Origin of the sequence: Chryseobacterium sp. (assembly GCF_008831505.1) — a bacterium.
Taxonomy (GTDB): domain Bacteria; phylum Bacteroidota; class Bacteroidia; order Flavobacteriales; family Weeksellaceae; genus Marnyiella.
Map to the genome: position 1 here is coordinate 691,766 of NZ_CP044507.1, position 230,686 is coordinate 922,451.

The 230,686-nt window shown below is 43.3% G+C and carries 208 protein-coding genes, 3 tRNA genes and 2 pseudogenes (1 of these 213 only partly in view); 111 read left to right on the plus strand and 102 right to left on the minus strand.

Going from position 1 to position 230,686, the window contains the following annotated elements; genetic code table 11:
- Positions 1 to 64: 64 nt before the first annotated feature.
- On the minus strand, positions 65 to 913 hold the full coding sequence (panC, locus tag F7R58_RS03285; RefSeq protein ID WP_158063528.1) for a pantoate--beta-alanine ligase: 849 nt from the start codon (positions 911 to 913) through the stop codon (positions 65 to 67).
- A 193-nt stretch (positions 914 to 1,106) separates the two neighbouring features.
- Here panC and F7R58_RS03290 point away from each other — a divergent pair, with 193 nt between their 5' ends.
- From F7R58_RS03290 to F7R58_RS03330, 9 genes are all read left to right on the plus strand, one after another.
- On the plus strand, positions 1,107 to 1,877 hold the full coding sequence (locus F7R58_RS03290; RefSeq protein ID WP_158063529.1) for a glycogen/starch synthase: 771 nt from the start codon (positions 1,107 to 1,109) through the stop codon (positions 1,875 to 1,877).
- Positions 1,878 to 1,887: 10 nt separating this feature from the next.
- Positions 1,888 to 3,396, plus strand: coding sequence for a DUF4270 family protein (locus F7R58_RS03295; RefSeq protein WP_158063530.1), 1,509 nt, complete (start codon positions 1,888 to 1,890; stop codon positions 3,394 to 3,396).
- A gap of 19 nt (positions 3,397 to 3,415) precedes the next feature.
- Positions 3,416 to 5,266, plus strand: coding sequence for a glutamine--fructose-6-phosphate transaminase (isomerizing) (glmS, locus tag F7R58_RS03300; RefSeq protein WP_158063531.1), 1,851 nt, complete (start codon positions 3,416 to 3,418; stop codon positions 5,264 to 5,266).
- Between the two features lie 105 nt (positions 5,267 to 5,371).
- Positions 5,372 to 6,796: a gliding motility lipoprotein GldK gene (gldK, locus tag F7R58_RS03305; RefSeq protein WP_158063532.1), complete on the plus strand. Its 1,425-nt coding sequence runs from the start codon at positions 5,372 to 5,374 to the stop codon at positions 6,794 to 6,796.
- A gap of 36 nt (positions 6,797 to 6,832) precedes the next feature.
- Positions 6,833 to 7,537 (plus strand): gliding motility protein GldL, encoded by a 705-nt coding sequence (gene gldL, locus F7R58_RS03310; RefSeq protein WP_158063533.1) that lies wholly within the window; start codon positions 6,833 to 6,835, stop codon positions 7,535 to 7,537.
- Positions 7,538 to 7,580: 43 nt separating this feature from the next.
- Complete coding sequence (gldM, locus tag F7R58_RS03315) at positions 7,581 to 9,170, plus strand: gliding motility protein GldM (RefSeq protein ID WP_158063534.1); 1,590 nt, start codon at positions 7,581 to 7,583, stop codon at positions 9,168 to 9,170.
- A gap of 29 nt (positions 9,171 to 9,199) precedes the next feature.
- Positions 9,200 to 10,135 carry a gliding motility protein GldN gene (gene gldN, locus F7R58_RS03320; RefSeq protein ID WP_158063535.1) on the plus strand — a complete coding sequence of 312 codons (936 nt, stop codon included), beginning with the start codon at positions 9,200 to 9,202 and terminating at the stop codon, positions 10,133 to 10,135.
- A 53-nt stretch (positions 10,136 to 10,188) separates the two neighbouring features.
- A complete protein-coding gene (locus F7R58_RS03325) occupies positions 10,189 to 11,226 on the plus strand; it encodes an NAD(P)/FAD-dependent oxidoreductase (RefSeq protein WP_158063536.1) in 1,038 nt (345 codons plus the stop codon).
- A gap of 45 nt (positions 11,227 to 11,271) precedes the next feature.
- A tRNA-Ser gene (locus tag F7R58_RS03330) sits at positions 11,272 to 11,358 on the plus strand.
- A 109-nt stretch (positions 11,359 to 11,467) separates the two neighbouring features.
- Here F7R58_RS03330 and F7R58_RS03335 read toward each other — a convergent pair.
- On the minus strand, positions 11,468 to 12,007 hold the full coding sequence (locus F7R58_RS03335; protein WP_158063537.1) for a hypothetical protein: 540 nt from the start codon (positions 12,005 to 12,007) through the stop codon (positions 11,468 to 11,470).
- Positions 12,008 to 12,192: 185 nt separating this feature from the next.
- On the minus strand, positions 12,193 to 13,218 hold the full coding sequence (locus F7R58_RS03340) for an asparaginase (protein ID WP_158063538.1): 1,026 nt from the start codon (positions 13,216 to 13,218) through the stop codon (positions 12,193 to 12,195).
- Between the two features lie 126 nt (positions 13,219 to 13,344).
- On the opposite strand from F7R58_RS03340, the gene F7R58_RS03345 reads away from it, so the two are divergent.
- Positions 13,345 to 14,325, plus strand: a complete 981-nt coding sequence (locus tag F7R58_RS03345; protein ID WP_187695255.1) for a L,D-transpeptidase — start codon at positions 13,345 to 13,347, stop codon at positions 14,323 to 14,325.
- On the opposite strand, the gene F7R58_RS03350 is transcribed toward F7R58_RS03345, so the two are convergent.
- Entirely contained in the window at positions 14,309 to 14,848 is a 540-nt protein-coding gene (locus tag F7R58_RS03350) for a hypothetical protein (protein WP_158063540.1), read from the minus strand. The two genes, F7R58_RS03345 and F7R58_RS03350, sit on opposite strands and share 17 nt — an antisense overlap.
- The gene (locus F7R58_RS03355) at positions 14,845 to 16,161 is read right to left on the minus strand and encodes a PDZ domain-containing protein (protein ID WP_229723835.1); all 1,317 of its coding nucleotides are present in this window, start codon (positions 16,159 to 16,161) and stop codon (positions 14,845 to 14,847) included. Before F7R58_RS03355 ends, F7R58_RS03350 begins: the two co-directional genes overlap by 4 nt.
- A gap of 508 nt (positions 16,162 to 16,669) precedes the next feature.
- Here F7R58_RS03355 and F7R58_RS03360 point away from each other — a divergent pair.
- Positions 16,670 to 18,382 carry a tetratricopeptide repeat protein gene (locus F7R58_RS03360; protein WP_158063542.1) on the plus strand — a complete coding sequence of 571 codons (1,713 nt, stop codon included), beginning with the start codon at positions 16,670 to 16,672 and terminating at the stop codon, positions 18,380 to 18,382.
- Here F7R58_RS03360 and F7R58_RS03365 read toward each other — a convergent pair whose 3' ends face one another.
- Together F7R58_RS03365 and ahcY are read right to left on the minus strand one after the other, a co-directional pair.
- Positions 18,383 to 18,922: a hypothetical protein gene (locus F7R58_RS03365; protein ID WP_158063543.1), complete on the minus strand. Its 540-nt coding sequence runs from the start codon at positions 18,920 to 18,922 to the stop codon at positions 18,383 to 18,385.
- A gap of 76 nt (positions 18,923 to 18,998) precedes the next feature.
- The gene (ahcY, locus tag F7R58_RS03370; RefSeq protein WP_158063544.1) at positions 18,999 to 20,312 is read right to left on the minus strand and encodes an adenosylhomocysteinase; all 1,314 of its coding nucleotides are present in this window, start codon (positions 20,310 to 20,312) and stop codon (positions 18,999 to 19,001) included.
- A 224-nt stretch (positions 20,313 to 20,536) separates the two neighbouring features.
- Between ahcY and F7R58_RS03375 the strand changes: the two genes are divergently transcribed.
- Positions 20,537 to 21,124 carry a hypothetical protein gene (locus tag F7R58_RS03375; protein WP_158063545.1) on the plus strand — a complete coding sequence of 196 codons (588 nt, stop codon included), beginning with the start codon at positions 20,537 to 20,539 and terminating at the stop codon, positions 21,122 to 21,124.
- Positions 21,125 to 21,418: 294 nt separating this feature from the next.
- Positions 21,419 to 22,078: a 4'-phosphopantetheinyl transferase family protein gene (locus F7R58_RS03380; RefSeq protein ID WP_158063546.1), complete on the plus strand. Its 660-nt coding sequence runs from the start codon at positions 21,419 to 21,421 to the stop codon at positions 22,076 to 22,078.
- An 8-nt stretch (positions 22,079 to 22,086) separates the two neighbouring features.
- Here F7R58_RS03380 and F7R58_RS03385 read toward each other — a convergent pair whose 3' ends face one another.
- From F7R58_RS03385 to porU, 3 genes are all read right to left on the minus strand, one after another.
- Complete coding sequence (locus F7R58_RS03385) at positions 22,087 to 24,345, minus strand: FUSC family protein (RefSeq protein ID WP_158063547.1); 2,259 nt, start codon at positions 24,343 to 24,345, stop codon at positions 22,087 to 22,089.
- 81 nt (positions 24,346 to 24,426) lie between these two features.
- A complete protein-coding gene (porV, locus tag F7R58_RS03390; protein WP_158063548.1) occupies positions 24,427 to 25,596 on the minus strand; it encodes a type IX secretion system outer membrane channel protein PorV in 1,170 nt (389 codons plus the stop codon).
- A 44-nt stretch (positions 25,597 to 25,640) separates the two neighbouring features.
- Complete coding sequence (gene porU / locus F7R58_RS03395; protein WP_158063549.1) at positions 25,641 to 29,513, minus strand: type IX secretion system sortase PorU; 3,873 nt, start codon at positions 29,511 to 29,513, stop codon at positions 25,641 to 25,643.
- A 163-nt stretch (positions 29,514 to 29,676) separates the two neighbouring features.
- Between porU and gldJ the strand changes: the two genes are divergently transcribed.
- Both gldJ and F7R58_RS03405 read left to right on the plus strand, forming a co-directional pair.
- The gene (gene gldJ / locus F7R58_RS03400) at positions 29,677 to 31,287 is read left to right on the plus strand and encodes a gliding motility lipoprotein GldJ (RefSeq protein ID WP_158063550.1); all 1,611 of its coding nucleotides are present in this window, start codon (positions 29,677 to 29,679) and stop codon (positions 31,285 to 31,287) included.
- A 66-nt stretch (positions 31,288 to 31,353) separates the two neighbouring features.
- Entirely contained in the window at positions 31,354 to 32,625 is a 1,272-nt protein-coding gene (locus F7R58_RS03405) for a UDP-N-acetylmuramoyl-tripeptide--D-alanyl-D-alanine ligase (protein ID WP_158063551.1), read from the plus strand.
- On the opposite strand, the gene F7R58_RS03410 is transcribed toward F7R58_RS03405, so the two are convergent.
- Positions 32,622 to 33,230, minus strand: coding sequence for an NUDIX hydrolase (locus F7R58_RS03410; RefSeq protein ID WP_158063552.1), 609 nt, complete (start codon positions 33,228 to 33,230; stop codon positions 32,622 to 32,624). The genes F7R58_RS03405 and F7R58_RS03410 overlap by 4 nt on opposite strands.
- Positions 33,231 to 33,262: 32 nt before the next feature.
- Here F7R58_RS03410 and F7R58_RS03415 point away from each other — a divergent pair, with 32 nt between their 5' ends.
- The gene (locus F7R58_RS03415) at positions 33,263 to 33,655 is read left to right on the plus strand and encodes an SRPBCC family protein (RefSeq protein WP_158063553.1); all 393 of its coding nucleotides are present in this window, start codon (positions 33,263 to 33,265) and stop codon (positions 33,653 to 33,655) included.
- Between the two features lie 79 nt (positions 33,656 to 33,734).
- Here the strand turns inward: F7R58_RS03415 and dnaK are convergent, their stop codons facing one another.
- The 3 genes from dnaK to F7R58_RS03430 form a co-directional block, all read right to left on the minus strand.
- Positions 33,735 to 35,633, minus strand: coding sequence for a molecular chaperone DnaK (gene dnaK, locus F7R58_RS03420; RefSeq protein ID WP_158063554.1), 1,899 nt, complete (start codon positions 35,631 to 35,633; stop codon positions 33,735 to 33,737).
- A 190-nt stretch (positions 35,634 to 35,823) separates the two neighbouring features.
- Positions 35,824 to 36,171, minus strand: coding sequence for a hypothetical protein (locus F7R58_RS03425; RefSeq protein ID WP_158063555.1), 348 nt, complete (start codon positions 36,169 to 36,171; stop codon positions 35,824 to 35,826).
- Between the two features lie 32 nt (positions 36,172 to 36,203).
- Positions 36,204 to 36,590: a c-type cytochrome gene (locus F7R58_RS03430; protein ID WP_158063556.1), complete on the minus strand. Its 387-nt coding sequence runs from the start codon at positions 36,588 to 36,590 to the stop codon at positions 36,204 to 36,206.
- Between the two features lie 143 nt (positions 36,591 to 36,733).
- On the opposite strand from F7R58_RS03430, the gene F7R58_RS03435 reads away from it, so the two are divergent.
- From F7R58_RS03435 to F7R58_RS03470, 8 genes are all read left to right on the plus strand, one after another.
- Positions 36,734 to 37,216, plus strand: a complete 483-nt coding sequence (locus F7R58_RS03435; RefSeq protein WP_158063557.1) for a c-type cytochrome — start codon at positions 36,734 to 36,736, stop codon at positions 37,214 to 37,216.
- Positions 37,217 to 37,246: 30 nt separating this feature from the next.
- Positions 37,247 to 39,244 carry a Sec-dependent nitrous-oxide reductase gene (gene nosZ, locus F7R58_RS03440; RefSeq protein ID WP_158063558.1) on the plus strand — a complete coding sequence of 666 codons (1,998 nt, stop codon included), beginning with the start codon at positions 37,247 to 37,249 and terminating at the stop codon, positions 39,242 to 39,244.
- A gap of 47 nt (positions 39,245 to 39,291) precedes the next feature.
- The gene (locus tag F7R58_RS03445) at positions 39,292 to 39,876 is read left to right on the plus strand and encodes a hypothetical protein (protein ID WP_158063559.1); all 585 of its coding nucleotides are present in this window, start codon (positions 39,292 to 39,294) and stop codon (positions 39,874 to 39,876) included.
- 36 nt (positions 39,877 to 39,912) lie between these two features.
- Positions 39,913 to 40,323, plus strand: coding sequence for a nitrous oxide reductase accessory protein NosL (locus F7R58_RS03450; RefSeq protein ID WP_158063560.1), 411 nt, complete (start codon positions 39,913 to 39,915; stop codon positions 40,321 to 40,323).
- A 7-nt stretch (positions 40,324 to 40,330) separates the two neighbouring features.
- Entirely contained in the window at positions 40,331 to 41,557 is a 1,227-nt protein-coding gene (locus tag F7R58_RS03455) for a nitrous oxide reductase family maturation protein NosD (RefSeq protein WP_158063561.1), read from the plus strand.
- Positions 41,558 to 41,590: 33 nt separating this feature from the next.
- Positions 41,591 to 42,304: an ABC transporter ATP-binding protein gene (locus F7R58_RS03460; protein WP_158063562.1), complete on the plus strand. Its 714-nt coding sequence runs from the start codon at positions 41,591 to 41,593 to the stop codon at positions 42,302 to 42,304.
- On the plus strand, positions 42,301 to 43,068 hold the full coding sequence (locus F7R58_RS03465) for an ABC transporter permease subunit (RefSeq protein WP_158063563.1): 768 nt from the start codon (positions 42,301 to 42,303) through the stop codon (positions 43,066 to 43,068). The genes F7R58_RS03460 and F7R58_RS03465 overlap by 4 nt, the downstream gene beginning before the upstream one ends.
- Before the next feature lie 110 nt (positions 43,069 to 43,178).
- Positions 43,179 to 43,730: a fasciclin domain-containing protein gene (locus F7R58_RS03470; RefSeq protein WP_158063564.1), complete on the plus strand. Its 552-nt coding sequence runs from the start codon at positions 43,179 to 43,181 to the stop codon at positions 43,728 to 43,730.
- 75 nt (positions 43,731 to 43,805) lie between these two features.
- Here the strand turns inward: F7R58_RS03470 and F7R58_RS12915 are convergent, their stop codons facing one another.
- Both F7R58_RS12915 and F7R58_RS03480 read right to left on the minus strand, forming a co-directional pair.
- Positions 43,806 to 45,020 (minus strand): hypothetical protein, encoded by a 1,215-nt coding sequence (locus F7R58_RS12915; protein WP_187695256.1) that lies wholly within the window; start codon positions 45,018 to 45,020, stop codon positions 43,806 to 43,808.
- A complete protein-coding gene (locus F7R58_RS03480) occupies positions 45,020 to 45,616 on the minus strand; it encodes a Crp/Fnr family transcriptional regulator (protein ID WP_158063565.1) in 597 nt (198 codons plus the stop codon). The genes F7R58_RS12915 and F7R58_RS03480 overlap by 1 nt, the downstream gene beginning before the upstream one ends.
- A gap of 252 nt (positions 45,617 to 45,868) precedes the next feature.
- On the opposite strand from F7R58_RS03480, the gene F7R58_RS03485 reads away from it, so the two are divergent.
- Positions 45,869 to 47,263, plus strand: a complete 1,395-nt coding sequence (locus F7R58_RS03485; RefSeq protein ID WP_158063566.1) for a T9SS type A sorting domain-containing protein — start codon at positions 45,869 to 45,871, stop codon at positions 47,261 to 47,263.
- A gap of 220 nt (positions 47,264 to 47,483) precedes the next feature.
- On the opposite strand, the gene F7R58_RS03490 is transcribed toward F7R58_RS03485, so the two are convergent.
- Together F7R58_RS03490 and F7R58_RS03495 are read right to left on the minus strand one after the other, a co-directional pair.
- Entirely contained in the window at positions 47,484 to 47,777 is a 294-nt protein-coding gene (locus F7R58_RS03490) for a putative quinol monooxygenase (RefSeq protein WP_158063567.1), read from the minus strand.
- A gap of 401 nt (positions 47,778 to 48,178) precedes the next feature.
- On the minus strand, positions 48,179 to 48,955 hold the full coding sequence (locus F7R58_RS03495; RefSeq protein WP_158063568.1) for a copper resistance protein NlpE: 777 nt from the start codon (positions 48,953 to 48,955) through the stop codon (positions 48,179 to 48,181).
- 499 nt (positions 48,956 to 49,454) lie between these two features.
- Here F7R58_RS03495 and F7R58_RS03500 point away from each other — a divergent pair, with 499 nt between their 5' ends.
- From F7R58_RS03500 to F7R58_RS13120, 7 genes and pseudogenes are all read left to right on the plus strand, one after another.
- Positions 49,455 to 49,655 carry a DUF2007 domain-containing protein gene (locus F7R58_RS03500; RefSeq protein WP_229723837.1) on the plus strand — a complete coding sequence of 67 codons (201 nt, stop codon included), beginning with the start codon at positions 49,455 to 49,457 and terminating at the stop codon, positions 49,653 to 49,655.
- Positions 49,656 to 49,762: 107 nt separating this feature from the next.
- Positions 49,763 to 51,169, plus strand: a complete 1,407-nt coding sequence (locus F7R58_RS03505; RefSeq protein ID WP_158063570.1) for a TolC family protein — start codon at positions 49,763 to 49,765, stop codon at positions 51,167 to 51,169.
- Positions 51,170 to 51,202: 33 nt separating this feature from the next.
- Positions 51,203 to 52,159: an HlyD family secretion protein gene (locus tag F7R58_RS03510; RefSeq protein ID WP_158063571.1), complete on the plus strand. Its 957-nt coding sequence runs from the start codon at positions 51,203 to 51,205 to the stop codon at positions 52,157 to 52,159.
- A gap of 26 nt (positions 52,160 to 52,185) precedes the next feature.
- Entirely contained in the window at positions 52,186 to 53,439 is a 1,254-nt protein-coding gene (locus F7R58_RS03515; protein WP_158063572.1) for an ABC transporter permease, read from the plus strand.
- A gap of 122 nt (positions 53,440 to 53,561) precedes the next feature.
- Complete coding sequence (locus tag F7R58_RS03520; RefSeq protein WP_158063573.1) at positions 53,562 to 54,560, plus strand: alpha/beta hydrolase; 999 nt, start codon at positions 53,562 to 53,564, stop codon at positions 54,558 to 54,560.
- An 82-nt stretch (positions 54,561 to 54,642) separates the two neighbouring features.
- Positions 54,643 to 55,203 (plus strand): Crp/Fnr family transcriptional regulator, encoded by a 561-nt coding sequence (locus F7R58_RS03525; RefSeq protein ID WP_158063574.1) that lies wholly within the window; start codon positions 54,643 to 54,645, stop codon positions 55,201 to 55,203.
- A gap of 124 nt (positions 55,204 to 55,327) precedes the next feature.
- Positions 55,328 to 55,880: pseudogene (locus F7R58_RS13120) on the plus strand (REP-associated tyrosine transposase).
- A 125-nt stretch (positions 55,881 to 56,005) separates the two neighbouring features.
- Here the strand turns inward: F7R58_RS13120 and F7R58_RS03535 are convergent.
- The 17 genes from F7R58_RS03535 to F7R58_RS03620 form a co-directional block, all read right to left on the minus strand.
- Positions 56,006 to 56,470 carry a hypothetical protein gene (locus tag F7R58_RS03535; RefSeq protein WP_158063575.1) on the minus strand — a complete coding sequence of 155 codons (465 nt, stop codon included), beginning with the start codon at positions 56,468 to 56,470 and terminating at the stop codon, positions 56,006 to 56,008.
- A gap of 128 nt (positions 56,471 to 56,598) precedes the next feature.
- On the minus strand, positions 56,599 to 56,931 hold the full coding sequence (locus F7R58_RS03540) for a hypothetical protein (RefSeq protein ID WP_158063576.1): 333 nt from the start codon (positions 56,929 to 56,931) through the stop codon (positions 56,599 to 56,601).
- Positions 56,932 to 57,122: 191 nt separating this feature from the next.
- A complete protein-coding gene (locus F7R58_RS03550) occupies positions 57,123 to 57,794 on the minus strand; it encodes a formylglycine-generating enzyme family protein (RefSeq protein ID WP_229723838.1) in 672 nt (223 codons plus the stop codon).
- Positions 57,795 to 57,814: 20 nt separating this feature from the next.
- Complete coding sequence (locus tag F7R58_RS03555; RefSeq protein WP_158063578.1) at positions 57,815 to 58,174, minus strand: DUF4180 domain-containing protein; 360 nt, start codon at positions 58,172 to 58,174, stop codon at positions 57,815 to 57,817.
- A gap of 180 nt (positions 58,175 to 58,354) precedes the next feature.
- Positions 58,355 to 60,760, minus strand: coding sequence for a hypothetical protein (locus F7R58_RS03560; RefSeq protein ID WP_158063579.1), 2,406 nt, complete (start codon positions 60,758 to 60,760; stop codon positions 58,355 to 58,357).
- A 191-nt stretch (positions 60,761 to 60,951) separates the two neighbouring features.
- Positions 60,952 to 61,941: a hypothetical protein gene (locus F7R58_RS03565; RefSeq protein WP_158063580.1), complete on the minus strand. Its 990-nt coding sequence runs from the start codon at positions 61,939 to 61,941 to the stop codon at positions 60,952 to 60,954.
- 36 nt (positions 61,942 to 61,977) lie between these two features.
- A tRNA-Leu gene (locus tag F7R58_RS03570) sits at positions 61,978 to 62,051 on the minus strand.
- A gap of 288 nt (positions 62,052 to 62,339) precedes the next feature.
- Entirely contained in the window at positions 62,340 to 63,326 is a 987-nt protein-coding gene (locus F7R58_RS03575; RefSeq protein WP_229723839.1) for a tyrosine-type recombinase/integrase, read from the minus strand.
- A 46-nt stretch (positions 63,327 to 63,372) separates the two neighbouring features.
- Entirely contained in the window at positions 63,373 to 64,557 is a 1,185-nt protein-coding gene (locus tag F7R58_RS03580; protein ID WP_158063581.1) for a hypothetical protein, read from the minus strand.
- A gap of 85 nt (positions 64,558 to 64,642) precedes the next feature.
- Complete coding sequence (locus F7R58_RS03585; RefSeq protein WP_158063582.1) at positions 64,643 to 65,473, minus strand: type 1 glutamine amidotransferase; 831 nt, start codon at positions 65,471 to 65,473, stop codon at positions 64,643 to 64,645.
- 35 nt (positions 65,474 to 65,508) lie between these two features.
- Positions 65,509 to 66,636 carry a carboxylate-amine ligase gene (locus F7R58_RS03590; protein WP_158063583.1) on the minus strand — a complete coding sequence of 376 codons (1,128 nt, stop codon included), beginning with the start codon at positions 66,634 to 66,636 and terminating at the stop codon, positions 65,509 to 65,511.
- Between the two features lie 57 nt (positions 66,637 to 66,693).
- A complete protein-coding gene (locus F7R58_RS03595; protein WP_158063584.1) occupies positions 66,694 to 67,653 on the minus strand; it encodes a RimK family alpha-L-glutamate ligase in 960 nt (319 codons plus the stop codon).
- A 252-nt stretch (positions 67,654 to 67,905) separates the two neighbouring features.
- Positions 67,906 to 68,034, minus strand: a complete 129-nt coding sequence (locus F7R58_RS13010; protein ID WP_229723840.1) for a four helix bundle protein — start codon at positions 68,032 to 68,034, stop codon at positions 67,906 to 67,908.
- 204 nt (positions 68,035 to 68,238) lie between these two features.
- Positions 68,239 to 68,952 (minus strand): alpha/beta hydrolase-fold protein, encoded by a 714-nt coding sequence (locus F7R58_RS03605; RefSeq protein ID WP_158063585.1) that lies wholly within the window; start codon positions 68,950 to 68,952, stop codon positions 68,239 to 68,241.
- A gap of 55 nt (positions 68,953 to 69,007) precedes the next feature.
- Positions 69,008 to 70,219 (minus strand): acetyl-CoA carboxylase biotin carboxylase subunit family protein, encoded by a 1,212-nt coding sequence (locus F7R58_RS03610; protein ID WP_158063586.1) that lies wholly within the window; start codon positions 70,217 to 70,219, stop codon positions 69,008 to 69,010.
- 139 nt (positions 70,220 to 70,358) lie between these two features.
- Positions 70,359 to 71,780, minus strand: coding sequence for a leucyl aminopeptidase family protein (locus F7R58_RS03615; RefSeq protein ID WP_158063587.1), 1,422 nt, complete (start codon positions 71,778 to 71,780; stop codon positions 70,359 to 70,361).
- A 13-nt stretch (positions 71,781 to 71,793) separates the two neighbouring features.
- Complete coding sequence (locus F7R58_RS03620; RefSeq protein ID WP_158063588.1) at positions 71,794 to 72,930, minus strand: alpha/beta hydrolase; 1,137 nt, start codon at positions 72,928 to 72,930, stop codon at positions 71,794 to 71,796.
- Positions 72,931 to 73,097: 167 nt separating this feature from the next.
- On the opposite strand from F7R58_RS03620, the gene glgB reads away from it, so the two are divergent.
- From glgB to apaG, 7 genes are all read left to right on the plus strand, one after another.
- Positions 73,098 to 75,434, plus strand: coding sequence for a 1,4-alpha-glucan branching protein GlgB (glgB, locus tag F7R58_RS03625; RefSeq protein WP_158063589.1), 2,337 nt, complete (start codon positions 73,098 to 73,100; stop codon positions 75,432 to 75,434).
- A 53-nt stretch (positions 75,435 to 75,487) separates the two neighbouring features.
- Positions 75,488 to 76,897, plus strand: coding sequence for a glycogen synthase (locus tag F7R58_RS03630; RefSeq protein ID WP_158063590.1), 1,410 nt, complete (start codon positions 75,488 to 75,490; stop codon positions 76,895 to 76,897).
- Positions 76,898 to 76,953: 56 nt separating this feature from the next.
- Positions 76,954 to 78,222 carry a glucose-1-phosphate adenylyltransferase gene (locus tag F7R58_RS03635; RefSeq protein ID WP_158063591.1) on the plus strand — a complete coding sequence of 423 codons (1,269 nt, stop codon included), beginning with the start codon at positions 76,954 to 76,956 and terminating at the stop codon, positions 78,220 to 78,222.
- A 90-nt stretch (positions 78,223 to 78,312) separates the two neighbouring features.
- Entirely contained in the window at positions 78,313 to 79,353 is a 1,041-nt protein-coding gene (locus F7R58_RS03640) for a polyketide cyclase (protein WP_158063592.1), read from the plus strand.
- Between the two features lie 121 nt (positions 79,354 to 79,474).
- Positions 79,475 to 82,276, plus strand: a complete 2,802-nt coding sequence (locus F7R58_RS03645; RefSeq protein WP_158063593.1) for a 2-oxoglutarate dehydrogenase E1 component — start codon at positions 79,475 to 79,477, stop codon at positions 82,274 to 82,276.
- 30 nt (positions 82,277 to 82,306) lie between these two features.
- Positions 82,307 to 83,575, plus strand: a complete 1,269-nt coding sequence (gene odhB / locus F7R58_RS03650; RefSeq protein WP_158063594.1) for a 2-oxoglutarate dehydrogenase complex dihydrolipoyllysine-residue succinyltransferase — start codon at positions 82,307 to 82,309, stop codon at positions 83,573 to 83,575.
- Positions 83,576 to 83,655: 80 nt separating this feature from the next.
- Positions 83,656 to 84,042 carry a Co2+/Mg2+ efflux protein ApaG gene (apaG, locus tag F7R58_RS03655; RefSeq protein WP_187695257.1) on the plus strand — a complete coding sequence of 129 codons (387 nt, stop codon included), beginning with the start codon at positions 83,656 to 83,658 and terminating at the stop codon, positions 84,040 to 84,042.
- An 8-nt stretch (positions 84,043 to 84,050) separates the two neighbouring features.
- On the opposite strand, the gene F7R58_RS03660 is transcribed toward apaG, so the two are convergent.
- The 6 genes from F7R58_RS03660 to F7R58_RS03685 all read right to left on the minus strand — a co-directional run bounded on the left by F7R58_RS03660 (position 84,051) and on the right by F7R58_RS03685 (position 89,541).
- On the minus strand, positions 84,051 to 84,608 hold the full coding sequence (locus tag F7R58_RS03660) for a 3'-5' exonuclease (protein ID WP_229723841.1): 558 nt from the start codon (positions 84,606 to 84,608) through the stop codon (positions 84,051 to 84,053).
- A 16-nt stretch (positions 84,609 to 84,624) separates the two neighbouring features.
- On the minus strand, positions 84,625 to 85,401 hold the full coding sequence (locus F7R58_RS03665; protein ID WP_158063595.1) for an alpha/beta hydrolase: 777 nt from the start codon (positions 85,399 to 85,401) through the stop codon (positions 84,625 to 84,627).
- A gap of 2 nt (positions 85,402 to 85,403) precedes the next feature.
- Positions 85,404 to 86,687 carry a hemolysin family protein gene (locus tag F7R58_RS03670; RefSeq protein ID WP_158063596.1) on the minus strand — a complete coding sequence of 428 codons (1,284 nt, stop codon included), beginning with the start codon at positions 86,685 to 86,687 and terminating at the stop codon, positions 85,404 to 85,406.
- 49 nt (positions 86,688 to 86,736) lie between these two features.
- On the minus strand, positions 86,737 to 87,597 hold the full coding sequence (locus F7R58_RS03675) for an alpha/beta hydrolase (RefSeq protein ID WP_158063597.1): 861 nt from the start codon (positions 87,595 to 87,597) through the stop codon (positions 86,737 to 86,739).
- 76 nt (positions 87,598 to 87,673) lie between these two features.
- Positions 87,674 to 88,642 (minus strand): glycosyltransferase family 2 protein, encoded by a 969-nt coding sequence (locus F7R58_RS03680; RefSeq protein WP_158063598.1) that lies wholly within the window; start codon positions 88,640 to 88,642, stop codon positions 87,674 to 87,676.
- The gene (locus F7R58_RS03685; RefSeq protein ID WP_158063599.1) at positions 88,639 to 89,541 is read right to left on the minus strand and encodes a lysophospholipid acyltransferase family protein; all 903 of its coding nucleotides are present in this window, start codon (positions 89,539 to 89,541) and stop codon (positions 88,639 to 88,641) included. The genes F7R58_RS03680 and F7R58_RS03685 overlap by 4 nt, the downstream gene beginning before the upstream one ends.
- Positions 89,542 to 89,622: 81 nt before the next feature.
- On the opposite strand from F7R58_RS03685, the gene F7R58_RS03690 reads away from it, so the two are divergent.
- Positions 89,623 to 90,177, plus strand: coding sequence for a thioredoxin family protein (locus F7R58_RS03690; protein ID WP_158063600.1), 555 nt, complete (start codon positions 89,623 to 89,625; stop codon positions 90,175 to 90,177).
- A gap of 50 nt (positions 90,178 to 90,227) precedes the next feature.
- Here F7R58_RS03690 and F7R58_RS03695 read toward each other — a convergent pair whose 3' ends face one another.
- From F7R58_RS03695 to porQ, 5 genes are all read right to left on the minus strand, one after another.
- Positions 90,228 to 90,725 carry a phosphoribosyl-ATP pyrophosphatase gene (locus F7R58_RS03695; protein ID WP_158063601.1) on the minus strand — a complete coding sequence of 166 codons (498 nt, stop codon included), beginning with the start codon at positions 90,723 to 90,725 and terminating at the stop codon, positions 90,228 to 90,230.
- The gene (locus F7R58_RS03700) at positions 90,725 to 91,039 is read right to left on the minus strand and encodes a phage holin family protein (protein ID WP_158063602.1); all 315 of its coding nucleotides are present in this window, start codon (positions 91,037 to 91,039) and stop codon (positions 90,725 to 90,727) included. Before F7R58_RS03700 ends, F7R58_RS03695 begins: the two co-directional genes overlap by 1 nt.
- Positions 91,040 to 91,106: 67 nt before the next feature.
- Entirely contained in the window at positions 91,107 to 91,487 is a 381-nt protein-coding gene (locus F7R58_RS03705) for a YtxH domain-containing protein (RefSeq protein ID WP_158063603.1), read from the minus strand.
- 93 nt (positions 91,488 to 91,580) lie between these two features.
- The gene (cmk, locus tag F7R58_RS03710; RefSeq protein WP_187695258.1) at positions 91,581 to 92,252 is read right to left on the minus strand and encodes a (d)CMP kinase; all 672 of its coding nucleotides are present in this window, start codon (positions 92,250 to 92,252) and stop codon (positions 91,581 to 91,583) included.
- 69 nt (positions 92,253 to 92,321) lie between these two features.
- Entirely contained in the window at positions 92,322 to 93,311 is a 990-nt protein-coding gene (gene porQ / locus F7R58_RS03715) for a type IX secretion system protein PorQ (protein WP_158063604.1), read from the minus strand.
- A 162-nt stretch (positions 93,312 to 93,473) separates the two neighbouring features.
- Here porQ and pyrH point away from each other — a divergent pair, with 162 nt between their 5' ends.
- Positions 93,474 to 94,181 carry a UMP kinase gene (gene pyrH, locus F7R58_RS03720; protein ID WP_158063605.1) on the plus strand — a complete coding sequence of 236 codons (708 nt, stop codon included), beginning with the start codon at positions 93,474 to 93,476 and terminating at the stop codon, positions 94,179 to 94,181.
- A gap of 24 nt (positions 94,182 to 94,205) precedes the next feature.
- Positions 94,206 to 94,760 carry a ribosome recycling factor gene (frr, locus tag F7R58_RS03725; protein ID WP_158063606.1) on the plus strand — a complete coding sequence of 185 codons (555 nt, stop codon included), beginning with the start codon at positions 94,206 to 94,208 and terminating at the stop codon, positions 94,758 to 94,760.
- A 77-nt stretch (positions 94,761 to 94,837) separates the two neighbouring features.
- On the opposite strand, the gene F7R58_RS03730 is transcribed toward frr, so the two are convergent.
- The 3 genes from F7R58_RS03730 to F7R58_RS03740 all read right to left on the minus strand — a co-directional run bounded on the left by F7R58_RS03730 (position 94,838) and on the right by F7R58_RS03740 (position 99,610).
- Positions 94,838 to 96,298, minus strand: coding sequence for an LptF/LptG family permease (locus tag F7R58_RS03730; RefSeq protein WP_158063607.1), 1,461 nt, complete (start codon positions 96,296 to 96,298; stop codon positions 94,838 to 94,840).
- A 67-nt stretch (positions 96,299 to 96,365) separates the two neighbouring features.
- Positions 96,366 to 97,013: a LolA family protein gene (locus F7R58_RS03735; protein WP_158063608.1), complete on the minus strand. Its 648-nt coding sequence runs from the start codon at positions 97,011 to 97,013 to the stop codon at positions 96,366 to 96,368.
- A gap of 86 nt (positions 97,014 to 97,099) precedes the next feature.
- Positions 97,100 to 99,610, minus strand: a complete 2,511-nt coding sequence (locus F7R58_RS03740; RefSeq protein ID WP_158063609.1) for an FtsK/SpoIIIE family DNA translocase — start codon at positions 99,608 to 99,610, stop codon at positions 97,100 to 97,102.
- A 273-nt stretch (positions 99,611 to 99,883) separates the two neighbouring features.
- Between F7R58_RS03740 and ccsA the strand changes: the two genes are divergently transcribed.
- The gene (gene ccsA / locus F7R58_RS03745; protein ID WP_158063610.1) at positions 99,884 to 103,174 is read left to right on the plus strand and encodes a cytochrome c biogenesis protein; all 3,291 of its coding nucleotides are present in this window, start codon (positions 99,884 to 99,886) and stop codon (positions 103,172 to 103,174) included.
- Positions 103,175 to 103,341: 167 nt separating this feature from the next.
- Here the strand turns inward: ccsA and F7R58_RS03750 are convergent, their stop codons facing one another.
- Positions 103,342 to 104,523, minus strand: a complete 1,182-nt coding sequence (locus F7R58_RS03750; protein ID WP_158063611.1) for an acyl-CoA dehydrogenase family protein — start codon at positions 104,521 to 104,523, stop codon at positions 103,342 to 103,344.
- Between the two features lie 183 nt (positions 104,524 to 104,706).
- On the opposite strand from F7R58_RS03750, the gene F7R58_RS03755 reads away from it, so the two are divergent.
- Together F7R58_RS03755 and F7R58_RS13015 are read left to right on the plus strand one after the other, a co-directional pair.
- Complete coding sequence (locus tag F7R58_RS03755) at positions 104,707 to 105,126, plus strand: hypothetical protein (protein ID WP_229723842.1); 420 nt, start codon at positions 104,707 to 104,709, stop codon at positions 105,124 to 105,126.
- On the plus strand, positions 105,126 to 105,305 hold the full coding sequence (locus F7R58_RS13015; RefSeq protein ID WP_229723843.1) for a M28 family peptidase: 180 nt from the start codon (positions 105,126 to 105,128) through the stop codon (positions 105,303 to 105,305). Before F7R58_RS03755 ends, F7R58_RS13015 begins: the two co-directional genes overlap by 1 nt.
- A 69-nt stretch (positions 105,306 to 105,374) precedes the next feature.
- Here the strand turns inward: F7R58_RS13015 and F7R58_RS03760 are convergent, their stop codons facing one another.
- Both F7R58_RS03760 and F7R58_RS03765 read right to left on the minus strand, forming a co-directional pair.
- A complete protein-coding gene (locus F7R58_RS03760; protein ID WP_158063612.1) occupies positions 105,375 to 106,196 on the minus strand; it encodes an enoyl-ACP reductase in 822 nt (273 codons plus the stop codon).
- Positions 106,197 to 106,285: 89 nt separating this feature from the next.
- Entirely contained in the window at positions 106,286 to 106,597 is a 312-nt protein-coding gene (locus F7R58_RS03765; protein WP_158063613.1) for a hypothetical protein, read from the minus strand.
- Between the two features lie 228 nt (positions 106,598 to 106,825).
- Between F7R58_RS03765 and F7R58_RS03770 the strand changes: the two genes are divergently transcribed.
- From F7R58_RS03770 to F7R58_RS03780, 3 genes are read left to right on the plus strand one after another with little or no spacing between them, the layout of a single operon-like run.
- The gene (locus F7R58_RS03770; protein WP_158063614.1) at positions 106,826 to 107,383 is read left to right on the plus strand and encodes a DNA-3-methyladenine glycosylase I; all 558 of its coding nucleotides are present in this window, start codon (positions 106,826 to 106,828) and stop codon (positions 107,381 to 107,383) included.
- Between the two features lie 47 nt (positions 107,384 to 107,430).
- Positions 107,431 to 108,249: a hypothetical protein gene (locus F7R58_RS03775; protein ID WP_158063615.1), complete on the plus strand. Its 819-nt coding sequence runs from the start codon at positions 107,431 to 107,433 to the stop codon at positions 108,247 to 108,249.
- A gap of 36 nt (positions 108,250 to 108,285) precedes the next feature.
- Positions 108,286 to 109,095 carry a hypothetical protein gene (locus F7R58_RS03780; RefSeq protein ID WP_158063616.1) on the plus strand — a complete coding sequence of 270 codons (810 nt, stop codon included), beginning with the start codon at positions 108,286 to 108,288 and terminating at the stop codon, positions 109,093 to 109,095.
- A gap of 37 nt (positions 109,096 to 109,132) precedes the next feature.
- Here the strand turns inward: F7R58_RS03780 and F7R58_RS03785 are convergent, their stop codons facing one another.
- Together F7R58_RS03785 and F7R58_RS03790 are read right to left on the minus strand one after the other, a co-directional pair.
- Positions 109,133 to 109,987 carry a nucleoside phosphorylase gene (locus F7R58_RS03785; protein WP_158063617.1) on the minus strand — a complete coding sequence of 285 codons (855 nt, stop codon included), beginning with the start codon at positions 109,985 to 109,987 and terminating at the stop codon, positions 109,133 to 109,135.
- 51 nt (positions 109,988 to 110,038) lie between these two features.
- Entirely contained in the window at positions 110,039 to 110,362 is a 324-nt protein-coding gene (locus F7R58_RS03790; RefSeq protein ID WP_158063618.1) for a translation initiation factor, read from the minus strand.
- Positions 110,363 to 110,462: 100 nt separating this feature from the next.
- Between F7R58_RS03790 and gpmI the strand changes: the two genes are divergently transcribed.
- The 11 genes from gpmI (at position 110,463) to purF (ending at position 120,319) form a co-directional block, all read left to right on the plus strand.
- On the plus strand, positions 110,463 to 111,992 hold the full coding sequence (gpmI, locus tag F7R58_RS03795; RefSeq protein ID WP_158063619.1) for a 2,3-bisphosphoglycerate-independent phosphoglycerate mutase: 1,530 nt from the start codon (positions 110,463 to 110,465) through the stop codon (positions 111,990 to 111,992).
- Between the two features lie 154 nt (positions 111,993 to 112,146).
- On the plus strand, positions 112,147 to 113,124 hold the full coding sequence (locus tag F7R58_RS03800) for an acyl-ACP desaturase (RefSeq protein ID WP_158063620.1): 978 nt from the start codon (positions 112,147 to 112,149) through the stop codon (positions 113,122 to 113,124).
- 82 nt (positions 113,125 to 113,206) lie between these two features.
- Positions 113,207 to 113,638, plus strand: a complete 432-nt coding sequence (locus F7R58_RS03805; RefSeq protein ID WP_158063621.1) for a BT0820 family HAD-type phosphatase — start codon at positions 113,207 to 113,209, stop codon at positions 113,636 to 113,638.
- Positions 113,639 to 113,642: 4 nt separating this feature from the next.
- Entirely contained in the window at positions 113,643 to 114,452 is an 810-nt protein-coding gene (gene map / locus F7R58_RS03810; protein ID WP_158063622.1) for a type I methionyl aminopeptidase, read from the plus strand.
- Positions 114,452 to 115,219 (plus strand): class I SAM-dependent methyltransferase, encoded by a 768-nt coding sequence (locus F7R58_RS03815; RefSeq protein WP_158063623.1) that lies wholly within the window; start codon positions 114,452 to 114,454, stop codon positions 115,217 to 115,219. Before map ends, F7R58_RS03815 begins: the two co-directional genes overlap by 1 nt.
- Before the next feature lie 66 nt (positions 115,220 to 115,285).
- Complete coding sequence (gene era / locus F7R58_RS03820; RefSeq protein ID WP_158063624.1) at positions 115,286 to 116,161, plus strand: GTPase Era; 876 nt, start codon at positions 115,286 to 115,288, stop codon at positions 116,159 to 116,161.
- Between the two features lie 56 nt (positions 116,162 to 116,217).
- Entirely contained in the window at positions 116,218 to 116,646 is a 429-nt protein-coding gene (locus F7R58_RS03825; protein WP_158063625.1) for a DoxX family protein, read from the plus strand.
- A 105-nt stretch (positions 116,647 to 116,751) separates the two neighbouring features.
- Positions 116,752 to 117,360: a SatD family protein gene (locus tag F7R58_RS03830; protein ID WP_158063626.1), complete on the plus strand. Its 609-nt coding sequence runs from the start codon at positions 116,752 to 116,754 to the stop codon at positions 117,358 to 117,360.
- Positions 117,357 to 118,055 carry a DUF3307 domain-containing protein gene (locus F7R58_RS03835; RefSeq protein WP_158063627.1) on the plus strand — a complete coding sequence of 233 codons (699 nt, stop codon included), beginning with the start codon at positions 117,357 to 117,359 and terminating at the stop codon, positions 118,053 to 118,055. Before F7R58_RS03830 ends, F7R58_RS03835 begins: the two co-directional genes overlap by 4 nt.
- Positions 118,056 to 118,094: 39 nt before the next feature.
- Complete coding sequence (purC, locus tag F7R58_RS03840) at positions 118,095 to 118,814, plus strand: phosphoribosylaminoimidazolesuccinocarboxamide synthase (RefSeq protein WP_158063628.1); 720 nt, start codon at positions 118,095 to 118,097, stop codon at positions 118,812 to 118,814.
- A 14-nt stretch (positions 118,815 to 118,828) separates the two neighbouring features.
- Positions 118,829 to 120,319, plus strand: a complete 1,491-nt coding sequence (gene purF / locus F7R58_RS03845; protein WP_158063629.1) for an amidophosphoribosyltransferase — start codon at positions 118,829 to 118,831, stop codon at positions 120,317 to 120,319.
- Positions 120,320 to 120,369: 50 nt separating this feature from the next.
- Here purF and F7R58_RS03850 read toward each other — a convergent pair whose 3' ends face one another.
- Both F7R58_RS03850 and aroB read right to left on the minus strand, forming a co-directional pair.
- On the minus strand, positions 120,370 to 120,993 hold the full coding sequence (locus tag F7R58_RS03850) for a porin family protein (protein ID WP_158063630.1): 624 nt from the start codon (positions 120,991 to 120,993) through the stop codon (positions 120,370 to 120,372).
- A gap of 327 nt (positions 120,994 to 121,320) precedes the next feature.
- Positions 121,321 to 122,361, minus strand: coding sequence for a 3-dehydroquinate synthase (aroB, locus tag F7R58_RS03855; protein WP_158063631.1), 1,041 nt, complete (start codon positions 122,359 to 122,361; stop codon positions 121,321 to 121,323).
- Positions 122,362 to 122,959: 598 nt separating this feature from the next.
- Between aroB and F7R58_RS03860 the strand changes: the two genes are divergently transcribed.
- Entirely contained in the window at positions 122,960 to 124,075 is a 1,116-nt protein-coding gene (locus F7R58_RS03860; RefSeq protein ID WP_229723844.1) for a pseudouridine synthase, read from the plus strand.
- A gap of 61 nt (positions 124,076 to 124,136) precedes the next feature.
- Here the strand turns inward: F7R58_RS03860 and F7R58_RS03865 are convergent, their stop codons facing one another.
- Together F7R58_RS03865 and F7R58_RS03870 are read right to left on the minus strand one after the other, a co-directional pair.
- Positions 124,137 to 124,760 carry an alpha/beta hydrolase gene (locus F7R58_RS03865; RefSeq protein WP_229723845.1) on the minus strand — a complete coding sequence of 208 codons (624 nt, stop codon included), beginning with the start codon at positions 124,758 to 124,760 and terminating at the stop codon, positions 124,137 to 124,139.
- A 120-nt stretch (positions 124,761 to 124,880) separates the two neighbouring features.
- The gene (locus F7R58_RS03870) at positions 124,881 to 125,504 is read right to left on the minus strand and encodes a hypothetical protein (protein ID WP_158063632.1); all 624 of its coding nucleotides are present in this window, start codon (positions 125,502 to 125,504) and stop codon (positions 124,881 to 124,883) included.
- 549 nt (positions 125,505 to 126,053) lie between these two features.
- On the opposite strand from F7R58_RS03870, the gene F7R58_RS03875 reads away from it, so the two are divergent.
- A complete protein-coding gene (locus tag F7R58_RS03875; RefSeq protein WP_158063633.1) occupies positions 126,054 to 126,554 on the plus strand; it encodes a GreA/GreB family elongation factor in 501 nt (166 codons plus the stop codon).
- A gap of 167 nt (positions 126,555 to 126,721) precedes the next feature.
- On the opposite strand, the gene F7R58_RS03880 is transcribed toward F7R58_RS03875, so the two are convergent.
- The 5 genes from F7R58_RS03880 to F7R58_RS03900 all read right to left on the minus strand — a co-directional run bounded on the left by F7R58_RS03880 (position 126,722) and on the right by F7R58_RS03900 (position 132,413).
- On the minus strand, positions 126,722 to 127,225 hold the full coding sequence (locus tag F7R58_RS03880) for a hypothetical protein (protein ID WP_158063634.1): 504 nt from the start codon (positions 127,223 to 127,225) through the stop codon (positions 126,722 to 126,724).
- Positions 127,226 to 127,512: 287 nt separating this feature from the next.
- The gene (locus F7R58_RS03885; RefSeq protein WP_158063635.1) at positions 127,513 to 127,950 is read right to left on the minus strand and encodes a hypothetical protein; all 438 of its coding nucleotides are present in this window, start codon (positions 127,948 to 127,950) and stop codon (positions 127,513 to 127,515) included.
- A 519-nt stretch (positions 127,951 to 128,469) separates the two neighbouring features.
- Positions 128,470 to 128,718, minus strand: a complete 249-nt coding sequence (locus F7R58_RS03890) for a hypothetical protein (RefSeq protein ID WP_158063636.1) — start codon at positions 128,716 to 128,718, stop codon at positions 128,470 to 128,472.
- 11 nt (positions 128,719 to 128,729) lie between these two features.
- Positions 128,730 to 130,556, minus strand: a complete 1,827-nt coding sequence (locus tag F7R58_RS03895) for a tail fiber protein (protein WP_158063637.1) — start codon at positions 130,554 to 130,556, stop codon at positions 128,730 to 128,732.
- Positions 130,557 to 130,868: 312 nt separating this feature from the next.
- Complete coding sequence (locus F7R58_RS03900; RefSeq protein ID WP_158063638.1) at positions 130,869 to 132,413, minus strand: PglZ domain-containing protein; 1,545 nt, start codon at positions 132,411 to 132,413, stop codon at positions 130,869 to 130,871.
- 211 nt (positions 132,414 to 132,624) lie between these two features.
- Between F7R58_RS03900 and F7R58_RS03905 the strand changes: the two genes are divergently transcribed.
- From F7R58_RS03905 to sucD, 8 genes are all read left to right on the plus strand, one after another.
- The gene (locus tag F7R58_RS03905; protein WP_158065377.1) at positions 132,625 to 133,836 is read left to right on the plus strand and encodes an HD domain-containing protein; all 1,212 of its coding nucleotides are present in this window, start codon (positions 132,625 to 132,627) and stop codon (positions 133,834 to 133,836) included.
- A gap of 57 nt (positions 133,837 to 133,893) precedes the next feature.
- The gene (gene lpxD / locus F7R58_RS03910) at positions 133,894 to 134,925 is read left to right on the plus strand and encodes a UDP-3-O-(3-hydroxymyristoyl)glucosamine N-acyltransferase (protein ID WP_158063639.1); all 1,032 of its coding nucleotides are present in this window, start codon (positions 133,894 to 133,896) and stop codon (positions 134,923 to 134,925) included.
- Positions 134,918 to 136,315, plus strand: coding sequence for a bifunctional UDP-3-O-[3-hydroxymyristoyl] N-acetylglucosamine deacetylase/3-hydroxyacyl-ACP dehydratase (locus F7R58_RS03915; RefSeq protein WP_158063640.1), 1,398 nt, complete (start codon positions 134,918 to 134,920; stop codon positions 136,313 to 136,315). Before lpxD ends, F7R58_RS03915 begins: the two co-directional genes overlap by 8 nt.
- Positions 136,316 to 137,104, plus strand: a complete 789-nt coding sequence (gene lpxA / locus F7R58_RS03920) for an acyl-ACP--UDP-N-acetylglucosamine O-acyltransferase (RefSeq protein WP_158063641.1) — start codon at positions 136,316 to 136,318, stop codon at positions 137,102 to 137,104.
- Between the two features lie 10 nt (positions 137,105 to 137,114).
- Entirely contained in the window at positions 137,115 to 137,468 is a 354-nt protein-coding gene (locus tag F7R58_RS03925) for a hypothetical protein (protein ID WP_158063642.1), read from the plus strand.
- A 48-nt stretch (positions 137,469 to 137,516) separates the two neighbouring features.
- Complete coding sequence (efp, locus tag F7R58_RS03930; protein WP_158063643.1) at positions 137,517 to 138,080, plus strand: elongation factor P; 564 nt, start codon at positions 137,517 to 137,519, stop codon at positions 138,078 to 138,080.
- A 48-nt stretch (positions 138,081 to 138,128) separates the two neighbouring features.
- Positions 138,129 to 139,028 (plus strand): LpxD N-terminal domain-containing protein, encoded by a 900-nt coding sequence (locus F7R58_RS03935; RefSeq protein ID WP_158063644.1) that lies wholly within the window; start codon positions 138,129 to 138,131, stop codon positions 139,026 to 139,028.
- Between the two features lie 122 nt (positions 139,029 to 139,150).
- Positions 139,151 to 140,023, plus strand: a complete 873-nt coding sequence (gene sucD, locus F7R58_RS03940) for a succinate--CoA ligase subunit alpha (protein WP_158063645.1) — start codon at positions 139,151 to 139,153, stop codon at positions 140,021 to 140,023.
- A gap of 72 nt (positions 140,024 to 140,095) precedes the next feature.
- On the opposite strand, the gene F7R58_RS03945 is transcribed toward sucD, so the two are convergent.
- From F7R58_RS03945 to F7R58_RS03970, 6 genes are all read right to left on the minus strand, one after another.
- Positions 140,096 to 140,422 (minus strand): winged helix-turn-helix transcriptional regulator, encoded by a 327-nt coding sequence (locus F7R58_RS03945; RefSeq protein ID WP_158063646.1) that lies wholly within the window; start codon positions 140,420 to 140,422, stop codon positions 140,096 to 140,098.
- A gap of 233 nt (positions 140,423 to 140,655) precedes the next feature.
- Entirely contained in the window at positions 140,656 to 141,873 is a 1,218-nt protein-coding gene (locus tag F7R58_RS03950) for a 3-oxoadipyl-CoA thiolase (RefSeq protein ID WP_158063647.1), read from the minus strand.
- Positions 141,874 to 141,944: 71 nt separating this feature from the next.
- On the minus strand, positions 141,945 to 142,469 hold the full coding sequence (locus F7R58_RS03955) for an FUSC family protein (protein ID WP_158063648.1): 525 nt from the start codon (positions 142,467 to 142,469) through the stop codon (positions 141,945 to 141,947).
- A gap of 15 nt (positions 142,470 to 142,484) precedes the next feature.
- Positions 142,485 to 142,670: a hypothetical protein gene (locus F7R58_RS03960; protein ID WP_158063649.1), complete on the minus strand. Its 186-nt coding sequence runs from the start codon at positions 142,668 to 142,670 to the stop codon at positions 142,485 to 142,487.
- Between the two features lie 81 nt (positions 142,671 to 142,751).
- Complete coding sequence (locus F7R58_RS03965) at positions 142,752 to 143,573, minus strand: SDR family NAD(P)-dependent oxidoreductase (RefSeq protein ID WP_158063650.1); 822 nt, start codon at positions 143,571 to 143,573, stop codon at positions 142,752 to 142,754.
- On the minus strand, positions 143,539 to 144,528 hold the full coding sequence (locus tag F7R58_RS03970; protein WP_158063651.1) for an SDR family oxidoreductase: 990 nt from the start codon (positions 144,526 to 144,528) through the stop codon (positions 143,539 to 143,541). Before F7R58_RS03970 ends, F7R58_RS03965 begins: the two co-directional genes overlap by 35 nt.
- Before the next feature lie 201 nt (positions 144,529 to 144,729).
- Between F7R58_RS03970 and F7R58_RS03975 the strand changes: the two genes are divergently transcribed.
- The 3 genes from F7R58_RS03975 (at position 144,730) to F7R58_RS03985 (ending at position 149,367) form a co-directional block, all read left to right on the plus strand.
- Complete coding sequence (locus F7R58_RS03975) at positions 144,730 to 146,403, plus strand: glutamine--tRNA ligase/YqeY domain fusion protein (protein ID WP_158065379.1); 1,674 nt, start codon at positions 144,730 to 144,732, stop codon at positions 146,401 to 146,403.
- Positions 146,404 to 146,648: 245 nt separating this feature from the next.
- Positions 146,649 to 148,688 (plus strand): TonB-dependent receptor, encoded by a 2,040-nt coding sequence (locus F7R58_RS03980; protein ID WP_158063652.1) that lies wholly within the window; start codon positions 146,649 to 146,651, stop codon positions 148,686 to 148,688.
- A gap of 28 nt (positions 148,689 to 148,716) precedes the next feature.
- Positions 148,717 to 149,367, plus strand: a complete 651-nt coding sequence (locus F7R58_RS03985; RefSeq protein ID WP_158063653.1) for a hypothetical protein — start codon at positions 148,717 to 148,719, stop codon at positions 149,365 to 149,367.
- On the opposite strand, the gene F7R58_RS03990 is transcribed toward F7R58_RS03985, so the two are convergent.
- The 7 genes from F7R58_RS03990 to F7R58_RS04020 are packed head-to-tail and all read right to left on the minus strand — an operon-like array spanning position 149,364 to position 156,393.
- The gene (locus F7R58_RS03990) at positions 149,364 to 150,674 is read right to left on the minus strand and encodes a glycosyltransferase family 4 protein (RefSeq protein ID WP_158063654.1); all 1,311 of its coding nucleotides are present in this window, start codon (positions 150,672 to 150,674) and stop codon (positions 149,364 to 149,366) included. The two genes, F7R58_RS03985 and F7R58_RS03990, sit on opposite strands and share 4 nt — an antisense overlap.
- Before the next feature lie 3 nt (positions 150,675 to 150,677).
- Positions 150,678 to 153,230 carry a hypothetical protein gene (locus tag F7R58_RS03995; RefSeq protein ID WP_229723846.1) on the minus strand — a complete coding sequence of 851 codons (2,553 nt, stop codon included), beginning with the start codon at positions 153,228 to 153,230 and terminating at the stop codon, positions 150,678 to 150,680.
- Between the two features lie 20 nt (positions 153,231 to 153,250).
- Positions 153,251 to 153,463 carry a hypothetical protein gene (locus F7R58_RS04000; RefSeq protein ID WP_158063656.1) on the minus strand — a complete coding sequence of 71 codons (213 nt, stop codon included), beginning with the start codon at positions 153,461 to 153,463 and terminating at the stop codon, positions 153,251 to 153,253.
- Positions 153,464 to 153,469: 6 nt separating this feature from the next.
- Positions 153,470 to 154,525, minus strand: a complete 1,056-nt coding sequence (locus F7R58_RS04005; RefSeq protein ID WP_158063657.1) for a DUF6263 family protein — start codon at positions 154,523 to 154,525, stop codon at positions 153,470 to 153,472.
- 14 nt (positions 154,526 to 154,539) lie between these two features.
- The gene (locus F7R58_RS04010) at positions 154,540 to 155,127 is read right to left on the minus strand and encodes a hypothetical protein (protein WP_158063658.1); all 588 of its coding nucleotides are present in this window, start codon (positions 155,125 to 155,127) and stop codon (positions 154,540 to 154,542) included.
- A 40-nt stretch (positions 155,128 to 155,167) separates the two neighbouring features.
- On the minus strand, positions 155,168 to 155,920 hold the full coding sequence (gene rlmB, locus F7R58_RS04015) for a 23S rRNA (guanosine(2251)-2'-O)-methyltransferase RlmB (RefSeq protein WP_158063659.1): 753 nt from the start codon (positions 155,918 to 155,920) through the stop codon (positions 155,168 to 155,170).
- Between the two features lie 2 nt (positions 155,921 to 155,922).
- Positions 155,923 to 156,393 (minus strand): DinB family protein, encoded by a 471-nt coding sequence (locus F7R58_RS04020; protein ID WP_158063660.1) that lies wholly within the window; start codon positions 156,391 to 156,393, stop codon positions 155,923 to 155,925.
- A gap of 227 nt (positions 156,394 to 156,620) precedes the next feature.
- Between F7R58_RS04020 and F7R58_RS04025 the strand changes: the two genes are divergently transcribed.
- From F7R58_RS04025 to F7R58_RS04065, 9 genes are all read left to right on the plus strand, one after another.
- Entirely contained in the window at positions 156,621 to 157,625 is a 1,005-nt protein-coding gene (locus F7R58_RS04025) for an AAA family ATPase (RefSeq protein ID WP_158063661.1), read from the plus strand.
- 21 nt (positions 157,626 to 157,646) lie between these two features.
- On the plus strand, positions 157,647 to 158,510 hold the full coding sequence (locus F7R58_RS04030) for a DUF58 domain-containing protein (RefSeq protein ID WP_158063662.1): 864 nt from the start codon (positions 157,647 to 157,649) through the stop codon (positions 158,508 to 158,510).
- Between the two features lie 17 nt (positions 158,511 to 158,527).
- On the plus strand, positions 158,528 to 159,430 hold the full coding sequence (locus F7R58_RS04035) for a BatD family protein (RefSeq protein ID WP_158063663.1): 903 nt from the start codon (positions 158,528 to 158,530) through the stop codon (positions 159,428 to 159,430).
- 12 nt (positions 159,431 to 159,442) lie between these two features.
- On the plus strand, positions 159,443 to 160,444 hold the full coding sequence (locus F7R58_RS04040) for a VWA domain-containing protein (protein WP_410493615.1): 1,002 nt from the start codon (positions 159,443 to 159,445) through the stop codon (positions 160,442 to 160,444).
- 4 nt (positions 160,445 to 160,448) lie between these two features.
- Positions 160,449 to 161,465 (plus strand): VWA domain-containing protein, encoded by a 1,017-nt coding sequence (locus F7R58_RS04045; RefSeq protein WP_158063664.1) that lies wholly within the window; start codon positions 160,449 to 160,451, stop codon positions 161,463 to 161,465.
- A gap of 130 nt (positions 161,466 to 161,595) precedes the next feature.
- Positions 161,596 to 162,300, plus strand: a complete 705-nt coding sequence (locus F7R58_RS04050; RefSeq protein ID WP_229723847.1) for a tetratricopeptide repeat protein — start codon at positions 161,596 to 161,598, stop codon at positions 162,298 to 162,300.
- A complete protein-coding gene (locus tag F7R58_RS04055) occupies positions 162,300 to 164,024 on the plus strand; it encodes a BatD family protein (RefSeq protein ID WP_158063666.1) in 1,725 nt (574 codons plus the stop codon). The genes F7R58_RS04050 and F7R58_RS04055 overlap by 1 nt, the downstream gene beginning before the upstream one ends.
- 44 nt (positions 164,025 to 164,068) lie before the next feature.
- Positions 164,069 to 164,665, plus strand: a complete 597-nt coding sequence (locus F7R58_RS04060) for a MarC family protein (RefSeq protein ID WP_158063667.1) — start codon at positions 164,069 to 164,071, stop codon at positions 164,663 to 164,665.
- A 9-nt stretch (positions 164,666 to 164,674) separates the two neighbouring features.
- On the plus strand, positions 164,675 to 164,869 hold the full coding sequence (locus F7R58_RS04065; RefSeq protein ID WP_158063668.1) for a hypothetical protein: 195 nt from the start codon (positions 164,675 to 164,677) through the stop codon (positions 164,867 to 164,869).
- Here the strand turns inward: F7R58_RS04065 and F7R58_RS04070 are convergent.
- The 5 genes from F7R58_RS04070 to F7R58_RS04090 all read right to left on the minus strand — a co-directional run bounded on the left by F7R58_RS04070 (position 164,853) and on the right by F7R58_RS04090 (position 169,194).
- Positions 164,853 to 165,842, minus strand: a complete 990-nt coding sequence (locus F7R58_RS04070; RefSeq protein ID WP_158063669.1) for a chorismate-binding protein — start codon at positions 165,840 to 165,842, stop codon at positions 164,853 to 164,855. The two genes, F7R58_RS04065 and F7R58_RS04070, sit on opposite strands and share 17 nt — an antisense overlap.
- Positions 165,842 to 166,276, minus strand: a complete 435-nt coding sequence (locus F7R58_RS04075) for a PaaI family thioesterase (protein ID WP_158063670.1) — start codon at positions 166,274 to 166,276, stop codon at positions 165,842 to 165,844. The genes F7R58_RS04070 and F7R58_RS04075 overlap by 1 nt, the downstream gene beginning before the upstream one ends.
- A gap of 6 nt (positions 166,277 to 166,282) precedes the next feature.
- Complete coding sequence (locus tag F7R58_RS04080) at positions 166,283 to 166,855, minus strand: 1-acyl-sn-glycerol-3-phosphate acyltransferase (RefSeq protein ID WP_158063671.1); 573 nt, start codon at positions 166,853 to 166,855, stop codon at positions 166,283 to 166,285.
- 304 nt (positions 166,856 to 167,159) lie between these two features.
- Complete coding sequence (locus F7R58_RS04085) at positions 167,160 to 168,821, minus strand: PspC domain-containing protein (protein WP_158063672.1); 1,662 nt, start codon at positions 168,819 to 168,821, stop codon at positions 167,160 to 167,162.
- A gap of 4 nt (positions 168,822 to 168,825) precedes the next feature.
- Positions 168,826 to 169,194 carry a PadR family transcriptional regulator gene (locus tag F7R58_RS04090; RefSeq protein ID WP_158063673.1) on the minus strand — a complete coding sequence of 123 codons (369 nt, stop codon included), beginning with the start codon at positions 169,192 to 169,194 and terminating at the stop codon, positions 168,826 to 168,828.
- Between the two features lie 257 nt (positions 169,195 to 169,451).
- On the opposite strand from F7R58_RS04090, the gene F7R58_RS04095 reads away from it, so the two are divergent.
- From F7R58_RS04095 to F7R58_RS04110, 4 genes are all read left to right on the plus strand, one after another.
- Positions 169,452 to 170,234, plus strand: a complete 783-nt coding sequence (locus F7R58_RS04095) for a TIGR00266 family protein (RefSeq protein WP_158063674.1) — start codon at positions 169,452 to 169,454, stop codon at positions 170,232 to 170,234.
- Between the two features lie 193 nt (positions 170,235 to 170,427).
- Positions 170,428 to 172,311: a DNA topoisomerase IV subunit B gene (locus F7R58_RS04100; protein ID WP_158063675.1), complete on the plus strand. Its 1,884-nt coding sequence runs from the start codon at positions 170,428 to 170,430 to the stop codon at positions 172,309 to 172,311.
- Positions 172,312 to 172,365: 54 nt separating this feature from the next.
- Positions 172,366 to 174,966 carry a DNA gyrase/topoisomerase IV subunit A gene (locus F7R58_RS04105; protein WP_158063676.1) on the plus strand — a complete coding sequence of 867 codons (2,601 nt, stop codon included), beginning with the start codon at positions 172,366 to 172,368 and terminating at the stop codon, positions 174,964 to 174,966.
- A gap of 41 nt (positions 174,967 to 175,007) precedes the next feature.
- Positions 175,008 to 175,661, plus strand: coding sequence for a rhomboid family intramembrane serine protease (locus F7R58_RS04110; protein WP_158063677.1), 654 nt, complete (start codon positions 175,008 to 175,010; stop codon positions 175,659 to 175,661).
- Positions 175,662 to 175,692: 31 nt separating this feature from the next.
- Here the strand turns inward: F7R58_RS04110 and F7R58_RS12920 are convergent, their stop codons facing one another.
- Both F7R58_RS12920 and F7R58_RS04115 read right to left on the minus strand, forming a co-directional pair.
- A complete protein-coding gene (locus F7R58_RS12920; protein ID WP_187695259.1) occupies positions 175,693 to 175,857 on the minus strand; it encodes a hypothetical protein in 165 nt (54 codons plus the stop codon).
- Positions 175,858 to 176,030: 173 nt separating this feature from the next.
- Positions 176,031 to 176,399 (minus strand): winged helix-turn-helix transcriptional regulator, encoded by a 369-nt coding sequence (locus F7R58_RS04115; protein ID WP_158063678.1) that lies wholly within the window; start codon positions 176,397 to 176,399, stop codon positions 176,031 to 176,033.
- A gap of 106 nt (positions 176,400 to 176,505) precedes the next feature.
- Here F7R58_RS04115 and F7R58_RS04120 point away from each other — a divergent pair, with 106 nt between their 5' ends.
- Positions 176,506 to 177,519 carry an LLM class flavin-dependent oxidoreductase gene (locus tag F7R58_RS04120; RefSeq protein WP_158063679.1) on the plus strand — a complete coding sequence of 338 codons (1,014 nt, stop codon included), beginning with the start codon at positions 176,506 to 176,508 and terminating at the stop codon, positions 177,517 to 177,519.
- A gap of 32 nt (positions 177,520 to 177,551) precedes the next feature.
- Here the strand turns inward: F7R58_RS04120 and F7R58_RS04125 are convergent, their stop codons facing one another.
- A complete protein-coding gene (locus F7R58_RS04125) occupies positions 177,552 to 178,847 on the minus strand; it encodes a DUF2130 domain-containing protein (RefSeq protein ID WP_158063680.1) in 1,296 nt (431 codons plus the stop codon).
- A gap of 62 nt (positions 178,848 to 178,909) precedes the next feature.
- A complete protein-coding gene (locus F7R58_RS04130) occupies positions 178,910 to 181,057 on the minus strand; it encodes an endonuclease MutS2 (protein ID WP_158063681.1) in 2,148 nt (715 codons plus the stop codon).
- Positions 181,058 to 181,271: 214 nt separating this feature from the next.
- On the opposite strand from F7R58_RS04130, the gene F7R58_RS04135 reads away from it, so the two are divergent.
- On the plus strand, positions 181,272 to 181,916 hold the full coding sequence (locus F7R58_RS04135) for a uracil-DNA glycosylase (RefSeq protein WP_158063682.1): 645 nt from the start codon (positions 181,272 to 181,274) through the stop codon (positions 181,914 to 181,916).
- Here F7R58_RS04135 and F7R58_RS04140 read toward each other — a convergent pair whose 3' ends face one another.
- From F7R58_RS04140 to F7R58_RS04150, 3 genes are all read right to left on the minus strand, one after another.
- A complete protein-coding gene (locus tag F7R58_RS04140; protein WP_158063683.1) occupies positions 181,917 to 182,507 on the minus strand; it encodes a hypothetical protein in 591 nt (196 codons plus the stop codon).
- A gap of 10 nt (positions 182,508 to 182,517) precedes the next feature.
- Positions 182,518 to 183,006, minus strand: a complete 489-nt coding sequence (locus F7R58_RS04145) for a DUF456 domain-containing protein (protein WP_158063684.1) — start codon at positions 183,004 to 183,006, stop codon at positions 182,518 to 182,520.
- 77 nt (positions 183,007 to 183,083) lie between these two features.
- Positions 183,084 to 184,274 carry a lacto-N-biose phosphorylase central domain-containing protein gene (locus F7R58_RS04150; RefSeq protein WP_158063685.1) on the minus strand — a complete coding sequence of 397 codons (1,191 nt, stop codon included), beginning with the start codon at positions 184,272 to 184,274 and terminating at the stop codon, positions 183,084 to 183,086.
- A 178-nt stretch (positions 184,275 to 184,452) separates the two neighbouring features.
- Between F7R58_RS04150 and F7R58_RS04155 the strand changes: the two genes are divergently transcribed.
- From F7R58_RS04155 to F7R58_RS04185, 7 genes are read left to right on the plus strand one after another with little or no spacing between them, the layout of a single operon-like run.
- Positions 184,453 to 185,709 (plus strand): mechanosensitive ion channel family protein, encoded by a 1,257-nt coding sequence (locus F7R58_RS04155; protein ID WP_158063686.1) that lies wholly within the window; start codon positions 184,453 to 184,455, stop codon positions 185,707 to 185,709.
- A gap of 9 nt (positions 185,710 to 185,718) precedes the next feature.
- On the plus strand, positions 185,719 to 186,438 hold the full coding sequence (locus F7R58_RS04160) for a pyridoxine 5'-phosphate synthase (RefSeq protein ID WP_158063687.1): 720 nt from the start codon (positions 185,719 to 185,721) through the stop codon (positions 186,436 to 186,438).
- A gap of 43 nt (positions 186,439 to 186,481) precedes the next feature.
- On the plus strand, positions 186,482 to 187,270 hold the full coding sequence (locus tag F7R58_RS04165) for an alpha/beta fold hydrolase (RefSeq protein ID WP_158063688.1): 789 nt from the start codon (positions 186,482 to 186,484) through the stop codon (positions 187,268 to 187,270).
- Positions 187,271 to 187,292: 22 nt separating this feature from the next.
- Positions 187,293 to 188,324 (plus strand): NAD-dependent epimerase/dehydratase family protein, encoded by a 1,032-nt coding sequence (locus F7R58_RS04170; RefSeq protein WP_158063689.1) that lies wholly within the window; start codon positions 187,293 to 187,295, stop codon positions 188,322 to 188,324.
- Positions 188,311 to 190,083: an AMP-dependent synthetase/ligase gene (locus F7R58_RS04175; RefSeq protein WP_158063690.1), complete on the plus strand. Its 1,773-nt coding sequence runs from the start codon at positions 188,311 to 188,313 to the stop codon at positions 190,081 to 190,083. The genes F7R58_RS04170 and F7R58_RS04175 overlap by 14 nt, the downstream gene beginning before the upstream one ends.
- Before the next feature lie 19 nt (positions 190,084 to 190,102).
- Positions 190,103 to 191,161: a diphosphomevalonate/mevalonate 3,5-bisphosphate decarboxylase family protein gene (locus tag F7R58_RS04180; protein WP_158063691.1), complete on the plus strand. Its 1,059-nt coding sequence runs from the start codon at positions 190,103 to 190,105 to the stop codon at positions 191,159 to 191,161.
- Positions 191,162 to 191,172: 11 nt separating this feature from the next.
- Positions 191,173 to 191,550, plus strand: coding sequence for a VOC family protein (locus F7R58_RS04185; RefSeq protein ID WP_158063692.1), 378 nt, complete (start codon positions 191,173 to 191,175; stop codon positions 191,548 to 191,550).
- A 25-nt stretch (positions 191,551 to 191,575) separates the two neighbouring features.
- Here the strand turns inward: F7R58_RS04185 and F7R58_RS04190 are convergent, their stop codons facing one another.
- Positions 191,576 to 192,667 carry an endonuclease/exonuclease/phosphatase family protein gene (locus tag F7R58_RS04190; RefSeq protein WP_158063693.1) on the minus strand — a complete coding sequence of 364 codons (1,092 nt, stop codon included), beginning with the start codon at positions 192,665 to 192,667 and terminating at the stop codon, positions 191,576 to 191,578.
- A 168-nt stretch (positions 192,668 to 192,835) separates the two neighbouring features.
- Here F7R58_RS04190 and F7R58_RS04195 point away from each other — a divergent pair, with 168 nt between their 5' ends.
- On the plus strand, positions 192,836 to 193,945 hold the full coding sequence (locus F7R58_RS04195) for a 5-(carboxyamino)imidazole ribonucleotide synthase (protein ID WP_158063694.1): 1,110 nt from the start codon (positions 192,836 to 192,838) through the stop codon (positions 193,943 to 193,945).
- On the opposite strand, the gene F7R58_RS04200 is transcribed toward F7R58_RS04195, so the two are convergent.
- Complete coding sequence (locus F7R58_RS04200) at positions 193,932 to 194,837, minus strand: DMT family transporter (protein ID WP_158063695.1); 906 nt, start codon at positions 194,835 to 194,837, stop codon at positions 193,932 to 193,934. The genes F7R58_RS04195 and F7R58_RS04200 overlap by 14 nt on opposite strands.
- A gap of 93 nt (positions 194,838 to 194,930) precedes the next feature.
- Between F7R58_RS04200 and purE the strand changes: the two genes are divergently transcribed.
- Positions 194,931 to 195,434: a 5-(carboxyamino)imidazole ribonucleotide mutase gene (gene purE / locus F7R58_RS04205; protein ID WP_158063696.1), complete on the plus strand. Its 504-nt coding sequence runs from the start codon at positions 194,931 to 194,933 to the stop codon at positions 195,432 to 195,434.
- Positions 195,435 to 195,557: 123 nt separating this feature from the next.
- Here purE and F7R58_RS04210 read toward each other — a convergent pair whose 3' ends face one another.
- Positions 195,558 to 196,196 carry an alpha/beta hydrolase gene (locus tag F7R58_RS04210; protein WP_158063697.1) on the minus strand — a complete coding sequence of 213 codons (639 nt, stop codon included), beginning with the start codon at positions 196,194 to 196,196 and terminating at the stop codon, positions 195,558 to 195,560.
- 155 nt (positions 196,197 to 196,351) lie between these two features.
- On the opposite strand from F7R58_RS04210, the gene F7R58_RS04215 reads away from it, so the two are divergent.
- Positions 196,352 to 196,765, plus strand: a complete 414-nt coding sequence (locus F7R58_RS04215; RefSeq protein WP_158063698.1) for a hypothetical protein — start codon at positions 196,352 to 196,354, stop codon at positions 196,763 to 196,765.
- Positions 196,766 to 196,963: 198 nt separating this feature from the next.
- A complete protein-coding gene (locus tag F7R58_RS04220; protein WP_158063699.1) occupies positions 196,964 to 197,461 on the plus strand; it encodes a hypothetical protein in 498 nt (165 codons plus the stop codon).
- 288 nt (positions 197,462 to 197,749) lie between these two features.
- Here F7R58_RS04220 and F7R58_RS04225 read toward each other — a convergent pair whose 3' ends face one another.
- From F7R58_RS04225 to F7R58_RS04240, 4 genes are all read right to left on the minus strand, one after another.
- Positions 197,750 to 198,502, minus strand: coding sequence for an acyl-CoA desaturase (locus F7R58_RS04225; RefSeq protein ID WP_158063700.1), 753 nt, complete (start codon positions 198,500 to 198,502; stop codon positions 197,750 to 197,752).
- Positions 198,503 to 198,636: 134 nt separating this feature from the next.
- Positions 198,637 to 199,932, minus strand: coding sequence for a tyrosine--tRNA ligase (tyrS, locus tag F7R58_RS04230; protein ID WP_158063701.1), 1,296 nt, complete (start codon positions 199,930 to 199,932; stop codon positions 198,637 to 198,639).
- 58 nt (positions 199,933 to 199,990) lie between these two features.
- A complete protein-coding gene (tatC, locus tag F7R58_RS04235) occupies positions 199,991 to 200,818 on the minus strand; it encodes a twin-arginine translocase subunit TatC (RefSeq protein ID WP_158063702.1) in 828 nt (275 codons plus the stop codon).
- 97 nt (positions 200,819 to 200,915) lie between these two features.
- Positions 200,916 to 201,875 (minus strand): SIS domain-containing protein, encoded by a 960-nt coding sequence (locus F7R58_RS04240; RefSeq protein ID WP_158063703.1) that lies wholly within the window; start codon positions 201,873 to 201,875, stop codon positions 200,916 to 200,918.
- A 228-nt stretch (positions 201,876 to 202,103) separates the two neighbouring features.
- Between F7R58_RS04240 and recQ the strand changes: the two genes are divergently transcribed.
- Positions 202,104 to 204,308 (plus strand): DNA helicase RecQ, encoded by a 2,205-nt coding sequence (gene recQ, locus F7R58_RS04245; protein ID WP_158063704.1) that lies wholly within the window; start codon positions 202,104 to 202,106, stop codon positions 204,306 to 204,308.
- A gap of 182 nt (positions 204,309 to 204,490) precedes the next feature.
- On the plus strand, positions 204,491 to 205,894 hold the full coding sequence (lpdA, locus tag F7R58_RS04250) for a dihydrolipoyl dehydrogenase (protein WP_158063705.1): 1,404 nt from the start codon (positions 204,491 to 204,493) through the stop codon (positions 205,892 to 205,894).
- Between the two features lie 748 nt (positions 205,895 to 206,642).
- On the opposite strand, the gene F7R58_RS04255 is transcribed toward lpdA, so the two are convergent.
- Positions 206,643 to 208,838 carry a B12-binding domain-containing radical SAM protein gene (locus F7R58_RS04255; protein WP_158063706.1) on the minus strand — a complete coding sequence of 732 codons (2,196 nt, stop codon included), beginning with the start codon at positions 208,836 to 208,838 and terminating at the stop codon, positions 206,643 to 206,645.
- A gap of 153 nt (positions 208,839 to 208,991) precedes the next feature.
- Between F7R58_RS04255 and F7R58_RS13125 the strand changes: the two genes are divergently transcribed.
- From F7R58_RS13125 to F7R58_RS04290, 7 genes are all read left to right on the plus strand, one after another.
- Positions 208,992 to 209,186: a KOW motif-containing protein gene (locus F7R58_RS13125; protein WP_158063707.1), complete on the plus strand. Its 195-nt coding sequence runs from the start codon at positions 208,992 to 208,994 to the stop codon at positions 209,184 to 209,186.
- A gap of 49 nt (positions 209,187 to 209,235) precedes the next feature.
- Positions 209,236 to 209,688: a hemerythrin domain-containing protein gene (locus F7R58_RS04265; RefSeq protein ID WP_158063708.1), complete on the plus strand. Its 453-nt coding sequence runs from the start codon at positions 209,236 to 209,238 to the stop codon at positions 209,686 to 209,688.
- A 369-nt stretch (positions 209,689 to 210,057) separates the two neighbouring features.
- On the plus strand, positions 210,058 to 215,070 hold the full coding sequence (locus F7R58_RS04270) for a translocation/assembly module TamB (protein ID WP_158063709.1): 5,013 nt from the start codon (positions 210,058 to 210,060) through the stop codon (positions 215,068 to 215,070).
- Positions 215,070 to 217,412 (plus strand): BamA/TamA family outer membrane protein, encoded by a 2,343-nt coding sequence (locus F7R58_RS04275; protein ID WP_158063710.1) that lies wholly within the window; start codon positions 215,070 to 215,072, stop codon positions 217,410 to 217,412. The genes F7R58_RS04270 and F7R58_RS04275 overlap by 1 nt, the downstream gene beginning before the upstream one ends.
- Before the next feature lie 258 nt (positions 217,413 to 217,670).
- Positions 217,671 to 220,415 (plus strand): TonB-dependent receptor domain-containing protein, encoded by a 2,745-nt coding sequence (locus F7R58_RS04280; protein ID WP_158063711.1) that lies wholly within the window; start codon positions 217,671 to 217,673, stop codon positions 220,413 to 220,415.
- Between the two features lie 10 nt (positions 220,416 to 220,425).
- Positions 220,426 to 221,784, plus strand: a complete 1,359-nt coding sequence (locus F7R58_RS04285) for a DUF4876 domain-containing protein (RefSeq protein ID WP_158063712.1) — start codon at positions 220,426 to 220,428, stop codon at positions 221,782 to 221,784.
- Positions 221,781 to 223,337, plus strand: coding sequence for a DUF6850 family outer membrane beta-barrel protein (locus F7R58_RS04290; RefSeq protein WP_158063713.1), 1,557 nt, complete (start codon positions 221,781 to 221,783; stop codon positions 223,335 to 223,337). The genes F7R58_RS04285 and F7R58_RS04290 overlap by 4 nt, the downstream gene beginning before the upstream one ends.
- Positions 223,338 to 223,390: 53 nt before the next feature.
- Here the strand turns inward: F7R58_RS04290 and F7R58_RS04295 are convergent, their stop codons facing one another.
- Positions 223,391 to 223,588, minus strand: a complete 198-nt coding sequence (locus F7R58_RS04295) for a KTSC domain-containing protein (RefSeq protein ID WP_158063714.1) — start codon at positions 223,586 to 223,588, stop codon at positions 223,391 to 223,393.
- Positions 223,589 to 223,651: 63 nt separating this feature from the next.
- Between F7R58_RS04295 and F7R58_RS04300 the strand changes: the two genes are divergently transcribed.
- Entirely contained in the window at positions 223,652 to 224,488 is an 837-nt protein-coding gene (locus F7R58_RS04300) for a S1 RNA-binding domain-containing protein (RefSeq protein WP_158063715.1), read from the plus strand.
- 95 nt (positions 224,489 to 224,583) lie between these two features.
- Here the strand turns inward: F7R58_RS04300 and F7R58_RS04305 are convergent.
- The 4 genes from F7R58_RS04305 to F7R58_RS04320 all read right to left on the minus strand — a co-directional run bounded on the left by F7R58_RS04305 (position 224,584) and on the right by F7R58_RS04320 (position 225,841).
- A tRNA-Pro gene (locus F7R58_RS04305) sits at positions 224,584 to 224,657 on the minus strand.
- A 19-nt stretch (positions 224,658 to 224,676) separates the two neighbouring features.
- Positions 224,677 to 225,024: a DUF2116 family Zn-ribbon domain-containing protein gene (locus tag F7R58_RS04310; protein ID WP_158063716.1), complete on the minus strand. Its 348-nt coding sequence runs from the start codon at positions 225,022 to 225,024 to the stop codon at positions 224,677 to 224,679.
- A 4-nt stretch (positions 225,025 to 225,028) separates the two neighbouring features.
- The gene (locus F7R58_RS04315) at positions 225,029 to 225,427 is read right to left on the minus strand and encodes a VOC family protein (protein ID WP_158063717.1); all 399 of its coding nucleotides are present in this window, start codon (positions 225,425 to 225,427) and stop codon (positions 225,029 to 225,031) included.
- A gap of 69 nt (positions 225,428 to 225,496) precedes the next feature.
- Positions 225,497 to 225,841 (minus strand): T9SS type A sorting domain-containing protein, encoded by a 345-nt coding sequence (locus F7R58_RS04320; protein ID WP_158063718.1) that lies wholly within the window; start codon positions 225,839 to 225,841, stop codon positions 225,497 to 225,499.
- 115 nt (positions 225,842 to 225,956) lie between these two features.
- Between F7R58_RS04320 and hemB the strand changes: the two genes are divergently transcribed.
- Entirely contained in the window at positions 225,957 to 226,949 is a 993-nt protein-coding gene (gene hemB, locus F7R58_RS04325; protein WP_187695260.1) for a porphobilinogen synthase, read from the plus strand.
- Between the two features lie 963 nt (positions 226,950 to 227,912).
- Here hemB and F7R58_RS04330 read toward each other — a convergent pair.
- Entirely contained in the window at positions 227,913 to 228,242 is a 330-nt protein-coding gene (locus F7R58_RS04330) for a TM2 domain-containing protein (protein WP_158063719.1), read from the minus strand.
- Positions 228,243 to 228,364: 122 nt separating this feature from the next.
- On the opposite strand from F7R58_RS04330, the pseudogene lptB reads away from it, so the two are divergent.
- Both lptB and F7R58_RS04340 read left to right on the plus strand, forming a co-directional pair.
- Positions 228,365 to 229,090 (plus strand): annotated as a pseudogene (gene lptB, locus F7R58_RS04335) (LPS export ABC transporter ATP-binding protein); the annotation flags it as partial.
- A gap of 483 nt (positions 229,091 to 229,573) precedes the next feature.
- A protein-coding gene (locus F7R58_RS04340; protein WP_158065385.1) for an ABC transporter ATP-binding protein crosses the window boundary here: on the plus strand, positions 229,574 to 230,686 show its 5' portion. The gene runs 618 nt beyond the window's last position; the window shows 1,113 of its 1,731 coding nt (coding positions 1-1,113); it begins with the start codon at positions 229,574 to 229,576; its stop codon lies beyond the right edge, outside the window.

Here is a 230,686-nt window from a genome sequence, read left to right on the forward strand (position 1 = left end):
TATTTTGTGATTTGGTGTTCAAAAGCCTTCCTAACGGGAGGCTTTTGATATTTTGGTACTTGATTTAATCCAGATGCATATTGTCTATTAAGCGTACATTCCCTACAAAAACAACGATGAACGCACGGTAGGAACGGTCCCTGTAAAAGAAATCTGTTTCCCTCAGTGTTTCTTCATCCGCAATCATAAAATATTCCATCACCATGCCCGGAGTACTGTTAAAAATGTCAGTTACCCGGCTGTTTATTTCGCTTACACTTACCACCCGGAACCAGTCTTTCACCTTAAGAAGGGTTTCATAAATGATTTTGGCTGCGTCGCGCTGCGCTTCTGTTAGCCTGGTGTTACGCGAACTCATGGCGAGGCCGCTCTCATGTCTTTGTGTGGGTATGCCTTTTATTGTTACCGGCAGGTTTTTCAGCTTTACCAGTTTCTTTACGATTGCCAGCTGCTGATAATCTTTTTCTCCAAAGTAGGCATTATCGGGCTGTACCTGCCGCAGGAGCTCTTCCACCACGGTACCAACACCGTCAAAATGTCCCGGCCGTGAAGCGCCCTCCATCTGGTCCTCAAGACCCTCAAAGGAATAATGTTTACTTACTACGCCGCCGGGATATATATCCTCTGCTTCCGGCAGGTAAACCGCGTGAACAAACCCCGAATTTTCGAGTTTCTTAATGTCTGCCTCAACGGTGCGCGGATACTTTATAAGGTCCTCACTGTTATTGAACTGTGTAGGATTTACAAATATGGAAGAGATCACCAGATCGTTTTCTTCGGCTGCTGCCGCATACAGCGAAATATGTCCGTCATGAAGCGCACCCATAGTAGGCGCAAATCCAACTACTTTTCCCATCTCCCGGTTTCTTTCTACATAAGCAGTAAGCTGTGATCTGTTTCTGAATATTTCCATAGTTTTTAGTCTGGAGGTAAAAATATAAAATAATTGGAAATTGAGGATGTCTGTACTGCAAAATTGAATCTGCCTTAATTATAAGGCCGGAACAGTATTAATATGTGTTAATAAAAATGTTTTAACTCAGAAATTTGTAAATTTGCAGAATAACGTGTTTTGAAACTACTCAAGGCACATACGAAAAAAAATTATGCCCAATCAGAAAATTTTGTACATTACGACCGAAATGTCTCCTTATCAGGAAGATAGCAATATAGCGGCTATGGCCAGCAAGATGGCGCTTAAGATGCATGGTGCCGGAAATGATGTACGGGTCTTTATGCCCAGGTTTGGAATTATCAGCGAAAGAAAATTTCAGCTTCATGAAGTAATCCGGCTGTCCGGTATGAATATCATTATAAACGACCTCGACCAGCCGCTCATCATCAAGGTGGCTTCCCTGCCGGGTGAAAGACTGCAGGTGTATTTCATCGACAATGAAGAATATTTTAAACGGAAGACCTTCTATAAGGATGAGGATGGACAGAATTACGAGGACAACGGCGAACGTGCGATCTTCTTTGCCCGCGGTGTAATTGAGACTATTAAAAAACTTAATTGGGTACCGGATGTTATTCACCTTAATGGCTGGATGTCTTCTATGATTCCGATCTACCTGAAGACCTACTACAAAAACGATAATTATTTCAAAGATACCAGGATAGTAATGTCCCTTTATAATGAGGAGAATTTACCGCTTGAAAACAATCTTGCCGAAAAACTGAAGTTTGACAGTATCTCCGACTTTGATAAATTGGAGGCACCTGCATTCAGGGACGTTGTGGTAGAGAGCCTTAAATATGTAGATATGGTGATCAAAGGGGATGAGTTTCTGGATGCAGACCTTAACCAGGCGTTCGCCGATACTAAAACCGAAAAATCTGAATACCTGGATTCGCAGTCCATTGAAAATATATACTAAACCTGAATTGATGATAAGTACTATTAAAAACATTACAAAAATCGCTTCTGTAATTGCATTCGGAAGTGTTTTTTTATATAGCTGTGAACCCGAAGCAGATAACCTGGGCGAGCAGCTCTTCTCCGGAGCACAGCTGAATGAGGAGAACTTTGATGTGATTGCCTATAACATTAATAATAATGACACCATACGCACCGATGCGTCCGAACTGAGTCTGGCGCCGCTGGGTGCTTTCTCGGAAGCTGCATTTGGCACACAGAAGGCTGCTTATGTATCTCAGGTCAGACCCATGGAGTACAATCCGGTGTTTGGAGACAATGCGGTGGTGGATTCTGCTGTACTGGTCATCAAGCCCCTGTTCGCCTCGGATTCATCGTCTGTAACTACAGACGAGAATTATCTGTATTCAGAAGAGAACATCCCTGCCAAGAAAGTGGTTACTTCTTATCCGGTATTAAAATATGGCAAGCACAACAGGGACTTAACTCTTCGTGTTCATGAAGTGGCGGACTTCCTTGGTGGAGCAGAGCAAATGACTTTTTCTAACAGAGCGGTGGCTTTGGGTGCCGAACTTGGCTCTAAGGCTTTTAAAGGAAGAATCAGTTCTACGGTAATTACCAAAGATTCTGACAACAGCAACCTATGGAGCAACGATGCAAGTCTAAGGATACCTTTAAGCGCTTCTTTTTTTCAGCAGAAAATTGTTGACGCAGAAGGATCGGCAGACCTGAAAGATGCGGCAAGTTTCATAAGATATTTCAGGGGCGTTAGAATTTCAGTAGATGAAAATGACGGTTATATCTTCAGGTTCACACCAACCAATGCTGAGATCGTTTTATATTACAAATATGACAAAGTGGAGAATGGTACTACAACACGTCCGCAACTCACGAAAAAATTCACCCTTGGCGATCCTAATGTCCGTTTTGGGCAATACACCTTCAACCGTACTGATGCACCTGTGAGCGCGGTGCTGGCATCCAGCAATTCTCTAACCGGCGATTCCAGACTTTTTGTGCAGGGAATGGGTGGTCCCGGTTTCGGCTTCAGGATCCCGGATTCGGAAATCGCAGTTCTGAAAGAGAAATTCAGTAAAGACAAAATCGGAATCATGGGTGCGAAAATCCGAGTATATACAGATGAGACCATTTGGAACGGCAACTACGACAAACCTTCGGCCTTTGTATTTCTGCAGAAAGATGCTACAGGATTCCTGCCTGAGCTCAGCGCACTCTCCGCTGTACCTAACTTCAGCCTTGTGAGCGCTTTTGACCTTAAGAAAAATCCGGCTTATTATGAATTCACGGTAACCAAGTCCTTAAAAGACATCGTGGAAAGTGAGGCGGCAAATAAAGATTTTGTGGTAAACGTGGGTGCCTTTAAATCCAGTGACACCAACCAGCTGCTGGGTTACCGTGCAGACACGCGCTCTTTTGTTCCGAACAGGGTAGTACTTGTGGGAACAGATGCTTCACGTGCCAACAGGATTCAGCTCAAAGTAATTTACGGAACCAAATAATAAAAAAAAACTTATAACTATGTGTGGAATTGTAGGATATACAGGATTTCAGGACGCTTATTCTGTAGTAATCAACGGTTTGCGGAGGCTTGAATACAGAGGGTATGACAGTGCAGGCATCGTGCTGGACGGAGATTCAACTTTTAAGATGGCCAAGACAAAAGGCAAGGTTGATGATCTGGTGGCCGTCTCAGAAAACCTTAGAGGTACAGCTACCATTGGCATGGGCCATACCCGTTGGGCTACACATGGAGTGCCCAGCGACCGAAACAGCCATCCTCATTTGTCCAATAACGGCAAGATCGCATTGGTTCATAACGGGATCATAGAAAACTATGATACCATCAAAACCATGCTTACGGACAAAGGATTTGTTTTCCATTCTGAAACAGATACCGAAGTTCTCGTAAACCTTATCCAGTATTTTATGGATGTGGATCCTGCCATCGATTTCCCAACCGCAGTGCGTTATGCACTGAACGAGGTGTACGGTGCGTATGCCATTACGGTAATGCATGATGATTTTCCGGGTGTCCTGGTTGTAGGCCGTCTCGGTTCTCCTCTGGCAATTGGTCTTGGTGATAAGGAGTACTTCATTGCTTCAGATGCCTCTCCGTTTGTTGAATTTACCAAAGAAGCCATTTATCTGGAGGAAGGCCATATGGCTACAATTTCCCTTGAGAACGGTGTTGATATCCGGTCCATTACAGATAATGTTAAAATAGTACCTGCCATTCAGGAGCTTAAGCTAAGTTTGGAGCAGATTGAGAAGGGTGGTTACGAGCATTTTATGCTGAAGGAAATTTTTGAGCAGCCAAAATCTGTTCATGACACCATGCGCGGCAGGCTGCTGGTGGAAGAAGGTATTATAAAAATGGCCGGTATCTTTGACCATCTTGAAAGATTTAACAATGCAGGCAGAATTATTATTATCGCTTGCGGTACATCATGGCATGCAGGTTTGATTGGGGAATACTTGATTGAGGAGTTCGCCAGGGTGAATGTGGAGGTAGAATATGCATCTGAATTCAGATACCGTAACCCGATCATTACAGAGAAAGATGTGGTAATTGCCATTTCTCAGTCGGGTGAAACTGCAGATACAATGGCTGCTCTGAAACTCGCAAAAGAAAAAGGAGCCTTTATCTATGGGATTTGTAATGTTGTGGATTCATCAATTGCCCGTATTACCGATGCCGGTTCCTATACACATGCAGGTCCGGAGATTGGCGTGGCTTCCACAAAAGCATTTACTGCGCAGCTTACCGTACTTTCGTTAATCGCTCTTAAACTGGGTAAGCACAACGGGGCACTCAGCAATTCTGAGTTTATGAGTCTGATCACTGAACTGGATTTGCTGCCGAAAAAGATTGAGGAAGCCCTGCAAAGTACTCACGATATTACTAAGGAGATTGCTAAAGATTTTGTACAGACGCAGAACTTCCTGTATCTTGGTCGTGGATATAATTTCCCGTCGGCGCTTGAAGGTGCACTTAAGCTGAAGGAAATATCCTATATCCATGCAGAAGGTTATCCTGCCGCCGAAATGAAGCACGGTCCCATCGCGCTTATAGATGAAAACATGCCGATTGTTATTATAGCTCCAAAGAAAGGACATTATGACAAGCTGGTAAGCAACGTGCAGGAAATTAAAGCGCGTAAAGGGAAGGTTATTGCGGTTGTAAACAAGGGAGATGAGCAGGTAGCTGCTATGGCAGATTATGTGATCGAGATTCCTGAAACCTCGGAATGCTTCTCGCCAATAGTTGCTGCAATCCCGCTCCAGCTGCTGGCCTACTATGTGGCTGTTTACAGGGGTGCCAATGTAGACCAGCCCAGAAACCTCGCAAAATCGGTAACTGTCGAATAAAATTGGTGCAAACAAAATATTCTAAGATTTTTTTCGTTTTTCAAAAAAAATCTTAAAAGTTTCTTAAAAAAATTATATATTTACGGCTTAATTATAAAAATTAACATGAAAAGGATATTTCTTTTATTATTATCAGCGTCAGCAGTATCTGCAACGGTATCTTGTTCAGGCGGAGGTAGCTCCGCAGGTAAACCGGGAACAAAAGGAGAATTGATACCAAAGGAAAGATCAAGAAGTTTTGTTGCACAAAGACCTTACGGAATGGTTTCTATTCCCTCCGGATCCTTTGTTGTAGGTCTTGCAGATCAGGATATGACCAACCAACCTGAAAAAGCACAACTTAGAACCGTTACTGTATCTTCCTTCTTTATGGATGAGGCAGAAACAACAAATGCGGAATACCGCGTATTCATTAATTATGTACGTGATTCCATCGCGAGAACTTTATTGGCTGAGGCAGCTGGTGAAGGTGGTGATGGCAGCGGTAGAGGCGAGAGTATCGGAGATTACGCATACCAAGCTTATCAGGAAGATGAAGAAATGACTCCTTATCAGGAATGGCAGGAATCTCAGGGTGGCCGCGACGAGTCCGGTTATGATGCCAACAGAAAGTTGGACTGGAGCATTCCTTTGCACTGGAGTACTGCAAAATATCCGGATGTGGAATATGCTGAAGTTTTGGAATCCATGTACTTGCCGGCTTCCCAGAGAGTTGGGAACCAAAGGGTGATTGATGCTTCCAAACTGAGATATTCTTATGTTTGGGAAGACCATAATACAGCGATTGCTGAAAATGCAAGAGGAGCTAACTTCCTGAAGAGAGAAAGCCTTGCTATTTACCCAGATACTACGGTGTGGGTTAGGGATTTCCATTACTCTTATAATGAACCACTGTTCGAGCAGTATTTCTGGCACAACTCCTACAAGGATTATCCTGTAGTAGGTGTAACCTGGGATCAGGCAAGAGCTTACTGTGATTTCCGTTCTAAACTGAAAAGTGATTACAACGAAAGTCTTAAGAGAAAGAAGCAAAGACCTCTTAGATTCCGTTTGCCAACCGAACAGGAATGGGAATATGCCGCAAGAGGAGGCCTGGAGAATGCGCCTTTCCCATGGGGAGGTCCATACCTGATGGACGACAGGGCTTGCTATCTTGCAAACTTCAAACCGAAAAGAGGTAGTTATATTGAAGATGATAAACTGGGAACTTATACTTATACTGCACCGGTTAAAAAATTCAGAAAGAACGGTTACGGACTGTTTGATATGGCCGGTAATGTTTCAGAATGGACAGAGTCCGACTTCAGTAACTCATCTTACGGATTTGCCAATACACTTAATCCAACTACAAAAGGAACTGCGGATACAAGAAAATCAGTACGTGGCGGATCCTGGAAAGACATAGGTGCCATGCTGATGGTGGGTGCCAGAGATTGGGAAAGAAAAGATTCGGCAAGAAGCTATATCGGTTTCAGAACTGTACAGGATATTCCGGAATCTGCAGTAAAGCCTAAGAGAAGAACGAACTAATAACTAATTGATTTCTAATATTAAAAAAGTAAAATAATGATCGGAAGAGTTTTCGGAACAAAGGACGGTATATATAACTTTGTCTATTCATTTGGTGCCGCTATTGTAATTTTAGGTGCCTGGCTAAAAATTACCCACCTTAGCTTAGGACCCATCACGGGAAATGTTGCCCTTACGGTTGGTCTTGTAACTGAGGCTATTATCTTCGTAATTTTTGCCTTTGACCCACCTAAGTCTGAGGAAAGCTATGCCTGGGAAAATGTATATCCGGAGTTGCTGGACAAGCACGCCAAGCCAAACCCGCTTCATGCCAATGTAGAATTAGGTAACAAGCAGCAAATGATGCTGGATATGGAAAATTCACTGAGCAGCAAGCTTGACAAAATGCTGGAAGAGGCCCGACTGGACGTAGGTCTTTTTGAGAGACTTAGAGCAGGTATCGATAAGTTTTCCAACTCTGTAGACCAGATTAACCAGACTGTTGACGTTTCTGCTTCTACACACAAATATAATGAGCAGCTGAACAGAGCAGCTTCACACATGGAAAGTATGAACCAGCTTTATGCTATGCAGTTGGAAGAGGGTCAGAAGCAGGCTGAATACAACAGAAGATATGTAGCGGATCTTGAGAAATCAGCTGAGCATTCTGCTAAGTTTAACGAAGAACTACACGGTCTAACTTCTAATCTGAACAACCTTAATAGAGTTTACGGAGGTATGCTTACTGCAATGAAGTCCTAATTTCCGGTACATTTTAACTTATATTTAAATAACGAAAGAGAAAATGGCACAAGGAAAACAGACTCCACGTCAGAAAATGATTAACCTGATGTATTTAGTGTTCATCGCGATGATGGCGTTAAATATTGATGCGGAGATCATCAGATCCTATTATGAGTCCACTCAGTCACTGCGCGATACACGCCAGCTTACTGAGACCAAGAATACTGAAATCTTTGAGGTAACTCTTGAAGCCAAAGCGGCTGCGGTTCCCGATACCTATGCACAGCCCTGGGAGCAGTACAAGGTGCTGAAAGGTAAGATTGATGATCTTGTCGCTCATGTTGATCAGGTGAAAGATAAAGTAAAGAAGGATTCCGAATTTTTTGAATTCCATCCTGAAACCAATCAGCCTATTGATATCAGTGAGAACTTTACTGCCCTTAATAACAATACAGCTACAACTCAGTATTTCTTTAATGATGGTGATGAGACTGTTCCGTCTAACAACGCGAACGTTCTTAAGCAGAAGATGGATGATGTGCGTAATTACATCACACAGACATTTGGTAATAACGCCAATATGAAGTCTTTAGTAGACCGTGCAAATAAATCATTGAGAACCGAATACCCAAAAGATAGCAAACTTGAGGATAAAACTTGGTTGCAGTCTAAATTCTACAACCAGCCGCTTATCGCTGCAATCTCCAATCTGGAAATCATTCAGAATGATGCACGTAATGTTCAGTCGGACGCCTTGGCTCTTATGCTGCAGGAAAAAGTGGATGCGAGTATTAAATTCAACCAGTATGACGCGATTGTAAAAGCACCTACCGATGTAGTACAGGGCACTAAAGCTGAAGCTACTGTTTATCTTGCATCTTACTCCAACAGTGACAAGATCCGTATTTCCGGTGTTAACAGAACGGAGAATGGTAAGGGGATTATCGGTTTGAACACCGGTGGGCTTGGTGAAAGAAAAATTGGAGGTACCATTACGGTACAAATGGCGAACGGTGAACCTGTGACTATTCCTTACACCCATACATACAACGTAATTGCGGGACAGAAGGAAGTTCAGTTTGAAACCGGCGCAACAATATCTGCCGATAAGATGAACGTTCTCTACCGTGGACTTGAAAACCCGATTTCAGGAGCGATCCTGGGTGTGGACAATTCCAGACTTTCTCTATCAGCACCTGGTGCCAATGTGAAGAGTGCAGGAGCAGGAAAGTGGATTGTTACACCAACTACAGGTACAACAATCAAGTTGACTGTTTCCGGTACCGGTCCAAGAGGCACACAGTCCAAAACATTTGATTTCCGGGTGAAAGGTGTACCTGCAGCTCAGGGTCAGATCAGGGATAAGAATGTGGTTAGTATGCCTGCATCATCAATCAGCAAGCAGTTGGTTACGGCGACTATTCCGGACTTCGACTTCCCGGTTACATTTACCGTGACAGGTTTCAAGTTCAAAGTAGCAGGACGTGCCGCAACTTATATTACAGGAAACAGTCTTCAGTCTGTTGAAGGTATTACTAAGACCCTGCGTTCCGGAGATGCTGCCTGGATCTTCGATATCGAAGCTACGGCCAGCGGATTGGGTAACCAAAGGTTGAAGAATATCACCCCGGTTGTAATCAATGTTCAGTAAAATTTTTAAATTGTATTAAATTCATTAACATGAAAAAATATATTAGCAGTTTTTTAGTAGTAGTTTCAGGGTTTGCATTTGCCCAGACTATTCTTAATGCTAAATCGCCGGAAGAATTCAGAAAACTCCGGGACGATAATATGCGCATCGTAGGAGACAGTATTGTTTCCGCTGAAATAACCCCGCTATCCTATGGTTATGTAGATGAAAAGGATATTTTGAAAAGTGTGTATGTTTGGGAAATCATAGACCTAAACGACAAGGTAAACCAGCCTTTCTACTATAATACTGAAATTGGTTTCAGCAATCAGACCAAGTCCATGTATCAGGTTTTGCTGGATGCAGCTTTATCCGGCCAGATCACTGAAGTGTATGAGGAGGAAGATTTCCTTACCAAGCTTTCACCTGAAGGTATCCTTAAGAGACTTGAGTCTACAAGAGTAGATGATGCCCTTATCGATATTTACAACTCCGGCAGAACTCCGACTCAGGAGGAAATTGAAAGATATACGGACAGAATACGTACCACTTCTGATAAGGTACAGCTTCTGAAAGTGATGGGTATGTGGTTTATAGACAAAAGAGACAGCCAGATGAAGTACAGACCTCTTGGTATTGCCGCTATGGGTCCTGATCCGGCAACTGCTGGTCAGCTTGGTCCGGACGGACAGCCTATCGGTGGTGATGATGCCTATATCGACCTGTTTTGGATCTATTATCCTGATGCCCGTAAAGTACTTGCCAACAATATGGTTTTCAACAAGAAGAATACCGCTGCTGACTTAAGTTTCGATGACCTGATGAACGCAAGAAGATTCTCTTCTGTGATTTATAAATCATCTAATGGTTTGGGTGAGGGTACGATTAGGGATTATATTCCAAGAAATGCTGAAGAACAGATCGAGGAGAGCAACCGTATCAAAGGTCAGATCCTTGCAATGGAAAACGAAATGTGGCATTATTAAGAAAGCACTTTCAAATCAATATAAACCTGAGTATCTTTACTCAGGTTTTTTTTATGCAGAAAGTAGATTATATTATAGTTGGTAACGGTTATGCCGGGATGTTTTTCGCGCATCAGCTTATTATGGCCGGTAAAAGTTTCATGATGTTCGGGAGCAGCTTGTCCGGTGCCTCACATGTGTCGGCGGGTGTCGTGAACCCTGTTGTACTCAAGAAATTCACCAGTTTTTGGCTGGCGCAGGAGCAGATTGACAGTTTAAAGAAGACGTTATCTGAAATGGAATCCTATACGGGTGAGATTTACTATGTGGATGAACCCGTACGCCGGATCTTTCATGATGATAATGAAAAGTCGCTCTGGGAAAAGAAAAGAAACACGGAAAGCCTAAGTCCATTTCTTTCTCCGCAAATCACCAGGTTAGATGGGGTAAATAATGAATATGGCGTAGGTACGGTGATGCAGTCCGGGCGGCTTGATGTACAGAAATTCTTTACTTCACTTTCAGATTTTCTTTATAAACAGGGAGTCCTGTTTAAGGAATCCTTTAACTATAATCTCCTTGATCCAGTATCCCGCAAGTATGGAAACCTGGAATATGGCACAGCTGTTTTTTGTGAAGGGATGGCTGTACTCAATAATCCCTTCTTCAGCAGTATTCCTGTGCTGCCTAATAAAGGACATCATTTAAAAGTAAACTTAGCTTCTGATCTGAACCTTTCCTCAACGTTAAAGAAAAAGCATTTTCTTTTCCCGCTGAGTAACGGTAAATATTATTATGGCGGAACTTATGACCGTCACCGGTTGGATCAGGGAATTGACCCGTCTGCTGTAGAGGAGTTAAAAGCTGGTCTGAGACTTCTTTACCCTCGTGATTTTGAGGTCGCTGAAGTGAATTTCGGGTTTCGGCCGACTGTGAGGGACAGACGTCCTATTTTAGGTGTTCATCCTGATTATAAAAATTTGTTCGTGTTCAATGGTTTGGGTGCCCGTGGTATACTCAATGGAAATTATTTTTCAGAAATCCTGTACAGACATATCGAGTTGGGGACAGATATTCCGGTGGAAGTAGATTTAAAAAGATTTACACAATAATAATTTTGTTTATATCTAAATTAATCCTATTTTTGCCCACCATTAAGAGAGGTGTCCGAGTGGTTGAAGGAGCTAGCCTGGAAAGCTAGTATACGGGTAACTGTATCGAGGGTTCGAATCCCTTCCTCTCTGCAGTAAGCATCCTGCCGTATTATACGGCAGGATTTTTTTTGCTCATTAATTTATTAAAAAACAGCCCGTACAAAATGTACAGGCTTTTTTGAAAATATTTAAGGTAATGTTACAGTCTTGCTTCTGTATCATCGTTATACCAGCGGTCGTATGTATAGCGTGCATCTTCTTCATTTCTTGGCTTATAGCCCATGTAGATACCGCCATCCTTAATTTCAGACTCGTAACGAGCGGCCTCATCTTCAGGAACACCTGCACCTGTAAGGGCACCTACAAGACCACCGGTTGCTGCACCGGCACCGGCACCAGCAAGACCTGCAGCCAACGGACCTGCTACAACAAGTCCAAGACCTGGAAGAAGTACGTTGGAACCAATCGCAGCTACTGCGCCTACTACCGCGCCAATTCCGCCGCCGATCAGTGATCCTGTTCCTGCGTTGTCTGCAACTTTGTCGCCGAGAGCAGTATCGCGGTCAGAGTTGGTAAAGTAAGTATCACGTGTTTTATCAGACATCAGCACATTTACATCATCCTTGCTGTACCCTCTTCCGTGAAGATCTTCATAAGCTCTGTCGGCCTCCTCTCTGGTTCTGAACACTCTGGATACATAATCGTTTCTGAATTCTGGTCTGAATGGTTGATTTTCCATAATAGTAAAATTTTAAATGTTAATATTTTGTTGTGCTACCTAAAATCCAATTACGGTGCCACAGGACCGCGTCTTAACATTGTTTAACACTATAAAAAATCTGCATAAACTGCCTGATGACCGTTATTCAAACTTGCAGTATGTTTGTGCTTGCTTGCAACCCACACGTTGCCAGAGATATCTGATTAGTTTGTTACTTCGCTGAATTCACCACTCAAACATTTGGTAAAGTTTTCGGAAAACGACCCGGAGTAATTGGGATTGTCCAGCAGGTGCATTGCCTTCGTAATTGCACTTTCAGCGGTCATATCTTGTCCACTTATGGCTCCTATCCTGTTAAAGATATTACTGTTCTCGTATTTCCCGAAACTTATACCTCCCGAGATACACTGTGTAACAACCACAATCTCTGTCCCGTTCTCCCTAATTTTACGCAGTGTGCGTTCAGTTTTGGCACTGCTGAAAATGGTACCGCTGCCAAAGACCTGTAAGATCAGCACCTTCATTTTCGGTATCTCAGTAAAATACTCCAGTGTCATGCCCGGAAAAATTCGCCAGAACAGTACTTCACGGGAGATATGCATATCTGCAGAAAAGGGAAGTTCAGCCGGGCTGCGGTATAGAGCATCCTTATCTACCTTCAGATGTACACCGGATTGTCCCAGCATAGGATAATTTGGACTTTGATAGGCGTCAAAGTATTCAGCTGAATATTTTAAGGTGCGGTTCCCGCGCAGCAGTTTATATTCAAAATAAATGGCCACCTCCTGAATAACGGCTTCCCCGTTTTCGTAGAGGCTCGCGTAATAGAGGCCGGTGAGCAGATTTTCTTTTGCATCGGTACGCAGATCGCCAATTGGGAGCTGGGAACCTGTAAGGATAACCGGTTTTCTCAGTCCTTTCAGCATGAAACTTAAAGCTGAGGCGGTATAGGACATGGTATCCGTCCCGTGAAGGATCAGGAATCCGTCATAGCTCTCATAATTTTCCTGAATATACCCGGCCACTTTTTTCCATTCCTCCGGGCCCAGGTCAGAGGAATCGATTGGCTTACTGAAAGCCTTTACTGAGATCTCACATTCAATAAGGCTCATTTCCGGGATTTTACTGAAGATATTTGAAAAATTAAACGGAACGAGCGCTCCGGTTTCATAGTTTTTTTCCATTCCTATGGTTCCACCCGTATAAATCAAGAGTACATTGCGTTTCATAGTCGTAAATTTACGGTAATTCGGCCTAAACTGAAATAAGTGTAAATGAACCCGTTATTTTTTTTAAATCGTAAATGTGCTAAATTTGGTATTATTCTTGGAAATGTGAGCGCAAAGATGACCAATATGAAGGAAATAGTGCGGAAGGAGGGTACGGCCCTATTAGCAGGGTTTGTGATGATGAACCTTATAAACTGTACAAAAAGTGAAACTATGCCTGCCCGGGAGGACCAGGCTTTAAAGAAGCAGCAGCAGCAGCAGCAGCAGCAGAAAATTGAAGATTCACTCCGCCGTGAGGCAGAGCGTGTGAAATATACGTATTTTCTGTTTCCGAAAAATAAGAAAGATTCCGCAATGGCGGTTTTTAAAGAGAAATTCAGCGACAGTGAACAATATACGGTTTTGGCTTTGAACCGACTTGATAAAAAGAACAGCTGGAGGGCAGATTCACTGATAATTCCGGACAAATTTGCGGATGATTTCCTTCAGTATTCCCCCTTTCCGAAAACGCTTGATTCATTGAAACAGGTGGACAAGATGGTTTTTTTCTCTTATGCGATGCATGCTTACGCACTCTATGAAGGTGGCAGTCTAATTAAATGGGGGCCGAGCAGTATGGGTAAAAAAGCCACACCTACTAAAAAAGGACTCATGTTTGCCAACTGGAAAAAGGAAGAAGCGATTTCCACTTCAAATTCTGAATGGATTTTACGCTGGAACTTTAATATTCATAATACCCTGGGCATAGGCTGGCACCAATATGACCTTCCGGGCCACCATGCGTCGCATTCATGTCTCAGACTGCTGGAGGAAGATGCCAAATGGATGTATTCCTGGGCAGACACCTGGATCCTTAAGGACGGAGGGCAAACCTTAGCTGCCAAAGGTACGCCTGTAATCGTCTTTGGCGATTCCGATTTCAAAAGCCGTCCCTGGCTTAAACTGCCGTCAGATCCGGCAGCCAACGAAATTTCTGAAGCTGACCTGAACCGCGTCTTCCTGCCTCATCTCACAGAAATTCTCAGAGAGCAGGAGCAGGCCAAATTATTACGCAACAAATCGTTATCAGCAGTAAAAAAGGATAATAAGATTACTCCGCGGGCGTAGTTTCCGCTGCTTCATGTGGCAGGGTAGAACTGATGGCGAATTTCCTGAGCAGCTTCATTTCGTGAGCTGCTTTTTTCTGACCCCATAACGACGCCAGATAGGTGAGTATGATGAGTGCCAGAGTTACAAATGACACCGGAAGTGCCCATGTGTAGTCATCAATCTTAATTTTTTCGCCTACAAACCACAAGGTGATGAATACCATCCATAGTATTCCAAACAGGAAATACAGAAACATAAAGAATGTCCAGACTGCTGCACTTGGACCAAAGATGCCTCTGACTGCTGTCCTGCCATCCTCCAGTTCGGTACGCAGTGCAAGGTTAGGTTTCCAGTAGTGGTCATACTCTGTTATTACCGTAATGACAGCCGTTTGCGGATTGATGTTGCCTGCAAAGTACTTACCGTGCTTCTTAAGATATGCTTTCAGGTTTTGCGAGTACTCTTCAGGACTTAGGGAAGTATACATTTTAAACCGGGGTCTGGACCTCATACGGTCCATGGTTGTTTCTTCAGTATTCATTGTATATCGGTGTAAGGTACAGGGTCTTCCAGGAAAAAAGTGAATTTATGGAATTTATCTTTTCTGATAATCTCAACTGTAATTTTTTTGCCCGGTTCAGACTTTAACAGCTGCATAATGTGATCCAGTTTCATCTCCGCTGTATTTCTGTTGTTCAGTTTCATGAGTTTGTCACCCTTCCTTAAGCCTGCACGTGATGCGGGCGATCCTGCACGGATTCCCGCTACCGAATATTCCGGTTTCAGGCTAAACTTATAGCGGAATTCATTGGTGGCAGCAGCATATCCGCCGGCGGTTTCAGAATGGCGCGGCGAGGGATTCTCCACTTTAACGAGTTCCTGGCTCCAGGTCATGCCGTCATGTTTCACTTCCAGACCACTCATATTCAGGTGAAAGGGATCATCATAATAGCGGTTTTTCTTTAAGTAGAGCTTATTCATGGGATAATCAAAAATAAGGGTAAAACGCCTCAGCAGGTCATTGCCAATTGAGCCTTTTCTGCCCGGCACCAAGGTAAGATGCCGCACAGACTCAGCATCAGGATGCGCGGCCAGGGGTTTTTCAAAAGTGAATCTGTCCAGATACAACCGATGGATGCGACTCCTTTTACCATAAATATCTCCATTAAATCCGCGGCCCAGGAAATCGTCAATATTTGGGCGGTTGTACTGGAATCCGTCAATTACTTCGGGAAAAAGCCAAAGTGGATCACTGTTTCCCAGGTCCAGCAACAGTTTGGAATCCTGCCGAAAAGCTACCTGTTCCACTCCCGCCATGACATAAGGCTTATTACTTTCAATCGTAATGTCCAGCTCCGCAAATGATTTTCTGGGAATTTTATAGTTGCTGTGTTTCCGGTAAACGGTAATTTTTTTTGCCTGATAATCAATTTTGACCTGATGGTTACGGAAAAAGGGATAGCCTATAATGCCGTTCACAGGAATACCGACATGTGAGGAGAAGTTAAACTCTTCATCCAGAATAACAAAAATGGTATGATTGCTGTCCGCGAAAGTACTGCCGATCTGCACTTTATTATTTACTGATTTCAAACCTTCAATTTCAAGTGCACCACCCAGTCCTGAAAATTTTACTCGTTCAGTATCCTGCAGCACGAGCTCGCTGTCACCCACACTGAAAAGCAGTGTTTCCGCCACTCCGGTGTCCAGGAGGAAGGTAAGCTCCACTCCGTTTACAGTAATCGGAATAAAAATGAGATTATTGATTAGTTGAAATGAAATGGTTTCCTTCTTCGTATTCTGATCCAGCAGTAAACCGTCCTGCGCACGTACGTAGGAAAGGGTTAAAACCAAAAGTATCAACAGGGATTTCACCTCTTGAAGTTACAAAATCTTTCAGCTGCATTTGTACTCTTTTATGTAGTGAGGAAAAATCCGCGCATTATTCCAGACCAAAAAAAATCTCCGGAAGCGGTTCCGGAGACTGATGCAGCAGGACTTTTTCCCATCATTTGTGTTTTCATGGTTAATGGATAATATTTAGATGTCCTGCTTTACTTTGCTAAATTAATATTATGAACATTCAGATAAAAATTTAATGAGGGGACAAAAGGGGGACAATTCGTCTGATGTTTTTAAAGATCTGATATTCAGTTTTATATCTGTTGAATCCCTTCGCCGGCTGTTCTTTGTATGTAAGCGCTTAAAGATACAACTGAATCAAAGACAGTTAGTCTGAGGGGAAATTGTTGCCTGCATAATAAAAAAGGGTGCAGTGAATTTTGTAAAGCGTCGCGGATTTTTGTAAATTGTTCATTTTACATTTCCCTTAGATGCTTTTCACGAAGTTTTAAATGATTTAATGACGCTACGGTATATTTTTATTCTGCTTTTTTGCTCTCAGTTCACACTGGCAATGTCCGGGCCGGTTTACAGTTCTGCTCGCATACAGGAATATGAAAACAGCATACGCACAGCAGAGCATCTGATTAGAGATACGGCAGCTTTGAGAAAGATATGGCAGCAGGAATCTTCAGCACACCGCATTATTGCAGAAACACTGTTGGCAAAAGGATATGCTAATACACTGGACCGGATAAATGCAAAAAGCAACTTCCATTATAAAAACTCTATAAATAATGCCACAACATCAGGTGATGCTGCACTGCTGCTTTGGGCAGAAATGAGCTATGCCGAATATCTGTATCGCTACCGTGAAATGACCCGAGCACTTCCCTTCTTTCTGAAAGGACTTGATGCCACCGAAAAACGCAGTGCGCGGGAGTTAATTGATCCGTGCTGGACTTATAAAACAATAGGATATTATTTAGGAACTATTGGCGATTATGATGAAGCCATAGTCATGTTAAAGAGAGCACAGCACCATACCACCGAAAATTCGGCACAATACGCTGAAATTCTTGACAATATCGGACAATACCATTATCTCTCGGGCAAGTTCGGCCAGGCAGAGAATTATTTTAGGAGCGCACACGACTCTGCGAAAGAAGTTAATGACTTACTTCGGTATGCCAAAACGCTCGGAAATCTGGCACTTATCAGCGAAGAAAAGGGTGATTATAAAGAGGCCGTTTTCCTTCTTCAGAAAGATATAGAAATCTCGAAACAGTTGAGAGCGGCACAGAATACCATGTTTGCACAAATTGCGTTAGGTCGGGTGCTGATGAAGGCTGGTCATATACAGGCATCGGAGCAGGCGCTGAACCAAGCCCTTAAGATAGCGGTCAGCCGGCCCCATTTCCTGAATTCCCGTAAGCAGATTGCCGAGATAAAGATAGATCTGTATCAGATAATGAACAGGGAAAGTGAATTGCAGAGACTACGGAAGGAGCTCAGTAGTTTAGAAGATTCATTACGCCTGAAGGATGGGGAGCAGCCACTGAGCAGGGCCAATCTTATAACTCAGAAAGCGCTTTTCCGTCAAAAAATGGCTCAAGCTGATGAAAAAATTCGGGGAAGAGACCGGCTTCTACTAGCCGTGGGTGTCGCAGCAGCGGTGGGATTTGTGCTGGTGGGACTTTATCTGATGCGGCTAAAAAGGAAAGAGGGGCGGCGAAAGCAAAGGTATAGTGCAATGATCCGTAAACTCAGTCGCGAAAAGGAAACCTATGAACGCAGGCTAAATGAAACCAGGCAGACTGTGCAGGATCAGATTGAGTATCTGAAAAATAAGAAGGAACATATTGCACAACTGAATGCGGAGATGGAAAAAATCCGGCGGTCTGAGGCAGCTCAGCTGGAAGAGGAGGAAGGCAAACTGGAACAAATGTTACAGTCGCACCTGATGACTGAGGAAAACTGGCAGAACTTCAGGAAGCAGTTCAGGAAGGAGTATCCGGAGTTCTATGAAATCCTGAAAACGGAGTTTCCCGATTTAACAGCTGCGAATCTCCGTATCATCCTGCTGCAGAAACTGGGATTCGGGCCGGCTGAAATCTCCGGGCTTCTGGGAATTACACAGGATGCTGTAAAAAAATCGCGTCAGCGTTTAAAGCGCAGGCTTGGCGAGAAATATGAAAAACTCATGGACCTGGTTAATTCCGGAGTTTACTGATTAAAGCCCTCGCGCTACCTTAACGAGCTCGCCGTTTTCAAAAAAATAGAGGCTGCCGGCCCACTCGTTCTTAGTTTTGCGTGGTTGCGCGCGGAGGTCATTTTCAAAGTATTTGCTGAAATTCCAGGAAAATTTGGAATTGTAATAATCTGCATCCATGGCGTAAAGCGGTGCTGTGAAAACTGGCGAACGCTGTTGCACAGTTTCATTGAGGTTTCCAAAACCCTGCATCACCAAAAACAGCTGATAACCGTTGTCCCGGGCGTACTTTTCATACGTGGACATGGGTAAACAGTATTCCGATTTACACCCATTCGTAAAGGTGTAAACCAAAGCACGCGGATGTTTCTGAATTTCCTCCCTGAGTTGCTTTCCGTTTACTTTATAAATATGATTGTTATCGGTTTCTGTAAATGCGACCAGCGGCACTACCTTCTGTTGCTGTTCTTCAGATAATTTTCGGTAATCATCGGTTACGCCGTAAACCGTACAGGAACTTGAAACAAAGAGCGAAATCAGCAGGAGGAAAATTTTATTCATGGCAAAGTTGGTTTGTTCAAATATAAAAAAAACTCTCCGATTTCCGGAGAGTCTGTGACTGTTTGAAAAAACAAGTTTAGTATCTGTAATATTCAGGCTTATAAGGCCCTTCAACCTCTACGCCGATGTATTTTGCCTGCTCTTCAGAAAGTGTTTCCAGTTCCACCCCAATTTTTTTCAGGTGAAGCATAGCTACTTTCTCATCCAGTTTCTTTGGAAGTGTATAAACTTCATTTTTATATGCTGCAGAATTGGTCCAAAGCTCAATTTGTGCCAAAGTCTGGTTAGAGAATGAGTTGGACATTACGAAACTCGGGTGTCCCGTGGCGCAACCCAGGTTTACCAAACGGCCTTCTGCCAGGATGATGATGTCTTTTCCGTCAATATTGTAAAGATCTACCTGAGGCTTGATCTCGTTTTTGGTATCGCCGTAATTTGCGTTCAGCCAGGCCATGTCTATTTCATTGTCGAAGTGACCGATATTACAAACGATGGTCTTGTCCTTCATCTTTTTGAAGTGTTCGCCTCTAACAATGTTGAAGTTACCTGTAGTTGTAATGATGATGTCGGCAGTTTCGATTACGCTGTCCAGTTTCTTCACCTCATAACCTTCCATAGCAGCCTGAAGCGCGCAGATCGGGTCAATTTCCGTAACGGTAACAATGGATCCGGCTCCTCTGAAGGAAGCCGCAGTACCTTTACCTACGTCACCAAAACCGCATACGATGACTCTTTTACCTGCAAGCATCACGTCGGTAGCCCTTCTTACCGCATCTACTGCAGATTCACGACATCCGTATTTATTGTCAAATTTCGATTTTGTAACAGAGTCATTTACGTTGATTGCCGGCATTACAAGAGTTCCGTTGGCCATTCTTTCGTACAGACGGTGTACCCCTGTCGTAGTTTCTTCAGAAAGACCTTTGATTTCTTTCGTTAGTTCCGGATAACGGTCGAAAACCATATTGGTGAGGTCGCCACCGTCATCAAGAATCATATTCAGAGGTTTTCTGTCTTCACCGAAGAATAAAGTCTGCTCAATACACCAGTCGAATTCCTCTTCGTTCATCCCTTTCCAGGCATATACCGGGATTCCGGCAGCAGCGATGGCCGCAGCGGCGTGATCCTGAGTGGAGAATATATTACAGGAAGACCAGGTTACATCGGCACCCAGAGCGACCAAAGTTTCTATAAGAACAGCAGTCTGGATGGTCATGTGCAGACAACCCGCGATCCTTGCACCTTTCAAAGGTTGGCTTGGTCCGTACTCTTCACGGATGGCCATAAGACCCGGCATTTCAGCCTCGGCGAGCATTATTTCTTTTCTTCCCCATTCGGCTAATGAGATATCCTTAACTTTATAAGGGACGTATTGTGTGGTAGTTTCCATCTTATTGAAAATATTTGTGCAAATTTACAAACTAATTCCTTTACCGCAAAACATGCCTTTTTACCAGGATCTTACCGGAGAAAAGGCTCCTTCGTCTTTGCGATTCTCATATTATTGCGCGCAGTTCATTCTGGTGTTATCACTCAGTTGAGGATCTTATGACCGCAATCATACAAAGAGATACTAATTCTTACTAACTTTAAACAATTCAAAAACAAAATATTATGAAAAATTTTATATTACTTTCTATCCTTGCCATTTTTTCCGCAAGTTGCGGCAGAAACGCTTTAAACGACATTCCAGAAGAAAACACTTTGCCGCCCATCACCCAAACCGGGGCTAATACCTTTGGCTGCAAACTGAACGGAGTAGTCTTTCTGCCAAATGCAGCAATTGGTTCTACAGTTGTTGAGAAACCAATGTATTTTTATGGATATTATATTGGAACACCAAATCATTCGAACAAATTATCTGCAAAGCGTGGCAAGGATGTAAAAAATCTATTCACAGTGGAACTTTATATGTACAAATTTTCTATAATCGGAAATGGTGAGTACACTTTGAATGATGCATATTTTTACAATGATAATAACCAGCCATTTAACTCATATATGAAATGTTATGCAAAAAGTCCGTCAACAGGGGAATGGAAAAACTATGGAAGTTTCATAAATTCAGGCAAAATTGTTGTTACCAGGTTTGATAATAATGGCTGTTCCGGAATCTTTGATGGTAAATTAAAGGAAGAAAATGGAAATGAAATAATTGAAATTACTGATGGTAGATTTGACATTAATTATAGCACATTGTAATATGAAGAAAATCTTACAATCTTTATTCGTATTTCTTGCAACATTTTGTTTTGCGCAAGAAGATATTACATTAGATCAATTACTGATAAACTCCGGCCAGTTCACACAAGCTGGTCTTAACAATAGGGTTTTATATCAGCGTTCCATTATGTATGCCGATAAAGCAATAGACTAAAATGCACCCTTACAACATTAATCCTGTTACCAGAAATATAACAGGGTTTTTATACTTGTCGCTACGCGGGTTTACCATCTGAAAGCTTTCCGTAAATTTGCCGGAACTAATTTCAGCCCATGCCATTTTACCAGGATCTTACCGACAAAAATGCCTCCATCCTTTTCTGGAAATATAATGATGATGATGCTTTTGATCACAAGGCACTTATTGAGCCGGAGAATTTTGCTAAAGTGGAGCATTATCATCCGAAAAAACTCATTGAATACCTGATGGTCCGCCAGATGCTGAAGATGCTGAAACCGGACCATAAGATCCTTTACAAAACCATTGGCCAGCCCTATCTTTTTCCGAAGGATGCATTTATTTCCATCAGTCATTCTTATCCTTTTGCTGCTCTTGCTATCTCGCAGAAGAGAGTTGGGATTGATATGGAGCGAATCCAACCCAAGATCGTTAGGGTAAAACACAAATTCTTGAATGATGCTGAACTTTCCTGGACCGAAACGGAAGATGAAGTGGAACTCCTAACCGTAATCTGGGCCGTGAAGGAGGCACTCTACAAACTGCATCCTTCTAAGCTTTGGTCACTGAAGAAACACTATCAGGTTGAAGCATTTATTCTGGACCAGCTATCCAATTTAAAGTGCCGTGTATTTGATGAAGATTTTGAAGACTGCTATACAGCGCGCGTCATAAAGATGGAAGATTATTATTTCGCCGTAGTGGAGGAGGATCATATGCTGAATTACAAAGTTCTGACCTCCAGTCCCTTTTAGGATAAAGCTCAGGATGCGGACTCAATCTGAAGTCTGCTGTATTGCTCGGTTACTTTGCGCTGTTCATGAACCACATCAAAAATCAGTTCCAGGATCTCACTTATACTGCTGAGCACGGTAAGGCGTGTTATACGGTTCGGATCACGGTTATCATAAAATTCATGTTCGGAAATTTCAGATTTTCTTTTTTCAATCAGTTCATCTACCGTGCCGTGCGGCTTCAGCCTGCTGTGGGCTATGCTGTCTTCGTCCTGTTCATCATTATTCAGTAAAGATAATATGCGGTTCAGTTCACCGGTAATCTTCAGTTTCCACGTTTCCGTATCAATTTCCGGAAAACCGTCATCTGTACTGTTATATTGTGCCAGAGAAGCGGTATAGGCAGTAAGCAGGTGGGCCGTAGTCACAAACTGATGCAGGCTTTCAAGCTGTTTCTGTCTGTTTTTAGGATCTGAGAGCATCCGCTGAAAATTATCCGAAAGGTTGGCCAGACTGATTATAGCTTCCTTGCGCTGCAGGCGGTAGTTTTCATCATTTACCTCACCTACCTGCCTGATTTTGTTGATGACCGTCTGGAAGTAACGGATATTTGCTGCCGTAGATTTTTTCATCAGGTCTACATTCTGCGTATGTTCCCACACCGGCAGTACGAAATAGGAGACAAGGAACGCAATCAAACCCGCAATGAGCGTATCCAGGATACGGTCTTTAAATAGCAGGTTTACATTCCCCGGATTCAGGAAGTTAAAGGTGATGAAAATATAGAGTGTCATAAAGAACACAGCCCAGGCATATTTTTCCTTCAGCAGCGCAAAACAAAGGATCATTGATGTGAAAAGAACAGTTAGGAGTATAGCCTCATTTGTTACAAAGATCAGGATGATGTACGCCGCCACAGCACCTGCCACAGTGCCGTACAGGCGAAGTAGGTTCCGGTATTTGGTAGTGCTGTAGGCCGGTCTCATAATGGCTATGATTGTAATCAGGATCCAGTAAGAATGGCCAATGTTCAGGAAGCTCAGTTTGGCGATGGTATAACCAAGTAAAAGTGCACAGGTGATCCGTACCGCATGCCGGAAATGCGCTGATTTCAATGACAGATTGTTCAGCAGCACCCCGATATTCAGCCGCTCCTGTTTGGGAACAAATTTATCAAAGTCCAGTCCGGTGGAAAGACTTTTGGCATTTCTGAGATCCTGCGTAAATACTTTGTAGATTACAGAAACATCCTCGCTGACGTCTTTCACCCTGGCCAGGATCAGTCGCAGCGCCATGAAGCTTTCCAGGGTGCCGGCATTGAGTTCCCGGTTCCGCAAATCAAAATACTTTTCATGAAGTTCTTCCAGTTGTGTTACAAACGGATGCAGAGGTCTGCTTTTTACGCCGCCTTGCAGGGCGATTCCGATATTTGATATTTCTTCGGACAATAAAAGCAGATAAGACTGTATTTCCTGCAGAATTTCAGCATCGTCAAAACTCTCGTGAATTTTTCTGTAGTCCTGATCGGAGGTAAAAAGTTTCTCAAAGAGATCAACCGAGTTCAGGAACATCAGCATCAGCAATCTGCTGGTGGTGGTACTTTCATTTACTATGGTCCGTGTCTTGAACACTACTTCGCGCGTTTCTTCCTGAAGGTTCTTTATGACCACCTGATGTGCTATCACCTCACGATACAGGTCGTCTATCCGGGCTCCCTGTCCATAAAATTTGGCTTTAATCTTAAGGTATTCTGCAAGTTGCAGATAGTTTTCACCGATCATCTGGCTGGCAAGCTTGTAGGGTTGCAGCCGGGAAACCACCAGAAATATAAGCAGAAACCAAATGCACCCGGCAGTGAAGATAAGCAGATCTTTCAGTGGCCGGTCGCCGGAAAGGTTGCCGTCAATAAAAATGGAGAAAACCACCAGGGTCAGACCTCCCACGGCGGCCAGTCTCTGCCCGTAAACTCCAATCATTGAAAAAAAGATTCCGATGATAATGATTTCCAGGTAGGCCAGGGGCAACAGGCCGTGTGAAGCCATCCCTAATGCAGCTACAAAAGTAAAAGTACAGACAGCAACTGCCAGGGCGTTACGCCGGCGGATAAACGGTCCGGCCATATCGGTGAGCCCTACGAAACTTGTTCCCAGCGGGAAGAGGAAGTACTCTTTCAGCAAACCAAAATAAGCCAACACCATACTCGGAATCACAATAGCCAACGCAATCCTTACTGCAGAGTAAAGATACTGACTGGTGATGAATTTTCGAAGTTCAGAAGTGTAGTTCATTGTGTGGAAAGGTGACCGGACGGCCGTTCAGCAAATAAAAAAGACCTCACTGGGAGGTCTTAGTAAAATTTATTTTTCCGATTAATAATCAGTAGCATTCATTGATTCATCGCCAATATTCCAGGTAAGACCAAACCTTAGTGTATTGTCCAGCGCCGAATTCAACTTAGACATATTGATCAGATAAGACACATCCAGTGCAAAAGCATTGTATTTAAGACCGATACCCGCAGTTGCGAACTGTCTTGCCCCTTGCTCTTCACTTTCATGGAAGTAACCGCCGCGAACGAAGAAAGCATTGTCATAGGCATATTCCAGTGCACCGGACAGCATGATACTTTTTGGATTGTTAAAAGATTTTCCAATGCCTTCCATCACACCTACGTTAGGAACCTCATATACGGGTTGCTGGGTAAGTGGATCTATTCTTGTAATCTCTGCACCCGGCACTAAAAGTTTAGAAGCTTCCGCGCTGATTCCAACCCGGTTTACATCATCAATGTATACATCGTAACCCGCACCAAATCTTGCTATAGTAGGCAGGTAAGTCCTTGATTCCTCATCACCTGTATAATCCAGTTTAGGACCTAAATTCTGGATGGCAAAACCTGCATTGACTTTATTATCCATTCCTCCAAGACCGGAGAAACGAGGTGTAGTGTAATAGCCAGAAATATCTACCGCAAACGAGTTTGCAGGCTTCAGTGTCGTGTCTGTGTTGAATCCGCCGGAGAGGTCGGAACGAATAAATCTACCGGTAACAGCCGCGGAGAACGAATCTGCAAGTCTCAGGGCGTAGGATACGTCAATGGCAAATTCATTTGGTTTAGCTGTTCCTTCGTCGGCAACAGCGTTGTTATCTACCAGCCTGGTAAGGTTTACCTCACCCATATTGAAATAATAGATACTGGCACCGATGGTGGATCTTTCCTCCTCACCAATAAACCGGTAATAGGAACCGTAGAGCAGGAAAACATCATTGGTCAGTTTTCCCATATAAGGTGTGTAATTAACACCCACTCCCGATAAATTTCTTGAGAAAGGATATTTTGCCGCGTTCCAGAACTGAGAATAGACATCAGGAGAGGTGGCAACACCCTGGTCACCCATACCTCCGGAACGTGCATCTGGAGCAACTCTCAGGAAAGGCGCACCGGTAAGAACCGGCCTGATTTTACTTAAATCCTGTGCAAAAGCAGTAATGCCTACACCTAAACCTAATCCTAAAAGAAGTCTTTTTGTAAAATCCATATAGTTATATTTAATTTCCAAATATATAAATTATTTTGATGTTTTTATCTCAATAATACCATTTTTTCTACTGCTGTAGCTCCTCCTTTGCATTTTTCCTGATTTTGGCTCCGCGCAAATATTTTAAAGATGTAAGTTCCCTTACCTACAGCATCGCCATAATCATCCAGTCCGTCCCACTCAATTGCCTGTCGGGGTGTGCGGAAGCCCTGCAGGAAAGGCTCGGCCACCACAGGTTGGCTCAGCGTGCGTACCAGCTTACCGGTAAAGGTGTAGATCTGCACGTTTACATCAAGTATATCATCACAGTTATGCTCAAAATGGATATAGGTTTTGTTGGTAAACGGATTCGGCCAGTTCAGCGGTCTGTTGATCACCAGGTTCTGGTTGGTTTCATCCTTCACTATAAAGCGTAACGTTTCCGTAGTCGAATTATTGTTGATGTCCCAAACCTTGAACGTTAGCGTATGCTCGCCGGGTGCCAGGTTGCGGAATGGGTAAGTTACATTGCCTTTCTGGTAATCGGCCAGTCCGGGATTTACACAACCGTTGCCGTCACCGCTGGAATAGAAGTCGTTCAGGACAACAGTATTAATAATCTGTCCGTCCAGGTAAGTCACGATATCATGACCCACACCCGCACCGGTGGAGTTGATTCCGGTATCATCTGTAATACAGGCCAGCAGCATCGGATTTTGATCCGTTATGCCTCCGTCAGCAAAATTGGTGTTATTCATATAGAGTTTTACTTTCGGCGGCTCACTGTCATTGATGCCGTTGGGGTTTATACCGCCAATCTGAACGGGCTGGTTAATGAACACATCTTCCACTTTATTGTCGGCATAGGCCAGCATCCTACCGGTTCCCATGGTGTAATTAATATCGTTGGGAACATAAAACTCAACGGTGAACACACCGTTTACTGCGGTCCCGGAGGCCTTAACAATCGGGCTTCCTTCCTCAGTATAGTTGAGTATCGGTGTAAGGCTGCCGTCATTATTCAGTGTTGTTTTATTCAGTCGCTTGTCGTAAATATTGATAACCACGCGGCCGTTAAAGTTCGTATTCAGTGTTCCGTTGGCATTATTGATGTGGCCGGTAATCTTCACAAAGTCAAGCGCACGTATCTGTCCCGGCACGGGAGTTTCTACATTATCTATGGCCAGAAGTTTTTTCGGACGGCTCAGTTTCATAGCCGGGTCGCCCAGAAAATTTACCTTAAGGTGATTTGGATTTCCGCCAAAATCAAATTTAGCCTGCAGGAATGCATTCCCAAGGGTATCAAAGTCACCGGCATTAAGTTCAAAAATGCTTTTGGTAAAAGTGTCTGTAAACATTACTCCATAATTCACATCAATTGCGCGGCTGGAGGTAATCATTGATGCAGCACCGCCCGACGGCAGTTTTATGAACTGCTCTCCTGCAGAAAATGTTCCGGGTTCATCCCAAAGGGTAAATTCACAGGTTATGGTGGAGACAAGCGGGAAGCGGCTGTATACATTGGAGAAATTGTTGAAATCCTCAATCTCATCGGAAGTAAGGATCCGTTCCTGAGCCCAGCCATTGATGCCCCCATGTCCAAGATAGAACATATACAGGCTGTTTCCTACATCGTTTGCGATGGCTTGGTTAACCTGGGGGTAACGCTGTCCGCCGGCCGTATTGACTGCCGGGAATGCATCCATGTACAGTTTACGTACATTGTACTCAGGTTTGTCGGTAGCTGCCTCAAAAAGATCCTGTAAGGTTTCATCCATAATGGTGTGGAATGGGGTGCCTCCATCTTTATCATCATCTGCCACGAAATCAAGTTTCATTCTCCAGATACCAAAGGGCGAAGACTGCCCCGGCAGATTATTATAGTATGCAAGGGTTTTGTCAACAAGCAGTTTTGCTTCCTGAATGTTAGCGGCAGGCAGCCTTCCCACAGGTACGTCGGCCAGCATGCTTGGCAGGTGGGTTGCGGTTTGCGGGCTTGTCATCCCGATATAGTCATCCGTCACAAAGGAGCTTACGTAATTTCCGCTTTCCTCACTCTGGTAAGCAGGCACAATATTATGGTTATTCGGAATCCTGTTCTTGAAATCATATGTGGTATCGCCCAAAATAAGCACATATTTCAGCGTACCTGCCGGACTGTTCAGATGGGTTACGAAATCCCGGATGGCAGTCAGGTCTTTTCTGCCGCTGCTGAACTCATTATAAATTTTATTGATGTCAACCACTGCAGTGGTGAAATTGTTCCTGGTTTGGTGATGGCTGGCCATTCGCTGGGCATGGGTCATCATTTCAGGAGAGGTCAATACCAGGTAATCAATATTTTGCAGTGCGCTGAGGTTCTGGTTATCTGTCTTGCCTACATAAGTAGGAGTATAGGCAGCATCGGCACGGAAAGCCACAAATTCATTGTTGAAGTTGGGATCATTGGCGATATAGCCGAAACTATAGGTACTACTGCCTGTGTTTTTGTTAACGGCCCGCTTCGCATTGGTGATGTCGGTTACGTCCCAAACCTGTTCCGCGGCACTGGCATTGCTCATGGCAAAGCTGTAGGCCTGACCCGAGCCGCTCTGCAGTGAGAAATCGCGGAAATTCATCTGTCCGCCATTGAAGGAAAGGTTTTCCCGGTATTGGATTTCCAGATAATCAAAAAAGAAATTTCCGTTTGGATTTGCTGATATATCAGGGGTAAAGTTAAAGTTAAAGGTATTGCCTGATACATTATTCAGTGTGCCCTGGAATCTCATCTGTACAAAGTCAAGTCCCCCGGGCGTCGCAGACTGCACCGAATTGTTTTGATTGTTGATGTTGAAGGCTAGCGTATTGCCCTGGGATTTATAGGCCACCACCTGTGTGCGGTAGGTAATTAGGTCGCCGGGTTGTGCCGGGGTCTTGGTGGTGATGGTATAGGTTTTGGGTGCAGTAAAGCCCGGCTCATCTACCCAAATCTTACCGAGTTTAAGCAGATTCCTTTCGTCATCATTTATAACCTGATAGTCATCATACCTTGTGATCGGATTGGCGGTAAGCGGCAAGTCTGAATCCTGGACACGTTTTCCCGGACCTTTATCGAAATTGATAAAATAGTAGGAGAAGTCATCATACAGATTCTTCACATTATTGCTGCGGTCGGTGCGGGTATCGGTCCTTTTGAAACCGTTTCCGTTTGTGGGATCATAAAGGTTATACCCATTAGGTCCCTGCGCATAGAATAGGGCATAATCACCGTCATTCCAGACACCGTCTGCCTCGCCCACCACCTGGATTGCATTTTCCTGCAGCGCATCATATTTTGTGTCCTGGTTAAATTCAGACAGCATAATACCGCCATTGCCGTAGATCCGGAAATTTTTTGGGTTGATGTTGGCCGGGTTGAGGCCGTTGGCCTGCAGGAAATCTTTAGTGATCCTGAAAATCCCTGAACGGTCCACCTTTATCTTATAGAAGTTTCCTGTATTCAGCGGGTTGTTTGTGGTGCCCACTTTCTGGGTGTTGGGATTAAGTTTTGCGGTTTCCTCTATATTAAAGGAAGAAAGTCTCAGGATCCGTCCATTCTCCGACTTGAAGAGTGAAACATTGATATGCGCAGTCCTTGTACCTTTGTGGTTGGTATAGGCCACATCTTTAATTTCAAAAGGAAGGATGTTGTCTTTCTGAAGGTCGTAAAGGTCCCTCGCAGAAACTGTTTCCCACTGCATGCCCGAGATTTTTAAATCTTTTTCGCCTGCGCTGTGTTTTATATTGATAAAAATATTATTTTGGTCAAATGAAAAGCCGGGATTACTGAAGGTGGGAAGGTTCATTTTTATCTCCCCGTAATCGCGGATCTTAGCTCCTTCCCAGTTAATGCTTATCTTCTGCGAAAAAAAGCAGGCTGTGAAGAGGAAAATGAACAGAAAAGAAAGGTTGCGGATCATTATTTTTGAATTAATTTTCAGGAATACAAATTAAACGAAATTTTTAAAAAAATCCTGCGATACAATAAAATAAAATTGCTTTCGTTTCAAAAAAATCAAAACATTACTTGATTAATTAATAAAATTATTATTTCTTTGTACTTTGAAAATATTTATACCGACTATGAAAAAACTAAAGTTGTTTTCATTAATTGCATTAAGTTCAGCTTTCGTCCTTACCAGTTGTGGAGGGGGATCCGGTAAAGGTGGCGGAACGAAAAGTTTCGTATCCAAGACCGGGTGGAAACCCAACGATAACAGAGGTTGGTTTTACGCAGGCAAGCAGCAAAAACTGAAAGGATGGCCAGGAATGGTATATGTGGAAGGCGGAACTTTTACAATGGGATTAGTGAAAGATGATGTAATGCATGACTGGAATAACTCGCCCCGCAGAATGCAGGTAAGTTCATTCTTCCTTGGTGAAACTGAGATTACAAACTATGAATACCGTGAATATCTGACATGGCTTAAGTATGTTTTCCCACCGTCTGATCCAAGCTTCAGGGAAATCTACAACGGTGCTCTGCCGGATACACTTCTTTGGGATAACGAACTTTCCAGAAATGACTATTCTGAAACCTATTTCAGATCTCCGGAATACGATTATTATCCGGTGGTGGGTGTGAGTTGGTCTCAGGCGAATAAATATTGCGAATGGCTTACAGACAGAGCCAATGAGAAAGCATTAATGGATGCCGGTATCATTGCTAAAGATCTCTATATAAACGAATCCAACAATGTGGGTGGATCTGCTTTCAATATGGATAAGTTTAAATCAAACGATCCGGATATGCAGGCCTATATTAACGAGCAGAGACTGGCTCAGAAATCCGGTATGAACAGAAATGTCAACCAAAGGATTTTGGCTGCCAACAGGTCTCCTGCAGCTCCACTGGTGCAGAAGTTCAGACTTCCTACAGAGGTTGAATGGGAATTTGCAGCGTTGGGAACAATGAAAAACAGGGAATATAACAATATTCTTGGAAAAACTCCGGAGATTGAACGTCTGAGAGGTCAGAAAGGCCGTAATGAGGGTATGTTCCTGGAAAATTTCAAATACGGAGCGGGTGATTATTCCGGTGTTCCGGGATGGCAAAATGACGGGTCCGCAAGAACTGCCGATGTAAAGAAATACCCGGCTAATGACCTTGGACTTTACGGTATGTTTGGTAACGTAGCCGAATGGACTGCCGATGTATACCGTCCGATTATCGATTCCGATTATAACGACTTCAATTACTACAGAGGTAACGCGCCACAAAGAATCCTTAGAAATGGTGACGGAACTTATGCTCGTGTAGACGACGGAAGTATACAGTATGACACTCTTGCTGACGGCAGACTTCTGTATAAAAACCTGCCTGGTCAGTACCAGAGAGAAACCATCGCAGATTACAGTAACTTCAGGGATGGCGACAGACAGTCTTCACTGAACTTCAGAGCTGGTGATGAAGACAGTGCAGCAAATGCAAATTTCAACATGTACAATGCACCGCGTAAGAATTTCTTCGTGGACGGTAGCGGAAGAGTTGTAGTACAAAAGGATAACGCATCCAGAACTTCAGCCATCACAAACGAAATCAGAGTTGTAAAAGGTGGTTCATGGCAGGATACAGCATACTGGCTGGATCCGGGACAAAGAAGATTCAAAAGCCAGAGCGGCGGTTATGGATGGATCGGTTTCCGTGTAGCGCAGGATGCCCGTGGCGCACAGAACAACAGATCAAGAAGATAACATTAGTTGTAATAAATAATAATAAATCCTTCCCTCATACGGAAGGATTTATTTATTTTTGACCCCATGAATCCAGAACTTTTCTATCCCTATCTTCAGCAGTGTAACAAGGTATCCATCGACTCCAGAACAGTAGGGTCGGGTGATATCTTCTTTGCATTCTCCGGCGAGAATTTTGATGGTGCCCTTAAGGCCTCAGAAGCTGTAGACAACGGAGCGCTTGCGGCAATTGTAGAGAATAAGGATTTTGAAGATTCTTCGCGCAATATCTTCTATGTGCCCAGCACCCTTCAGTTCATGCAGGACCTGGCACGGGTGCACAGGAAGAAGCTCACCATACCCGTGATTGCTTTAACAGGAAGCAACGGAAAGACAACCACTAAGGAACTAATAGCTACTGCACTTTCAGCAAAGTTCAACGTCCTGTACACCTTCGGAAATCTTAATAACCATATCGGTGTTCCCCTCACGCTGATGTCGGTAAAGCCGGAGCATGAGATCGCGGTAATAGAAATGGGTGCCAATCATCAGAAAGAAATCGAATTACTCTGCTCCATTGCTCAGCCGGATTATGGCTATATTACCAACTTCGGAAAAGCGCATCTGGAGGGTTTTGGAGGCTTTGAAGGCGTGATTGCCGGCAAATCGGAGTTGTATAATTATTTGAAGGCAAATGGTAAAACGCTGATCGTTAATAACGAAGATCCTTTGCAGGTTGAAAAGACCCAGGGATATCAGCCTGCCATCAGCTTCGGTACAGATAATGCCGATTATATATTCTCACCTTTGTGTAAAGGCAATTTTGTGGGTCTTGGTTTCGACAGTACGGAAATTATGAGCCAGCTTACGGGAATTTTTAATTTCAGCAACCTTAGTGCAGCCGTGGCTTTGGGACTTCATTTTGGCGTTCCGAAGGAAAGAATAAAAGCGGCAATCGAAGATTATGAACCCACCAATATGCGCTCGCAGGTGATGGTAAAAGACGGCCGAACCCTGGTGCTGGATACCTATAACGCCAACCCAAGCTCTATGGCGGGCTCATTGCAGAATTTCAAATCGTTTGAAGGCTCAAAAACAATCATCATCGGAGATATGCGTGAACTTGGTGCTGAGAGTCTGGCTGAGCATACAGCAATACTCAATATGGCCCTACAAATGGAATTCGACCAAATCATTACAGTGGGAGAGCAGTTTCAGGCGGTTGCCAAATCACCTCTGTCGTTTTGCACTACAGCAGAGCTTACCGATTATCTTAAAGACAATCCGGTTACATCGAAGAATATTCTGTTAAAGGCCTCCAGAGGAATTGGTCTGGAAAAAGTGCTTGATGTTCTTTAGAGATTTTTCTCCCAAACTTCGTTCAGGATCATCCTAATATTGTGGAAGGTAGACGGGAAGACTTCCTGCCTGATCCGGGCATCGCTTTTCCAGTCTACAGCTGTAATACCTTCTTCCACTTGGGGTTTGGCATTGCCCGTACCTACATAACTCATCTTGAACCAGTAAGTTGTCTTCAGTACACGGTCACCATTTCTCTCGGTATAAATGTGGAAGGTATTGTTGATGAAGGATTCAAGTATCAGTTCACATAAACCGGTCTCTTCTTCCACTTCACGCACTGCAGCCTGCTCCAGGGATTCCCCTTTTTCCACTTTACCTTTTGGGAGGTCCCATTTACTGAGTCTTTTAATGAACAGGGTCTCTTTGTTGGCATTGGTTACGATTCCCCCGGCTGCCTCAATTACATGAAACATATGCGTGAAATCTTCCCAAAGTTCTTCAATATTTTCTCCGTAGACATTAATTTCGGGGCAGGAGGTATTCTGCAGGAGGTCTACGGCGATTTCCAGAGTTGCAAAGCCTTCGTAACGCAGGTTTTTTTCAATATCCTCGGGATACTTACTTATTGTTAATTTTTTTTCGTTAACAAAAACTTTATACATTTGTAAGACTTTAATCTTACAAAAATAGAAAAATGAATTTAGAAGGACGAAAAATATTACTTAATAAACCGGTGTCCGAAATCGTGGATTTGCTTAAGGATCCTGAGAATTATAAGCAGTTGATGCCGGAGGGCCTTCAGAAATTTGACGCTACTGCAGACGGGTTTAAATTTTCGCTGAAAGGCATGCCGGAGATTGCGCTTAAGCTGGGTGAGGTAAGTGAACAGAAGGCGGTTTTGCGGTCGGCAAGTTCCAGTATGGATTTTGAACTTACCACCAGTATGAATGCTGTTTCCGATACACAAACGGAGGTTCAGATGTTTTTTGAAGGCAAGTTCAATCCGTTTATCAAGATGATGGTTGAGAAGCCGCTTCAGAATTTTATGAATGCACTTACAGACAAGATAGAGACGATGTACGCATAAAGCGTGACTGATTTTTGTTATTAAAAAAAACAATCCCCGGGCTTTCACCCGGGGATCGTTGTATTAGGACTGGAAGTAATTACTTCACCTCTTCAAAATCAGCATCCTGAACATCATCAGCACCTGCATTTCCTGTAGGGTTACCCTGTGCCTGCTCGGCTCCCGGCTGTCCCTGCTGTCCCGCAGCATACATTTCCTCTGATGCGGCCATCCAGGCAGCATCCAAAGCTTCAGTTTTTGTTTTGATGCTTTCCATGTCTTTAGCATCAAAAGCGGTCTTCAGTTCCGCTGCCGCAGATTCAACAGCTGCTTTCTTGTCAGCCGAAAGCTTGTCACCAAATTCTTTCAGTTGCTTCTCGGTCTGGAAAATCAATCCGTCCGCTTTGTTCAGTACTTCCACCTCTTCTTTTTTCTTGGCGTCAGAAGAAGCGTTTTCTTCAGCTTCACGCTTCATTCTTGCGATTTCCTCTTCAGAAAGACCTGAACTTGCCTGAATCTTGATGGACTGCTCTTTACCGGTTCCTTTATCTTTAGCAGAAACATGAAGGATACCGTTGGCATCAATATCAAAAGTTACTTCAATCTGAGGAACACCTCTTGGTGCCGGCGGAATGTCTGTAAGGTCAAATCTTCCGATTTCTTTATTATCGTTGAACATCGGCCTTTCACCCTGACCCACTCTGATGGATACTGCAGGCTGGTTATCGCTCGCCGTGGAGAATGTTTCGGATTTTTTAGTCGGTATAGTCGTATTGGCTTCAATCAGTTTGGTGAACACAGAGCCCATAGTTTCAATACCCAATGAAAGCGGAGTTACATCCAGAAGAAGTACATCTTTTACATCACCTGTAAGTACACCACCCTGGATAGCTGCTCCAATAGCCACAACCTCATCCGGGTTTACCCCTTTGGAGGGTTTCTTACCGAAGAATTTCTCCACTTCTTCCTGAATAATTGGGATTCTGGTAGAACCACCTACAAGGATTACCTCGTCGATGTCTGAGATGGAAAGTCCAGCGTCAGAAAGGGCCTTTTTACATGGCTCCATAGAACGTCTTACAAGGTCAGCGGAAAGCTGTTCAAATTTAGCTTTGGTAAGTGTCTTCACCATGTGCTTAGGACCTGTAGCCGTAGCAGTGATATAGGGAAGGTTGATTTCTGTCTGTGTGGAAGAGGAAAGCTCGATCTTAGCTTTCTCAGCAGCTTCTTTCAATCTCTGAAGGGCAATTGCATCAGATTTAAGGTCTACACCTTCTTCAGCTTTAAACTCATCTGCCATCCAGTTGATGATCACATCATCAAAATCATCACCACCTAAGTGCGTGTCACCGTTTGTAGAAAGTACTTCGAATACACCATCGCCAAGGTCAAGGATAGAAACGTCAAAAGTACCGCCACCTAAATCGTATACTGCGATTTTCTGGTCTTTGTGAGCTTTATCCATACCATAGGCCAGTGCTGCGGCAGTAGGCTCGTTGATGATTCTTTCAACCGTCAGACCTGCGATTTCGCCAGCTTCCTTGGTAGCCTGTCTCTGGGCGTCGTTAAAGTATGCTGGAACAGTTATAACCGCACGGGTAACTTCCTGACCCAAGTAATCTTCCGCTGTTTTCTTCATTTTCTGAAGAATCATCGCTGAAATTTCCTGTGGTGTATATTCTCTGTCGTCTATCTTTACTTTAACAGTATCGTTAGGTCCGGACACCACTTTATAAGGTACTCTGCTGATCTCGCTGGCATCGTCCTTGAAATGTGTTCCGATAAATCTTTTGATGGAGTATACTGTTTTCTCCGGGTTGGTTACAGCCTGTCTTTTAGCTGGATCTCCCACTTTTCTTTCGCCGTCTTCAGTAAAAGCCACGATAGAAGGGGTGGTTCTTTTACCTTCAGCATTAGGGATAACTACTGCATCCTTACCTTCCATTACTGCAACGCAGGAGTTGGTAGTACCCAAATCAATTCCGATTATTTTACTCATAGTATCTATTTTTATTTTTTACAATTTGAGGTCAATTTCTCTAAATCTGTACCAAGCAAAAAATTGTGACAAATTGACATTTCAGCGGCAGTTTTGCCAATCAATACCATTTTTTGGGATGATGACGACCTAACAAAAAACAAAAGCACCACCTGAACGCAGTGCTTAATTAAGTTATTTAATGTAATTCTTACCTGTAAATGCAGTCCGAACCGTCTTTGTGCGTAAGCCGTCCTGCCTTGCCGTCTTCCAGCAATTCCCAGGTATAGGTGCTGTTGCCAAAAAAGGGATCACCATTCTGATTGGTGCCACGCGCGGAAAGCTTTTCTTCTTTTTCCTGATCCTTTTTAATTTTCACGGCCACCATGTCTCCATCGGCAAAATAAATGGCTGTAAGCGTACTTCCATTTTCACATTTAAGAATTTGGGCTTCCTGCTCGAGTGAACTTTCGGCATTTTCTGTATTATTGTTTTCAGGCTTTGAGCAGGCAGTGAAAAGAGTAGCGGCTAATGTTAGGACCAGGAAGCAGTTCTTCATATTATTTTTTTGTTTAATGTAATTGGAGTGGATTATTTTTTTAATGTCATAATGTATTCCACCATTTTCTTTGCATTCTCACGGCTCATTCCGGCATGCGGCGTCATCGGTATTTCTCCCCAGTTGCCTTTTCCACCCTCAATAATCTTGGTGGCCAGCATTTCCAGGTCACCCTCCGTGTATTTATCCGCTACCTCCTGATAAGAAGGACCTACAAGCCTTGCATCTTCTTTGTGACACGTAAGGCAGTCCGCACCTTCAATAAGGGCAAGGCCGGGATGTTTACCCGCTGCGGCGGAATCAACAGTTTTCACAACCGGTTCTTCCAGCATTACATTACTTTCTGCATCAGTATTAACCGGTTGTTTACTGCAGGCTGTGACTGCGAGCGCTGCAAATAGTGTGACATACTTTTTCATTTTGTAAATTTTTTATCAAATTTATTTATTAACTCCTGTCTTATGACGTCAAATATGGAGATAAATGTCATACAAAGTATATGACTGTAATCATATTCTTAATCGGGCAGATGTGGCTACATTTGGGTATAAATAATTTAAATATGAAAACTATTCACTCAATTGCTGCTGCCTTTCTGGCCCTGGGACTGGTGTCCTGCGGCGGCGACAAGAAAACCGATTCAGTGCCCACTGCCTCCACCGAAACAACTGCAACCGCAGAAAGTTCGGGCACCAATGCTTATGATCCCAAGAGAGGTATTGGTAAGCATGAGAATGTAGATGTAAGTACTTTTGACCCCGCTATGGCCGCAGAAGGCCGTAAACTTGCCGAGGTGAAATGTACCTCCTGTCATAAACCCACAGAGGAGAAACTGGTAGGCCCCGGCTGGAAAGGGGTTACCCAAAGACAGACTCCGGAATGGATCATGAACTTCATCACTAACCCGGATCCTATGATCGATGTGGACCCGGAACTTCAGAAACAGCTGGAACTTTGTTTGGTAAGGATGCCTAACCAGGGCCTGAACGATACGGAAGCCCGCCAGATCCTGGAGTACATGCGCGAAATTGACGGCGCCAAATAAATCAAAAGGAAACCCCCTCAACTATCAATAATGAAAAGTCTTAAATTTTTTGGACTCGGATCTGTAATGGCTTTACTTCTGGTCTCAGGATGTAAACCCAAAGGAACAGAAACCGCTGTAACAGGCGATGCTGCCGAGAGAGTGTATGTGGCACCCGGCAAATATGATGAGTATTACAACTTTGTAAGCGGTGGCTTTAACGGCCAGGTAAATGTGTACGGTCTGCCAAGCGGAAGACTGCTGAAAGTGCTCCCCGTTTTTTCTCAAAACCCTGAAAACGGCTATGGTTACAGTGAAGAAACCAAACCTATGCTGGAAACCTCACATGGATTCATACCCTGGGACGACCAGCACCATTTGTCGCTGTCGCAAACCAATGGCGAAGTTGACGGCCGATGGCTTTTTGCCAATGCCAATAACACACCACGTGTAGCCAGGCTGGATCTAAAAACCTTTAAAACCGTGGAAATCCTGGAGATTCCGAACTCCGCCGGTAATCACTCCTCACCATTTCTTACCGAGAACACTGAATATGTGGTGGCAGGGACACGCTTCGCGGTACCAACGGACGATCAGAGCGGTGATGTCCCTATTGAATCATTCAAATCCAATTTCAAAGGCGTGCTTTCCTTTATAGGAATCGACAAGCAAAGTGGCGAGATGGACCTTTCTTTCCAGATTGAAGCGCCGGGTATTAACTTTGACCTTTCGCATGCCGGCAAGAAAAAGTCCGGCGACTGGTTCTTCTTTTCCTGCTATAATTCCGAAAAAGCAAACACGCTTCTGGAGGTTAATGCATCGCAGAATGACAAGGATTTCATTATGGCTGTAAACTGGAAAAAGGCAGCTGAACTGGTGAAAGCCGGTAAAGGCCGGAAAGTGACGACTGAGTATGCCCACAATAAATTCGATGAGAGCACCCACACTGCTACTTCAACAATGAAAAAGGAAGTAATTGTACTGTCGGTGGAGGATATGAAGGACGCCATGTTCATGATTCCATGTCCTAAATCTCCCCATGGTTGTGATGTAGATCCTACCGGTGAATATATTGTAGGTTCCGGTAAACTGGCCGCACTTATTCCGGTATTCAGTTTTGACAAAATGATCAAAGCGATCGCAGATAAGAACTTCGCCGGTGAATTTGACGGTGTAAAAGTAATCAAATATGAAGCTGCCCTTCACGGTGAAGTACAGAAACCCGGTTTGGGACCGCTGCACACTGAATTTGACGGCAAAGGTAACGCCTACACCTCCATGTTTGTATCGTCTGAAGTGGTGAAATGGAATATTAAGGACTTAAAGGTGCTGGACAGACAGCCTACCTTCTATTCTGTGGGTCACCTGATGATTCCCGGCGGCGACTCGGCCAAACCTTTTGGCAAATACCTGGTGGCTTATAACAAAATTACCAAGGACCGCTACCTGCCCACAGGTCCTGAACTGGCACAGTCGGCACAGTTGTATGACATCAGTGGCGACAAGATGAAACTGCTGCTGGACTTTCCGACTTTTGGCGAGCCACATTATGCACAGGCTCTGCCGGGAGACATGCTTAAAGATCAGGTAAAATTCTTCCGGATTGAAGACAACAAGCATCCCTACGCCACCAAAGGCGAAGCCGAAAGTAAAGTGGTAAGGGAAGGTAATAAAGTCCACGTATATATGACCTCCATCCGTTCGCACTTTGCACCGGACAATATAGAAGGCATTAGAGTGGGCGACGAAGTTTACTTCCACGTCACTAATCTGGAACAGGACTGGGATATCCCGCACGGCTTTGCCATCAAGGGTGCCCAGAACGCCGAACTCCTTATTATGCCGGGTGAGACCTGTACCCTAAAATGGATGCCTAAGAAACCAGGTATGTACCCAATGTACTGTACCGACTTCTGCAGCGCGCTGCATCAGGAAATGCAGGGATATGTCCGGGTATCGCCGGCCGGAAGCAATACGCCGCTCATCTATTCCCTGAACAATAAGAAGGACAATGCACAAAGCCCCGTGAAAGCCGGAGAAACCAAATAATGTTAAATAAGAGGGCAGAGGTTTCTGCCCTTTTTAATTTACCTGAAATGAAAAACAATTCATTGAAAAAGATAACGAGGATTGCACTGGTCTTTTGCGGCTGCGCACTGATTGTCTCTATCTTCGTGCCGCTGTGGTCTATTTATTTAACAGCTCCACAATATCCCGAGGGTTTGGCCATGTATCTATGGCCTAACAAAATTACCGGTGAATATGAAATCATAAACGGTCTGAACCACTACATTGGTATGAAGACAATCCAGCCGGAGGATTTCTGGGAATTTAAGGTTTTGCCCTATGCGCTTGCATTCTTCGCTTTGCTTTGTTTTCTTACTGCCTTATTCAACCGTAAACTGTGGCTTTTTATCACTCTGGTCCTCTTCCTCATCTTCGGTGTGGCGTTTATGGTGGATTTCTGGCTTTGGGAATACGATTACGGACATGATCTGGACCCCACGGCGCCCATCGTTGTGCCCGGCATGTCCTATCAGCCTCCTTTGCTAGGTTATAAGCAACTTCTGAACTTCGGCGCTTATTCTTACCCCAACGTTGGTGGTGGAATTATGTTTGGCGTTGCTCTTATTTTGGCTATCTTAGCCTGGGTTGAGTACCGGAAGACCTCAGCAACCTGATCTTTTTTGTTCAGTTTAACTTAAAAAATAAAAAAAATGAAGTTCAGCAAAACGTTATTTATTACAGCCTCAGTACTGGCTATTATGTCCTGCCAAAAAAGTGGTCCTAAAGACATCGCGGTTGGTAAAGACCAGTGCGATAACTGCCGCATGACCATCACGGACGTGAAGTATGCTGCCCAGTTGATTACAGATAAAGGCCGCGCCTATAAGTTTGACGACCTGAGTTGCATGACGATGTACGAAAGTTCAAATCCTGATAAGGCCGCCAATGCCAAAACCTATGTGGTGGATTTCCCCAGCGGACAGTTCCTGGAAAAATCGCGTGCTGTATTTGTTAAAGGCGGCAGCATAAAATCGCCTATGGGTGGCAATACTCAGGCTTTCCGTGATAAAGCGGCAGCCCAAAAGGCAGCGGCAGCCACCGGTGCAAGTTTAACTAAATAATCTGTACATGCTTAGGCTGATATTTCTTCTCCTACCTGTATTTATCTTTTCAAAAACCCTTCGGGTGGGAAAAGGTGAGCGTTATCCCACCATCCGCCAGGCTCTCGCTGCTTCAGAAAGCGGAGACAGTATTTTGGTGGGCCCGGGAATTTACCGCGAGGGAAATATCAGCATTACGCATCCACTCTCGTTTATCGGCCATGGGCGGCCAGTTCTGGACGGAGAGATGAAGTACGAAATCCTTTCTTTCCGCGCTAATCATATTTTGCTGAAAGGTTTTAAAATCATCAACTCGGGTGAAGACGAAATCAAGAACATAGGAGCCGTGCGGCTATATGACAGTAAGTATTCCACCATTGAAGACAATATCTTTGAAAATAATTACTTTGGAATCTATATCCAGCGGGGTTACAGATGTCTGATTCAGAACAACCGGATAACGTCTGCACGTGCCCGTTCAGAGGAACGCAGCGGCGATGGCATTCATGCGTGGGTGAGTGAAGAAATCTGGATTAAAAACAATTATATTCAGGGTCATAAGGATGGTATTTACCTGGAAAAAGTAATTGACTCTTACATTTACCGTAACAATTCGGTTCGTAATTTAAGGTATGGCCTTCATTTCATGTCGTCCAATGACTGCGTATATGTAGGAAATACATTTGATAGGAATAATGCCGGCGTTGCTGTAATGTACAGTAATAATGTAGGAATGGTGGGCAATAAATTCATCAACAACTGGGGTGATTCCAACTACGGTTTGCTGCTGAAGGACATCAGTTTCAGCAAAATTAAAAGCAACAGTTTCCGGAATAATACCACAGCCATCTTCCTGGATGGCGCCACCAAAATTGATCTTTTCCGCAATACCTTTGAGGACAATGGCTGGGGCATGAAGATCAACTCCAACTGTATGGAAAACCGCGTGGTTAATAATAACTTCATCAACAACACTTTTGATGTGAGTACCAGCGGATCCATGACGATGAACGATTTCCGCAGAAATTACTGGGACAAATATGAAGGTTATGATCTGGACAAAGATAAAATCGGGGATGTCCCCTTTCATCCGCTGAGCCTCTACTCGGTTCTGGTGGAAAACAACCCTTCCATCATGCTCCTGTTCAAAACCTTTTTTGTGGATCTGCTGGACAGGACCGAAAAGGTGATTCCCAGCCTGACTCCGGAAAATTTTGTGGATGATCAGCCTTTGATGCGAAAAGTGCAAAACTGATGCAGCTGTTCCTTTTGGATTTAACTGAAAGATATGATAGAGATACAAAACCTCACTAAAAAATTCAACAGATTTACCGCACTCGAAAACCTGAATCTATCGTTTACCAACGGTAAATCGATTGCGCTGATTGGGCCTAACGGCTGCGGTAAAACTACCCTTATAAAATGCATCCTGGGACTTAATGTTATTGAAACCGGCGACATTCTGGTGGGTGGCAAAAGTGTAAAAGAAGATTTCCATTATCGAAAAGATATTGGCTATATGCCACAGATCGGAAGGTATCCTGAGAATATGACCATTAACCAGACCATCAGTATGATCCGCGATACCCGGAATATTCAGGAGTCAGAGTTGGACACGGAACTTCTGGAAGCCTTCGAGCTCAGCAAAATATTCGACAAGAAGATGGGAAACCTCTCCGGAGGAACCACCCAGAAGGTGAGTGCGGTGCTGGCGTTTATGTTCGATCCTAAAATCATCATCCTGGACGAGCCTACTGCGGGACTGGACCCGCTGGCTTCTGAGATTCTCAAAAACAAGATCATCAAAGAAAGGAAGAGGGGTAAACTCATCATCATCACTTCCCACCTGCTTAGTGAACTGGATGATATCGTGAGCGAAATTGTATTTATGAATGAGGGCAAAGTTATTGTTCAGCAGTCCGTGGAAGACCTTATGACTGAGCATAGATCGGAACGGATATCAGAGTCCATCATCAGCATCCTAAAAGAAATGAAAAAATGAACAAGATCGCACGCTTCATCCTTTTTGATATCCTAAAGAACAAAACCGTTATCTTTTACACGGTCCTGCTTTTCATTATTTCCTGGTCGGTGCTGGGGCTGGAAAACAATTATACCAAGGCTACGCTAAGCCTGCTTAATGTGGTTCTTCTGGTCGTACCCCTGGTAAGCATTATTTTTTCAACAATATATGTGTACAACAGCAGTCAGTTTATCGAACTGCTCCTCAGTCAGCCAGTTTCGCGGGTGAAGGTTTGGTCCAACATCTTCCTGGGGCTTTCTACAGCGCTGGTGCTGGCCTTCCTGCTGGGCTGCGGGATTCCTATACTGCTTTATTCTTCCATTGAAACCGGTTTTTCACTTATCCTGATCGGTATTTTACTGTCTGTCATCTTTACTTCCTTTGCCATGCTGGCAGCTATTGGCAGCCGCGACCGCGCCAAGGGTATTGGTATCTCAATCTTTATCTGGATTTTCTTCAGTATTATTTACGACGGTATCCTGCTGATTATGATGTTTCAGTTTGCCGATTATCCTATTGAGGGCATCATGGCCACACTGGCCGGACTCAATCCTGTAGGTTTGTCACGTATTTTCGTTCTACTTCAGCTTAATATATCAGCCATGCTGGGATATTCCGGTGCGGTTTTCCAGCAGGTTTTCGGTTCGGGAGGCGGTATGGGTGTATCAATGCTTGTACTCCTTATCTGGGCTACCGTACCCTTTGTTTTGTCACTGATAAAGTTTAACAGAAAAGATCTGTAGCTGATGAGCTGAAAATCATGATAAAGATCACGTTTTCAGCAGGGTGATTATGACTCCGGTCATGTGAACAGCAACAGAATTCACCGTAAATTTATATAAAATTCAAGGTGATGAAAAAAAGTATTGCATTAGGGTTGCTCGCATTTGCAGTGATTTCCTGCGTAAAAAATGAGTCCGCAGCAACGAAAACTGAAATTTCCGGCAGTGAAATCACTGGCGCCGGGCAGGACGCCGTAAAGGATGATGTTTCCAGTCCGAATATTGTCCAGTTGGCTGCCGGAAATCCCGACTTGTCCACGCTGGTTACAGCCGTAAAGGCTGCAGGTCTTACAACTTCTCTAAGTAACGCAGGACCCTTCACTGTTTTTGCGCCATTAAACTCGGCTTTTGATAAACTGCCCGCCGGAACGGTGGAAGGGCTGCTGAAACCGGAGCAGGCAGATGACCTTTCGGATGTATTGGGCTATCATACCTACGTGGGTGTAATAAAAGAAGAATATATGAGTGACGGACAGACCCTGGGAATGGTGAACGGAAAAAGCATAAAAATAACAATGGTGGACGGTAAACCGGTGATTAATGGTAAAGCGCGCATTGTGGGGGCGGTGCCGGCCTCCAACGGTATTGTATATGCCGTGGATGAGGTTTTACTGCCTGAATAGATTTTTCATAGTGTATATTTAATGTTGTGGCAGCTTTCATATTTCTGAAAGCTGCTTTATCATTACAATGAAGTGTTAAGCTTCCTGTCTTTTTTTCATTGACACGAAAATAATGAACAGTGCAACAAAAATCAGCACAGAAAAGACCAGCAGAAAATGGTTGGCGTAGGGCACTGCTATATACTTTATTGAAAACACGCCCATCATTCCCAGCATCAGTTCGTTCAGGAAAATGCCTGCCAGAAACAGTTTGAGGCCTGTGATCAGACTTCTGGAAATAATGAAAAAGTTGGTAGCCAGCACCTGGCTCAGAAGGTAAGTGGCGATACACATGAGCAGTACCAGATGAAGATAGGCAATAACGACATTCCTGAAACCAAATGCAAACTGGCTTATTGCCGGTACATTAGAAGCCAGTTGAAGCAGGATTTTAACCGCGAAGGCGAATCCTGCAAAGATCAGCACAAAACGCTGCACTGCAGACCATTTCAGGATGAGGTGTGTCCAGCTGCGCCTCACAATGCGGAAGAGCATAACTGCGCCATACGTCTGCGCCAGTGAAGCCAATATGATAAGTGCAAATACGGGCATGGAAAGTTTAAGCCACAGCACTGATAGGCCAAAGCCTATAAGGCATCCGAAAAACATGAGCCAAAACATCAGTTTATTCTCCTTTTCGCTAATGAGTGAGCCCTCCTCTTTCAAAGAATACAGCAAAAGACCTATGCAGGCGAAAATGAAAAATCCGTTGTACTGAAAGTGCAGGAAGAAGTATTCGGAAGCCAGATAGAGGTCCTGGGTGATGTTGCCGGAACTTTTCATATACGCCAGATTGAAAACCCCTGCCGAAGAAATTACAGCAAAGAAGAGTCCGCCCAAAAACCATTTCTTCGATGCCTCCCTCAGGTTTTTTACATCTATAACAAAGAAGAAAGTAAATGCAAATGACGTGAGCAGTGCCACGGTAGAGGCTGCAATGGAACCCCAAAAATAGCCGCCGTAAATAAAGGTGGCAATCATGGCATAGGAAGCGATTATGTTGGTGATAATCAGGATATTGTATTTGCGTAGCGAAATTTCGGGCCTTACTTTGGACAGATAGATGACCATCAGCACATACAGTACATTGGTGATCCAACCGTAAAAAGCGAAATGAGAATGTGCCTCCTGCAAATGTTTCTGGTCCAGGAAGGGTAGGGAAAAGAGGATTTTATAGCGCATTATGACGCCCAGAAGTGCTACCAGTACAAAGTTGAAAACCGAAAACTTAAGCCAGAGTGTGCGGGACATCAGAAGTAGATTTTATGGTTGATGAGTTCAATTTTGTTTTCCCTTTCCATCCTTTTTACAGTCCGGATAACGGTCTCTATGGCCAGCCCCGTAGAATTTGCCAGCTCCTTGCGTGTGACATCGATGATTGTTTTCTCGTGCTCTTCAATGCCGCAGCTCTTCTTATGGATTCTGAGGAAAGCGGTAATGCGTTCGCAGGGATTCTGGTGCACGATTGATTTCAGTTTGATGGTTTTGTCATAAGCTTTTTTGGCAACTTCTTTCAGGAATTCAAACTGATAATCCGGATTCTCATCCAGAAATTTCCGGAAGAGTTCCTGGCTGAAAATATAGACAAGTGCAGTATCGCTGGCAATATTGGCCGTTGCCGGATACCTCTCGTTCAGCAGGAAGGGCGGTTCGCCCATGAACTGGTGGTCTGTCACCTTGGTAATCAGGAATTCCTTGCCTTCGCAGTCTGTATTATAAATCTTAACCTCGCCCTCCAGCAGGTAGAATAGGGAAGAAGCCCGTTCATTTTCCCGGAAAAGGACATCCTTTTTTTTATAGATATGCTTCGGAATCTTATTTTTCTGGAGGATTTCTTTAGTGAACATAGGCAAAGCTTTTAGCCCAAATCTACAAAAATTATGTGACTAAACAGGATGAATTTGTCTGATATAATAGTAAGGATTTGTCATAACCGGTATTTCTTCTCACAACATAGACAATTCTTTTTTTCGCGGACAAAATGATGCACTTAAAAAAAAAGAATTATACAGTCTGCATTAAAAATTTATTTTATTTGATAAGTTGATTAGTAAATCTGATAATTTGCATATATTTGATAATAACTCAAATACAGCATTATGATAAAAAAACTACTTTCTTCTTTTTTCATTACCTGCTTACTTCACCCTGCATTGGGTCAGTTCCACTGGCAACAGATGCAACCTGTTTATCCCACTGGACCTAGCAGCAATACAATTCAATTTAGCATCGCAAATGACCATGTTATCTGGGCTAACAGTTGGTTGGATAATGGCCGGGTAGCTTTTACGAAAAGTGTTGACGCCGGAAGTTCCTGGCAAGTTGTACCACTTGTGTTTCAGGTAACCGACAACAGCTTTTCTGTTACAGACTTTCAGGCAGTTTCGGAAAATGTGGCATTTTTAGGAACAAAATATCAGGCCAATATTGGGCATGGGCGTCTGTTTAAAACTAAGGACGGGGGTATGACATGGAACCTGATAAAAAACTTTGATACGGTGGTGGATATGATTCATTTTTGGGACGCACTTACGGGTGTAGTGGTATGTTTGCCGGATATGTCCCCCATGGGAGCTAAAAAAATTGAAATTTTCCGGACCAGTGATGGTGGGGCAACGTGGATAGCCAAAGGAGGAATACTGCTTACGGCGTCCAAGCCCAACCAGATACCAAGGTATATCCATGATAATCATAATGATTCCTTCTGGTTTGGCTCCAGTGATGGAGAGATTATAAAGACAAATGACAAAGGAGCCACCTGGACTGTTACCCAAACCCTTTATGATTCTGCCCATTACGAGTATGGTACAAAAAGTTTAGGTTATTTTCAGATTACCGGCAATAACTCTGCAATTTATTCAGACTATAATGATGGCAAACTCTATAAAACTTCCGATGGTTTTGCGACTGAGCAATATGTGGGCAATCCTGGTTTCGGAAGACAGACTTATTTAGAAAAAATACCTAATACGGATATCCTGATTGCGACGGGGGGACCTTTTAATCCAGGCAGTGTACAAGGGTCCAAGTACAGTACCGATGGAGGTGCCACGTGGCATTCGATCGGAACCGCGGGCAGAATCTTCGTCAAATCTGCAGGACTTAATATGACCTTTGCACACGGCTGGGACGGATCCGGCGGCTGGTTTGATTACTGGCGAATCGTGAAACTTGGCGGAGGTCTTCCTACCTCACCCGGAACCCCTGGAACCCCTGGAACACCGGGGCAACCCGGCACAGGCCCGGCCCAGCCTCCTACTACTCCGGAGGAGTTTCACTTTGGAATTTATCCTGTTCCCACGCTGGATTACCTGTATTTTAATTCCGAACGTGACCCCATAGATTTTACTGTTTGGGATTCGGCGGGCCGACTGATACTGACGGGAAACACTGTGGAAGGAAAGCTGGATGTTTCCTATTTTCAGAAGGGTGTTTACCACATCAAGGTGAGGCACGAAGGTCAGGACTATATTAAGAAATTCATTAAAAGATAAAAATGAAGTGTAAGCAGAAAAGTTTAACCTCAAATCATGAATCTGCCTCAGTTGTGAGACAGATTCTTCTTTTTATGCTAAATTGAAATTTTATTTGAAAAATCAAGATAAATCTTGTAAACATAGCAAAGACTCAACCTTTCACAAAATGATATAAAAAAATGGAGCCGGGGGAATTCCTGGCTCCATTTAACTGTATTAAAAATTTGTGTTCGATTGCTTACTTTACTGCTAATAGATCTACCATTTCAAGTACAGGTTCTTTAGCAAGTAATTCAGAAGCATTGGCCATTAAAGCCTTTGCAATCTCACCATTCAAGTGAGCATCTCTTGCATCTGTAGTTGCGAACGTATCGAATATACCAAAAGTAGAAGGGCCAATTTGTAAAGCATACCATCTTACGGTTCCTGGCTCACCTTCGGCAAGCGGTAAGGCAGACTTTAGGAATTCCAATACGTCATTCTCTTTACCCGGTTTTGCTTCTACTCTTGCTAATATTGCAAACTTTTCCATAATTTAAAATTTTTAATGTTATTGAGAGTTTCTTCAACTCTTTCTAACAAAAATAAGTTTTCCCTATCAAACTAAAAATACAAAAGATGTTAAACAACGTTAATGTGGATCACCGTAAATCAACATCATTTGTTCTGGCCACCTACAATTTGTTCAGCAGAAAGTAGTTCAGACGATTCCTTGGGCAGCTTAAAATTACTCTAGAAAGTTAATTAAAATAACGGCTAAAAACGACGTACAAAAAAAGAGACCTTTCAACAAGTCTCTTCAATTTTTTTAAAAAATTTTATGGTAAAATCTATAATGCTAAATAACCTTCCATTCAACAACAATTTCATTATTGGACTACCAGCGATCAACCGAAGTTTTTTATCGATCAGCTACTGATAAAACCCTTAATATTATTTTTTATAATAATCTCCGGCTAAACTTGCACCGCCGCCACAAAAGTAATTTAATGCCAATCTATCTTCAAATTTCGAAGTAAATACTTCCGCTGTTTTATCCTTAAATAAAATCGTCATCGTACCTTTTAAATCTTTATTGATGGTTTTTAAATCAACATCAATCTGATTATTCACTAATTTTCCTTTGCCTTCAAAAGTACACCCTTTCACAGCGCCAGTAAATGAAATTTTCACTGAATAAATACTGTCATTTTCAGATTTCAATTCCAGAATTTGGTTGTATCCTTTCCCACTGGCGTTGGTGTTATAGGTACCGTTCAATTGAGCGGGCGTATAAGCATTTACTTCTTTAAAAATATAATTTTTGGCTAATTCTCCGCTTACTTCTTTCTTGTCAGCATCCAATCTTACCAAGGTTTTGTCGGGTTTTACCAGATAATATTCCTTCGGCGAATTTGAGATGGATACTTCAATAATGTCATCATTCTTTGTCCAGGTACCATACTCGTTTTCAGAAGTACCGTCGCTGTCTAAATACGATGTACTTTTAACCGCTTTGTTGTCTTTTTGAAAGGTAATATAGGTTTCGATTCCCATACAATCTGCGCAAGGCAATGTTGCCGTGTAGATTCCTGAAGAAAAATCATTATTCTGCTGTGTCTCTGTTTTTGTCTGCTCTTTATTTGCACTTTCAACGGTTGATTTACTGTCGCTGCAAGAAACAAAAATGAAGGTTAGTGCTGCTACGGTTAAAAATTTAAATGTGTTCATTATTTTTTTTGATTAATTTCAAATGTTTGATGACCTAATCAATGATTCTAAAAGACAGATTTAAGTCTTGAGAAGTATTAAAATTTGAAGTAATTATTTTTGAGATAAGAATAAATTTCCATCGAAAAACAGCTGTTATCGTTGCAGGTGATATCCCATACTGCAAAAAATAACAAACTTAATTTTTGGTTGCTTCACTACTCGCAAAACTTTGTAAAGATCAATTTAAAAAGGCTACAGCTGGCTTACAAAAAAGAGACCATTCTGGAAGTTTCTTCAGTATTTTTAAAATTTTTTTCGATAAACCCATAATGCTGAAAAAAGGCTCCCGAAGGTTCCCTCCAACAGGCGTTTATCTCAGCGTTTTTATTTATTTATTTCGGTCCCATGATTTTCCAATTCATTATTGGCTTTTCAAGCCCAACGAAACGCTGGTAATTAAACCAGCAAAACCAAAGTTCCATTATTTGAAAGTGAAGTACAGCAGGAGATTCAGCCGGTGAAACCTAAACTAGCCGATGCCGGTATTGCAAACACGGTTGAAAACAAATATATGACCTTCACCACGACGCCGACGGCAAAAACTTTGAAAATAATGGTAAGCCTCGAAGATGAAAAAAAGGCATTTGAAATCATTGATGCCTGGCTTCAAAAATCGGAAATGTTTAACCCAAAACAATTTCATGATTTTAAATTTTAATACACAAACCGGAACATTTGGGGTTCCGGTTTTTTTTGACATTTGTCAAAGGAATCTATTTTGCAGCGGCCGAAATTTGCACGTTCAATTTTACAAACAAACAGAAAATGAAAACTATACACAGATTCCTTATTGGCGCAGCTTTTTCGTTGCCGCTTACGCTTTATGCGCAGCAGGCACCTACCCTGCAGGAACTCATCAGCAGTGCGCTGCAGAATAATGAAACGCTCAACCAGCAGGTTTTAGAAAACAAATTCACGAAACTCGACGACGAAAAGCTGAACGATGTGTTTCTCCCAAAAGTGGAGATTACCGGCAAAACAGGTTATATGTACACTTCGGCGCATATCAGTTCACCGGAAATTAAAGTTCCGGCGGTGCCTCCGGTTTTTCCGGGAGCAGTGGTACCTGAAGGACAGTTGAGCAATAATCTCAATATTTCCGGTCTTTCCGCCTCTGCAAAGGCCGAAGCCAGTATGGTGATTTATTCAGGCGGAAAGGTGAAATATCTGAAGGAAGCCAACCGCGAGAAAAATCTTTCGGAAGAAGTGATGATGCAGAAAACCAAGGACGACGTCATTACTGAAATTTCCAAAGCATACGACCAGTTGTCGCTGGTTTACGAATCCAAAAAAGTTCTGGATCAGTCTAAAAAACGTTTGGAAATCAATAAAAAAACTGCTGACAAAGCCTTGGGTTACGGTTTGATTACGCCTTACGACCACAAAAAAATCGAACTTGCACAGGCCACTTTGGATTCGAAAATGATTGAATATGAAGGTAAGAAGGATCTTCTGATCACCCAGATCCATCTGTTGACAGGAATTGAAAGGGAGCGTATTGCCCTGATTGAACACGACCTTCAGCCGATAAACTACGATGTTCTGAACGAAACCGTTGAAAACAGGGCAGAGTTGAAAGCGCTTCAGCATGGTATTAACGCGACAGATTTTAAAATTAAAGCCGAAGAGAGATGGTGGGTTCCGAAAGTGCAGGCGCAGACTTCGCTCTCGTATTTTGGGCTTTACAACAACCGAATTTCAACCTCGGATGAAATTTTTCCCGGTACGGGAAAAAAACTCGATTTGCATCCTGGTGCCATAAACGTATTTCCCATGTTTACCGCAGGAATTGGCTTTAAATGGGAGGTTTTCGACGGTAATGAAGGCAAACATGCCATTGAGAAAGCCAAGATAGATAAGGAAATTCTGGAGAGCAAACAGAAAGACGCGATTAAAAAATTGAACTTAAACCTCGCCAACAACCAAACCAATTACAACATCGCGAACGCACAAATTAAACTGAAAGAAAAGGCAAGACAGATTGCAGCAAAAGGTTTGGAACAGGTGGAAAAGGAATTCAGATACGGCACCAAAACCTCCGCGGTACTTATCGAAGCAGAAACAGATTTACAGAATGCCGAACTGGAACTGCAGACCGCGATTTTCAATCAGAGAGTTTCCGCCATTGAACTGATGAAATCTACACAAAACCTTAATCCTGAAAATCTTTAATTATTTAAAAAAATTAAAAAACAAACAAACGAAATGAAATCGACATCAAAAATACTTTCTGTCCTTACCCTGTTAACTTTGGTCAATTGCAGCGACAAGCCCGCAGAACGTGCCATTGAAGGTAAAACCAGAAAAGAACTCGTCACTTTTTCACCAAAAGTAACCGGCCGAATCCTGGAAATTTATGTGGAAGAAGGGCAAACCGTAAAAGCCGGTGATACGCTTGCAAAACTGGATGTACCTGAAGTTTCTGCAAAAATCGCACAGGCAAAGGGTGCAACTTCCGCAGCCAAAGCACAGGCTCAAATGGCAAGAAACGGTGCGACCACCGACCAGATGCGACAGTTGAGAGCCAAAAAGAAAGGGCTTCAGGAGCAGTACCAGTATGCGCAGAAAGCCTACAACAGGGCTAGGAATATGTACCGGGACAGCCTGCTTTCGCCACAGAATTATGATGAAGCCTTTGCGAAATATCAGGGCGCTAAAGCACAGTTGGATGCGGCAAATGCCGAACTGCACGACGTTCAGATTGGTACACGTTACGAAAAAATAGAAATGGCGGAAGGACAGGCTAATCAGGCGATGGGTGCTCTGCAGGAAGCGAATGTGGCTTATTCTGAAAGATATGTGATCGCTACAAACGATATGGAAATCGAAACAGTTTCCTTGAACAAGGGCGAACTCGCTACCGCCGGTTTTGCGCTTTTTTCAGGCTATATTCCGGACACGACTTATTTCAGGTTCACCGTTCCGGAAAGTAAAATTTCAGCTTATGAAAAAGGGAAAACCGTAAAAATGGTAGTGAATTACAACCAAAAAGAAATTACGGGGCGCATTGTTTCCATCAAACAACTGGCAAAATACGCCGATATCACGACGGCTTTTCCGGATTATAATCCTGAAGATGCGGTTTATGAGATTAAAGTAATTCCGGATAATCGGGCCCAGTTGGGTACTATTCTGGTGAACTCCAATGTGGTTTTAAAATAAGTGACGGAATTACTATTCTATTAAAAATGAAACAGTTAAGATATTTACTGAAAAGAGAATTCCGGCTCTTTTTTACCAATAAAACCATGCTTTCGGTGTTTTTTATGGCACCGGCATTCTACGCATTGCTCATCGGTTTCACGTATAAAATAGGGAAGGTTGAAAACATTCCGGTGATCCTCATCAACCACGATAAAACGCCGCTTTCCGACCAGGTAACCCAAATGTTTGAGGACAACCATACCATAAAAGTCCTGAATTATATTGATGAACCGGCTCCCCTGAAAGACGAGGTCATCAAAACCGAAGCGGCCGCCGTTGTAATCATTCCGGAGCGGTTTGAGGCACAGATGCTTCAGAAAAAATATCCGGAAATTACGGTTTACGTCAACACATCCAATGTCCTCACCGCGAATTTTGCTACGAAAGCGATACAGCAGATCCTGGGAACATTTTCGGCAGGTGCAGAGATCAAGGCGCTGCAGAAAAAAGGCATGAATGCAGAAATTGCGAAAAGCCAGTACGAACCGTTTAAAGCCAATTACATCACGCTGTTCAACACCACGAGTAATTACCTGATTTTTATGTGGCCCGCGATGATGGCGGTGGTACTGCAGCAGGTCATTTTGATGGCAATGGCAGTGACTTTTGCTGAGGAATTCAAGCGCGACAGTTTTAAACGTGATTTTGCCGGTAAACACAAATATGCGGTTTTGGTGATGGCTATTAAATGCCTTCCGGTGTGGATTTTCGCCAATTTCAACATCCTGTTTTTCTACCTGTGCAGTCTTTATTTTAAAATTCCGTCACCGGTGAATGTGTCCAACTTTTTCCTGCTGACCGCAATTTTCGTGGTGGCATCAACCAATTTGGGCGTGCTGTTCAGTATTTTGGTTCCTGATGCGCTGAAGGCGACACAATATCTGATGGTGATTGCTTCTCCGGCGTTCATTGTAAGTGGATTTACGTGGCCAACATCGGCGATGCCTCAGTTTGTGCAGTATTTCAATTCCATTATTCCTTTGACCCCTTATCTCGAGGCATTGAAAATCATGGTTGTGGAACGTGGTTCAGATTATTTAACCCAAAAATATTTCATCCATCTTTTGATCCTGGCGTTAGTGTATTTTGTATTAGGCTGGGTTGCGCTTAAAATTAAAATCAATTCACTTTATAAAAAGTACCAGCTTTCAGAAGATGATGAAAGCGATGATTTTGATGAAATTACAGAATCAGAAAACAATCTCAACGAAAACGGCTCAACACCGCAAGAAATATAAAGTTTTCATTTCTTTATAGTTTGTTTGTTCGTCCGGGAAGCAATTTCCCGGACGTTTTTTGATAAATGTCAAAGCCAAATTTGGAAAGAAGCCGGAACTTTGCGTTAACAAACAACTGGACAATGAAAAAGAACTTTTTACTTCTGCTGATTTTACTTTCGGGGTTTTTGTACTCGCAGGCATATTCGCCGGATATTTTGGGAAACGGTTTTGAGCAGAAAACATTGAATTTTCCAAACGATTACGAAGGGAAGGTTACCGCAACAGTCATCCGCAAAAAATCGGAAAGTCCTACCCATAAAGCTGTGTTGTATATTCATGGGTTTAACGATTATTTTTTTCAGGCGGAAATGGCTGAAAAATTCAATGAAAAAGGGTTTGACTTTTATGCTTTGGACTTAAGAAAATACGGGCGTTCGTATTTGCCCCATCAAACTTTTAATAATGTCAGAAACCTGGACGAATACAATGCCGAAATCGATGAAGCTTTAAAAATTATTGCTGCAGAACATCATAACAAAATTCTGCTGGCAGGGCATTCAACCGGCGGGCTGATCACGACACGTTATTTGAAATATCACACTGAAAACCCTAACATTGCCGGACTTTGGGTTAACAGTCCGTTTTATGATTTCAATATGGGGTTTCTGGCACAAAAAATTGGGGTTCCCATCATCAGTAGTTTGGGAAAACATTATCCTGACACGAAAATTGGCGGTGGATTTTCTCCTTTTTACGGCGAAAGTCTCCATAAAGATTTTAAGGGCGAATGGAATTATAATTTAAAACTGAAACCCAATGCGAATTGGAAAGTGAATTTCGGATTTATCCGCGCTATTCACCGTGCACAGAAAGACATCCGCAACGCAGAACTCAAGGTTCCGGTATTGGTGATGCATTCTGAAAAATCGGGCTATCCAAAAGTCTGGAATGAGGAAGTGACTTCCACCGATATCATCCTGAACGTGAAGGATATTCATAAAAATGCTGAAAATTTAAAGGGAAATGTGACGATAATTCCCGTTAAAGGCGGCATTCATGATTTGGTGCTTTCCAAAAAACCGGTGCGTGAAAAAGTGTATGACGAACTTTTCACTTGGCTACAAAAGATTGATTTTTAATAGTTTATTTTTAATGTTCAGTTTGTGAATAATGCCTCATTTTTTGGGGCATTATCTTTATTTTTGTACAAATTGAATCCTGATGACTTTTCCCGAAATGCTTGCCACCTACATCACCATCGACGATGATATCCGCAGTTTTCTGAACACCCAGACCGAAAAAATATCTGTTAAAAAAGGAACCGTTATCAGCGATCAACACACTTTAAACCGGAAGGTGTATTTTGTAGAAAAAGGGCTTCTGCGCTCGTTTTATTTTGAAAAAGGAAAAGACATCACCACTAATTTTTACCCCGAAAACAGCATCCTCGCGAATAAAGACACCATTTTTGAGAAAATTCCGGCACGGCATTCCATTGAAGCCATAGAAGACAGTGAGATTGTCTTTTTCCGGTACTCGAAAATGGAAGAACTCTGCGAAACTTCGCTCACCATAGCCAATTTCAGCCGCCGTGTTTTGGGACTTCTGATGACGAATATGGAAAGGCGCATCAATTCCTTGCAATATATGACGGCAAAGGAAAAATATATTCAGCTTTTAGAAGATAATTCTGATATACTTTTGCGTGCGCCGCTGGGGATGATAGCTTCTTATCTTGGCATTTCTCAGGAAACTTTGAGTAGGATCAGAAGTGAGGTTTAGAATTATAATTAATGATATCAGAAATAAAATTCAGAAAGGCAACGCAGGAGGACTCCGATAAAATCCCGATGGCGCGGATTTGCAATCCGTTCCCCAATTGTCATTATCTTTAAAAAAAAAACTGATGTCATCAAAATACAAAGCGACCGATATCGATGCTGCTTATTTCATTACGATCACTACAGAAGGCTGGGTTGATGTTTTCACAAGGTTGTCCCAAAAGATGATCATCATTGATTCTTTAAGGTATTGTCAAGCTGAAGAAGGACTGTCAATTTTTGCATATTGCTTAATGTCGAATCATCTACATTTATTTTGCAGAGCCGACGGAAAATATTTGCTTTCTGAAATAATGAGAGATTTTAAAAAGTTCACCTCTAAGAAAATTATTGAAACGGTTCAATCTGAACCCGAAAGCGGAAGAGCGTGGATGTTGGAATATTTTAAAGAAGCATGCCCATCTTTCGCGTGAACAGAATTTTAAGGTTTGGCAAGATGGTTATCATGCTGAGGAAGTATTTTCAAACCGATGGATTAGAGAGAAAATACATTACATCCATCAAAATCCTGTTAAGGAAAAGATTGTTTCTGAGGCTGAGCATTATTATTTTAGCAGTGCGAGAAATTATTCAGATTTAGGCAGGCCATTAGATGTTTTTGTTGTTTTTATGGGATAGGACTAGTACGATGTTTAGGAAAGGTCACGGATTGCAAATCCGCGACATCGGACCGAATTAGGTTAGAGGAACACCTGCAGCAAAGGAGCCGAGGGAGCGAAGCTGAAGGTTAGTTATTAGTGTTTTTATTCGATTTTAAATTTGACTTGCTTTTCAGCAATTTTATGGAAAGGTTCAATAATATCCACTTTAAAGTCTTCGGTTGCATGATGGGTTTGAAAAACTTTTTCTGAATTTGCGGTTTTGATATACAATTCATGAATTCCGGCATCTAAAATGAATTCAGGATTATTATAGTCGTATCCGCTTCGGGTTACTTTGTAGAGTGATTTCTTAATCTGTAACATTTCGTCTTCGGCAATTTTACCATAGAATTTTCCAACTTTAGAACTGTCAATTGTTTCATTAAAAGGGTTGTGTTGAATCTCCATTTCAAATGATCTGTCCTTTTTAAGTGTAAAAGTATAACTTGGTGAACCAAATCCACCAGTTTCATATCTAAGAAATTCGAAATTTTCACTTTTTTCACAGGAGAAAAGTGTGAAAAGGAAAATAGTTATAATTACGCATTTAATGCAGGTTACTTTCATAGAATTACTGCTAACTTTTGAGGTATCAATGAAGGCGGGTTGCAAATCCGCGACATCGGAGAGCTTACAAAATCTTGATGAAGTACTTCAAACCCGCTAATAGAAATAGCATGTTATGTGCAGCCATTTTAATTATCCATTTTATAGTTTTTGTAAAAGTGATATCTTTTGTCACTCCCTTTTCGATAGATTTTGTAATTCCAATCTTTAGCAGGTTTTGAAATTGAATCACCAACTTTAATTTTAACAGAATCTAAGACTGAAATATTAATTTGAATTTTGTCTTTTAAAAAGTATTCAGTTGTTCTTTTTTGCCAATTATTACTGTCAAGAATACTTGAGTTTATTTCTGCTTCGTAAAATTTTTTTCTATTTTTTGATCCAATTACTCCAAAAATAGAAAATATTAAGATTGGACTTAAAAGAATTAAAATATTGAGCAGTATTTTTTTACTTTTCATCTGGATTAAAATCTCTTCCTTCTAATGACATTGTTTAGCTTGGTTGCAAATCGGTTAGCAGCTAACCGAAGGTGGCGATTTAGGGATACTTCACTGTCCAAAAAGAAGAAACTTTATAATTGCATAAAGCTTTATTTAACCACTGAACCGCCAATTTTGGGTAGCTGCTGTTAGCGGGTCGTTGTTCTTCTCTATTTATTTTTCGCAATTCTAAATCCAAGGTCGTCAATTTTAAATTTTAATGGATGACTTCTTCTGCGTGTCGTTGCCATTACACTCCTTTCTACGTCACAAAAACCACCACCACGAAAAATACGGTAAGAACCATAAATTTCTGTGTCATAAAGGTCTGAACACCATTCCCACACGTTTCCCAACATATCATAAAGACCCCAAGCATTTGGCTTCATTAGTCCAACCTTATGAGTTTTGTTCTCCGAGTTATCTTTATACCAAGCAATCATTTCCAATTCTCCATACCTTATTTCTGTTGTCCCAGCTTTACAAGCATATTCCCATTCTGCTTCAGTTGGCAAACGAAAACCATTCGCTGATTTTTCAAAGGTTATTTCTTCGTTTTCTTCTTGGACTAAATAGCAGGGTGTTAAGTCATTTTGAACCGAAAGTTCATTACAAAAATTTACTGCGTCTTTAAATGTCACCGTTTCGACAGGAAGTAAATCTCCTTTAAAAGTACTTGGGTTTTCATTGGTTATTTCAAAATATAAGTCTTGCGTTACCGGAAACTTGCAAAGCAAAAAGGATTCAATTTCTACAGTCCATTTCTCTTTTGTTCTGTCATCACGTAATTCAATTTTTCCGTTCGGTATTTCAACCATTTGGTCTTTAATAGTTGGAGTCATCTTTATACTATTAGAATTCATTAGGAAGAAAGTATTTTTAATGCTTCAGTCGTTGAATTAACAAAGTTGATATGTTTGCCTTTATTGCTTTCATAAATGAAGTCAGTTAAACTTTTGCTTGTGTAATTAGAGAAATCGCCGATTATAGCCAAGCGAACTCGATAGGTTGAAAACTTTTGAAGAATTTCTCCTGCCATTCCGTTTTTTAGTTCAAAAAAGTCTGGAGTAATATTTTTTTCATTCATTACAACTCTGTCAAAGCCTTGATAGTATATATTTCCTAATAGGTCTAATCCGTCATCGGTTGTACTAATTATAGTTTCGTCCGAAATTACTTCGGCAATCTTTGTTTCGTTTATATTGTGAGTTTCTACCCTCATTTTTTGATTTTTTTCTTGGTGGTGTCGTTCTTTACAATGCCCGCTAACGGTTTGCAGCTACCCGAAGATGTCGATTTTGAAGCTTTCACTGTTAACCATGCAGAAACTTTGATAGTAGCACAAAGCTTGATTTAACCACTGACCCGCCACTTTTGGGTAGGTGCTGTTAGCAGATGTTTTTTATTCGGTCGTTTGTTTGTCTTTCATTGCTTCATTTCGTTTCTTCATTTCCGCTTGCCATAATTCACTTTGTATTTCACCCCAAGTCTTTACGTTCAAATGTTTCTTTACTGTAAACTCACATAAATTTCCAATCCAGTCGTTGTATTTATGATAAGGTTTAGCATCGTTTTCGTATTCGGAAAAATGTCTCCAGAAATCATTAGGCAATAATTCTTTTGCTGTTAGAATAAGAACTGGATTTGTTGGTCGGTGTCCATAGCCATTCCTAAAACTATTTACAACTCTTAAAATTTCTGTTTTTTCATTTTCTGTTAATTCGTCATTTAGTGTTGCAAAGGTTAAAATTGAATTAGGAAATTCTGTTCCTAATTCAATCATTCTGTCTGCGTCATCAGATGTAAAGTTTTTGTAGGTTTTACATTCACAAAAAACCAAGTCAGGTGGAATACTGTCTTTGTGTTTTTCTTGAAGCATAACAGCAAGGTCAACCTCTTTTGTTTTCTTATCCTTAACAAGCTCAAAACCGATTAGTGCAGATATATTACCTGAAGTGTCGGCAAATTCTTCATTAAACAGTTTAAGAGTTAAAAACACAGTTATTACACCGCCAACTTTGTTATTCTTACTAAAAGGTCCAATTCCACGATACGCCCATTTTATGTCGGTCGGTTGGTGCATTGGCAGAATAAAATTATTCCTACAAATAGCACAGGTCATAGCTTCTTTTAGTTCAGATGGAAGATAAAAAGCGTGTTGATGACAAACTTCACATTGGAGAATTGAGCCAAATTCAATTATCTTGTTCTCAATTATTCTTTTAATATAAGCGTTGGTTTGTCCATTATTTTTAGTTTTCAAACTTTTCTTTATTTCTCCAACTAATTGTTGGTGATGTACTGTTTTTCCGTCTTCAATCAACCCAAGTATGTTAAGTGAAGATTTGTTTTGTAAAAAGTATGAACCTCTTATGCCACCAATATTTTTTAATACTTCATTCGCTAAGCGACCATTTGACGTTTCGATTAATTTGTTTCCACTTTTAGAAAAATATACTTTGAAAAAATCTTTAGCTTTTGGAATATAAAAATACACCTCATCATCTTCTCGTCTAACGTAGTGACTTAAACCTGTTTTAGATAATCGCCATTTATCCCGACCGAAAGAATGGGTTAATCTTACCCAGTCAATAGTTTCTATTCCGTATATCAGTCCAGCATCGTTCAAATACTCGTCAAAGTAATTGAAAGTAAGATTAACTTTATGAGATGCTGTGAGGTTGTAATTGTATTTAAGTTTGAATGGCAAACTTTCGGTTTTGAACTTTACTCGATTTTCTTGGACTTCAACTTGGTAATATGCAGAGCTAATTTGTGTTTTTCCGCATAACACTTTGTCTGCTTCTAATACAGACCTTTCTTCAGCCCAATATCTCGGAAACCAACCTTGAAATGCAAAACTCAGTTTATCACCAACTTTTTCTTTTATTGCTTGAAGCTTTTGCTCAATTTGTTGCTTTTGTTCAGGTGTCGTTGTTGCGCTGATTTGAAAACCAATAATTGCAATTGATAGATTTTCTGATTTCTCTAATTGAAATTTACTAAATCGTTCTATAAAACCACCAAAATATGCGTTGTCAATTTGACTTAGAGGTATTGGAATAATACTCCAGCCAAGTGCTCTCAAATTCCAATAGTTAATAATGTCGTTTAGCCTTGCCTCATTGAGAAAATATAAACCTTCGCCTTTAAACCAATGCCTTTCGGGAAACGACTTGATTTCTTGCATATTGATGTCTAAAGTACTTATATTTTCATTTGAAAAATGGTCAGTAATGATTTCATAAGTTATTTCGGGCTGTTCAAAGTATGGATACGATTTTAATTGATTACTTATTTCTGTTTGAAAGCTATCTATAAAGCAACCTATAAACGATTTCAAGAATAATCCTGAATTTTGTGTGTTGGGAAGCGAAAGTTTTAAATTGTCATTTCTAACAAATTTAAACTCTGTTTCAATTATGTTGGAAATTAGTTCAGGAATACTTATTCCGTATTTAATATTCCCTTTTTCAGTGTCAGCAAGAAATTCTTCAATTGTTAGTAAAGTCCTGTCTCCAATTAATGTCTTAATATATTCTACCTCCAAAGAATTGTCGTATAGAATAATATCAGGGTCAAAATTGTCTATTGTGTTTTTATTGTAATTTAAAGCGTCATACTCAATATCATATTCATTTTTAAATTCGTCAGGTAATTCTTTATAAAGCGGTAAAATTGGGCTGAAAATTCCGCCCCAATACGAAAACGCAATTTTAACCGCTCGTTCAAATTTACTTTCAGAGTTAGGCTCAATTAGAAAACAAAATTTTATTGGTGATACTGTCTGATTTACGCCTATTGTCATTTCTTATTTTTGTATTGTTTGATGTGTCATTCGGAGTCTGTCCTAAAATATCTGCTAACGGTTTCGGGCTTTGCGTTCGGGCGGATTTTGGAGCACAAAACTGTCAATACACCACAAAATTTGATGCGAGGTAGAATGTTCAATTAACCACTTCACCCGCCATTGAGCCAAACGCCTGTTATAGCCAGTTTTTATTTATTTACTCCAGTTATCTCTAAAATTATTTCCTTACTGATTCCTTTTGAATGCATTTTATCCGCTATAATTAAATTTCTAGTGTCAAAAGTTCTTTGTTGCAAAAATGTAGCTCGACTCTTAATGTCCCAGCTCTGTCTTAAATTAATTAAGTCGTCTAACTTTTGTTTAAGAATTAAATAAGAGTTGTTTTTCTTAATGATTAAATCTTCTGGGACGTTTGACTCACTAATATTTTCTAATATCTCCAAGAACAAATGGTGGATTTCAAAAGTAGAATCAATTTTCACTACATCAACAAATGACATATCTTGGCTTGAAACAATATTGATATCATCATTATCAGAGTTTAATGCTTCATCCCACTGACCATGAGCAATTTTATTTCTGATATAACTGTTGTTCACAATATAATCTTCTGAAATTTGTTGTAGTTCTGATTTCATTTGAGATATATCACCAGAATAAATATTCGGGATTCTATCTATGATTTTATCTATTAATGTCTTCCATTTGGTCTCAATATTCCTTCCATAATTTTGGAACCTGTCATTTAGAGCAAGACCGTGTGGTGTGTGTTTAAGCTTAATAAATGACGCTTCAGACCATGTACAATATGTTAAAAGTAAATATTTAGAAAAAGTTTCTAACTGTTGGATTTTGTCATTTTTGTATTGTGAATTCAATAACTCCTTTTTTTCTAAATATTGAATTTTAAAGTCAGTTATTTGATTGTCTATATTGCTAATAACAATTGGATCCGTAGAAGTAGTCTTGATAGCTAACAATGGAGAAATAGAGGAGTTATACCAAGTAATCAATAGATTTTCTTGGGTTTTAAAATGATCTATATTCTGGAAATCAACATTCGTTAGTTGCCTAATTATCGGAGTGAGGCTTTTAACTAATCTTATCTTTGATTTCCAAATTTTCCTTTCGTTAATTGTTTGTGCTCTATAAATGAGCAGGGATGTTTTAAAGTCCATAAAAAAAGGTCCGTTAATGAAATTTACTAAATCGCATTAACGGACCTGGACTCGAACCAGGGACCTTACAAGGTTGACTTGTACGCTCTTCCTTCTGAGCTACCCGTCCGATGCAAATATAGTATTTATAAATCATTTCTCTATTTAATTAAGTGGCTGGTTTCAAAATTGGCTATAACTTACTTATATGTATCACGTTATGATACATATTCAAACAATTTTGCGGGGATATGTATCACAAATGTGATACTTATCTGTTTCTCAAATATAGTACAATTTGTTCACAATTCATCAAATGGACTTATAATCTGCTGCAAACTTTTGGTACTTACATGCGTGTAAATTTATTCAAAAATCGCATTTTTTTAAAAGGTTTTCATGAACCGAGGATGCTAGGTTTAAGTGGTCCTGCTGCTGTTATGTCCCAATAATTCCTGTATATATCTTAAGTCTGTACCGCTCTCCAGCAAATGCGTAGCATAGCTGTGGCGCAGCCAGTGCAAAGTGACCGGTTTCTTAATATAAGCTTTTGCCAATGCCTGTTTTAACACATGCTGTAAACTCTGTTCAGAGTACATGCTTCGCGGCTGCTTTCCTTCAAAAAGCCAAACTTTTGGTTTGTAATCTATATAATAGGCTCGAAGGAGGGGAAGGATTTTCGGAGATAATGGTGTTATCCGGTCTTTTTTTCCTTTCGACTGCTTTATAATTACAATATTTCTTTTGGAATCAATATCTGTCAGTCTTAAACTAAGGAGTTCACTTCGCCGAAGACCGCAACTGTATATCAGGGACAACATCGCTTTGTGTTTTATGTTGTTATGTGCTTCCAGAATGGCTTTCACTTCTTCTTTGCTCAGCACATTGGGCAGGTTCTTTTCCCTCCGCGGCCTATGAACTTTTTCTATGTCTAGATTTTTTTCCTGTACGGTTTTAAAGTATAATTTTATAGCGTTCACGATTTGATTCTGATAAGAAGAAGACAGGTTGTTCTTCAGTATATAATGGGTATTATAGTGGATGAAATCATCATTGGTGATCGTAGAAACTTCTTTTTCATTATTGAACAGCAAAAAAGAACGTAAGGCATCTGTGTAGGTTTTAACAGTATTTGGACTATAGCGCCTTGAAAACAGATGTGCTTTGAACTTTTGAAGCTCTGTTTCTGCTTCCTTGCTGGTCTGTCTGATCTGTTCCAGATTAAAGAACTGTCGGTTTTCTGGGGTATCAGCTATATACCAGACTCTTTTACGTGTGCTCCACCGGGTGCCTTCCACAGATTTCACCTGCTTTATGAGTTCGGGATCCTTTTCAAACTGTATGAAGATGACTTTCTGCCTGCAGTGAGTTCCAGGTTTAAAGTTAAAACGTTCTAATGCTTCCATCTGGTGTAGAGTTATCAGGTTTCCCTTTGTGCAGGATTTAGTAAGATTATGGTTCCCCAAAAAACGCAGTGCTCGCGCCAATCCAGATGGCGTCTTTTTTATTGAAGTCTACATTTACCATATCGGCTTTGGTCATGCGCACCAGGTGCTCCATAAGTTGGGGGCGGTCTTCGCCTTGGTGCCAGATGTAGAGCAGGCGGATTTCGGCTTTGGCTAAATCGCCATTGATATCTTTAAACAGGGGTGCGTAATTTACCTTTCGCTGCAGGATGTAATTATCCGGGTCGGTGATTTCAGAAAGGATTTCCTCGGTGGGATTTAAATTTACACCCGCACCGGCAAAGGAAAAAAGCGGTTTCAGTACAAAGTCTGAAAGGTTTTCGGTGTCGGGGAAATCAGTCAGGAAGTAGCTTTTGGGTGCGTATTTGTGGTTGAGTTTTGGCAGGAGGAATTTGGAAATCTTAAAGAACCAGTTGGGGTGGGTAATCCATTTTACATCAACATCATCGCGGAAGTCAAATTCAGTAACCAAATTTTCCATACGGTCCAGTTCATCAAAGATCACGCGGTTATAAATGCGCTTAATCTGAATCAGCCGGCCGTCTTTTTCGTAGTACAGTTCGCGGCCTTTTTTCTTTACTTCGGTAAGGCAAACGGGCCTGATGCCCAGCTTTTTTTCGGTGATGTAGAAATCAATACTGGTTTTCTGCTCTTGCGGGTGGATTTCCAGCAGGATTACGTTCTCAGGATTTTTATTGCCGATAAGCAGTTTGTTGAGTTCGCTGTAGTATTCCTCATCGGTCATTTCGGGTTTTAATTCATTCAGGAATGGATAGACTTCACAGAGGGTGTTCTGCAGTTCGCGCTGGAAACCATAAAGAGTAGGGAAGGCCTGAAGTTCAATGAGCTGTGGCTCCACCTCGCCCTGTTCATTTTGGCATATACCAAAGTCAATGGTGAAAAAATGGGGCTGGGCGGTATCGTTAGGTACGTGATACTGTTCAGGAACAGCTTTGCTCAGTTCGGCTTCAGACATATTTTTAATCTGCGTGATAATACTGTCGCACGCCGACTGCAGTTTGGACCGGAATTCTTCCGTCAGGAAAACGGGACTCTCGGAAACCCGGAACGGAGGTTCTATGCCGCCTTTTTCGGTAAGACTTTCTATAACCTGATTGTATTTTTCCGCATTGAATTCCCTGTTGAACTGTTCTCTGTATTTTGCGATCATCCTTTGTGTTTTTGGTACTTAAATATATGGATTTTTAGCTTTCAGAATAAAAAAAACCGGCTTTAGCCGGTCATTTTCAGTAGAGTTACGCTGTAGTGAGGTCGCGGATGATTTCCTTTGCCGCATGTTCCAGAAAGCGGGGCAGGATCTGGGTCTGTGTAAGCAGGATTTTATCGGGATCGTTCATGCGGTCCACGGTTTCCAAATACTTTTCCATACCGTAATTTTCAATCATAGCCTCGCGGTTTTTGGCAATTTCCAGACTTTTAATCATACCTTCAGGATTTGCTTCGGGATGAAACTGCGTTCCGAAAATCTCATCAGAAAAGCGGATGGCCATTACGGCGCGTTCCAGGTGGATGTGCGGCCTGACTTTTTCCAGAGCGACGATTTTCATATCCAGTTCCTCCATTTTGCGGAGGTTGGGTTCTATAAACTGATAGGCACGGCTGTCCACTCCATAAAAAGGTTCCGGCAGTCCTTTCAGCAGGAAATCCTTTTCACCATGATCATTTTTATGGATAGGCATAACCCCGAAAGAATAGGATTTACGCTTACAGATATTGCCCAGCTTAAAATGAATGGCGGCAAGCTGGAAAGAGTGGCAGATCAGGAAAAGGAATTTCCGGTCTGCGCTGTTTCTATTGTATTCCCACACTTCGGTAAGGAAATCCGCATAGGGTTGTTCCCAGGCATGTCCCTGGCGGTGCGGATCTCCGGGACCGCCGGAGGAGATAAAGATATCAAAATCCTCTACCCGCGGCATTTCATTTTTGTACCGCACGTCGAAAACCTCAATTACCACGTCCTCATCCGAGTTTTGTTTGAAGGTTTGGGCAATCTCCGTAATATTCCGCATTCCCTGGTTTGCGTGGTTATTGTTCATGTCCAGCAGGGCCAGTCTTATCTTTTTCATAGCGTATCCTTCTTTTTGGACCTGCAAAATTACGGCTATATAATTAATTGATGATCATTGTGATGCGTAATCCCGTACTCCGTTTCGGCAATCATATAATCCACCACGGCTTTCAGGCATCCGGTTTCCTCATAAACCTTCAGTTGCCGGTCGGCGCCGGTTCCGTTTTTCATAATTTCCCAGGCATATTCCACTTCCTGCCGGCAACCAAGTTCGTCTGCCACATCGTCAATGAACTCCAGTAATTCCTTTAGTAAATCCACATAGGGAACACTTGTTTCCTTGCCAAAATCAATAAGATGCGCATGGATACCTTCCTTTGAAGCGCGCCACTTGTTTTCGGTAAGCAGCAGCCGCCGGTAACTGCGGAAACTCATGTTCTGCTGGTGAAGTTTGTAAATCTTGGCCACCAGGCACTGCATAATGGCAGCCAGACAAACGGTTTCCTCTATGCGCATCGGCATATCGCAAATCCTGAATTCAATGGTAGGGTAGAACGGGTGAACGCGCAAATCCCACCAGATTTTCTTGGCATTGTCTATAGTTCCGGTCTTGATCATGAGGTTAATATAAGCGTCAAATTCGGCCACACAACTAAAATAGCTGGGGATCCCGGTACGCGGGAATTTTACAAAAACCTGTTGGCGGTACGATTTGAACCCTGTGTTGCTGCCTACCCAGAAGGGCGAATTGGTGGAAAGGGCGTACACGTGCGGCAGGAAATAACGCATGACATTTTGGATGCGGATACCTTCTTCACGGTCCGGAATGCCGATGTGCACGTGCAGTCCGAAGATGAGGTTGGAGCGGGCCACATCGCCCAGGTCACTCACAATCTTGTCGTAGCGTTCTGCTTTGGTTATGGGATTGTCTTCCCATCGTGAAAAGGGATGTGTGCCGCCGCCGGCTACACGCAGATTGTTTTCGTGTGCCACCTTAATGAGGCGTTTGCGGAGATCAGTAAGTTCGGCCTTGACTTCCTGGATATTGTTGCAGATGCCGGTTTCCATTTCCACCACGCTTTCGTGCATCTCATGTTTCAGGTGCTCCTCCAGCGTGGCTTTTCCGCCCTCAATGATTTTGGATACGTGTGAGACCAGGTCGCGGGTTTCGGCGTCAATGATCTGGTATTCCTCTTCGACGCCAATTGTAAATTTATGCATGATTTGTGTTTTTTGTGATGCTAATGACTGATTTCAAGAAAGTTGGGATCAGCCGGATTATTTTTTACCAAGCCCATCTTTAACAAAATTTCCCCAGGCAATATTGGTTTTGCCCGGCACATATTCATTGGCCTTTTCAATGGCCAGTTTTGCGGCATGTTCTACGATCCAGGCGAAGTTTTCCTCGCCTACTGAATTGCGGTCGGCATCGGGCGCCGGATTGCAGAAGTCGATGGCATAGGGAATTCCGTCCCGAACCGCAAACTCCACTGTGTTGAAATCATAGCCCAGTGCTTTGTTCATTTTCAGGGTAAGATCCGTAATGGTTTTAAGCAGTTTTTTGCGCTGTGCGCCCTGGGTCTGATGTTCGGTGGCATAGCGCAAATGGTGGGGATTGCGGGGTTCATAAGGCAGAATGTGCACGTATTTCTGCCCCAGGCAGTACACGCGGTAGTAATCATCAAATACGATTTCTTCCTGAACCATCATTACAAGTTCGCCGGTTTCGCTCAGCTTCTGCCAAAGGTCCTCCCTGTCGGTGCAGCGGTACACGTTGCGCCAGCCGCCACCGTCATGCGGTTTCATATAGCAGGGGAAACCCACATAATCAAAGATGTAATCCCAGTCCAGCGGGAATTTCATATTCCTGAAAGATGTTTCCGAAGTTTCCGCCGGCCTGGAGCTTGAAGGCAGCAGCACAGTTTTAGGCAACGGCACACCAATCTTGGACATAAGCGCATTGTTAAAGAACTTCTCATCGGCACTCCACCAGAATGGATTGTTGATGACATAAGTCCCGCATATGGCAGCATTCTTCAGGTATGCGCGGTAAAATGGGACATCCTGCGAAATCCGGTCTATAATCACGGCATAACCGTAATCGGCGCCCTGTTCAAGTTTGTCTATCATCACGGGTTCGGCGGTTACTTCACCATTACCCAGTTCGTTTACTTTATTGATGAATTCCCATGGAAAGGTGTCTTCCATCCCGAATAATATTCCTACTTTTTTTGCCATAATATTTGTGTTTTAGGTTTATTTTATTTGTTCGAATGTTCGAATTTTTGAGGGGTTTGAGCGTTTATGAAGGAGTTGAAAAAAAATTGTAATCAACTTTCCGCTCCGTTATTGTTTTTTGTATTTAAAGCATTTTAGGTCGATTGTTTTTAAATATTCAATAAAATTCCTAATCTTCACGCATAATACTTCATGTCTTTGTAAAAGGTCAGTAAGTTCTTTTTTAGTTATGAATTCCTGATTATTCGCTCTCTAAAGTTGCGATCTGATTCCCCAGGCTGAACCTCTGCTGATGTAGAGTGTTTGATTAAACTCTGCATTGTCTTCACGTTCAAATCTTTCAGCAATATTGTCCGTCACTGAACTGCTTGCGGCTTTCATCTGACTTCTTAATCTTTCATCCGACTTAAAACATCTCGGTCTGTAATTCTACATTCCTCCCTGCTAAATTCCCGCGCGGTCTGCCATATCTCAAGATCTTCAAACCTGCTTATCGTTGCCATCTGTTTTAATTTCAGTGAATGAGAACTTCCTATTATCATTTTTGAAAACAAATTCACATCATCAAACTTCCTCCAGCCTGTTTCATCCAAAAAACCTTCCCACAAACGTAGGAAATACCATACGCCAAAGTGGCCAGTCGTGCGAAATCCACTTTTGCTCGTCGTACCAGTGATCAATCTGTTTCTCACTGAGTATAGCGGACATTTCCCGTGTCTGTTCCAGACAGATGTCCTGGTCCGAGGTGCTTAAAACTATGTGCATATGTCTGTATTTCCAGGCTTCATCATAAGGTACAAACTCACGCGGACAGTTGAAGTAGACAAGGTTACTGTTGTAACCGTCCATAAAATTCCGGATGGTAAAAGCGCCGCTAAGGCAGAACAGATGCGAAACGAGATCCGGACGCCGGAAGGCCAGGTTTGCCGCATGATAGCCGCCAAAACTCGCACCTGCCAGCGCCACCCTTGCGGTCTGATGTGACTTTTGGATAAAAGGAATGAATTCGAGGCTCATAAACTGCACCCAAAGGTCATAGATATAGATCCTGTCCTGGGGACTCAGGGTTTTATCATAGAGGCTTTCGGAGTCCAGGGTTTCAATATTGTAGAGTTTTACCTTGCCGCTGCTCACCAGAAAATCGATGCTTTCATTCAGCTTAAAGTCATGATTCTGGGTGTATGAGCCGCGGGATGTGGGAAACATAAGAATGGGATAACCATAATGTCCTGTCACTTCTACCTTCAGGCTCATGCCCAGGATATGAGAGTAGTAATCTGTATGTTCGGTGCTGGTCATATCATTTGTTTTAAGCAGATGGCTAACGGATTATATAACTTATGAGCATCATTGTTTATGAAGTCGGTTTGTCTTTTGGCGGTATAACCGAGAGGTACTGGCTGGTCACTTTCTCAGCGGTTTCATCCAGACACTTCCTCACCAGTTGGTCGTCGTTGGACCTGTATACAATTCCGATATGGTTTTCAATAGGGAGAAACTTGTACACGGCATCGCACATAAATTCGGCATACTCCGGATTTCTTTTATTTGTAAGTGCCACCAGGAGACCAGAGGCAAAAGCGGTAGGTTTCTGAATTTGATAAGGTATGTTTTTAAGCAGATGATCCTCCATACGGGCCCATTCACGCCAGATATTGATGCCTGTTGAGGCCTCCACCAAGTCCGGAATGTGCGCACCGCCCACACGTGACGAAGTTTCCAGAAAGTACCATTTGCCGTCTGCTTTACCTTTTATAAACTCACTGTGTGTAGCACCGTTCATAAGTCCGAATCCCAAAAGCAGTTTTCTGTTCAGTGCTTCCAGTTCTTTAAAGTCCTTTGTTGTGTGGTTCAGTGTCTGCGAACGGAATACACCACCATCATGAGCAACCTGCATAGGTGGCGAGAGGTATTTGGAAGCGGATGTGAAAAGCACTTTGCCCTGATAGGTAAGGCTATCTACATGATAGACATCGCCGGGTTTAAAGCTTTCCAGCAGAAACAAATATCTTTCTTCCCCCAGACTATTGACGGTTTCCCATAAATGGTCACGGTCACTTATTTTCTTGATTCCGGTAGCTGAAGCTTCCGAGCGGGGCTTCAGTACCCACGGGCCCGCCACTTTGGCAACGAAACCGTTTATTTCGTCATCATTGAAAATAGCGGTGAATTCCGGTACACTGATATTATTGTGCAGAGCGCGCTGCCGCATGGCCAGTTTGTCGCGGAAATAGCGGTGCGTGGTTTGACCCATGCCCGGAATGCGGAAATTTTCCCGTATAAGTGCTGCTTTCTCTACATCATAATCATCCAACGCCACCACGGCATCCACTTTTGTACTCCGCATCAGATGTGAGAAACCCTGCACAAGATGGTCCAGATTCCAGACTGAATAGCTTTCTTCCTTCATGTAAAAAGATTCAGTAATCGCATGCCAGGGCCAGGCCCTGTCTTTCAGATGTTCTGAGGTAATCAGAATAACCTTATTGCCCAGCAGATGGAGTTCGTCCATGAAATCGAACCCCTTGAAATAACAGGAAATGCAGACAATCGTTTTTGTTTCCATGTGCAGTGTTTTACTGAAATGACTGAAATAAACGAAATAAAATAACCGTTTATATTTTAAATCACCACCTTTTTACCTGAAAACATGCTGATTTATAAATATATCAATAATACTGCTTTTTTTTAAATTATGGAAGCAGTTAACTTATATTTTCCATAAAGTTAATGAGCAGCTGTACGCCGTAACCCGTGGCGGCTTTTTCTTTGGCGTAGGGAACAGACCCGAAAGCAACCCCTGCAATATCCAGGTGTGCCCAACTTGGGTGGCCACCGGTGAACTGTTCCAGAAATTTGGCGGCTACAATACAGTCACCAACGGGTTTCAGCGATATGTTCTTGAAATCGGCAACATCTGACTGAAAATCGTCTAACCAGACATCCCACATGGGCATGTTCCAGAGGCGTTGATTGGTACGGTCACCCGCCTCCTGAAGGCGAGCTCCCAGTGAAAGGTCATTTGTAAATAGAGCGCCGCAGGTTCCGCCAAACATCCGTACCGAACTGCCGGTAAGAGTAGCCAGGTCGATCATGATATCGGTTTTGTAATTTTCCGCCAGATATGAAAGTCCGTCGGCAAGGGTCATGCGGCCTTCGGCATCGGTGTTGATGACTTCAATGGTCTTACCGTTATAAGTGCGTACCACGTCACTTGGAACATAGGCGCTGGCCGAAACGGCATTGTCGGTTACCGGAAGGACCGCGATAATATTTACAGGTAAATTTCTCTCGGCTGCCGTGATCAAGGCACCAATAACTGCAGTAGCACCGCCCATATCGGATTTCATGTAATGGAGATTGTCGGATGATTTGATGGAAATACCGCCGGTATCGAAAAGGACGCATTTGCCTACCAGTCCAATTGTTTTTGCATCCGCTACGCCACAATTATATTGAAGAATGGTAAATGCACAATCCTGGGCACTGCCCTGGTTTACAGACAGAAATGCACCCAAGCCCAGTTTCTCACATTCTTCCCGGTTAAAGACCGTTTTCTTCAGTCCATATTTCTCAGATATTTCAGAGAGAAACTGTGTTAAGTGATGCACCTTTTTATGGTTCTGAGGTTTGTTCAGCCATTCCCGACAGGCAAATTCGCCTTCGCATAAAGCCATAACTTCCACTTGAACAGTATCAGGCAGGTAGGTGTCTGCATCGCAAATTAACTGGAAGTGTTCAGCAAGAAACGGATGCTGGCTATTGAAGGGATATTCATAGGTGCCCAGGAAGAGGCCGGTAATCACAGTTTTAATATTATCATTCGATTGGTTGAGGTAGGTGAGTTGTGTAGGCTCAGATTTTATTTTGTTCCGGAAACTCCACGAAAACCGGGCTGCGGTTTCCTGCACTTCATAGTCCTTAGGGTCATTGCCAAGACCTATGAAGAAGGTCACTTTATTATCACTGACCGTAGTGAAAGTTTCCTCTTTCTTAGCTGAAAACTGGTCACCGGTGGATTTTTGATAAGGTTTACCGTGTTCTTTCCACTGCTGTTCGGTTACGAAAATAAAGTGTTGCCTGATGTTTTTTTGGTCACCGGCCTGTTTTTTAATAGTAATATTCATGAATGATCGATAGTTATAAATTCTCTGTGTCTGTATTCGCAGCTGATGCCGCTTTTTCGGCAAATTCTTTTGGATCGTCACCGGAATCAAAGAAAAGCCATTCCACGGCCCGCGGAAATTCCTGCGACCAGTAAAATTCCTGATGTGCACCTTCCGGGTTGAAGCTCATCCTGAATTCAAACTGGACGGAGTACTGATTCTCCGACCATTCCATGCGCTTTTCAAATTCCTTCATCCGCTCCGCCATCTCCCCACCTTCCTTCAGTCCTCCATACATGTAGATCCTGGTTTTGTAGGGCGATTTAAAGTTCATCATCGGGAAATCATAATCGGGGTTTACCCAAAGCGAGGGAGAGAAAATCATCAGTTTGGAATAAACCTCCGGATAGAGAAATCCACCATATATGCTGATAAGGCCACCCAGCGAGCTGCCGCCAATTCCCGTGAATTCGCGCTCCGGTTGGGTACGGTACATTTGGTCTATATAAGGTTTAAGGGTGTCGGCGAGAAAACGTATGTATTTTTTACCTTCCGCATCTTCAGCAAGAGCATGGGGCTCCAGGATGTACTCGTTGATGCGGTCCTGACGGCCGTTTTCAATGGCAATGATGATGACTTCGCCGCGGCCGTATTCTGCCAGAAGAGATAATTTCCTGTCTATTTCCCAGTTTCCGAATTCAGACCCTTCGTGGAACAGGTTCTGTGCGTCCTGAAGATAAAGAACAGGGTAGCGGCGGTTGCTTTTATAATAATTATAGGGAAGCAATGCCCAAATCTTGCGGGTTTTCTGTAGCTGGGGTATGGCAAATTCATCACTGATAAGTTCAATAACAGGAAAATATTCTTTTTTGAAAGGAGCCCAGTTTTCACGCCATTTCTCAACAATGTCTTCTGTTTCTTCAGCTTTTTGGATCTTTCGGTTATGCGTGATATTGCCGTAACGGTCAATTTCTACATTTTCCCAGCCGCCTTTTGTAAATTTATATTCTATGTTCTCCGGCAGAAGGTGGTCCGGAATGTCTATGGTGTATTTGCCATCAGCCAGGAGCTCCAGCTGAAAGTCCCCATCACGGGGATCCCAGTTGTTGAAGTTGCCGGTAATATAGACAGGCCGGCTGTCTTTTTCGGCAGAAATAAGGTTGAATTTCATCAGCTGCTGTTACAGTTTCAAAAGTAAAGATAAAAAACCGTTGCAGAAGATGATGCTGTTTGTTAGCACATCTCAGTTTTGCAGCAAAACCTGGAAATTTTAATGTATTTTTGAAAGAAATACTTCAAACCGGTTTACGGCCTTTCAGCAACCCTAGTACTATAATTATGCAGAATGTATATCCCTACTCACGGTTCACCGCGCATGACATTTACCTTTTTCGTGAAGGCAAGCATTGCCGGTTATATGATAAGTTCGGTTCCCATGAAACTGATCAGGACGGCAAGTCCGGAACTTATTTTTCGGTTTGGGCACCACATGCTGAGGAAGTTTCCGTAATTGCGGATTTTAATTCGTGGAATCCGGAACTGCATAAACTGTTTCCCAGGTGGGACGGCTCCGGTATTTGGGAAGGATTCATCCCGGGCATTAAATGGGGTATAAAGTACAAATATGCCATTCGGACCAAAACCGGTGCATTGCTGGAAAAGAGTGATCCTTATGCGCTTAGTTTCGAACAGAATGTGCAGGCAGCCTCACTGGTATCAACCACCTGGTACGAATGGAATGACGCTGAATGGATGTCAAACAGGCATAAAAACAACTGTCTGGACGCGCCGATTTCTGTATATGAAATGCATTTGGGTTCGTGGATGCGCGGCACAGACGATCCCGGACGTTTCCTGAGCTACCGTGAAATAGCAGAAAGGCTGGTTCCATATATTACTGAGATGGGTTTTACCCATGTGGAACTGATGCCCGTGATGGAGCATCCGTATGAACCCAGCTGGGGGTATCAGATTACAGGTTTTTTTGCTGCCAATTCGCGTTTTGGGGCACCTCAGGACCTTATGTTCCTGATCGATGAGCTTCATAAAAACAATATTGGAGTGATCCTGGACTGGGTGCCGTCCCATTTTCCCGGCGATGCCAACGGACTCCACCTGTTCGACGGCACTTATCTGTACGAGCACGAAGATCCGCGCCAGGGTTTCCATCCGCAATGGAATTCACATCTGTTTAATTACGGCCGTCCCGAAGTGAAATCTTTCCTCATTTCCAATGCCATGTTCTGGCTGGACAGATACCATGCAGACGGTCTTCGGGTAGATGCAGTAACCTCAATGCTTCATCTGGATTACGCACGCGAACCGGGTGAATGGATTCCCAATATGTTCGGGGGAAATGTGAACCTTGAGGCCAAAGCCTTCCTGCAGGAGTTTAATACAGCTGTTTACCGGGATTTTCCGGACGTGCTTACAATTGCCGAGGAAAGCTCGGATTTTCCTCTGCTTACAACGCCTGTTCATGACGGAGGTGTTGGTTTTGGTATGAAATGGATGATGGGCTGGATGCACGACACCCTGAAATACTTTAAGGAAGACCCCATTAACCGTAAATTTGAACACAATAAAATTACTTTCTCGTCGGCTTACGTTTTCAAGGCCAATTATATGATGCCCCTGTCGCATGATGAGGTGGTTCATGGCAAGGCGAGCATGATTTATAAAATGCCGGGCGATGAATGGCAGAAATTTGCCAACCTTCGGGCACTCTACGCCTATATGTTCACGCATCCCGGGGCCAAACTGCTGTTTATGGGAAATGAGTTCGCACAGACCGCCGAATGGAAGTTTAACGCTTCACTGGACTGGCATTTGCTAGAGCATAATTATCACAAAGGAATGCAACAGCTGGTGAAAGACCTCAATCTGCTTTATCATGCTGAGCCCGCGCTGCATAAGAACCAGTTCGCTCCTTCCTGTTTTGAATGGGTGGAAGCTAATGACGGTGCCAACAGTGTTTTTGTTTATCTGCGCAAAGGTCAGCGGGATGAAGAGGTGCTGATGACCGTGTTAAATCTGACGCCCAGGGTGATGGATTATAAAATCGGCGTGAATGAGGGTACCTCCTGGGAAATTGTGATGAATACCGATGACCCGAAGTATGGCGGCAGCGGCGCGCCTGCGCTGGTATTGGACGAAGAGGATGATGAGTGGATGTACCGGCCCAATGCCATCGTATTAAGTTTGCCCCCGCTGGCGGCGGTAATACTTCGCCAACAACAAAAACCATCAGAGGTGCGTCGGCGGCGCGCTTTAAGTAAATCTGACAAGAAAATTAATACTTCAGAAAAAATGACAGCACCTAAGAAAGATAAAAAGCCGGGTTTGTTTGCCGGTTCCGAAAGTACAGCCGACAGTGAAAAGAAAATCGATGCGAAGACCATTGAACTTCAGCAGGCTAAGAAACCTGCCCGTCAGGCGAAATCAACTGCTGTAAAAACATTAAAAAAACCGGTAAAGAAGAGTATGGCTAAGAAGCCGGGCTCTGCGGTGATTTCATCCAGCTCAGTTCTGGGCGATAAGACAGAACAGAAAATCGATTCAAAGACGCTTGAGGATAACCGCGTTTCCGGCCCGGCAGAGGTTTCTTCTGAAAAAGAAAAAAATATGCCCGCAAAGGCTGCTAATTCAAGTAATTCCGGCAAGAAAAAGGAATGAATTGCAACAGTCCGGTGTAAACCGGCTACTTAATTAAACACGAAAAAGATTATATGGATGTTTATCATCTCTCCATGGAATGTTTTCCCATAGCCAAAGTGGGCGGACTGGCGGATGTGGTGGGCGCACTGCCCAAATACCAGAACAAATTGCCCGGTATTACTGCAAGCGTGGTAATGCCTTGGTACAATAAACCTTACGTGCATGACGGTCACTTTACTGCTGTATTTGACGGTCACATCTATCAGGGTCCCAACCAGCTGCGAATTCATGTACTTAAGGAAGAAGGCGATAGGCTTGGTTTTGGTTTGTATCTGATACAGATCCCCGGGTTGCTGGACCGTGACAATCCCTATGGGTACCATGATGAAAGCTATCAGTTCCTGGCCTTTCAGCAGGCGGTGCTTCATTGGTTAACTACAGCCAAAATCCGACCGGACGTACTGCACTGTCATGACTACCATACCGGACTTGTTCCTTTTATGATTGAAAACTGCCCCGAATTTTATTTCCTGAAGGGGGTAAAAACGATTGGCACTATACACAACGGTGAGTATCAGGGGCAAATGAGGTGGGAAATGCTTGATTACTTCCCCTGGATAGACAGCAGTACCGATCTGCGCATCCTGGACTGGGATGGATTTATCAATCCGCTGGCGACCATGATTAAATGTTGCCATGCCTTCAATGCTGTTTCTAACGGATATCTCGGTGAGCTCTACCAAAATTTTAGAGGTCTGGAAAGTCTCGTTCAGCAGGAACAACAAAAAGCCTACGGAATCATCAACGGAATTGATACCGAACTCTGGAATCCCGCCACGGATGAGTATTTGGATAAAAATTACAGCACTGCCAACGCTGTTGCTGGCAAATGGGAAAACAAAAAGAAACTCTGTGCGGAGTACGGTTTAAATCCTGATTTACCTCTGATTGGCTTCATTGGCCGCTTTGCCGGCGAAAAGGGAGCAGATTTGCTTCCGGATATCATTGTTCAGAGTATTCAGGAAACCTACGGAGCTCTAAACATCATGGTTCTGGGTTCGGGTGAAGATCATACCGAAATGAGGCTTAGTGATTTGGCTGTTCACTTCTCTAATTTTGCGCTGGATCTCGGATACAAAGAATATCTGTCTCACAAAATATATGCTTCGGCCGATTTTCTGCTAATGCCGTCCCGGGTTGAACCCTGCGGCCTGAATCAGATGTACGCCATGCGCTACGGGACTGTTCCTGTGGTAAGATATACCGGAGGCCTTCGGGACACGGTTCAGGATATCACTACCGGCGGTGCCGGTCTTAATTTTGGGGAGGCAACTGCCGGGGCCGCAGTGCATGCCATAAAGCGTGCGGTTCATATGTATCACGACAAAGAACTGATGCGGCATTTAATAAGTTCCAATATGAATTTCGATTTCTCCTGGGACAAGTCTGCGGAAAATTATGTAGATTTATACAGAAAATAGGTTCTCTTGAACCGGCATGAAAAGCTGAGTTAAAGCAGCTGAAAAAACAGATAAATATGAAAGCAAATGTAATATCAATCGTGTTGGGAGGAGGTCGCGGTACCCGCCTGTTTCCACTTACGGATTCCCGGTCAAAACCTGCAGTTCCTATTGCGGGTAAATACAGGTTGGTTGATATTCCGATCTCCAACTGCCTCAATTCCGGTTATAATAAGATTCTTGTCCTTACACAGTTTAATTCGGCGTCCCTCAATTCTCATATCAAGAATTCTTATCATTTTGATATTTTCAGCAAAGGTTTTGTGGATATTCTGGCTGCAGAACAGAATGTAGGCAACGAGAGCTGGTATCAGGGCACCGCGGATGCGGTACGCCAGTCCATGAAGCACCTTAGCAAGTATGATTATGATTATATACTTGTATTGTCGGGTGATCAGCTTTACCAGATGAATTTTCGCCAGATGATCGATTTCCACTGCGAAAATGATGCTGATATTACCATAGCCACCATTCCTGTGAACGCGAAGGATGCGACAGGATTCGGGATCCTTAAATCCGATGACAGCGGTAACATCACCTCTTTTATTGAGAAGCCTTTGCCGGAAATGTTGGTCGACTGGAAATCTGAGGTGTCCGAAAAAAGCCACAGTGAAGGCAAGGATTACCTGGCGTCTATGGGTATTTATGTTTTCAGCAAAAATGTTCTGCGTACCCTGTTTGAGGAGAATTCCGGCGATGATTTCGGTAAAGACATTATTCCGGCTTCCATTGGAAGGCTCAAGATGATGAGTTATCAGTATGAAGGTTACTGGACTGATATCGGAACCATTCAGAGCTTCTATGAAGCTAATATTGACCTTTGTCAGGATTTCCCGAAATTTAACCTGTTCAGTACCTCACCGATTTTTACCAGGGCACGCATGCTTCCGCCATCAAAAATTATGGGTTCCTATGTGAGTAAAGCCGTCTTTGGTGACGGCTGTATCGTAATGGCTGATAAGATTGAAAATTCAATCGTCGGCAACCGTACCCGCATTGACAAAGGAAGCACAGTGGTCAATTCCTATATTATGGGTACTGATTACTATCAGCCTACAGATGAGATTGTAAAAAATGATCAGCAGGGCCGGCCTAACCTGGGTATTGGGAAATATTGCTATATAGAGCGCGCTATTATTGATAAGAACTGCGCAATTGGCGATAACGTCCGCATTATCGGCGGGCATCATGTGCCGGACGGCGATTTTGAGACCCATTCCATCAAGGAGGGAATAGTAGTGCTGAAAAAAGGTGCTGTGATACCCGCCGGGACCCATATTCCATAAATCTTTTTTTCCGGAAGATTCACCTCCCGGTTCATAACCGGAAGGTAGGTCAGCATGTCTTTTTGCCTGAAAAATTACCTATTTTTGCGCATGCGAATTATCAAATTTGGTCTCCTTGTTATCGTTCTGATTCTGGGTATCTATGCCGCCGTGATGTATTACTTTGTTGAAGAAAGTAACAGCTTCAAGGTAGAGAAAGAAATTAATTATCCTGTCGAGAAGGTTTTTCCGCAGTTTAACCGTCTGCAGAATTTTACGCGCTGGAATGATTACTTTTCCTCGTCGCGGACCATGAGAATTGAATACTACCGGCCTTATGAGGGCAAGGATGCTGCGATAAGTTTCAAAGATGAAGCAAATGACAGGAGTGGTGAGCTGTTCATCAGGTATCACAACCCGGAACGCACCCTGCGCATGCAGGTTTTTGAGGGCAAAGAAAGCAATCCCACACTTATCGACATAAAATTCATCAGATCAGGGCCGCAAAAAACACGCATCATCTGGAACATCCATACGCCCAAACAGAAACTGTTCACGCGGATCACCAACCTGTGGACAGAAGATGAATTCACAGAAAATCTGAACAGAAGCATGGCCAACCTCAATGGTTTGCTGAGCAACAAGGTGGAGAAGGATGAGCTGATCAGCAGTATAAAATATGACAGCCTGATGGTGGAACAGCAGGAGGGCCAGCTTTTACTGGGAATCAATGTTTCGTCCTCCGGCAGCAAAGATGCGCTTTTCCGCAATATTGTGCTCAACCACAACAAAATATATAATTTTGTGCTGAATGACCTGGATAAACGTGACGATGAGTTTGGATATGCGGTTCTCATTACCGACGCCGATAATTTCAAAGACAAGGACATCTCTTATTTCCTGGGCATTCCACTTTCAAAAAGAGTAGGCATCTCGGACAACAGCTTTTCTTTCAGAACCCTTAACGAAACCTTGTCTTATGTAATTTATTACGAAGGTTCGTACAGCGGACGCGTGCGTGCCATACAAAAGCTGCTTCAGAACGCAAAAACAGAAAATGTCCGTCACGGAGATCTTCAGCAGGTGTTTTTGGAGATTCCCGAAACGGAAAATAACGTACGGATGAAGCTGATTTTACCAGTATTCAGGTAGCAAACGAAGGTATACCGCCACGATAGATAAATTTGATTGAAAGCGGTTTACAACTCGCTTTTTTTTATTAAATTTGACGTTTATATTTTACTATAAACACTAACACAGATTTACTGTCATAATGGATAAATTTTCATTCCTGAACGCTGCTCATTCGCAGTTAATTGAAGACCTGTACCAACAATATTTAAAATATCCCGATTCTGTAGAACCTTCCTGGAAATCCTTTTTTCAGGGCTTTGATTTCGCGCTTGAGAGTTATGCGGATGAAGAAGCAGGTATGGAGCAGGCAGCGCCGGCAAGTGTAGCAGCAGTTTCCGGCGGAATTACCGGTACAGAAATCCCCGAAGACATCAAAAAGGAGTTTAAGGTGCTGAATCTGATTGAAGCTTACAGGCACCGTGGACATCTCTTTACCAATACCAATCCGGTACGCGAAAGAAGACATTATGAGCCAACTCTCGATATTGAAAACTTCGGACTTACACAGGCAGATCTGAACGTAAAATTCAATTCGGCGGCCGAGACAGGACTCAGCGGCGCGGCTACACTGCAGCAGATCATAGACCATCTGCGGAAAATATACTGCGAATCGATCGGTGTGGAGTATATGCACATCAATAATGAGGAGGAGAAGAAGTTTATCCGCGAATGGCTTCAGGTGAATGAAAATCATGCACAGCTTACTGCTGAAGAGAAAACTGAGATCCTGCATAAACTTAACCAGGCTGTTGCTTTTGAGAATTACCTTCATACCAAATTTGTAGGTCAGAAAAGATTCTCACTGGAAGGGGGTGAATCATTGATCCCGGCGCTGGACCAGCTCATCAGCCGGTCTTCCCAGTTAGGTGTGGACGAAGTGGTACTTGGTATGGCACACCGTGGCCGTCTGAATGTACTGACCAATATATTCGGTAAGTCTTACAAGCAGATTTTCTCCGAGTTCGAAGGTAAAGAATTTGAGGAAGATGTATTTTCCGGTGACGTGAAGTATCACCTCGGATCATCCAAAAAAGTGAAGACTGCTTCCGGCGAGGAAGTTTCCATTAACCTGACACCCAACCCTTCGCACCTGGAAACGGTTGCGGCTTTGGTAGAAGGTATCTGCCGCGCCAAAGTGGATGATAAATACAAAGATTACAAAAAAGTACTGCCTATCGTTATTCATGGCGACGGTGCTATTGCCGGACAGGGTATCGTTTATGAGATTGCCCAGATGATGACGCTGGAAGGATACAAAACCGGTGGGACAGTTCACATAGTGGTGAACAACCAGGTTTCCTTTACCACAAACTATCTGGATGCACGTTCATCTACCTACTGTACAGATATTGCCAAAGTAACCGAATCTCCGGTAATGCACATCAATGCGGACGATGTGGAAGCTGTAGTTCATGCCATGCGCTTTGCGGCCGACTTCCGGGCACAGTTCGGAAAAGATGTGTACATAGACCTGTTGGGTTACAGAAAATATGGTCATAACGAAGGCGATGAACCCCGTTTTACACAGCCTAACCTGTATAAATCCATTTCCAAGCATCCTAATCCAAGGGAAATCTATAAGGCTGAGCTTAAAAAGGAAAATATCGTTTCGGATGAGGTGCTGAAGAAAATGGAAACTGAATTTAAGGCACTACTTGATGAGGATTTTGATGCATCCAAGGAGATTGAAAGGAATACCATGGACATCTTTATGGAAGACGACTGGAAATCCTTCCCGCTTTGTCCGAGAGGCGGAATGCAGAATTCGGTGGATACGACTTATGACCTGGGTCAGCTGAAGGAACTGGCGGTTAAAATGTCAACACTTCCGTCCGACAAGAAATTCATCAACAAAATTACCCGTCTATACGAAACACGTAAAAAGATGATTGAGGCCAACTCCCTGGACTGGGCACTGGGTGAATGGCTTGCTTATGCCACGCTTCTTACAGAAGGTAATAACGTACGGATCTCCGGTGAGGATGTGGAAAGAGGTACCTTCTCCCACCGTCACGCCGTAGTGAAAACGGAAGATACTGAGGAAGAATTTATCCCGCTGAAACATATTTCTGACAGCAGATTTGACGTATTTAACTCGCACCTTTCCGAGTATGCTGTTTTAGGTTTTGATTACGGTTATGCCATGGCCTCTCCAAATACGCTGACGATTTGGGAAGCTCAGTTTGGTGACTTTGTTAATGGTGCCCAGATTATTGTAGACCAATATCTGGCTGCCGCCGAGGAAAAATGGAAAATCCAGAATGGTCTTGTGATGCTTCTGCCACACGGATCCGAAGGTCAGGGTGCCGAGCACTCTTCGGCGCGTTTGGAGCGTTTCCTTACCCTTTGTGCCAATGAAAATATGATAGTGGCCAACTGTACTACGCCAGCCAACTATTTCCACCTGCTTAGAAGACAGCTGAAATTCAATTTCCGTAAACCACTGGTGGTGATGACGCCAAAGTCGCTGCTCAGACATCCACGCGTTGTGTCGCCGCTGGAAGATCTTGCACAGGGAAGTTTCCAGCCCATTCTGGATGATGCCCAGGCCGAAGCTTCAAAAGTGGAAAAACTGGTGCTTTGTACGGGTAAGCTTTATTATGAACTTCTGGCGAAGAAAGAAGAACTGGCCTGTGAGAATATAGCACTTGTAAGACTGGAGCAGCTTTATCCGCTGCAACAGGATAAGGTAGAAGAAATCCTGGCAAAATACAGTAACCGCAAACAACTGATCTGGGCTCAGGAAGAGCCCGAAAACATGGGTGCCTGGACGTATATTTTAAGGAATTTCCGCGAACAGGGAATTGAGGTTATTGCGCCGGTTCCAAGCGGTACACCAGCACCGGGAAGTCACAAAATGTTCGAAAGAAATCAAAATACAATTATAAACAGGGTTTTTGACCGTAAGGACGAACCTGCAAAGAGACCGGTAACTGCCTAATCGATTTAAAATTTAACAAAAATATCAACGATGTCAATATTAGAAATGAAAGTTCCCTCCCCGGGAGAATCCATCACCGAAGTTGAAATTGCAACCTGGTTGGTTCAGGACGGCGATTATGTAGAAAAAGACCAGCCTATTGCAGAAGTAGATTCCGATAAAGCTACATTGGAACTTCCTGCAGAACAGAGCGGTATTATTACGCTGAAAGCTGAGGAGGGGGAAGTAGTTCAGGTTGGGCAGGTTGTCTGCCTTATTGATGTGGATGCTGCCAAGCCTTCAACTGACGCGCCGGCTGCTGCAGATAAGACTGCGGAAAATGCTGAAGCACCAAAGGCTGAACAGAAAACCGTTGAAAAACCTGAAATTGTACAGGAACCCAAGAAAGAGGAAAAACCTGCTGCTGCATCTTACGCTACAGGAAGCCCGTCTCCGGCAGCAAGGAAAATTCTTGATGAGAAAGGAATCTCCTCCTCACAGGTTTCAGGTACAGGAAAAGACGGCAGGATCACCAAACAGGACGCAGAAACTGCTGCCGTTCCTGCAATGGGATCGGCCTCATCAACCGGTGGAAGCCGTGCGGTCAGCAGAACCAAACTTTCTATGCTCAGAAGAAAACTGGCAGGAAGACTTGTTTCCGTAAAGAATGAAACGGCCATGCTTACTACCTTCAATGAGGTGGATATGTCTGAAATTTTCAGAATCAGAAAACAATACAAGGACGAATTCAGCCAGAAACACGGCGTAGGTCTGGGCTTTATGTCTTTCTTCACGAAGGCGGTTACCCGAGCTTTGCAGATGTATCCTGATGTGAATGCTTCAATAGACGGTGATTTCAAGACCAACTATGAATTCTGCGATATTTCAATAGCGGTTTCCGGTCCGAAAGGTCTTATGGTTCCGGTACTGAGAAATGCGGAGAACATGACCTTCAGAGGTGTTGAAGCCAACATCAAATCATTGGCCGATAAAGTAAGAGAAGGTGGCATCAGTGTAGATGAAATGACCGGCGGTACTTTTACCATTACCAACGGTGGAGTATTCGGTTCCATGCTAAGTACACCCATCATCAATCCGCCCCAGTCTGCGATTCTGGGAATGCATAATATTATCCAGCGTCCGGTAGCTGTAGACGGGCAGGTGGTTATCCGTCCGATGATGTATGTAGCCATGTCCTATGACCACAGAATCATTGACGGCAGGGAGTCAGTAGGATTCCTTGTAGCAGTAAAGGAGGGTATAGATAATCCGGTGGAGATCCTGATGAACGGAGACGAAAGAAAGGCTCTGGAACTTTAAGATATCAGCAAAAACCATTAAATATCAAATCCCGCTACCTAAAGGCGGGATTTTTGTAATATGTAGTGAAAGTAGTTATCATGTACTCAAAAATTACTTCTGAAATAAAGGTGACCGTACTACCTGAATATGATGCGAAGAACAGTTTCCCTTCGGATAACCGTTTTGTTTTCCGATATAATATCACCATTGAAAATCTGAGTCCGCATCCCGTAAAACTTCTCAAAAGACAATGGCTTATTTATGATGTGGGCTTTGGTTTCACCGAAGTTAACGGAGACGGCGTGATTGGACTGACTCCGGAGATTGGAGTAGGTGAAGAGTTTAAATATTTCTCAAACGTCATGATCCGTTCGGGCGTAGGAAATATGACCGGAAGATATTACTGCATCAATACGGAAACGGGGGAAGCCCTTGAAATTGATATTCCGAAATTTAATCTGATGGCGCAGGTACTCAGTAACTAACCACGTGGTTACAGAACTTTGATGCTTTTTTTCATCACCTCATGAATTTCATCATTGCGCGTCACCATCAGCTTATTGAATGCAAGCAGCGACAGTTTCGCGCATACTTCAGCATCATCGCCGGCGCGGTGATGGTTAAATGAAAGCTGATGCTGCTCGGCTAAACTTTTCAGACCGTAACGCGGCAGGTTTTTCCAGGATTTTTTTGCAAGCGAAATACTGCACAGGTAGTTCAGTTTAGGTTTAAAGAAACCATAGTAATCCAGGCAGCTCCGTAAAACTCCCGCATCAAACGAGGCATTGTGCGCGATCATGAGATTACCGTACATCAGATTTTCGGCCTCGTGCCAGATCTCCTCAAAGGTGGGGGCGTCCTGAACATCCTCCGGCGTAATTCCATGTACATCAATATTACGGGGGTGAAACCACGGAAAACTTGGCGGTTTTATAAGCCAGGTCTGCGTTCTTACAATTTCACCATTTTCTACCACGCTTATGCCCATCTCACAGGCCGAATTCCTCTCATGAGTTGCCGTTTCAAAATCAATGGCGCAGAAATCTATCATGTACGGGTTTTTGTTGTTATTTTTTTTGCTGAAGAATACGTTTAATTTCAGCCTGATATAGGGGCGACCGGTCCAGATCATCATGATGTCCTTCTTCAATTTCAATAAATTTTTTCAACAGGTCAGGCTGTGCAGAGTTCAGGACGTTGAAAAGTTTTTTACCGGAACTCAGAGGAACAATATTGTCCTTAGTGCCGTGGAAATGATAAAGTGGTGAAGATATCTGCTTTATATATTTATTGGACAGGAAATGATAAGTCATCTTTGGCGATACCCTGTCTGTTACCTTTCCGGGGAGCCAGCGGTTCACTACATCCTGCAGATTGTAAAAAGCGGCTTCCAGGATCACGGATGCCGGTTGGTTGTCGGCAGCCATCTTAACGGCGAAAGCTCCGCCAAGGCTGCGGCCATAAACCAGCGTATTTTCTTCACCATAAAGATTTCTCGCATATTCATATACAAACTGTGCATCCGAATAAAGTATGTTTTCGCTTCGAATGCCTGTACTTTTACCGTAACCCCTATAATCCATCACCAGCACATCATATCCATAATCTGTTAATCCCTTGGCAATGTTTCCCCAGCGGGCCAGGTTATCAGCATTACCATGGTAATAAACAATAACTCCCACAGGCTGCTCTGTTCGGAAATGAAGGGCATTTATAGCCCCTCCAAAGGGTGTCTCCCATAAATGCTCCTCAAAAGTGACATCGAAATCGAAGGCATGTTCTCGAGGCAAAGTTGACGGCAGAAAAACGATCTTTTCCTGGAAATATTGAAGGAGCCTGGTCATTTTTATTTGTTGTTCACTCTGGTAATCATAATTTTATCAACCCGCTGGCCATCCTTGTCAATGATCTCCAGTTCCAGGTCTTCAATCCTGATTCTGTCGCCTACATTTGCGGTCCCGCTGTTGGCATTCAGGAACAAACCTACCAGGGTGGTATAATTGTCACGGTTGTCGAATTCAAAATCAAGGTCAAAATATTTCAGGAATTCCACGATGGGATACTGCCCGTCGGCCAGCCATGAGTTTTCGTCTCTTTCAGTAATCCGGTAGTCAAAATTATCACTGGTCACTGTGTCGCCCACCAAAGCATCCAGTACATCACCCAGGGTAACCATACCAACTGTATTGCCATATTCGTCTATGACGATACCATAATGGTTTTGCTCTTTTCTGAATATTTCAAGCACTTTATAGGCATAGTAGTTTTCATTGAGGAAGACCGGCTGTTTAAGATATTGCTCCAGACTGAAGGTTTCCGGATCATCTATCGGAAACAGGTCTCTCAGCAGCACAATACCGATAATATCATCGATATCATTGTCTCTTGTAACAGGATAAGCGGCATGCTTGTCCTCGCGAATAGCTGCCAAAATCTTTTCCAGGCTGTCGTCCACATTAAAGAAGGTCATCGCAGTACGGTGGGTAAGCAAAGTATTGATCTTTCTGTCGCCTAGTTCAAACACCCGCTCCACAATATTATGTTCAATCTGCTCAATCTCCCCTTCCTGCGCACTTTCCTTTACGATTGATTTTATTTCTTCTTCTGTGATGATACTGTCCGAATTACTCCGGATTCCCAAAAGATTAAGGATAAGGTTGTTGGAAGTGCTTAACAGCCATACGAAAGGTGAAGTAATTTTGGACAGCAGGTCCATAGGTTTGGCCACCATGGTAATAATGCGCTCAGGAAAAGTCATCGCAATGCGCTTCGGCAGTAATTCGCCCAGCAAGATAGACAGGTAGGTGATAAATACGACAATCCCGGTGGTGGCCAGAGGTTTGGAATAGGCTTCCAGGGCAGGAATTCGGGCCAGGAAATTCTGGAAATCGGTGGTCAGGTTTTCCCCCGAGTAAACTCCCAGAAGAATTCCGATCAGTGTGATTCCGATTTGTACCGTAGAAAGAAATTTGGTGGGATTTTCAGACAGTTGTAGTGCTTTCCTGGCACCCCCGCTTCCTTTTTTGCCTGCATTTTCCAGTTTGAATTTACGGGATGAGACCAGTGACATCTCCGACATAGAAAATATTCCGTTCAGGATAACAAGAAGAATAATGATAAGAAGCTCCATTCAGCGATTTTAGTTATGCAAATATAATTGTTTGGATTCGCTTTACGCTCTATTCTTTCCTGTGCGAATAGGACAAACTGGTCTTACCGGCATCAATAAAGACCTTTCTTTCCTCAAAAATCTCTTCCATGACACGGTGATACTCCTCAAACTGATGCACATCAATATGTCCCGCGCGCAGGATGACATAAAGCCGAGTAAGGTCGGGATTGATTTCAGAAAGGTCCACTGCGGTACTTATGGGTACAAGGCGGTCGTCGCTGCCATGAATAATCTTTATCGGACAGCGAACATTTTTCAGATAATGGAAGGTGGGCAAATTATATCGAAGAAAAGGTTTGGCAGGCATAAAGGGCAGATACCGCTGTATGGCGCGCTGCAGCGAGTAAATAGGCGAGGTAAGGATCAGCATTCTCGGGTTGTTTTTGGAGGCCAGACGTGCTGCAAAACCGCTTCCCAGAGACCGGCCGTATACAATGATTTTATCTTCTGAATATCGTTTTTTGGCAATATCATAGATAAATTGTGAGTCGCGCTTCATTGATTCCGCGGTGCGGCGGCCGGTGCTTTTGCCAAAACCACGGTAATCCATCATAATCACCTCATAATTCAGGCGGGTAAAATCGATGGCAAATTTTCCCCATCCCTTGATACTTTTGGTATTTCCTTTCAGATAGAGCACCACACCTTTGGGTTTTTCCACATGAAAATGAAGATAGCTGATGACAGCCCCCGGTTCAGGTGATACAGACATCTCCTCCGCATCCAGATGTTCGTAGGCAAACTTGAAATCCGGCGGAAGTTTTTCCGGCTGGAAGAAAAAACGGTGCTGGAAAAGGTAGATGAAGATCCCGAGAGCCAGAATGGCTACCGTAACAGAGGTAATAATAAAATAGACATCAACATTCATAATCCATATAAATGTAGATAAAATATCTGTTCCTTCGCGGGAAAAAATGTAGTTTCCTACACGTTACGACACCGGATTACTTTGTAAAGTGCCGGAAAATTAGCCATTTGCTCTGAAAATAACTGCTGATCTGCCGTTTTTGTCTGCGCTTTAAAGTGCCGGGAATATGCGCGTAAAATGAAAAGTGAGCGCGAAGCACTGCCCAGAAATGAGCCGGTCCCTGCCTGATTAGGAAATAGAAGGCTGCAAATCCGTCCAGAATCATTCTGGCAGGCAGCACCCAAAGTAATTGGATACGCGGTAAATTCTTAAGCAGCATGGTGAGATTATTCCGCATATTCAGATAGGTTTTCATTGGACTCTGCTTGTTCAGGGTGCCGCCCCCTACATGATATACCGCCGAAAAGCCTGTGTACCAAATTTTATAACCCTTATTCTTCAGTCTCCAGCACAAATCAATTTCTTCCTGATGCGCAAAAAAACGTTCATCAAAACCATTAACTTCCCAAAATGCTGAAGACCTTACAAACAGACAGCAACCGGAAGCCCAGAATATTTCTGTTTCATCGTTGAACTGCCCATGGTCTGTGTCTGTATCCTCAAATACACGTCCACGGCAGTAAGGATAACCCAGATTGTCTATGAGACCGCCGGCAGCACCGGCATATTCAAAAGAAGTAGGCGTATTGTAATCAAGGATTTTAGGTTGGATGGCCGCAATGTTTTCATCTCTTTCAAAAAGTTTCAGGACCGGCAGCAACCAGTTTTCTGTTACTTCAACATCAGAATTCAGCAGGCAGTAAATGTCCGTTTTTATTTTTTTTAAACCTTCATTATATCCGCCGGCAAAACCATAGTTCTGGCTATTACAGATTATGTGAACTGCCGGAAAATATTCACGCAGATAATTTACGGAGTGGTCTGTAGAAGCGTTATCAATTACAAAAACATCTGCACCGGCGGAGTTTTTTATTACAGTCGGCAGGAATTGCTGCAGCCAGTTCCTGCCGTTCCAGTTCAGGATGACAATAGCTAAATTGCTCACGCGGTTGATTTGTTTACGGAGTCCGTTTTCAGGAAGCTTTTTATGAGCCCGGAATATTTCCACTTACGGTGGGACCAAAGATAGTTGTCAGGATTTTTTTTGATGGTGTTTTCCAGCATTTTATGGAACTTTAAAACCACTTCATTTTCCACGAATCTTTCTCCATCGGGTTCAATTGTGTGGTAGTTTACCTGATAGAAGCCTCTTTTAACCTTCTTCATTTCGCAGTAAACAAACTGAAGGTTCATGCGGGTGGCCAATTTGTCATACCCACGGAAAACCGGTGTAGACTGGTTTAAAAACCCGATGCCAAGGTCCACCTGATGATGATTGGGGGTTTGGTCTGCCACAAACATATAGATCGTATCACCGTTATTGGGAGTTTTCAGTACATCACGTATTACTTCGCCAGCCTCCAGAGACAAATTTCCGTGGGCATTCCGTATGGATCTTATTTTTTTGTCCCAAAAAGCATTCTGCATCCTCCTGTATACTGGGCGGCAGCTGCTTTGGGGAACCATGGTAGCCAGAGCTGTAAACCATTCCCAATTAAAAATATGGCCGGTGAGCATAATTATATTTTTGCCTTCGGCGTGCGCCTTGTGGAAAACATCCCGGTTAATGTGCTGCACCCTTACCTTAAGTTCAGTGGTGGAAACGGTAAAGGCTTTAAGGGTTTCTACCAGATAGTCTGAAAAGTTGCGGTAAAACTTTTTTCTTATCGTTTTGAGTTCTGCCTCACTTTTTTCGGGAAAGGAATTTTTCAGGTTCTGAAGTACGACAGCCGTTCTGTATCTCATTATGTAGAAGATGACAAAGAAAATGACATCCGAAAAGAGGTACAGAACCCTCATGGGTAACCTGGAAAAGAGCAGAATAATGTTAAAAATGAAATTCATGGGCGGTTTGCAAATGTACTACTTAAAAGGGAAATGGACAGAAATTTGCAGGTACATTAGTTTTCAGTTAATTTTATACTCATGAATATTAAAAATATCAGTGCCATCGCGCTAACGGTACTTCTTTGGTCCGCCTGTACTAAAAATACAGAAGCGGATAAAACGGTTAAAGATGTTGAAGTGGCAGACAGTACAGTCGCCGCTACCGAAAAAATGAAAGCAGAGGCCGAAAAAGGTAAGCTTCCCAAACCATATCGACCTGAGGAGGACGCAGAAGCCCGTATAGCGGAACTGATTGCACAGGCACAGAAGGAGGACAAAAATATTATTATGCAGGCGGGTGGAAACTGGTGCATCTGGTGCCTGCGTTTCAATAATTATATCCACACAACGCCGGAACTTAAGTCTCTTGTTGATGAGAATTACTTATATTATCATCTTAACTATTCACCAGAAAACAAGAACGAAGAGGTATTCAGTAAATACGGAAATCCTGGTGAAAAGTATGGCTACCCGGTTTTCATTGTTCTGGATAAGAACGGCAAGCTAATCCATACCCAGGACAGTGCGGTACTGGAGGAGGGTAAGGGTTACAGCAAAGATAAAGTGATGGCGTTTCTTGATAAATGGAAATAAAAAAAGGCGGCTTACAAACTGAAAGCCGCCTTTTTTATACTTTTTATGAATCAAATCAGTTGTTCCATACTTGAAACACTTCTGTTTTTTTGATATTCTTCGAGTTTCCGGCGTACAAATCTTAAAACAAACGGAGCTAAGTAAATTAGGGCTGCACCGATAAGTTTGTTTTTCCAGCTGGTACTGCGGAGACTCTTCCGGGCATAATTTCCCACCAGGGCAACTACTCCCAATTTCAGTGCATCTTCCACGGCCCCGGACTTCGCAGCAGTATCGGCAAAACCCAATACCGCATTTCTGCTAAGTAGCTGTTCTTTCACACCGGTGCTTATCCGCCTCATTATCTCTTCCTTTTTTATTACAACAGTGCGTTCGCCGTTTTCATCTATTTCCTCTTTCAGGAACTGATCGGTGAACCCATTAGTGAAGGCGCTCAGACTTTCTTTGGTGTTGTCAAAAGTTAGCAGGTCTTCCATTTCAGAAACCTCTTTCTTCAACAGGGCCTTTTTTCGCCTTAGTTCTTCCAGATTGCTGTATTTCGTACCCATTAGTCCGGTGTATTAAACATTTTTATCAGTTTATTGGAAATCATATCCTTGATGGATTTTCCTGCAAATACCAGTACAAGTATAATCAGGAGATAAAATCCCGCCACGATTAGGAATCCATATGCATAACTGTCCAAAGCGGCACCAATTAAAAGTGCTATACCGATATTGAGCAGTATTAGAAAAAAAAGTGCAAAAACAGCCATCACTACCGCCAGAATAATGGTCGAGACTGTAAGCACACCTTTTTCGGTTGCTTCCATCTTAAGCAGGTCAACACGCTTCAAGGCGTAATCTTTTAAAAGGTCCAGCATAATAAATGGGTTTCAGTTAAAAAAAAAGGAACATTTCTGTTCCTTTTATAGCGGAGTTGTAAACGTGTTACTTAAGACCGTCCAGTTCAGTTTCAACATCTTTTACAACGTCTGTTGCCTGAGCCATTGCCTGGTCTTTATATTTGTCGTAGCCCTCACGTACTGTGTGCGCCACATTATCTACTGTTTCCTTGAAAGTGGAAGAAATGTTACCGTATTGGTCTTTTACCAAACCAGACACTTCAGTATACTTCTCCTTCGCTTTTTCTGTAACTTTACCGTACTGGTCTACAGCCTGATCTTTCAGGTCATTAGCTTTCTCCTTGATTTTCTTTCTGGTTTCCTTACCTTCTTCCGGAGCATAAAGCATTCCCAGTACCACACCTGCTGCAGCACCTGCCAGTAATCCTGCTAATACCGCTGCTGCATTGTTACCTTTTTTTGACATCTTATTTAATTTTAAATTGTTAGTGTATTAATTGAACAATTCATTTTCAACAATATACATACCAAATGATATTATGTCACTCATAAAAAAACGTTAAAACTCCTTTATGTAGGAGGTTATAAGAGATATAGTCTCTTCCTTATTCAGATCTGTGTTGTCTATCAGTATGGCGTCTGCCGCTTTTTTCAATGGCGCTGTTTCGCGTTCGCTGTCTATCCTGTCACGTGTTACCAGATTTTCGCGGACTGCCATTTTGTCGATGGTGACTCCCTGGTTTGTCAGTTCCAGATGCCGGCGGTTGGTACGCTCGTCTACACTGGCGGTCAGGAAAAACTTGTAATCTGCATCCGGCAGAACCACTGTTCCGATGTCGCGGCCATCCATTATTATGCCTCCGGCCGCTGCTCCTTTACGCTGCAGGTCCAACAGGTAGTTACGGACTTCGGCCTGTTTCGCTACCAGACTCACAAAACCTGATATCTCCGGTTCACGGATTTCCGCAGTAATATCCTGTCCGTTCAGAAAGAGAACCAATGTGCCGGAAATATTCCGGAATTCCAGATTTATTGAAGGAAGTTCACTGATCAGGCAGCCGAAATCAATTTCCTCATTGTTAAAGCAATGATGAAGTGCATAGTAAGTTACCGCCCTGTACAGTGCACCGGTATCCATATGAACGAGTCCCAGCCGGGCAGCGATTGCTTTGGAGATGGAGCTCTTTCCTGTAGACGAAAATCCGTCTATCGCGATTACAGGTTTTCTCATGATGCAAAAGTCGGCCAAAAATTTATATTACGGAAATAATAACAGTTACAATGCGGGCGCGGAAGGTGCTTAGTACCTGTTTCCGCTCATGTCCAGCGAAATACCCAGCATATTCATATTCCCGGCAGCATGATAGCGAACATGGGAATAATCGACACGGAGACTGTTGAATTTTACACCGAAACCCGCGCTCAGACCTGCAAAGCTGCGCTGGTCCACGACAGAAAGTTCGTTGCCGCGCTTGACATTATAACCCAAACGGATATTAAATGTGCTTTCGGGAAAAATCTCGGCACCGAAGGAAATATGATCAAGTATTTTTCTGCCAAATCCGGTTTCCTGGCCGTTGCTGTTATATTCGGACGAAATATCAAATTGCTGAAGGTCATGTGCAGTGATGGTGATTGCTGCGGGAAAGTTTTTAAGGATCCGTGTGTATCCCAGGTCTACCCGGAAGGGCAGGTTTTCCCTTTCTCCATTAAAGGATTTGAATTGGTAACCAAAATTTCGGGCTACAACGCCAATGGTCTCATTCGTTTTTTTGAAATGATAGGTGACGCCAAAATTTCCTGCGACAGCCATGGAGGTATAGCTGTCAATTTTTGCATTCACCAGATTTACACTGGCACCAATGGTCCATTCATCCTCAAACTGATAGGCATAACCCGCTCCGATCGCCGCGTCATAGGCCCCGAATTCACCGTTTTCGAAACCGGCTTCATCGGTTCTGGGCATCCGGCCATAATCCATGTACCGGGCGTTGGCGGTAATCAGATGGCCTTCTTCGAAGGCATGCGCGTAATTTACAGTACCGTATTTGGATCCTGCCAGATAAGTTGCGGCATTCACGGAAATTTGTTTATGCATGTCCAGGTTAAGAAGTGCAGGGTTCACCGCAGCAAAATTGACGTCATGGTCACGTACTGAAACTGCATCTCCTCCCAGAGCGGCCTGCCGGGCAGAAACCGGAAGATTGAGAAAAGGATATACATTCTCACCCGTTTGCGCGGACACAGTAATGCCCACCAGGAGCAACGCAGAAATTATAATCTTCTTCAAAATGCGGTTATCTATTGCAAAAATAATTCTTTTCTATACTTATCAAAATTTTTAGCAAATTATTTGGTCTAAACTGATGGAATTACCAACTGTTTTATAGTCATTTCGTTATATTTGCAGCACTAAAACAGACTTATAATCCCACCTGAGACCCTATTGGAAATGAAATATAAAAGAATCTTGCTGAAACTGAGCGGTGAAGCCCTTATGGGAAACCTGCCCTACGGAATTGATAATGAAAGGCTGAAAGAATATGCACAGGAAATTAAGCAGGCCGTAGATGTGGGCTGTGAAGTAGCAGTGGTTATTGGCGGAGGAAATATATTTCGTGGTGTAGCAGGTGCGGCCAAAGGAATGGACCGTGTACAGGGCGACTATATGGGCATGCTGGCCACCGTGATAAACGGAATGGCTTTGCAGGGCGCCCTGGAAGATGCCGGTGTGAAAACACGTCTTCAGAGTGCCATCGAAATGGACAAAGTGGCTGAACCATTCATTAAGAGAAGGGCTGTAAGGCATTTGGAAAAAGGTCGTGTAGTCATTTTCGGCGCCGGGACCGGTAATCCGTATTTCACCACTGATACTGCCGCAACTCTGCGTGCAATTGAGATCGGTGCCGACGTAATTTTGAAAGGAACCCGCGTTGACGGTATCTACGACAGCGATCCGGAAAAAAACTCCGATGCGAAAAAATTCAACTCCCTTACATTCGATGAGGTGTTCGACAGGAACCTGAAGGTCATGGACATGACCGCATTCACTCTCAGTCACGAGAATAAGTTACCGATCGTGGTGTTTGATATGAACCGTGCCGGAAATCTTCTTAAAATTGTTGAAGGCGAGAGAATAGGGACGCTCGTAGATTTATAGATCATTTAACTAAAATATTTTATTATGGAAGAATTGGATATGATTAAGGATATGGTGAAGCAGGAAATGGATGCAGCAATTAAGCACCTGGACCATGCTTTCCAGAAAATCCGTGCCGGCCGTGCCTCCACATCTATGGTGCAGGATGTAATGGTAGAATACTATGGTGCCTTAACACCGCTGAACCAGGTAGCCAACGTTTCCGTTCCGGATGCCATGACCATTTCCATACAACCCTGGGACAGAAGCGCTGTAGGTGCTATAGAAAAGGCAATTGTAAATTCCAACCTGGGCTTTGCCCCATCCAATAACGGAGATACTATTATTCTGAATGTGCCGCCACTAACTGAAGAGAGAAGACGCGATCTTGCCAAACAGGCAAAAGGGGAGTCCGACCAGACAAAGATTACGGTTAGAAATGCGCGACAGGACGGCATGAAGGAACTGAAAAAACTGGACGGGGTTTCCGAAGACCTGATTAAGGACATGGAAAGCCAAATTCAGGACATGACCGACAGTTACGTTAAACTTTGTGACGAACACCTGAAAACCAAAGAGGCTGATATTATGAAAGTCTGATATAATCAGATATTATTTTGAATAAACCGGGCGGAGCTGCACAATTTGCAACTCCGCCCAGTTTATTTAATCTCTTATTACTGATAACGCTGATGTTCCTTTTCTTTGCTGAAGATTCTGATCAGCGGTTTGAAAAGTGACCTGTACTTCTCCGCATCAAATAACTGCGAGTCTGTAAGGGCTTTGTAGGTGAGCCAGATACTGAACGGAAAGAGAATCATATTAGGAATCCAGGCGGCCAAAAATGGGTTCAGCGTGCCGTTCCAGGCCAGATTTTCCACCGAGATATTCATTACATAAAATACAATAAAGATGATGATGGCAATGACTACCGGCAAACCCATACCTCCTTTCCGGATAATGGAGCCCAGACTGGCACCAATCAGAAAGAAAATGATGCACGTCACAGAATAGGCAATGATCCGCTGCTGATAGAGGACTACGCGGCTAAAGCTTTTAATAGTGGGAAGCATTTGCTGCTCGCGGTTCTGAATGCTCACTTTCAGGGATTCAATTTTCTGGTATGCGCCTGCCAGTGCCCGCAGCTGGACGTCCTGCTTCAGCGTATCCATCCTGACCTGTGCCTTAAGCTTGCCCGCCGGCACCTTTTTTTTGTCAATGTAGCTCATATAAGGGTTCACCTGGCTCACGAGGTCCACATTGATGTTGTTGAACATCCTTGTATTTTCGTCCTTGGTCCTGTTTATAGTTGTGGTAAGCTGGTTATAAGTCTGGAATCTATAGTCATCGGTGATCTTTTCTTCTTCAATGGCTTTGTTTATGATTTCGCTGATGTCAAAATGGGAGGTTAGGGTATCAAACTTAATGGCCTGGTCCGGCTGTTTGTTTCTCGCCTCAAAATTCTGGTTAGCGATTTGGTCTTCGAAAACATATCCGTTAAAGAGAATCAGTTTAAGGTAGTTTTGGTTTTCAGTAGAAGGTGCCAGCTTGCCGCGGTGGGCGCGTATGGACTGCTGGTTTTCGTAGGAATTGGCTTTTTTGTGGATGTAAATACCCTCCAGATTCTCACCGTTCTCACCACTGATTTTGTCAAATTTTACAAGATAACCCGGAATCTGGTCTATAAACTGCCCGGGTGTAAAATTCAGAGCCGGCCGCGACTGTACAATATTATAGAGCATATTTTTGGCCTTCCGCTGGAAGTCCGGAGTAATATTATTCTGAAACAAAAAAAGTATAATTGAGAGAAAAACCGACACAAAGAAGAGTGGAGTCATTACCCTGGTCAGTGATATTCCGGCAGCTTTCATTGCGGCCAGTTCATAACGTTCGCCAAGTTCTCCAAAGGTCATTATGGATGAAAGCAGGATAGTAAGCGGCAGCACAAGATTGATGACACCTACACCATAGTAAAACAGCAGCTTGATAATTTCCCAATAGCTAAGGCCTTTGCCCATAAACTGCCCAAGCTGTATCCATACGATGTTGACGATGAATATAAAAAAGAGGACGCTGAATATAAAAAAGAACGGACCGAAAAAAGTTTTTATTATATAACGGTCTAATAATTTAAACATCCTTCAAAATTAAGAAAAAGCCACAAAGAATTGCTTTGTGACTTTCAAATTTATGATTGTTATTTAATTACAGTTCGGTGATTACGTAATTCTGGAACTTCTGTCTGTTGAATGTAAACATGTCCGAAGCCAGGTTTTGGTTATCTTTATACTCCTTGATGGCTATTACCGCGACATCTTTGTTGGTACCGTGCTGTTCCAGCTTAACTAGTTGCTTATTGGCTGTATCTACATACAGGTTCACCTGTTTCAGACCGTTTGCTTTTACCGGTGTCAGTTTTATATAGTCGGTATTTACGCCGTTTACTGTTCTCTTACCCGAATAAGTAGCATTAAAATCTTTCTTATAGGAAGTTAGGTAACTTGTAGGCGAAAACATCACATCGCTGCCGTTAGGCTTTGCTATGGTTACTTCCTTGTCGTCATCATTGATATTGTATATCCTGTTACCGTCAAAGATTTGCTCCGTACCCATGATTTTCAGTTTGTATTTGGGTCCTTCAGCATAGTAAATTCCGGTTTCGGTCTTGTTTACCTGCCCGTTAATGCCGGAACCAAAGGTAAATTTGAAATAAGAATTTTTCTTGGCTTTATAGTTAGCTGTAACCGCATCCAGGATCTGTCGGGACTTAGTGTCAATTTTCTGAGCCTGCATCATTGCGGCAGTGCCTACTACCATTGCGCCTGCGGCCAGCTTCACAAATATATTATTCATTTTTTGTCTGTTTATAAAATTAAACTTTTGTTTGAATCTCCACTATAAACTCAAAAAGTATTCCATTATTGCCAAGGCTGTATTTTCTAGTTTTTCAAATCCTGCAGAAACTGCTCCAGGGAATTCAGGTCAGTAATCTGAACTTCACGCGCTTTAGCCCCATTAAATCCACCCACAACGCCGGCCGCTTCAAGCTGATCCATAATCCGGCCGGCGCGGTTATATCCGAGTTTCAGTTGCCTCTGCAGCATGGAAGTTGAGCCCTGCTGGGTGGAAACTACAATTCTGGCCGCCTCTTCAAACAGGGCGTCCTTTTCGTTAGGATCAAAGGCAGCAGGCCCGCTTTGGCCATCTTCCGCCGGAACTTCCGGCAGCATGAAGGCTGATGCATAACCTTTTTGTGCACCTATATAATCTACAATTTTTTCTACTTCAGGAGTATCTACGAAAGCGCACTGCAGCCGCAGAATCTCGTTTCCGTTAAAATAAAGCATATCTCCTTTACCAATAAGCTGGTCTGCACCTGTAGCATCCAGAATTGTACGTGAATCGATGCTGGAAATTACGCGGAAGGCTGCCCTTGCCGGAAAATTGGCTTTTATCATCCCCGTGATTACATTTACAGACGGACGCTGCGTGGCCACGATAAGATGGATGCCCACGGCTCTGGCCAGCTGGGCCAGGCGCGCAATAGGATGTTCTACCTCTTTACCCGCGGTCATAATAAGGTCGGCAAACTCATCCACTACCAGAACGATATAAGGCAGATATCGGTGTCCGTTTTCCGGGTTTAGTTTACGTTCTTTAAACTTGCCGTTATACTCTTTGATTGTACGGCAGAAAGCATTTTTCAAAAGCTCATAGCGTGTATCCATCTCTATGCACAGGGAATTAAGGGTATTAATCACCTTGTGTGTATCGGTAATAATCGCATCCTCAGAATCGGGCAGTTTTGCCAGATAGTGCCGTTCAATCTTCGAGTACAGCGTCAGTTCCACTTTCTTGGGATCCACCATCACGAATTTGAGCTCACTCGGGTGCTTTTTATACAGTAGTGAGGTAAGGATCGCGTTAATACCTACAGATTTACCCTGACCTGTGGCACCGGCCATAAGAAGGTGGGGCATTTTTGCCAGGTCGGCCATGAAGATTTCATTGGATATCGTTTTACCGAAAACCACCGGCAGGTCCATATCCGTATTCTGGAATTTCTGGGAAGCCAGTACGCTTCTCATGGAGACCATTGTGGGGTTTTTCCTGGGAACCTCTATACCTATGGTTCCCTTACCAGGCATGGGTGCAATAATCCGGATCCCCATGGCGGAAAGGTTAAGCGCTATATCATCCTGAAGTTTTTTGATGGCAGCAACACGTATACCCGCTTCAGGTACAATTTCATAGAGGGTAACGGTGGGTCCGATTGTTGCCTTTATTTCGGCAATGCCCACATTGAAATTTTTGAGCAGTCCTACAATCTTATTTTTATTCTCCTCAAGTTCTTCTTTATTGATGGAGATTTCTTCGGAGCCATAATCTTTAAGCAGATTGATGGTGGGCATCTGGAATTTAGCCAGGTCTAGAGTGTGATCATACAGCCCATGCTGTTTCACCAAATCTGCCGACCTTAGGTCGGTTTCATCTTCCGGCTCATCGGTCTCCCGTGCTACTTCCACTTTAAATTCAAAACTGTCCGGTTCCTGTTTAAAGGATGAGACCGGCGCCGATGCGGTAACAGGAGTGCCGGGTGTGAGAGTCACAGTGTGGGTTGCCGCTTCGTCCAATTCCTCAAAAGAGGTGTTATTGGGCGTAGTTATGGTTTGAAGGCCGGTATTCACTTCTACTTCAGGAAAACCTTTCGGCAGCTCGGTTATTGTGCTGATGCGGCGGGGTTCTTCGTCATCTTCGGCTGAAGTTGTGGTGGATGGTGCATCTCCAATACCTGCCGACTCCTCCAGTTGGGTATCTGCTTCAAAATCTTCAGATGAACTGGGCATCATGCCTTTTATTTTGCCAAGTGTTTTGTCATTAATATCATTCAGTCTGCTTTTTATGGCACTGGGACGCATATTGAATTCCAAGATAAAATACATGCCTATGCTGACGCCTATAACTGCCCAAAGTCCCACCATTCCTATTACTGAGATCAGAAAATCAACAACCTGGAAACCGTACACCCCGCTCAAGGTTCCGACTCCCTGCGTAACTGCGCCAAAGAAAATGGGCAGCCAGCAAATGAAGAACAGGGAATGACCGATGGTTTTCCAGGGTTTGAAATATTTTTTCTTCAGAATGAGCATGCCCACCACAAAGAAGAGAAAGGCCACGATAAATGCCGCCACACCAATACTGTCGAAAATAAATATTTTTCCAAACCAATCGCCCAGTTTTCCAAAAAGGTTTGAAGATTTTACACTGCGGTCCAGCATCGTTCCAGCCTGACTTTGATCCGCTTTCCAGTTCATCAGGTATGAAGCGAAGGACCCTGCCATTACAAGTGACAGTACCAATAATATAATTCCAAAAAATATTCGCGGTTTTGAAAGTATTCTGCTGTTTTCTGCCACGGCAGCTGTTGTGTTTTTTGTGTTCTTTTCCATAGGTCAGTGCCGGCAAATTTAGTAAAAAATAGGTATGATTAGCTGTCGCGGCGCTGCAAATGAAACTGTTTTTGCCGTCCTATGGTGAAGCACGAAACTTCACGCTCAGCATCAGACAGGATTTCAATATTAAATTAATGTTAACAACAAATTCAATTGATAAATATCAGCTATCGGATTGGCTTTTCTAATTTATTGCGTGTATTTTTGCTGATTGATGCACTAAAAAATATTATTTCAGTCTTTTAGCGCTGAAAATTTAACTGATTTACAATGAAAAAAATCCAGAACATCCTTATCAATACACGTACGATGGCAGTGCTGATGCTGGTGTACGCGGCTGCGATGGGATATGCCACCTTCCTTGAAAATGATTACGGAACACCTACCGCAAAAGCCCTTATCTATGAAGCCAAATGGTTTGAGCTTGTAATGTTTCTTCTCATCCTGAATTTCATTGGAAATATATCGCGCTACCGACTTTGGAAACGTGAAAAATGGCCGGTGCTGATCTTTCACCTTTCTTTTGTACTGCTCTTCATTGGCGGAGCCATCACCCGTTATATAAGTTATGAAGGAATCATGCATATCCGTGAGGGCGATACTTCGAATGAGATTGTAACTGATAAGCATTTCCTGAAGATTCAGATAGAAGACAAGGGAGATGTACTGCGTTATCAGGACATTCCCTATCTGATGTCTCCTCTTAACAAGAACCTTAAAGCATCCTATAACTTCCACGACCAGAAAATATCTGTTAAGACCATTGACTTTGTGCAGCGTAAGAAAGACAGTTTGGTGGCAGATCCCAATGGCCTGGAATACCTGCATTTTGTATCGGCGGGAGATAAAGGTAGGGTTAACTATTACCTGAAACCCGGCGAAAGTAAATCACTGGGCGGCACACTGGTTAGCTATAACCGTCCTATAGACGGCGCCATTGAATTTAAAAGCGAGAACGGAAAACTATTTATTAAAACACCTGTGGACGCAAACTATATGGTTATGGCAACGCAGGATAGTGGAAATGTAAAACAGAATGTTTACGAGCCGCTGGCACTTAGAAGTCTCTACACCATCAACGATATCCGTATAGTTGTGCCGGAAGGCCTGAAGAAAGGCAAACTGATGGCTTTTGAAGGTGATAAGAAGAAGGATCAGTCTCTACCCGATGCGCTGACAATGGAAGTGCAGGGACCCAAAACCAAACAGACCGTAGAACTGGTTGTGGAAAGGGGTAATCCAAATCTCTTCAAACAGATCTCAATAGACGGATTGAACATCATGCTGGGCTTCGGCCCGAAAGTGTATACCACGCCTTTCGCACTGCGTCTGGAAGATTTCGTAATGGAAACCTATCCCGGAAGTTCTTCGCCAAGTGCTTACGAAAGCCACGTTACCATTATTGACGAAGGCAAGGAAACCCCTTACAAGATTTATATGAATAATGTACTCAACCATAAAGGGTACCGTTTTTTCCAGGCCAGTTTTGATGAGGACAGACAGGGTACAGTACTTTCCGTGAACCATGACTTCTGGGGAACTTTAATCACTTATATAGGTTATTTCTTCCTCTTCACAGCCATGTTCGTCATCTTCTTCTGGAAGGGAACCCATTTCTGGAAACTCAATAAAATGCTGAAGAACATTAACAAAACCCGTACAGCCAGTGCTGTGGCGCTCTTTATAATGCTGGGTCTCAATGCCCAGAAGATAGAAACTCACAGTACCACCGATGGCAGCCGGGAGAGGGTACAGGTACAGCATTCGCCTGACGATGGCCACAACCATACACCCGGGGAAAGCCATGCAGTGACAGCTCCAGCTCCGGAACAGCCTTCACAGAATTCTGTGGCACGCTCATTCAGCACGATGAAGATGATCAGTGCAGACGAAGCGATCGCCAAAACCCGCATCTCCCGCGAACATGCGGAGAAATTTGCCTATCTTCTTGTACAGAATTATGACGGCCGTATTGTACCTATGAGCACGCAGGCTACTGATGTGCTCAGAAAACTTTATAAAAAAGATAAATTTAAAGGAACGGGAGATAACTACCTGACGGCTGAACAGTGGTTCCTGTCTGTTAATACAGATACGCCAAGCTGGACCATGGTGCCATTGATCAAAATAGGAAGCAAAGGTGGTGAAGAACTTAAAAGAAAGACCAAAGCCAACGATGACGGTTACGCCAGCCTGATGAGTCTGTTCCCATCTGACGCATCCGGAAATTTAAAGTATGTTCTTGAGGAAGACTATAACTTAGCTTTTCGGAAAAAACCAGCTGAGCAAAGTAATTATGATAAGGAGGTAATTGCCGTAAACGAACGTGTCCAGATTTTCAATGAATTCTTTAGCGGGCAGTTTATGAGAATAGTTCCTGTAAAGAATGATCCTAACTCCACCTGGCATTCCTGGCTGGACCAGAACTTCGAACCGGATATGGAAAGCCAGAAAGTAATGGGACCGTATTTTGCAGCGGTCGTAGCGGCACAGCAAAGCGGTAACTGGTCTCAGGCCGATGCAGAACTTAAGAAGTTAAGTGATTATCAGCAGAATTGGGGGAAAAATGTAGTTCCAGCCAAATCCAAGGTGGACCTGGAAGTGTTCATGACAAAAGTTGACATTAATTTCCGTCTGCTGATATTTTATACTTTTATCGCGCTCATCCTTATAGTTCTGGGCTTTGTACACCTATTCCGCCCAAGCCGAGTGCTGGATAAAATCATAAAAACAGTACTTATTATTGGTCTGATAGGTTGGGTACTTCAGTTACTGGGTCTTATGGGTAGATGGTATATTTCCGGGCACGCACCGTGGAGTAACGGATATGAAGCCATTGTATTTATTTCATGGGTTGGTATTACCTCCGGATTGGTTCTCTATAGGAATTCCAATGCACTTATCCCGGCAGCCGGATTTACGGTAGCCGTTATTATGATGGGCTTCGCACACGGTGGCTCTGCGCTGGACCCTCAGATCACACCTCTTGTTCCTGTACTTAAATCATACTGGCTTATTATACATGTGGCAATCATCACATCCAGTTATGGTTTCTTCGGCTTGTCCTTTGTAATAGCGATAATCTGCCTGATTTTTTACATCCTGGCCCGAAAGAAAGATTTCAAAGCACACAACGACCGAAGCCTGAAAGAACTCACTATAGTTTCAGAGATGTCTCTTACGATCGGACTGTATGCCCTTACGATAGGAACCTTTATGGGCGGCATCTGGGCCAATGAAAGCTGGGGACGATACTGGAGCTGGGACCCTAAGGAAACGTGGGCCTTTATTTCGGTGATGGTTTATGCTTTTGTGCTGCACATGCGTTTGGTTCCTGCGCTCAGGAGCCGTTGGGCCTACCATGTAGCTACCATGTTTGCTATTTCAAGTATTGTGATGACCTATTTTGGAGTGAACTATTACCTGAGCGGTCTTCATTCCTATGCAGCGGGTGATCCGATTCCCGTGCCGGCCTGGGTGTATATAGGATCTGGAGGAATGCTGCTGCTGGCTCTGGTTTCTTATCTCAAATTCAGGACTTTTGATAAATCAAAGAAATAACAAGATCTTAGTTAAATAGAAAAGAAGGATCCACCTAAGGTCGTTCTTTTCTTTTTGATGATTGCTGAGACTCACAATATGCTGGGGTCAGTTATTTAACTGTGCAATAAAGAAGGCTGTCACACTCGCGTGCGGCAGCCCTACTTTATGCTCTGTTTGCTGTTTTTCTAGGAAAAAGCATTGAATCCAGTAATGTCCAGACCTGTAATCAGCAGATGAACATCATGTGTTCCTTCATACGTAATTACCGATTCCAGGTTGGCTGCGTGGCGCATCATCGGGAATTCACCCATTATTCCCATTCCTCCCATAATCTGACGGCTTTCGCGTGCGATGTCAATAGCCATCTTTACATTGTTCCTTTTAGCCATTGAAATCTGGGCCGGTGTTGCTTTATGGTCATTTTTCAAATTACCCAATTGGAGACAGAGAAGTTGTGCCTTGGTAATTTCAGTAAGGAATTCAGCCAGTTTCTTCTGCTGCAACTGGAATCCGCCAATGGGTTTACCAAACTGCTTTCTCTCTTTGGAATACTGCAGTGCCGTACAGTAACAGTCGATTGCCGCTCCGATAACCCCCCAGGAAATACCGTAACGCGCAGAATTCAGACAGGAAAGTGGTCCTTTCAAACCCGTAACATTTGGCAGCAGGTTTTCTTTTGGCACCTTTACATCATTGAATACAAGCTCACCGGTTTTTGAGGCCCGTAAACTCCATTTATTGTGTGTTTCCGGTGTAGTAAAACCTTCAAAGCCCCTTTCAACAATAAGTCCCTGAACTTTTCCGTCTTCATTTTTAGCCCAAACCACTGCGAGGTCACAAAGTGGGGCGTTGGTAATCCACATTTTGGCACCGTTCAGCAAATAATGGTCACCGTTGTCTTTAAAATAGGTTTCCATGGAGCCCGGATCTGATCCGTGGTTAGGTTCTGTAAGTCCAAAAGCACCGATTAATTCTCCCTTGGCCAATCCGGGCAGGAATTTTTTCTTTTGCTCTTCGGAACCGAATTCATTAATCGGAAACATAACTAACGAACTCTGAACAGAAGCTGCGGAACGTACTGCGGAGTCGCCCCGTTCCAGTTCCTGCATAATGATACCATAGGAAATCTGGTCCAGACCGGAACCGCCATATTCTTCCGGGATATAAGGCCCCAGTGCTCCAATGGCTCCCAATTCCTTCATCAGGTTGGGGATATCAGTATGGTTTTGTGCCGCATCATCAATTTTTGGCATTACGAAACTCTCCACCCAATCGCGAACCGACTGTCTTATCAGTTTGTGCTCGTCTGTGAGCATGCTGTCCATTAAGAAATAGTCCGGAATAGTGGTAAGCGGGTAGTATGACATAATTTTTTTTGATTTTGCTAAAATTAAGATTTTTCGTCTACGTGAGGAAATATTTAAGGTTGAATAATTTCTCTACGGCCTCGCCAAAGTTTTCGCCATTTTCAGGAATCCATTCCCCAGCTGTGCTAATTTTGCGCACTTTTATCAGATGCGGTGTTCACCGGCATCTCTAAACACAAGCTTATGAAACGTATACTTCTTACCTTTACCATCCTGGTGTCATTCACACTTAAATCCCAGAAAGCCGGTATTGAAGCCGAGGTTAATCTTCTTGTGAACTCAGTAAGCAGTGACTCCCTCAGATCATATGTAGAAAAACTTGTAGGTTTTGGCACACGCCATACCATGAGTTCCACATCCGATCCGGTAAAGGGTATTGGGGCTGCCAGATCCTGGGTGCTGTCCAAATTCAGGACCTATGCCGCAAATTCAGATGGACGTATGCATGTATATCTCCAAAATCAGGATGTGCGGCCGGACGGTAAACGCATCAGCAGAAGGACCAGTCTGGGGAATCCTGTGGCATTACTGAAAGGTACAGACCCATCCGACAAAAGAATCTTCGTTATTGCGCACATCTGGACTCAAGAGCCTCGGATGTGATGGACTGGCAGACAGCGGCGCCCGGCGCCAATGATGACGGCAGTGGAGTAGCCGCAGTTATTGAGAGCGCCAGGATATATTTACCAGTGAAACATCGGCAACTATACCATTTTCCAAAGACAATTTCCTGTTTGCTGTTCAGAGCGTTTCTGAATCAGGCAATCTTAGCCTGCCTGTGATTCCAAAGGTTTCCAGATAAAAAAAAATCCGTTCGGAGAGGAACGGATTCATTTCTGTATTCTGAATAATTATTCTGGTGCGTTCATGTCATATTTGTTGACTACCTTCTGCGATACTCCTGTATTGCTGAAGCCTCCGTCGTGGAAGAGGTTCTGCATCGTAACCATTTTTGTAAGGTCACTGAACATGGATACACAGTAGTTAGCACACTGTTCCGCAGATGCGTTGCCAAGCGGCGACATATCATCGGCATATCCAAAGAAGCCACCGAAACCTTTCACACCACTGCCGGCGGTAGTCATGGTAGGCGACTGCGAAATGGTATTTACCCGCACTTTTGCCTTTTCGCCCCAATAATAACCAAATGTTCTGGCGATACTTTCCAGATAGGCTTTGTTATCGGACATGTCATTATAATCAGGGAATGTTCTTTGGGCAGCGATATAGCTAAGGGCCAAAATGGAACCCCACTCGTTCATGCAGTCTTTTTCCCAGGCCACGCGCATTACTTTGTGGAAGGAAACAGCGGAAATGTCCCAGCCTTTTTCCAGCCAGTCGTAGTTCATTTCCGTATAATGCTTGCCTTTTCTTACGTTCACGGACATACCAATGGAATGCAGAATAAAGTCGATCTTACCGAACTTTTCAACGGCCGCATCAAAGAGTTTTCCAAGGTCCTCTACTGAAGTTGCATCGGCGCCAATTACTTCAGAACCGGTTTTTTCAGCAAGTTCGTTCAGCTCACCCATGCGCAGGGCTATAGGAGCGTTGGACAGAATAAATTCAGCACCTTCTTCATGACATTTTTCAGCAACCTTCCAGGCAATGGACTGGTTATTCAGTGCGCCGAAAATAATCCCCTTTTTTCCTTTTAATAATCCGTATGACATAATTTATTTTTTGAATAACAAAAGTAAGAAATTAATTGTTCGGGGCATAAAAAAGAGAGCCGAATTACTTCGGCCCTCTGTTTAACTGATTATCTTGTTGTATCCCTCCAGGTATCTCTGGTGGTATCTGCAGCGTCATCGGCTGCATCTTTAGTGTCTTCCCAGGCCTCTTCTGTCCAGTCTTTTGTTTTCTCCCATGCGCTGGAAACTGCATCTTTAGTATCTTCCCAGGCATCCTGAACATTATCTTTGGCTCTCTCCATCCAGCCTTCAGCAGTAGCTTCCCTGTTGTTACGCTTTTGCTCGCGGATGTAGTCCTTAGCTCTGTCTGCATAATCATTTACGGTCCACTTTGCACTGTTTACTGCGTGTTCTGCTTTGTTGTAATCTTGATTGTCCATTTTTTGATTTTTTTAAATTAATAATTGTGATTTGGTAGTTCTGATACAACAATTAATATTCCGAATTTCGTTAATATTATGTTAAACCTATTTAACCTTAGCATTTCTTCATTTGCAGATTAAAATCATTTTGTGAGATCAGCATTTTAAATGGATATAATGTCTACATTTACCCTTACGGCCGAATTAATTTCTGCACGCCTGTTACTTAGTGAGTAAAAGAACAATATGGAGTTAAAAAGATGTCCCTGGTCTGAGAAGGATGAGCTTTACAGGACGTACCATGATGAGGAATGGGGAAAGCCGGTGTATGAAGACAATATTATTTTTGAATTCCTGGTGCTCGAAAGTTTCCAGGCGGGACTTTCATGGTACACCATTCTGAAGAAGCGTGAAAATTTCCGTAAGGCTTTTGATGATTTTGATTACCGGAATATCGCACTTTATGATGAAACAAAAGTTGCCGGTCTCATGTCGGATGCCGGCATCGTACGTAACAGGCTTAAAATTCTGGCCACCGTCAATAATGCCCGGCGTTTTCTGGAAGTACAACAGGAATTCGGAAGCTTTTCGGAATACATCTGGGATTTTGTAGACGGCACGCCGCTCATCAACAGGCCCGTTACAACGGCTGATGTGCCCGCTACGAGTGCCGTTTCAGATGCTCTTGCCAAAGATTTAAAGAAACGTGGATTTAAGTTTTTAGGTTCCACAGTGATGTATGCTCATATGCAGGCTACCGGAATGGTGGATGATCATCTGGTGGACTGTCATTGCAAAAAATAAGTTGCACCGTACCTTTTTATTGTTAGTTTTGTTGATATAACAAAAATATGAAGAGAATTTTACTGGGTTTCGTCCTTATCGGGACACAGTCGTCACTGTCTGCACAAGAAAGTGACAGGGAAATTTACTCGCGGGCCGTATTTACAATGAATGATGGATCTGAAAAACCGGTATTGTTCTATAGGTATACTTATCCCACGCAAAGCCTCTATACTTATATTGAAGGTTCGGATATTCATAATTTCGAATATAAGCTTGAAGCAGAAAGTAAAATACTGAAGATAAATGCTGAAGAAGTTAAGAAGGTGAGGTTCATGGATGAATACGAGGATGAAATACTGGGATTGGAGCGTTTGCAGCTGAAGGCGGTGAATATTAAAGGCGAAATTGTGGATAAGGCTTATGATTCCTGGCAGCCACTGCTGTATGACGGGAAAATAAAGATCTATGGCTCTACCTCATATAACTGTACCAACAATGCATGTTCCTATGCAAATACAAGAATTTACATCAGAAATGCTAAGGATGATTTTGCCATCATGCCTATAGATTATGATCGACTGAACCTCTTCAATATGGGAAAAGTTGATGAAAAAATGGTTGAAGCCTTCCGAATGGTAGGTGGAGGCTGTGCCGACTTTAATATTTATCTGGAGTCTTTACAAAATAAGCTTCGGGATCGCGAGTTTCGTAAACAGTACAGTCAGGAATGGCTGGCCATTTTTAGAAAGAGCATCAAGGAAGGCCGCGCAAGAAGGAAAGGGAAGGCCACAACAAATAACACCATTGCCGAAAATATGATGGAGTTTTATATGAAAATGTATACGGGAATCGTATTCGAGTATGAGAAAAACTGCAAGCATTAATTTAATTTAGAAAAATAACCAGATATCAGATAAAACATGAAGAAAATTTTACTCGTTAGTTCCATGCTTTTGGTTTCCTCCAACTTCTTTGCGCAATATGCGGACAAGAAGGATTATATTGCTGAGTTCGCCATGGAGGACGGAAGTACAGTACGCGGCCATTTTATAGCAGAAGTAACCCGCTCCACATCAATGGGAGGTTTTATTTTGAGCAACAGAATTGCTGCCTTTCAGTACGCCGACACGGAAACTAAAAAAAGGAGCAGGCTGAACTCCCGTGATGTAAAGAGAATCGTTTATTACAACGGCGCAGATATCGCTAAAATTCAGGAAAAGATTCAGGTGAAGCAGGTTACCAATAACTTTAAACTAAGCGCTGAAACCGATGAAGAGTTTGAGTTCCTCCTGCGTGACGGCAAGATTCAGCTTTATGGTTCCAATGTCTTCCGGTGCGAAGATATGTCTTGCTACTACACGCACAGTAACTTTTACCTAAAGAAAAGCGCTGATCCGTATGCTGTGCTCGCTGTAAAACCTAAAAGTCAGATCAGTTTCAAATTGGGTTCGTCCATTGAAAATACCGTTGATGCATTCAGAATGGTAGGAGGCAAGTGTGCTGCCTTCAATGACTACCTGGATTTCTTTGATAAGACAGTAATAAAAGAACAGCAGCTGGATAAGAAACTGCAAAAGGACTATCAGGTGATATTCAAGGAAACAATGAAAGAATTGGCCGCCAGGAAACAAACCCGTAATCTTTTTGATGAAGTAGCAGGCAGGGTGCAGGCGCGTCAGATGGAGGTGTTTCTCGGAATTTTAGGTGAATACGAGAAATCATGTCCCTAAATAGAAAGAGGATTTCAGTTTTTAAATCCTCTCTTTTTTATTTAATGATCCGTTCCAAAACCCATTCTATCATATTGGCTTCCGATTTCTGGTGGTCAGCACTGAACTCTCCTCGGCGTCTGTTGGCAATAACACAGTTAACGGTGAGGGCTTTGTGCCCCAGAAGTTTTGCAAGTCCGTAAATTGCTGAGGTTTCCATTTCAAAATTGCTTACTCCAAGTTCATTCAGGGTTTCCAGGAACTGATCGTCTAAGGCTTTAAGCCGGAGCTGCCTGCCCTGAGGCGCATAGAATCCCGGAAAAGTTGCGGTATTTCCGTGGTATTTTGCATCGGCATAATAGCCCGAAATATCCTCTGCCCAGTCTGCGAAATAAAGCATCGGTTTTATCTGATCATAAGGGAATTTAGCCAGGAAATTCCGCGAAAATTCGTTTTCAAAGGAATAATCCTGATAGAAATGCAGCAAACCATCCAGACCAACCACATTCCGGGTAACAAGCATATTGTCCACCTCAATGTCCGGATTTACACTGCCGCAGGTTCCTAAACGGAAAAGCTCCAGTGACTGATGTTCACTGCGGAATTCCTTCGCCTTCAGGTCAAGATTTACCAGGGCATCCAACTCGTTCATTACGATGTCTATGTTCTCCGTACCAATGCCGGTTGACATCACCGTGATCCGCTCGCCCCGCAGCGTTCCGGTATGGGTGTAGAACTCACGTTTGTTTTTCCTGACCTCAATGTTGTCGAAATACTTTGAAACTTTAGGCACTCTGTCCGGGTCTCCCACCAGGATCACCTTTGGCGCCAGATCTTCCGGCAAAAGATTCAGATGGTATACACTGCCGTCCTCATTAAGTACAAGTTCCGAAGCTGCAAGTTTATTGATCATGATTTTTCGTTTTAAATTAAAGAGATAACAGAAGATGTGATAGTTTCTGCATCAGCCGCCCACACGTTTTGTTTTATATCCCATGTCCTGCAGCATCTTCATAATTTTGTCACGGTTGTCGCCCTGGATGACTATGGTGCCGTCTTTTTCGGAGCCGCCAATACCCAAAGTGGTCTTAATTTTTTTTGATATTGTCTTAAGGTCCGAATCTGAACCTTCAAATCCCTCAATAACCGTCACCGGCTTTCCGTTGCGGCCTTTTTTTTCGAATTTGCAGAGCAAAGGCTCGCGCTGTACAAATTTCTCTTCAGGCATTGTAAAATCCTGTTCTACGTGTTCCGGAAAAAGATTTTTCAGTTGATCCCGTATATCCATCTTTATTTATGTTTTTACGTCTGGAAGCAACAATTCGCTTCCGTTTCAATGTCAAATCTACATAAAATAAGTAGATTTGTAGGATATTAAAAATCAAATAATGTCAAAAAAAGCATTGTTAGCCATACTTGACGGCTGGGGTCTGGGCACAGATCCGGCAGTATCTGCACTGGCTCAGGCAAATACTCCTTTCATTGACCGCTGCCTGCGCGAATTTCCAAATACCACCCTTGAAGCCAGCGGAATCGCCGTGGGACTGCCTTTTGGCCAAATGGGCAACTCGGAAGTGGGGCACATGAACCTGGGTGCAGGTCGCGTGGTTTATCAAAACCTGGTCCGCCTTAATATGGCAGTGGAAAATGCCACGTTGGGTAAGGAAAATGTGATCACCGATGCATTCCAGTATGCCAACGAACACAATAAAAACGTCCATTTTATCGGACTCTGTTCAGACGGTGGGGTGCATTCTCATATCAACCATCTGAAAGGACTGCTTACTGCCGCATTTGAAAATGGAATTGCTGATAAGACTTTTGTCCACGCTTTTACAGACGGACGGGACTGTGATCCTTATTCAGGTGTTGGATTTATAGAAGAATTGCTGGCTCATATGAAGGTTACTGGCGGGCACCTGGCGTCGGTCACAGGCAGATATTACGCCATGGACCGCGACAGGAGATGGGAGCGTGTTAAACAGGCCTATGACGCACTGGTGAAAGGTGTGGGCATCCGGACGCGTGACGTACTGCAAACAATGAAAGAGTCCTACGCGGCGGGCATTACAGATGAATTTATGAAACCCATCATTTGCCTGAAGGAGAGCCATCTGCCGATGACTAAGATTGAGAATGGAGATGTGGTGATCTGCTTCAACTTCCGTACAGATCGTGGCAGGGAAATTACCGAAGTGCTGTCTCAGAAGGATTTCCCGGACTTTGGGATGCATAAACAGAACCTTTATTATGTAACCCTCACCAATTATGATAAGGATTTCAAGGATGTAAAGGTGGTGTTCAACGAAGAGGTACTTCAGGATACAATGGGCGAAGTGCTGGAAAGACACGGTAAAACACAGATCCGTGTGGCCGAGACCGAGAAATATCCGCATGTTACCTTTTTCTTCTCGGGTGGACGCGAAGAGCCGTTTGAAAATGAGAAACGAATCCTGTGTCCCAGCCCGAAGGATGTCCCTACTTATGATTTCAAACCCGAAATGTCGGCGTATGATATTGTGGAAAACATACTGCCGGAAATAAATGATACAACTGCCGATTTCATTTGTCTGAATTTTGCAAATGCGGATATGGTGGGTCATACAGGCGTTTTCGAAGCAGCCGTGAAAGCGGCTGAGGCCGTAGACCGGTGCATTGAAAAAGTAGCGACGGCAGCCTACGAAAAGGGATATGCTGTTTTCATCCTGGCAGATCATGGTAATTCAGATTATATGATCAATCCGGATGGCTCGCCCAATACACAGCACTCTACCAACCTGGTACCCCTGATTGTTATGGATCCGGATAAAACATGGCAGCTAACCCCGGGAAAACTGGGTGATATAGCACCCACAATCCTGAAAGTGATGGGTATTCACCCGCCGCCGGCAATGACGGGTGAAATCCTGGTGGAATAGTAATTGCTGAAATGACACGCTGGACTGTTAGCATTTGCTGAAAACGTCCGGAGCGAAACATGGTTTTTTGTACATAGTAAGCGCTATAATCAAAGGACTTATGCATTAAATAAGAGTATTTTGACCTATATTTGCACTCTATAAAAAAGTTAAGATGTACAACAAACTGGTAAGACTGGAGGTGATGAAGAATCTGGGTAAGGAGGTAGATGATTTTATTTCCTCGTACCTTACTCCTGTTGAAAAAATATGGCAGCCTACCGACTTCCTGCCGGATCCTTCTGCTGAAAGTTTTAAACATGATGTGGAAGAACTGCAGACTTACGCTCAGGAAATGGGCTATGACCTTTTCGTAACACTGATCGGCGACTGTATCACCGAAGAAGCACTTCCAAGCTATGAATCCTGGATTATGGGGATTGACGGCGTGGATCAGGAGCAGAAGAGTGGCTGGTCTCAGTGGGTAAGGAGCTGGACGGCCGAAGAGAACCGTCATGGCGACCTGCTGAACAAGTACCTTTACCTTTGTGGCCGTGTGAATATGCGTGAAGTGGAGATCACTACTCAATATTTAATTCAGGATGGATTTGATCTGGGAACCTCCATGGACCCATACAGAAACTTCGTCTACACGAGTTTTCAGGAAACTGCAACCAATATCTCCCACCGCAGGGTAGGATCACTGGCCAAGCAGTCCGGTAATACCAAACTTTCCAGGATGTGCGGCGTCATTGCTGCCGATGAGGCCCGGCATGCAAAAGCCTATAAGCATTTTGTAACCCGGATCTTTGAATTGGATCCTTCAGAAATGATGCTGGCCTTTGAAGATATGATGCGCAAAAAAATCGTGATGCCGGCTCACTTGATGCGCGAGTCGGGTCAGAAAGCAGGTGAACTTTGGGAACATTTTTCAGATGCTGCGCAGCGTGCTATGGTGTACACCGGACAGGATTATATTAACATCCTTAGTGAACTGCTGAAGGACTGGAAAATTGAGCATATTGACGGCCTGAATGAGCAGGCACAGAAAGCCCAGGAGTACCTGATGAAACTACCTGCCAGACTGCAGAGAATTACCGACAGACTGGCTACTCCCGACCAGGAGTATCAGTTTAAATGGGTAAAGAGCTGATGCAGGTCTGACTGAATATATGAGCTGGAGATTCTCCGGCTCTTTTTGTATCTTTGCGCACTTTAATATTGAATGTTTTAGAATGCTTAACAATAAAAAACTTGCAATAGATTTTGACGGCACCGTGGTAGATGATGCTTATCCCGGAATAGGAAAACCAAAAACTTTTGCTTTCGAAACGCTTAAAAAACTGCAGTCTGAAGGCTACCGACTGATCCTTTGGACTTACAGGCACGGCAAATCTCTGGAGGAAGCCGTGGAGTTCTGCAAAAAGAACGGCGTGGAGTTCTACGCTGTGAATTCCAGCTTTGAGGGAGAGATTTATGACAGTGAGAATGCCTCACGTAAAATTGACGCAGACCTCTTTATAGATGATCGTAACCTGGGCGGATTTCCGGGTTGGGGCGAGATTTACAATATCATCAACCAGCGGATTGAATTCCGTGTGGACGGTGGCGAGGTGCTGGCCTATTCTAAAATAAAAAAAGACAAAAAAAAGGGACTTTTCTGGTAAGCTTATGATTCATCTGAAAACACTGCCCGAACTTAGACTGATGCGTGATAGCGCCCAACTGGTTTCTAAAACCCTCGGTTTGCTGGCAAAAGAAATACAACCCGGTGTAACGACCAATCATCTTGATAAACTGGGTGGGGAATATATACGTGACCATGGTGGTGAACCCGCTTTCCTGGGAATGTACGGTTTCCCTAAAAACCTGTGTATCTCGCCGAATGCTGAGGTCGTACACGGAATCCCTAACGATACGCCACTGAAGGAGGGCGATATCCTGTCCGTGGACTGTGGTGTCTATATGAACGGTTTCTACGGCGATCATGCCTACAGTTTTGAGGTAGGAGAGGTAGCTCCCGAAACCAAAAAACTCCTTGAAGTTACAAAGCAATCCCTTTACAAAGGCATTGAGCAGTGTGTTCGCGGTAAAAGAATAGGCGATATTTCCTATGCCATACAGCAGCACTGTGAGAAGCATGGTTACGGTGTGGTGCGTGAACTCGTAGGTCATGGACTCGGACGCAAAATGCATGAAGATCCCCAGGTGCCGAATTATGGCCGGAAAGGTAGCGGCAAGGTCATTAAAGACGGCATTGCGCTCGCCATTGAACCCATGGTGAATATGGGAACTGAAAAGGTGAAATTTCACGATGACGGCTGGACGGTTACTTCACTGGATATGTCGCCTTCAGCTCATTTCGAGCATGATGTATGTGTCATTGGCGGTAAACCTGTATTGCTTTCTACTTACAGATACATTTACGAGGCGCTGGGCATTGTAAGTGATGAAGAGGACCCTTTTACGCTGGATTTTTAATGAAGAAACTTTTTAAATTTCTTCTGAACCGAATTCCCCGGCCGGTGCTTATTAATTTAAGCATTTTTTTCCGCCCGTTCATTTATCTCTTTTTCAAAGGTTCCCGCTTTACCGATCCCATAGACGGAAGGTCCTACCGGAAGTTCCTGCCTTATGGCTACGGAACACAGCGCGAAAATGCTCTGTCGCCGGGTACCCTGAGTCTGGAACGCCACCGTCAGATGTGGCTTTATCTGCAGAATGAGACCGATTTTTTCAGCAAAAAATATAAAGTGCTTCACATTGCGCCCGAACAGGAATTTCTTAGAAGGTTCAGAAAAATGAAAAACCTGGACTATACTTCCGCAGACCTTTTTTCGCCGATTGTGGATGTGAAGGCCGATATTCTGGATCTTCCATTTGATGATGAAAGCTTCGATGTGGTTTTCTGTAACCATGTGCTGGAACATATTCAGGACGACAAAAAGGCCATGAGTGAGCTTTACCGTGTGCTGAAGAGCGGTGGCTGGGGAATATTGCAGGTACCGATGAAGAACTCGCTTCCGGAAACCTATGAGGATTTTTCGGTAACTGACCCTAAAGAAAGACAGAGGCTTTTCGGACAGTACGACCATGTACGCTGGTATGGGATGGACTATTTTGCCCGCCTGGAAAGCGTAGGCTTCCGGGTTGATGTTAATTTCTACTCCAGGACATTTTCAGAAGCCGAGCGTAAGAAATACGGACTTATGGAAAATGAAATCCTGCCCGTAGTATATAAAAAGTAGTCAATTGTTATCATTACCTTTGTAGTCGGGACGTTCCGTTCCGGTTAATTTTTAATTTTTGTTTGAATGCATAAAGCAGGATTTGTAAATATTGTTGGCAAGCCTAATGCCGGAAAGTCTACGCTGCTCAATCAATTGATGGGCGAAAAGCTGGCCATTGTGACCCAGAAAGCGCAGACTACACGTCACCGGATATTTGGAATTTATAATGAAGAGGATCTTCAGATAGTATTTTCAGATACGCCCGGTGTACTGGATCCCAAATATGGTCTTCAGGAGAAGATGATGGATTTTGTGAAAGATTCCCTGCAGGATGCGGATGTTTTCCTCTTCATCGTGGATATTCTGGATAAATCGGAGCCCTTTGAATTTCTGGTAGAGAAACTCAATAAGATTCCTGTGCCGGTACTTATTCTCATCAATAAGATAGACCAGTCCAATCAGGAGGATCTGGAACGAATCATGGAGGAGTGGCATGAACGTATTCCCAAGGCGGAAATTCTGCCGATCTCCGCACTCAAGGCTTTCAACACCGATGTAATTCTGCCGAAACTTAAATCGATGCTGCCGGAAAATCCACCTTATTATGACAAGGACCAGTATACCGACAAGTCTGAACGCTTTTTCGTGAATGAAGCTATCCGCGAGAAAATCCTGCTGAACTACGAAAAGGAAATCCCATATTCGGTGGAGGTGGTTACTGAAATGTTTAAGGAGAAGGAAGGTATTATCTTCATTGATTCCATTATTTATGTGGAACGTGATACGCAGAAGGGCATCATTATCGGTCACAAAGGCGAAGCCATCAAAAAAGTGGGTACAGAGGCCAGGCTGGACCTGGAAAAGTTCTTCGGCAAGAAGATTCATCTTAATCTCTTCGTGAAAGTGAAGAAGGACTGGCGTAAGAACGACCGTGACCTGAAGAACTTTGGTTACCGCTAGGCGGGGTAAGGTTTAACGGGTTTTTTTCGTTACATTTGAACGTAAATTGATTTTATATGAATTATTTCGGTTCAGTAAAAGTAAACCCGCTTATTGCAGATATCGTACTTTTGGTGGTACGAATATTTATTGGTTTTGCCATGATTTCGCATGGTTTTCCTAAACTCATGCAGCTTACCTCCGGTGAGGAGGTTCAGTTTTTCAATTTTCTGGGCCTGGGCGAAAGGTTCTCACTGATCCTGGCCGTCATTGCGGAGTTTGTAGGTTCCATATTCATCATTCTGGGGCTCTTCAGCCGTCCTGCGGTTTTTCTCCTCATCATTACCATGGCCGTGGCCGGTCTTATTGTGCACAGTTCCGATCCTTTTCCCAAGCGTGAAGCCAGCCTGATCTATCTCTCGGTTTACCTGATGCTTTTTGCTTTCGGCCCCGGTAGATATTCGATAGACAGTATGCTGGAAAAGCGTCGCGACAGTAGTTGGTAGCCCCAAGCTTATCTTTGAGTTTATAAGTGATTTTGCTTATATTGATGTTTATAAGCAAATGAATTTATATTTGTCCTCTTGTATAATTATGGTATCTTTGCACACATGAAAGCGGTTATCACCGGAGACATTATCAATTCTCAAAGTATCCCTTCCGAAACATGGCATCACGCACTGCGCGGTATTTTTGGGCCGGAAAACAGCGAAATTTGGGAAATCTACCGTGGTGATGAGTTCCAGCTTTTGTTGCCGCATGCCTCTGAATCCTTCAGCAAGGCCATTGAAATAAAATCCAGGATTAAATGCATTTCAGGATTGGATGTTCGTCTGTCTATCGGTATTGGTGACCAGGATTTCAAAGCGCCGAAAATTACACAGTCTACAGGAAGTGCCTTTGTGCATTCCGGGCGTAACTTTGAGAAAATAAAAGCGGAGAAACTGACACTCAGCATCGCTTCAGACTTTCCCGATTTTGATGAAGTAATGAATATTACTTTCAAATGGATGAACACCAACCTGGACAACTGGTCCTCTGTTTCGGCAGATATCGTTCAGATTTTCATAAAAGACAATAACCTGAACCAGGAGGAAGTTGCCCGCCAGCTTAATATATCCCAGTCTTCAGTAAGCCAGCGTCTGAAGCGCGCAAATTATGACCTTATAATGCAGACAGACAGGATTTTCCGCAAACGAATTTCGGAACTTAAGGCATGATAATCACTCAACTCATACTGGCTCACCTCATCGGAGATTTTATCTTACAGCCTAACAAATGGGTTGCCCATAAAGAAGCAAAGAAAACCGCAAGTCCTTACCTCTATCTTCATACCCTGATCCATACAGCACTTTGCATGGTTTTCCTTTGGGATCTGGATCTCTTGTGGATCGCGGCACTTGTGGGTATAAGTCACTTCATCATTGATGCACTGAAGCTCCACCTTCAAAAGACAAATACGAAAAAGACCTGGTTCATTACCGACCAGCTGCTGCACGCACTGGTGATAGCAGGTGTGGGATTCGCCACAGATCAGTTTGATTTGAAAGTCCTTCTAAGTCCTCAGACGCTGATATTCCTTACCGGTGCGGTATTTCTCACCACCCCCGTTTCTATCCTGATCAAGACGCTGCTCTCCGCCTGGACTCCCGTGGCAATAGAGCACAGCAAAGTACAGACGGAAAGTCTTACACATGCCGGAAAATATATAGGTATACTGGAGCGTTTATTGGTTTTCACCTTCATTATCGTAAATCACTGGGAAGGTGTAGGTTTTATGATTGCCGCCAAATCTGTGTTCCGCTTCAGTGATCTGGCTGAAGCCAAACAGCGTAAGCTCACCGAATATGTATTGGTAGGAACCCTGCTCAGTTTTGGTATTGCAGTTATGACGGGTATTCTGGTGCGAATGTAAAAAGAAAGATAAGTTGAATTAATAAAGAGTAAAAGAAAGATGACTAAAGGAGCAATGTTATACGAAGGAAAAGCCAAGCAGGTTTTTGCCACCGACCATCCGGAGCAGGTAGTCGTGAGGTTTAAGGACGATGCTACAGCTTTTAATGCCCAGAAACGCGGAAATGTGGACCTGAAGGGCGAAATGAACAATGCCATTACAACCCTGATCTTTGAATATCTGAATGAAAGAGGGATTAAAACCCACTTCATAAAGAAACTGGACGAAAGGGAGCAGCTTGTTGTAAAGGTAGATATCATCCCCCTGGAAATGGTGGTCAGAAACTATTCTGCGGGAAGCATGGCGCAGCGCCTGGGTGTGGAAGAAGGCATCAAGTCTCCGGTAACCATATTTGATATCTGCTATAAGAAAGACGAGCTGGGAGATCCGCTCATCAATGATCACCACGCAGTGTTCCTGGGAGCGGCGACATACGAGGAGCTTAAAGATATGTACAGTCTTACGGCGCGCATCAATGAAATCCTGAAAGAACTTTTTGACAAAATGAACATCATCCTTGTTGATTTTAAGATTGAACTTGGGAAAACCGCAGACGGAAGCATTATCCTGGCTGACGAGATTTCACCTGATACCTGCAGGCTGTGGGATAAGGACACCATGAAGAAACTGGACAAAGACCGTTTCCGCCGTGACTTGGGCGAGGTGACCGAAGCGTACGTAGAAATTTATGAACGACTGAAAAAAGTGCTGGATAAATAATCCGGCTTATAAAAATGACACAGTTACAACAGTTTAAGGAAGATTATTTAGCGCAGTTTAAGGAAAGGACCTACGGCAGGAACCTTTTGAAGGCCGAAGATCCTTTTGATGCGCCATCAGAAGAGTGTGGTATTTTCGGCATCTATTCAGATACCGACCTGGATACCTTCTCGCTGTCCCAGTTTGGGCTGTTTGCCCTGCAGCACCGCGGACAGGAAGCCTGCGGTATCTCCGTAATGAAAGACGGCAAGATTGTAAACATCAAGGACGAAGGTCTTGTACTGGATGTGTACAAAGAAATCCGCGATCCGGAAATGTTTATGGGCAATGCGGCAATCGGTCATAACCGCTATACAACTGCCGGCGACAAGAAAAAATACAATTACCAGCCGTTTTTCGCCAAGAATGAATACGACCAGATCGTACTGTCTATTGCTCACAACGGAAACCTTACCAATGCGATTACCCTCAAGAAGGAACTGGAGGCGGAAGGGGTGGTTTTCCGTGCTACATCGGATTCAGAAGTTATTCTGAGGCTGATCCAAAAAAACCTGGATTTGGGTCTTCGCGGTGCCATAAAAGCCACCATGGAAAAAATTGAAGGTGCCTACTCCGTGGTAGGAATGACACGTAATAAATTTTTCGCTTTCCGCGATTTCAATGGGATCCGTCCGCTGGTTTTGGGTGCGATAGACGAAAAAACTTTCGTGGCGGCCTCAGAATCAGTGGCTCTTGATGCCGTAGGTGCACAGTATGTGCGTGACATCCTGCCGGGTGAGATTGTTTATACAAGTGAGAACGAAACCGGTTTGAAATCCTTTCTTGTGAAGGAAAACTGCGAAAACAGAATTTGTGCCTTTGAATATATTTATTTTGCCAGACCCGACTCCCTGCTGGAGAACATCAATGTTCATGAAATCCGTGAACGCTCCGGTGAGAAAATCTGGGAGCAGGCACCTGTAGAGGCAGATATCGTTATTGGCGTGCCGGACTCAGGAGTTCCGGCGGCTATCGGTTTTTCCAAAGCGTCGGGAATACCTTTCCGTCCTGTACTGATTAAGAACAGGTATATTGGCCGCAGCTTTATTGTGCCTACACAGGAAATGCGCGAAAGGATCGTAAACCTGAAACTGAATCCGATCATTTCCGAAATCAGGGGCAAGAGGGTAGTGATCATTGACGATTCCATAGTACGTGGCACTACTTCCAAGCGTCTCGTAAAGATTATGAAAGATGCCGGTGTAAAGGAAATCCACTTCAGAAGTGTTTCGCCACCTATTATAGCACCCTGCTATCTTGGAATTGACACACCGTCCAAAGACGATCTTATTTCGGCGAACATGACCAAGGACGAGCTGCGTGATTATCTGGGTGTGGATTCACTGGAGTTCCTGAGTATGGAAAATCTGAAAATACTTTTAGGCAGTACCAATCACTGTTTTGGCTGCTTTACAGAAGTATATCCTGTGCCGCCCGGACCAAGTTCCGATTACACTGACGAATAATAAAAAAAGGTTGAGAATTTTCTCAACCTTTCTTTATTTATGTGGTGTGCTTAGAATTTATAAGCTAAACCAGCCTGGAATACGTTGTTCTTAACAGCGTCACCTGAGTTCTGGCCATCTTTGTAGATGTCTGTAAAACCGGCTACATATCTTGCAGTAATTCCGATGTTTGGCGTAAAGAAGTAACCGGCTCCGATACCAGCTCCAAAGTTAAATCCGTTCAGACTGTCCTTATAGTTATCAGATTCTGCTAAAGTCTCACCAGTAGTTTCGTTCTTGGCTTTATCTTTTGCTGATACCAAAAGTCCGAATTCAGGTCCTGCTTCCAAGTAAAAAGACGGTGTAACGTTGTACTGCAGCATCACAGGAAGTGCTACATAATCAAGATGCGTAGCTCCTGAATATCTCATTTCATCACTTACTGGTGTTGAGGGAACCGTATAATCGTACTTCTCACCATACTGTGTATAGATAAGTTCCGGCTGGATAGAAAAATCAGCTGAAATTGGCGCATTCATAAAAAGACCTGCGTTAAATCCAATTTTTGATCCCTGATCGCTTAAGTTTGCATCTTTAGATAATGAAGATACGTTCATACCTGCTTTAACACCAAACTGCTGTGCAAATGTAAGTGTACTCACTGCTACGGCTGCACTTAAAAATAACTTTTTCATAACTTTTAATTTTAATTGTCTTAATTTTTCTTAATTTTTTGCCAAATTTATAATAGTGTTTGTTTCTGTTTGGGTTCACGTTATACAATTAACGCCATTGCTTATACAATTATCACAAACACCCATTATAACTGGACTTGTTGTTAGTTGTTCACGGTAACCAAGTACACAAACCGTGTGCCAAAACCGAAACAGTAACTGTTAAATTAAACAATAGTTTAAAAATTATAAAATATAAGTGCTTACAAATCAGAATATTATGCTTGCTGCGCGCGCCGTATTTTTATAATATCACTCGGTTGTAAAATCTTATAAAATGGAGAAAAATCAGGACAAATTTTGATAATAATGCAACGCATTGTAAATATTTTCCTCACTAACATTGTGGTTAAATCCGCAGGCTCCGATTCCAGTGAGCAGGGAAAAATTAATCTGCCCGCCGGAGTTCTTTTTATCAGATTTCATAAGTTGCGGCAGTGTTTGTAAGGCAGACTGCTCAATCTCAATTTGCGGGAAGAACCTCTGTATATTACGGATGACCGTTTCCGCCTCGTCGTGGGTAATCAATCCCTCAAGGGCCGAGAGGTAAGTTTCGCATATCATTCCCATCGCTACCGCTTCACCATGGAGGATGGGTTTTCCGCCGGCAAGAAAACTGCTTTCTACCGCGTGACCTATTGTATGCCCGTAATTGAGGGTTTTTCTGATGTTCTTCTCGTGAAAATCGGCTTTTACGATCTCTCTCTTGATTTCACACGACCGTTTGATGTGGGGAAGGAGCATATCTGCGTTTAATTCTGGTAAAGAAGTCAAGTTACTCCAATGATGCCTGTCGGCAATAAGACCGTGTTTCAGCATCTCAGCAAATCCACTTCTCAGCTGTTCGAAGGGTAAGGTTCTCAGGAAATCCGGGTTAATCAGTGTAAGTTTTGGTTCCGCGAAAGTCCCGATGATGTTTTTGATGAATCCGTGGTCTATGCCGGTTTTGCCCCCAATTGAAGCATCACACATGCCCAGGAGGGTAGTGGGAATGTTGATGAAAGGGATCCCGCGTTTGTAGGTTGAAGCTAAAAAGCCACCCAGATCTGTGATGACGCCGCCGCCCAGATTGATCAGTACGGCGTTACGGTCGGCTTCAAATTCTGCCAGGATCTCCCAAAGCTGTGCAGCAGTATTCAGCGTTTTCATTTCTTCGCCGGGTTCTATCTCAAGGATCTCGTAAGGAACTTTGGTTTCCAGACTCCCCAGCAGGGTGGGCAGGCAGTACTCATGCGTATTTTCATCAACCAAAATAAATAGTTTGGAGGGCTGCAGTTCCTGGAGTGTAGAATTGAGTTGTGAGAAGTCAGTATCAGCGAAGGTGAACATCTTTTTTTGGCAAATTTAGGGATTAGAGTCTAGATGTGAGACGTTATATTTCAGATGTTAGATATCAGATGTTAGATTTCAGATTTCAGATTTCAGATTGAAGATAAAAGGCAAAAGTAAAAAGTAAAAAGTTTGGAAGAAGGAGCCAAGAAAAAAGATAGGACCCAGGAGATTTTCTGCGGCTTTCATTGTGGTCCTTGTGAAAGACTTTGTGAACTTAGTGGTAAGATGAAAGCTGAAAGCAGGGAGCTTAAAGCATAGTGCGTATAGCCAGAAAAATGGCCAAAATAAAAAGTAAAAAGTTTGGAAGAAAGAGGAAAGATAAAAGATAGCGCTGCGGAGATTTTCTGCGGCTTTCTTTGTGTTCCTTGAAAAAGACTTTGTGAACTTTGTGGTAAGATGAAAGTTGAAGGTTGAAAGTTGAAAGTTGAAAGATGAAAGCTGAGAGCAGAGAGCTGAATGCAGAACCATACCCGCTCCCTAACACCTGCCTCTCCATTAACCAATGACCAACCACCACCCACCAATCACCAGTCACCACCCACTAGCAATCACCTCAACCCAAAAAACCGTATCTTTGCCTAAATTTTTTAGTAATATGAGCCGCGAAAACAGCAAATCAGGAAAATCCCAAAGACCGGGAGCTTCCAAATCATCATCCGGTGCAGGTAAATCTCGCGCGCCCCAGTCCGATAAACCAAGAGCTTCAAGACCGTCTTCAGGTGCCGACAGACCGCGCAGCCCGAAGGCCGATATATTGGGAGCCAAATCCCAGCCGCGTGCCGGCAAATCCAGAACATCAAAACTGGAGCAGCCGCGCGAACCCCGACTTTACACCCAGGGCGAAATCCGCAACTTTGAACGTATGCCGGCTGCCAAACGCGGTGGCAACACAGCAGGAAAAGAGTTGGGCCGTAAGATCATCAACAGAAATGATGATGCCGATAGAACGCGCAACTTTGTACAGAAAAGAAGACTTGAAAAGATAACCAAGGAAGTTCCGAAAGAGAGCATCCGTCTTAATAAATATATCGCCAACAGTGGGATCTGCAGCCGCAGGGAAGCTGATGAGCTGATTGAACAGGGTCTCGTGCAGGTGAATGGCCAGGTAGTGACCGAAATGGGCTACCAGGTGCAGAAAACCGATAAAGTAGTCTTCGACGGTCAGGGCATTACACCGGAAAAGCCGGTCTATGTACTGCTGAACAAACCTAAAGGATATATCTCCACCACAAAGGACGAGAAGGCCCGGAAGACCGTAATGGACCTTGTGGCCAATGCCTCGCCTTATAAAGTGCATCCTGTAGGCCGTCTGGACCGCTCAACAACAGGAGTGATCCTCCTGACCAACGACGGGCACATGACGAAGAAACTAACGCATCCTTCCTTCAACGCCAAGAAAATCTACCACGTTACGCTGGACAGAAAGCTGGACCGTGCGGACCTTAACGCCATTGCTGAAGGAATCCGTCTGGAAGAAGGCATAGCCGAAATAGACAGTATTTCCTATATTGAAGGTAAGCCGAAGAATGAGATCGGCATCGAGCTGCACATTGGCTGGAACCGCGTGGTAAGACGTATTTTCCATAAACTCGGATACGAAGTAGAGTTGCTGGACCGTGTCATGTTTGCAGGCTTGACCAAGAAAAACATTAAGCGTGGTCACTGGCGCATCCTTACAGACCTGGAGGTGAATAACCTTAAAATGCTGTAAAACACTTTTTGTAGAAATAATAAAATCCGTCTTTTAGGCGGATTTTTTTTAGTTGAAGGAATTATGGCGCTCCCCTGAAATTTTTCAGTTGCTGATGTAGTATGCTGTTTATTTCTTCAGCTTTATTAAGCGTCATCAGGTGCCCACCATCTTTCACTCTTGCGTCACATTTAACAAACCAATCAGGTAATATTTTATCGTGTGTTCCATGAATATGAAACACATTTTTTGTGGATGTATAATTTTTCCATCGCGTGATACTGTCAATTGCCCATTTTAGAAAAGTCCCGTCGGTGTCTGCAAGGATTTGTTTTAAAAGTCTTTTCTCAGACTCCGAATTTGCTCCGAACATCCAGTTTATGAAAAAGCTAGGCCTTTTTAAAAGTTTTTCAGATAGGAGTTTATGCAGCCTGAGTTGTCCGGCTATGCGGAAGTAAAATGGTATTTCCGTTCCTGTTTTTGCAGATGCGATTAAGATAACTTTTTCGGTGTCGATTTGTTTTGCCACTTCCACAGCCATCATTCCCCCGAAGGACAGTCCGATCAGAATTGGTTTAACTGTTTTTATTTGCAGAATAATCCTGGATGCATAGCTTTCAATTGTTTCCGGCTCTTGTGGATCGATCCATTTTATATGCGTTATGTGGAAACCCGAAAAGTCCAGCTTTTTGGAAAACTCTTTCATCTGCACCCAATCCGCTGAACAGCTATATTTCTTTTGTCAAAATTCCTTTAGATTTAAGTTTAACAGAATTATTTTTTAAAATATATTGTGAAGTTTAGGATATTTAACTGCATTTGCATATCAAGTCACTTCGACAATTATTAAAGTTATTAAAATTGTGGTGATGACTGCAGTTTTCAATCTAAGCTTTTTGAGCCTCAAGCTGTTTCCTATAAAAGTAATTCCTGCACTCAGTAGTAATCCGATAATATACTGTACTACCTTGATCGGCTCTTGATCTAAAGATTTTGATATGGTTAGTAACAACAGAAAAATTCCTAAAATCATTATTATTGCTCCATATTCACTTTCCCTTTGCACTTTAGCAAGCTTAGAAAACTTTAGTGAATAATAGAAAAGTATGATGCCAATTAGTAAGTTCGCTAGAATTATGGGGTTTGATATTAGATATGTTCTGCTAAAAGAATATAAAATTAAATCAGAAAGGAAAGTGTAATAAATTGAAAGTGGTAACATAATTATGCTGCCGACTATAAATAGCCTTGAGTAAATCTCAGTATTCAGTCTTTTTACAAAAAATGATAAAGCAGACAAGCCCGGCAAAACTATCAGAACAATATTGAGTAAAGCGATGTTTAAGGAGTCAACTTCACTTTTTGAGCTAATATAGGTATCAATAATACCTAAGACAGATATTAACAAGACTATATAGTTGAAAATCCTGTTTGAATATATTTCTTTCATCTATTTATGTCCTATTTTCAATCTAGGATTCCCATTGGCTGCGGTAACTCGCTTCTCATTCACCCGTCCAAAACGGCCTGAAGATATTCTGCAGCCATTTCATTGGTGCCCGGGTACTCGTAGATATTAAATTTTCCGTTACTATTTTTCTTTTTTTAGGGCAGAGTCCTGAGCGATATTACGAAAAAGTTAGGATCTTAGACATATATTTTTAACTTAGCAGGTAACATAACTGTAATCAGTCACCATGCAACTGCCACAATACTTCTACTGGATTCAACTAATTCTTGGAATCTTCACCCTGTCGTATCTTTTAAAGTCAAAAAACCAGCTTCAACGAGCGGTCGGAACTACAGAGAAGGTGTTTATTGCACGTTTGTTATTCTCCGGACTGATTCTATTTGCCGCAGCTTTATTTTTTGTTGACGACTATTCCTTAAGCAATATCTACACGGTTTTCATTGTGACGCTCACCATGGTTTGGGCCGTTGCCGCACTTTATATTTTAGTGCGAAGATGGAAATCAATTTGAATTCAAAAGAATGTATTATGAGCAGAGGTTTTGTAAAGGAAAGCGATCAGGAAGATTTGCCAATGGTTCCGCCGCGTGCCGACTTACCCGCCGGGACAGTGAATTACGTTACTGAGGTAGGTTACGCGGAGTTACTTGCAGAACGCGATCAGTTGATTCATGAGCGCGACAGTCTTACAGTCTCAGATGAAAACGAAAAGCGCATCACCGTTAATTTTATCAATGCCAAATTAGACTTGCTCAATGAACGCATTTCCAGCGCGAAAGTGGTAGACCTTTCAAAGCAGCCAAAAGACAAAGTCCGTTTCGGTGCAGAAGTTTTCTTTACCGTAGATTCAGATCCAAAAATCCAGCACTATCAAATTGTGGGTGTGGACGAGGCCAATATCGCCAAAGGAAAAATTGCATTTACCTCACCCATTGCGAAGATATTTATGGACCGAAAAGTGGGCGAAACTGTGAAACTGAAACTGGAAAAAGGGGAGAAGGAGTTTAAGATTGTGGAGGTGCGATATTAACATAGGCAGTGCCCGTGTCCTTCCTCCCACTGCAAATCTTAATCTTTGAACTGTTGGCGAATCTTCGGTTTGCCTCCGACAAATCTTCGATTTCGTGTCTTGCGGACAAGACGACCCGAGGGAGCTGAATGACGTGAAGCATAAGCTAAGTTATTAGCGGCATGTTTTTAATTCATTTGTTTCCAAGTGATTCCCTCTGAAGGTATATTATATTTTAATATATTTGTTTTAGTATCAATTTCAATCCACATTACAGGATAATCAGAAATAATAGGTATTTTTTCCTCATTGATTTTTCCTCTGAAGAAATTGTCTTCAATTGGTTTATATTGTAAATCGAAAATGTTTTTTAATTCAGAACTTATAAATATATCGTAGCCTCTGTATTTAAAAAACCCAAATTTAGATTTTCCTTGTTCTGATATTTTTTTTGCACTTTCATCGCTGTAAATGGTTGGACTATCATTAACTGCGGTGATAGAAATTTTTTCATTTTTGATTGAAGAATATAGTGTGATTGATTTCTTATTTTTATTTTGACTCATAAATTCAATAAAGAGTTCAATTGCATTATTTAACTTGTCATTTTTCCCAATTGATTTTAAATTTTCTACTTTATTGCACAAGTTTAGAAAAATGATAATCAAAAATAGAAATCGAATTTGTTTCATAATCTATTTGTGGTTTTTTGGTAACATTCCTGTAATGACCACCCGGCTTTGTCGCCGTTTCGGGGAGGAGCCCAAAGGCTCCGATCCGGAATGCGTCAAAGGCGGTAGTAGGGAAAACGTCGTATGGATGCAACGATGGTTTCTCAAATGTTAGCGTATATGAGTTGTGGCGGCTTTCGAAGCACTTTCCTGTCGGCTTGCAACAAAATTTTCTCAAAAGCTCTAAGCTTGAATTTACCACTTTCCCCGACATTAGTTATTTACGCTGTTGTGCGGTCGGCTTTTTTTTATTCTTTCAATGTTGTATTCAAAATCGGGAATTCTTTTTCAATTGTTCTGTCATCCACTTTTCCGTCATTGTTATGGTCGCCATATTCAAGTCCTGCTCTGATTAAACTCCGAAGTCCTTTAATCTCATTGGTGTCAAGTCGAAGAACCATTTGATTAAAATTATTTTCTCCGATTAGGTAAATTATCTGAGTCAGCACAAAACCCAAGTCATAACAACCTGCTCCGCCACCACAAGGAAAACTAGTTAATTTTGGTATGGCTTTTTCTTTTTGGTCTAACGCTTCTTTAATTAGTTTTCGCAATTCTTTATTGGTTTCGTAGTCCTGATGAACATAAAGTGTTTCGGCAATTTCGATTCCGTTTGTTTCTTTCTGTTTGCAGCTATTAAATGTCAAAAGGATAAGAAGAAGTGGTATTTTCAGAATTCGTGTCATTTGTTTGATTGTCGTCTATTTTAGCTGCCGCATATCGACCGTCCGGCTTTGTTGCGCGTCCTGGGATGATCTACTCTGAAATTCGTCACGCGGACGTTATAAAATAATTTCCTTTAAAGATATTCAAATTTTTAAACTGCAGACTGAGAAGTGAGAATTGAATTTTGCGTGGCAACTGCTTGCAGGTAAACTTGATCTCCACTGTGGTGTTCGGGCGTCTCGGTCCGCCACCGGAATTTCTTTTCGTTATCCAACCATTGTCTGCAAAATAAACTTTGTGGGTAAGGGAATCTGTGTTCTGCAGCGAAGAAAAACAGCAGAAAACACCCACAAAGACCACAAAAGGCCAAAAAAAAAAGCAGTCCTTCTAAAAAACTGCTCTATTATCCTAAATTCTAAAAACGATAACTCCATAAGATTACCAACTGGGGAGAAAAAGCTACCGAATGTTCCGTTCAACGGGCTTTCATTTCTTGTCTTGCAGACAAAACGAAAGCTTAGTTATTAGCTGAAGGTTTTTTAATTTTCATATTCACCATCCTCTAATAATTTGTAATAATCGCCCGCTTGAAATGTTCGAGAATCAGTTGGACAAATTCCATAAGTTCCTCCATCACTTCTGTGGCAAAGTATTGCAATATCATCTCCACATTCTATTTCTATTTCTTCGGCAGGTTTAATAATATCGTTTTTAATTCCGCCTGTACTCCAGTTTATTGAAATGCTGATATCAACATTTGAATTGTTTTTTAATGTTCCAGTTGCCATATTTTTAATTTTTATTGTGCTCTGATTATAAAGTTTACATAGTAGTTTTTGGGTCGAGTTTCATTTCCTCCTTTATTGGTTGTTTGTGTAATTTTGAAATTTTTATTAGAAGCGTCATTTCCTGTTCCATTATTTGAATTTCCAGGAATATTATCTGTATCATAATCGTGATTATGAGATTTAAATTCATCATTTTGGAAGCTCCCTACTTCACGACTTTGTCCTTTTCCATTAGCAATTCTAATATCTGAATCAGGATCTGAAATGTTTATTGTATCATAGTCTACACCTCTTAAAAACTGACCTTGCAAATTTGGTATTTTGAATTTTGTATCTGATGATGCAGTTCCCCAATTATTTTGAAGAATTTTTTCTAAATCTGAATATTCACTTTTTTCTAATTCTGCTCCATCACAAAGAAGCCAACCCAATGGAATAGTTTCACGACTTCCTCCAAATGCTAGAATTGAGCCAATAGGGTTGTCTTTATCTGTAATTGAACCGTTATTATAGTTATTTTTTTTAGAATTCCAAACCGCAGGATATAAAAATGGAGTGATTGAATTTTTTTTAGATTCTCTATTTACTAAAATTGCTAAATTGGAAAATTCGTCTTTTAGCTGTGACTCACTAATGAGATACAAATCAATTTTAATAGGAATAATATCTGCTCCCTTTTTTTGCCATTCAATATCATCTTGAGTCTTGAAGTTATTTTCTGTATCTTTTTCACCCTTTATACCTCCATAGGTAAAAGATTCTTTGTTTTTATCACTTTTATCAATTACAGGTTTAGATTTAAGAAGTTCTTCCGATTCTTTAGCAGACATTGTATACTCAATCTGATCATTAAACAATTTAACTAAATTATTATTTGTTATTTCAATCTTTACCTCTATTCTTTGCTTGTTTTCAAAAAGTTTGTCAACAAATCCTTTTATTAATTCTGAATATTTTGTTGTATCTCCATCAACAGATAAACTTATTTCCGATTTATTTTCATTAATGATATCGGAAATAAAAGTTCTATTTAAAAAGCGTTTTTTCTTTTGTTCATTTGAAAGAACTGAACTTGTAGCTCCTGCACCTATACTTAACGAACCTAATGAAATTCCAAATCCACCACCTGATGATGATGACTTTATTTTATTTTCAATAATTAAATCTTCATCACCAATAATTTTTTTGATGTTTTGTGAATTATTAAAAAAAGTAGCAATTGCACTTATAGTTGTGGTAGAATATGGAGAGCCGTCTCCATATAAGTTAGCCCAAATTAAATTTGTACGTCTATTGTTAAAGAAGTTATTAAGTTGTTTAAATGTTCCTTTAATTACATATGCTCGTTCACTAATTAATGATAGTTGTGTGGTGAAATTATCTTCTGGTGTAATATTTATAAAATCATCTTCATTTAACCATTGTTTGGTTTCTCCAACTTTTGCATAAACTTTGAAAAATTTAAAAGGAAGTAGGTTTAAAGAAATATCAGTAGTAGTTATATTTTCTTTTTTATCTTTGCTTCTTTTCGCGTTTTCAATTGCAATAATTTTTGATTCAATATTTTTCTCAATTTCTTTGTCGGAATGATATATCAATAAAGAAAGTTCTAGTTGATTGTCTAAATTTTCAAACTCGTCCTTTTTTTCATTTAATTGTATTTCAAAATCATTCCAATCAACAATAATGAGTGGAGTGAAAAAATAATTTCTTTCATCTTTACTTCTATATAATCCTATTTTAATTCCTCCGAAAGAATTATCTAAAGTAAATGCATTATAGAATGCTGGAATTTCAAAATCCAATGCTGTACCTTGATTGTTTACATTTGTTTCCATTTTTATTAATTTTTAAAATTTGAATAATAAAATTATATAAATTATATAATTTATACAAATAAAATTCATGTAACATACTGGTAAACTTTCAGCTAACTTGTATATATGTATTACAAAATCATACATATACAACCACTGGGCGGGAGATATGTATGACTAACGTGTTATTTTTATTAAATTCAAATATAACTTAATTTTACTTTCCCCTACTGATTTCTTTTATCAGCATACCCTTAAAACAAAAAAAGGCGGAAGAAGTAAAAACTTCCTCCGCCCAAGAGCCCAAAAATCAAATAAACTATGAAAAAAAAATTATTTGGGCTCCAATATGCTGAACGGTACAATACACTCCTCCAGCGAAATGCCGCCATGCTGGTACGTGTCCTTATAATAGTTGACGTAATGGTTGTAGTTCTTGGGATAAGCCAAAAACATATTGTTTTTCGCAAAGATGTATTTGGAACTCAGGTTGCCTTTTGGCAGGAAGAGTTTCTCCGGATTGCTGATGGCCCAAACGTCATTGTCCTCATATGTAAGGCTTTTCCCGGTCTTGTAGCGGATATTGGTCGAGGTTTCCCTGTCGCCAACAACTTTGCTGGGCTTCTTTACATAGATGGTGCCGTGGTCGGTCGTGATCACGAGTTTAAACCCGCTTTCGGCCGCCAGTTTCACAATCTTCAGTAAGGACGAGTTCTCAAACCAGTTATAGGTAAGCGAACGGAAAGTCTTATCGTCACGGATCAGCTGGTTGATGATGTGGTTATCGGTCTTTGCGTGACTCAGGATATCGATGAAGTTGTACACGATCACCAAAAGGTCGTTGTTCTTATGCTGATTGAATTCCTCCAGAACCTTTTTCTCAAAATCCGAGTTCAGGATCTTCAGGTATTTCATTGATTTTGATGAAAGGCCCAGACGTTTCATCTGGTCTTCCAGGAATTCGCGTTCATGCTCGTTCTTGTTGCCGTCTTCATTATCGTTAAACCACTTGTCCGGGAAGCGTTTTTCAATTTCCGAAGGAAGCTGGCCCGCAAAAAATGAATTCCGCGCGTATTGGGTAGCGGTGGGCAGGATGCTGTAATAGTAATCCTCGGAGGTTTTGTTATAGAACTTGGTGAAGAGCGGCTCGATCATTTTCCACTGGTCATAGCGCAGGTTATCGATCATCAGCAGCAGGACTTTGTCCTTTTCCACCTCTGCCTTTACTTTTTCCTTGAAAACGGTGTGGCTCATCATGGGCTTGTCGGCACCGTGCAGCCATTCTTCATAATTGTTCTCGATAAACTTGCCGAACTGGATATTGGCTTCCTCTTTCTGGCTCTGCAGCAGGTCGGCAAATTCATTATCGGCCACCTTGTCGAAGCGGATTTCCCAGTTCAGGATTTTCTTATAATATTCGGCCCATTCTTCGTAGGTCCTTACGTAGGAAAGTTCCATCGACAACTGGCGGAAATCCTGCTGATAGCTTTGAATGGTGCGCTGTTCCACCAGTTCATCTTCCTGGAGGTTTTTTTTAAGCGAGAGCAGGATCTGGTTGGGGTTTACAGGTTTCAGGATATAATCTGCAATCTGCGAGCCTATGGCTTCTTCCATAATATGCTCTTCTTCACTTTTGGTTACCATAACGATCTTAATCGCGTTGTCCCGCGCCTTGATCATGGGGATGGCTTCCAGCCCTGAAATTCCGGGCATGTTCTCATCTAAAAAAGTAAGGGCGAAATTATCGGCGTCTATAAGCTCTAAGGCGTCATTCACATTGTTCACAGGAGTCACGCTGTAACCCTTATTCTCTAAAAAGACAATATGGGGTTTCAGCAAGTCCACTTCATCATCAATCCATAGTATTTTTCCTGACATAAAATTGGGTAAGTTTATTTGAAGCCGGAAACCGGCATTAGTATTGAATTTATAGCGTCAAAAATACGACCAAAGCTTCATAAGTTTTGCCCAATTTTAAAGGCTAAAACGTTAAAGTTCAGTTAATGTGGTTCACAGTCTGAAATACGGCTCTGTATGGAAGCGCTCTGATTGTAAATCGCTAACTTTGAAGCTTTCATTTCCCGGCTTCATGCAGAACAAACTTAAAATCATCAACGATCCGGTACACGGATTTATAAAAATTCCTTACGAACTTCTGTTCGATATCATTGAACATCCTTACCTGCAGCGCCTGCGCCGGATTTCGCAGACCGGACTTCTGAACCTGATATTTCCCGGCGCCACCCACACGCGCTTTCATCACGCTATTGGTGCCATGCATTTAATGTTTACCGCTTTGGAAACCTTAAAGCTGAAGGGCGTGCAAATCTCAAAGGAAGAAGAACAGTCGGCCATGGCAGCTATCCTGATGCACGACATCGGGCACGGACCCTTTTCGCACGCCCTGGAAAGTATGCTTATGGACAACTGGCACCATGAGAAGCTCTCGCTTTTACTCATGGAAAAGCTGAATTCAGAATTAAGCGGACAGCTGGACACAGCCATTGAGATGTTTAAAGGCAATTATCACCGCCGGTTGTTTAACCAGCTGATTTCCTCACAGCTGGATGTGGACAGGCTGGACTATCTGAAACGTGACAGTTTTTACACCGGCGTTTCTGAAGGTAATGTGAACACACAGCGAATCATATCAATGATGAATGTGGCAGATGATGAACTGGTGATTGACGACAAAGGAATTTATTCCATTGAAAATTACCTTACGGCCCGCATGTTTATGTACTGGCAGGTGTACTATCATAAAACCGCGGCGCTGGCCGAATTCCTGCTGGTGAAAATCATGAAGCGTGCAAAACAGCTGGTGCTGGAAGGAGTGAAGTTACCCGCCTCAGCCAATCTTGATTACTTCCTTTATAAAAACGAATTTGAAAGTGCCACCGAGGAAGATATTGCCCGTTTTACCGAGCTGGACGATACTGATTTGATTGCCGCCATGAAGCTTTGGCAGGATGCCGATGATTATGTGCTGTCCTATTATTGCACGGCACTTATGAAGCGTAAATTCCCTAAAACCATCATCTCTTCGACAGCTTTTTCCCAGGATTTTATTGACGAAAAAGTTAAGGCTGCCAACAGCAGTCTGGGTATTGATTGCGGAGATAAACTGGTGCATCAGATTTCAAGGAGCCTTCTGCCTTACAATCCGGTGAAACAGCCCATCTATCTGCTAGGGAAGTCCGGCGGGAAAGTGCTCCTGAACGAATTTGAAGGACAGATCCTTTCATCATTTATTGTAGAGCCCAGTACGCGTTACATCCTTTCCTTTCCGCGCGGACTGTAGTTAAATATTTAAGTTCGGAACAGCAGCCTTTTCGGGATTTTATTATCTTTGCACGATATGGAATTTACAGCCTCCCAGATTGCAGGTTTTATAGACGGAAAAATTATCGGCGACGAAAATGCACTGATTTCCGGTGTGTCTCCCATTGAGCGCGGTGAAAAAGGACATCTGTCCTTTGTGGCGCAGGAGAGGTTTGCACCGTATCTGGAAAGCACTGCATGTTCGGTCCTGGTCGTTTCAGAACGGCTGCTTTCGGATAAAAAGTACAGTCCCACAATTATAGCGGTAGAGGATGCATACCTTTCTTTTCAGGTCCTGATGAACATCTATGATCAGATGCGCGGACGTAAAACCGGAATTGAACAAGGGTCCAACATCCACGAAACTGCGGTGATCGGCGAGGATGTTTATGTAGGTTCCTTTACTTACATCTCAGAAAAAGCCCGGATTGGGAAGGGGTCTCAGATTCATCCTCAGGTATATATAGGCAAGAATGTAAAAATCGGCGAAAACTGCCGGATAGACAGTGGTGTCCGCATTTACGATTACTCTGTTGTAGGCGATAACTGCACCATTCATGCAAATTCTGTAATTGGCAGCGATGGTTTTGGTTTTCAACCATCAGCTAAAGGCTATTCAAAAATTCCCCAACTTGGTAATGTGGTCATTGAAGACGATGTGGAAATCGGCTCCAACTGTTCCATAGACCGCGGCACCATCGGTTCTACCATCATCGGTCGCGGTACCAAGATCGATAATTTGATCCAGATTGCCCACAATGTGAATATCGGAAAAAACAACGTGATTGCCGCTCAGGCCGGTATCGCAGGGTCCACCACAATTGGCGACTGGAACATGATTGGAGGCCAGGTAGGGATTGTTGGTCATATCAATATTGGAAATAAGGTGAAAGTGCAGGCGCAAAGCGGGGTGAACTCCAATGCAAAGGACGGTGAAGTTCTTTATGGCTCCCCGGCCATCAATGCCGGCGATTACCGCCGGAATTATGTACACTTCCGCAATTTTACCGATATTATAAAACGAATTAATAAACTTGAAAATAACTCAAAAGAACAGTCCAATGAGTGATATGCAAAAAACCCTTAAAGAGGAGGTCTCTCTGTCCGGAAAGGGATTACATACAGGCAAGGAAGTAACTCTTACCATTAAACCGGCAAAAGAAAACACCGGTTTTGTTTTTGTACGCACCGACCTGGAAGGGCACCCGCATGTGGAAGCCGATGTGAACCACGTTACTACTACAGACCGCGGTACCACACTGGAGAAGTTAGGTGTGCGTATCCATACCTGCGAACATGTACTTGCAGCTCTGGTAGGTTGCGACATAGATAATGCCATCCTGGAAATGGACAGTGCCGAGCCGCCCATCATGGACGGTTCGTCCAGATTTTTTGTTGAGGCCATTGAAAAAGCAGGTGTTGAGGAGCAGACGGCAATACGTGAATATCTGGTGATAAAGGAGGTTATTTCCTATGTGGATCCTGCAACCGGTTCCGAAATTACCATGATTCCCGCCGATAATTATGAAGTAACAACCATGGTGGATTTCGGTACCAAGGTATTGGGAACCCAAAACGCGACACTAAAGGATATCTCCGATTTTAGAGATGAAATAGCCAGCAGCCGGACTTTCAGTTTCCTGCATGAGCTGGAAATGCTGCTTGATGCCGGACTCATTAAAGGCGGCGACATTTCCAATGCCATTGTCTATGTGGACAAGGAACTTACTCCGGAAACAGCAGACAAACTGAAAAAAGCCTTTAATAAAGACGATATATCCATCCGCCCGAACGGAATCCTGGATAACCTGACCCTGAACCACCCCAATGAGGCGGCCAGACACAAGCTGCTGGACGTAATCGGTGATCTGGCTCTGGTAGGTGTAAAATTGAAAGGTAAAGTGATCGCCAATAAGCCCGGACATTTCGTTAATACGCAGTTTGCCAAGAAGCTGAACCGTCAGTGGAAGCTGCAGCGCAAGAAAAACGTGCCGGATTTCGATATCCATAAACCACCGGTTTTCGACATCAACGGTATTATGAAACTGATGCCTCACCGCTATCCGTTTCTGCTTATCGACAAGGTTCTGGAGCTTTCAGATACTCATGTTGTAGGTTTGAAGAATGTTACCTTCAACGAGCAGTTTTTCGTTGGACATTTCCCTAAGGAACCTGTAATGCCGGGTGTACTTCAGGTGGAAGCTCTGGCGCAGACCGGCGGTATCCTGGTACTTGCCAGCGTTCCCGATCCTGAGAACTATTCAACCTATTTCATCAAGATTGATAAGGTGAAATTCAAGAAGAAAGTAATTCCCGGCGATACCATTATCTTCAAGATTGAACTTATTTCTCCTATAAGACGTGGCATCGTGCATATGCAGGGCTTTGGCTACGTGGGCGACAGCATTGTGGTGGAAGCAGAACTAATGGCACAGGTCGCCAAAAATACTCCCGCATAGATGATTCACCAGTTAGCAGCCGTTGATAAGCGTGCAAGAATTAAGAAAAATGTGATTGTAGAACCGTTCACCACTATAGCCGCGGATGTGGAAATTGGTGAAGGTACCTGGATTGGACCCAATGTGACCATTATGGATGGCGCACGTATCGGCAAAAACTGCCGTATTTTCCCGGGAACGGTAATTGCCGCAGTGCCTCAGGATCTTAAATTTGATGGTGAGGATACTCAGGTAATCATTGGCGACGGTACTACCATCCGTGAATCGGTAACTATAAACCGTGGTACCAAGGCGCTGGGCTATACCAAATTAGGTAATGATTGTCTGATTATGGCCACTTCTCATATCGCCCATGACTGCATTATCGGTAATAATGTGATCATCGTAAACGGCTGCGGTATTGCCGGGCATGTGGAAATCGGTGACCATACTGTGGTTGGAGGACTTTCGGCCATTCACCAGTTCGGGAAAGTAGGCAAGCATGTCATGATTTCCGGAGGTACTTTGGTGCGTAAGGATATTCCTTCGTACATCAAGGTGGCACGCGAGCCTATGTCTTATGCCGGTATCAACTCAGTAGGACTCAGAAGACGGGGATTTACCAATGAAAAGATATTTGAAATCCAGAAAATTTACCGTTATCTCTACCAGATGAAGATGAATGTCTCACAGGCCGTAAGCCTTATCGAAAAAGAGATGCTGCCTACCGTGGAGCGCGACGAGATCCTGGAGTTCATAAAAAATTCGCCACGCGGTATTGTGAAAGGATACGGCACCGGCAAGGAATAGCATTATACCAATGAAAACAGCAGCATTTATTTTATTCTTTTTACCGGTTATCGCTTTTTCGCAGCAGTTGTCTTTAGTGACTCAGGCGGCAAACGATTCGCTGGCGAAGAAAAGTGTGAATTCTGTTTTACACTTTGCGAAAAAAAACTTTAGTGAAAGCAATTTCAGTTCATTTTATGTTTCCGAAATCAATTTAAATGTTTCTGAACTTAACCGCAATACCTACAACTTTAACACCCTGAACCGCGGTCTGTTTGTTGGCGAGCATATTGATAATTTTATGCCGGCTTTCCCTAACAGAGCAACAGTTGAACACGTGCGTGCAGCACGACAGCTTCTCCAAATACAGATTTTGGACAAATAATCAGTCCACACCACCAAGAAGTACAATAATTTACAAACTAAATAATTAATGGCAACAAGCAACGATATTAAAAAAGGAATGTGCATTGAATTCAGTAACGATATCTTTAAAATCATTGAATTTCTGCATGTTAAACCAGGTAAAGGTCCGGCCTTCGTTAGGACTAAAATGAAGTCCGTAACCAACGGTAAAGTTCTTGAAAACACTTTTTCCGCAGGACATAAGATTGACGAAGTGAAGGTGATTACCCGTAAATTCCAGTATCTCTATGAAGACGATAACGGCTACCACTTTATGAATAATGACGATTTTGCGCAGATTTACCTGAATAAGGAAATGATCGAAAATGCTCAGTTCATGAAAGCAGGAGAGGAGGTAACCATCATCCTTAAAGATGCTGATGAGACTCCACTTTCCGCCGAGATCCCTCCAACCGTTTTCCTTGATGTGATTGAAGCAGATCCGGGTGTAAAAGGAAATACAGCCACCAACGCACTGAAAAACGCCATCGTGGAAACCGGCGCCCGCGTAATGGTACCGCTTTTCATTGAAGCAGGCGACAAAATTAAAGTGAATACAGAAGACGGCACTTATCTGGAGCGCGTTAAGTAACCGCTTTAGTGTTTTAAGATTTGCCGGATTGAAAGTCAAAATTGATAGATGACATTTAACAAACCTCAGACTTTAGGAGATATCGCAAGGCTAACGGGTGCCCGAATGGTGGGCGATGCGGACTTTCCGGTGTACGGGACCAACGAGATTCACCGTGTGAAAAACGGTGAGATCGTTTTCGTGAACCATCCTAAATATTACGATGCGGCACTCAGTTCGCCGGCAACCGTTATCCTTATTGATAAAGAGGTAGAATGCCCGCCGGGAAAGGTTCTGCTGATTTCAGACGATCCGTTTCGGGATTTCAATGTAATCAATACGCATTTTACGAAAATCTCTAACTTTCAGGAAGAACTTCACGATATCGAGGTAGGCGAGGGTACACGTATTCACCCTTCCGCAGTCCTTGGAAATGAGATCAGGATCGGCAAAAACTGCATAATATATCCAAATGTAGTCATTGGCGACCGTACTGTGATCGGGGATAATGTAATTATCCAGGCCAATACAGTGCTTGGTGGCGACGCCTTTTATTACAGAAAACTGAACGGCAACTACGACAGGTTGATTTCGGTTGGAAATGTGGTAATAAAAGACGGTGTTGAAATCGGCAATAACTGCAGCATTGACCGCGGAGTTACAGATTCAACTATCATTGGTGAAGGTTCCGTATTGGACAATCAGATCCAGATCGGTCATGATACGGTGATCGGAAAGCGGGTCCTTATTGCCTCACAAACCGGAATCGCAGGTTGCTGTATCATTGAGGACGATGTAACAGTTTGGGGTCAGGTAGGTATGGCCTCGGGCGTACGTGTAGCCTCCGGAACGGTACTGCTCGCAAAATCCGGTGTAAACCGGGACCTGCCGAAAGGAACGTATTTCGGACCGCTGGCCGAGGAGTTCAGGCAGTATTTAAGGAAAGAGGTAAAGATTAAAAATTTATAAGAGGCGGTAAGCGATAATCCCGGTATCATTAGTTAAAATAGTGAGTAACACGGCAAAAAAGTCAATTTTATTGAGTATTTTTGTGTGTTCAAAAAAATAAGTAATTAATTAAACAATATAACATGTCAGTATTAGTAAACAAAGATTCTAAAGTAATCGTACAGGGCTTTACAGGGAATGAAGGGACTTTCCATGCACAACAGATGATTGAGTACGGAACCAACGTGGTTGGCGGCGTTACTCCGGGTAAAGGTGGTTCTGAGCATTTGGGAAAACCGGTTTTTAATACCGTTGCCGAAACTGTAGAGAAAGCAGGTGCTGATGTATCCATCATCTTTGTACCGCCGGCGTTTGCTGCTGATGCGATTATGGAAGCTGCTGAGGCAGGTATTAAAGTGATCGTTTGTATTACTGAGGGTATTCCTGTTGCTGATATGGTGAAAGTAAAATCTTACCTTGCTGATAAAAACTGTCGTCTGATCGGGCCTAACTGCCCCGGAATCATCACTTCAGATGAAGCTAAGATCGGTATTATGCCAGGTTTCGTTTTCAAGAAAGGAAAAGTAGGAATCGTTTCCAAGTCCGGAACGCTTACTTATGAAGCTGCTGACCAGGTAGTGAAAGCCGGTTACGGTGTATCTACCGCTATCGGTATCGGTGGTGACCCAATCATTGGGACAACTACAAGAGAAGCACTGGAACTTTTCATTAACGATCCTGAAACTGAAGCGGTGGTTATGATCGGTGAAATTGGCGGTAACCTGGAAGCTGAAGCTGCCAGATGGTACAAGGCAAGCGGCTCTACGAAGCCGGTTGTAGGTTTCATCGCAGGTCAAACTGCTCCTAAGGGTAGAACGATGGGTCACGCAGGTGCGATTGTTGGTGGTGACGAAGATACTGCACAGGCTAAGATGGCCATTATGCGTGAAAACGGTATTAATGTGGTAGATTCTCCTGCAGATATTGGTGTTACCGTAGCTAAAGTGTTGGGTTAATAAACATCACTTATAAATATAAAGGCTGTTCCTCGGGAGCAGTCTTTTTTATTGTTAAATAAATCAGTAAGGCTAATTCATGCGTTCGAACAAATGCTTTTCGCTCCACTGCAGGATATTCTGGAGTACAGGAATTAGGTCAAGGCCTTTTTCTGTGATGCGGTAATGATAAATCAGCTTATTGGTCTCACTGTTTGTCTTGGTCAGAAGTTCCAGGTTTACCAGCTTCTCCAGCCGTTGTGCCAGAGTATTGGACGCAATTCCTTCTTCCATCCTGGAAAGTTCGCCAAAGGTTGTCTTACCGTAAAATGCAATATCGCGCAGAATGAGCAGGGTCCATTTGTCTCCAAATACATCAAGGCCCCTGGCCAGCGGGCAAAGCGAACGGTAATTCTTCATAATCAGCGGTTAGTAAAGTAAAGCTAAGAAATTTTGCAGTCATTAGCTAAATTTATCTAACTGAAAATACAGAGTGGCGGTCAATATAGATCCACCCAAGTGCATAGTTCAATGGGAATGTTACGCTGATTAATGATATACACAGTAGAAACTTTTTATACTACGGTAGAATATTTTTATGAAAAAAGGTGCAGAAAATTCCGCACCTTACTTACTAGTTAATTCGGTTATTTTTAAACATTTACGTTTTCCAGTATTACAGCATACCCCTGTCCAACACCGATACACATGGTGGCCAGTGCGTATTTCTTGCCGGTTTTGTTTAGTTCCAGTGCCGCGGAGTAGGTGATCCGCGCTCCGCTCATGCCCAGGGGATGGCCCAGAGCGATGGCGCCTCCATTCACGTTCACTCTTGCATCATCATTTGCGATTCCCAGTTCCTTCAGGCAGGCAATGCTCTGTGCAGCGAAAGCTTCATTCAGTTCAATAAGGTCAATGTCTTCCAGGGTCAGGCCCGCTCTTTTCAATGCCAGTTTGGTAGCCTCCACGGGGCCAATTCCCATAATGCGCGGCTCCACACCTACCACGGCCGAACTTACAATTCTCGCCAGTGGGTTAAGGCCATAGTTGAGGGTAGCTTGGCCGGAAGCGATGAGTACCGCTGCAGCACCATCATTCAGGCCGGAGGCATTTCCGGCGGTCACAGAACCGTTTTCTTTTACAAAAGCAGGTTTCAGTTTGGCCAGAACTTCAAGGCTGGTATTGGGCTTGATGAATTCATCCGTATTTACAACTACAGGTTCGCCTTTGCGCTGCGGAATTACGATGTCTGTAATCTCTTCTGCCAACCTTCCGCTTTCGCGCGCTTTAGTGGCTTTCATCTGAGAATTCAGCGCAAACTGGTCCTGCTCTTCTCTGGAGATACCATACATTTCTGCCAGGTTTTCAGCAGTTTTACCCATCGCTTCGGTACCGAAAAGTTTAGCCATTTCCGGATTGATAAATCTCCAGCCGAAACTGGAATCGTACATTTTCTGGTCAGTGGCAAAAGAACCTTCAGCTTTTGAAAGTACAAAAGGGGCACGCGACATCCCTTCTACACCACCAGCGATGAATACATCACCCTCACCGGAACGTATGGCTCTCATCGCCTGTACCACGGCACTCATGCCGGAAGCACACAGCCTGTTTACGGTTTCACCCGGAACTGTAACCGGTAGGCCTGCTAAAAGCAGTGACATCCTGGCGATATTCCGGTTGTCCTCGCCTGCCTGATTGGCACAGCCTATAATAACATCGTCAATTTTATCCGCCGGCAACCCCGGATTTTTCGCCATTAAACCTTTAATTACGGAGGCCATTAAATCATCAGTCCTAACAGGTGCAAGGCTGCCCTTGAAATTTCCGATCGCGCTTCGGGTACCGTCTATTATATATGCTTCTCTATTCATTTTACAGGTCTTTTTTTGAGGTTTAAAAGATACGGATTTTTAAATTTTTCTTCTGGTGCACTTAATTGCCGCTATCTTAAGAGTTTATATTCAATGAGCAGCTGGCGTTTGTACGCCAACTTAATGATATAGGCTGTTGTCAGCGTGATAAGAAGGCCAATAACGCAGCCTGAAAGCACGCTGAGGAATCGGTCTATCGGTGCCATGAAACCTTCATTCGGCTTCTCAATTAGGATGATGATTATAGCAACCACGGCAGTGCGGGCGACAGAAAGGAGATTGAAAATGCGGCACAGGAGGGCTGCCAGGATAATTCCTGCCAAAACCTTGTAATAAGTGCCAAATGGAAGATAGACAGGCAGAAAACTTGAAAAGGCTCCAATCAGGTTAGCTTTCACCCTCTCTAATGACAGCCTCGCTGTATCTTTACCTTCAGGCGATATAACCAGCACGATGGAAAGGAGTGCCCAAAAAAGGTCGAAACGTGGAAAAGTAAGCATTAAAAAATATCCTGCGCTGAAGCCCGTGATGCACCGCAGGATATAGATTGAAGTAGGTGAAAACACCTCTTTTCTCACGTACCTGAAGCTGGTCATGCGGAAAGGTCTTCCTTAAATGTTGCGGCCGTCTTTTGCCGGACTTCCTCCAGCGAAGATCTGAAACAGGTTTCTGTGCGCATGAGCGGAGATAGAATAGCCGATCAGCGAAAACATTTCGTCCAGGGTCACTATGTTGATGATATCGCGGACCAGTTTAATGTCCTGCTGACCAAATATGCCGTTATAATAAACCTTCATCACATAAAATTACAGATTTATGTTGAATGGCTCTGCTCAAAATACTGTTTCTAATATTCAGCAAAACCTGTCCAACTTTATTTACGCGCCATACCGGCTTTTCCTTGTGAACTGACGGTTAATGACAAGTGATTTCAGAAATGGCGGAACAAAACGGCTTGCATGTAAAAAGGACCTATTGAGCAATCCGGGGATTATTGTTGTATCGTTTCGGAACATGCGGTCAATCGTTAGCCTGGCCAGTTTCTCAGGATCAAAGGCGGATTTTCGCGCCAGGCCCTTCATCTCAGAAATAATCTGTGTGGAATTAGGATTACTTGTAACACCACCTGGACAAACCAGAACCACGTGTACACCCGAACCCTTCAGTTCGCACCGCAGGGAATTGCTGAAGGAATGGATAAAAGCCTTGGAAGCTACATAACTTACCTTCTCCGGAATGCAGAAGAAACCACCGAGACTGCCCATGTTTAAAATATAAGACTGCCCATTGGTTTTAAGATTGTTTAGAAGCAGTCTTGTGATTATTGTAGTGTTTACCACATTTACCATCAGTTGCTTCCTGTAAAATTCTGGCGGCAGGTTTCCAAATATTTCCTTTGAGCCTATGCCTGCATTATTAATGAGGATATTAATGCAGAAACCATTTGTCTGTACCCATTCTTCTACCACCGCAGGTGCACTTTCTTCGGAAAGGTCCACGCCCAAGGTGTAACAGTCTACTGCATAATGTTTCCGGATTTCCAGGCCGAAGGCATGAAGTGTTTCATCCGGAAGTGCCACAATCAGCAGATGATGTCCGCGGGATGCGAGTTCCCGGGCAAAGGCGGCACCAATACCTGAACTGCCTCCCGTTATCAGTGTGAATTTACGGTCTGTAGTCATCGTTCCTGATTGTTTCATAGGTTTGTTTTAATCCTTCTTCAAAGTTACGGTATGTGTAACCCAGTTCCGTCTGCGCTTTTGAAGCGTCGAGTGCGTAATTATAGCTGTATTTCCTGATCCATTTCGGTGTTATTGCCGGTGGTGTGCCTGTTAGTTTCTCACGTAATACCATCAGGTGTCCACCAAGTAACATGAGGGGAAGCGGTACCTTAAAAAGCCGGTGATCCTTGCCTGTTATTTTCTTCATAATTCTGAAAAACTCGTTATATGTAAGGTTATCACCTGACAGCAGGTAGCGGTGCCCTTTCCGGCCGTGTTCCATGGCCAATAGGTGACCTCTGGCCACATCTTCCACGTGCACATAGCTGCCAATGCCTTCACCGTCGCCGGGAATGATCCTCCATTTTCCTGCAGCGAATAGTTTCAGCATTCTGGTAATCGAATTACTTTCCTGATCGACACCAGGACCGTAAATCCTGGGCGGATTTACAATGATGATATCCATGTCTCTCTCTTCCACATAACGGAGGCACAATTCCTCTGCCTGCGTTTTGGAGTCTTCATACTCGTTCATCACTTCACCTATCCTGTCATCATTTTCCCGGACAGGCCGGTTGCCCGACGGACCCAGTACCCCTGCTGTGGAGGTGAAAACTATACGCCCAATACCCAGATTCTGTGCTGTGTCCAGAATATGGCGTACCGCTTCCAGATTTACTCTGTAATAAATTTCCGGGTCTTTTGCCCACGGTTTCGCGTAGGCGGCCAGATGGTAAACTCGGCTACAGCCTTGCATAGCCTCTGCTATAGCAGCAGGATCGGTAATGTCGCCTATAAATTTAACAAGGTTTGTGTGGTTTTCCAAATCATTTGGATTCCTGCAGAGTGCATGCACTGTGAAGCCTTTTTCCAGCAGCATTGATTTTATGTACGAACCTATATAACCGGTAGCCCCGGTCATGAAAATTTTCATGTATTTATTTTTTGCTGGCTCAAAGTACGAAAAATTGCACCTTTTGTATCAGTAGACTGCTATTTATTATTTTTTGGTCATCCCATATTATGTCAGGTTAAGAATTAGCTGAATGTATCTGTTGAAAGCAGCTGGTACTTCATATGTGGGACTGTTTTATAAACCCTTTTTTTGCTTAAATTTGTGGGAACAATCATATCCATGGACGAAGAAAAAAAACCGCTGAACTTTATTGAGCAAATTATAGAAGAGGATCTGGCCAACGGTCTGCCGAAAGAAAAACTGAGGTTCCGCTTCCCGCCGGAACCCAACGGCTATCTGCACGTGGGACACACAAAAGCCATATGCATCAATTTCGGGTTGGGCGAAAAATACAATGCGCCCGTTAACCTTAGATTTGACGATACCAACCCGGAAAAAGAGGAACAGGAATTTGTAGATGCTATAAAGGCAGATATTGACTGGTTAGGATTTAAATACGATAAGGAACTTTATGCCTCAGATTATTTTGATCAGCTTTATGAGTGGGCTGTTCAGATGATCAGAGAGGGCAAGGCTTATGTGGATGAACAATCATCAGAGGATATTACTGCGCAGCGTAAAAATCCTTTTGAAGACGGAATAGAATCTCCGTTCCGCAACCGTCCGGCCGAAGAGAGCCTGGACCTTTTCGCGCGTATGAAAAACGGTGAGTTTGACGAAGGAGCCATGTCACTGCGCGCAAAGATCGATATGAAATCGCCCAATATGAATATGCGTGATCCCGTTATGTACCGCATCCTGAAGCGTCCGCACCACAGAACAGGTGATAAATGGAAAATTTATCCCATGTATGACTGGGCTCACGGTGAATCTGATTATATAGAACAGATCTCCCATTCACTGTGCTCACTGGAGTTCGAAAACCACCGGCCGCTCTATGATTGGTACCTGGATCAGGTTTATGAGGAAAATACGGTCCGGAACAAGCAGCGGGAGTTTGCACGTATGAATGTATCGTACATGATAACGTCAAAAAGAAAACTCCAGCGTTTGGTTGCTGAAAATGTGGTTACCGGTTGGGACGACGCACGGATGCCTACAATTTCGGGTATGCGCAGGCTGGGGTATACGCCGGCATCCATCAGGAATTTCATTGAAAGGGTGGGTGTGGCCAAAAGAGAGAACCTGATAGATATCCAACTTCTGGAATTTTCCGTACGTGAAGACCTTAATAAAGTTGCTACCCGCGTAATGGCCGTTGTTGATCCGGTGAAACTTATAATTGAAAATTATCCGGAAGACGGTGAAGAATGGCTGGAAACAGAAAACAATCCTGAGCAGGAAGATGCCGGCACACGCCAGGTACCTTTCGCCAGGGAATTATATATCGAACGCGAAGATTTTCAGGAAGAAGCCAATAAGAAATTCTTCAGGCTCAAGCTTGGAGGTGAAGTACGCTTAAAATCCGCTTATATCATAAAAGCTGAGCGTGTGGATAAAGATGAAAACGGCGAGATCACAACTATATACGCCACTTATGAACCGCAGAGTAAATCAGGTAGCGGCACTGAGGAAAGCCTTAGGAAAGTGAAGGGAACGCTTCACTGGGTGTCGGCGAAGCATGCTTTGCCAATTGAAGTCCGTATCTTCGACAGGCTGTTTACGGTGCCACAGCCGGATGCAGAAAAAGAATCGGATTTTATGGAATTCGTAAATCCTGACAGTCTTAAAATTGTAGAGGGTTTTGCGGAGCCGAGCCTCAAGGAGGCGCAGACGGGACAGCCATATCAGTTCCAGCGGATTGGATATTTCACCAAAGACAGAGATTCTTCGGCTGAACGACTGGTCTTCAACCGTACGGTTACCTTAAAGGACGGTTATAAACCTTCATAAAAAAAAACTCCGGATTTTCCGGAGTTTTTTAGTATTAAACGGTGCCTCTTACGAAAAGCTGCTGCCGTAATTTTCTGAACATCAGCCTATAGCCAACGCGCATTTTTGTGTAAATTAAATTTTTCATAATCGTATGTTTTTGTGGTATAAAGATAGTAATTTCCTAATCAAGCCCAAATTGTATTACTTTAAATTTTTAAGAACGATATGTTAAGGATGTTATCCTGAATCTGTAACCAAATTTCATGAATAAAATTTTCACCTCTACCGTGGCTTTGTGTACGGCTTTTTCATCTGCCCTGGGCGCACAAAGCCGTGATTCTGCACAGTTGATATCTGAAGTAAGTATTGAGGCTTACCGTAAACCGGTTGCACTTCTCGCGTCCACAAAATCAGTTTCCGTCGCGGGGCAGAATTTCCTTAATCAAAATGCGCCCGACCGGCTGATGGAGGCTGTTAACCTGCTGCCCGGTGCCCGTATGGAGGAGCGCTCGCCCGGCAGTTACCGTCTTTCGGTTCGCGGCAGTTCATTACGGTCCCCCTTTGGTGTACGCAATGTAAAGGTATATCTGGAAGAATTTCTTCTCACCGATGTAAGTGGTAATACCTACCTGAACGTCCTTGATCCGGAAATGATAAGCAGAATTGAGGTATATAAAGGTCCGGAAGGCGGCGAATTTGGTTCTGTCACAGGTGGCACTGTACAGTTAAACACGCAGGGGAAAAGTGATAGAAGCGCTCGCATTTCCGGTGGAGAATTTAATAATTTTAAAGGAAGTCTCCGGTTTGCCGGTGAATTCGGGAAACACACTTATCAGTTATTTAGCGGCTACCAGACCACCCAGTCCTACCGGGAACAGTCGGCTCTGGAAAGAAAGCTAATCTATCTTACAGACAGGTTAAGCTATTCAGGCAAAGGAAGCATTGGTCTTATGCTGCTGAGTTCAAACCTGCATTATGAAACCCCGGGGGGCCTTACACTGGAACAGATGACCAAGGACAGGCGCCAGGCAAGACCCGGTACCGCAACCCTACCGGGCACTGTGGATCAGATGGCGGGTATATATAATAATATGGTGCTCACAGGAATTTCCCATCGCTACCGGATAACACCCAAGATCAGCCATTTCATGGCGGTTCAGGGTTCTTACAATGATTTTAAGAATCCATTCATTACGAATTATGAGCAGCGTTACGAAAGGAATTTGGCCTACCGGACGTATCTGAATTTTGAAACATCTGCTGGCGCGAACTTTTTTCAGACAAGGTTGGGTGCGGAAGGTGGTGGGAGTAAATCAGTGATCAGAAATTTTGACAATGAAGCGGGAGTTCCCGGCTCTGCTCAAAACTTTGATGATATTTTTGCGCGGAGCGGCTTTATCTACCTAAGTCAGAAAGCAGAATTGTCCGACCGTTTTTTTATAGATGCTTCACTGAGCCTCAACATGACACAATACCGTTGGCAAGGGATTTTACCGGAAACGGTAGCAGCCAGCAGACAATTGAAGAATGAATTTCTGCCGAGCCTCGGAATAGCTTATCTCATAATGCCGGATTGGACTGTTCGGGCCAAAGTCAGCAAGGGCAACTCGGCACCCACCATAGAAGAGCTGAGGTCTTCGGCCCAGCAGTATAATTCAGATCTGGCGGCGGAATATGGCTGGAACGTGGAGGTTGGAATGCGCAAACAGTTTGGAAACAGTATTTATCTGGAAGCAGGCATCTTTGATTTTCGTCTGAAAGATGCCATTGTGCGGCGCCAGACCAAAGGTGGACAGGAATATTTCATCAATGCGGGTTCTACGTCGCAACAGGGTCTGGAAGCGGTGCTAGAAACTAAGCCGTTTCAAATGAATACTCCGTTTTTGAAGTCTGTTAAGTTTTGGCTGGCCGGCAGTTTTTATGATTTCCGTTTTATAGACTACAAACAGAATGAAAACGATTATTCCGGCAACAAACTTACCGGCGTACCCATGGAAACAGTGCAAAGTCTGTTAACATTGAAGTTTGCCCGAAACCTTGGTATTGATTTGGCCCACTTCTACATTTCTGAAATCGCACTTAATGACAGCAATACCGTTTTTTCTGAACCTTCTCTTATTTCAAATATTACTGTAAGTTACCCATGGAGTAACACGGTTTTTAAGGCGGAGTTGAGTCTTTCAGTCATGAACCTTTACAATAAATCTTACAGTCTGGGCCATGATATCAATGCATTTGGCAACCGTTTTTACAATCCGGCAGCTAAAAGGAATGTGTTGGCCGGCATACGTTTCCGTTTCTGATTGCCATGGTTTTTGCATGCTCAGCATTATGAAAAAACTCCTGCTCATAATTGCCTGCATCACTTTGCTCAGTTGCGGAAAAGACAGTACAGAATCTTCAACGGGCCATTCCGTTCATGACTCAGCCGTCGTAAAAACAGATACCCTTCAGGTCAGCTCAGAAAAAATGGTGGCGGTTTCGGAAAATCTTTCCGTTAGAAAGACAAACGAACGGTTTCTTGAATTACTTCAGCAGAAAAAATATTGGGAACTCAGCTCATTTATCCATCCTGAAAAAGGGGTGAGGTTTTCCATGTACGCCTATGTAAAGCCCGATAAAGACAAGATCTTCAGCTTGAGCGATTACCGAAGATATATAAACTCTGAAGTGAAGTTTACTTTTGGTGAAAAAGACGGTACTGGTGAACTGTATGTCACTACGCTGAAATCTTACCTCGAAAAGTGGGTATATAAGCGTGATTTCGCCTCGGCAAAATTTTATGAAAATACATTTCGCGGAACCGGTAACTCACTGAATAACCTGAAAGATATTTACCCTGATCTTCCCTTTACTGAAAATTACATAGAGGGCTCAGAAAAGTACGGTGGCATGGACTGGAATTCCCTGCGGCTGGTCTTTGAGGAATTTAACGGCAGATATTATGTTGTTGCTGTTATTAATGACGAGTGGACTATCTAGAAAGTTGATCGCCCAACACTACTTTCCAGCAGCTTCGCCAGTTGCTCAGTAAGTTTTTTCCTGGAGAATTTAGATACTTCGCGGCTTTCCGCAGGGACATCATCACTATCTTTCCATTTATTAAATTCAGATAAAATAAACTGTTTGATTTCCGATGGAGTAACATGGTATGGAAGATGCCGGCCGGCGCCTGTGTCATTCAGGATACTCATTACATCGCTGTTTTCTGGTCCAAATGAAAGTATGCTGTTTCCTGTTGCCAGATATTCAAAAATCTTACCCGGAATTATACCGCGCGACTGCTCATCCGGAAAATTGGTGATGAGCAAGAGGTCGGATGACTGCATTTCATTCTGGGAGGCAGCATGGTTCAGATATCCAAGGTTACGTACATATTTATTAAGCTCCAGAGTGTCAATGTGCGAGAGTATCTTATGATCAATCCGGCCCACAAATTTGAGTTCAAATTTGCTTCGGAATTCCATATCATTTTTTATTAAATCCTCCAGCACATCCCACAGGATTTCAGGATTTCTCAACTGTTCCAAAACACCGATATAGCTCAGTGTGAATTTCTGGTTTCGTTCTCTATTGCTCGTTGCCATCCCATCAAAACCATTTGTAATACAGAAGGAATTGGCTCCTTTTTTTCTGAAATTTTCGGCATCGGTATAACTCGTAGCCAAAGTGATGTCAGCTGCTTCAAAAACCTGTTTTTCCAGTTTACGGTGTTTCCTGTCGGCCGCGGGGGTAAGTTTAAGATGTCTGTAATAGGAGATTTCGGTCCAGGGGTCGCGGAAATCGGCAATCCAGGTCAGTTTTGGAAATGTTTTTTTGAGCTCAAGTCCGATCAGGTGCAGTGAGTGCGGGGGACCGGTGGTCACTATTGCGTCAAAATGATTTTGCTCCAAATATTTCCTCAAGTATTTCACCGAAGGTTTCACCCAGAAAACGCGGGCATCCGGAATAAAGAAATTTCCCCTGACCCAGATGGAAAGTCTGGACTTCCAGTTTTGGTTTGTTCCCACGTCGAACTGGCCGGCTTTAAATTTTTTGTTCTCCTTACCGAAGATCTCAGCCAGTTGATAAGGTTCCCAGATTTTAGTTTTTATAATCTGAAGGTCCTTTGAAACTTCCTTTTCCAATGTATCATCAACAATTGGATAGCTGGGATTATCAGGCGTAAAAACAGTAGGTGTCCAGCCGTTTTCAGGTAAGTATTTTGCGAATTTCAGCCAGCGCTGCACACCCGGACCACCCGCGGGTGGCCAGTAGTAGGTGATGATAAGAATCTTTTTTAACGCCAAAGTTTACTGATTTACATTCTTAACGTAGTCTGCCGGATTGCCGTTGTTTTTATTTCTGAAAAGAAAGTAAATACCACCTATACTTAGCAGCAGGAATATTCCAAAACAAATCATTGAAACCAGTTTTCCGGTCTGTATTACTTCCGGTTCAAAAACCATACGAACTGTATGAACTCCGGCGGGAACGTAAACCGCCCTCAGCAGGTAATTGGCTTTGATGTATGGAACTTCTTTCTCGTCAATGAACATTTTCCAGCCTTTCGGGTAGTAGATCTCGGAGAAAACCGCCAGTTGTGGCGTCTTGCTTTCCGTGCGGAACTCCAGTGCATCCGCACGGTAGCCGGTCAGTTTCAGGATGCCGGTACTGTCGGCAGCTATTGGTTTCCCGTCAAAATACTCACGGTCTGCAGAGGAAACGATGGCAGTCTGTTTCGTATTTACCTCACCGATAAGCTTGATCTCCTCGTTGGGAGTATTCACGAATTTTACATCAGATACAAACCAGGCATTACCGTTGGCCTCCGGGTTCGGAACTGCTTCAGGGTTTTGAGGATCACCAAAGATCATATATTTGGTGTTGAGCATATTCAGGATCCTTGGAATCTTTACCGTATCCATTTTGCTGAAATATTCGCCAATCAAATCGTCATAACGGCGCAGTTTTACGGCATGATAGCCACCAACTGAGGCTTTGAAATAGGAGGTGTTGGTTTCACCGAATGGATTGATGGTCTGGTTGTAAATTCTGTAATGTCCTTTGTCCCGTTCAGCGATGGTTTCCAGGGTTTTGTTTACGTTCGCATTCATCAGTAACGACTGTAGCTCACGGTTATCGCCCACTTTTTCAACCATAAGTTCAGAAACTTCGGTCTGGAAAGGATTTTCGGCGAAAGCCGCATCAACAAAATTCTCACCGTTCAGGTAGCGCGTATTCACGCTCCACAGATCCAGCATACTTACGGCCCCGATGATAATCAGTGCGATATTCTGGCCGATTTTTTTCTTTAAAGAAAGGAACAGCACTCCGGCGCAAATTCCAACGTATAGAAATGCTTTCAGGGCATCGGTGCGGAACATCTTGAATCTTTCATCAACCAGATAATCCAGCAGATAGGGAGGGAGGTATGTTTTCTCGGTGGCTGTGTGGAAGCCTAAGACGGATTTGCCGAACACCAACAGCAAAGCAAGAAGTCCCAGCACCACACTACTTACAGTGGTAAGGATTTTCTTTTTATAGTCTTCGTCCAGTTCTTCATCTTTGTAAAATCTGTACAAGCCGATAACCGCAACCAGGGGAAACAGAAGTTCCACCACTACCAGAATGGAAGAGGGTGCCCGGAATTTGTTATAAAAAGGTACAAAATCAATAAACAGGTCAGACAGGATCATAAAGTTACTGCCCCAGGCCAGCATAATGGTAAGCACAGAAGCGCCCAGTATCCAGTAACGGTATTTTTTCCATGCAAAGAAGAATCCAAGGATGGCCAGGAAAATTACGATAGCACCCTGATAGGCCGGGCCGGAAGTACCGGGTTGCTCGCCCCAGTAGGTGGCACTGGCCAAACCTTTAACAATATTATCTACTTCGGCCTGCGAGCGGGCATTTTCTTGCACAAGTTGCTGGATGTCGCCCATCATTTTTTCACCTTCTTTTTCGTTGCTTCCGCCGCCCATAAGCCTTGGAATGAAAAGGTTAAAGGTTTCCAGTTTGCCGTAGCTCCACATCAGCATGCTTTCTTTGTCCATCCCGGACTTATCGGCCGTATGCGTTTCATTGGTCAGGATCTGTTTTCCCCTCACGGTTTCTGTTACGTATTCGGCATTCGCCATGATCCGCTGTGAATTCATTCCCACGCCCAGCGCGAATGCGAGCGCCAACACACCGGTGGAAATTCCAAAATGTCTCCAGTCGGTTTTCCCCATTGCTGCACGTAAAAGTTCAGAAAGGAAGAGGAAGCCTAAAGCGATAAACAGGTAGTAGGTCATCTGGGGATGGTTTGCAGCCATCTGAAGACCCATAAACAGAGCTGTAACAATAAAGCCTAAAATGTATTTCCTCCGGATGTAAACGAGGAGGATACCCGCCAGCAATGGGGCAAAATAGGCAATGGTGTGAACTTTTCCGTTATGTCCGGCCGCAATAATAATGTAGAAATAGGTGGAAAGACCAAAAAACAGCGATCCCAGCAGCGCATATTTCCAGTTGCGGACCGTAACCATGCCCAAAAGGAAGAACCCTGAAAAAAGAAGGAAGAGATAATTAACCGGCTTGGGCAGGAACATCAAAATATTATCCACCTGCTTTATTAGGTCTCCGCGGAACTGCGAGCCCATCTGATAGGTAGGCATCCCGCCAAACATACTGTTGCTCCAGTAGGTTTCTTCGCCATGCTGTTCGCGGTGGTCCAGCAGTTCCTTGGCACCGCCTTTATACTGCACAATATCATGCTGGAACAGCTGTTTCCCTGAAATTACAGGATTGGCGTACAGAAAACCAAGTATGATGAAAAGTAACAGGCAGCCTGCAATGTAAATGAGGTTCTTATTCTTTGCCATTATCTCTATTTATCAATAAATCAGTTATTTGATTCCTTATCTTTCACCTCTTCATAATCAACAGTTTCGGCATCCCATTTTACCTTCTGCTCAACTTTGCCGCTTTTTGCGGTATGAGTATCGGGGCGTGGCGGCAGGTTACCGTAAAATTTGGTGAAAAATATCTTTTTCATGATGTTCCACACAAAAAAGATAATAATGGTGCTTAGTATCGTTAAAAGAATGAATTTCATGAACTTTTATTTACCCGGATTTACAATTACATTGGAATTGGTCGTGTTTTTCATGGTTTCGGACTTCTTGCCATCGCTGAAGGTCTGGCTTTGAGCGGTCTTCACGTTGATGTTCTGACCCAGTATCCAACCGGAGTTTACGTCGAAGCGGTACGTTCCGTTCTGTGATAGTTCGGAGCTCAGCGATTGGGTGATACCGCCCTGTGTTTCCTTTTGCTGCTGCTTAGGTATTCCGCCGGAAACTGTGATTTCAGCCACACCGTCTTTCACACTTTTCAATGTGTAGTGGGAAGCGATTTTAATTTTACCGTCTGGTGAAGCGTTTTCTGAAACTGTCCATTTTTCTCCGATTTTGGCGCCTTTTTTTGGCATGATGAAAATGTTTTTCGAAAACTGATCCCGAAGCACTTCCTCATTGAACGAAGCTTTAAGCTGTTCCAGGATGGCCTTTCTTTCATTGGCATCCTTTGTCAGTCCGTTCACAGTGGTAGAGAATTTTGCGTAGATAGGTTCAAAGCCTGTAATTGATAAAATCTTTCCGCTTTCTTCAATTTTCATGTTGAGTTTATTGCCAGTCATGGCCTTGTCTATTACCCATCTGTTTTTCAGTGCTTCATCTTTCGGTGCCGCCGCTTTGGTATCCACAGACTGCGTCTTGCCCTGCGCGGACTGAGAGGTTTTTTTGGAAACAAAATTTATTGTGAGGTCATACACCTTATCTTTGAAACTGTTTACAGTGAAGTTAATTTCATCCGTATTCTCACGCGTCATACTTTGCGATTTCCCATCGGGCAGAGTGGTGGTGGCAACATCTTTTTGCTGGGTGATGAAGGGATACGTTTTTCCCTGCTCCAGTTTCAGAGTCTGAGTAAATACACCCGCTGAGTCTTTTATAGCGGCCATAGCCGCCATTTCTTTTGCTACTTTTGCAGAATCTTCTGCATTAACCTCAATGCGAACAGTATCTCCGGTTGTGGGGTCTATTTTTGTGATGGTCTTACTTTCCTTTTTACAGGCAACCAGCGCTGCAGATATCAACGCAAGGGTTACGATGTTTTTCATATAATTGATAGTATTTAATTGTCTTTTTGTGTGAGTAGATACCTGCTCCAGGCTTCGTCAAAAGCCTTGCTGTCGCCCAGGTTCCAGATCTTTTCTGAAAAATGCCTGATCAGTTTTTCACGCATTGGATGACCTTCGGCCAGGCAGTCCCTGTTTTCGGAATCAAATACATTGACTGCCGCATACATATACCGGAAACTGCGTACTCCGTTTGTGAAAACGGTGAATTTTTCCGCGGAACCCGGCAAAAGCTTTACGTCACGCCAGACCAAAGTATAGTTATTGTCAGTGGATTCCATGGCACGGTGCCAGGGTCCAAATGCGTTGTACATCAAGATCTTGGTGTAATTCTGCGAATTAACGCTGTGGAAGCGCAGTTCGTTATAGCTTTTGGTTTCTGTTTCGGTCTTGGTTTCAATCTTAGTGACCGTATAATCTCGGAAACCGTTCTTATAAAGATAATGCGTAAAAGGATTGGCTGTTTTTGAAAACCCTTTACTTTTTATTTTTGTCGGATCTTCTCCAGACCTTATCTGCGCGGAACTGAGTGTGCAGGCCGTAAATAACGCCAATGCTGAGAGTGATTTGATATATTTTCCCATTTTTTATAATATAGTTCCGGGCTTCCGGGTATATTCGGATTTAATTTCCGGAGATTATTTTCTGTCTTACTGCCTCATACAAAATTGCACCGCAGGCTACGGATACGTTCAGTGACTGGGTTTTACCTTCAATCGGCAGTTTTATTTTCTCATCTGAATGATGCAGGACTTCCTTGGAAATACCTGTTTCCTCATTACCCATTACAACGGCACAAGGCACAGAAAAGTCTGCGTCGTACACCAATTTTGACGCTTTTTCTGTTGCTGCGTACACCATGACGCCTGATTGCTGCAGGAAATCCACTGTATGTGCCAGGTTTTTTTCTTTACAGATTTTAATATTGTAAATGGCACCCGCTGAAGTTTTAATAGCGTCCGAGTTAATTGGCGCCGCGCCCTTTTCCGGTAAAATAATGGCGTCCACCCCTGTGCATTCCGCCGTGCGGCATATTGCACCAAAATTTCTTACATCGGTCAGGCGGTCCAGTATCAGCAGGAAAGGGGTCTTTCCGTCTTCAAAAAGTTGTGGAAGGACATCCTGTATAGTTTCAAAAGGAACATCTGAAATAAATGCCACCACGCCCTGATGGTTCTTCCTTGTAAAACGGTTCAGTTTTTCTACGGGTACATAGTTGGGCCTGATTTTGTGCTTCGCAAGCAGCTGCTTCAGTTCATGATAGATTTCACCCTGTAGGGCATTCTGCATAAAAATCTTATCGATGGTTTTACCTGCTTCAATAGCTTCAATAACCGGCCTAAGGCCGAATATAAAATCGTCTTTCCTGTCTGTCATAACTAAAATTTTTCTCCTAAGATGGCGCGCTTCTGTGCCATCACATATCCGAAATGGAGACTTTCGTGCATATTGTTAAAGATAATTGCATCCTGAATGTTTTTCAGGTCCAGACCAAAACTGGTGGTATATGGTGTATATTCCGAAAAAAAATCGGCATCATAATCCTTCATCAATATCCTGGAAGTTTCTGTAAGCAGGAAAGCCAGGTCCTCCACCTCCGACTGCTGCAGGTCCATATTGGGCAAAGTTCCTTTCTTATAATTCTCTATCCAGTATTTATCTATCCTGAATGGATTTCCGCTCAGATAATAGCACAGCAACTGCTGGGTAGCCACGGTGTGGGCAATATTCCAGTAAATATTATTGTTGAATCCATCCGGAATCAGGGTGAGATCCTGGATTGAGGTTTCCTGCAGGATTTCAAGCAGGTTACTCCGTACCTGGCGGTGGGCCTGAAAGTGATAGTTCATCTGCGAATAACTTTAATTGTCAAAAATAGTGTATTAAACTGAAAACGCAATTGTAATGATGTTACAATAGAGATTTGTAGAGTTTATGCGTCTCTTATCTACAGAAAACAGTTCCTGTTGGGATCCGCAGTTCAAAGATTAACAAACTTTAACTTGTAGCTGGCACCGAATGTGTTGATTGGTGTGGTGAAATTATCAGAAATTTACCGTCAAATACAAAAAATCATATGTCAGAATTACATCAGGCAGAAGACATAAAGCAGTTAACAGAAAAAGTTAGGGAGCAGAACTACTTTTTTTCACTTTTAAAGCAGGAAATCAACAAAGCCATCATCGGTCAGGAATATATGATAGACCGGCTTCTAATTGGCCTTCTTGGCAACGGACATGTTCTGCTTGAGGGTGTTCCCGGCCTAGCTAAAACCCTGGCAATTAAAACGCTGGCTGATGCTGTTCAGGGCGAATTCTCCCGTATACAGTTTACGCCTGACCTTTTGCCTGCAGATGTCATCGGTACCCAGATCTACAACATAAAAGAGAATGATTTCTCCATAAAGCGCGGACCTATATTTGCCAACTTTGTTTTAGCTGATGAGATTAACCGTGCACCGTCTAAAGTTCAGTCGGCCTTGCTGGAAGCGATGCAGGAGAAACAGGTAACCATAGGCGATGAAACAATGGCCTTGCCTAAGCCATTCCTGGTTCTGGCTACGCAAAATCCTATTGATCAGGAGGGTACTTATATTTTGCCCGAAGCACAAAGTGACCGTTTTATGCTGAAATGCCGCATCGATTATCCTTCGCTTGAAGATGAGAGACAAATCATGAAGATGGTAGCAACATCGCATCAGCCGCAAATCCGGCCGGTAATCAGCCTGAACAATATCGTTGAGGCCAAAACGCTCATCAACCAGATCTATCTGGATGAAAAGATTGAAAAATACATCCTTGATATGGTTTTTGCCACACGCTACCCGGACAAATACGGACTGGGTGAACTGAAAAATTTCATCAGCTTCGGTGCCTCACCGCGTGCATCCATTAACCTTGCCATAGCATCCCGCGCCATGGCATTCCTGAAAAACCGTGCCTTCGTCATTCCTGAAGATGTGAAAGATGTTGCCAAGGACATCCTTCGCCACAGGATAGGACTTAGTTTTGAGGCAGAGGCTGAAGAGGTAACTTCCGATGAGGTGGTGGACCGCATCCTGGCACGCATCCAGGCCCCCTAATTTTCTAAATTATCCGAAGGCGTGCAGATCAGAGATATTATAAGGAAAGTAAAGCAGATTGAAATCCGGACCCGAAAAAAGTCCGAAGCCACACTTATGGGCCAGTATCACAGCGCCTTTAAAGGCCAGGGGATGACCTTTTCTGAAGTGAGACCTTATCAGTTCGGCGATGAGATCCGGCGCATAGACTGGAACAAGACGGCGCGCTTCCGGGAACCTTTCGTGAAAGTAATGGAAGAGGAGCGGGAACTCACTATGATGCTTCTCGTAGATATTTCGGCGTCAATGAATTATGGAACCAGAACCCAGCTGAAAAAAGAATTTGTAGCTGAGATTGCCGCAAGCGTTGGTTTCTCGGCCGCGGGCAATAATGACAAAGTAGGTCTGATTCTTTTTGCTGATAAAGTCTATAAAGTGATCCCGCCTCAAAAAGGGAGAAAACATATCCTGGCAATTATCTCCAATATCCTGACCGCAGACTTTGTGCCCGCAACTTCTGACCTCAATACTGCCTTGCAGTATATGCTGGGCATTTTCAAAAGGAAATCGCTTGTTTTTCTGTTTTCGGATTTCAACGATGAGTATGATTCCCGCACGCTGAAAATTGTGGCTCGCAAACACCAGATGCTCGGTATCCGGATCTATGATGATAAGGATAAGGAAATACCCGATGTAGGATATGCACTCTTTCGGGACAGCGAAACCGGACAGCAGGTTTGGGGAAATACGTCGAGCAAAAGATGGCGCTATGAGTTTGCTGAGGCACAGCAACAGAGACAGCGTGTGGTGAAGGAGGATTTTGAAAATGCCTCAGCGGGCTTAATAAGTATGAATACCGGTGAGGATTATTCCAAACACCTTTATCAGTATTTCCGGAAAAAGTAGTAGATTCATTGCTGGATATGATATTAAAAAAGTCGGTTTTCTTTGTTATTATTTTACTGGGGTTCATGGTGCAGTCCCAGACTCTGGGATCAAAGGTGGACAAGGAAACTCTTGCGCTTGGTGAAGTGGGCACCTACACTGTTTATATTTCAGGATTACAGGGTAAAGTGGTGAATTCCGCGCCGGAGAATGAGTTGCTGCCTTTCCATTTTGAAGAGATTTCGGATTCTGTTGCGGTATCTGCTGAAAGGTATGAACGTATTATACAGTTTGCGGTTTTTGAGGAGGGAACGTATACCATTCCTGCACTTGAATTTAATATTGGTGGTAGCGTGCAGAGGACTGTTCCCTATGAATTAAAAGTGGTCAATACTGCCCAGAAAGGCGATGAGATTAATGACATCCGCAAAAACAAGGAAGTAACTCTGGATGCGGTAGACTACTGGGATATGTACAAATGGTATATCATTGGAGTCCTTGCGCTTTTGATTTTGATAATCACAATAATTTTGGTGCGCAGATATTTGGCAGCCCGAAAGACCTCGCCCAAGGTCATGACTAACAGAACAATACGGGAACTGGAGGAACTCAGGAAAAAGAAGTTTATTGAGCGTGGCGACTACCGTTCCTATTATGTAGAACTTATAGATATAACACGAAAATTCATCAGCAGACAGTACGCCATTCCGGCAGACGTCCTGCTTACGGACGACCTGATTGAGGTAATGAAACGCAGCAACAGTATCTCTCCCGAGAATGAAGTAATTGTGGAAAACGTTTTTCTGAGGGGTGATCTTGTAAAATTCGCCAAGACCTTTCCCGACCGCGAAATGATGGAAAAAGACTTCAATGACATCCGGGAATTTGTAAAGAGATCTTCCCATGATCTTGAAACTGAACAGTTAAGGTCTGGTGTATAATTGACGGATATGATGATGGATTTTTTTAATTTTGAATTTTACAGCCCCTATTTTTTACTGCTGTTTCTACTTTTTATTCCATTGCTGGTTCGTGATATCCGTAAAAGACCGAATCAGGGAATTTCTGTTCCTACCACTTTGCCAATGCCGCAGAGTGGCGGACCCAGGTTTATTTTTTTTCTGCTTAAAATCTCCAAATATCTGATACTTTCGGCACTTATCCTTGCCCTGGCCAGGCCGCGGACTTTTACAGTTTCTCAGGACCGGGACGAGACCAAGGGGATTGATATCATGCTTTCTGTAGACGTTTCTCTAAGTATGCTGGCCCGCGATCTGGAGCCCGATCGTCTTACAGCGCTTCGAAAGATTGCCATCGAGTTTGTAGGCAAGCGGCCCAATGACCGGCTTGGTTTGGTAACTTATTCTGGTGAAGCATTTACCAAGGTCCCGGTTACCAGCGACCATCAGGTAGTTATAGATGAACTTTCAGTTCTTAATCCGCTTGAGCTGGAACCCGGCACTGCCATCGGAGAGGGGTTGTCCGTAGCCGTAAACCACCTGAAAGACAGCCGTGCAAAAAGCAAAGTTATTATCCTGATGACAGATGGGGTGAACACTATACCTAACGCAATGAATCCGCTGTTGGCCGCGCAGTTGGCGCAGGGCGCCGGCATCAAGGTGTATGCGGTGGGAATCGGTACGAACGGATATGCGCTGATGCCTACAGGCACTGATATTTTTGGCGATTTGGTTTTCACGGAAACGGAAGTGCGAATTGATGAGGCTATGTTGCGCGAAATTTCTGCAGCAACCGGCGGAAAATATTTTCGCGCCACCTCAACAGAGTCACTTGGTGAGGTTTATGAAGAAATAAACCGCCTGGAAAAATCTGAAAATAAAGCCGCAAAGCTCTATAATTACACAGAATTTTACATTTACCTGCTGTGGTTCGCATTGTTGATTTTATTGGCAGATGCGCTGCTCAGATGGTGGCTTTACAAACAGTTTACTTAAGAAAATGGATTGGAAAGAGCTTAGTGTAGGAGATTACAGGTACTTGTTGTGGTTGCTGCTGCTTCCGGTGGTGCTGCTGTTGCTTTTCCGCTTCCGCAACTGGATGGAGCGCGCAAGGCAAAATTTCGCTGATTCCAGATTTCACGAGCGTCTTTTCGAGTCGGCCTCGGTATTCAGGAAATATTTCCCCGTCTTATATATTCCCGCAGTTGCTTTCCTGCTACTGGCGGTGCTTGATTTACGTGGTGGTAGCGAGGAAGTGGAAACCAGGCAAAATATGAACAATGTCATGTTTGTGCTGGATGTTTCCAATTCCATGAATGCCGAAGATGTTTTGCCTAACCGGCTGGTCCTGGCCAGGAATATTATGATCCGGACTATGGAAAAAATGACTAATGACCGTGTAGGGATTGTGGTCTTTGCCGGTGAAGCCACCTCCATTATGCCGTTGACTACAGATTATACAGCCGCAGAAACCTATATTGGCGGAATTGAAACCAGCATGATGAAAATCCAGGGTACCGATTTTCTTAAGGCGATGCAGGAAACGGCCCGCAAATTCAAGAATGTACCAAAAGGGTCACGAAAGGTGGTTCTGATAAGTGACGGGGAGGATAACGAAGGAAATGAGGAAAAGGCCGTACGGTTGGCAAAAAGTGAAGGTATATCTGTTATATCCGTGGGAGTAGGAACTGAGCAGGGAGCACCGGTTCCGGAATATATCTTCGGACAGCTGATGGGTTATAAAACAGACCGTACCGGCCAGACGGTACTTTCCCAACGTCAAACCCGAGCTCTGGAGAAGATGGCGTCGGGATCCGGCGGAGCCTTTATAGACGGTAATAATCTTGAGGAGTCGTCGGGTCAGATCATAGATGCGCTTTCTAAAAGCGGTGCGGGTTCCGGCACTATGGTTCGGTCGCAGAATTCCGTTCTTTTTTATCAGTATTTTCTCGCTGTAAGTATTTTGCTGTTCCTGCTTATCTACCTGCTGAATCCTAAGAGGGATCTCAATATTTAGCTCTGAATCTTGTTGAAAAGCCCTATGAATCCCCTTTTAACCTAACTTTAACGCAAGTGTGGCTTTTTATTAACAGATAAAGGGATATTTTTGTAAAATGCATTTTAGGAGCTTCATTATCACGATATTTATGGTAGTTTTCTGCGGCACTTGGGTGTTCGCCCAAAAAAGCTATAAATCGTTGGTGCACGAAGGTAACCGTTTTTACGAAAATAATAAGTTCGAAGCTGCTGCATCGTCATTTATGGAAGCGGTAAAAACTGATAAGAACAGTTATACCGCTCATTATAATCTTGGCAATGCACTCTACCGCAGTAAAAAGTACGAGGAAGCCATCGCAGAATATCAAAAAGCCAGCGAGCTTTCACAAAATCTGCGTGATAAAGCCTCAGCGTTGCATAATTTGGGAAATACCTATATGCAGCTTAATAAGCCTGATAAAGCAGCAGAATTTTACAAGCAGTCCCTTAAGCAGGAACCACGCAACGAGCAGACACGTAAAAACTACGAAATCGCCAAACTTAAAGACCAGGAAAATAAGCAGAACCAGGGCAAGGGCGGTGGTGGAGAAGGTCAGCAACAGCAGGATCAGTCCGGGCAGGGTGATCAGAAAAAAGACGGACAGCAGGGAGCCGGAAGTGGACCGGAAAGTGAAGGCAAGGATAACAGTGGAAATAATCCCAACCCAGATAAACAAAACAATAACGGAGCTTTGCCCAAAGGCATGCAGGAGGCCATCCTGAACCGGGTTTCAGATAAAGAACGGGAAACAGCGAAAAAGATTCTGAACAAGGATTCGTACTCGATGCCGGAGAGCAACGAGAAGGATTGGTAATGACTAGATTCTATCCCATACTTTTTATTTTTTTTGCGGCATTTTCTTATGCGCAGGTTAACCTGGTTGTTACTACCGACAGAAATACCCGCGACTTTAAGGAAGAAGACCCCATTGTGGTAAACATTCTGCTGGAAATTGCCGGAAAGGACATGATTCAGCAAACGCCTTTGCGTATGTTTGATACTTCCAGGTTTGAAGTTATAGCGAGCGGTTCCGAACAGAATACTTTCATCGACTCAAAATCAGGATTTAGGGTGAACAGGACCCTTTATCAGTATGTTCTCAAACCAAAAAAAACGGGAAAACTCAAGATCGGATCGGCTTCGGTAATTGTCAATGATAAACTGTATCACACCGAACCTTTTGATATCTTCATCAGCGAATCCGAAAAGAAAGTCATAGCGGACAAAAGCTTCAGTGAAATCTATTTGAATATGGAGCTGGACCGGGATGAAGTATATAAGAACCAGCCTACTGTTGCTGTCCTACGCGCCTATTCCCGTAACCTCAACAGTTTCCGCAAAGTCCGCGACATAAAATTACCTGACAATATAAAACTGACGGTTCGCAAGGTCAGTTCCGAAAAATCAGAAATCGAACCCGCCGGGAATATTTCCAGTCAGGTACTGGCAGTTTTTCTGATTTATCCTTCGGAGTCGGGGAGGTTGGATATCGGTCCGGTAAGTGCACGGGTGTCCTCCGGTAATTCAAAGATTCTGTCAAATAAATCCAGGCTGAAGGTTAAAAGTTTACCGCCGTCCGCTCCTGCGGGATTTAAAGATGCAGTAGGGAATTTTGAGCTCCAGCTTTCACATTCCGGCGAAAAGGCCGAAGTTGAAAAACCGGTGAAAGTGTCACTCACTTTACGAGGTGAGGGTAATTTTGACAATATGACACTGCCGAAGATCAGAGAATCGGAAAGCTACCGTTTTTACACTCCTAAGATTGTTACAAATACAAAAGTTTCCAAATCCGGAGTGAGAGGTGAGGTTACGGCACATTATCTTATTATTCCGCAAAAACCCGGGCCGCTCACTGTCTCCACAGATGCATTCTCTTTCTTTAATCCTGAAACGGGCAAATATGTAGACCTGGGCAGCCGGGAAGTGAAGATGGATGCACTTACGCACAACGAAATACTGGCAGCGCGCACTCCCATTGAAAAGGTGAATGATTATACGAATACCGTGCTGGAAACCGTAGACAATCCTGTAATAAAAACCACTAATCTGCGCGTAGAGGAAAGAAAAACTGTAAACTGGAAGACGGTATGGATCAACCTTGGACTTTTGCTGGCCGCTGCTTTGGGCCTGTTGTGGTTTCGAAAGTACCGCAGGACAAATGCGGGTGCCAGCTCGGCAAAACAGCAAAAAGATTTAGGTACGATTGCCGAAACAGAGCGGGAGTTAAAAGCAAAGGAGGCTGTGGACACGGATATATATGTTCCTTATCTGCAGCAGTTGGCAGATAATGCTCAGTACGACAGATTCTTTGAAACGCTGGCAGAAATGGATGCAGCTTTCCGTGCGGTTTTTGGAACAAACACAACGGCTGATTTCAAGGTTGTTCTGGAGCAGTCCTTCGGGCAGAATATGGCCGAAAATTACCGTATTTTGCAGCAAAAAATCCAGATGGAAAAGTTCGCACCCGTCCATACCCCCGAGCACATCCGGGAACTTCTTGAAGAAACCCGGAATTTATATTCGCAAATTAACAAATAAACAAAAATATTTCATATTTTTGCGAAATTATTAAAGCGTCTGTAATGTTTGAACACTTTTCCTGGAAAGAGATTTTAACCTGTTCTATGGTTCTGTTTGCCGTAATCGATATCATCGGATCCATCCCGATCATCGTGAGCCTGAAGAAGAAATTCGGTAAAATTGAATCAGAGAAAGCAGCTATTGTAGCGGGCCTTCTAATGATTGTTTTCCTTTTCGTGGGTAATAAAATCCTTAATTTTATTGGTGTTGACGTAAATTCGTTTGCGATAGCGGGTGCATTTGTCATTTTTATAATAGCTCTGGAAATGATCCTGGGTGTGCAGATACAGAGGAATACTGAGGCTACTTCAGCTTCCATTGTGCCTATTGCTTTCCCCCTGATCGCCGGTGCGGGAACTCTTACAACTACGCTGTCACTGAAGGCCGAATATCACGATATCAATATTATATTCGGAATTGTATTGAATACAATTTTTGTATATGTTGTTTTAAAATCCGCAAACTGGATTGAAAGAAAATTAGGTACCGGAACTCTAAAGGTGATTGAAAAAGTTTTCGGAATTATCCTTTTGGCCATCTCCATTAAATTATTTACCGCTAACTTTGCGCAGCTATTTCAAACTTACGTTCATTTTTAATATATAATCATGCAGCTATATTATAAGATATTTCTGGTCCTTTTTATCCTATTCATAGGTTTTAACCTCTATGCTGTGGACTGGAATATCGGTTTGATGAATGATGATAATCTTAAATACGTATTTTCCCTTTCGGCAGGTATCGTAGGACTTCTCTTGGTATTTGTTCTGCATACCTGGAGCAAACTCAGGTCGCGTCCGTAACTGCAAGGTTATTTAAAACTGCGCCGGCTTTCAGTTCAGTTTCCTGCCATTCTTTTTCGGGATTACTTTTCGCATTAATTCCTCCGCCTGCGTACAGGTGGACACCCGATGCTGTGAAGCGCGCGCACCGAAGATTTACAAAATACTGAATTTCACTTTCTGTTTCCACCCTGATATATCCCGAATAGAAAGACCTTGGATTCTTTTCGAATGCAGCAATTGCTTTTTGGCAGAAATCTTTCGGAATTCCGCAGACGGCAGGCGTAGGATGAAGTTCAGCTATCAGCGCTTCCAGGTCATGTTTTTTTACCTTGGCTTTAAAGTCTGTCCGCAGGTGCTTGATGTTTCCGGAATGATGATCGTATGTTTCAGAAATCCATATCTCAGAACTGTATTTCTGAACCGTTTCAGCAATGTACAGCGTTACTGGCCTCTGTTCTTCTGTTTCCTTATCTGTCCAGTCTTCCTCCAGAGGAAGTGTGCCTGCCAGGCTCATGGTTTCAAAAACTGATGTCTTTTTGTTAAATCTGCCTAAAAGTTCAGAAAATGCGCCCATCCAGCAGTGCGGCCCTTTATTAAAAAGATAAACAAAAGCGTTAGGATAAGATCTGCACAGATTCAGAAAGCTTCTGCCAAAATCAATTTCCCCGCTGCCCGAAAGCTTGCTGTACGGTAAATATTTCTGCCGGGAGAGTACCAGTTTAGGAATTTCATTCTTTCTAACAAATTGAATTACTTTCGCCACCCTTTCCAGGTATTCTTCTTTACTTTCAGAACGAAAATAAGGATCCGGTCCACCTGTAACCCGCGGAAAGGTCGAGCTCAGTATTTCATCATTTGATAACCTCATCAGTTTACCGCCAAACCGCACCGTCTCAGTTTCATCAAATGAAACAAGCTTTACCGGAAACTCGTTTTCCGGCCCCTGTACGGTGAAAATTTCAGGTTGGAAAGGGAACTTGAGGAAGATCATTATGAAAGCTTGCTGTGCAGAATGATATTATTTGTCATGGTGGTATGATTGATAAGGTGGCCTTTTGCATCCCTTATTTCAATCTGCGAAACATGAACTGTATTCCCCTTGCGTATGAAGGAGGCTTTTCCGGTCACGGTGCCTGTGCGTATTGCACGCAGATGGTTGGAGTTGATATTGGTGCCAACCGGCGCATATTTTTCCATATCTACATGAAGTACTGACAGACATGAGCCAAGTGTTTCGGCCAGAGCCACGCTGGCGCCGCCGTGCAGGATGCCGTAGGGCTGATGCACACGGGGTTCTACCGGCATTTCTGCAGTTAGGGATTCATCATCAACATCAGTAAACCGTATATTGAGGGTTTTTCCAAGATTTTCCCGACCCCAGTTGTTCAGCCGGTCCAGGATTTCATTTCTTTTGCTGTCTTCCATAATAAATCAGCTGATATTTGGGTTCCAGTTTTCAGGGACCTTTGGCGTTATGTCGTATTCCTTGTAGTAGTCGGAGATGTGCTGCAGTACCTCCTCATAACTCATTAGTTTAAGCTTTTCGTATTGTATGGTATGCCCCAGATAAACGGTATTGCGTTTAAAATCACCTGCTCCCAATACAATGGGTAATTTTGCCTCCATTGCCATATAATAAAAGCCTTTCCGCCATTTCGGTACCCAGCTGCGCGTCCCTTCGGGTGTTATTACCAGACTGAAATTTTCCTTTTCGAACAGTCTGCCTACAAACTTTACGAGATCATTTCTCTGGCTGCGGTCTATACCTATACCCCCCAAAGCCTTTACGATCCCACCGTACCAACTTTTGGTGTGCTCATCTTTAATGATAATTTTAAGAGGTTTGCCCAATGCCCAGTATGCGAAGTTACCCAGGATATATTCCATGTTGTGGGTATGGGGAGCAATAACGAGGATACAGCGTTCCAAAACTTTTGGATCGCCGTGTAAAACCACTTTCCAGCCCAGCATTTTCAGTGCCAGCGCACCAATAATTTTCTTCATGAAGTGTATTGTTAAAAACAAAAAAAGTATAACCAGCAAGGCTATACTTTACAAATATATTGAAATATTAACTCTCCTAAAACAAACTGCTTACTAAATAAACAATCTTAAATACGATTTCTAAAACAAGCTGTACCATAGGTGAAATTTTTGTGGTTTTGGTGGAACGAATTTACAATTTTATTTTTAATAATTAAAAAGCATGTGATGCTAATTTTTTAATTAATAATCAGACTGATAAGGAACGGGCAGATAAAACCTGAACTGGGAGCCTTGAAACTCTGCCCGTTGCCAAATCACTTTCTTACCTGGTCTTGATGGATACTACCTTTTTTTGGCCATTAATGGAGATATTGATATCCTTAATGCTGTCGGTATCTATCTTCAGCTTTTTAATCATCAGATCTGCCTCTTCTTTGGATACCTTTTTGCCGTTTACGATTATGGAATCGGCATTGTTTGATGATACTACGATGCTGTTACTGCCCGTGTTCTGATTTCCGTACCTGTCATCTTCATCCCGGTCATCACTCAGTGAAAAGCCCTGCTCATCATTCAGTGCAATTACGCTCATGTTTTGTGGAACTACCAGTTCATAATCCACCCGGTAGTCACGGAACCTGTATTCGTAGGGATAGGAATAGTAGTTAGGGAGCAGTATCTTATTGTTCACGATTTCTACGGGAATATTTACCTTAAGTGGCAGATTATAGCCGTCTGCTCTCTTCTTCACTTCCAGGTATGGCGCGGCTACATTTTCACGGCGTACATGGATATCAGGATAGTCCTGTTTATAGATTGTTTTTCCGTCGGAATATATATCATCCCAATACGATTTAAAATTCTGGGGAATCACCACTTTTTTCACATCTACCATTATGGAGTCCGATGTGGTATTTATGGCTACATTCTCTGTTTCATCATTATTCCCGCTGTACTGCGTGCTGTATTTAATTGCACTTGCTCCTGTAAATGCGGCTAAAGCAATCCAGATCAGTACAAGTCCGCCAATTACATAACCTGTATTGTTGAGTTTAGTTCTTGGCGAAAACAGCTTAATGGCCAGGTAGCAGAAGATCAGAGCCGGAATAAACACCGTCAGGAATGCCAGGGCTATAGCCAGGAATCCCAGGTTGCTGTCCTGCAGATAAAATCCTAAATTATCAAAGAAATTGATATTACTGGTTCCTGCCAGTCCGAAAACACTTATTGAGGCCAACAGCATGGATAGACCGATGAGCCCGAATATACCGCCAAGTATATAACGGATTACGTTCCAGATGCCGTTTCCTGCATTATTAATATAGGGTTTGTTCTCGGTATAAATTTCCCCTACACGCTGCGTGGATTCATTGGCAAACTGTACCAGTTTATTGGATTCACTTTTCAGGTTGTCAAAATTCATGGGTTTGCCTTTCATCTTCAGGAAGTCTGCCGCCGTTTGGGCTTTAGGCAGGACAATCCAGAAGATAATATAAATCAGTATAATCAGTGAGGTGGAAATTGCTGCTGTAAATATTCCCAGGATGGCTATACCTAACCAAATGGCACGCATCGCACTGATGTCCATACCAGTGTAGTGTGCCAGACCGGCGCAAACACCTGCTATTTTTTGCCTTTCGGGATCACGGAACAGCTGTTTCGCACCTGGATTGCCAAAAGCCTTCCGGCTGTTTTTATTATTCGTTTCAGAATAATAGGCTTCCTCCTGCTCTTCAATTACTTCAGGTTTTCCAATCTGGAATATAACCTTTTCAACGTCTGCGTCATTTATGACTTCGCGTCTGCCAAGGGTTTCCTTAAATATTTCGACCATCCGTATTTCGATGTCGTGCATCACTTCATCAGCTTCTGTAGGCTCCAAAGAACTTCTTAGGGCTGCCAGATAATCGCTGAGTTTTATATAGGCGTGTTCCTCAATCGTAAATGAGAAACCGGCGAGTCCAATTGAGAGTGTCTTGTTCATAGTTTTAAGAATTTGCTTGAAACGGATTTTCAGTCCCGCTTGTCGGATTGTTTTTAGTGATTTGGTTTACAGATTCATTCAGCTCGCGCCAGGTAGTCAACAGTTCAGCCAGAAACAGGTTTCCTTTTTCGGTGATCTGATAATACTTCCTTGGCGGCCCTCCGGTAGATTCTTCCCAACGGTAGGAAAGAAATTCGCCGTTTTTCAGTCGGGTGAGGAGCGGATAAAGCGTTCCTTCCACCACATCCAGTCTGCCTTTCTTTAGCTCATCTATGAGATCGGAAACATACATCTCGCGCTCATGGATCAGACTCAAAATGCAGAATTCCAGAATTCCTTTGCGCATCTGCGCTTTCGTGTTCTCGGTATTCATTTAGTTGAGGTTATGATTTGGTTAATAATTCTGAACTGATATAACTTAACAATACAAAGATATGTTATTTATTCAGTAATATGCAATACAAAGTAGTATAAAATTGTGTTATTACCTGTTAAGTGGTTGATTATCAGTATAAAAAATTTATAAGAAATTTTACTGTACTTAATTCTAAAATTAAATTTGATCAAATTTTAAGCAAAATTTCAGATAATATCCATTTTTAGTAATTTTATACGAAAATTAAAAAAGCTATGAATAACCACGAAATCGATTACAGGATACATGGAGAAGAAATGCAGTGTGTGGAGATTGAACTGGATCCTAATGAAAGCGTCATTTCCGAGCCGGGAAGTTTTATGATGATGACCGAAGGCATACAGATGGAAACCATGTTTGGCGACGGTAATGAAAAGGGTCTTATGGGCAAATTGTTCTCGGCAGGCAAACGCTTGCTTACCGGTGAGAATCTTTTCATGACAGCTTATACAAATATATCCAGTCAGAAAAGGCAGGTGTCTTTCGCGGCCCCTTACTCAGGGAAAATAATCGCGTTGGATCTTTCGCGGCTGGGTGGAAGGGTAATCTGCCAGAAGGACAGCTTCCTGTGCGCTGCCAAAGGAGTATCTGTAGGTATTGAATTTCAGAAGAAGCTGGGTACAGGGCTTTTTGGTGGCGAAGGATTCATAATGCAGAAATTGGAGGGAGACGGGATGAGTTTTGTGCACAGTGGCGGCCACGTAATTGAGAAACAGTTGCAGCCCGGCGAAATACTCAAGATCGACACCGGCTGTATCGTTGCTTTTACCAAAGAGGTGGATTATGATATCCAGTTTGTGGGTGGCATCAAGAACTCCATTTTTGGCGGCGAAGGACTCTTTTTTGCGCAGCTTCGCGGTCCCGGAACAGTTTGGATACAGACCCTGCCCATTTCCCGACTGGCTGCCCGTATACTCCAGTTCGGAACCGGAAAAAAAGGTGAAGAAGGAAGTGTACTCGGAAAATTGGGTAATCTCCTGGACGGTGACGGATTTTAAAGACCGGTTTTCAATAAACGGATTTTAAGCGGGTTTATACAGCCTGCTTTTTTGTTTTATTGAATCCCTGGACCTGCGCTAAAAAGACATTAATCAGGGTGCTGAATTTTTGCATAAAAATTTAAATATCAGTATTTTTGTGAATTACTGAAATTTGAGCTAAAGCTGCAATGCAATACCGGCAGCATTTTATATGAGCGAAAACAACAACTTTAATTATACCGAAGACAATATCCGGACGCTGGACTGGCAGGAGCACGTTCGGCAGCGGCCCGGGATGTACATCGGAAAGCTGGGTGACGGATCGTCTGCTGATGATGGAATCTATATCCTTCTGAAGGAAATCATTGACAATTCCATAGATGAATTTGTAATGAAATCCGGAAAGCGGATTGAAATCAAGATTGATGAAGGTAAAGCTGTGATCCGCGATTTTGGCCGTGGGATACCGCTTGGGAAGGTGGTAGACGCGGTTTCCAAAATGAATACCGGTGGTAAATACGACAGCAAAGCCTTCAAGAAGTCTGTGGGACTGAATGGTGTGGGTTCCAAGGCTGTTAATGCGCTTTCTGACTTCTTTAAAGTTAAATCAGTGCGCGAAGGCCGGATGAAGATTGCCGAATTCTCCAAAGGGGTAGTTACCCACAACCACGACGAGGCGGATACTTCCGACCGTAACGGTACGGAAATTACTTTTATTCCGGATCATGAGATCTTCCCGCATTTCAAATTCAGGAAAGAGTATATAGAAAGGATGCTCCGAAACTATGTTTACCTGAATCCGGGACTCAAGATTATCTTCAACGGTGAAACTTTTTTTTCGGAAAACGGTCTTAAGGATCTGCTTCAGGAAGAACTGGAGGGCGACATTCTGTATCCTATCATCCATCTGAAGGCTGAAGATATTGAGATTGCGGTTACACATTCAGACAAATCGCAGTCGGAAACCTATTTTTCTTTCGTAAACGGTCAGAATACAACGCAGGGCGGTACTCACCTCAATGCATTTAAGGAGGCCTATGTAAAAACAATACGCGAATATCTCAATAAGACCTACGAAGCCTCGGATATTCGCAAGTCCATTATAGCGGCTGTTTCCATAAAGGTTATTGAGCCGGTTTTTGAATCCCAGACCAAGACCAAACTGGGCTCGAATGATATGGAGCCGGGAAAAGAAACCATCCGGACTTTCATGAATAATTTCCTTAAAAAGGAACTGGATAATTACCTGCACAAAAATCCGGAAACCGCCGAGGCGGTTCACAAGAAAATCCTGGTTTCGGAACGCGAGAGGAAAGAGCTTTCCGGTATTCAGAAACTGGCCCGCGAGAGAGCGAAGAAAGTATCACTTCATAACAAAAAACTGCGTGACTGCCGCCAGCATTATAATGACCAGAAGGCAGAAAGGAAAGCAGAATCCCAGATTTTCATTACCGAAGGAGATTCGGCCTCCGGTTCTATTACCAAGTCACGGGATGTTGAAACCCAGGCTGTTTTCTCACTGCGCGGTAAACCGCTGAATTCCTATGGTCTTACTAAGCGGGTGGTGTACGAAAATGAGGAGTTCAACCTTTTGCAGGCTGCGCTGAATATTGAAGACTCATTGGAGGATTTGCGCTACAACCAGGTAATCATTGCCACAGATGCCGATGTGGACGGTATGCATATCCGGCTGCTCATGATCACCTTTTTCCTGCAGTTTTTCCCGGATCTGATCCGGAACGGGCATTTATACATCCTTTCCACACCTTTGTTCAGGGTGCGGAACAAAAAAGAAACGCGTTACTGCTATTCCGATGCCGAAAGGATAAAAGCGCTGAATGAGCTCGGCAAGAATCCGGAGATCACACGCTTTAAAGGTTTGGGTGAGATTTCCCCCGATGAATTTAAGCATTTCATTGGCAAGGACATCCGGCTTGAACCCGTGGTAATCGGTAAAGATCAGACTATAGAGCAAATCCTGGAATTCTATATGGGTAAAAATACTCCGGACCGGCAATCCTTTATCCTTGAAAACCTGGTAGTTGAAGATCCGGAAATTGACAAAAAGGAAAAACTGGAAGATGTGCACGTATAATTTGCAGCATCCATTATCAAACAGAATTAATTTCGCGCTTGCGCGGACCAATATATGACTGAAGAAAACCTCCATGAAGGGGAAAGTTTAAGGAAAGTATCAGGGCTGTATAAGGACTGGTTTCTGGATTACGCCTCTTACGTAATTCTGGACCGGGCCATTCCGTCGGTCTACGACGGTTTCAAACCTGTGCAGCGCCGGATCATGCACTCCATGCGTGAGCTGGAAGACGGCCGCTACAATAAGGTGGCGAATATCGTTGGGAATACAATGAAGTATCATCCTCACGGTGACGCCTCCATTACCGATGCGATGGTTCAGATTGGGCAAAAGGAACTGCTCATCGATACCCAGGGTAACTGGGGAAATATCTACACCGGCGATTCTGCCGCTGCCGCCCGTTATATTGAAGCGCGCCTAACACCCTTTGCTCTCGAGGTTGTTTTTAACCCAAAGACTACCGAATGGTCCAAATCTTATGACGGCCGGAACAACGAGCCTATTGACCTGCCCGTAAAATTCCCGCTGCTCCTGGCACAGGGGGTGGAAGGTATTGGGGTTGGACTTTCAACTAAAATCCTGCCGCATAACTTTAATGAACTGATCAGTGCATCAGTTGCGCATCTGAAGGGCAAAAAGTTTCAGGTGTTCCCGGATTTCATTACCGGTGGTTTACTGGATGTAGCCGAATATAATGATGGTGAAAGAGGCGGTAAAGTACGCGCAAGAGCCAGGATTGTTCAGCGTGAAAAAAACCTGCTGGTCATTACCGAACTTCCCTACTCCAAAACCACCGTAGACCTTATTGACAGTATAGTAAAGGCCACCGAAAGAGGTAAGATCAGAATAAAAAGGATTGAAGACAATACCTCGGATAAAGTGGAAATCCTGATTCATCTTGCCAATGATGTATCTCCGGACAAGACCATTGATGCACTGTACGCCTTCACCGACTGTCAGGTTTCCATTTCGCCTAATGCGTGTGTAATCGTGGGTGACAAGCCAATGTTCCTGAGTGTTTCCGAAATCCTGCGCATGAATACCGACCACACGGTATCTCTGCTGAAAAAGGAACTTGAGATTGAACTTCATGAACTTCAGGAAAGCTGGCATTTTGCCTCGCTTGAACGTATTTTTATTGAAAACCGGATCTATCACGATATCGAAGAAGTTAAATCCTGGGAAGAAGTTCTTACGACTATTGATACAGGCCTCAAACCGCACACCGGGCATCTGCTGCGTGAGGTAACAGAAGAGGATATTGTCAGGCTTACCGAGATTAGGATAAAGAGGATTTCCAGGTTTGACCTTGATAAATTTAAGGAAACCATAGCAGCGCTCGAGGATAAGATTGAAAAATGCAGATACAATCTGGAACATCTTATTCCGTATGCCATAGACTACTTCCTGAACATCCAGAAGAAATATGGTAAGGACCGCGAAAGAAAGACCGAGATCAGGATATTTGATACGATTGATGCTTCCAAAGTAGCGGTTGCAAATGAAAAATTCTACGCTAATTTTGCTGAAGGATTTATTGGAACGTCGCTGAAGAAGGACCAGTTCCTTTTTGACTGTTCGGATATTGACGACATCATTACCTTCCGTCGGGACGGAACCATGAAAGTCGTCAAAGTTGAAGCCAAGACCTTTATCGGCAAAGACATTGTTCACGTAGGCATCTGGAAAAAAGGCGACACCCGCACTGTTTACAATACCATTTACCGCGAGGGACGCGACGGCCCTTATTATATGAAGCGTTTCTCGGTGACAAGCATTACGCGTAACACCGATTATCCGCTTGCCTCTGAGAAAAAAGGATCCGAATTCCTCTATTTTTCTGCCAATCCCAACGGTGAGGCAGAGCTGGTGACGGTCTTGCTGAAGCCCAATGCGCGCGTACGCAAGAACAGGATTGACATAGATTTTTCCGAGCTGGCCATTAAAGGCCGGGCCTCACGCGGAAATCTGGTTACAAAATATACCATCAAGAAAATCGATCTGAAGGAGGAAGGCCACAGTACCCTGGCTCCGAGAAAAATCTGGTTTGATGAAACGGTGCGCCGCCTCAATGTGGATGCACGCGGTACGCTGCTGGGAAGCTTCAAAGGCGACGACCGCATCCTTACCATCAACAGTAACGGTGAGGCGAAACTGGTTTCCTTTGACCTGATGAACAGGTTTGACGATGAATATCTGGTGTTGGAGAAGTGGATTCCGGAACAGCCAATTACCTGTATTTATTTTGACGGTGAGAAAGGTATTTATTTCATCAAAAGATTCCTGCTGGACCACACCCCAAATATTCAGCATTTTGTACCTTCAGATCATCCCAAAACTTTTATTGAACAGATTATTACTGTGGACAGGGCACAGGCAGAGATTGTTTTTGCCAAAGAAAAAGACAAACAGCGCGACCCCGAAACTATCATTATCGATGATTTTATCTCGGTAAAAGGCATAAAAGCCATTGGTAACCAGCTTACGAAAAGCAAGGTGAAAAGCATTAACATCACCCTGCCTGAGCCGGAGGAAATGAATCCCGGTTTCGACGAGGTAGAACAGAATGAAGACAGTGTGGCCTTTATAGACCACGATGTGGCCAATGGAGACTACCCCGAGGAAGGTGCCATCGGAAATCTGTTCGGGGAGTAATTTAATCTGATGCCGCTTACCGCATCATCAATGAAAAATATATGAGTTTAGTACTGATTATAATTATCGCGGCTACGGCCCTTATAAGTTTCATAGCCTTCAGCAACCAGCCGCTGTTCGAGAAATATAAATTCAATGTAGGAGCGATCACCAATAACCGGGAGTATATCCGGCTGATCAGCGCAGGATTCCTGCATGGAGACATGATGCATCTGCTTTTCAATATGATGACGCTCTACTTTTTTGGGCCCATCGTGGTGCAGGCGTTTGGCCAAATTGGATTTTTAATCGTTTACTTTGGTTCCATACTTTTAGGCAACCTGTTTTCCCTTTATCTGTACAAAGCCCAACCCTGGTATTCGGCGATTGGTGCGAGTGGCGGTGTCTCCGGGATTTTGTTTGCTTCAATAGCAATGATTCCGGATCTGGGTATATACTTTTTCTTTATCCCAATACCCATTCCGGGTTATATATTTGGCTTTTTGTACTTCGCCTATTCCGTATATATGATGCTTAATCCAAGACCTCACGACAATATCGGACATGCTGCTCACCTCGGAGGTGCAGCTTTCGGACTTGTATATGCCGTAGGTTTGCTGCCGGAAGTGGCATTAAGTAATATCCGTTTCCTTGGCATTATGTCGCTGCCACTGCTCTATATGGCGTATATGGTTTTTGTGAGAAAGGCGATCTGATCACTTTTCTGTCTCGCATTAAGTAGGCATATTACCTCAGCATAAAATAGTAAATCAGCGCCCAAACGGTGATAAAGAACAGGCCCGGGTACAGCACAGACCTTAACATCTGCATGTCCTTTTTCACAAAGGCCAGGTAAATCACGTAAATGATAAATATGATGATGAGTCCTATTGGAATTAGTGGGTAAGTCATGGCATTTGTTTTAAAAGTTCGACATTATCATTGCGGAATTTTGCGACGGTTCCGAAAGTTTCAATTGAGTGAATTTTAAATCACCTTCTCACGAACGCCGTTCCCAGCGTACCTAAAGTTAATAAATCTATTTGATTTACATCCTCAGATACAGCACGACAGTAAAACAGCCATTATTCTATATCATCACAAAAATTGTCGGAAACCGACATTCTGTTCCTGTGGTTAATTCCCCAGTCTTTCAGGGCATAGATAATCGGCGTCAGGGTGTCAGCGTACGCTTCTGCTTTGTAAATGATACGCGACGGATAATTATCCGAAACCGTACGGCGTATGAGCTGGTGGCGCTCCAGGTCCTTCAGTTCCTTGGCCAGCACACGTGCACTGATCCCCGGGATACTTTCCTGTATGGCATTAAACCTCTCATTACCTACTGAAACAGAGATAATAATTGGCAGTTTCCATTTACCATTTATAACATTCAGGGCCTCACGTACCGGTTCTAAAGTGTCCAGACAATTGCTGCATTCTCTCTTTGCCATAATCATCTATTATAGATATAGCGCTTACCTTTTGAAAGCACTATACAAAAGTAAGTTAATTTTGGTAAATTTGCAGAACCATTTCAATACACTGAAAATGATAAATATGAATAACCGAACAATATCATACTCAATCCTGGAACTCGCGATCGTTTCGCAGGGACAAAGTTCTAAGGAAACTCTAAACAACTCTCTGGTTCTGGCAAAAGAGGCCGAAGAACTTGGCTATAAGCGATTCTGGTTTGCAGAACATCATAATTCCGAGTCCGTAGGCAGCAGCGCTACCTCGGTCCTTATTGGCTATGTAGCCGAAAACACCACGAAACTTAGAGTGGGTTCCGGCGGAATTATGCTTCCGAATCACGCCCCGCTTATCATTGCTGAACAGTTCAGTACACTCGCACACCTATATCCGGGCCGGATTGATTTAGGACTTGGGCGTGCACCCGGTACCGACCAGGAAACCGCCCGTGAGATCCGTTCGGATTTTATGCAGGCCGCACATTCATTCCCAAGAGAGGTGGCAAAGATTCAGCAGTATTTTTCAGCCGACAATAAAACCGCTAAGGTACGCGTACCTATGGCCGAAGGAACTGACGTTCCGGTTTATATATTAGGTTCCAGTACCGACAGCGCACATCTTGCGGCTCAAAAAGGCCTGCCGTATGCTTTTGCCAGCCATTTCGCGACCACGCATCTGCATAGTGCGCTCCGGATTTACCGCGACGAATTCCAGCCCTCAGAGTTTTTGGAAAAGCCTTACACCATTGCTGGTGTGAATGTATATGTCGCAGATACTGATGAAGAAGCGCAGGAACTCTTTACGTCGCTGATTCGAATGTTTATTGGCATACTTACAGGTGCCCGAGATCCGCTTTATCCACCCGGACCCATGACGAACGATTTGGAGGAGATGTTCCACCATCCGGCGGTGCAGCAAATGCTGAAATACTCCTTTGTGGGAAGCCGCGAAACTGTGAAAAGGGAAATCAGGCAGTTCCTGGAAGAAACCGGCGTAGATGAACTCATCGTTGTTTCTACAATGTTCAACCTTCAGGATAGGCTCAAATCCGCACATCTGTTTTCGGAAATTATGACGGAAATAAACAATGGGAATTAAGCAGCTGACAATTCTTAACTGATCAGCTTAGATCAGAATAAATCCGGATTTTCGCCTGGATTTTCTTTCAGTTCATCAAACTTAGCCTTCATAGTGGGATTGTTGTGCGTAAGTTTCTTGATTGTAAGATCCTCAGTTTTCTGATTGGCCAGTCTGAGGTTATTTTCCGAAGAAAGCAGTGCTTCCTTGGTTTTCTGAAGCTGATGGATGGTTTTGTCAATGCCGTCTATGGCATCCTTAAACTTTCGGCTGGCCAGATCGTAATTCCGCGCAAATCCTTCCTTGAACTTGTTCATTTTCTCCTCAAAGTTCGTAATATCGATATTCTGGCTTTTCACCAGGGCGAGTTCAGCCTTGTACTGAAGGGAGTTCATGGCTGCATTGCGGAGTAAGGTGATGATGGGGATAAAGAATTGGGGTCTTACCACGTACATCTTGCTGTAGCGGTGGGAAACGTCTACGATACCGGAATTATAGTACTCGCTTTCTGCCTCCAGGCATGAAACAAGAACAGCGTATTCGCACTTCTTCTCATTACGGTCTTTGTCCAGTTCTTTCAGGAAATCCTCATTCCTCTTTTTTGTAGCTGTTGCGTCGCATTCATTTTTCATTTCGAACATAATCGAAATGATTTCATTGCCGGCATCATCAAACTCTTTGTAAATGTAGTCACCTTTACTGCCGGAACGTGCGTCATTGTCTTTTTCGAAATAGGCTTTCTGGAAAGCCGTAGCGCGCAGTTTGTTGAATTCGATCTCGCAGTGCTGCTCCAGGGACTCGCCCAGCATTTTGGTGCTCAGTTTGAGTTTCATATCACGAATGCGGGCTATTTCATCATCTTTATATTTAATGATGGCTTCCTTATTCTGAAGTTCGGTGGCAAAATGCTGTTTCAGGGATCCCTCCAGATTCTGTTTCTCCAGATCCTTGGTACGCACCTCATGAGCCAGTGCATCGCGTTCCTTTTCAATCTTCTGCACAGCTTCAGTAACGGCCAGTTGTTTCTGAATCTCTACATTATCGATGATGGATTTCAGTTTCAGGATTTCAGCTTCTTTCTGATTAATCTTTTCGGCCAGAGCCACTTCGCTCTGAGCTTTAAGTTCAGAAATTTCGCGGTCTTTTTTTGCCAGGTTTTCCTGAAGTGTCTGCCTTACCTGAGCCTCCGCCAGTTTTACGGCGCTTTCTTTTTCACGGTCGGCCAGCGCCAGCCGGGTTTTAAGTTCGTGTTCAAACTGATGGTCGCGTACCTGCCGCACAATATCGGCAAATCCGGCTTCATCAATTTTAAAGGCTTTGTTACAGTGGGGGCAGATTATTTCGTTCATGTTATACAGTTGTAAGTGAAGCTAAGCTAAGGATTATTAGGGAATTCAGGATCTGACACAGGCTAAATTCTTTCAAGTTCATCCGCGCTGATTGTCGTTTTGAAAGTGCCGTAATTTACGGTTATTTTGTTTTTGGAAACTTTCTCAATAGTTCCCACACTTGTGCTGCCCGTGATCCTAACACGCTGGCCGGGTTTCAGCCATAATTCACGTTCTTCTTTTTTCCTTTCAACAATCTTTTCGTGGGCTTCCGCAATTTTTTCCTGGATATCAGCCTTTTTTAACTGTTGGGTAATTTTGCGCTTTACAACCTGCAGTTTTTTGGATTCATCCTTATCCGTACCCAGCTTTCTGAATTTCTCCTGCTCCAGAATCTTTACAAAATCGCGCACAACATCTTTCCGGGATTTCCCCTTCATATAGGCATCTATAAAGCCTTCAATCTTATTTCCGAACTGCAGCTTGCGGTGCTCTTCCTCGTACAGTTTCTGGAAGTTGAAGAGTTTCTGCTGCAGTTGCTCATTCAGTTTTTGCAAATGATCGCGTTTGTCAGTTACCGAGTCTTTCTGTTCCGAAAGATTGGTGCGAAGCTTCTCTACCTCAAATTTTTCCTGCTGCAGTTTTACAATGGTTTTGTCCAGGTTCACCACATCCTTTTCAACCTTCTTCTTGGCAGATCTCAGGATGAACTGTGGGATTTTATTTTTCTCGGCTACCTCAAAAGTAAATGAACTGCCGGCCTGACCTACTTCCAGTTTATAGAGTGGTTCCAGACTCTTCTCATCGAAAAGCATGGCGGCATTTTCTGCATTCGGCAGCTGTTCCACAACAAGTTTAATGTTGGTATAGTGGGTGGTGATGATGGCAAAGCTCTTCTTTCCGTAAAAATATTCCAGAAAACTCTCGGCCAGGGCACCACCCAATTCAGGGTCCGAACCGGTTCCAAATTCGTCGATGAGCAGCAGTGTTTTGGCGTCGGCTTCCTTAATGATGCCCGACATCTTCTTGAGGCGCGAGGAATAAGTGGAAAGGTGATTCTCAATAGACTGATTGTCACCGATATCTGTCATTATTTTGTCAAAGAAAAACATCTCCGACTTCGGATGCGCCGGGACCAGGATACCGCTCTGAATCATAAGCTGCAGTAAACCCACCGTCTTTAGTGTGATTGATTTTCCGCCGGCATTGGGTCCGGAAATACAAAGGATCCTGTTGTGCTCCGTAAGAGTCAGCGTTTGGGGAAATATCTTTTTCCCTTCTGCTTTATTGCTTAAAAACAGCAGCGGATGATAAGCCTCCCTCAGTCTTAGGGTAGGATGACGGTTTATTTTGGGGAGAATTCCGTTAATCTGCTCAGCGAATTTTGCTTTTGCGCGAGTAAGATCGAGATCGAAAAGATACATTTGGTATTCGCTGAGTTGGGGCTGGAATTCTGCCGTTTCAGCCGTCAGTCTCCGCAGAATGCGGTCCAGTTCTTTTTTTTCCTCCTCCTCACTTTCCCGCTGCTTAAAATAATGCTTCAGCACACTTTCCGGCTGAATGTAAGTAATGGAACCTGTTTTCGAAATTCCCAAAACCCGCCCCGGAACTCTTTTCTTGAAGCCTGATTTTACTGCCAATACACGCTGATCTTCAATAATGGTCTCGCGTATTTCATCCAGAAAGTCACTTTGCCCATAGGTGGTGAGGGCACGGTTAAAGTTTTCCTGAATGGCTTTTCTTGAATGCTGTATTTCGGTCCGGATTTCTTTAAGTAGGGTAGAAGCGTCGCTTTTTACATCGCCGAACCGGTTAAAGACCTTGTCAATCCTGTCAATGATTTCTTTGCGGAATTCAAGTTTCCTGATTTCAGCCGTCAGATGCGGAAAGGTCTCCTCGAAATTGGGTAAGAATTTTTGCAGCCTTCCAATCTGCGCCGTAATATTCTTTATTTTGATAAAAGATTTCGCATCCAGCCGGAAGTTTTCAATAACCATAAGTTTCAGTTCATCGTCAATATCTTCAAATTCATTAAACGGAATGATGTTATGACTTTCAAAACTGGTGAGGAATTCTGCAGTTTTCTTCAGCGTAAGCTCAGCATCGTCTATCGCCAATGGACGCAGCTCCATAATCCGGTCCTGCGTTTTGTGAGAGTATGCAAATGGAGCAATTTCCGCTAAAAGCGCGGGGAATTCCAATTCGTCTAAATCTTCTTGTTGTATCAGCACAGTGCAAATATAAGTTAATAGTTGTAGGTAAGGCTGGCCGCAGGCGATATGATTACCTAAACTCACCGTTAAACCCGTAACTTAACATCAAAGAATATTCCCTAAAAATTTCTGGCCTGCAATTGGGGATGTGCACTACATACTTCAACAAAATTCGGACAACCTGGCAACTACCAAAATAAAATCTGCAAATTTGCAGTCAAATTATAAGCAAATGGCGGACTGGAAAGAAATACTTGCACCCATAAAAAACTCAACCTACTTCGAACAGCTCTGGAAGGATGTACAGTCAGAATATGCAGATACAAAATGCTTTCCGCCCAAAAAACAGATTTTCCGTGCCCTGGAACTTACTCCGTTTAATGAGCTAAGGGTCGTTATTCTCGGTCAGGATCCTTATCATAATGACGGACAGGCCAACGGTCTTTGTTTTTCGGTGTCCGAAAGTGTTGCTACGCCGCCGTCTTTAAAGAATATATTTACAGAGCTCCAGTCTGATTTAGGAATTGAACGTACCCGCAAAGACCTGGAAGACTGGGCTACGCAGGGCGTACTTCTGCTCAACGCCACGCTGACGGTAAGGGCGCATTCACCTAACTCACATAAGGATTTAGGTTGGGAGAGATTTACAGACTTCATCATCAGTGAGATTTCAGCCAGAAAAGAAAAAGTTGTTTTTGTTTTATGGGGTGCCTTCGCACAAAAAAAGGAGGAACTTATCGATTCCTCCAAACATCTGATTATTAAGTCGGCGCATCCTTCACCATTTTCGGTCTACCGCGGATTTTACGGCAGCCGGCCCTTTTCGCAGGTTAACGCTTGGCTTGCTCGCCACGGCCAACCCCAGATTCAATGGTAATTACCTTACAGAGGGCTCTACCGAATTCTGTGCGACTTTATCAACTTTAATTCCAATGACATATTTTCCGGAATTTGCCGCAAATCCTGCTCCTGCAGTCGGGTAGGGATTTGCCTCTACCAGGGTGTACCTGTAACCGTTAAAGAAAGCTTTATTATCATAACCTCGCTGCGGATTACTTTGCGTGGACAGCTTCACTTTAACCGGACGGGTATAGGTTCCCATCAGTTCAATCTCTGCTGTCGCTACGCCTTCCCAGACGCAGTTTACTTCCTTCGGACAGCGGCTGTCCTCCAGCATCTTTGTGAAGGTGAAAGTCATATCATGATCTTTGAGAAACATGGATTCTCCTTCTTTAAAATACAGAACACCTTCCATTTTTTGAATTTTTGCTGCAGCTTCTTTATTTTCAACCCGTTTGGGTTCTTTAGGGATATTGGTATCGGTATTCTTTGCTTTATTCTTTGCAGGACTTGTGACATTGCTCTTTTCCGTTTCAGGAAGCGGCTTTTTTTCCTGAAGGTGTTTTTCCTGTGCAGAACATGCCAATATTGAAAGCGATATAATTCCGGTGAGAAGTAAGTTGTACATTGGTTAATATTTATGGGTTAATGATGTCCCACAATACAACCAAAAACATTGCCACACCAACCATCAGGTTAAAGCCGGTACCGATGATGAAGCCAATTAATGCACCTTTCATAGAGTTAAAGGCTTTTTTCCTGTCGCCGGCATCATGGAGTAACTCACCGATAAAGACTCCGGCAAACATACCGATAAGAAAACCAAAAGGGATAGGAAGGAAGAAACCAACAAAAGTTCCGATTACAGAACCAATGCTTCCCCAACGGGTGCCGCCATACTTTCGGTTGGTTTTGGCAGGTATCACGTAATTCAGCACTATGGAAGCTGCCGTCAGGAGGGAAAATATCCAGATATAGGCCATAGAAAGATCTGAACCTGTCCCGAATTTATAAATTAGCACACCGCACAGGCTTAGTAAAAGTCCCGGAAGAACCGGCAGAATGGTGCCTGCTATTCCAAGAACAAGCAGTATAATACTTATGAGGGATATAAGTTCGTAATCCATATTGTATAATAATTGATGAATAAAAAGAGAGCAGCCATTTAAGTGCCGCTCTCCGTTTTGCAGTAAGATAATTTTATTTAAAGATTTAAAATTACATACTGAAGGATGGGGGCAGTATTTCCAATATTGCCCGTTGCATGGTTATGAAATGTGGTATAATAGATATTTCCGCTTGTTGAAACACCTGTACATGAGCCTACGGAATCACCATGACCCAGGTGAGCCTGAAGTGCATTTTGATTGATGGTTAGCGTAACGGGCGTTCCGTTGTCGTCATGACAAATGGTAATCCAGCCACTGTTCGCCGAGTTTCCGACAGGCATGGCAGGTGCGCCGGTGCTGTGGAATTTATTGGTACGAAGCATAAGTGCTTCATTATTACGCTGTACCAATACTTCCCAGAAGGCTGCATCGTAGCTGATGACTTTCTGCCATGAACCTAAATCGTACTGGATGTCCAGCGTATTGAAACCTAAAGCGTTTGCCAGGTTCACATTGCTCACAGCACAGTTGGTATAAGTAGTAGCCGAACCTGTACTGGTGGAACACATCAATGCATCCGGGATAAAACCGCCGGCGGTATTGCAGGCCGGTGTGTTGTTATTCCCACCCAGTAGGTACGCCACGTCCCAGTCTGATGCATAGAGGCTGCCACCATTACTTACAAAAGTTGCCAGGTTGTCATAGATTTCGGTGTCATTATTTGGTGTTGAAGTACCGGAATGACTTTGTCCACGTGAACCGCAGTTCAGGAAAATAACATCATACTGCGATAGTGTGCTCATTACCTTCAGGTCGTTATAATCAATTTCTGTCACCAGATAACCAAGGCCCGTCACGATATCTTCAATTTCATCATAACTGCCTTTAACATAGGCCATATTGGCTACCTGATTAAGTTTGGTTACGTTCAGTGGGGCAACAACATTGTCGGATTTCGGTACGTTGATTGTGAATTCGGAGCGGAAGTTTGACCCATCACCCGTCTGGATATGAATGGTACGCTGACCTTCCGGTGCCTCCAGTGTGAAATCACCGGCTGCATTTGAGAAGGTGCGGTAAATTTTGTTTTGGCCGTCAAAGGTGAAAACCAGGGCGCCACCTATGGGCTTGGTTCCGTTTTTAGCCATCACCTTACCGCTCACGCTGCCTTTTTTAGTGCTTACCGGAGTGGGGTTGGTCACTTCAACAATATTGTCATCACTGCGTATACAGCCGTACAGTGACAGCAGCATAATACTTAGAAAAAGGTAAATTGTTTTTTTCATAGAATGATTTTTAAAAGTTAATGATTGTGATTTGTATAACAAATATAAATATTTTTTAATAATGTTGTAAACAAATAGTTGGATTACCTCTATATTATTATTGATTTTTTCAATTAACTATTTGAATGTGATTTAAGTTTAACGATAATGATGGTTAATATTTAGTAAATTTGCTAGAATGAAAGAGGAAATTCAGCAAACGAAGACTTTACTGGCAGATCTGGTATCAACGATCCACCGGTTTATTGCGGAAAATATTTCTGACATGTGGGAGGTGCAGGTTCTGATTAAGTTTCTGATGCTGTTCGGGATCGTAATTGCTTTGGATCTTCTGATAAAAATGATCCTGCTTCCGATTTTCTCCAGTTATCGTGACGGGGAAAAATATCCCTTCCTGAAAGCGGTGCACGCTTCCGGAATCACGCGCTCCGTAGCTAACATCATTGCGCTCCTGCTGGGTAACATTCTTTTCACGGCCTTTTTCAATGATTATCATGATAAGACCTTCAGTTTCCTGCAAAGGGTTTATAATGTGGTGGCAATTATTGCCGTTGCCAGAATGGGCCTGCGTGCAATGAAGGCTGTAGAAAATTACTTTTTCTACAAAAAGGATTATTACAAGATTGTGGCGCTGAAAGCCATTTCCGAGACCCTAAAGACCATCGGAATCTTCATCTTTATAGTGGTGCTGATTTCGGTAATCTTCGGAATTCAGGGAACCACTATCTTAGGTAGTCTGGGAGCCATCACCGCTGTTCTGGTCCTTGTTTTCCGCGATACTATCCTTGGTTTTATGACGAGCCTGCACGTTGCAACCTCCAAGAACCTCAAAGTGGGCGACTGGATCGGTATCCCAAAATATAACCTGGAAGGTACGATTGAGGAAATAAACCTCCTGACGACAAAAATCCAGAATTTTGATAAGACTAAATCTACAATTCCTACCTACGATCTTCTGTCTACGGAGATTAAAAACATGCAGGTGATGTCTGAGAGCAATACCAGACGTATAAAGCGGTCCATCAGTTTCAATATTAAATCGTTTAAATTCCTGAGCCCTGATGATATAGATAAGCTGTCCAAAATTAATTTAGTGGCAGATTACCTTAAACTGAAAAAAGAAGAAATTGCCGCCGAACGTGCAGGTCTGCAGAATTCCGATCTTCTTATAAACGGCCGTCAGCTTACCAACATTGGGGTCTTCAGGGAATATACTTTCAACTATTTAAAAAACAGTGCGCATATTGATCAGGAAGGTACTCTGATGGTTCGGCAGCTCGAAAATACGCCGCAGGGTCTGCCGCTTGAAATATACTGCTTTACAAATGATTCTGTCTGGACCAACTACGAAGAGATTCAGTCTGATATTTTTGACCATCTGCTTGTAGCTTCCCGTGAGTTTGACCTGGAGGTAATGCAGTTTAACAAAATTTAAACTTTAACGATGACTAAACTCAGTGTAAATATAAACAAGATCGCCACACTTCGTAATGCGAGAGGTGGAGAATTGCCCAGTGTGACTGAGGCTGCGGTAAAACTTCAGAAATTCGGCGCGCAGGGAATTACAATCCATCCAAGACCGGACGAAAGGCATATCACCCGAAAAGACGTGTATGACCTGAAGCCGCTGGTTATAACTGAATATAATATTGAAGGAAATCCCCACCGGGCATTTATTGATATGGTTCTCGAGGTTAAACCCGAACAGGTAACGCTGGTGCCGGATGCTGATGATGCCATAACCTCCAATGCCGGTTGGGACTGCATAAAGTACGGTGGTTTTCTGACAGAAGTAATCAAGGAATTTAAAGACGCAGGCATTCGCACTTCAGTTTTTCTGGATCCCAATCCTGAAATGGTGAAATATGCCGCCGAAACAGGTGCGGACCGTATTGAACTCTACACGGAAGCATATGCAAAAAACTATGTGGTGAACAGGGAGCAGGCCGTTCAGGATTATGTGAAGACCGCTGAAGAAGCTCACCTTAACGGACTTGGAGTGAACGCCGGTCATGATTTAAGCCTCGACAATATTAAATACTTTGCTGATACTGTTCCGGGACTGTTGGAAGTGTCCATTGGACATGCTTTAATTTCCGAAGCACTTTACATGGGCATGGAAAATACAGTTCAGGCCTATCTGAAAAGGCTGGCTAAGTGGTAACAGGGGCAATTTTATTGCTATTTTTGAATCAAAATTTTTTAGAATGAATATTCTCCACTCGAAGATATACGGACAGGATAAATCCGGAATCCCATTGCTCGTATTTCATGGTCTTTTCGGAATGCTGGACAACTGGGCCAGTTTCGGAAAGATTATGGGCGATTTCTTTCCCGTTCATCTTGTCGACTTAAGAAACCACGGCAAAAGTTTCCACTCCGAGGATATGTCCCATGACGATCTTGCTCATGACATTGCTCACTATATGGAAGCACATAAGCTGGAAAAGGTAAATCTTCTCGGTCATTCCCTGGGTGGTAAGGCAGTGATGCAGTTTGCTGTGAAATATCCGGTAAAAGTAGAGAAACTGATTGTGGTTGATATCGCTCCCAAGGCTTATCCTCCGCATCATCAGGGAATTATTAAAGCCCTTCAGACTGTAAATTTTGAAGAAATGACCTCCAGGCAGGAAGTGGAAGATGCACTTAAGGAATATATTCCTGAAACCTCAGTCATTCAGTTTCTGGCTAAAAACCTATACTGGACCGAAGATAAAAAATTAGCCTGGCGCTTTAACCTGGATACGCTTTCCAATAAATATGACCAGTTTGTATCCAATGCCATTAAATTTGGGGTGTTTACCGGTGAAACGCTCTTTATCGGTGGTGCCAAATCGAACTATATCCTGCCTCAGGACGAGTTTCAAATAAAACAGCAGTTTCCTCATTCTTCTGTAGTGACCATTGCCAACGCTGGACACTGGGTCCAGGCTGAAAACCCAACCGATTTCAATGAAGTCGTTAAGGATTTCATATTCGATATTAAAAAATACTGATGCAAAAGTATCAAAGCAACATATGGTTTTAGTTACAGGCGCAACAGGGATTCTGGGCCGGGTCATTCTCTTGGAACTCCTTAACAGGGGATATCAGGTGCGTGCTGCGAAGCGTCCTTCAAGCGATCTGGACGAAGTCCGAGAGTCCTTCAGTTACTACACCGACAGTCCTGATGAATACCTTGACAAAATTGAGTGGATTGATGCTGATTTTGATGATATTCATTCTTTGGAAGCCGCTGTAACGGGGGTTAGCAGCGTATATCACTGTGCCGGGAAGGTGAGTTTTTATCCTACTGATGAGAAAGAAATTTACAGCACCAATGTAACGGGAACTGCCAATCTGCTTTATGCATGCGAAAATTCTTCAGTTCAGGACTTCTGTTTTATCAGTTCAGTAGCAGTCCTGGACGGTCTGAATGAGACAGGACTGATGGATGAAGACTCAGATTTCAATCCCAAACTCAACCACTCTCATTACGCCATTTCCAAACACCTGTCGGAAATGGAAGTTTGGCGCGCTTCGGCAGAAGGCTTAAATACTGTAATTCTAAACCCCGGCATTATTCTGGGCAGCGGTAACTGGAATGCCAGCAGTGGAGAACTTTTTAAAACGATTGAAAAATATCCTTATGCCATGCCCGGCAGCACTTCTTATGTTGATGTGCGCGATGTAGCTGAAATTTCGGTACGACTGATGGAAGAGAATATATTCGGTGAAAGGTTTATCGTCAGTTCTGAAAACCGTACATATGCGGATATTGCTCGCAGGATACGCCGTAGATTGGGCAAGCCGAAGCCGAAAGTGTTATCAGGAACTATCCTGGATGCCGGTTATTTTCTACAGCTTATTTTTGGAGGCCTTTTCCCGGCGCTGCGTATAATGAACAGGACAAATTTGCAGACAGTGAGGTCCCGCAGTCATGTTTGCAATAAAAAGATCACCGAGCAACTCAACTGGGACTTTATTCCGGTGAATGAAAGTCTGGAATTTCACCTTTCAAATTATATTTCGCATAAAAAAAACTATAATATCACTGATGAATATCGCTGAATTCCTGAATGTCAATGCAAGAAACTACCCGTATAAAGCCGCAATCGGTTTTAAGGTAAGGGAAGAATGGAGAGAACTGAAATGGCCGGTATTCCGCGATATGGTTTTCAAAACGGCGAATGCACTGCGTGAAGCCGGAATCGGCGAGAACGATTGTGTAGCTATTTATTCAGATAACTCTGCAGAATGGATTACAATGGACCTTGCTGTCCTGAGTCTGGGCGCAGTTACCGTACCTGTATATTCAACCAACAATAAAGAACAGGCGGCCTACATCCTGAATGATTCAAAAGCCAGAATAGTGCTGGCCGGCAATCAGGAACAGTATGATTCGTGTTACGCTATTATGCAGGAGGGTTCGGCATTAGAGCATATTATTCTTGCCAAAAAAAGAGATTGGATCAAGAAGGACCGCAGCTCCTATTTTGAGGATTTCATCAAAAAAAGTTCGCCACAATTTGAGATTTGCCCCAAAGAAGAGGATGATCTTGCGACTCTTATCTATACTTCCGGAACAACCGGTGTGCCTAAAGGCGTAATGCTTACCCACGGTAACTTCCAAAAGTGCTTCAAAGCACATTTCGATTTTTTTAAGTTCCGGGATTTTGAAAGGGAGCACTCGCTGGCTTTCCTGCCGCTTACCCACGTCTTCGAAAGGAGCTGGACGCTGCTTTCTCTTTCGGGTGGTGCCAAGGTGACTTTCCTGGAAAACACCAAACTTATCGCCCATACTCTAACCGAGGTAAAACCCACCATGATGTGTGCGGTACCGCGTTTCTACCAGAAAATATATTCAGGTGTGCACGATATGGTGCAGGAAGGATCTCCACTTAAAAAGAAAATCTTTGCCTGGGCGCTGGATGTAGGAAGTGAAATGGCTGAACGCAGGCGGCTGGAGAAAAGTGTATCGCCTGGCTTAAGATTGAAAAATGCCCTTGCCAACCGTCTTGTTTTCGCAAAAATAAAGAATAAGATGGGCGGCAAACTCTGGTTTATGGCCTGTGGTGGCGCCTCTGTATCACCGGAAGTCACGCGTTTCTTCGATGCAATCGGAATGCACATGACCGTTGGCTACGGACTCACCGAAACTACAGCTACACTTACTGCTTTTCCGTTTACAAAGTACAGGCACGGCTCGGCGGGTATTCCTCTGGGCGATACGGAACTTAAAATCGGCGAAAACAATGAGATTTTAGCAAAGGGAAGCGGTATTATGAAAGGCTATTATAACAAACCCCGGGAAACGGCGGAAGTCTTTACCGAAGACGGCTGGTTTAAGACAGGTGACGCCGGCGAGTTTGATGATCAGGGCAACCTTACGATTACAGACCGTATAAAGGATCTTATGAAAACCTCCAACGGTAAGTATGTAGCCCCGCAGCCTATCGAGAATCTGCTGTCCAATGACAGTCTTATCGAGCAGGTGATGGTGGTGGCTGAGGGTAAGCCCTATGTGACCGCCCTCATTGTGCCCAATTTTGAAAACCTGAAACAGCAGCTGGACAGACTGAAAATCCCATTTTCATCATGGAGAGAAATTGTGAACCTACAGCAGATTAAAGATCTCTATCATCAAAAACTTGAATTGATACAAAGCGGCCTTCCCGGCTTTGAAAAAGTGAAGAAATTTGAACTGATGCCGTCGGAATTTGAAATTGGTGCCGGTGAAATTACCCCAACTTTAAAAATAAAGAGGAATATTTTACTCAGAAAATACGAATCGCTTATTGAAAGCATGTACGATGCTAAAATGGGTTAAATCCAAAGGATTATTAATAATGGAAAAAGAATTTTTGTCAGAAAAGACCTTTAATATAAAAGACATCACAGTTTCGGCCAGCTGTCCGTCTAATATTGCACTTATCAAGTATTGGGGTAAATATTCCAGGCAAATTCCCGCCAATCCAAGCATCAGTTATACCCTGAACCACTGCCGGACGAACACTACACTTGAATTTTCGTCGGGCGGACACTTTTCAGTACAGACCTTCCTGTCCGGCAATGAAGAGCTTAAGTTTGCTGATAAAATTGAGAAATACTTCAGGAGCATTGAGCCTTACTTGCCCTGGATTTTGCAGGGACAATACATCATCCGCACAGAAAATACTTTTCCCCACAGTTCCGGCATCGCGAGTTCCGCGTCAGGTTTTGGAGCCATTGCCAAATGTCTGATGGAAGTTGATGATGCATTCTCCGGTGAAAGGGGGATTGAATATAAAATGAAGAAAGCCAGTTTCCTGGCCCGTTTGGGGAGCGGAAGTGCCTGCCGAAGCCTTTTTGAAGGACTCGTAGTATGGGGCAATACATCCGAGGTGGATGGCAGCAGTGACCTGTTCGCAGTCCGCTATCCCGACAGTGAGGTTCATCCTGTGTTTCGAGATTTTAACGATTGGGTGCTGTTGATTCACGAGGGTGAAAAATCCGTGAGTTCCACTGTAGGGCATGGGCTTATGAATACCAATCCTTACGCGCAGCGGAGATTTCAGGAGGCACATGAGAATTTTACTTTGCTGAAGGAAATCCTGCGAAATGGAGATATGGAAGGCTTCATTAAGTTGGTGGAGCACGAAGCACTTACCCTGCATGCGATGATGATGATGAGTGAACCTGCCTTCATCCTGATGAAAACCGGAACACTGGCCGTCATCAACAAAATATGGGAATTCAGGAAGTCCACAGGTTTACCGCTGTTCTTTACGCTTGATGCCGGAGCAAATGTTCATCTGCTTTTCCCAAATAATGGCACTGAAGGTCTAATAAAGGAATTTATAGAGGCTGAATTACTTCAGCATACTCAGAATAACGGAGTTGTGAAGGATGTGATGACGTTCCTTTAAAGAAACATCTGATGAAAATCCATCATATTGCAGTCATCTGCTCAGATTATGAAGTTTCTAAAAAATACTATACCGAAATTTTGGGACTTCAGGTCTTGCGTGAGGTTTACCGTGCGGAGCGAAAATCCTATAAACTGGATTTGGGCATCGGTGATCAGTATGTAATTGAGCTATTTTCATTTCCAGATCCGCCGCCCCGTCCGTCAAGGCCAGAAAGCTGCGGGCTCAGGCATTTGGCTTTCAGTGTAAAAGATCTTCAGGCAAAACGTGCTGAACTGATTGGCAAAATCCAGCACTGTGAAGATATCCGGACGGATGAATTTACCGGAAAGAAATTCTTCTTCACTCAGGATCCAGACGCTCTGCCCATTGAATTTTACGAAGCTTAGAAAGTTGTGTTAAAATGCGCCCGGCTCAGTGCGGATGTTCGGTTCTGTCCCGGTTGTCGGACTCCTCTTTCCGGCCTTCAACTATAAGCTCATCCACTACCTCCTTCTCTTCCTCTTTCAGCGTCTTCACTTCATCTTTCTGCACTTGTTTCGCTACCGGATCGATATGAAATTCGCACAGAATAGGGAAGTGGTCCGAACCTATATGTTCCAGGGTTTCCAGCCTGTCCACAAAAATATCCGAGCTGTGGAAAAGAAGATCCAGCGGTACACGGAAAAACCAGTATTTAGCGTGAAATGTTGCCAGAATTCCGCGGCCTACACGCGCATCAATCAGCTCGCTGGTTTTGCGGAAAAGGATAGAGGTATCCGACCAGGCTACGGTATTGAAATCGCCAATGACCAGTGTCGGAGTTTTTGTTCCCCGGATTTTTTTGGCCACACAAAGCAGGTCCCCGTCCCGTTCTTTGGAGGTTCGTTCTTCGGTGGGGCTGGGCGGCGGCGGGTGCACACCGAAAAGAATGAAATCCCGCCCATCTTCCGTCTTGAAATGCGACTCAAAACTTGGAATATCATCGGCCACAAAAAAGTGAATTTCTGACTTCTGAAGCGGCATTTTGGAATACAGATGCATACCGTAGGTATTGTCCAGTGTCATCTTCTGGGTGTGGGGATACTGTTTTTCCAGTTTGCGGTTGGCCTCTTCCCATTTTGAGTCCGTCTCCATGGTAATGAAGATATCCGGCTGATGTTTCGCAATGAGTTCGTGAAATCTGCTAAATTCAGTATTGAACTGGTGCACATTTACAGACAGAATTTTTACCTTCGAAGAGGACTGTGAAGTTTTTGAAGTTTTCTTGCGCTTATAGAATTTTGTATAGCGAATCAGAACATAAAGGTGATAACACATAAGACCGAACTGAATGGTATTTAATACCCAGAACCAAATGTCTTTGCTTACCAGTACAATGCTGAATCCAAAAACCGCAGCCTGCAGGATGAGCAATTGAATTTTCATAAATTCCGGCACGCGGAAAATCCAGTGCTGATTTCTTATAAAAGGGAGTACACTCAGCAGGATAAGCAGTGCGGACAATACGTTTAGAAACAGTTCCATAGTTTAATAGCTGCAAAGTAAAATAAAAAACCCGCATTTAAAGCTTTTCTGCTCGATTTTATTCATTGTGGACCTTGGTGCCTATGGGATTCCTTTTGTATTTTTGCGCTGCCGGCAACGTACGTATGTTAAACCGGCATCTTTCTCTTCAATTAAAATTCAAAAATTATGAAAATCGGGATATTAGGTGGCGGACAGTTGGGACGGATGTTAATTCAGGAAGGTCTGAAATACGACGACGAATGGTTTACCCTGGATCCTGCAGCCGACGCGCCCTGCAGTACCATTTCCGATTTTACTCAGGGCAAATTTGATGAGTATGAGACGGTTTTCAACTTTGGGAAGGGGAAAGATGTGGTTTCCATTGAAATTGAGCATGTGGATGTGGATGCACTTTTTGAACTTAAAGCCTCAGGCATCAGAGTTTGCCCAAGTCCCGAAATCATCCGGATCATCCAGCAGAAGATATTGCAGAAGAAATTCTACAAAAAGCATGGTATCCCAAGTCCTGAATTCCAGATTATTCAGCAGAAATCCGAAGTAGATTTCCCCTTGCCGTTTGTACAGAAAATGAATACCGGCGGTTACGACGGTAAAGGGGTACAGGTCATACGTACGGAAGACGATCTGCAGAAACTTTGGAATGTACCCTCCGTACTGGAAGCTCTTGTCGATATTGAAAAGGAACTTTCCATCATCGTGGCGATTGGCGAGGACGGCGAAACGAAAACCTTCCCGGTAACTGAAATGGTGGCCGATCCCAAACTGAATCTTCTGGATTTCAACATCTGTCCGGCACATATTTCCGAGGATGTGGAAAAGCAGATCATCGACATTACCGCGCAGTTCACTAAAGCCGCCAACTCTGCCGGCCTTTTTGCCATTGAACTCTTCCTCGATAAAGAAGGTAAAGTTTGGGTAAATGAAACTGCGCCCAGGCTGCATAATTCCGGGCATCAAACGCAGGAAGGAAATGCCAACTCGCAGTTTGAGCAGCTGTGCCGGATCCTGAAGAATGTACCGCTGGCCGATACCGAGGCAATGGGCTACTCGGGCATGCTGAATCTTGTGGGGGATGAAAACCATTCCGGTAAGGTAAGATATGAAGGTTTGGAAGAGGTGATGAAACTGCCACAGACTTATGTACACCTTTACGGAAAAACCAGCACTAAACCTGGACGAAAAATGGGCCACATCAATGTATTGGCAGCTAACCGCGAGGAACTTATGGAAAAACTGATCCGCATTAAGTCGATGGTGAAGGTTACTTCCGTTTAAGCATTCCGGGCCGGTAGTTCATGATGATGACTCCGGTGATGATGAGTATCGCTGCAATGATAAACTTCACTGTGATTTCTTCATTCAGCACCAGCCAGCCCAGGAAGATGGCAATACCCGTATTGACGTAGGAAAGCATGGATATTTGCGTGGGCCGCAGTCTCTTCAGCGCATAATTGAATGCAAAATAAGCAGCCACCGAGCCAAAACAGGCCAGATAAACCGTTGCTGCAATACTTCGGGCCGACCATAAACGGTAATCCGTTTCTTCAGAAAAAAGGAAGGCGATAATTAGCTGCACGATTCCGGCGAAGGCAAACTGATAAAACAGGTTTAGAAAAAGATTATCGTTGCGGAACTGAATTTTCTTCGTGTAGATCGTTCCGCCTGCCCAACCGAATATGGCCAGGAAAAGCAGGATAATTCCGAAAAGATAGTCCGGATTGCCAAAATCTGACATTCCGTTCCAAAAGATAAACAGCACGCCGCTGAAGCCAAAAAGTATCCCGGCAACCGATCTGAAAGAAAATTTTTCCAGTCCGAAAATAACACTGCAAAGCAAAACGGCAATTGGTGACATTGAACTTACCAGGGAGGCCAGACTGCTTGAAATATGAGCTTCGGCCACGGTAGTAAGACCGTTGGCAACGATCAGCATCAGCGACGAAAGGGTGATCTGCACCATGAAGTTACGGCGTCCGATCCATTTTAACTGTCCGCGCGCAATCAGGAAAAGAAGTAGGATAAGTGCGGCCAGCAGCTGCCGTAATCCGGCTACAAACCAGGGCGGGATGGTTTCCACACCGATCTTTATGCCGAGAAAGGTGGTTCCCCAAACGATGGCGATGGTAAGAACTGCTATGATGAGCCGGAGATCTGCGCTGATTTTCACGCTGCAAAAGTAGCCATTCCACACGGCATGAGGTCTTTTTTTGCTAAATTTTCCTAACTTTAAGCCTTCAAAATAAATATCTTTTTTCTCGGTATGGTCGGAATAATTATGGGTAGCCAGAGCGATCTGGCCATTATGCAGCAGGCAGCAGATTTCTTGAAATCACAGAATATAGACTATGAACTTACGGTGGTTTCGGCGCACAGAACGCCGGAACGCATGTTTGACTATGCAAAATCTGCAAAAAGCCGCGGACTGAAGGTAATTGTTGCCGGAGCAGGCGGCGCCGCACACCTTCCGGGTATGGTGGCCAGCTGTACCACACTTCCTGTAATCGGCGTGCCGATATTATCTTCAAACTCCATTGACGGTTGGGATTCCATCCTGTCCATTTTGCAGATGCCTTCCGGAATTCCGGTGGCTACAGTAGCGCTGAACGGTGCCATGAATGCCGGGATTTTGGCCGCTAAGATCATCGGCGCCTCAGATGATGCAGTTGCAGAAAGACTGGAAAAATATCAGGAATCACTAAAGGAGAAAGTCATGAGAACGGTAGAGGAAATCAACAGGAGCCATCCCAACAACTTTGATAAATAGCCGGCCACGGTCCACAGATGGCGGATAATCGCCGCCATCCTGTTTCAATTCCTGAATCAAATTAATTTTGAGCTCAAAAGAAGCCGACTTCTCATATAGAAATGTGGAGAAGTATACATTTGCTTACTTTTTGAAGAATTCCATCAGATCCATATAATTCTTCTGGTTCACGCCGTGACCGCTCATATACTCGCGGAAAGTGAAGTAGCAGCTAAGGTCGTACAACAGATCTGCGGCTTTGCGGCCCCATTCCAATGGGATTACAGTGTCGTCGGTGCCGTGTGAGATAAAGAAACGCAGGTGTTCCAGTTTTTTCTTGTCCTTAACAATTTCGCCGAGAAGTTTTTCTTCAGGGTAACAGCTCAGACAGGCTACTTTGCTGAACAGTTCAGGCAAACGTAGCGCAAGTGCATAGCTAAGAATTCCGCCCTGCGAGAATCCGCACAGATGTGTTTTGTTGTCGGTTAGTCCATATTGGTTGGATATCCGGAGCATCTGATCCAGGATTCCGTTCAGCGAAGCATTGGCCTGTGCAGTATCTACAAATTTTTCAGGGTCCATAAAATCGATATCATACCAGGAATAACCTTCATATTCAGTGGAATGTGGCGCCCGAAAACTTACCACGATCCAATCGTCGGGTAAGGTGGGTGTAAATGAGAAAAGGTCCTGTTCATTACTGCCGTAGCCGTGAAGAAGAAACAGAATGGTGGTTTGCGGAGTGATATGCTGAGGTTCGCGTATGAGGTATTGAAGGTCCATAAAATATTTTCTGCGAATATACTCAAATCTGTTGCCACGCCCGGGGATTGTCATTAAGGCCGGAATAAGGTGTAATTTAATTGCAAATAATGTTCAGAATGTCAAACTTTATTATCAAAAAATCCTATATTTGACCGTTAATAATAAAATTTGGCATGAAAAGAACGCTTCTTTCCCGTAAAAAGATCAGTTTTACGTTACCGTTAATAGCTTCAGTTACTATATTAAGCCTTTTTTCCTCCTGTAAGGAGCGTGAAGAAGACCCGAACGAAACGCTGAGCGTAGCCTTTACCGTACAGGCAACTCCGCTGGTAGACATCAATGCGGTGGTTACTCAGGTAGGTACAGTACAAAGCACCAAGTTCAATGTTCCCGGAACTACCTGGTCCAGTGAGCCGCAAATCGTGAACAGTTCTGTAGGAGCTGTACATCTTGCTGCAACCGGAGAGGGTGTAGATGCCGATTCCAGACTGATTGTAAGGATTTTTGTAAACGGTGAACAGAAAGCTGTTGATACTGCCAAAGGTATCAACCTGATGGCCAAGACGGTGGTGGATTTTAATAAATAAGAATTAGCTCGTCATTATAAAACTCCCGGAAATTTATTTTCGGGAGTTGTTTTTTGTCGTAGAATATGAAGCGGGGACTCTGGATTTGCCTCAAGAAGAAATACATTCTTGGACAGTTCTTCTTTATCTTGTGATGGTATTTGGAGGACATGAAAAATCAAGTGGTTTAACAAGAGCCAAGAAAAAGATTTAAAAAAAATGGCTGGAACGATCCTTAATAATGAAATGATACAATCAAGTATCGCAAAGTGGGCAGATACCATCTCTGCTTCTAATTGGGGTGGGAATAATCTACATATTGATGAAATTGACAGTTTGATGAATTTGGAACGGAATCAATGGGTTAGGGTGTCATTTTCTATTCTCAATATTATTAGTAATAAAAAAAGAAAACCTGATTCTCTAATACCTTTTTTACATATAGATTTGGAATTTACCAAGTGTAAGATCGAAATTAATAATATTACCCTCGATTGGCTAGAAGAAAACATCGATCGCTATACTCCTCCGAGTCTGCATTTTACTACTAAAGAATATTTTAACAGTTTTTACGTTCGCGAATTATCTCGCTGTGAAGTGGGAAATGATATTTTAGAATACATTAATTACTCAGATAAGCTCTCATTTTTTAAAAGACAATACTTGGATAAAGACGAGGAGATGTATTCAAATGAAATTTACATATTTATTGATTGAAGCATATAGGAATCAAATAGAGACGAGATGAAAGGGGAAAGGAGCCGCAAATCGTAAACAGTTCTGTAGGAGCAGTACTTCTTGCTACAACCGGTGAAGGTGTAAATGGATTCCAGACTTATCGCAAGGATTTTTGCAAGTGACGAACAGAAAACTGTAGATACCGCTAAAGTATCAACCTGATGGCCAAGACGGTGGTGGATTTCAATAAATAAAAGATTAGCAATCCAAAGCAAATAACAACTCCCGGAAATGTTCTTTCCGGGAGTTTAAATTGACTGTTTTAATTTATAGTTCGCGCTCTACTTTTGCGACTGGCTTCAGCTTAATAAGCCTCATTTTGTCCAGCAGAAGCATAATGTAGTAGGTCACATCTATCTCGTGCCATCTTACGCCGCCAAAGTTGGCTCTGCTGCCGTGTTTGTGGTGATTGTTGTGATAACCTTCGCCCATCATCAGCCAGTCGAATCTGAAAAGGTTTTTAGAGGTATCTGAAACTTTAAAGTTCACATAGCCGTAAATGTGCCCGAACCAGTTGATGATCACGCCGTGAATAGGCGCCATCATATAAGCAACAGGAAGTAAGAGCCACTGCCACCAGGCCGTAGCGAAAATATAAAAGAAGGCGGTATAGCCGGCCGCCCAGACAAGTCTGGAAAACCATGAACTTGCAAAGCGGTCAAACGCTTCCCACTTCGGAACGTTCTTGGTGAATTTTTCTTCTATAGCTACCTTTTGCTGGTTAATCTGCTGATAAATGGATTTCGTACGCCACATCATTGTGAAAAGGTTATGGTCGTATTTCGGCGAGTGCGGATCTTTTTCAGTGTCGGCGTAGGCATGATGCATGCGGTGCATGACACCATAGCCATAAGCCGAAAGATAATTGGATCCCTGTGTGATCCAGGTGAGGACATAACATAGCTTTTCGCCAAAACGGGACATTTTAAAACTTTGATGAGCGGCGTAGCGGTGGAGGAAGAAGGTTTGGAAAAAAAGTCCGGAATACCAAAGGACTGCAATAAAAATAAGGATGGTCATGAAATGAAAGAATATATGAAGCCATAAAGTTACGCCGAATACAGTAAAATCATGGTCTGTAGCTCCACCTTACACTATGCATACAATAAAAGCCGCAAAAAATTTGCGGCTTTTATAGGTGTTATATGGTGTGTTTACACTGCTTTCACGATGAAATAATTCTTCTTTCCTTTCTGCAGCAGCAGGAATTTCCCGTCAATTAAATCTGCTTCAGAAACTTCAAACGTGTCGTCTACTTTGTCTTTATTGATGGAGATGGAATTGCTTTGCAGCTCCCTCCTGGCTTCACCTTTAGACTTCAGGAAACCTGATTTCTCAGAGATAAGGTCAATGATGTTGGATCCGATCAGTTCCGCTTTTGAAATATCCTTCTGTGGCACTCCGTCGAACACTTCAAGAAAGGTATGTTCATCAAGATTTTTAAGGTCTTCTGCCGTAGAACGCCCGAAAAGTATATCCGAGGCCTTCACTGCTTTTTCAAAATCTTCGCGGCTGTGTACCCAAACCGTCACTTCTTCCGCCAGTTTTTTCTGAAGTTTCCTTTCATGGGGAGCCTGCTTATGCTCCTCTATCAGACTTTCAATTTCTTCTTTGCCCAGGAAGGTGTAGAATTTTATAAAACGTTCGGCATCCTCATCGGTCGCATTTACCCAAAACTGGTAGAAACGGTAGGGAGAAGTCCTTTTGGGATCCAGCCAGTAATTCTCGCCACTTTCAGATTTCCCGAATTTGGAGCCATCAGCCTTGGTGATAAGCGGAACCGTTAAGGCAAAGGCTTCGCCCTGTACCTTTCTGCGGATAAGTTCCGTTCCCGTGGTGATGTTTCCCCACTGGTCCGAGCCGCCCATCTGCAGCTTCACGTTATTGTTTTTGTAAAGGTGCAGGAAATCATAGCCCTGCAGTAACTGATAAGTAAATTCTGTAAAACTCATCCCCTCGGCACCGTTTTCGCCTGTAATCCGCTTCTTTACTGATTCCTTGGCCATCATATAGTTAACGGTCAGGTTCTTGCCCACATCGCGTACAAAATCAAGGAAGCTGAATTCCTTCATCCAGTCGTAATTGTTCACGAGCTCGGCTCTGTTCTCTTCCTCACCTTCAAAGTTGAGGAATTTTGAAAGTTGCGCCTTGATGCAGTCTACATAATGATTCAGTGTTGCTTCGTCCAGGAGGTTTCTTTCGCTGGATTTGCCGGACGGATCGCCAATCATACCGGTGGCACCGCCCACAAGAGCAATCGGCTTATGGCCGTGCTGCTGGAAATGGGCCAGAACTTTAATCGGAATCAGACTTCCTATATGCAGTGAATCCGCTGTGGGGTCAAAACCTATATATGCCGACGTAACTTCCTTATTCAACTGTTCATCAGTTCCGGGCATCATGTCTGCGTAAAGTCCTCGCCATTTAAGTTCTTCGATAAAAGGATTCATTTCTATAAAATTTTGGGTAAATATAATGTTATAACAGCCTGAAATTTTGGTTCGGATATCACTCTGCCTTCCGGGTGGCCAAAACTTCAGTTTTCTGCAGGCGTTTAAAGGTGCGTGCACTAAGTGCGATACTGAATTCAAAAAGAATAAGAAGTGGGATAGCAGCCATCATCATGCTGATGACATCAGCCGGCGTAATAACCGCTGCAATGATCATAATAAGCACTATGGCATGTCGCCTGTAAGTCCTGAGGAATTTTGGCGTCAGGATGCCGATGGTTGTCAGGAAATAGACGATCACCGGAAATAGGAATACGATTCCCATACCGAGAACAATCTGGAAAAACAGGGCCGTGTAATCAGAAAGGTCATACAGAGGTTCAATGATATCAGAAATTTTGAAAAGTACGGCAAAGTTGATGGCAAAGGGCAGGATAAGATAATATCCGCAAAGAATGCCCAGAAGGAACAGGATCCATACGGAGTTAATCAGCATCAGCGAATTGTTTTTTTCCTGAGGCCGGAGAGCTGGTGATATAAAGCGCCAGAGTTCCCAAACAATATAAGGAAAGGCCAGTACCACGCCACCCAGGAAGGAGACGGACATCATCACATTAAACTGCTGGTAGAGTTTCTGTACACGAACCGGAAAATCATCCGGAAGTATCATGGCATCCACACCGCTCATTTGCCTGGACAGCATATTGATCACCTGAAATGTGGGAAAATCATTTCGCACCGGACCGAAAAATACCTGGTCCATAATCCATTCAATATTGAAACCTACCACCAGCGCACCTATGACTATCGCTATGATACATCTGATCAGGTGGCCGCGCAGTTCGCCAATGTGTCCCATAAAGGACATGTCTTTTCCTTCGCTCATTTTATTGGGTTCCGGCATTCAGCATATGAAAACGGAAGCTGCAAAAATACTGATTTCTGCGGGATAATAGGCAGGCTGGGTTCAGGAAAACCAGTTACTAATTGATGCCTTCATCCAGTAGCCTGTGGATGTCGATGATGCCAAAATACTGTCCCTGGTCTGTAACGATCAGCTGCCCGATATTCCGCTCTTTAAGGATAGCCATAGCCACTTTGGCCAGTTCCTCTTTGTCGATGCTTTTAGGATGGTGGCTCATAATTTCTTTGGCAGTGACTTTCGAGACATCTTCTTCGCGCATCAGCATACGGCGCAGATCACCGTCGGTAATAACACCAACGATTTCCTGGTCACGGGTGACCACTGTAATTCCGTGCGAGGAACCGCTTACTGAAATAATGATTTCTCTGATGCCGGCATCTTCGGTAACCTGTGGTTTCTGCGGAGAAAGGAACTGTTTTACGCGGGCGGTGAGGTTTTTCCCCAGGCTGCCACCGGGATGGAACCTGGCAAAATCCTGCTCGCGGAAGCCACTAATTTCCATTAGGCAAACGGCCAAAGCGTCACCCAAAGACATCTGCACGGTGGTGGAGCTGGTGGGTGCCAGTTTTATGGGGCAGGCTTCCTTTTCTACAGAAGAGTCCAGGATGACCTCCGAAAATTCAGCCAGTTTAGAATTGGGATTTCCGGTCATGCCAATAAGGGCTGACGAATATTCTTTCAGAAATGGCAGCAGGTTTACGATTTCGGGCGAATTGCCGCTGTTGGAAATGCAAAGCACCACATCGCTTTTCTGAATGACACCCAGGTCGCCGTGTATGGCTTCCGACGCGTGAAGAAACTGTGCCGGTGTACCGGTAGAATTAAGGGTAGCTACAATTTTATTTCCTACATGGGCAGATTTGCCTATTCCCACAACAATAAGTTTTCCTGCAGCGCCGTTTATAATCTCCACGGCTTTAAGGAAATGGTGATCCAGACGGTTTTTAAGATTTTCGAGTTCCTGTATTTCAATGCTTACTGCAGACCTGGCAATATCGAGGATTTTTTCCGGATTCATTTTCAGATATTTGGGATGGAATTTGGATATGATTTATATCATTTATTTTTTTGTGTTAACGCGTTGAAAATCGACTCCATAGATTGAGTTTGTGATTTTAATTTGTTAACTTTGGCTTATTTGCAAATTTAGAAAACTTTAAACGAATTACGTTTACTGAATACAGAATGTGGATGTAGAAAGACCTTAGTGGTAAAGCCCGCTTACGGTCTTAAAATGAATAATAAGATGAAAATAACTTCCGCCGAACTAACAGGCGAACTTAAAAAATATTTCGGATTTTCAAAATTCAAAGGTCAGCAGAAAGAAATCATCACTACCCTGCTGGGAGGCAATGATGTTTTTGTGCTTATGCCTACGGGTGGCGGAAAATCCCTTTGCTACCAGTTGCCCGCCCTTATTTCGGAGGGAACCGCAATCGTAGTCTCACCGCTGATCGCCCTGATGAAAAATCAGGTAGATGCCGTGAACGGCCTCTCCTCGGATCCCGGCGTAGCCCATGTCCTGAACTCATCGCTTAACAAGACCCAAACCAAGCAGGTTTTCGACGATATTACCGCAGGACGAACCAAATTATTATATGTTGCCCCCGAATCACTCATCAAGGAAGAGTATCTTGACTTTCTGAAGGAGGTTAAGATTTCCTTTGTAGCCATTGACGAGGCGCACTGTATTTCCGAGTGGGGCCATGATTTCCGCCCGGAATACCGCAATCTGAAGCTGATCATTGACAAAGTTGCCGATGTTCCCGTAATTGCGCTTACCGCTACTGCTACACCTAAGGTGCAGGACGATATTCAGAAAACACTTGGAATGACCGATGCGAAAGTGTTTAAGGAAAGTTTTAACCGGCCTAACCTTTTTTATGAAGTACGCCCGAAGGTCAACATTGACAAGGAAATTGTCCGCTTCATAAATCAGCATAAAGGGAAGTCCGGAATTGTGTACTGCCTGAGCCGCCGGAAGGTAGAAGAGTTTGCTCAGCTGCTGCAGGTGAACGGAATCAACGCACTGCCTTATCATGCGGGTCTGGACCAGAAAACCAGGGTAGCCAATCAGGATAAGTTCCTGATGGAGGAGGCTGATGTAATTGTGGCTACCATCGCTTTCGGTATGGGTATTGACAAGCCGGATGTACGATTTGTTATTCACTATGATATTCCAAAATCCCTGGAGAGTTATTACCAGGAGACCGGCCGTGCCGGCAGGGATGGTGGCGAGGGTCACTGCCTGGCTTTCTACGATCCCAAAGACATTGAGAAGCTGGAAAAGTTCCTGGCCCAAAAACCTGTCTCAGAGCGCGAAATTGGCCTGCAGCTGCTGAACGAAGTGGTGGGTTATGTGGAAACCTCCATGAGCCGCCGCCAGTACATACTGCATTATTTCGGCGAAAAGTTTGATCCTGTAAAGGGCGAGGGAGCGCAAATGTGCGACAACTCTGTAAATCCACCCAAGTTGGTGGATGCTACGGCCGAGCTGAAGATGGTCCTGGAGATGGTGAAAGAGCTGGATGAAAAATTTAAAACTAAAGACCTCATCTCGGTGATTGTCGGTAAAGAAAATTCTGTTACCAAATCTTATAAACTGGAATCCGGAAGACATTTCGGCATGGGCAGGGATAAACCTGAGAATTTCTGGAAATCAATTATCCGTCAGGCTACCGTTCAGAATTATCTCCAAAAAGACATTGAGACCTACGGGGTTCTTAAGGTTACCGAAAAAGGTTCGAATGTAATTTCAGGGAAAGATACTGAAGCTTTCCAAATTGCCGAAGACAGGCAGTACGATCTTGCACAGACTAAGGCCAATTCAGACCAAATGCAGGGTCAGCAGGGTGGTGGACTGGATCAAAACCTGTTTGCGCAACTGAAAGATCTTCGTAAAAAGGTGGCTAAAAAACACGGAATTCCGCCTTACACGGTGTTCATGGATCCCAGTCTGGAAGATATGACTGTTCAGTATCCGATTAAGATTGAGGAAATCGGTAAGATTTATGGCGTAGGCGAGGGCAAGGCCAGAAAATACGGTAAGGAATTCGCTGAATTCATCAGCAGGTATGTAGAGGAAAACAATATTGAACGTACACAGGACATGGTTATCAAGCAGGTGGCAAACAAGTCATCCCACAAGGTGTTCATCATCCAGAGTACCGATAAGAAAATTGACCTGGAAGACATTGCCAAAGCGAAGAACCTCAGTATGCACGACCTCCTTAAGGAAATGGAAAGTATTGTATATCAGGGTACCAAACTTAAGATTGACTATTACATCGATGAGAATTTTGATGAGGATATTGTAGAGGAATTCATGGACTTTATGAAAGGCTCCGAAAGTGACAGTATGAAAGTATTGCTCAATGAATTTGGTGACGACCTTAGTGATGATGAGGTTCGTATGCTCCGTATCAAATTTATTTCGGATGTAGCCAATTAATGCCTTTGGCTTCACGCTGAAGAAAGATAAATTTTTCCGGCATCTCCTGGGTGCCGGAATTTTTTTTGTTTTGATTTTTTGTCGCTTCCTACATTTGTTAATTGTGCGTATCCGTACAAGTTTTGCTTCAAAATTTTCGTAATTTTGTGCCACTTAATTTTTAATTATCAAATCAAAATAAAATGAGTCAATTTGATGTTACCGTTATCGGTTCAGGTCCCGGTGGTTACGTAGCTGCAATCCGTTGCGCACAGTTGGGTTTAAAAACTGCAATCATTGAGAAATATCCCACCATGGGCGGTACCTGCCTCAATGTAGGTTGTATTCCTTCCAAAGCGCTCCTGGACAGTTCAGAACATTTTGAAAACGCAAAACATAACTTTGCCTCTCACGGAATCATCATCGATGAGCCAAAAGCTGATCTTGCACGGATGATTGAAAGAAAAAATGAAGTAGTGGAGCAAACCACCAAAGGGATCAACTTCCTGATGGACAAAAACAAGATCACCGTTTTCGAAGGGGTGGGAAGTTTTGAATCTTCCACTCAGGTTAAGGTTACCAAAAACGACGGTTCCACTGAAACCTTAGACTCAAAATACATCATTATCGCAACAGGTTCCAAACCCAGCTCACTTCCATTCATCACTTTGGATAAGGAGAGAGTGATCACTTCTACAGAAGCTCTGGAACTTAAGGAAATTCCAAAACATCTGGTGGTCATCGGCGGTGGTGTCATCGGTCTGGAACTGGGTTCTGTTTATAAGAGATTAGGATCAGAGGTTACTGTTGTTGAATTTATGGATAAGATCATTCCTACAATGGATGGTGCTTTGTCCAAGGAGCTTAACAAAGTTCTCAGAAAGCAGGGTATGAAATTCATGCTTTCCACAGCGGTGCAGGCGGTTGAAAGAAGTGGCGACACTGTAAAAGTAACTGCAAAAGATAAAAAAGGTGCTGAAGTAGTGGTGGAAGGAGATTACGTTCTTGTTTCGGTGGGCAGAAGACCTTATACTGACGGCCTTGCACTGGAAAAAGCCGGTGTGGATATGGATGAGAGAGGTCGCGTGAAAACGGATGAACATTTGCAGACCAACGTTTCCAATATCTACGCAATCGGTGATGTGGTTACGGGAGCTATGTTGGCACATAAGGCGTCTGAAGAAGGAGTACTTGTAGCCGAGCAGATTGCCGGACAGAAACCACACATCAATTATAACCTTATCCCTGGCGTAGTTTATACCTGGCCGGAAGTGGCCGCTGTTGGTAAGACGGAAGAGCAGCTTAAGGAAGAAGGTGTAGCCATTAAAGTGGGCAGTTTCCCAATGCGTGCATTAGGCAGAAGCAGGGCTTCAGGCGATGTTGACGGATTTGTTAAAATCATTGCCGACGAGAAGACAGACGAGGTTTTGGGAGTACACATGATCGGCGCCAGAGCGGCCGATATGATCGCTGCTGCTGTAACCGCCATGGAATACCGTGCAAGTGCCGAAGATATCGCAAGAATGTCGCACGCGCACCCAACCTTTGCAGAAGCCATCAAGGAAGCAGCACTGGACGCTACCGCAAAAATTGCGATACACATGTAATCAGAGGCAAACAGCCATCGCTAATAAAATCATCCGTCTCAATACCCAATTGAGGCGGATTTTTGTTTGGGATAGGAATCGTTGAGTCTTGAGAGTAGAATATCTGCGTAATCTGCAGGCATTAAAAAGTTAATTTGCGCTAATCTGCGTGAAAAATACCGCTCACAGATTACACAGATATTCACAGATTAGATCTGCGCAATCCGCATAATCTGAAGACATAAAATATAATAATCTGCGTGAATCTGCGTGAAAAAGATTGCTCACAGATCACACCGATATTCACAGTAAACATCTGCGCAATCTGCGTAATCTGCAGACATAAAATATAATAATCTGCGTGAATCTGCGTGAAAAATATTGCTCACAGATCACACAGATATTCACAGATTAGATCTGCGCAATCCGCGTAATCTGCGGGCATAAAATATAATAATCTGCGTGAATCTGCGTGAAAAATACCGCTCACAGATCACACAGATATTCACAGATATCATCTGCGCAATCCGCGTAATCTGCGGGCATAAAATATAATAATCTGCGTGAATCTGCGTGAAAAATACCGCTCACAGATCACATAGATACTCACAGATATCATCTTCGCAATCCGCGTAATCTGCGGGCATAAAATATAATATTCTGCGTGAATAAGATTGCTCACAGATCACACCGATATTCACAGTAAACATCTGCGCAATCGCGTCATCTGCAAACTATATAATATATTGATCTGCGTGAAAAATTCTGCTCAAAGAATCAGTATCACCCCGCTATGTCTGAGTTTTTGCATCGGTTTTGAAAACCAAAACAGCTCAAAATCCTCAAATTCTGCCTCAAAGTTGCTCTTCAGCTCTTGCAGGGTGAGTTTGCGGGCATTTTCAACAGGATTTTCGGCCATAACTTTCATCAACCACCCCGCTTTAGCTTCTTCCAGTTCCACAGTCACTCTGTTGGTTTTCAAGTGAAAGGTCAGTTGTGTAAATAATGTGGTCTGGCCTTTCCTGGTTTTACTGTAATGTTCAGCCTGCGGATTTGTATTTGTGAAAATCACTTTCGAGCTTCCTTTAAAAGTAAAATTCTCCTCATCCAGCAGGCAGTCATGGATATAAGTGGGAGGAATAGTTGTTTTTGGAATTTTGAAATCAAACCATTCGCGCAGTGGCAGGTCAAAATTTATTCCGTGCATATAATTGAAGATCGACTTTCTCAAACCCGCGCTGAAACGGCTGTGATCGATTCCTGTCTTGTCTGTGAACTGAACGTCATTATTCGCAAACCGAATGTCCTGAAGTACAGGCTGTACGCCAAACTCCTCCGGATTCTTTCCTACCGGCGAATGTGCTGTCATGGCAAACTGATGCCAGAAGCCACTTTGTACAATACCTATTTCAAATAGTTGCCGCACCATCTCCAGCGAATCTACGGTTTCCTGCACCGTTTGTGTAGGGTAACCGTACATCAGGTAGGAATGCACCATAATTCCGGCTTCGGTAAAATTCCGCGTCACTTTGGCTACCTGCTCCACCGAAACTCCTTTGTCAATCAGTTTCAACAGGCGGTCACTGGCCACTTCCAGGCCGCCGGAAACGGCAATGCAGCCGGAAAGTTTGAGCAGATAACAAAGGTCGCCGGTAAAACTTTTCTCAAACCTGATATTGGTCCACCAGGTCACCACCAGTTTTCGTCTCAGGATTTCCAGCGCTACCTCACGCATAAGTGCCGGCGGAGCAGCTTCATCAACAAAATGAAAACCTGATTCCCCGGTTTCCGCAATTAAGATTTCCATACGGTCTACAAGAATTTTGGCCGAAACAGGCTCATAGGTCTTGATGTAGTCCAGTGAAATATCGCAGAAGGTGCACTTGCCCCAATAGCAGCCGTGTGCCATCGTAAGCTTATTCCACCTTCCGTCGCTCCACAAACTGTGCATAGGGTTGGCCACTTCAATTACCGAGATATAGCTTTCCAGCAGCAAATCGCTGTAATCAGGTGTGCCTGTATAAGCCATTTTATAATCAGGTCGGATAGAATTGTCTTTATAAACAGTTTCGCCGTTCTGCAGCAGGAATGTCCTTTTAAATTCTGGCTCCGCACTCTGTGTTAAACCACAAACGTGCGCATGAAGCAGTTGGATGGGCAGTTCGCCGTCGTCCAGTGTTATGAAGTCAAAAAACTCAAATACTCGGGCATCTTTCAGATCGCGCAGTTCCGTATTGGGAAATCCGCCGCCCATGGCCGTCTTCACTTCCGGATAATTTTGTTTTATAAATTGGGCAGCTCTGAAAGCTGAATACAGATTTCCCGGAAAAGGCACGGAAAAACAAACTATCTTCGGCTGAATCTCATCAATTCTTTTCTTCAGAATTTTTAATGTAAACTGGTCGGTGAAGGTCGGATTACCCTGAAGTTTCGCATACAGTTCATCAAATGAATTGGCACTTTGGCCGATGCGTTCTGCGTAACGGCTGAAGCCGAAATCGGGGTCAATGTTTTCGATAATAAAATCTGAAAGGTCTTCTAGATACAGCGTGGCCAAATGTTTTGCCCGGTCCTGCAGTCCCATGTTACCAAATGCATAATCCAGATCATCCAGCGCATTGAACCGCGAGGCTTCCGGCAGGAAATTCATTGTGCAGATCTGTCTGGCCAGGGTAGGGTTTCGGTTTTGCAGAAAAAGCGTCACCTGATCTATGGTATTTACATACTCATCGCGCATTGCAAAAATCCGACTGCTGTTTTCTGAGAGAGCGGATACATCACTAACACCTTCAAACACTTTCGCCAGTCCGTCCTTTGAAAAAAGCTCAAGAATCACCTCTATACCCAAGTCCATCTGAAATGAGCAGATGTTTTTTGTGTTCAGGAATCCCTTCAGATAGGCTGTGGCGGGGTAAGGCGTGTTCAGCTGGGTAAAAGGGGGAGTGATTAAGAGAAGATCTTTCAAGAATATTTTTTGCAAATTTATTGAAATATTGACAATACTACCAGCGTTTAACGGGACGCCGTACGATATGTATTCCTTCCTTGTGAACGCTGTATAAATCTGATTTCATTTAGAATCAGAATTTTGCTTAGATTTACTGAAAGCAAGACTGAAATGAACTCAACAGAACCTTCAATTATAAAGAACGGCGATCAGTGCCGGGTGACCGGAGGTACACATAAGGGGAAATCCGGTAGTGTGCAGGATTCCAATGTCAGTAAAACAGGTCAGTTAACAATTACTGTTGTACAGGATAGTGGGGTCCGTTTCAAAACTTTAGCAAAAAATGTTGAGTCAGTTCTAAAATGACCTGTTAAGCCGTTCTGCTGATGACTGTACCGAATTAAAGAAAATAAAAATGAAAAGAAATTCCAATATCGTCCCGCTGTCCCGTGATCATCATTTCGGTCTCCTGTGCAGCTGGAAAATCCGTCAGGGACTAAGCAAAAACATTGACCCAAAGCGCATTTCCGTTTATCTGGATTATTTTTGGAACACTCACCTCAAAACTCATTTTAAGGAAGAGGAGGAAGTGCTTTTCATTAAAAGAGAAGATGCGCCTACAATGAAGGCTTTGGATGAGCACAGGCAAATTGAACACCTGGTAAACCGTATTACGGATGATCCCCGGGAAACTCTCCTGATGGAATTTTCGGAACTTCTTCAGGAGCACATCCGTTTTGAGGAAAGGGTTTTGTTTCCCCATTTTGAAACTATTCTCACTGAACCCGAACTCGCGGAAGTAGGCAAACAGCTGGACCTTATTCATCAACCTCAAACCGACGGTTATAAAGATGAGTTCTGGCGATGATAGATCGTATAATTTAACATTAACTGATTTAAATGCACAAGAAGCATTAATATTTTTAATATAAGCACGGGTTACAGCCCGCTGAAATGTTAAAAAATTCGTGATTTTATCGCACTTCCTGACCATTTTGGTCTGATGTTTTCATGCTTGTCACAATTGAAGATATGATAAAAAAATTACCGACTTACTTTTTTGCTTAAACCAGGCGCATACTTCAGCTTTTTTACTGAGTGTGGGTCTGGTTGTTTTACATTAACTTTTTTGAAAAAAAATGTTTCATAAAAGTGTAGTAGAGAATAAATTGTAATTTTTTTAGGATATCTTTGATGAAGCTGTCATCACGACTGTTGCTAAATTGTCTGATATCACATGAAAAGTTTTAAAAAAGTCCTTAAATATGCCGGTATAACTTTAGGATCACTCATCATTCTGGTGGTATTTGCAGTCCTGAGCCTGCAGCTGCCGGCGGTCCAGAATTTTCTAAAAGTCAAACTGGTAAACTATCTTGAGGAAAAAATTCACACCAAGGTAACACTGGAACGCGTTTTTGTGGCGTTCCCCAACAGCCTGGTAATGGAAAATCTTTACCTCCAGGACCAGAACAAAGATACTTTGCTGTTCGCCAGGAAAGTGGATGTTGGTCTTCATATTCCCAAACTTCTTAAAAGTACGGCAGATTTGACCTCTGTTGATCTGGCCGGAGTACGTGCCAATGTAATCCGCCGTCAGAACGGTAACTTTAATTTCGATTATATACTGGAGGCTTTCGCCACTAAGGACGCTGAGGAGAGTGAATCCAAGCCGTTTATTATTTCACTGGACAAAATTAAGCTTCAGGATATTGGAGTTAACTTTCGGGATCTTCAGGCCCGCAACGATCTGAGTGTATATTTTAAGTCCTTTGATACCCGCGTCAGGACTTTTGACCTTCAGAACAATTCCTATGCTGTAAATGACATCCTCATGGATGGACTGCGACTCCGTTTAAAGCAGGATTTGCTGGAGGAAGTTGCGGAGGAGGTAGAACAGACTGTTGATTCACTGAACCGGCGCAAGCCTATGCAGTTGGGGCTTAACAGGATTAAACTGACAAATTTCGATATTGATTATGGTGATGATAACACAAAAACATTCGGTAAGGTCAAATTCGCCGAACTCAGTTCGAAAGTAAATAAACTGGACCTGCAGAACAGTGATTTTGTTGTAGATAATGTGACACTGAAAGGTGCTGACATTAATGCGAAAATGTTTATGCCGGGTTCCAAAGGCGCTTCAACCAAAGATAACACAGATAAAAATAATCAGAACACGGACAGGCCTCTCGCACTTCAGCTTAACAGATTAACATTTGACGATGTCCGCGTGGTGTACGATAATACGGCAATACCAGTTACGAGGCGCGGTATGGATTTCAACCATCTTAATTTCTCTAAACTGGATATGGAGGTCCGGAACTTCCAGATGAAGGATGGAACATTTGCCGGCACGGTAAATTCGGCGGTGGTTAAAGAAGGTCGCGGACTGGATATTCAGCGTTTTGAAACCGATTTTGTTTATGGTGAGAAACAGGCTTATCTGAAGGATCTTTATTTGCAGACTTCAAAGACACTTCTGCGCGATGAACTGGTATTGAACTACAATTCAACTGAGCAGCTGTCTGCCAATCCGGGGGCGGCACGGATATCGGCAAATCTTCGCAACTCAAAGGTAGGATTTTCAGATATTTTGATGCTGGTGCCATCCCTGCAGAATACCGTTCCGTTTAACAAATATCCTAATTCGGTTGTCAATGTAAATACAAGGCTTAGGGGCAGCCTGAATGACCTGCAGATCCAGTATCTGGAGCTTTCCGGGATTGACAGGCTGAAGGTCAACGCGTCGGGAAATGTAAAGAATGCCATGAATCCGGACAATCTTCTCTATGACCTGAACATCCGCGAACTCTCATCCGATGCCCGCACAGTTACAAACTTGCTACCTAAAAATACATTGCCGGCTAATATCACATTACCCTCTTTTTTCAGGATTTCCGGTATCGCTAAAGGAAGTACTCAGGTCGTAAATGCCAACCTGAAATTAACGTCGACTCTTGGTAATGCCGCCATACGGGCCGCTTTGGACATGAGGCGTAAAAACCAGGAGCGCTATGATGTCGTGGCTAATTTGCAAAATCTACAGATCGGAACAATTATACAGAATAAAGACCTGCGTTCCGTCACAGGGCAGATTGCTGTTAAGGGCCAGAGTTTCGATCCAAACCGGGCCATCGCCAATTTAAAGGGAAATATTGCCTCTGTATATTATAACGGCTATACCTACAGGAATATGAACCTTGCAGGCACGGTGAACCGTGGGGCTTACGTTATTAACCTGGATTCCAAAGATCCGAATGCCAATTTAAAACTGCGTGCTTCAGGAGTTTACAAAGAAAATAATCCAAGCATCAGGGTAAATGGTAATATCCAGAAACTGGACCTCAACAAACTGGGTTTTTATAAGGATCAGATGATTCTTGCGGGTGAGTTGGCTGGTGATTTCACGAGTCTGGACCCTGACGCACCAAACGGTTACCTCTATCTGCGGAATTTTTCCATTTCAGATACAAAGGATGTCTATCCTCTGCAGGAAGTAGCACTCACAGCGCGGTCTACACCGGACAGTAACAGTATTAATCTGCAGTCTCAGATAGCAGATGTAGATCTGACAGGAAAATACAAACTGACGCAGATATTCGGCTCACTAATGCAGACGGTAAATGAGTATTATCAGTTTCAAGGCCCGGGAGCTGCGGCTTCAAAAGTGGATCCAAACCAGTTCTTCGCCTTCAGCGCAAAGATTAAGGATGACGATTTGCTGCGCCGCTTTGTTCCTGAACTGAATTCCTTTGAACCTGTTGTTCTTACTGGAAATTATGTGGCAGATACCCGACAGCTGCAGATAAATGGTCAGATACCTCAGGTAAGCTACGGAAAGAATGATATTAGAGGTGGTGTGATTTCGGTGAATAATGCTGGTGATGCTTTGATATATGATGTAAGTCTCGACGAATTCAAAAATGAGAGTATCGCATTGATGAAGGTAAACCTGAACGGTAATGTGAAGGACAATCTTATCACTTATAATGCATCAACCAAAGATGAAAAGGATGCCACCAAATTTTTACTGGCCGGAACCGCAGAGAAATTAGGCGAACTGACGGAAATCAGCCTTAATCCCGATGGACTGATCCTGGATTACACCAACTGGCAGGTTGCACCGGGCAATTCTCTGCGAATTGGCAGCCGTGGTATTGTAGCTGATAATTTTGCGGTCTCCAACGCCGGAAGTGAAATTCGGTTGCAGTCCGAATCCAATGTTCCCAACAGTCCGCTCAATGTAACCATCCGTGATTTCAAAATAGAATCCATTACAGAAATCCTGAAAAAAGATTCGCTTCTCGCGAAGGGAAATATCAACGGTACTGCGCAGTTGCGGGATCTTAAAAACAATATGTCCTTCACTTCGGATTTGGCGGTAACAGACCTCTTTGTGTACGGAAGTCCGGTGGGTAATGTGGATGTAAAAGTGAACAGCGAAACTTCTCAATTGCTGAGAGCCGATGTACAGGTTTCCGGTAATGATAATGATGTTAAGCTTCTGGGGACATATAATACATCGTCCGGCATTCTGGATATGAATCTGGATATGGACAGGCTGCAGATGCAGACGGTTCAGGGGCTATCGCTCAATGCCATTGAAAATGCAGAAGGTTATCTTTCCGGCGATCTCAAAATTGCAGGTAATCTGGATGCACCTTCCATTCTTGGTGATGTTAGGTTTAATAATGTAGGTCTTGGGATCACACAGTTGGGAACTAAGTTCAAAAATATCAATGATGAAATCAGTTTTACAAGAAACGGGATTGATTTTAATGATTTCCAGCTTAAAGATGAAAGCGGAAATGCCATTAGGGTTGACGGGTCAGTTTTAACTGAAAGATACAGGGAATTTGCATTTAATCTTGATGTTGATGCAGATGATTTCAAAGTGGTAGATTCCAGGAAAGATAATGACAAACTGATGTACGGTGTACTTGCTGTAGATGCCGGCCTCCGTATCCGGGGTGATCTTGACTTGCCAAGGGTAGATGGCAGTATAGCTGTAACGGATGTCACAGATTTCACATTTGTATTACCCCAGTCATCACCTGCAATGGAAGACAGAGAAGGTATAGTGGAATTCATAGACCAGGACCAGATCGCCCTTCAGGAAACTGTTACGGCAGATTCACTCACAAATCAAAGTGACATAAAAGGCCTGGACGTAAATGTAAACATTGAAGTGACCAAAGAAGCAAAGATCTCGCTGCTCATTGACAAAGCCAACGGAGATTTTGTGGCACTTCAGGGTGAAGCACAGCTGACCGGCGGGATAGATCCTTCAGGAAAGACCACGCTTGTAGGTGTTTATGAAGTTGATCAGGGTGCCTACGAAATGTCGGTAAGTCTGCTGAGAAGAAAATTTGAAATTCAAAAGGGAAGCACGATAACCTGGACGGGTGAACCAACCACTGCTGACCTGGATGTGACGGCCATATACAAAACCGATGCAGCACCACTGGACCTGCTGCAGCAGCAACTCACCGGCGTTACCGGCACTGAACTCAACCAATACAAGCAGCGGATTCCTTTTAATACCCTGCTGATGATGAAGGGAGAACTCATGAAACCGGTTATTAGTTTTGATATTACAACGGATGAGGAAAACAGTTCGGTTTCAGCCACGGTATTAGACAATACGAGAGCTAAGCTGGACCAGCTCCGACGCGAAGAAGCTGAGATGAACAAGCAGGTTTTCGCGCTGCTTCTACTGAACCGTTTCATTGGCGAAAATCCGTTCCAAAGCGAGACCGGACTCTCTGCTTCCACAATTGCGAAGCAAAGTGTGAGCAGGATACTTTCCGAGCAGTTAAATAACCTGGCTGAAGATCTGGTAGGAGGGGTAGAACTTAATTTTGACCTGGAATCCACTGAGGATTATTCCAGCGGAAACAGAAATGAGCGTACAGACCTCAATGTGGATCTGAGCAAAAGACTTTTCGATGACCGCCTGAAAGTGACAGTAGGCAATAATTTCGGCATTTTAGGTGATACCCGGAAAAATGAGCAAACCACTAATATTGCCGGCGATGTAACTTTGGATTACAGCCTGTCCAAAGACGGCAGATATATGCTGCGTGCTTACCGCAAGAATGATTATCAGGTCGCCCTGCAGGGGCAGGTTATTGAAACCGGCGTGGGCTTCATTATTACTTTGGATTACGATAAATTCAGGGAGATTTTTGAAAGAAGCCGCAAACAGAGAGACACAAAAAACAAAACCGAAAACACGACTTCAAAATAATGAAGAAATCCAGTTTATTATATTTGCCTGCAGCTGCCGTAGCTTTAGCATTAACGGTTTCATCGTGCAGTAATACGCGCTTTCTGAAAGAAGGCGAAACACTTTACACAGGCGCCACCATCGACATCGTAAACGATACCTTAAGCAAAAAGGAAAAATCCAATCTGAAAGATGCGCTCAAGGATCAGTTGCGGCCAAAACCCAATTCTTCCTTTCTTGGTTTGCGGCCTCAGCTTTATATCTATAACATAACAAAGGAGCCAAAAAAGGAAAAGGGACTCCGTAACTGGCTGAAGTACAAAATTGGTGAAAAACCGGTGCTTTTGGGGGATGTGGATCGTGAATTCAATGAAAAGATCATCGTTAATTATTCTGAAAACAAAGGGTTCTTCAATGCACGTGCATCTTCGGATACCATTTCGAAAAACAGACGGGCAAAAGTTGCCTACACCCTGAAACCCGGCGCAAGGTATTTCATCAGCAACGTTACCTACCCGAAGGATTCAACTGTCATCAATGCAGAAATACAGTCTATTAAGGATAAATCATTCCTGAAGACGGGCAATCCTTTTGATCTGGATGTGATTAAAGCGGAACGCGAGCGCATAGATGAACACCTTAAAGACAAAGGTTTCTATTATTTCGGCGCGGACAATATTGTGGTGCAGGCCGACAGTACCGTAACAAAAGATCCAAAAGTAGAGCTTATCATAAAGTTGAAAGACAATACTCCGCAACTTGCCAAAGAGCAGTTTACCATAGACAAAACCATCGTTTTTCCCGACTACAATATTGCTGACGCCAAGCTGGGAAAATATGGTATTCCCTATAATACGGATTCGGTGGAAGTTATAGACGACCTTTACATCATTGACCCTGAGAATAAATTTAAGCCCAAAATATTTGACCGTGCGTTGTACTTTGACAAAGGTGACCTTTATAACAGGAAAGACCATAACCTCTCGCTCAACCGTCTGATCAGTCTGGGTGTTTTTAAATTCGTAAAGAATGAATTCATCGTTTCAGATTCGCTCAACCATAAATTTGATGCCTATTATCTGCTTACGCCAAGGCCTTTTCAGTCCTTGCGACTGGAAACCTTAGGTAAGACGAGTTCTGCCAATTATACGGGCGGCGAGGTTAACCTCAACTGGACCCACCGAAATCTCTTCCGTGGTGCCGAACAGCTGAAAGGTGCGGTGTATGGTGCTTTTGACGTGCAGGTTGGCGGCCCCAAAGATGCCAATAATATTATCAGGGTGGGTGCCAATGCACAGCTTTCTATTCCCAGGATTGTGGCGCCTTTCCGGTTTGAATCTTCCAGCGCATTTGTACCCCGGACCAATATAGAGTTGGGTTATGAGTACCTGAGCCGGACAGGACTCTATACACTTCACAATTTCAATACCTCCTTCGGTTATTTGTGGAAGGAAAATGAGAGGAAAGAGCATAACCTCAAGGTTTTGGACGTTACGCTGGTGGCTCCCCAAAATGTGAGTGATAAATACCGTGAACAGATTGAAGGTAATCCAGCGGCGGGAATTCCTGCAAACCCTTCGCTTCAGCGCGTGATAGACAAACAGTTAATCTTCGGACCTGCGTACACTTATACTTACACCAACACCATGCTTCCGAAAAAAAATACGGTATATTATAAAGGTAGCGTGGACCTGGCGGGAAACATTGCCGGTCTTGTAACTGGCGCCAATGCTAAAGAGGGTAGCCAGAAAGAGCTTTTCGGCATTCCTTTCAGTCAGTATGCGAAGATGGAGCATGACTTCCGTTATTACCGAAAGGTGGGCGATAAGTCCTCAATCGCTTCCCGGGTAATTGCGGGTCTTGGCTACCCTTACGGAAACAGTACCACCATTCCGTATGTAAAGCAATTCTTTGTGGGAGGAAGCAACAGCATACGGGCATTCCGGGCCAGGACCCTTGGGCCGGGCAGTTATGATCCGCGCGTGCAGAACGCCTCTTTTTTCTTTGATCAGTCCGGAGATATTAAATTGGAGATGAATCTGGAATACCGTGCGAATCTTTATAAATTCCTTAATGCTGCTATATTTGCTGATGCCGGAAATGTTTGGCTTGTAAATGAAGACCCGGAAAGACCCGGCGGTAAATTTTCAGGTGATTTTTTTAAAGAGATGGCAGTAGGAGCAGGGATCGGTCTGCGTTTGGACTTTTCAATTCTCATTCTGCGCCTGGACCTGGCCATGCCACTTAGGGTTCCTTATTATGCTGAGGATGAGCGTTGGGCTTTTGACAGGATTGATTTTGGAAGCAGTGCCTGGCGCCGTGATAATCTGATCCTCAACATCGCAATCGGCTATCCTTTCTGAGATATTGCGTTGAGAATTAATACTAAAGAGGCATTGCCTCTTTTTTTTGTTTCAAATTTTTATTTAGAATTATTAAAAATAAGGGAAATTATTTTACATTTGCAGCGTCTTTACAGACCTGAAACAAATGACTAACTTCTCCTATTACTTATATGCGTTTATGACATTGATACTCTCCAGAGATTTTGATACAGCATTGCGGGGTTTTCAGTCAAACTTAGCAAAAGGAATTTTAATATCATTTAAAAAATCAGTTTGATGGCAGTGGTAAGGTTTATCATTTTCGTGTTGCCGTTACTTTTATTACCGACCCCTTTATTCGCACAACTCAGTGGAGTGGTAGTGGAAGCCGATACACGCAAACCAGTTGGTGGCGTTCGGGTGATGGTTGAAAATACAGGGGTGTGGACGGTGACGGACAATGCCGGTAATTTCGTATTACAATACAGCAGCGGTGAGACGGTGGTCTTCTCACGCGTTGGCCTGTTGGAAGAAAAGCGAACTTTCCTACAGCCTTTTTCCGGGAAAATTACAGTGGAAATGCAGGTAGCTTCAGTCCGGATTAAAGAAGTAACACTTACAGCCAGGAAAAAACACTACTCCGAAATTGAAATCAGGGAAGAAGCGCTGAAGAACATTCAGGCATTTTCAATAAGCGATGTGCTGGAGCAATTGCCCGGGCAGAAACTTCAGGACCTGAGGCTCAATGAATTTAAACCCATTGTTTTCCGTTCGGTGAATCCAAATGCGATCGCCGCAAACGGAATGGAGGGTTTCGGTAATAAATCTTTCGGAACTGCGGTGGTGGTAGACGGTATACCTGTGTCCAACAACGAAAATATGCAGAGCTACGTAGGAAATTACGCTCCTAACTCCAACTCGTTTCTGTATCAGGGATCTGTATTTTCACCCAATACTATTGGTTTCGGGGTTGCCAACGGTTATAACGGATATTTCTCCAATACCAATTTCGGCGCGGACCTGCGGGAGATTCCTGTTGAGAATATTGAAAGTGTGGAGGTGGTTCAGGGTATTCCCTCAGCACGTTATGGTGACCTTACTTCCGGCCTGGTCCACATTCACCAAAAAAGCGGCAGCACTCCTTACCGTGCTTACCTGGCAGTTCGTGAAGGTACCCAGGAATACAACCTGAATAAAGGTTTTAAACTTACCGAACGGATAGGATTCCTGAATGTAAATCTCAATTACCTCAGTTCCAATTCTGATCCGCGTACCAAATTCAACAATTATCAGCGTCTTGGAACTAATTTGTTATGGACTGTTTATGGTCGAAACCGTAATATCAGCAATTCACTTTCGGTAAATTACAGCAATAATCTGGACGATGCCAACTTTGAAGCCGAGGACCAGACCCAAAAAATCGTTTACAACAGAAAACGGGATTTCATGATCTCCAACCGTTTCAACTGGCGTCTAAAGACGGCGCTGGCAGATAACCTGAATGTAAGCGCAAGTTATTCACAGGGTTATCAGAACACCCATGAGTCCAGTATCTACAATTCGGGTGGGGAAGTTGTTGGAACCAGTTTGGTTGAAGGCGTTTACCTGGGAACTTATTCGCCCGTAGTATACCGCCAGACCAAGGAAGTGGAAGGTAAACCGGTCTCCATGTTTTTTTCTGCCGATGTAAAAAAGAATCTGAAAACCGAAAAAGGCTGGATCCATAATTTCCTCGTGGGTATCTCGGCACGCGGCAGTGACAACCGGGGAGCGGGCCGTTTGGGAAGTCCCGAAACCATTATTGCTACCTTCCAGGGTGGTGGACAGGCCTTCAGACCGTATAATTTCGGCGAAAATGTCAGGCCGGAATATCAGTTTTCTCTTTTTGCAGAAAACAATATATTCAAGAAATTTGGTGAATTTGTTTTTAATCTGAACGCGGGCGCCAGGCTGGACCGTCAGGCCGGAACCACCATTCTGCAGCCCAGGCTTAATTCTTATCTTCTTTGGAAAGATCTAAAGGTTCGTGGTGGATTTGGTATCGCTTCAAAAGCACCCGGAATCAATATGATTTATACGGGACCGCGGTATTTTGATATGATTTTGACTGATGTCCGTGTACCCGGAGTTTACAACTTCGGAATCGTACAGACTTTCATAGACTATTCGGACAACAAGGACCTTAAGCCCAGCAGAAGTAACCGCACAGAGGTGGGATTGGATTACCGTTTACCCTTCGGAAATGTGAGTGTTACGGCATATTACAACAAACTGCAGGACGGATTTACGAACGAAAGTTTCGCAGCCAAAAGGGATTTAGCCCAAGTTACGGTGCAGCCGGACGGCACCAATACACCTGCCTTTCAGATTACGGGTTATGACGATTATTATTTTCTGCAGAACCGTATTGTTAATGCGCTTACCTCTACCGATAAAGGTTTGGAATTTATGATGAACTTTAACCGTTTGCCGGTAAACAACCTTTCACTGAATCTTAACGGAAGTTATGTAGAGACCACAAACAACTCCGGAACCGATAAATATTTCAGGTCTACAGACCTCACCAAAGATGAAATCTACGGTCTGTACCGCTCTTTTACAAGTAAATACCGCCAGATGATGGTGGGGGCTGCCCTCAATTACCATTTGCCGGGCGCCGGGCTCCTGGTCACGCTGCGCACCCAGCATTTTATAGTTGATGATGCGTTTGTGCGTAACCCGCGCCTGCTGTATGCTTATATCGATACCAACTTAAACATGGTGGAGCTTACTCAGCAGCAAATTGATGATCCTTCACAGTTTGCACATATAAAAACCGCAAATGTAGATGAGGTAAATACCAGCCTGGATAAAGTGTACCACAATATGAATCTCAAAATATCCAAGGATTTCCGGAATGGATTTAAATTTTCCTTTTACGCAAATAATTTCCTGGATCTAAAGCAAACCGAAACTTATTTTGAGTCCGGAGTATATAAAGTAAGACCAAAAGGTGGCCTGCTGGATCTGTCCTTCGGAGCCAAGATAGAGTACGAATTTTAATTTTGTGAATATGAAGCAAATTATAAGTATTATTTTCCTTTTACTGATGCTGTTTTCATGCAGGAGTGATGATTTTGGCTCCGGCAGTGGCTCCGGAAACCTTGTGCCGGTAACCTTTACCGTTCAGGTAAGGTACGACAGCTACTTTGGCAATAAACAGTCCAAGAACGCGGTGGTCACCTTGGTGAATAACAGTTCGGGTGATACCTATACAGCAACCAGCGGAGATAACGGTGCTGCGGTTTTTGCAACCGTAATTCCGGGAAGCTATAAAGTTACCGTCTCCAAAACGATGCCTGCGGCAGAATTCCTTTCTGCTTTCGGATACACTTCACCGGTACCTGAGGTACATTTTAATGGGGTACAGGAAAATGTGATCGTAAATGCGAACGTAACTGCTACATCAATTGAGATTAAATCTGCACGGCTGGGCGATTTGGTAATCAAGCAGGTGTATTATGCAGGATCCCACGCAACGCAGGGAGCCTCGTTCCGGGATCAGTTTATTGAGATCTATAACAATTCCAATGAGGTGATCTATGCCGACGGCCTTTTCATCGCGCAGTTATATGGCAAGAACAATATGACCGTAAATGCGACATCACTTGCAAACGGTCAGTTCGACTGGAGCAAATCTCTGGGTATGACTGCCGGAAGTTCTGCAAATACAGATTATGTATATGCGGATTATGTACTGCAGGTTCCGGGCAGCGGAACACAGTATCCACTCCAACCCGGGCAGTCACTCGTAATTGCACAGAACGGCTCCAACCATAAAGCGCCGCTGGTAGATAACACCGGTGTTCCGGTCACTGTTTTGAATCCATCACTTACTGTTGATTTAAGCACTGCAGATTTTGAAGCTTATCTGGGTGATTTCAAACTCTCCATCGGAGATACGGTTTATAAATACGACCTCCAGAACCCGGCTGTAAAAGATCTTACAATCGCCTATTGGGGAAAAACAGGCTACTGGAACAGTAATAATGACTTTCTGATCGATAATCTGGGCCGCGACAGTTTCGCTATTTTCAGGATGAATGATTTCGATGCGCTGCCCGATTATGCCGATCCTACAGTAGCTGTTGTTGGGACCAATACAAGATTCTATAAACAGATTCCTGTTTCTGTAATAATAGACGGGGTAGAGCTGCAGCACTTTAATCCCAATTCCCAACGGCCAAAGATGCTCGGTTCCGCGGTTGATGCTTCCTTTATCAATACGGATGCAGCCTTTAATTCCCAGTCTGTCATCAGGAAAACAAAAACGGTTTTGCCGGATGGCCGCCGTATTTTGGAAGACACCAACAATTCCGCAAATGATTTTGTTAAACTTTCAATGGCCAACCCGCGTGGCTTTGCGCTATGATGAGATATAAACCGGAATTAACACTAAGTCTAATTCTGTCCTATCTGGCTGTAGCCGCACAGGAGAAGGACAGCCTGAATTTGATGCAGAACCGGATTTACAGGCCTCAGTTTGATCACCTGAAGACAAATCCGGTGCAATACACAGATTTACCGCTGGCCGATTTTACAGAAACCAGCCTAATGCTTAGCAGCCGCGATCTCAATCTGAAACGTACCCAAACCGCCGGGCAAATCACTGAATATGGCTTTGCAACAGACGGTATCTTTAACATTCATCAGAATCTCCGGCTTTTTGGCAGTTTCAATTACGCTTTCATAAAGGAAAAAGAACTTGCCTACAACCTGACTTCCCAGCGCACGGAGAATAATATGATTCTAAATCCAAATTATCTGCTGGTACCAAAAGCCGGTGACTGGGAATCACAGGAGTACAAAGTAACCGGTGGTGCAAGTTACAGGCTTTCTTCTTTTGATTTTGGCGCAACTGTAAACTACGGAAACCGGAGTTCCTTCCGGGATACTGATCCCCGCCCCGGCATCTCCTCCGCCGATTACTCAGGAAAAGCTTTTGTTGGTTTTAATTTGGGAAAACATCAAATCTCATTTTTTGGACATTTAGGCCGCAAGACAGAAGAGCACGATATAATTTCAGTGAACGAATACATTAATGCACCCTCGTTTCCGGATACTTTCGTACGATTTTCGGCGGGTTATGGCCGGATAATTAATTTCCCGTCTTACAGTGATTTCATTTACAAAACTTTTGACCGAGGTTACGGTGCCGGTTATGCTTTCCAAGGTGAGCATGATTTGATAACTGTTAATTCCGGCTACTCAAAATCGATTGAGACTTTATTTACAAAAGATGCAGGTGGAGCTGTCTATTTCGAGGAAAGTCTGGAAAACATGAAATACCGCCTAAAAAGTTACTATGCACAAGTGCAGTGGTTGCGGAGAGGTGCTGAAAAAGATATTATTACTAATTTAGATTTGAAGAGCATTACCGGCGATAATTATAGTGTGCCGGAGCAGGGTCAGAATTTCCGTATGACCCTGGACCGGGCAGAACTTTCCAACGCGGTGGTCTGGAAGGACCGGAAGCGTGTGCTTCTGGGTTTAAATACAAGCGCGTCATACTCAGATTTTTCCGCAACAGACCTTTTAGGAGTTACCTATAAGTACATCAAATCTTTTGATTTACAGTTTGCAGCAAACCGCGACCTCCTTCATTCAACAGAATTTATACTGAACCTGGAAGCGGGCGCTGAAGCCTATATTCCCCTCTGTCAAAGCCTGAATTATACAGCGGCATCCTCCAGTGACCTGATCTTCAATAATGTGATTGCGCCTGATCACGCATTTGAATCAACTACTAAATTAGGTCCGCAACTTACCCTGAACTTTTACCGTCCTTTAACTGCCAGAACAAACCTCAGGATTTTCACCAGTTTTGCGGCACTATATGCGCTAAGCAGTGAGTTTCAGGATCAAACCGATTATTCCGGTACGCCTAACCTCCGTTTTAATGCAGGAATTTCTTTGTTCTACTAGCCTATATAGCCATTATGCGAAGTTGATCTGATTTAATGAGATGAAATTTGAGCTCAGCTCCGTTTGTGATAAGCAAATCTTGGTTTGATTTCGCGGTTCAGAAAGATTCCCTTGGAGTAGGCCGCCCTGAATTCGTCAAAAACCTCCTGCGGAACATCCAGATAATCATAAACTGAGCCTGAATTATAGACAATGGTCAGGATCCGCAGTTCGGGTTTGTAATAATATTTATTGATGACGGTAGAAGGCATAGTCCGGCAGGTGCAATATCTGTTCCTTTAGATTTCATACCTTTACAGCTTATTATTTTATATATGAAAATCGGCCAAACGCAAATTCTTAAAATTGCAGAGAAAAATTATTCCGGACTTTTCCTGGAAGACGAAAACGGGGAAAGGGCTTTCCTTCCCAAGATTTTTGCTTCAGAAGATGCTGAAGTTGGCAGTGACATGGAAGTTTTCGTATATCAGGACGACGACAGACTGAAGGCGACTACCGAAAAGCCGACCGCAGAAATCGGTGAGTTTGCCGTGATGACATGTGTGCAGGCGTTGCCCAGCGGTGCATTTATGGATTGGGGCATCATCAAGGATCTTTTTATTCCCTATCAGCAGCAGAAGCTGAAAATCCTGGAAGGTAAACGATATCTCGTTTATGTATATGTGGATGAAAAGCTGGGCCTGATAACCGGTACCACAAAGTTTAAGAGGAATCCGCAGTATGAAGATCTGCCCTTCCGCAAAGGAGACAAGGTGAATCTTATTATCATGGGCGAAAGCGAACTGGGCTGGAACGTGATCATCAACAAAAAATACATAGGGCTAATTTATACTTCCGATGTTTATAAGCGGCTTTTTCCGCTTTCTGATGAGGTGGGATATATTAAAACCATTCGCGAGGACGGAAAAATCGATGTTTCCCTGCAGCCTGAAGGTTATGATAATATAGACGAATTCCAGCAGGTGATCCTGGAAAAACTGGAAAGCAATTACGGTCTTCTGTATCTTTCAGACAAATCCGAGCCGGAAGAAATTAAGCAGGAACTCCAGATGAGTAAGAAGAATTTCAAAAAAGCCATCGGTGGCCTGTACCGTGACAAGAAGATAGAAATATTTGAAGATAAAATACGTTTGGTTAACGAAGGAGAATAGACACGCAGGACTGGATTTCAGTCCTTTTTTATGCCTGGAATGGAAAATCAATAAACAGAAAAAGAGCAGTGGTAAGAACTGCTCTTTTTTATCAGTCGGGATGACTGGATTCGAACCAGCGACCCCTTGCACCCCATGCAAGTACGCTACCAGGCTGCGCTACATCCCGAATTCGTGGGCAAAAGTAATCATTCTTTTCTTACCAGCAAAATCCAGTCTTCTTCCAGGAATTTATAGCCAATATCATAGACAAAACGGTACTCTGCACCGTTTTTATATATTTTCAGATTTGTAAAATATTCGAAATCAAAACCTTCGGCTGAAAGTTTACTGCGGGTGGTTTTCGCTTTGCCTTCGGTGAACTTTTGATCAGCTAAAATCCGGTGATTCTTTCGCAGTTTATTATTGATATTGCGCATCAGATTCGATGCGTCTTTATTCTGCTTATTGTTAAAGGCATTACGGCACGCGTCCGAACAGAATTTCTTGTCGGATCTGCCGTGTATGGGCTCGCTGCATTCCAGACAGTTGTTCATGTGCTTAAGTTTTAAGTTTTTTGGCGAAAGCAATAATGTGACCGTCAGGATCAGCCAGATAACATGCACGGTCTCCCCAGTCGCGGTCGGAAGGTGCACTTACGATTTCAGCATTCAGATTAACGGCTTTCTGAAATTCAGCTTCAATATCATCAAGATAAAGATAAAGTTCACAACGCGGAATTCCTGTTCCGCTTGCAGGGTCGGGTGTTTTCCCGTGAAGAATTTTGTTTATGCTGCTGTTGGGCATCAAGCCCAGGGTGAAAAAATCAGAAAGCTGAAACTCTGTCATTCCGGGCACATCCAACACAGGCTCCAAACCAAGAATCTGTCTGTAAAAATCCCGGCTTGTGGCTTGATCTGTTACGTACAGGATTGAATGTACTTTCTGAAAGCTTTTCATCACAATCAAATATAGCAAAATATCCGTTCGGAAACGGATATTTATAAGTATACTGTAAAGTTGTGGTATTTACTGCTTAATGATTTGTTTAATTTTCTGAGTATTGTCGCTCAGTGTATATCTCATCAGATATTTGCCGGGTCTCAGGTTTCCAAGGTTAATCTCCGCCGCATTCATATTCACATTATAGCTTGCCACCTGAGTGCCAAGAATGGAATAAAAGGAAACCGACTTCACTTTTACCATTGGATCTTTTGCTTTCACCAACAGGATATCGCGTGTAGGATTAGGATAGGCCACCAAAGTTCCGTCATCATTTTTCTGGCTGATGCCAAAGGGTTCGCGGCTTTGAGCAGTTAAAGTGGAGCTGAAGCCAAGGCCAAAAAATAATATAATAAGTAAAAGTTTTTTCATTTTTTAATACAATACTTTACGAAGATAAGAAACTTCTTTTAACCTGCAATAGTTTTATCATTAACTATTGGTAAATTTGTACTTTCAAAAAGAATACCACTTTTACATTTATATTATGATGATATATTCCCGGAACCGACGTCTCAGAGTGAGCGCCGCCATACGCAGTTTAGTACAGGAAACTGTCCTTACTACCAACGACCTGGTAATGCCGGTTTTTGTAATGGAAGGCCAGAACAAACAGGAAGCTATTCCTTCTATGCCCGGAATATTCCGCAGGACTCTGGACTTAACGGTAAAGGAGTGCCGCGAGCTGTATTCATTGGGAGTGAAAGGCGTGAACCTTTATATGAAGGTTTCTGAGAACCTGAAAGACAATACCGGAAAAGAATCCTGGAATGACAGCGGACTTATGCAGGATACCATCAAAGCGATCAAGGATGCTGTTCCCGGAATGGTGGTTATGCCCGATGTAGCGCTGGACCCATATTCGGTTTACGGTCATGACGGTATTATAACCAACGGAAAGGTTGAAAATGACGCTACCAACGAAGCACTTACAAAAATGGCTGTTTCTCACGCCAAGGCCGGTGCCGACATTGTTGCGCCCAGTGATATGATGGATGGCAGGGTGGCCGCTATACGTACTGGTTTGGAAGAAGGCGGTTTTACTGATGTAGGCATTTTAAGCTACTCAGCAAAATATGCCAGTTCTTTTTATGGCCCGTTCCGCAGTGCTTTGGATTCAGCACCCGTGGATGCACAGGAAATTCCGCAGGACAAGAAAACCTATCAGATGGACTTTCATAACTCGCGCGAAGCTATTGATGAAGTATTGAAAGATGTAGCCGAAGGTGCCGATATCATTATGATTAAGCCGGGTATGCCATATCTGGATATCGTAGCCAAAGTTCGCGAAACCATTGAGTTGCCGATTGCCGTTTATAATGTAAGCGGCGAATATGCCATGCTGAAGGCGGCGGCACAGAACGGCTGGCTGGACAATGACAAAGCGGTTATTGAAAGTTTAACCTGTATCAAGCGCGCCGGCGCCGATATGATCTTTACCTATGCGGCCAAGGAAGCGGCCATCCTGCTGAACGGATAAATTCTCACCACAAATTACAGAGGGGTCTTCAATTATGGAGGCCCTCTTTTATTTGGAATATGTTGAAATCACATTACTTCAAACATTGAATTCACTGATTGTATCAAAAAACAGTCTTTTATTACTATTAATAGCATCATAATCAGTATAGTTACTGTTAAAGAAATTTTGATTTTTCCTCTTGTATGAATAAGTAAAAAAACGAATAACGCGAAATTTATAATATCAAGTATAAGCCATTGGACCATTCCCATATAGCCCAAGAAATAATTCAAAATGCTTAAAGTAAAGAACAGTAGGGATATTATCCCCATATATTTAGTTTTGGTTAAATTTTCCACTTCGATAGATATATGTTACTAATTCAAAATAAATAGTTTACATTTCGCCGCTGTCGCGGTTTTATTTACTGGCCTTTTATGCCGCTAACCACGGCGTGTACGGAGGTTTTCTCAGCGGGCACGGAGGTTTTTATACTATATTTTTGAATAAATCTAACATCTGAAATCTGATGTCTGAAATCTGATGTCTGAAATCTAAATACTTTAACCACAAAGTCCACAAAGGTTTTCACAAAGTGCACGGAGAGAAGATTCTTATTTTAATTTGAGTAAATCCAAAATCCACAGTTTAAAATTCAAAATCTGAATGGATTGTCCGCTTTTTACCTCAACATCAGGAAAACAGCCTCTTTGTCATTCCGCAGGAATCTCAATAGACAGAAATCTACTGTAAATAACAATTTGACGGATTTGTATCCGTATTTTTTTTAAATATATCTATATAATCAGTGTGTATACTATTCGTGTGCGGTTAACCACGGCGTGTACGTAGGTTCTCTCAGCTTGCAGGGAAGTTTTACACTTCATTTTCTGAATAAATCTAACTTCTAATCTCTAACTTCTAATCTCTAACCTCTGATATCTAATGTCCAGACAAAGTCCAAATTGAATAAAATTAAGCTTAGAACCAGGGTTTCCTTCCCTGAACATACGTGCGGTCAAACTGCTCGTCACTCATCGTAAGGTAAATAATACCTTCAATAAGAGGTACGATAAAAACTACAGGATAGAAGGCACTCCCAATCCCGCAGGTAATGATGGTGAGCAGTGGCAGGATAATGAGCGTGGAAAGCAACAGCGTAATACCTTCACTTGTATAACCCAGATAGAACTTGTGGATGCCTAAAGCACCCAAAATGATGGCGAAGATGCCTGTGGCCAGTTTCTTGTCGGAGCGGTAATTGGGATTTCTGTTTTGTGGATCGGGATTATTGTAGCCGTAGGTTTCCATGGTTTTTTATTTAAAATTAACAATAATATTGAATTTCTGCACAAATATTTAAGGCTTGTGCCGATATATTCAAAAATTTGTGCTTACTGAAGTCGTGCACCATTTTTATTTATATTTGCTGCATGATTTTACGGGGAGAAAATTTAATTAAGGAGTACGGACCGAAAAAGGTGGTGAAAGGCGTTTCTGTGCAGGTTTCACAAGGTGAAATTGTAGGGCTTTTAGGTCCCAACGGTGCCGGAAAGACAACTTCTTTCTATATGATTGTGGGTCTGGTGAAACCAACCTCCGGAAAAATCTACCTGGACGATAAGGAAATTACTTCAGATGCGATGTACCGCCGTGCACAGAAGGGTATTGGCTACCTGGCGCAGGAAGCATCGGTATTCCGTAAACTTTCTGTGGAGGAGAATATCTTAGGAGTTCTTCAGCTTACCAAGCTTTCCAAAAGGGAACAGCAGATGAAGTGCGACGAACTTATTGAGGAGTTTTCTCTCCAGCATGTGCGCAAGAACCGTGGCGACCTGCTTTCAGGTGGTGAAAGACGCCGGACCGAAATTGCCCGCTGTCTGGCTACAAGTCCCAACTTTATTCTATTGGATGAACCATTTGCGGGAGTGGACCCCATTGCGGTGGAGGATATCCAGAAAATAGTCCGCAGCCTTGTCGACAAAAACATAGGCATCCTGATTACTGATCACAATGTGCAGCAAACCCTTGCAATTACCCACAAAACCTATATTATGTTTGAAGGTAAGATCCTGAAAGAAGGTCTGCCGCATGATCTGGCAAATGATCCTCTGGTTCGGGAGGCTTATCTGGGGGAGAACTTTGTATATCAGGACATCCTGAATAAGGAACACACCAAATCATACGTATACAATATCTGGGCAGGTAATTTTGATACTAAAAACCAGTTCAGGGATTTTGTTGATGAAAATTTTTCCGGACTGGACAATCTTAGGCTGATGTACGGCTTTGAAGATATGAGTTTTGCTTCGCTGGCCAATTCAGAGATTGAACACATTTTCAACAATGTGGTTGATAAAAATGCGAACAATTCATTTCTTTTCCAGAAGAAGGAACTAACAAGCCGCTATTCAATGGAAATGGCAGAAGCTGAATCCAGCGCTGCCAGCCGTCCCGAACTGCACTATCTGACAAGCTACAGCTACAAAAACTAAAACTGTTTTGGTCAAATTTTTGTTTATTTCAGGTTTTGGAATTTTCTGAAACCTTTTTTGACATTGATGCCGAAACCATTTGCCCGCACCACCAACCTGATCAGCATTTATAAACAGCTGAGACCGTTTATATCGCCTTACCGGTTTATGATTTACGGTACGCTGTTCCTCACCTTCCTGGGGGCGTTGGCGGCGCAGGTAAACCCGCTGGTGCTGAAGTATACCGTGGACGAAGTTACTGCGCTGGTAAATCTTCCGGATCCGATGAGTGAAGGTATTCATGTTCTGGTGGTCATCACCGCTATTTTGCTGGGCAAGGAGCTGGCCAACATTTTCATTCAGTTCGGCCAGAAATTCTATGGCGAAAAAATCAGGATTAATGTAAGTTCTGTATTGGCCCAAACTGCGATTGATAAAATTCTCCGTTACAGGATCGCTTACTTTAACGATGAAAATCACGAAACCGGAAAGTTGCAGACCCGCATAGACCGCGGCATCGAAAGCCTGACAAAATTGGTGCAGAATTTTTTTATTGATATCCTGCCTTTGTTTTCAAATGCCATTATCGCCCTGATCATCATGTACATGCAGAATGTATATGTGGGATTGGTTTCCACGGTGGTGGTGCCCATATATTTCTATGTAAGCGCGCTGCAGGCCAAAAGACTTTCAGGTGTGCGCCGTACGCTGAGAAATCAGCGGGAGCAGAAGACCTCAGGACTTCTTAATCTGATAGGCTCTATTATGGTGATCAAGAGTTTTGTACGCGAAAAATTTGAGGGTAAAAAACAGTTTGACCTCCAGATGCAGCTTATGGAAAGCCAACTCTACACCCGGCGTACCAATTTTATTTATGACGGTTTAAAAACCTTCATTGAGCAGTTTGGTGTTGTACTTATCATTTTGCTTACTGTATACCTGGTCCTGGACCAGCAAATGACTATCGGGGCCATTATGCTGCACATTATGCTGTTCAATAACGTGTCTTCGCCCATCCGGCAACTGCACCGCATATACGACGATATGAATGATGCCTTCATATATGCTGAAGGATATTTCGACATTTTAAATGCTGATGATGAAACCGAGCCCAACGGAACACATATCGACAGTGATATCTCAGGCAATTTTGAACTGAAAAATGTAGATTTCAGTTATCCCAATGGTACAAAGGCTTTGAATAATGTTTCAATGCGTATTGAAAACGGCAAAACAACGGCACTGGTAGGTTTAAGCGGCGCGGGAAAATCAACAGTGATC

Coding starts and splice junctions, on each gene's coding strand:
- panC (WP_158063528.1), bottom strand. CDS start 913: ATGGAAATATTCAGAAACAGATCACAGCTTACTGCTTATGTAGAAAGA.
- F7R58_RS03290 (WP_158063529.1), top strand. CDS start 1,107: ATGCCCAATCAGAAAATTTTGTACATTACGACCGAAATGTCTCCTTAT.
- F7R58_RS03295 (WP_158063530.1), top strand. CDS start 1,888: ATGATAAGTACTATTAAAAACATTACAAAAATCGCTTCTGTAATTGCA.
- glmS (WP_158063531.1), top strand. CDS start 3,416: ATGTGTGGAATTGTAGGATATACAGGATTTCAGGACGCTTATTCTGTA.
- gldK (WP_158063532.1), top strand. CDS start 5,372: ATGAAAAGGATATTTCTTTTATTATTATCAGCGTCAGCAGTATCTGCA.
- gldL (WP_158063533.1), top strand. CDS start 6,833: ATGATCGGAAGAGTTTTCGGAACAAAGGACGGTATATATAACTTTGTC.
- gldM (WP_158063534.1), top strand. CDS start 7,581: ATGGCACAAGGAAAACAGACTCCACGTCAGAAAATGATTAACCTGATG.
- gldN (WP_158063535.1), top strand. CDS start 9,200: ATGAAAAAATATATTAGCAGTTTTTTAGTAGTAGTTTCAGGGTTTGCA.
- F7R58_RS03325 (WP_158063536.1), top strand. CDS start 10,189: ATGCAGAAAGTAGATTATATTATAGTTGGTAACGGTTATGCCGGGATG.
- F7R58_RS03335 (WP_158063537.1), bottom strand. CDS start 12,007: ATGGAAAATCAACCATTCAGACCAGAATTCAGAAACGATTATGTATCC.
- F7R58_RS03340 (WP_158063538.1), bottom strand. CDS start 13,218: ATGAAACGCAATGTACTCTTGATTTATACGGGTGGAACCATAGGAATG.
- F7R58_RS03345 (WP_187695255.1), top strand. CDS start 13,345: ATGAAGGAAATAGTGCGGAAGGAGGGTACGGCCCTATTAGCAGGGTTT.
- F7R58_RS03350 (WP_158063540.1), bottom strand. CDS start 14,848: ATGAATACTGAAGAAACAACCATGGACCGTATGAGGTCCAGACCCCGG.
- F7R58_RS03360 (WP_158063542.1), top strand. CDS start 16,670: ATGACGCTACGGTATATTTTTATTCTGCTTTTTTGCTCTCAGTTCACA.
- F7R58_RS03365 (WP_158063543.1), bottom strand. CDS start 18,922: ATGAATAAAATTTTCCTCCTGCTGATTTCGCTCTTTGTTTCAAGTTCC.
- ahcY (WP_158063544.1), bottom strand. CDS start 20,312: ATGGAAACTACCACACAATACGTCCCTTATAAAGTTAAGGATATCTCA.
- F7R58_RS03375 (WP_158063545.1), top strand. CDS start 20,537: ATGAAAAATTTTATATTACTTTCTATCCTTGCCATTTTTTCCGCAAGT.
- F7R58_RS03380 (WP_158063546.1), top strand. CDS start 21,419: ATGCCATTTTACCAGGATCTTACCGACAAAAATGCCTCCATCCTTTTC.
- F7R58_RS03385 (WP_158063547.1), bottom strand. CDS start 24,345: ATGAACTACACTTCTGAACTTCGAAAATTCATCACCAGTCAGTATCTT.
- porV (WP_158063548.1), bottom strand. CDS start 25,596: ATGGATTTTACAAAAAGACTTCTTTTAGGATTAGGTTTAGGTGTAGGC.
- porU (WP_158063549.1), bottom strand. CDS start 29,513: ATGATCCGCAACCTTTCTTTTCTGTTCATTTTCCTCTTCACAGCCTGC.
- gldJ (WP_158063550.1), top strand. CDS start 29,677: ATGAAAAAACTAAAGTTGTTTTCATTAATTGCATTAAGTTCAGCTTTC.
- F7R58_RS03405 (WP_158063551.1), top strand. CDS start 31,354: ATGAATCCAGAACTTTTCTATCCCTATCTTCAGCAGTGTAACAAGGTA.
- F7R58_RS03410 (WP_158063552.1), bottom strand. CDS start 33,230: ATGTATAAAGTTTTTGTTAACGAAAAAAAATTAACAATAAGTAAGTAT.
- F7R58_RS03415 (WP_158063553.1), top strand. CDS start 33,263: ATGAATTTAGAAGGACGAAAAATATTACTTAATAAACCGGTGTCCGAA.
- dnaK (WP_158063554.1), bottom strand. CDS start 35,633: ATGAGTAAAATAATCGGAATTGATTTGGGTACTACCAACTCCTGCGTT.
- F7R58_RS03425 (WP_158063555.1), bottom strand. CDS start 36,171: ATGAAGAACTGCTTCCTGGTCCTAACATTAGCCGCTACTCTTTTCACT.
- F7R58_RS03430 (WP_158063556.1), bottom strand. CDS start 36,590: ATGAAAAAGTATGTCACACTATTTGCAGCGCTCGCAGTCACAGCCTGC.
- F7R58_RS03435 (WP_158063557.1), top strand. CDS start 36,734: ATGAAAACTATTCACTCAATTGCTGCTGCCTTTCTGGCCCTGGGACTG.
- nosZ (WP_158063558.1), top strand. CDS start 37,247: ATGAAAAGTCTTAAATTTTTTGGACTCGGATCTGTAATGGCTTTACTT.
- F7R58_RS03445 (WP_158063559.1), top strand. CDS start 39,292: ATGAAAAACAATTCATTGAAAAAGATAACGAGGATTGCACTGGTCTTT.
- F7R58_RS03450 (WP_158063560.1), top strand. CDS start 39,913: ATGAAGTTCAGCAAAACGTTATTTATTACAGCCTCAGTACTGGCTATT.
- F7R58_RS03455 (WP_158063561.1), top strand. CDS start 40,331: ATGCTTAGGCTGATATTTCTTCTCCTACCTGTATTTATCTTTTCAAAA.
- F7R58_RS03460 (WP_158063562.1), top strand. CDS start 41,591: ATGATAGAGATACAAAACCTCACTAAAAAATTCAACAGATTTACCGCA.
- F7R58_RS03465 (WP_158063563.1), top strand. CDS start 42,301: ATGAACAAGATCGCACGCTTCATCCTTTTTGATATCCTAAAGAACAAA.
- F7R58_RS03470 (WP_158063564.1), top strand. CDS start 43,179: ATGAAAAAAAGTATTGCATTAGGGTTGCTCGCATTTGCAGTGATTTCC.
- F7R58_RS12915 (WP_187695256.1), bottom strand. CDS start 45,020: ATGTCCCGCACACTCTGGCTTAAGTTTTCGGTTTTCAACTTTGTACTG.
- F7R58_RS03480 (WP_158063565.1), bottom strand. CDS start 45,616: ATGTTCACTAAAGAAATCCTCCAGAAAAATAAGATTCCGAAGCATATC.
- F7R58_RS03485 (WP_158063566.1), top strand. CDS start 45,869: ATGATAAAAAAACTACTTTCTTCTTTTTTCATTACCTGCTTACTTCAC.
- F7R58_RS03490 (WP_158063567.1), bottom strand. CDS start 47,777: ATGGAAAAGTTTGCAATATTAGCAAGAGTAGAAGCAAAACCGGGTAAA.
- F7R58_RS03495 (WP_158063568.1), bottom strand. CDS start 48,955: ATGAACACATTTAAATTTTTAACCGTAGCAGCACTAACCTTCATTTTT.
- F7R58_RS03505 (WP_158063570.1), top strand. CDS start 49,763: ATGAAAACTATACACAGATTCCTTATTGGCGCAGCTTTTTCGTTGCCG.
- F7R58_RS03510 (WP_158063571.1), top strand. CDS start 51,203: ATGAAATCGACATCAAAAATACTTTCTGTCCTTACCCTGTTAACTTTG.
- F7R58_RS03515 (WP_158063572.1), top strand. CDS start 52,186: ATGAAACAGTTAAGATATTTACTGAAAAGAGAATTCCGGCTCTTTTTT.
- F7R58_RS03520 (WP_158063573.1), top strand. CDS start 53,562: ATGAAAAAGAACTTTTTACTTCTGCTGATTTTACTTTCGGGGTTTTTG.
- F7R58_RS03525 (WP_158063574.1), top strand. CDS start 54,643: ATGACTTTTCCCGAAATGCTTGCCACCTACATCACCATCGACGATGAT.
- F7R58_RS03535 (WP_158063575.1), bottom strand. CDS start 56,470: ATGAAAGTAACCTGCATTAAATGCGTAATTATAACTATTTTCCTTTTC.
- F7R58_RS03540 (WP_158063576.1), bottom strand. CDS start 56,931: ATGAAAAGTAAAAAAATACTGCTCAATATTTTAATTCTTTTAAGTCCA.
- F7R58_RS03550 (WP_229723838.1), bottom strand. CDS start 57,794: ATGACTCCAACTATTAAAGACCAAATGGTTGAAATACCGAACGGAAAA.
- F7R58_RS03555 (WP_158063578.1), bottom strand. CDS start 58,174: ATGAGGGTAGAAACTCACAATATAAACGAAACAAAGATTGCCGAAGTA.
- F7R58_RS03560 (WP_158063579.1), bottom strand. CDS start 60,760: ATGACAATAGGCGTAAATCAGACAGTATCACCAATAAAATTTTGTTTT.
- F7R58_RS03565 (WP_158063580.1), bottom strand. CDS start 61,941: ATGGACTTTAAAACATCCCTGCTCATTTATAGAGCACAAACAATTAAC.
- F7R58_RS03575 (WP_229723839.1), bottom strand. CDS start 63,326: ATGGAAGCATTAGAACGTTTTAACTTTAAACCTGGAACTCACTGCAGG.
- F7R58_RS03580 (WP_158063581.1), bottom strand. CDS start 64,557: ATGATCGCAAAATACAGAGAACAGTTCAACAGGGAATTCAATGCGGAA.
- F7R58_RS03585 (WP_158063582.1), bottom strand. CDS start 65,473: ATGAAAAAGATAAGACTGGCCCTGCTGGACATGAACAATAACCACGCA.
- F7R58_RS03590 (WP_158063583.1), bottom strand. CDS start 66,636: ATGCATAAATTTACAATTGGCGTCGAAGAGGAATACCAGATCATTGAC.
- F7R58_RS03595 (WP_158063584.1), bottom strand. CDS start 67,653: ATGGCAAAAAAAGTAGGAATATTATTCGGGATGGAAGACACCTTTCCA.
- F7R58_RS13010 (WP_229723840.1), bottom strand. CDS start 68,034: ATGAAAGCCGCAAGCAGTTCAGTGACGGACAATATTGCTGAAAGATTT.
- F7R58_RS03605 (WP_158063585.1), bottom strand. CDS start 68,952: ATGACCAGCACCGAACATACAGATTACTACTCTCATATCCTGGGCATG.
- F7R58_RS03610 (WP_158063586.1), bottom strand. CDS start 70,219: ATGGAAACAAAAACGATTGTCTGCATTTCCTGTTATTTCAAGGGGTTC.
- F7R58_RS03615 (WP_158063587.1), bottom strand. CDS start 71,780: ATGAATATTACTATTAAAAAACAGGCCGGTGACCAAAAAAACATCAGG.
- F7R58_RS03620 (WP_158063588.1), bottom strand. CDS start 72,930: ATGAAATTCAACCTTATTTCTGCCGAAAAAGACAGCCGGCCTGTCTAT.
- glgB (WP_158063589.1), top strand. CDS start 73,098: ATGCAGAATGTATATCCCTACTCACGGTTCACCGCGCATGACATTTAC.
- F7R58_RS03630 (WP_158063590.1), top strand. CDS start 75,488: ATGGATGTTTATCATCTCTCCATGGAATGTTTTCCCATAGCCAAAGTG.
- F7R58_RS03635 (WP_158063591.1), top strand. CDS start 76,954: ATGAAAGCAAATGTAATATCAATCGTGTTGGGAGGAGGTCGCGGTACC.
- F7R58_RS03640 (WP_158063592.1), top strand. CDS start 78,313: ATGCGAATTATCAAATTTGGTCTCCTTGTTATCGTTCTGATTCTGGGT.
- F7R58_RS03645 (WP_158063593.1), top strand. CDS start 79,475: ATGGATAAATTTTCATTCCTGAACGCTGCTCATTCGCAGTTAATTGAA.
- odhB (WP_158063594.1), top strand. CDS start 82,307: ATGTCAATATTAGAAATGAAAGTTCCCTCCCCGGGAGAATCCATCACC.
- apaG (WP_187695257.1), top strand. CDS start 83,656: ATGTACTCAAAAATTACTTCTGAAATAAAGGTGACCGTACTACCTGAA.
- F7R58_RS03660 (WP_229723841.1), bottom strand. CDS start 84,608: ATGATAGATTTCTGCGCCATTGATTTTGAAACGGCAACTCATGAGAGG.
- F7R58_RS03665 (WP_158063595.1), bottom strand. CDS start 85,401: ATGACCAGGCTCCTTCAATATTTCCAGGAAAAGATCGTTTTTCTGCCG.
- F7R58_RS03670 (WP_158063596.1), bottom strand. CDS start 86,687: ATGGAGCTTCTTATCATTATTCTTCTTGTTATCCTGAACGGAATATTT.
- F7R58_RS03675 (WP_158063597.1), bottom strand. CDS start 87,597: ATGAATGTTGATGTCTATTTTATTATTACCTCTGTTACGGTAGCCATT.
- F7R58_RS03685 (WP_158063599.1), bottom strand. CDS start 89,541: ATGAATTTCATTTTTAACATTATTCTGCTCTTTTCCAGGTTACCCATG.
- F7R58_RS03690 (WP_158063600.1), top strand. CDS start 89,623: ATGAATATTAAAAATATCAGTGCCATCGCGCTAACGGTACTTCTTTGG.
- F7R58_RS03695 (WP_158063601.1), bottom strand. CDS start 90,725: ATGGGTACGAAATACAGCAATCTGGAAGAACTAAGGCGAAAAAAGGCC.
- F7R58_RS03700 (WP_158063602.1), bottom strand. CDS start 91,039: ATGCTGGACCTTTTAAAAGATTACGCCTTGAAGCGTGTTGACCTGCTT.
- F7R58_RS03705 (WP_158063603.1), bottom strand. CDS start 91,487: ATGTCAAAAAAAGGTAACAATGCAGCAGCGGTATTAGCAGGATTACTG.
- cmk (WP_187695258.1), bottom strand. CDS start 92,252: ATGAGAAAACCTGTAATCGCGATAGACGGATTTTCGTCTACAGGAAAG.
- pyrH (WP_158063605.1), top strand. CDS start 93,474: ATGAAATATAAAAGAATCTTGCTGAAACTGAGCGGTGAAGCCCTTATG.
- frr (WP_158063606.1), top strand. CDS start 94,206: ATGGAAGAATTGGATATGATTAAGGATATGGTGAAGCAGGAAATGGAT.
- F7R58_RS03730 (WP_158063607.1), bottom strand. CDS start 96,298: ATGTTTAAATTATTAGACCGTTATATAATAAAAACTTTTTTCGGTCCG.
- F7R58_RS03735 (WP_158063608.1), bottom strand. CDS start 97,013: ATGAATAATATATTTGTGAAGCTGGCCGCAGGCGCAATGGTAGTAGGC.
- F7R58_RS03740 (WP_158063609.1), bottom strand. CDS start 99,610: ATGGAAAAGAACACAAAAAACACAACAGCTGCCGTGGCAGAAAACAGC.
- ccsA (WP_158063610.1), top strand. CDS start 99,884: ATGAAAAAAATCCAGAACATCCTTATCAATACACGTACGATGGCAGTG.
- F7R58_RS03750 (WP_158063611.1), bottom strand. CDS start 104,523: ATGTCATACTACCCGCTTACCACTATTCCGGACTATTTCTTAATGGAC.
- F7R58_RS03755 (WP_229723842.1), top strand. CDS start 104,707: ATGAAACGTATACTTCTTACCTTTACCATCCTGGTGTCATTCACACTT.
- F7R58_RS13015 (WP_229723843.1), top strand. CDS start 105,126: ATGGACTGGCAGACAGCGGCGCCCGGCGCCAATGATGACGGCAGTGGA.
- F7R58_RS03760 (WP_158063612.1), bottom strand. CDS start 106,196: ATGTCATACGGATTATTAAAAGGAAAAAAGGGGATTATTTTCGGCGCA.
- F7R58_RS03765 (WP_158063613.1), bottom strand. CDS start 106,597: ATGGACAATCAAGATTACAACAAAGCAGAACACGCAGTAAACAGTGCA.
- F7R58_RS03770 (WP_158063614.1), top strand. CDS start 106,826: ATGGAGTTAAAAAGATGTCCCTGGTCTGAGAAGGATGAGCTTTACAGG.
- F7R58_RS03775 (WP_158063615.1), top strand. CDS start 107,431: ATGAAGAGAATTTTACTGGGTTTCGTCCTTATCGGGACACAGTCGTCA.
- F7R58_RS03780 (WP_158063616.1), top strand. CDS start 108,286: ATGAAGAAAATTTTACTCGTTAGTTCCATGCTTTTGGTTTCCTCCAAC.
- F7R58_RS03785 (WP_158063617.1), bottom strand. CDS start 109,987: ATGATCAATAAACTTGCAGCTTCGGAACTTGTACTTAATGAGGACGGC.
- F7R58_RS03790 (WP_158063618.1), bottom strand. CDS start 110,362: ATGGATATACGGGATCAACTGAAAAATCTTTTTCCGGAACACGTAGAA.
- gpmI (WP_158063619.1), top strand. CDS start 110,463: ATGTCAAAAAAAGCATTGTTAGCCATACTTGACGGCTGGGGTCTGGGC.
- F7R58_RS03800 (WP_158063620.1), top strand. CDS start 112,147: ATGTACAACAAACTGGTAAGACTGGAGGTGATGAAGAATCTGGGTAAG.
- F7R58_RS03805 (WP_158063621.1), top strand. CDS start 113,207: ATGCTTAACAATAAAAAACTTGCAATAGATTTTGACGGCACCGTGGTA.
- map (WP_158063622.1), top strand. CDS start 113,643: ATGATTCATCTGAAAACACTGCCCGAACTTAGACTGATGCGTGATAGC.
- F7R58_RS03815 (WP_158063623.1), top strand. CDS start 114,452: ATGAAGAAACTTTTTAAATTTCTTCTGAACCGAATTCCCCGGCCGGTG.
- era (WP_158063624.1), top strand. CDS start 115,286: ATGCATAAAGCAGGATTTGTAAATATTGTTGGCAAGCCTAATGCCGGA.
- F7R58_RS03825 (WP_158063625.1), top strand. CDS start 116,218: ATGAATTATTTCGGTTCAGTAAAAGTAAACCCGCTTATTGCAGATATC.
- F7R58_RS03830 (WP_158063626.1), top strand. CDS start 116,752: ATGAAAGCGGTTATCACCGGAGACATTATCAATTCTCAAAGTATCCCT.
- F7R58_RS03835 (WP_158063627.1), top strand. CDS start 117,357: ATGATAATCACTCAACTCATACTGGCTCACCTCATCGGAGATTTTATC.
- purC (WP_158063628.1), top strand. CDS start 118,095: ATGACTAAAGGAGCAATGTTATACGAAGGAAAAGCCAAGCAGGTTTTT.
- purF (WP_158063629.1), top strand. CDS start 118,829: ATGACACAGTTACAACAGTTTAAGGAAGATTATTTAGCGCAGTTTAAG.
- F7R58_RS03850 (WP_158063630.1), bottom strand. CDS start 120,993: ATGAAAAAGTTATTTTTAAGTGCAGCCGTAGCAGTGAGTACACTTACA.
- aroB (WP_158063631.1), bottom strand. CDS start 122,361: ATGTTCACCTTCGCTGATACTGACTTCTCACAACTCAATTCTACACTC.
- F7R58_RS03860 (WP_229723844.1), top strand. CDS start 122,960: ATGAGCCGCGAAAACAGCAAATCAGGAAAATCCCAAAGACCGGGAGCT.
- F7R58_RS03865 (WP_229723845.1), bottom strand. CDS start 124,760: ATGAAAGAGTTTTCCAAAAAGCTGGACTTTTCGGGTTTCCACATAACG.
- F7R58_RS03870 (WP_158063632.1), bottom strand. CDS start 125,504: ATGAAAGAAATATATTCAAACAGGATTTTCAACTATATAGTCTTGTTA.
- F7R58_RS03875 (WP_158063633.1), top strand. CDS start 126,054: ATGAGCAGAGGTTTTGTAAAGGAAAGCGATCAGGAAGATTTGCCAATG.
- F7R58_RS03880 (WP_158063634.1), bottom strand. CDS start 127,225: ATGAAACAAATTCGATTTCTATTTTTGATTATCATTTTTCTAAACTTG.
- F7R58_RS03885 (WP_158063635.1), bottom strand. CDS start 127,950: ATGACACGAATTCTGAAAATACCACTTCTTCTTATCCTTTTGACATTT.
- F7R58_RS03890 (WP_158063636.1), bottom strand. CDS start 128,718: ATGGCAACTGGAACATTAAAAAACAATTCAAATGTTGATATCAGCATT.
- F7R58_RS03895 (WP_158063637.1), bottom strand. CDS start 130,556: ATGGAAACAAATGTAAACAATCAAGGTACAGCATTGGATTTTGAAATT.
- F7R58_RS03900 (WP_158063638.1), bottom strand. CDS start 132,413: ATGTCAGGAAAAATACTATGGATTGATGATGAAGTGGACTTGCTGAAA.
- F7R58_RS03905 (WP_158065377.1), top strand. CDS start 132,625: ATGCAGAACAAACTTAAAATCATCAACGATCCGGTACACGGATTTATA.
- lpxD (WP_158063639.1), top strand. CDS start 133,894: ATGGAATTTACAGCCTCCCAGATTGCAGGTTTTATAGACGGAAAAATT.
- F7R58_RS03915 (WP_158063640.1), top strand. CDS start 134,918: ATGAGTGATATGCAAAAAACCCTTAAAGAGGAGGTCTCTCTGTCCGGA.
- lpxA (WP_158063641.1), top strand. CDS start 136,316: ATGATTCACCAGTTAGCAGCCGTTGATAAGCGTGCAAGAATTAAGAAA.
- F7R58_RS03925 (WP_158063642.1), top strand. CDS start 137,115: ATGAAAACAGCAGCATTTATTTTATTCTTTTTACCGGTTATCGCTTTT.
- efp (WP_158063643.1), top strand. CDS start 137,517: ATGGCAACAAGCAACGATATTAAAAAAGGAATGTGCATTGAATTCAGT.
- F7R58_RS03935 (WP_158063644.1), top strand. CDS start 138,129: ATGACATTTAACAAACCTCAGACTTTAGGAGATATCGCAAGGCTAACG.
- sucD (WP_158063645.1), top strand. CDS start 139,151: ATGTCAGTATTAGTAAACAAAGATTCTAAAGTAATCGTACAGGGCTTT.
- F7R58_RS03945 (WP_158063646.1), bottom strand. CDS start 140,422: ATGAAGAATTACCGTTCGCTTTGCCCGCTGGCCAGGGGCCTTGATGTA.
- F7R58_RS03950 (WP_158063647.1), bottom strand. CDS start 141,873: ATGAATAGAGAAGCATATATAATAGACGGTACCCGAAGCGCGATCGGA.
- F7R58_RS03955 (WP_158063648.1), bottom strand. CDS start 142,469: ATGACCAGCTTCAGGTACGTGAGAAAAGAGGTGTTTTCACCTACTTCA.
- F7R58_RS03960 (WP_158063649.1), bottom strand. CDS start 142,670: ATGAAGGTTTATTATAACGGCATATTTGGTCAGCAGGACATTAAACTG.
- F7R58_RS03965 (WP_158063650.1), bottom strand. CDS start 143,573: ATGAAACAATCAGGAACGATGACTACAGACCGTAAATTCACACTGATA.
- F7R58_RS03970 (WP_158063651.1), bottom strand. CDS start 144,528: ATGAAAATTTTCATGACCGGGGCTACCGGTTATATAGGTTCGTACATA.
- F7R58_RS03975 (WP_158065379.1), top strand. CDS start 144,730: ATGGACGAAGAAAAAAAACCGCTGAACTTTATTGAGCAAATTATAGAA.
- F7R58_RS03980 (WP_158063652.1), top strand. CDS start 146,649: ATGAATAAAATTTTCACCTCTACCGTGGCTTTGTGTACGGCTTTTTCA.
- F7R58_RS03985 (WP_158063653.1), top strand. CDS start 148,717: ATGAAAAAACTCCTGCTCATAATTGCCTGCATCACTTTGCTCAGTTGC.
- F7R58_RS03995 (WP_229723846.1), bottom strand. CDS start 153,230: ATGGCAAAGAATAAGAACCTCATTTACATTGCAGGCTGCCTGTTACTT.
- F7R58_RS04000 (WP_158063656.1), bottom strand. CDS start 153,463: ATGAAATTCATTCTTTTAACGATACTAAGCACCATTATTATCTTTTTT.
- F7R58_RS04005 (WP_158063657.1), bottom strand. CDS start 154,525: ATGAAAAACATCGTAACCCTTGCGTTGATATCTGCAGCGCTGGTTGCC.
- F7R58_RS04010 (WP_158063658.1), bottom strand. CDS start 155,127: ATGGGAAAATATATCAAATCACTCTCAGCATTGGCGTTATTTACGGCC.
- rlmB (WP_158063659.1), bottom strand. CDS start 155,920: ATGACAGACAGGAAAGACGATTTTATATTCGGCCTTAGGCCGGTTATT.
- F7R58_RS04020 (WP_158063660.1), bottom strand. CDS start 156,393: ATGAACTATCACTTTCAGGCCCACCGCCAGGTACGGAGTAACCTGCTT.
- F7R58_RS04025 (WP_158063661.1), top strand. CDS start 156,621: ATGTCAGAATTACATCAGGCAGAAGACATAAAGCAGTTAACAGAAAAA.
- F7R58_RS04035 (WP_158063663.1), top strand. CDS start 158,528: ATGATATTAAAAAAGTCGGTTTTCTTTGTTATTATTTTACTGGGGTTC.
- F7R58_RS04040 (WP_410493615.1), top strand. CDS start 159,443: ATGATGGATTTTTTTAATTTTGAATTTTACAGCCCCTATTTTTTACTG.
- F7R58_RS04045 (WP_158063664.1), top strand. CDS start 160,449: ATGGATTGGAAAGAGCTTAGTGTAGGAGATTACAGGTACTTGTTGTGG.
- F7R58_RS04050 (WP_229723847.1), top strand. CDS start 161,596: ATGGTAGTTTTCTGCGGCACTTGGGTGTTCGCCCAAAAAAGCTATAAA.
- F7R58_RS04055 (WP_158063666.1), top strand. CDS start 162,300: ATGACTAGATTCTATCCCATACTTTTTATTTTTTTTGCGGCATTTTCT.
- F7R58_RS04060 (WP_158063667.1), top strand. CDS start 164,069: ATGTTTGAACACTTTTCCTGGAAAGAGATTTTAACCTGTTCTATGGTT.
- F7R58_RS04065 (WP_158063668.1), top strand. CDS start 164,675: ATGCAGCTATATTATAAGATATTTCTGGTCCTTTTTATCCTATTCATA.
- F7R58_RS04070 (WP_158063669.1), bottom strand. CDS start 165,842: ATGATCTTCCTCAAGTTCCCTTTCCAACCTGAAATTTTCACCGTACAG.
- F7R58_RS04075 (WP_158063670.1), bottom strand. CDS start 166,276: ATGGAAGACAGCAAAAGAAATGAAATCCTGGACCGGCTGAACAACTGG.
- F7R58_RS04080 (WP_158063671.1), bottom strand. CDS start 166,855: ATGAAGAAAATTATTGGTGCGCTGGCACTGAAAATGCTGGGCTGGAAA.
- F7R58_RS04085 (WP_158063672.1), bottom strand. CDS start 168,821: ATGAACAAGACACTCTCAATTGGACTCGCCGGTTTCTCATTTACGATT.
- F7R58_RS04090 (WP_158063673.1), bottom strand. CDS start 169,194: ATGAATACCGAGAACACGAAAGCGCAGATGCGCAAAGGAATTCTGGAA.
- F7R58_RS04095 (WP_158063674.1), top strand. CDS start 169,452: ATGAATAACCACGAAATCGATTACAGGATACATGGAGAAGAAATGCAG.
- F7R58_RS04100 (WP_158063675.1), top strand. CDS start 170,428: ATGAGCGAAAACAACAACTTTAATTATACCGAAGACAATATCCGGACG.
- F7R58_RS04105 (WP_158063676.1), top strand. CDS start 172,366: ATGACTGAAGAAAACCTCCATGAAGGGGAAAGTTTAAGGAAAGTATCA.
- F7R58_RS04110 (WP_158063677.1), top strand. CDS start 175,008: ATGAGTTTAGTACTGATTATAATTATCGCGGCTACGGCCCTTATAAGT.
- F7R58_RS12920 (WP_187695259.1), bottom strand. CDS start 175,857: ATGACTTACCCACTAATTCCAATAGGACTCATCATCATATTTATCATT.
- F7R58_RS04115 (WP_158063678.1), bottom strand. CDS start 176,399: ATGGCAAAGAGAGAATGCAGCAATTGTCTGGACACTTTAGAACCGGTA.
- F7R58_RS04120 (WP_158063679.1), top strand. CDS start 176,506: ATGAATAACCGAACAATATCATACTCAATCCTGGAACTCGCGATCGTT.
- F7R58_RS04125 (WP_158063680.1), bottom strand. CDS start 178,847: ATGAACGAAATAATCTGCCCCCACTGTAACAAAGCCTTTAAAATTGAT.
- F7R58_RS04135 (WP_158063682.1), top strand. CDS start 181,272: ATGGCGGACTGGAAAGAAATACTTGCACCCATAAAAAACTCAACCTAC.
- F7R58_RS04140 (WP_158063683.1), bottom strand. CDS start 182,507: ATGTACAACTTACTTCTCACCGGAATTATATCGCTTTCAATATTGGCA.
- F7R58_RS04145 (WP_158063684.1), bottom strand. CDS start 183,006: ATGGATTACGAACTTATATCCCTCATAAGTATTATACTGCTTGTTCTT.
- F7R58_RS04150 (WP_158063685.1), bottom strand. CDS start 184,274: ATGAAAAAAACAATTTACCTTTTTCTAAGTATTATGCTGCTGTCACTG.
- F7R58_RS04155 (WP_158063686.1), top strand. CDS start 184,453: ATGAAAGAGGAAATTCAGCAAACGAAGACTTTACTGGCAGATCTGGTA.
- F7R58_RS04160 (WP_158063687.1), top strand. CDS start 185,719: ATGACTAAACTCAGTGTAAATATAAACAAGATCGCCACACTTCGTAAT.
- F7R58_RS04165 (WP_158063688.1), top strand. CDS start 186,482: ATGAATATTCTCCACTCGAAGATATACGGACAGGATAAATCCGGAATC.
- F7R58_RS04170 (WP_158063689.1), top strand. CDS start 187,293: ATGGTTTTAGTTACAGGCGCAACAGGGATTCTGGGCCGGGTCATTCTC.
- F7R58_RS04175 (WP_158063690.1), top strand. CDS start 188,311: ATGAATATCGCTGAATTCCTGAATGTCAATGCAAGAAACTACCCGTAT.
- F7R58_RS04180 (WP_158063691.1), top strand. CDS start 190,103: ATGGAAAAAGAATTTTTGTCAGAAAAGACCTTTAATATAAAAGACATC.
- F7R58_RS04185 (WP_158063692.1), top strand. CDS start 191,173: ATGAAAATCCATCATATTGCAGTCATCTGCTCAGATTATGAAGTTTCT.
- F7R58_RS04190 (WP_158063693.1), bottom strand. CDS start 192,667: ATGGAACTGTTTCTAAACGTATTGTCCGCACTGCTTATCCTGCTGAGT.
- F7R58_RS04195 (WP_158063694.1), top strand. CDS start 192,836: ATGAAAATCGGGATATTAGGTGGCGGACAGTTGGGACGGATGTTAATT.
- purE (WP_158063696.1), top strand. CDS start 194,931: ATGGTCGGAATAATTATGGGTAGCCAGAGCGATCTGGCCATTATGCAG.
- F7R58_RS04210 (WP_158063697.1), bottom strand. CDS start 196,196: ATGGACCTTCAATACCTCATACGCGAACCTCAGCATATCACTCCGCAA.
- F7R58_RS04215 (WP_158063698.1), top strand. CDS start 196,352: ATGAAAAGAACGCTTCTTTCCCGTAAAAAGATCAGTTTTACGTTACCG.
- F7R58_RS04220 (WP_158063699.1), top strand. CDS start 196,964: ATGGCTGGAACGATCCTTAATAATGAAATGATACAATCAAGTATCGCA.
- F7R58_RS04225 (WP_158063700.1), bottom strand. CDS start 198,502: ATGACCATCCTTATTTTTATTGCAGTCCTTTGGTATTCCGGACTTTTT.
- tyrS (WP_158063701.1), bottom strand. CDS start 199,932: ATGAATCCTTTTATCGAAGAACTTAAATGGCGAGGACTTTACGCAGAC.
- tatC (WP_158063702.1), bottom strand. CDS start 200,818: ATGAGCGAAGGAAAAGACATGTCCTTTATGGGACACATTGGCGAACTG.
- F7R58_RS04240 (WP_158063703.1), bottom strand. CDS start 201,875: ATGAATCCGGAAAAAATCCTCGATATTGCCAGGTCTGCAGTAAGCATT.
- recQ (WP_158063704.1), top strand. CDS start 202,104: ATGAAAATAACTTCCGCCGAACTAACAGGCGAACTTAAAAAATATTTC.
- lpdA (WP_158063705.1), top strand. CDS start 204,491: ATGAGTCAATTTGATGTTACCGTTATCGGTTCAGGTCCCGGTGGTTAC.
- F7R58_RS13125 (WP_158063707.1), top strand. CDS start 208,992: ATGAACTCAACAGAACCTTCAATTATAAAGAACGGCGATCAGTGCCGG.
- F7R58_RS04265 (WP_158063708.1), top strand. CDS start 209,236: ATGAAAAGAAATTCCAATATCGTCCCGCTGTCCCGTGATCATCATTTC.
- F7R58_RS04270 (WP_158063709.1), top strand. CDS start 210,058: ATGAAAAGTTTTAAAAAAGTCCTTAAATATGCCGGTATAACTTTAGGA.
- F7R58_RS04275 (WP_158063710.1), top strand. CDS start 215,070: ATGAAGAAATCCAGTTTATTATATTTGCCTGCAGCTGCCGTAGCTTTA.
- F7R58_RS04280 (WP_158063711.1), top strand. CDS start 217,671: ATGGCAGTGGTAAGGTTTATCATTTTCGTGTTGCCGTTACTTTTATTA.
- F7R58_RS04285 (WP_158063712.1), top strand. CDS start 220,426: ATGAAGCAAATTATAAGTATTATTTTCCTTTTACTGATGCTGTTTTCA.
- F7R58_RS04290 (WP_158063713.1), top strand. CDS start 221,781: ATGATGAGATATAAACCGGAATTAACACTAAGTCTAATTCTGTCCTAT.
- F7R58_RS04295 (WP_158063714.1), bottom strand. CDS start 223,588: ATGCCTTCTACCGTCATCAATAAATATTATTACAAACCCGAACTGCGG.
- F7R58_RS04300 (WP_158063715.1), top strand. CDS start 223,652: ATGAAAATCGGCCAAACGCAAATTCTTAAAATTGCAGAGAAAAATTAT.
- F7R58_RS04310 (WP_158063716.1), bottom strand. CDS start 225,024: ATGAACAACTGTCTGGAATGCAGCGAGCCCATACACGGCAGATCCGAC.
- F7R58_RS04315 (WP_158063717.1), bottom strand. CDS start 225,427: ATGAAAAGCTTTCAGAAAGTACATTCAATCCTGTACGTAACAGATCAA.
- F7R58_RS04320 (WP_158063718.1), bottom strand. CDS start 225,841: ATGAAAAAACTTTTACTTATTATATTATTTTTTGGCCTTGGCTTCAGC.
- hemB (WP_187695260.1), top strand. CDS start 225,957: ATGATGATATATTCCCGGAACCGACGTCTCAGAGTGAGCGCCGCCATA.
- F7R58_RS04330 (WP_158063719.1), bottom strand. CDS start 228,242: ATGGAAACCTACGGCTACAATAATCCCGATCCACAAAACAGAAATCCC.